The sequence below is a fragment of the Enterobacter sp. UCD-UG_FMILLET genome, from assembly GCF_000762975.1.
Classification (GTDB): domain Bacteria; phylum Pseudomonadota; class Gammaproteobacteria; order Enterobacterales; family Enterobacteriaceae; genus Enterobacter; species Enterobacter dykesii.
This window is the reverse complement of sequence record NZ_JRJC01000028.1, coordinates 1-163,556: the sequence shown is the minus strand read 5'-3', so window position 1 is coordinate 163,556 and position 163,556 is coordinate 1. Positions and strand designations below refer to the sequence as shown.

Sequence of the window (163,556 nt, the reverse complement as noted above, 5' to 3'; positions counted from 1 at the left end):
AGAGTTAATATAACGGGAATGATGGGTAAATACTGGATTTCAGGCACAAAAAAAGACGTCCGTTGACGTCTATTGATGTTCCGATGGTGCCGAAGGCCGGACTCGAACCGGCACGTATTTCTACGGTTGATTTTGAATCAACTGCGTCTACCGATTTCGCCACTTCGGCACTGAAGGGGATGCGGAAACGTTGTGGATTATACCTGTCGCGCGCCGCCATGCAAGCGACGACGCGCTAAACCCGCTCTAAGTGCCCAAAAAACCAGCGCCCTTCGTCAGTCCAGCTCAGACACCGCCAGCCGAATCACCCCCGCCGCCTTCTGCTCCGGCAGCGCCAGCACCTTCGCCCACATCTCCTGCACCATATCGCAGGAGAGCTTCTCTTTGCCCGCCGCCTTCTCCGGCATCTGCAGCAGCTGGATGTCCTCGCCGTACTTATCGGCAAGCTCTTTCATAATCGGCCGCACGTCCTCAACTGCCGCCTCGCGCTCGGCCGGGGTCACGGTGTGACGGTTTTTGCCGTAGGCCGCGCGCATCATGTCGGCGTCGGCCTGCATGCGCCGCGCCATCAGCTCTTTATCCAGCATGCGCATCGGGTTCACGCCGCCCTTCACTGCCGGGTAGAGGAAGCGGAAGCAGGCGTCGTCGCTCACCTTCTGGATGGCGGCGGTCTGCTCCATGTTGATGGTCATGTAGTTCACCACGTTGGCGTCCGGGGCGTTTTGCAGGCGCGACATCTGCAGATGCAGGATCTGCGGCTGGATGGTGTCAATAATCTGCTGCTCCGGCTCGCCCGCTTTTTGCAGGGCGGCCATCTGGTCTAGGATGCGCTGATGCAGCGCGGGCTCCTGCTCCTTAATCACCTGCCAGGCGGGCATCGCGTTAAGAGCGGAATCCATCTGCCGTTCCGGAGCGCGCTGCCTGTCGAAGAACACCCAGAACGCCACGGCGGCGGCCACCACAACAACCATCACGGTACGGGTCCACGTTTTATTCATCTCGCATCCTTATCCTTGAGTTGTGCCGGTTTAAACCGGCACGCCGCTGTGGAAGCGAAACTCGTGGTCCGGTGTCGAGATAAGTGTGGCTTCAATTTCGCCAAAAAGCTTTATGCGCGGTGAGATATCGTCGTCGCTCACCTCCCTGGCAAGCGTCAGGTAGTCCTGATAATGGCGCGCTTCCGAACGCAGCAGCGAGAGATAGAACTTCTGCAGGTCGTCGTCGAGGAACGGGGCCAGCGCGGCGAAGCGTTCGCAGGAGCGGGCTTCGATGTAGGCGCCGCAGATAAGCTTGTCGATCAGCGTCAGCGGTTCGTGGGTGCGCACCTCCTTCAGCATCCCTTTGGCGTAGCGGCTGGCGGTGATTTTGACGTACGGAATGTCGCGGGCCAGCATCGCCTCGCGCACCTGCCAGAAGTGGTGCAGCTCCTCTTTAATCAGCAGCACCATGCTGTCGATGAGCGCCTGGCCCCACGGGTCGTCGGTTTTGGGCATCACGCTTTTGCCAATCTGCTTATGCAGGGCAATGAAGTCCGGCTCCGGACCGTCGCGGAAGGCGAACTGTTCGTAGGGTTTGAGCCAGTCGAGCAGCGCGTCGGCACCGCTTTCGTCGGCGACGTATTTACGCACCAGCAGCAGCGCGGTCTGGGCGGCCTTGAACTCGCACACCATGTGGTCGGTGAGCAGCAGCGGCAGGTTCGCCGGGTCGCGGGCTTTATCAATCCATGCTTGCGGGGTCGGGCACTGGAGGAAGTTGAGTACGGGGGCGAGTATCTGCGGGTAATCCATGGTTCTGCCTTGAAAAAGCGGTGGCGCGCGCCACCGCCTGAAACGCTTAGTGACGCACGCCGTCGTCGTCTTCGTCGACGTAATCTTCGTCGTCGCCTTCTTCGCCGTCTTCACCGTTCGGATCTTCGAAATAGGTTCCCCAGCCGTCGTATTCCACTTCAAACTTCTCGGCCAGGTTCATCAGCTGTTCTACCTGCGCGTCGATCAGCTCCGCCTTCAGCGCGCCTTCGCTCAGGATGTCGCAGCAGATGACGGTGTCGCCCTCTTCCACTTCCAGCTCTTCCGGCTCGGTTACTTCGTAACCCAGCTTGAAGGCTTCCACGGCCAGTTTTTCCAGCGCGTCGAAATCATCCGCAGAGAAATGGTGCTCGATGGTGTACAGCGCGTCCGGATCGCTACCGTCTTCCAGCAGTTCTTCAATAATCAGACGCGTCTCTTCGCGTTGCTCTTCCAGGTGTTCCGGGTTTGCCATGGCTCAATCCTCTTTAAAGTGCGGCAGATACTTCTATTTTCACACAGGGACGGGTTTGCCTCCACCTTTGTAAGAAAGATTTGTGAAACGGGGTTGCAAATGAATAATTACACATATAAAGTGAATTTTAATTCAATAAGTGGCGTTCGCCATGTGAGGATAAAATGTCCGATTTATACAAGAAACACTTTCTGAAACTGCTCGACTTTACCCCTGCACAGTTCACTTCTCTGCTGACCCTTGCCGCACAGCTCAAAGCCGATAAAAAAAATGGCAAGGAAGTACAGAAGCTTACCGGTAAAAACATCGCGCTCATCTTCGAAAAAGACTCGACCCGTACACGTTGCTCTTTCGAAGTTGCCGCATTTGACCAGGGCGCGCGCGTCACCTATTTAGGGCCGAGCGGCAGCCAGATTGGGCATAAAGAGTCAATTAAGGACACCGCACGGGTGCTCGGGCGGATGTACGACGGCATTCAGTATCGCGGCCACGGCCAGGAAGTGGTCGAAACGCTGGCGCAGTATGCGGGCGTGCCGGTGTGGAACGGGCTGACCAACGAGTTCCACCCGACCCAGCTGCTGGCGGACCTGCTGACCATGCAGGAGCACCTGCCGGGCAAGGCGTTTAACGAGATGACGCTGGTCTACGCGGGCGACGCGCGCAACAACATGGGCAACTCGATGCTGGAAGCGGCGGCGCTGACCGGGCTGGATCTGCGCCTGGTGGCCCCGAAGGCCTGCTGGCCGGAAGAGAGCCTGGTGGCGGAGTGCAGCGCGCTGGCCCAGAAGCACGGCGGGAAGATCACGCTGACGGAAGACGTGGCGGCGGGCGTGAAGGGCGCGGACTTTATCTATACCGACGTGTGGGTGTCGATGGGCGAAGCCAAAGAGAAGTGGGCGGAGCGGATCGCGCTGCTGCGCGAGTATCAGGTGAATGCGCAGATGATGGCGCTCACCGGCAACCCGAACGTGAAGTTCCTGCACTGTCTGCCGGCGTTCCATGACGACCAGACCACGCTCGGCAAACAGATGGCGAAGGAGTTCGACCTGCACGGCGGGATGGAAGTGACGGACGAGGTGTTTGAGTCGCCGGCGAGCATCGTGTTTGACCAGGCGGAAAACCGGATGCATACGATTAAGGCGGTGATGGTGGCGACGCTTGGGGAGTGATTGACTCCTCTGCGGTCTGGTGCCCTCTCCCACGGGGAGAGGGAGAACACCGGCTCCATTTCATTGATTTTTCACCCCGAAAAAGGTACGTTTTCGCCTTAATTCCAGCGTGGACATGCCAGCATTATGCCGATTATTCAGTCTGTTGAACGTGCGTTGCAGATCCTCGACCTGTTCAACGAGCAGGCCACCGAGCTTAAGATCACCGACATCAGCAAACTGATGGGGCTGAGCAAGAGCACCCTCCACTCGCTGCTGAAAACCCTGCAGCTTCACGGCTATATCGATCAGAACCCGGAGAACGGCAAATATCGCCTCGGCATGAAGCTGGTCGAGCGAGGTCATTTCGTCGTGGGCTCCATCGATATTCGCCAGAAGGCGAAAGGCTGGCTGACGGAGCTGTCCCAGCGGACCGGGCAGACGACCCATCTGGGGATCCTGGACGGGCGTGAAGGGGTTTATATTGAGAAGATTGAAGGCAAGCTGGCGGCCATCGCCTATTCGCGCATCGGCCGCCGCCTGCCGGTTCACGCCACCGCCATCGGCAAGGTGTTGATTGCCTGGCTGGGCGAGGCCGAGCTGAACGCCCTGCTGGAGGGTTATCAGTACACGACCTTTACGCCCGCTACCCTTGCCTCACGCGAAGCGTTAATGACCGCCCTGACGCAGACCCGCGAGCAGGGTTACGCCATCGACCGCGAAGAGAACGAGCAGGGCGTGCGCTGCGTGGCGGTGCCGGTGTGGAACCATGAATCCCGCGTCATCGCCGCCCTGAGCCTGTCGACGCTGACCTCCCGCGTGGACGACACCGAGCTGGCTAATTTCCGCGAGCAGCTTCAGCAGGCCGGGCTCGAGCTATCACGCGCGCTGGGCTACCCGGCCTGAGCCGTTAGATCGGCTCGTAGGTGAAGTAGTCGAAGTCCGCGTGGCAGCCGTCGCCGCTGATATCCTCGCAGTGCAGCCCCACAAACGCGCCGGTAAAGAAGCCGCGCCCGCCGATGTAGTCGTCCGACAGCTTCCACGCCTCATAGGTGACCGGCACGGCGTGCCACGTCTCGCCGTCGAACGAGTAGCTGTAGCGGTAGACCAGCGTATCCACATCCACCCGCAGCCAGACGCTCTCCGCGCTCTCCGGCACCGGAATCGGCTGCTCGTGCAGCGGCCATGACGGCACGTTGTGGTCGAGCTGGATAACCTTAATCGTTCTGCCCTGCCCCTCCTCGTAGTCCACAAAGCAGTAGCTCCAGTTTTTACTGTTGTAGTAGCAGGTCAGCCCCGCGCTCTGCTGGAAGTGGACCGGCGAAAACTGCATCCGCGTCTCGGCCCGGAAGGCGAAGTGCTGCCAGCGGCGCGCCACCGTTGACTGGGTGAAGGTCGAGTTGAGCGAGTCGTTGCCGTAGAGCCGTAAATAGCCCGGCCGCGCGGTGAGCGAGCCGAGGGTGTCGTCGAACGGGATGCGCAGGGTCTGCAGTTCCGGGTCGAGCGAACTGGAGTCAAAATCCTCCCGCCAGTTGCCCGGAATGGATGCAGGATGCTCGGCCACCTGTGGGCCTTTCACGATCAGCTGCGCGTGCTTGCCGCCTTCCACGTACGGCCAGCCGTCGCGCCATTCAATGCGGGCGATGCCGGTCTCGCGCCCCAGCGGACAGTAGCCGCGCCCGCAGGAGGCCAGCAGCGGCACGCCGGGCAGGCGCAGCGGGCGGCTGATGAGGTAGGCCATGTACCATTCCCCGGTGTGGATCTGCAGCAGCGAGCCGTGGCCGCTCTTCTGCAGCGGGTTCTCCGGCAGGTGCCAGCTGGTCATCATCGTCACGTCCGGGTGCAGCTCGTACGGCCCGTCGATATTTTTGGAACGCAGCACCACGACGGCGTGCTCGTAGCTGGTGCCGCCCTCGGCGACCATCAGGTAATACCATCCCGCGTGGCGATACAGGTGCGCGCCTTCGGTGTAGCAGAGCGGCGTGCCGGTAAACAGCGTTTTGCGCTCGGGCGAGAGGGTGCCGGTCTGCGGGTCAAACTCCTGCATCACGATGGTGTTGTGCGGGTTGCTATGGTGCCGCGGCCCCCACGGGCGGTAGAGGTAGTACTTGCGGCCATCGTCGTCGTGGAACAGGGACGGGTCAAACCCGCCGTTGCCCATCGGGATCGGCTCGCTCCACGGTCCCTCAATGGAGGGCGCGGTAACAAGGAAGTTGCGGCCGTTTTTCCACGGCGAATCGACAATCTTCACGTCGGTGTAGAGCAACCAAAACCTGCCGTCGGCGTAGCTCAGGCACGGCGCCCAGATGCCGCCCGAGTCCGGGTTGCCCTTCATGTCCAGCATCGACACGCGGTCCAGCGGGGTGCTGACCAGCGACCAGTTTTTCAGGTCACGGGAGTGGTAGATGCGCACGCCCGGGAACCACTCGAAGGTCGAAGTGGCGATGTAGTAGTCCTCGCCCTGGCGGCACAGGGACGGGTCCGGGTTGAAGCCGGTGAGTATCGGGTTAGTGATTTCCATAGTGCCTCCGGTTAATGGGATGCGGCTGTCGCGGCGTCGGGGACGGCCTCGCCCTGCGCCGCGCGGTGCTTGATCAGCTGCTGGCTGATGGCCTCCACGCGGGCGTCGGTGAGCCTGTAGAACGACAGCATGATGAACATGCCCGCGTAGAGCACCACCGGCACCACGCAGAACAGAATTTTGATGGTGGTGAGCACCTCCACCGGCTGCACGCTGCTGCTGGCGGAGTAGTTCACATACGCCAGGATCCAGCCCACTACCGCCCCGCCAATCGCCAGGCCAATCTTCAGGCTGAACAGATAGGTGGAGAACACCAGCCCGTCGAGGCGGCGACCGCTGCGGCTCTCCTCGTAGTCCACCACGTCAGAGGCCATAAGCCACTGCAGCGGCGTGGTGGTGTTGAAGACGAACAGGAACAGAATGTTGAGGGCGAAAATCAGGGCGATGTGCTCGGCCGGGGTGACGAAAATCAGCAGGCTGATCAGCGAGTAGGCGACGATGATCCACTTGAAGGCGGTGACGCGATCGAAGCGGCCCAGCAGGCGGGAAGAGCAGAGCGAGCCGAACATGGTGGCGAGGCTGCCGTAGAGTAAGAACTGGGTCGCCATCTCCGGGTGATCCATCACGTATTTCACGAAGTAGAGCGTCGCCCCGCCGCGCACCACGTTAGAGCAGGTCGCCATCATCTTGAACGCGCACATGATCCGCCACTGGCTATTGCCCAGCAGCAGCTTAAGATCTTTCGCCACCGACGAGCCCGGCTGCACCTCAAAGGTATAGCGCTCTTTGGTGGTAAAGAAGCAGACGTAGAGCAGCACCACGCCGCTCAGACCGAGCACGCACATGGCGCCGAAGTAGCCCACCTGCTCGTTCCCTTTACCGATGATGCTCACCAGCGGTAGCGCGATGCCGCTGATGGCGAGCGAGCCCGCCGCCGCCAGGAAGAAGCGCCAGGACTGCAGGGCGTGACGCTCTTTCGGGTCGGCGGTAATGACGCCCGGCATGGCGCAGTACGGCACGTTAACGAAGGTGTAAACCAGGGTCAGGAGAATGTAGGTCACGCAGGCGTAAATGATTTTGCCCTGCGCGGAGAAGTCCGGCGTGTAGAAGGTCAGCACGCAGACGATGCCAAACGGGATGGCGCCCCACAGCAGGAACGGGCGGAACTGGCCGTGCCGCGTGCGGGTGCGGTCTACCAGCAGCCCCATCAGCGGGTCGGTCACGGCGTCGAGCACGCGGGAGACCAAAAACAGCGTGCCCATAATCCCCGCCGACAGGCCGAAGACGTCGGTGTAAAAATAGGCCAGCAGGAACATCGTGGCCTGCCAGACGAAGCCGCAGGCGGTGTCACCTAACCCGTAGCCAATTTTGTCTTTCATGGTTAATTGCGTCATCAGAATTACACCCTTATGTAGTGTGCTGAATTACAACATCGTGTTAATGGAGTGTAATGATCTGTTCAATTAACCAGCAATGGTCATATCTTATTTCTGAATTACGTTATTTTGCTTTTGTGACGCCAACGATATATCTCAACTCATTGTTTATATTGATAAATAACAGGAATGACAAAGCCGTCCGCGGAATATTTCCCGCAGACGGCTTTATCTCAGAAAATAATTAAATGCCGAGTGCTTTTTTACCGGCGTTAATTACCTCAATAATTTTATCGGTGTCATAAATACAGCCTTTCCAGGTGCCGCCGCTCACCGACTGCAGTGCCGCCCACAGCCGGGTGTCGTCCGGCAAAAAGTCGTGGGCGTGCAGGTCCGGGTGCGTCTGCCGCCGTGCCAGCTCGCGCGCGCCCTCCTCCGGCGTCAGCGGGTTGTCCGCCGTGCCGATAAAGTTCACGCTGCCTGTTAACGTCAGGCGGTCCACCGCAATCTCGATGATGTCGTTATCGCGCAGCTTGCCAATCGGCCCGCCCGCCAGCGCCTCCGGCGACACGTGGCCGAAGCAGGCGCCCGTAGACACGCCTGAGAAGCGCGCATCGGTGATGAGCGACACCGTCTTGCCCCACGAGATATGCTTCAGCGCGGAGGTGAGCTGGTAGGTCTCTTCCATGCCGGTGCCGGACGGCCCGCCGCCGATAACCACCATGATATCGCCCTGCGCAATCTCTTCCCGCTTGATGGCCTTGATTGCCTGCGCCTCCGAGACAAACACCCGCGCCCGGCCGGTGTGGCGGTACACGCCATCTTCGCCCACCACCGACGGATCGATCGCCGTGGCCTTGATCACCGATCCTTCCGGCGCGATGTTGCCCGTCGGGAAGCAGACCGTCGAGGTCAGCCCTTTCACTTTTGCCTTCTCCGGCGGCAGGATCACGTCATCCGGATCCACGCCGTCCTGCTCGCGCAGGCACTGGCGGAAACGCGCCCGGCGCTCGGATGCCTGCCACCAGTCGAGATTCTCGCCCACCGTCTGGCCGGTCACGGTCATGGCATCCAGATGCAGCAGACCGAGATCGCGCAGGTGGAGCATCACCTCCGGCACGCCGCCCGCGAGGAAGGCACGCACGGTCGGGTGATAGTCGGGGCCGTTGGGCAGCACGCTCACCAGGCGCGGCACCCTGCGGTTAACGCGCGTCCAGTGTTCAACGTCCGGGATCGTGCAGCCCGCCGCGTGGGCGATGGCAGGAATATGCAGCAGTAAATTGGTGGAGCCGCCGAACGCCGCGTGGATCACCATCGCGTTTTCGATGGCTTTATCGGTGAGGATATCGCGCGTGGTGATGCCGCGGTTATCCAGCTCGCTGACCGCGCGCGCCGACTGGCGGGCGATCTCCAGCCACACCGCCTGCCCGGACGGCGCCAGCGCGGAATGCGGCAGCGCCAGGCCCAGCGCCTCCGCGACCACCTGCGAGGTGCCCGCCGTGCCGAGGAACTGACACCCGCCGCCCGGCGACGCGCAGGCACGGCAGCCCAGCTCGGCGGCCTCCTGCAGGGAGAGTTCGTGGTTGGCGAAGCGCGCGCCGATGGTCTGCACCTTGCCCGCGTCTTCCCCCACGGTCGGCGGCAGCGTCGCCCCGCCCGGCACCAGAATGGTCGGCAGATCGTGCATTGCAGCCAGCGCGATCATGGTGGCGGGCAGCCCTTTATCGCAGGTTGCCACGCCAATCACCGCCCGCCTCGTCGGCAGGGAGCGGATCAGGCGGCGAAACACGATCGCCGCGTCGTTGCGGTACGGCAGGGAATCGAACATGCCGTGCGTGCCCTGCGAGCGTCCGTCGCACGGATCGCTGACGAAGGCCGCAAACGGGATCCCGCCGTTGCGGGTGATCTCCTTCGCCGCCGCCTGCATCTGCATGCCGATCTCCCAGTGCCCGGTGTGGTAGCCCAGCGCGACCGGACGTCCGTCCCCGGCGCGGATCCCGCCCTGGGTGCCGATAATCAGCACCTCTTTGCCGGTCAGCCTGTTGGCGTCCCAGCCCATTCCGGCGTTCTGCGTCATGCCGAACAGGTTGCCGCTGGGGGATTCCATCAGCATCTGCGGGGTCAGGGGCAGCGCGCCCTGCGGCCCCGCCGCGTGGGTGATCACCGCATAAAACGCGTCGTCCTGTGGGGTGAAAATTTTCTCAATGGTCATCGTTATCGTCCGGCTCAGCAGAGCTTGAGCTGTTGCAGCAGGGTTTTCAGCTGCGCTTTGCGCGGCTCGTCCAGCGGGGAGGCGGGCGGCAGCACGTGCGTGGAGACAGGGCGACCGCAGAGCACGATCGCCTCTTTAATCACGTTCACAAACGGCGTATCCAGCTGATACATCTGCGGAATTTGCAGTAAGGTTTGATGATACTCAGCCGCTTTCGCCACGTCCCCGTCGCGCCAGGCTTTCAGAAGATTCACCGACACCTGCGGGGCAAAGTTACCGCTCGCCGAGATCGCTCCGTCGCCGCCGAGCAGCAGGGTATTAAAGAGGTGATCGTCGTAGCCGCAGAGCACCGTGAAGTGCGGATGGGCGCCTTTGACGGTATGGATCATGCTGCGCAGGTGGGCGACGGAGTCGATGGTGTCTTTGATGCCGATAATATTGCTGCGCGAGTTGGCGAGGGCTTTCACCAGCGCCGGAGTCAGATCCTGCCCGGTCAGCGCCGGGAAGTTATAGAGCATCACCGGCAGCGTGACGCTGTCGGCCACCTGCTCGAAATAGCGGATCAGGTTCGCTTCCGACACTTTCCAGTAGTAGGGGTTGATCACCACGATACCGTCCGCGCCCGCCTGCTGCGCGTGCTGGCTCAGTTCAATGGTTTCCCGGGCGTTGGTGCCGCCGGTGCCGATCAGGACCGGCACGCGACGATCGACGTGATCGATAGCAAAGCGGGCAATGGTTTTGCGCTCTTCGGCGCCGAGCTGGGAGAACTCGCCGCCGCTGCCGAGGAAGAACAGGCCGTCAACGCCTGCCTTGATGAGATCGTCGATCAGCGCGGCGGTGCCCGGCTTATCAAGCTGGCCGTCGGCGGTAAAAATGGTGGAGACAGGGGGAATGATTCCCGTGAACAACGCGGACTGCGGCATGAGATCTCCTTGCTGAATCATTTTGTTCTACATTGTAGAACAGCGTTCATTAATTTAACGATCATACTATGACGCAGGAAAAGCGCAGGTAAATGGGAAGGGAAGAGGGAGTGCGGGAAATTTAAGCTGGATCACATTATGCGTGGGTGCGGTCTGGTGCCCTCACCCCTGCCCTCTCCCACAGGGAGAGGGAGTAAACCCGTTTAGCCGATCAGCATCTTCACCACAACCTTACGCACCTGCGCCGGCGCCCCCACCGCACACAGCGGCTTATGCACTTCACCCGGCCAGAACACCACAAAATCCCCCTCGCTCAGCACCACGGTTTTCTCCTGCTCGCCTTCCGGCAGGAACGCGATGTCTTTGTCCGCCAGCCAGTCGGTGTCCGGCGTGCCGTGCGGCAGGGTGCTGAAGGTCATCCCTTCCAGGCCCTTCATTACGATCTGAATATCCAGATAGCGCGCGTGGTACTCGGCGCGGCGCTCGGCGAACGGCTGGGTCATATCTTCCGAGACCAGATAAAACAGGCTGTTGCCGTTGATGTCGTGTTTCCCGAGCGGCGTGGCGTCGGTGACGTGGGCTTTGACTTGCTCAATGGCCTGACGCAGCGCGTCAGGCAGCCAGGACTGCAGATGGTGGATGTTGCCGATAATCATGTGAAATCCCTCTATGTAAAACAACGTTTCATTTTTATCAGTTATACGAGAGTTAAGACTGCCATACCAGCCCTTTTTCGAAGAGGTTTGCGCGAGCGCATGTTTATCGGGAAAGGTGTTAACCCACTGTTAATCCTGCCCAGGCATTTATGCAGGGGTTATGCATATCCTCGATCAGCGCTTATCATCCGACTGTTCTAACCTTTTGATCATGCTCTCTTATTTACAAAACCCGTTGCCGTCTCACACTTTACTGTTTTGATAATTTGCTCTAAAAAACCATAATTATTTATTGATTTTTCTTAAGTCAAAAATAGTTAATTACGTTAATTGCATAGCCATTCTTATGTATAATATTTATCATTTAAAATCAACCACATAACAACACATTTCAAAAGGTTAAAATCTACAAAATAATAACAACCTCAAATAATGCCACCGGATCGTGCTTAGCTATTCACCCCTCAATAATATGAAATTAATCATTATCTGATGCGAATCATGCAAATGAAAACAAACCCCTTAATATCCAGTTTCGCGTGAGCAATATCACAATACGGATTATTTAACTGCCTAGTATGAATTACGAAATCAATTGAGCTTAGCCGCCATGAAATTAAACACATCACATGGCGCATGCCCTTTTTATTCTGAAAAAAAGTTAAAGGAATAATTATGGAAAAGCATTACGTCGGTTCTGAAATTGGTCAATTGCGTAGCGTTATGCTGCACCGCCCAAATTTAAGTCTGAAACGTTTAACGCCATCAAACTGTCAGGAGCTGCTTTTCGATGACGTGCTCTCGGTTGAGCGGGCGGGTGAGGAGCATGACATCTTCGCAAACACGCTGCGCGAGCAGGGTGTGGAAGTCCTGCTGTTGACCGACCTTCTGACACAAACCCTTGATATTGCAGAAGCGAAAGCCTGGCTTCTGGATACCCAAATCTCTGACTACCGCCTCGGCCCAACCTTTGCCGGAGACGTGCGCGGCTGGCTGGCGGATATGCCGCACCGCGAACTGGCGCGCAGACTGAGCGGCGGATTAACCTACGGCGAAATTCCGGCGGCCATTAAAAATATGGTGGTGGATACCCACACGGCGAATGATTTTATTATGAAACCGCTGCCGAACCATTTATTTACCCGCGATACTTCGTGCTGGATTTATAACGGCGTCTCTATTAACCCAATGGCGAAACCGGCCCGTCAGCGTGAAACGAATAACCTGCGGGCAATATATCGCTGGCACCCGGCGTTTGCCGACGGCGATTTTATTAAGTATTTCGGCGACGAAAATATTAATTACGACCACGCCACCTTAGAAGGCGGTGATGTATTAGTCATTGGCCGCGGCGCGGTACTGATCGGCATGTCCGAGCGCACAACGCCGCAGGGCGTGGAGTTTCTCGCCAACAGCCTGTTTAAGCACCGTCAGGCCGAGCGCGTGATCGCCGTTGAGCTGCCAAAACACCGCTCCTGCATGCACCTCGACACCGTCATGACCCACATCGACGTGGACACCTTCTCCGTCTACCCGGAAGTGGTGCGCAAGGACGCCCAGTGCTGGACGCTGACCCCGGACGGACGCGGCGGCCTGCTGCGCACCCAGGAGACCGACCTGCTGCACGCTATCGAGAAAGCGCTCGGCATTAGCCAGGTGCGCCTGATCACCACCGGCGGCGACGCCTTTGAAGCCGAACGCGAGCAGTGGAACGACGCCAACAACGTGCTGACCATCCGCCCCGGCGTGGTGATTGGCTACGAGCGCAACGTCTGGACCAACGAGAAGTACGACAAGGCGGGCATCACCGTGCTGCCCATTCCTGGCGACGAACTCGGACGCGGGCGCGGCGGCGCGCGCTGCATGAGCTGCCCGCTGGAACGCGACGGAATTTAAAGGAGCCATCATGGAACGAAAACCCACTCTGGTTGTGGCCCTCGGCGGCAACGCGCTGCTCAAGCGCGGCGAGCCGCTGGAAGCCGAAATCCAGCGCCAGAACATCGAGCAGGCCGCGCGCACCATCGCCGGATTAACAGAACGGTGGCGCGTGGTGCTGGTACACGGCAACGGCCCGCAGGTCGGTCTGCTGGCGCTGCAGAACAGCGCCTACGACAAAGTCACGCCCTACCCGCTGGACGTGCTCGGCGCAGAAAGCCAGGGAATGATCGGCTACATGCTCCAGCAGGCGCTGAAAAACAATCTTCCGCAGCGCGAGGTGAGCGTCCTGCTCACGCAGGTAGAAGTGGACGTCGCCGACCCGGCCTTCAGCAACCCCACCAAATACATCGGCCCGGTCTACAGCGAAGCCCAGGCAAAAGCGCTGGCCGCGGAAAAAGGCTGGGTGTTTAAGGCCGACGGCAGCTACTTCCGCCGCGTGGTGCCGTCACCGCAGCCGAAGCGCATCGTCGAGAGCGACGCCATCACGGCGCTGATCCAGCGCGACCACCTGGTGATCTGCAACGGCGGCGGCGGCGTGCCGGTGGTGGAGAACGCCAACGGCTATCGCGGCATTGAGGCGGTGATCGACAAAGACCTCTCCGCCGCCCTGCTGGCGCGCCAGATAGAGGCCGATGCCCTGCTGATCCTGACCGATGCCGACGCGGTGTACCTCGACTGGGGTAAGCCGACCCAGCGTCCGCTGGCGCAGGTGACGCCGGAGCTGCTCACAGGCATGCAGTTCGACGCCGGCTCGATGGGGCCGAAAGTGGCCGCCTGCCGCGAGTTTGTTGAAGCCTGCAACGGCATGGCCGGGATCGGCGCGCTGGCCGACGGCGCGGAGATCCTCGCGGGCGAGAAAGGCACGTTGATTCGTAACTAATTCAAATTTAAAAAGGATTTACCCATGACCATCAACCTGAAAAACCGCAACTTCCTGAAACTGCTGGACTACACCCCGGCGGAGATCCAGTACCTGATCGACCTCGCCATCGAGCTGAAGGCCGCCAAAAAAGCCGGGCGCGAAAAGCAAACCCTGGTCGGGAAAAACATCGCCCTGATCTTTGAAAAAACCTCCACCCGCACCCGCTGCGCCTTCGAAGTGGGCGCGTTCGATCAGGGCGCGCAGGTCACCTACCTCGGCCCAAGCGGCTCGCAGATCGGTCACAAAGAGTCGATGAAAGACACCGCCCGCGTGATGGATATCCGCCTCGTCGCGCCGAAATCCTTCTGGCCGGAAGCCGGGCTGGTTGAGCAGTGCCGCGCCATCGCCAAAGAGACGGGCGCGCGTATCACGCTCACCGACGACGTGGAAGAAGGCGTGCGGGGGACCGATTTCCTCTACACCGACGTGTGGGTCTCCATGGGCGAGCCGAAGGAAGCCTGGGCCGAGCGCGTCAGCCTGATGAAGCCGTATCAGATTAATGCAGACGTCATGAAGGCCACCGGCAACCCGAACGTCAAGTTCATGCACTGCCTGCCGGCGTTCCACAACGAGCACACCAAAGTGGGCCGCGAGATAGAGATGGCGTACGGCCTGAAGGGGCTGGAGGTGACGGAAGAGGTCTTCGAATCACCGAACTCCATCGTTTTCGACGAAGCAGAGAACCGCATGCACACCATTAAAGCGGTCATGGTGGCGACACTCGGCGACTAATCACCGCCCGGCGCGCCGCGGGGTGCGCCGGGTTTAAGGAGAACATCATGGGCAAGTTTAAGTTTCCCTCCGCTTACACCATTCTCTTTTTCCTGATTGCCGTTGTGGCGGCGCTGAGCTGGGTCGTCCCCGCCGGTCAGTACCAGATGGCGATGAACGAAACCCTCGGTAAAGAAGTCCCGATTGCCGGAACGTACGCGCACGTGGCGGCACATCCGCAGGGGCTGGTTTCCGTCCTTATGGCGCCCATCGCCGGGCTGTACGATCCGGTCTCCGGCCAGGCCGGGGCGATCGACGTCGCGCTGTTTATCCTGATCATCGGCGGTTTTCTCGGGATCGTCACCAAAACCGGGGCGATTGACGCCGGGATCGAGCGCGTCACCACCCGGCTGCGCGGGCGCGAGGAGTGGATGATCCCGATCCTGATGGCGCTATTCGCCGCGGGCGGCACGATTTACGGCATGGCCGAAGAGTCACTGCCGTTCTACACCCTGCTGGTGCCGGTGATGCTGGCCGCCCGGTTCGATCCGGTTGTCGCCGCCTCTACCGTGCTGCTCGGGGCGGGGATAGGCACGCTCGGCTCTACCATTAACCCGTTTGCCACGGTGATCGCCGCCAACGCTGCCGGGATCCCCTTCACTAACGGCATCGCCCTGCGCGTGGCGCTGCTGATCATCGGCTGGGTAATCTGCGTGGCGTGGGTGATGCGTTACGCCCGTAAGGTGCGCCAGGATCCGTCGCTGTCGATCGTCGCAGACAAACAGGAAGAGAACCGCGCCCATTTCCTCGGCGACAAGGGCGAACAGTCGCTGGAATTCACCCCGGTGCGCAAAATCATCCTGGTGATTTTTGCCCTCGCCTTCGCGGTGATGATCTACGGCGTGGCGGTGCTGGGCTGGTGGATGGCGGAGATCTCCGCGGTGTTTCTCGCCAGCGCGATTATCGTCGGCCTGATTGCCCGCATGAGCGAAGAGGAGCTGACGTCGACGTTTATCAACGGCGCGCGAGATTTGCTGGGCGTCGCGCTGATTATCGGCATCGCGCGCGGTATCGTAGTCATCATGGATAAGGGCATGATTACCCACACCATTTTGCACAGCGCGGAAGGGCTGGTCAGCGGGTTGTCCACGGTAGCGTTTATCAACGTGATGTACTGGCTGGAGGTCGTGCTGTCGTTTCTTGTGCCTTCTTCATCCGGCCTGGCCGTTCTGACGATGCCGATCATGGCGCCGCTTGCCGATTTCGCTAACGTCAACCGCGACCTGGTGGTGACGGCTTACCAGTCGGCCTCCGGCATCGTTAACCTCGTCACGCCCACTTCTGCCGTCGTGATGGGCGGGCTGGCTATCGCCCGCGTGCCCTACGTGCGTTATCTGAAATGGGTGGCGCCGCTGCTGGGCATTTTAACGGTGGTGATTATGGTGGCGTTAAGTCTGGGTGCCTTGTTGTGATTTGCCGGATGGCGCTGCGCTTATCCGGCCTACGGATCGGTGCGGTGCCACCGGTTATTTCAGGAACTGATATGGGAACTATGATGGATTACGAAGAGTACTCTCCCAAAGAGCAACTACAGCTGACGGTCTGCCAGCGCCTGATCGCAGAAAAGAGCTATCTCTCTCAGGAGGAGATCCGCCGGGATTTGCAGGAGCGTGGTTTTGAGACCATCAGCCAGTCCACCGTTTCACGTCTGCTTAAATTGCTCGGCGTCATAAAAATTCGAAATGCCAAAGGGCTAAAGATTTATTCGCTGAATCCCCAGCTGCGCCCTGCCCCCGACGCCGCGCGTACCGTGTCCGAAATGGTGGTCAGCGTCGAGCATAATAGCGAGTTTATCCTTGTGCACACCGTCGCCGGATATGGCCGCGCGGTGGCGCGTATTCTGGATTACCACCAGCTACCGGAAATTTTAGGCGTGGTGGCCGGCAGCAGTATCGTCTGGGTCGCCCCTCGGGTGGTGAAGCGCACCGCGCTGGTGCATAAGCAAATTAATTATTTACTCAGAACGCATTAATATTCATAAAGAACCGTTTGCATTGAGTAAAGCGTGCATTAAATCGCTTGATCCGAAAAGCGAGCTGCGTATAATGCCCGACAATTTGCCGGGAGGAAGCATGGTCAAGCGTGTACGACATAACGTCTTACCGCGTCTGAAATCAGACGCTGGCCTGCCGTTTTTCTTCCCGTTGCTAAACCTATTCCCAGAGCCCCTCATTTGAGGGGCTTTTTTTTGCCCGGCGTCAGGAGATAAACATGAATCCGCTTTATCAAAAACACATCATTTCCATAAACGACCTCAGCCGCGAAGAGCTGGAACTGGTTCTGGAAACCGCGGCAAAACTGAAGGCCAATCCGCAACCGGAGCTGCTGAAGCACAAGGTGATTGCGAGCTGCTTCTTTGAAGCCTCGACCCGCACCCGTCTCTCCTTTGAGACCTCCATGCACCGCCTGGGCGCGAGCGTGGTGGGCTTCTCGGACAGCAGCAACACGTCGCTGGGTAAAAAAGGCGAAACCCTGGCGGATACCATTTCAGTGATTAGCACCTACGTTGACGCGATTGTGATGCGTCATCCGCAGGAGGGCGCGGCGCGCCTGGCGACCGAGTTTTCCGGCGGCATTCCGGTGCTGAACGCCGGTGACGGTGCCAACCAGCACCCGACGCAGACCCTGCTGGATCTGTTCACCATTCAGGAAACGCAGGGCAAGCTTGAGAACCTGAATATCGCCATGGTGGGCGACCTGAAATATGGCCGCACCGTCCACTCCCTGACCCAGGCGCTGGCGAAATTTAACGGCAACCGCTTCTTCTTCATCGCGCCTGACGCGCTGGCGATGCCGCAGTACATTCTCGACATGCTGGATGAGAAAGGCATTCAGTGGAGCCTGCACGCCAGCATCGAAGAGGTGATGAGCCACGTGGATATTCTGTACATGACCCGCGTGCAGAAAGAGCGTCTGGATCCGTCCGAGTACGCCAACGTGAAGGCACAGTTCGTGCTGCGCGCCAGCGACCTCGAGGGCGCGCGCGACAACATGAAGGTGCTGCACCCGCTGCCGCGCATCGATGAGATCACCACAGACGTGGATAAGACGCAGCACGCCTGGTACTTCCAGCAGGCCGGAAACGGCATCTTCGCCCGCCAGGCGTTACTGGCACTGGTTCTGAATCGCGAATTGGCACTGTAAGGGGAAACGACCATGACACACGATAACAAACTCCAGGTTGAAGCCATCAAGCGCGGCACCGTGATTGACCACATCCCTGCGCAGGTGGGCTTTAAGCTGCTGACGCTGTTCAAACTGACCGAAACTGACCAGCGCATCACCATCGGCCTGAACCTGCCGTCGGGCGAGATGGGCCGCAAGGACCTGATTAAAATCGAGAACACCTTCCTGACCGACGAGCAGGTCAACCAGCTGTCGCTTTACGCGCCGGACGCCACCGTCAACCGCATCGACGAGTATGAAGTGGTCGGCAAATCCCGTCCGAGCTTGCCGGATCGCATCGAAAGCGTGCTGGTCTGCCCGAACAGCAACTGCATCAGTCACGCTGAGCCGGTTTCTTCCAGCTTTGCAGTGAAAAAACGCGCCGATGATATCGCGCTCAAATGCAAATACTGTGAAAAAGAGTTTTCTCATTATGTGGTGCTGGCCAACTAATTGAGGTTGGTAATGAAATCCCGGCTGTTATAATGGCCGGGAACATTCTTAACGCTGTAATTCTGGAGAAAACATGAGCAAAGTACTCGCGACGGAAAATGCACCAGCGGCTATCGGCCCTTACGTTCAGGGCGTTGATCTGGGTAGCATGATCATCACTTCCGGGCAGATCCCGGTGAACCCAAAAACCGGCGCGGTGCCGGAAGATGTCGCGGCACAGGCGCGTCAGTCGCTGGAAAACGTGCAGGCTATCGTTGAATCTGCCGGTCTGAAAGTGGGCGATATCGTGAAAACCACCGTTTTCGTGAAAGATCTGAACGATTTCGCGACCGTTAACGCCACTTACGAAGCGTTCTTCACCGAGCACAACGCCACCTTCCCGGCGCGCTCCTGCGTGGAAGTAGCCCGTCTGCCAAAAGACGTGAAAATTGAAATCGAAGCGATCGCCGTACGTCGCTAATTCGCTCCCCGATAAAAAAAGGCAGCCCAGGCTGCCTTTTTTGTTGCTTGCTACTGATTCCGCGTCGCCCTGAGCAGCGTCTCCAGCGGATAGACCGCCGCAATCACCACCTCGTCCTGAACCTTCGCCGCGTTATCCAGCTCGCTCTGAATCGAGGCTATCTCTTTGTCATCCAGCGTGCCCTGGCGCGCCACCAGATCCGTCAGCCGCAGGCCAATCGAGGCCAGCTTATCCACCTCCTGAATCACCGGCTTCATCGCCTTCAGCTGATAGCTGTTTTCGCTTAGCGCCAGCGCGTCGCTGGTGTTGCTCTGCCAGCGGTTAAAGACGTGGCGCAGCGCGTCGGCGCTTTCCGCGTCTTCCGCATCGCTCACCAGGCGGTCCGCCCATTTGTGCATCTGGCGCACGGTGGCGCTTTCAGCGTTCAGCGCATCGGCAAAGCGGTTGAGCGGTTCGAACTGATGGTAGTTTCCGGCCTGGAACTTCAGGTGCTGGCGGGTGTAATACTGCGCGGGCTCTACCGCCTGCGCGAGGATCTGCAGCGGTAGCGTGTCGGCATTACCGGCAAGGCGCGTGAACTGCACCTGCTGCTGGGTATGCTGCTGCAGCCCGACCGACACCGTCGACCAGCTGTCCATCGCCTGCAGGCGGGTGTACATGTTGTCGACGTCGTTGACGTCCTGCGCGGACCACAGCCGCTCCGCCACCGCAAAGGTGCGCGGCCACAGGCGGATATCCAGCACCGGCGCCACCACGTTTTCCGCCCATAGCGCGGCTTCACCGCCGAGCAGGTTGGCCTGATTCGCCACGTCCGGCACGACCGGCGGAATGCCTTTCGGCACCGCGTCCAGACGCGTGCCGCTGATTGGGTAGCGCGTATTCCCCACCAGGAAATAGCCGGTGAGCTTGTCGTTATCGACGGAGACCACCGGGCGCGTCTCGCCCATCCACGTATCGACGGTGAAGGTCACCTGGTTGTCGTCACGCCATTCAATATCCTGCACCGCGCGGCGCGATTTCCCGGCAAAATCAATAAACCCGCGCCATCCTGCGTCCCCTTTCACCAGCGTGAAGCTCCCCTCCACCGGCTTGCCCTTCAGGCGCGGCATGGAAAAGGCCCAGCTCTGGACGCTGTCGGTGTCTGCAATCACATCCACGCCGTTCAGACCCTGCGGGGCAATTTCGTTGCGGTAGTGATAGGCGGTGGACTGGGGCTGGTCGAGATAGAAACCGGTGGAGAGAATGCCCTTGTAGCCGTTCTGCGCCACCTGCCCCAGCGCGTCCTGGCCCTGCCAGGACTGGATCAGAATGCTTTTCGGCAGGTCGGGATGGTAGATCTCGTCCCAGCCGACCATCTGCCGGTGATGCTTCTCAAGGATCGTCTCCAGTTTACGGTTGAAGTACGCCTGCAGCGCGTGGCTGTCCGCCAGCCTGTTGTCGCGCATAAACTGTTGAATGGCCGGGTTCGCTTTCCACTGGCTGTCATCCACCTCGTCACCGCCGATATGCAGATACGGATCGGGGAAGATCGCCGCCAGTTCGCTAACCATCGCGTCAGCAAAGGCGTAGGTTGCCTCTTTTGTGGGATCCAGCACCGGCTTCAGCACGCCCCAGTGGCGCTCCATTGCGTATGGCCCCGGGGCGCTCATCAGCTCCGGATAGGCTACGGCAATCGCCGAGGCGTGGCCCGGCATGTCGATCTCCGGCACCACGCGGATACCGCGCTCGGCGGCGTAGCGCACCACCTCACGCATCTGTTCAGGCGTGTAGAACAGCCCGTCGCTGGCAAGCTGCGTCAGCTTAGGATAGCGCTTCGAGCTGAAACGCCAGCCCTGGTCGTCGGTCAGGTGCCAGTGCAGGACGTTGAGCTTCGCCGCGGCCATGCCGTCGATCTGACGTTTGATATCCGACAGCGGGATAAAGTGACGCGCCGAGTCGAGCAGCAGCCCACGCCACGGGAAGCGCGGCGAATCTTCAATGGTGACCCACGGCAGCGAGGTGTTTTCCGCGCCGTTCTGCATCAGCTGGAGCAGCGTTTCCATGGCGCGCAGCGCGCCGAAGCGAGTGTTGGCGGAGATATCGACGCCGTTGGCGTCTACCGTGAGCCTATAGCTTTCATCGCTGTCCGGCAGCGGCTGCGGTTTTACCTTTTTAGCGATGGCAATGCGGATAGTCGGTTTGTCTGGCTTTTCAGCCTGCGGCTGCAGCGTCCAGCCGGTTTGCAGGGCAATGCGCTGGCGCAGGCGGTTGACGGCGTCACCGAGATCGTCCCCGCTGACGCTAATGGATACGTTGTTGCTGAGCACCAGCGCGCCCTGGGTCGTCGGGCGTTCGACCTTCGCAGGCCAGGGCATCAGGGGGAGATCGCCTGCCGGGGCGGCAAACGCAGAGGCGCCGAGCATCAGCCCGGCGGTTAAGAGACTGTACCGTAACATGAATGTTCCTTATCTGACGGGCCAAATAAAGGCAAAACATTCTGTTAACATGCGCTCAATTTGTCGTCAAGCGAATGCGCCGACGGAGATCACAGGTTGTTGAATTTGGGAGGAAAGCTAGCTGCCCGGCGGTGCTGCCGTTACTGCCACCGTTACTGCCACCCATACCGACGCGCATAGAATCCTTTCACCATCTGCGTCAGCACCATATAGCCCGCAAGGATTGCCACCAGCCACGGGAAGTAGCTCAGCGGCAGCGCCTGCAGCTGCAGGTAGCTCGCCAGCGGCGAGAACGGCAGCGCGATGCCGAGCGCCATCACAATCCCCGTCATCACAATCAGCGGCCACGCGGCGCGGCTCTGGATGAACGGAATGCGGCGGGTGCGGATCATATGCACAATCAGCGTCTGCGACAGCAGACCTACCACGAACCAGCCGGACTGGAACAGCGTCTGGTGTTCCGGGGTGTTGGCGTGGAACACAAACCACATCAGGCAGAAGGTCAGGATATCGAAGATGGAGCTGATCGGCCCAAAGAACAGCATAAAGCGCCCTAAATCCGCCGGGTTCCAGTGCTGCGGCTTCTGGATCTGCTCGTCGTCTACGTTATCAAACGGGATCGCCACCTGAGACACGTCGTACATCAGGTTCTGGATCAGCAGGTGCAGCGGCAGCATCGGCAGGAACGGCAGAAACGCGCTCGCCACCAGCACGCTGAAGACGTTACCGAAGTTGGAGCTGGCGGTCATTTTGATGTACTTGAGCATGTTGGCGAAGGTGCGGCGCCCTTCGATCACGCCCTCCTCCAGCACCATCAGGCTCTTTTCCAGCAGAATGATATCCGCCGCCTCGCGGGCGATATCCACCGCGCCATCGACGGAGATACCGATGTCCGCCGCACGCAGCGCGGGCGCATCGTTGATGCCGTCGCCCATAAAGCCCACCACGTGCCCTTCGCGCTTAAGCAGGGTGACGATGCGCTCTTTGTGCATCGGCGTCAGGCGGGCAAACAGCGTGGTACGCTGGGCAAGCTTCGCCAGCTCGTCATCAGAGAGATGTTCAATATCGCTCCCCACTACCACGTCGCCCGCGTCCAGCCCCACTTCATGGCACACTTTCGCCGCCACCAGCTCGCTGTCGCCGGTAAGGATTTTCACGGTAATACCGCTCGCCTTCAGCGCCTTCAGCGCCGGTGCGGTGGTCTCTTTCGGCGGATCGAGGAAGGCGATGTAACCCTCGAGGATCAGATCGGATTCGTCGATACGCTGATAGTCACCCTCGCGCGCGGGCAGGAACTTGCTCGCGACCGCCACGACGCGCAGCCCCTGACGGTTCAGGTTATCGGTGACGCGCTTGATGCGGCGCAGCATGGTGTCGTCCAGCGGCACGATGTCGCCGTTATAGCGAACCTGAGTCGACACGTTGAGGATCTCCTGCAGCGCCCCTTTGCAGATCAGCTGGTGCACGTCCGTCTGCTCGCTCACCACCACAGACATACGGCGGCGCTCAAAGTCGAACGGGATCTCATCCACCTTCTGCCAGCGGCCGGAGAGCGTGCGGGCGGATTCCTCGTCCACCCCTTCCAGCACCGCGACGTCGAGCAGGTTTTTCAGCCCGGTCTGATAGTGGCTGTTCAGCCACGCGCTGTGCAGGACGCGCTCGCTGGTTTTGCCGGAGATATCGGTGTGGTTCTCCAGCACGATTTTGTCCTGCGTCAGGGTGCCGGTTTTATCGGTGCAGAGGATGTCCATCGCGCCAAAGTTCTGAATGGCGTCGAGGTGTTTGACGATCACTTTCTGTTTAGAGAGCTTCACCGCCCCGCGCGCCAGCGTGGAGGTGACGATCATCGGCAGCATTTCCGGCGTCAGGCCAACGGCCACGGAGAGCGCGAACAGGGCCGCTTCCCACCAGTCGCCTTTGGTGTAGCCGTTGATCAGCAGCACGATCGGCGTCATCACCATCATAAAGCGGATCAGCAGCATGCTGACGCGGCCAATGCCTTTCTGGAAGGCGTTTGGCTCGCTCTCCTGCTCGCTGACGCGCCCGGCAAGCTGACCGAACCAGGTATTGCCCCCGGTGGCGGTAACAATCGCCTGCGCGGTGCCGCTGACCACCGTGGTGCCCATAAAGCACAGGGTGTCGCACTCGAGCGGGTTCATCTGCTGCGGGTCGCGGCTGCGCGCCACCTTTTCAACGGGCAGGGATTCCCCGGTCAGCGAGGCCTGCGCCACGAAAAGATCGCGCGCCTGGATGATGCGTAAATCCGCCGGGATCATGTCCCCCGCCGCCAGCTTGACCAGATCGCCCGGCACCAGCTGGTCGATAGGCAGCTCCACCCAGGCGTTTTCGCCGAGATCGTTAATCACGCGCGAGACGGTTGCGGTGTTGCTAACCATCGCCTTCAGGGCATCCGCCGCTTTGGTGGAGCGGGCTTCCTGAATGAAGTTCAGCAGCGTGGAAATGCCCACCATCAGGGCAATGACGCCTGCGGCAAATAGATCTTCCGTCGCGTAAGAGATGAGGCCGAGCACGGTCAGCAGCAGGTTGAACGGGTTGCGGTAGCAGAGCCACAGGTGCACCCACCACGGAGACGGCTTTTGCGCCGGGATCTGGTTATCGCCGTGCACGGCGCGGATTTTTTCCACTTCGGCCGCGTTTAGCCCTTCCGGGTGTCCGCCGAACGCGCGCCAGACTTCGTTTTCATCCATTGCCGCCACGTTCAGGCAGCGTTCGGCCAGGGACGCGGGGATCGCCGCCCCCGCCATGTTTTTGGCATTGGGCAGCGGGTCGCGCTGAACAAGACGGTGTGGCAGGTGGCGGCTCAGCAGCGCCTGCAGCTGCCGGGTGATATTTTTAAACATAATCATTCCTCCGCATCCGCCAGGGCGGACGCAGCAATTCCTTCAGGCGTGGCAAAGCCGTACCTGAGAGGCACTCAATTTTTCAAGCAGGAACGTTTAAGACGTCGCTGCCTCACGCCGGTGAGACAGCAAAAGCTGGCTTACCGGAAAGAACGCATTCTCCCGTTCAGGAGAGGTGTGGGATCGGGATCCATGAAGCCTCCGGTAAGTAAAAAAACAGGGTGTCGCCGCGCAGTATAAGGATTTAAGCGTACCCTATATGGCTATTCGGGCGGTATTATACCCCCCTGCAAATAAACCGAACGTAAACCAGACTTTGCCCATAGCGAAATCGCGCTATAGCATTAGGCTCAATTCACTACATCGTCGTTGTTACAGGGAATACAGCATGCAGAACCGCCTTACGATTAAAGACATCGCGCGTTTAAGCGGCGTGGGGAAATCGACCGTCTCACGCGTGCTGAACAACGAAAGCGGCGTCAGCGAACGCACCCGCGAGCGCGTTGAGGCGGTCATGAATCAGCACGGTTTTTCCCCTTCCCGCTCCGCGCGCGCCATGCGCGGACAGAGTGACAAAGTCGTCGCCATCATTGTCTCGCGTCTGGACTCTCTGTCTGAAAACCTCGCCGTGCAGACCATGCTGCCCGCCTTCTACGAGCAGGGGTATGATCCGATCATGATGGAGAGCCAGTTCTCTGTGCAGCTGGTTGAAGAGCATCTGGGGATGCTCCAGCGGCGCAACATTGATGGCGTGGTGCTGTTCGGTTTTACCGGCATTAAGGACGAGATGCTGAAACCCTGGCAGCCTTCGCTGGTGCTGCTGGCGCGCGATGCACACGGGTTTGCCTCCGTCTGCTATGACGACGAGGGCGCGATCATTACCCTGATGCAGCGCCTGTTTGACGAGGGCCATCGCCACATCAGCTTCCTCGGCGTCCCGCATGCGGACGTCACCACCGGCAAGCGTCGTCATGAGGCCTATCTGGCCTTTTGCAAACAGCACAATCTCTCCGCCGTGGCCTCCCTGCCGGGGCTGGGCATGAAGCAGGGCTACGAGCAGGTCGCCAGCGTACTGACGCCGCAAACCACGGCGCTGGTGTGCGCCACGGATACCCTGGCGCTGGGTGCCAGCAAATATCTTCAGGAGCAGCGCATCGATAACCTGCAGGTGGCGAGCGTCGGCAGCACGCCGCTGATGAAGTTTCTGCACCCGGAGATCATCACCGTCGATCCTGGCTACGCCGAGTCCGGCAGACAGGCCGCCGCTCAGCTGATCGAGCAGATAAACGGGCGTTCAGGGCCCCGTCAGATCGTCATTCCCGCCCACCTTTCGTAACCCCTCTAAAACTGATTATTGTGATCTTCGCCTGATTTCGGGAACGTTCCCATTTTCGCCGTCACGCTGAAGGAGTAGGCTTGCGCTCAGGTCATTACACCCCCTCACCATCTGTCATGAGGTTTCATGATGAGTAAAGTCAAACAAGCAGATATCGATCGGCTGATCGTCCTGGTCGGCGGACGCGAAAACATCGCTACCGTCAGCCATTGCATTACCCGCCTGCGCTTCGTGCTGAACGATCCGGCCAAAGCCAACCCGAAGGCCATTGAAGAACTTTCCATGGTCAAAGGCTGCTTCACCAACGCCGGGCAGTTCCAGGTCGTTATTGGTACCGAAGTGGGCGATTACTATCAGGCTCTGCTGGCGACAACCGGGCACTCCTCCGCCGATAAAGAGCAGGCGAAGAAGGCCGCGCGCCAGAATATGAAGTGGCACGAGCAGCTGATTTCCCACTTCGCGGAAATTTTCTTCCCGCTGCTGCCCGCGCTGATCAGCGGGGGCTTAATCTTGGGCTTCCGTAACGTCATCGGCGATGTACCGATGAGCGACGGCAAAACCCTGGCGCAGATGTATCCGGCGCTGAAAACCGTTTACGATTTCCTGTGGCTGATTGGCGAGGCGATCTTCTTCTATCTGCCGGTCGGGATTTGCTGGTCCGCGGTGCGCAAGATGGGCGGCACGCCGATCCTCGGTATCGTGCTGGGCGTCACGCTGGTCTCTCCGCAGTTAATGAACGCTTACTTACTTGGTCAGCAGGTGCCTGAGGTGTGGAACTTCGGCCTGTTTACCATCGCCAAAGTGGGCTATCAGGCGCAGGTCATTCCGGCCCTGCTGGCGGGGCTGGCGCTGGGCGTTATTGAAACGCGACTGAAGCGCATCGTGCCGGATTACCTCTATCTGGTGGTGGTGCCGGTCTGCTCGCTGATTCTGGCTGTCTTCCTGGCGCATGCCTTTATCGGTCCGTTTGGCCGCATGATTGGCGACGGCGTAGCCTTCGCGGTGCGTCACCTGATGACCGGCAGCTTCGCCCCAATCGGTGCCGCGCTGTTTGGCTTCCTGTACGCCCCGCTGGTGATCACCGGCGTGCATCAGACCACGCTGGCCATTGATATGCAGATGATCCAGAGCCTTGGCGGCACGCCGGTCTGGCCGATTATCGCTCTGTCTAACATTGCGCAGGCGTCGGCGGTGACCGGCATCATCATCGTTAGCCGCAAGCACAACGAGCGTGAGATCTCCGTTCCGGCGGCCATCTCTGCCTACCTCGGCGTCACCGAACCGGCGATGTACGGTATCAACCTGAAATACCGTTTCCCGATGCTCTGCGCGATGATCGGTTCCGGTCTGGCGGGCCTGGTGTGTGGTCTGAACGGCGTGATGGCGAACGGGATTGGCGTCGGCGGCCTGCCGGGCATTCTCTCCATCCAGCCGGCTTACTGGCAGGTGTTTGCCCTGGCGATGGCCATCGCAATCATCGTCCCAATGGCGCTCACCACCGTGGTTTACCAGCGTAAGTTCCGTCAGGGCTCGCTGCAGATTGTTTAACTTCTTCTTTCGGGGCGCAGTTGCGCCCCTTCGCATTTGCAGGAACGCATTATGAATACCCTTCCTCACTGGTGGCAAAACGGCGTCATCTATCAGATTTACCCAAAGAGTTTCCAGGATACCTCCGGCAGCGGCACCGGCGATCTGCGCGGCGTGACGCAGCGTCTGGACTACCTGAAAACCCTCGGCATCGACGCCATCTGGCTGACGCCGTTTTATATCTCCCCGCAGGTGGATAACGGTTACGACGTGGCGAATTACACCGCCATCGACCCGGCGTACGGCACGCTGGATGATTTCGACGAGCTGGTTGCCAGGGCCCACGAGCGCGGCATCCGCATCGTGCTGGACATGGTGTTTAACCACACCTCCACGCAGCACGCCTGGTTCCGCGAGTCGCTGAACAAAGAGAGCCCGTACCGCCAGTTCTACATCTGGCGCGACGGTACGCCGGAGCAGCTTCCCAACAACTGGCGCTCCAAGTTCGGCGGTAACGCCTGGCGCTGGCACGCCGAGAGCGAGCAGTATTACCTGCATCTGTTCGCCCCGGAGCAGGCGGATCTCAACTGGGAAAACCCGGCCGTGCGCGCCGAGCTGAAAAAGGTGTGCGAGTTCTGGGCCGATCGCGGCGTGGACGGCTTGCGTCTCGACGTGATTAACCTGATTTCAAAAGATCAGGATTTCCCGGACGACAACACCGGAGACGGCCGCCGCTTCTACACCGACGGGCCTCGCGTTCACGAATATCTGCAGGAGATGAGCCGCGACGTCTTCACCCCGCGCAACCTGATGACGGTGGGCGAGATGTCCTCAACCTCGCTGGAGAACTGCCAGCAGTACGCCTCGCTCGACGGACGCGAGCTGTCGATGACCTTTAACTTCCATCACCTGAAGGTGGACTATCCCGGCGGCGAAAAGTGGACGAAGGCGAAGCCGAACTTCGTGGCGCTGAAAACCCTATTCCGCCACTGGCAGCAGGGGATGCACAACAAAGCCTGGAACGCGCTGTTCTGGTGTAACCACGATCAGCCGCGCATCGTGTCGCGCTTTGGTGACGAAGGAGAATACCGCGTACAGGCCGCGAAGATGCTCGGCATGGTGCTGCACGGCATGCAGGGCACGCCGTATATCTATCAGGGCGAAGAGCTGGGGATGACCAACCCGCACTTCAGCCGCATCACCGATTACCGCGACGTGGAGAGCCTGAACATGTTCGCCGAACTGCGCGCCAATGGCCGCGAGCCGGAGGAATTGCTGGCGATTCTGGCGAGTAAGTCCCGCGATAACGGGCGAACCCCAATGCAGTGGGACGCGTCGCACAATGCGGGCTTTACCGAGGGCGAGCCGTGGATTGGCGTCTGCGATAACTACGAGACGGTGAACGCCCGCGCGGCGCTGGACGACCCGGATTCGGTGTTCTATACCTACCAGTCGCTGATTAGCCTGCGCAAAACTCTGCCGGTGCTGACGTGGGGGGATTATGAGGATCTCCTGCCGGAACATCCTTCTCTTTGGTGCTACCGTCGTCAGTGGCAGGGGCAGACGCTGATGGTGGCGGCGAACCTGAGTAATACGCCTCAGGAATGGCAGGCAGACGCCCTCAGCGCTAAGTCGCAGGTGCTGATGAGTAACTATCCGGCACCGCAAATTACGTTGCTCCGTCCGTTTGAAGCCGTCTGGTGGTTGCAGCAGTAACTCTCTCTCTACCGGGTGCAGCCCAGCACCCGGCTTACTTTACTGTTTTTGTTGAATAATTAATCAGATTTTTCTCTCGCGCCTTTACAATCGCTGAAGCGCCCGCCGTTTGTACTCTCGTCTTTTTACTTTGTTCTGCATCAAATAAATCGCAAACATGTTTGATGCAAATCACTATATGTAGCACTTAAAATGCACGCCGACCCAACATCTTGTATTTATCGTCTACTATTCCAACAACAAGACGGCGCTTACGCTGGCCGGAATTGTGGATAACACAAGCTGGGAACGCGGGAAGTCTTTGGCCCGGCGGGGAATACGCCCGGAGAAGACTTCTCCACCTCTGTGGATAACCTGTTTTCAAAAAATGGAGTGATCATGACACCGCATGTGATGAAACGTGATGGCTGTAAAGTGCCGTTTAAATCAGAGCGCATCCAGGAAGCCATTCTGCGTGCAGCTAAAGCAGCGGGAGTCGATGACGCAGATTACTGCGCCACCGTCGCAGAAGTCGTTAGCAGCCAGATGAACGAACGCAGCCAGGTCGATATCAGTGAGATCCAGACCGCGGTTGAGAACCAGCTGATGGCGGGGCCTTACAAGCAGCTGGCGCGCGCCTACATTGAGTACCGTCACGATCGTGACGTGCAGCGTGAGAAGCGCGGTCGTCTGAACCAGGAGATCCGTGGCCTGGTGGAGCAGACCAACTCCGCCCTGCTCAATGAAAACGCCAACAAAGACAGTAAAGTGATCCCGACCCAGCGCGACCTGCTGGCCGGTATCGTCGCCAAACACTATGCCCGTCAGCATCTGCTGCCGCGCGACGTGGTCTCGGCGCACGAGCGCGGTGAAATTCACTACCACGATCTCGACTATTCGCCGTTCTTCCCGATGTTCAACTGCATGCTGATCGACCTGAAGGGCATGCTGACCCACGGTTTTAAAATGGGTAACGCCGAGATTGAACCGCCAAAATCAATCTCCACGGCCACCGCCGTCACCGCGCAGATTATCGCCCAGGTCGCCAGCCATATTTATGGCGGCACCACCATTAACCGCATTGATGAAGTGCTGGCCCCGTTCGTGACGGCAAGCTTCAACAAGCATCGTAAAACGGCCGAAGAGTGGCAGATCCCGGACGCCGACGGCTACGCGCACTCCCGCACCGAGAAAGAGTGCTACGACGCCTTCCAGTCGCTGGAGTATGAGGTGAACACGCTGCACACCGCCAACGGCCAGACGCCGTTTGTGACCTTCGGGTTTGGTCTGGGCACCAGCTGGGAATCTCGCCTGATCCAGCAGTCCATCCTGCGCAACCGCATTTCCGGCCTCGGCAAGAACCGCAAAACGGCGGTGTTCCCGAAACTGGTATTCGCTATCCGCGACGGCCTGAACCACAAGTTTGGCGATCCGAACTACGACATTAAACAGCTGGCGCTGGAATGCGCGAGCAAGCGCATGTATCCGGACATCCTGAACTACGATCAGGTCGTCAAAGTCACCGGTTCGTTTAAAACGCCAATGGGCTGCCGCAGCTTCCTCGGCGTGTACGAAGATGAAAACGGCGAGCAGATCCACGACGGGCGTAACAACCTGGGCGTGATCAGCCTCAACCTGCCGCGCATCGCGCTGGAGGCGAAAGGTAATGAAGCTGAATTCTGGACGCTGCTGGACGAGCGCCTGCAGCTGGCGCGTAAGGCGCTGATGACCCGCATCGCGCGCCTGGAAGGGGTCAAAGCCCGCGTCGCGCCGATCCTCTATATGGAAGGGGCCTGCGGCGTGCGTCTGAAAGCGGACGATGACGTGTCTGAGATCTTCAAAAACGGTCGCGCGTCCATTTCGCTGGGCTATATCGGTATTCACGAAACCATTAACGCATTGGCTGGCGATACGCATATGTACGACAGCGAGGCCCTGCGCGAAAAAGGCATCGCCATCGTTCAGCGCCTTCGCGACGCGGTTGACCAGTGGAAAGAGGAGACCGGCTACGGCTTTAGCCTCTACAGCACGCCGAGCGAGAACCTGTGCGACCGCTTCTGCCGTCTGGACACCGCCGAGTTCGGGATTGTGGAAGGCGTAACCGACAAAGGGTATTACACCAACAGCTTCCACCTCGACGTGGAGAAAAAGGTGAACCCGTACGACAAGATCGACTTTGAAGCAGCGTATCCACCGATCGCCAGCGGCGGCTTCATCTGCTACGGCGAGTACCCGAACATTCAGCACAACCTGAAGGCGCTGGAAGACGTGTGGGATTACAGCTATCAGCACGTGCCGTATTACGGGACCAACACGCCAATCGACGAGTGCTACGAGTGCGGCTTTACCGGTGAGTTTGAGTGTACGAGCAAAGGCTTTACCTGCCCGAAATGCGGCAACCACGATGCGGCCCGCGTCTCCGTAACCCGTCGCGTGTGCGGCTATCTTGGCAGCCCGGACGCGCGTCCGTTTAACGCCGGCAAGCAGGAAGAGGTGAAGCGTCGCGTGAAGCATTTGGGGAATGGGCAGATCGGGTAAGTTCTGCGCAGGGTTCTCCCCCTCACCCTACCCCTCTCCCTCAAGGGAGAGGAAACCGATCGAGCACATTGCTAAGCCTGACTCCGGTTTTCTCCCTCTCCTCGTGGGAGAGGGCCGGGGTGAGGGCATCAGGTTAACGCTATGAACTATCACCAGTACTACCCCGTCGACATCGTCAACGGCCCCGGCACCCGCTGCACCCTGTTCGTCTCTGGCTGCGTTCACGAATGCCCCGGCTGTTACAACAAAAGCACATGGCGCCTGAATTCCGGCATGCCGTTCACCGCGGAGATGGAAGATAAAATCATCCGCGATCTGAACGACACGCGCATCAAACGCCAGGGGATCTCGCTCTCCGGCGGCGATCCACTGCACCCGCAAAACGTGCCGGATATCCTGAAGCTGGTGAAGCGCATTCGGGCAGAGTGTACGGGAAAAGATATCTGGGTCTGGACGGGATACAGGCTGGATGAGCTGAACGCGAAGCAAATGGAAGTGGTGGATCTGATTAACGTGCTGGTCGACGGCAAGTTCGTGCAGGATTTAAAAGACCCTGCGCTGATCTGGCGCGGCAGCAGCAACCAGGTTGTGCACCATTTACGATGACCGCTAAAGCCGTTTGTTTGCATCATGATAAACGGCTGATTTCTCTCGCTTACCGATAGCGATAACAAATATCGTTACAACGTTGTCCTGAACCTGATAGACCAAACGATAACCCTGCGATCTGAGTTTTATTTTGTAGCAATCCGGCAGGCCATGCAGGCGGGCCGATTCGACCCTGGGGTTCACCAACACGTCCGCAAGTTTCTTCTTAAACTGATCTTTTACAGTTTCCCCCAGCTTGCTCCACTCCTTTAACGCCCTCGGGTCAAATGCCAGTTCATAAGTCATCCAGACTAACCTTGATTCCCTTTTGCGGATTCGCCAGTCGCTCCCGGACCGTCTGTATCAGTTCATCTTCACTGTCGCTAATGGTGACCGTTTTCACCGGCATACGTCCCGTCTCCGCGACGTACTGAAACAGTAATCGTACGGCTTCCGTTGGGGTGATATTGAGTTTTTCCAGCACGGTATAAGCCTCGTTTTTGAGTTTGTCATCCAGACGGACGTTCAGCGTGGCCATTATGCCTCCGGTAAAATCGAATGTGTAAGGCATTTTAGCATTACATTCGCATTACATCGAATTCTGGATAACGCCTCTCAAAACCGACTCAAACTCTCCATTGCCACCGCCTTAAATTCGGCAAAGTCACTGCAGCTACAGAGGCGCGACATCGCTCGTTCACGCAGGAAAGTGACGAAGATATCGTAAATCGCCATCGCCTCTTCGTATTCGCTTTTGCTGATGGCGAGCAGGAAGATGACGTGCGCGGTTTCGTCTCCCCACTGAACGCCGTGCGGGGCGAGCACGGTATAGACCACGGTTTTCTGCGCTAAAAGGCCGAGGGAGTGCGGGAGCGCGATGCCGTCGCCGAGCATGGTGCTGACGATGGCTTCACGCTCAACAACCGAATCCAGGAACTCCGCGCCGACAAACCCCTCGCCTTCAAGCTGCGCGCACAGTTCGCGAAACAGCGTTTGCTGATCGATCGGCTTGTCGATAATGCGGAAATGGGCCGCGTCGAAGTATTTATCCAGCATCCACGGGCGGGTGCGGTCCACCAGTACCAGCTTGCCGATCTGCTCTAACTGATAGTCGGTCGGGAATGGGGCGATCGTCACCACCGGTTTGGACTTTTCGCTGACGCGGGCGGTGGCGATCACAAAGTCTTCGCCAATCGTTTCCGCCAGCTCGTACTCGCGCAGGGTGAGCGTGCGCGTCACCTCAATCTGCGGGTATTTACGCTGCAGCACCGCCTCAATCATGCGCACCATCGCATTACCGGCGTCGCATACCAGCAGCACCCGCGGCTGGCGCTGGTAGCCGATGTTGTAATGGCGCTCCAGCCCGACGCCGATATGCAGCACCAGGAAGCCGATCTCGTTTTCGCTGATCGCATACGGCGTGTATTTTCCCCAGCTCGACACCGCCGCGAGGGTCATATCCCACGCCATCGGGTAGTGCTGCTTGATGTTATCCAGCAGCGGATTGGGGATCATGATTTGATACCGCACGCGGGTGATCATGGTTTTGATGTGCGTGAGCAGGTCCGCGTGCAGCTGCGCGTCGCTGAGCAGGTTGTAGTTATAGTGGGTGTTGATGTAGCGCAGGATGTAGTTGACCAGCGCTTCATCGTCATCCGCGTTAATTGCGCTCGGGGCTATCTCCTGAATCTGCCGCGCCGCAATGTGCACGCACAGCCAGCTCTCCTCCGACGGCGAAAGCGCTTTGCCCGCCAGGTGCTGGATAGTGACGGCGATATCTTTTGCCGCCTCGCGCACGTTCTCTTCCACGTCTTCGGCGTGGAATTCCGGCAGCGGATAGCCCTCGCTGATGCGCCGCACCGACACCGCGCAGTACAGGCGCAGGAACAGCTCGCCTTCATCAGTCAGGCGAATGTGGTGACGCGTCAGCGCCTCGTGCAGCACGGGCACCATCTGCTCCGCCACGCCCGCATTCAGCGCCACGTCGGTCACCAGCGGGTTCAGGCTGTCCTGCTGCGCCAGCTCCCAGAGCAGATCGGTCAGGCAGGCGCGGGTCGACATCTCGCTGCCAAACAGCTTCATGCCGTGGCGTGGACGCGTTTCCAGCGTCAGGTTATAGCGGTGGAACCACTCGCGGACTTCGGCCATGTCGCTTTGCAGCGTGGCGCGACTGACAAACCACTCGTCCGCCAGATCCTCGAGCTTAAGAGAAAATGCCGAGGTCAGAAAACGCACCACCAGATAATGCACGCGCTCCGGCCCGGTCCGGGGAATACGCAGCGCGCGCGGGTGGGAGGCCTGCAGCTGCTGGTAGCGCTGGGCATCATCAATTTTGAGCTGGTAGCCGTTGCCCCGGCTCAATATAAACTGCGCGCCGTGGCTTGCCAGCAGCGCGTTCAGGGCGGTGATATCTGCACGGACGGTTCGCGTGGAGACCGACAGCCGCTGCGCCAGCTCGTCCTGCGGCAGCGTCTCGTTTTGCAACAGATCGAACAGTTGCGCTAAACGTTGGTTCGGGAATCGCACGTCGTTGTCCTCTTACGGCTTAAGGTGAAATGACCATCTGAGATGGGCTGCCGACCGGGGTATAATCCGGTTCGAAGCTGAGCTTGCCGTCCTGACCGACGCGGAAACGGGTGATGTTGTCGCTGCGCTGGTTCATAACGTACAGCCAGCGTCCCTGCTTATCGAGCGTCAGGGTGCGCGGGTAGTCGCCGCGCGTCCACACGTCGTCCTGATGCGTCAGCGTGCCCTCCGCTGTTACGGTAAAGTGCCCGATGCTGTTATGCAAACGGTTAGCCACATACAGCTGTTTACCGTCGGCGCTTAATGCGAGCCCGGCGGCAAAGCTGGTGCCTTTGTAACCTTCCGGCAGGGCTGAGAGCGTTTTGCCCTCTTTCAGGGTACCGTTGGCGTTCACGGTGTAATGGGTGAGCGTAGACGCCTCTTCGTTAATCAGCCACAGGGCATCGCCCTTCGGCGTAAAGACAAAGTGGCGCGGCCCGGCGCCTTTTGAGGAGGCGCTGATAAACGGCGGATCGTTCGGCGTCAGCTTCCCTGTCCGACCGTCAAAACGGTACTGATAGATGCGATCCAGCCCCAGATCGGTGGAAAATACGTATTTCCCGCTCGGATCGGCGGCGATCATGTGCGCGTGGGGGCCGTTGTGATCGCTGATCGCGAAACTGCCCTCGACGGCAGCTTCCGGCTTCGCCGCGCCCGGTTCGCCTTGATCCTGATGAGTGTCCGTAGCCTCACCCAGGCTGCCGTCTGCTTTAACGGGCAATACTGCGATAGAGCCGCTGACGTAGTTTGCCACCAGCAGATGCTGGCCGTTCGGCGTCAGCGACAGGTAAACCGGCCCCGCGCCGCCGGAGGCCACCTGATTCAGCTCGCTCAGCGCGCCGTTATCCCCCACCCGCAGCGCCTGCACCACGCCCTGCTCCACCTCGCTTGCCAGATACAGCGTTTTGCCGTCGCGTGAGACGGCCAGCTGCGCCGCATTCGGCAGCTTGCTGACCAGCGTTTTATTCGCCAGCGCGCCGCTTTGCGGGTCAACGGTGAAGCGGTACAGCCCTTCGCCGTTGGGGTTGTAGGTGCCCACCCAGGCGTATTGCGGCTGGGCGATAGCGGCGGTGGCGAACATTGAGAGTGAAGCGACAAGCAGGGTACGGGTGTGCATGGTGGCTCCTTCAGGTGTGTGCGGTAAGGTTTTGTTCTACTTCACCAGCTTCTTCGTCATCGCCAACAGCGTACGCACATCTTCCGGGCGCGTATCGCCGCTGGCTTTGTCAATAATCGAGCTGTAGATATGCGGGATGATTTTACTCACGCCCGCGTCGAGGGCGATCTGCAGGATCTCCTCATAGTTTTCCAGATCGATACCTCCGGTCGGCTCCAGCCAGAAGTCGTGACGGGCGCAGGCTTCCGCCACCGCGTTGTACTCGTCACGGCACTTCAGGCCGCCCATCGGGAAGTATTTGATGGAGCTGCCGCCGAAATCCTTCAGCAGGGCAATCGCGGTTTCAACCGGTACAATGCCGTCCGGCGCTGCGCTGCTCAGCGGGCCGGTGGAGATTTTAACCATCCCCACGGTGCCGGTCGGAGAGACCAGACCGTTGACCACCGATTCATTCTGCCCCAGCAGCGCGCGGCTGGTGGCCACGCCGGTGAAGACCTGGTTGACGTGCTGCGGCTGCACCTGACGGGAGATTTCACTCACCATCGCTGACTGGTTCGGATCCCCCGCACCCAGGCCCACGGAGAGCGCGTTATCAATCAGCGCGGCATATTCACGCATATCGGCAACGGCGCTCGCCACGTCCGGGTAATTTTTGGAGAGCACGCCCACCAGCACGTGACCTTCCGCCGCCTCGTAAATGGCGCTGGCGTTGGCTTTCGATCCTGCCAACACGTTCAGGCAGACGCGGTCACGGTAAAAGTTGGGGGTCAGTTTCATGCTTTTTTCTCCTGTCCTAATACTTCGCTAATGCGGCGGTAGACGATGTTCAGCTGGTCAGCATTCACGCTGCGCACGTCCGCCTCGATAATCCCTTCGTTGGCCTTGTAGCCACGGAAGTAAATGGCGTATTCGCCCTGCTTGAGCTTCGCCACCAGATCGCCCGTGCCGACGCCGGTGGTGGCTTCGTCGAATTTAATCTCGGTGCGGGCAATATCGCGTCCGGCGCTGTCCCAGACCACGCGCGCGGTGACGCCGTTCAGGGTGTTGAGCGCCTCGATAAACGGCGTCATTTTCGCCACCATCTCGGCGCCGCTCTCTTTGGTGACCGTCAGATAGTGTTCGATGGCGCAGGTCAGGCCGAGGATCCCCTCTTTACCCACCTTCATCGCGCGGCCAATGCCCGCCGTCTGGCGCTTCACCCACTCAACGTACTGGGTTTTGCCGATCACCAGCCCGCTGGTTGGGCCTTCGATCGCCTTCGCGCCGCTGTAGATCACCAGATCGGCACCGGACCGGTAATACGCGTGCAAATCTTCTTCCGCCGCCGCATCAACGATCAGCGGGAGATCGTGCTTGCGCGCCACCACCGCCGCCTGCTCGACGCTGAGCATGCTTTTCTGCACGCAGTGGTGAGATTTGATGTAGAGGATCGCCGCGGTGCGCGGGGTGATCGCCGCCGCCAGCTGATCGGCGGAGCATTCGTTGGCGTAGCCCGCTTCCACCAGCTTGCCGCCGCCCAGCGCCACCATGGTGCCCACCGGCGCGCCAAAGTTCACGTTGTGGCCTTTCGGCAGGACGATTTCGTTGTTCTCAATCGGGGTCACGTGCAGGTTTTCCAGCAGCCAGTCGCTGTCTTTGACCAGCACCGCCGCCACGGACTGGGCTATACCCGCCGACGCGCAGGAGACCACCGTCGCGCCTTCCACATCCAGAAGCTTCGCGATGTATTCCCCGGTTTTGTTGACCAGATCCTTCATCTCGAAATAGTGATTCATGCCGTCCATCGCCGTCTGCACCACTTCCGGGCGTGGGGTGGAGACGCCGAGCGCCGTCATGCGGCCAGAGGTGTTGATCACCTGCTTTAAGTTGTACTTCTCATAAATCGAAGGCATGTTCCGTGCTCCCTTGTTCGGTCATGTAGCCCTTGCCCGCGCGGATCGCGGCAAGCGGCACCAGAATGTGTTCAGCCTGCAGGCTGTCGTTTTCGGCATCCGTCAGCACCGTCGGCTGGCGTTTAATCGTGAACAGCGTTAAATCCGCGTCGAGACCCGGCTGGATGCGGCCCTTGCGCGCAAGGCGCAGGCCGTCGGCGGCGTTGGCGGTCACGCAGTCAATCACCTGCGGCAAAGACATGCCGATGGCAAGGAATTTCGACATCACGCTTGCCAGCGAGCCCACCGGGCCGTTGATGCGGTTGCGGCAGTAGATATCCGAGCTGATGGTGTGCGGCAGAATGCCCATCGCGATGGCGCGTTTCGCCACCTCAAAGCTGAAGCTCGCCGTACCGTGGCCGACGTCCAGACGCACGCCGCGCTTCAGGGCGGAGGTGATGGAGGCGCGCAGCTCGCCGGAGGGCGTCAGAATGCGGTTGGGTTTGCCGTTATAGCAGTGGGTGATGATGTCGCCGGAGCTCAGCAGCTCGGCAATTTCGTCGAGGTTCGGCGGGTTGTTGCCGATGTGCACCATCAGCGGCAGGTCGCCGTTCTCTTTCTGAATGGCTTTCGCCCGCTCCAGCGGCGTAATGCCGTTTTCACCGACCACGCTGCTGCTCATGCGCGCCTTCAGGCCGACGATAAAATCAGGGTGGCGCTTCACCGCCTGCTTCACCGCGTCGGCGTCAATATTCGCCATGTTGGCCAGCTCGTTCTGGGCAATCAGCCCCACGCGGGAGATGTTCAGCAGGGCAAATACCTCGGTAGAGGCTTTACGGGTGATTTCGTAGAAATCGTCCACGTCGTCGGCACCGGTACTGCCCGCGTCCACCACGGAAGTGACGCCGGTGGCAATACCCACGCTGTCCGGCTCGTCGTGGTAAATCGGGGAGTTCGGGTAGCAGTGAACGTGGGAGTCAATCCAGCCTGCGCTGACGAACACGTCGCCGTTCAGCTCAACCGTTTTATGCGCGGGGGCGTCAATGTCGCCCAGCGCCGCGATCTTCCCGTCCTGAATGGCGATATCGGTCAGGGTATCGTCGGCAAGGCGCGCACGGCGCAGGAGTAAATCAAACATGAGGATCTCCTGATAAGGCGGGCGCCTGAGCGCCCGCGGGTATTAAAGGGCGACCGGGAACAGCCAGCCCAACAGCATTGCCCCGAGAATGGCGCCACCGGTGATCGGCTTCTGCCAGATGTAGAACACCAGCGCACCCAGCAGGGAACCGACGCCGATAGGAATGGAGGCGGTCATGGCGCTGAGGATAATCAACGGCCCGAGGAAGCGGCCGGAGGCGTTACCCGCGCCCATCATCACGTCTGCACCGTAGGTGGAGTTGCTCTGGTTAATGGTGAACTTACGCGCCAGGATGATGACGTAGCCGATCGCCAGGCCAATCACCAGACCGGTAATCAGCGCGGCAATGAAGTTGGTCACCGGGAACATGATGCCCGCGCCCAGCAGCAGCGCCGGAACGCCGAGGCCCACGCCGGTCTGGATCGCGCCGCCGATGTCGAGAATACCCACCAGCGACCCTTCGATAATGCGGGCGAACAGGAAGCTCGCGCCGAACGCCGCCACCGCGCCGTAAACGCCGGTATCGATCCCCGCTTTCAGCATCGCCACGAAGGCCACTTCGTTAAACGCGCCGATGCCGTAGAGGTAGTACATGTGCGTCCCGGCGAAAACGCCGGATGAGAGCAGGCCAACGAAGATCGGGAACGACCAGTCGGCATACCAAAAACCTTTATTCTGTTCCATTTAGAGGCTCCTGTTATTTACCGCTGAGCGAGTTGTGGATCATGTCGAGCCAGTTCGGCACGGTCAGATGGAAGGATTCGATCATCTTCATGTCGAAGCCGCGGAAGAAGCCGCTCAGCACGAAGAGCAGGACGATCGCCGCCATCATCACTTTGGTGACGTGGTTCCAGCCGCTCTCTTCGACGCCTTTACCGATCAGGATCCCCAGCACCAGGCCCGGTACGGCGTTCCCCATGATCAGCTGCGCCGCACCGCCAAAGATGGTGGCCCAGAAGCCCGATTTTTTACCCGCGTCGATGGCCGCCAGCCAGAAGATTACCGGCATCACGGTGTTGACCAGCAGGTTTGCTGCCGGTACCAGCACCTTCACCGCGGTGACCTGAAGCGCTGCCGGAACGGAGGAGGCGGTCAGGTTCAGGAAGGTGACGACGAGCATGCCAATCACGCCGCAGGCAATCGCCATTTTGCGCGGGTCGTGCAGCGTTTCGCCGACGTTACGGTTTTTGATCATCAGTGCAGCAGCACCCCAGTTCGGGATGATGCGGTGGTCAACGTCCTGTGTGAAGGCACCTGCGGCCACGGAAGAGGCCCAGGCGTTAAAGAAGAAACCTAACCCAAAGGAGAAGTGGGACGCCGGATCCCCTTCACAGGAGTTCAGTTCCCCCAACGTACGAAACGCGCCCATACCCTGAGTGGTAGGCGCATGAAACATGCGTGCAGCCCCGGCTCCGACACCGACGCCAACCAGGCCGCCAATGATGAGCGATTTTATTAATATAATTAAGAACATCAGTCTGCCCTTTTATGAATAATCAGCGTTGCGTGACGAAATCCACCTGGTCAAGATTGATAGCGGTCACGTTGACGGTCACATCCAGCTCCACGCTGTAGGTGCGTCTTTCCCGGCGCAGAAAGAAGAACAGAAACGCTTCTTTTCGCACCGCTTCTTGCGCCTGAACGACCTGCACATCCTGTGGCTCAATACGCAGTAAGATATGCGGTGAGGCTTTCATCACCGCGGCCTGAACGTGGTTGAGCGCGTCGGCAAAGGCGCGCGCTTTGGCGTCGCCTTTTCCCTTTACTCTCACCGTGGTTGTGAACTGTTCTTTCATGCTTATGCGCCGTATTTCTTCTGCCAAGCCTGCACCAGACGCTCGCCCAGCTCTTCTTTATCCATAAAGCCGAAGCCCAGCACGTTGCAGCCTTCGTTGATGGCGGTCACGCCCTCTTCCACCGAACGCATGCCGTATTTGGCCTTGTAGCCATATTTGGTCTGGGCGGTGATAGCGCCCGCGCCGCCGCTGCCGCAGAAGGAGATGCCGAAGGTGGCATTTTCCGCTTTCATCACGTCGCCCAGCTTCATATCCGCCGCCATGCCCGGCACGACCACCGCGCGTCCACCTGCTTTTTCCACACCGGCAGCCACTTTCTGACCTTTACCCAGGCGATCGCCAATCACGACTGTAATCTGTTCCATGTGTTGCTCCTTAAAGGTTGTCTTTCGCGACTTCAAAGTGAACGGAGAGCAGCCAGGCTTCTTCATCAGGAAGATTGCCAAACTGCGCGACCACTTCACGGGCGAGCCGCACGTCGTTCATTACCGCTCCGTTAATCACTGGTCTTACCCCGTTAATGGCTCTGGAATAAAACTAACGTTGGGGGGGAATTGTTTGTAGCGAGTTGTTTTCCACTTCGAAGTGGAAAGGCGAGCCGCAGCAGTGATCTGTGCCACATAAATGCGGTGAATCTGAATTAATCACGGTATTTGCGTGATGAATATCACGTATTCCAGCGGCAAAACGCGCGCCGGGGAAACGAAACGTTCAGGCGTGGTGACGCAAAAATGTGATGGCGATAGGGTTTACTTATTACCGCGCAAAAAAAACGGGGGCCACTGGCCCCCGCTGGTTGTTTGTCAGATGCGCGATCGGTTAACGGTATTTCTTGTGATACGTGTTACGGGTCGTAACAAACTGCTCGGCCGCCGCCTGGGCTTCCTTCACTTTGCCTTCGTTAGCCAGCTTCAGCGCGCCGTCGATCTGGCCGACCAGCACGTCAAAGCCGTGGCGGTAGTCTTTCATCTCTGCGCTGTCTGCCGCTTTGCTTTCCAGCTTCGGAGGCGTCGCTTTTTGTGCGTCCAGCGCCGCTTCACGCATTTTGGTCAGCGCGTCTTTCATTTCAGCCGCATTGTCCGTTTTCTGCACCACCTTCAGGTTTTGACCGAGGATGCCCATGTCGTCTTCAAGATCGGCAGCAAACGCAGAAGAGCCAAGAACCAGCGTTGAAGCCGCGACGATCGCTAACAGATGTTTACGCATTGCTCACTTCCTTTTTTATTATTAAAACGCCTTTACGGGTATTACTGACCGGCGATTTTCATTTCCGGCAGAAGTACAGAACCACACTGTATATTGCTGCGTGTTTCAATATCGTTACCGACCGTAACGATATTGCGCCACATGTCCTTCAGGTTGCCGGCAATCGTAATTTCGCTCACCGGATACTGAATTTCGCCGTTTTCCACCCAGAAGCCCGCCGCGCCGCGCGAGTAGTCTCCGGTGATGCCGCTAACGCCCTGGCCCATCAGCTCGGTCACCACCAGACCGGTGCCCATCTCTTTCAGCATCTGCTCAAAGTTGAGGCCCTGCCCGGCAATGCGCCAGTTGTGGATGCCGCCAGCGTGTCCGGTGCTTTTCAGCCCCAGCTTGCGCGCGGAGTAGTTGGTCAGCAGCCACTGGGTCAGAATGCCGTCTTTAACGATGTCACGACGCTCGGTGCGCACGCCTTCGCTGTCGAACGGCGTGGAGGCCAGCCCTTTCAGCAGGTGCGGATGCTCTTCGATGGTGAGCCATTCCGGCAGGATCTGCTTGCCCAGCGAGTCGAGCAGGAAGGTCGATTTACGGTAAACGGAGCCCCCCGCGATAGCGCCCACCAGATGTCCAAACAGGCCGGTCGCCACTTCGTTGGCAAAAATGACCGGGGCCTTCATGGTGGAGAGCTTACGCGGCGACAGGCGAGACAGCGTGCGTTCGGCACACTCTTTACCCACCCATTCAGGAGACTGCAAGTCCCCCAGCGCGCGCCCAATGGTGTAGGCGTAGTCACGCTCCATGTCGCCGTTCTCTTCGGCAATCACGCAGCTGGAGAGCGAATGACGGGTGGAACAGTAGCCCTGCAGCATGCCGTGGCTGTTGCCGAAGACTTTGATCCCGTAATGGCTGTTGAAGCTGCCGCCTTCGGTATTGGTGATGCGCTTGTCGGCCTGCAGGGAAGCCTGTTCGGCGCGCGCGGCCAGTTCAATGGCTTCGTCCGGGGAAACCTCCGCCGGGTGGAAAAGATCGAGATCCGGCGCGTCAAACGCCAGCAGGTCTTTATCCGCCACGCCTGCGTAAGGATCCGGAGAGGTATAACGGGCGATATCCAGCGCCGCCTGCACCGTACGGGCAATGGCATCCGGGCTGAGATCGGTGGATGACGCGCTGCCTTTGCGATTCTGGTGATACACCGTGATCCCAAGCGCGCCATCGCTGTTGAATTCTACGTTCTCCACTTCACCATAGCGGGTACTCACGCTGATGCCGGTGGTTTTGCTGACCGCCACTTCGGCGCCATCTGATTTTTCTGAAGCAAGCATCAGCGCGGTGGAGACGGCTTCTTCAAGAATCTTACGCTGCGCTTCAACTTGTGAGGTTACTTTCATCGCAAATGCCATACTGTAAGAGAGAGTTAACTGAAGTCTAACAGAGAACCGTTTTTCAGTGCGCGTCTTAACTGGTAACATTAGCCTCTTTTTTTAAGGAGCCTGACATGACTAAGCAGCCCGAAGACTGGCTCGACGACGTTCCCGGTGATGACATCGAAGACGAAGATGATGAGATCATCTGGGTCAGTAAAAGTGAAATTAAACGTGACGCCGAAGAGTTAAAACAGCTTGGCGCGGAAATGGTAGAACTGGGTAAAAACGCGCTGGACAAGATCCCGCTCGACCAGGATCTGCGTGATGCCATTGAACTGGCACAGAAAATCAAGAAAGAAGGCCGTCGTCGCCAGCTTCAGCTTATCGGGAAAATGCTGCGTCAGCGCGACGTCGATCCGATCCGCCAGGCGCTGGACAAGCTGAAAAACCGCCACAACCAGCAGGTTGCGTTTTTCCACAAGCTGGAGCAGATCCGCGATCGTCTGATTGAGCAGGGTGATGATGCCGTACCGGAAGTGCTGAACCTGTGGCCGGATGCCGACCGCCAGCAGCTGCGTTCCTTGATCCGCAACGCGAAGAAAGAGAAAGAAGGGAATAAGCCGCCGAAGTCCGCGCGCCTGATTTTCCAGTATCTGCGCGAGCTGTCTGAGAACGATGAGTAATCCGTTCCCCTCTCCCCGGAAGGGCGAGGGAGGAAAGAACGTAGGCCCGGTAAGCGCAAGCGCCACCGGGCTTTTTTTTACTCCGCGGCCACGTCCGCTTTCTTCGCCAGACCGTCCAGCAGCTTCTGATGGATCCCACCAAAACCGCCGTTGCTCATCACCAGAATGTGGTCGCCAGGCTGAGCGGCTTTCACCACCATATCCGCGAGCGCATCCACATCCGCGCTCCAGTGCGCGGGCTGAATGCAGGCATCGGCCACTTCGGCCACCTGCCACGGAATATGCTGCGGCTGCAGCAGGAAGACCTCATCAGCACGTCCTAACGACGGCGCGAGATCATCTTTGCAGATGCCCATCTTCATGGTGTTCGAGCGCGGTTCCAGCACGGCCAGGATGCGGGCTGTTCCGCCGACCTTGCCACGCAGGGCGGCAAGCGTTGCCAGAATGGCCGTTGGGTGGTGCGCGAAATCGTCGTATACGGTAACGCCGTGGGCTTCACCGCGCAGTTCCAGACGGCGACGGGCGTTGATAAACGAGCCCAGCGCATTGGCCGCATCCGCAGGCAAAACGCCCACGTGACGCGCCGCAGCAATAGCCATCAGGCCGTTGTGCATGTTGTGCTCGCCCACCAGGCCCCACTTCACCTCACCCACTTTTTCACCGTCGAGCAGCACTTCCCACTCGGAGGCATCGGCGTTGAGTTTCTTCGCCTGCCAGTGGCCCTGCTCGCCCACCAGCTCCTGCTCGCTCCAGCAGCCCATCGCCATCGTCTGCTTCAGGTTGATGTCGTTCTCCGGCAGGATGATGCGCCCCTGGCCCGGAACAATGCGCACCAGGTGGTGGAACTGTTTCTGGATCGCTTTCAGGTCGTCAAAAATATCCGCGTGGTCGAACTCAAGGTTGTTGAGAATCAGCGTGCGCGGGCAGTAATGCACGAACTTGGAGCGCTTGTCGAAGAACGCGCAGTCGTATTCGTCGGCTTCGATCACGAAGAACGGGCTGTCACCCAGACGTGCAGAGACGTCGAAATTACCCGGTACGCCGCCAATCACGAAGCCCGGCTTGTAGCCGCAGGCTTCAAGGATCCAGGTCGCCATTCCGGCTGTGGTGGTTTTGCCATGGGTACCGGCAACGGCAACCACCCAGCGGTCGCGCAGGACGAAGTCATGCAGCCACTGCGGGCCGGACATGAACGGAATATTGCGTTCCAGAACCGCCTCGACGCACGGATTGCCGCGGGTCATGGCGTTGCCGATGATCACCAGGTCCGGCTCGGGATCCAGCTGGCTGGCATCGTAGCCCTGAATTAACGAGATGCCCTGTTTCTCCAGAAGTGTGCTCATTGGCGGATACACATTGGCGTCCGAACCTGTCACTTCATGGCCCAGCGAGCGCGCCAGCATTGCCAGTCCGCCCATGAAAGTGCCACAAATCCCCAATATATGAATGCGCATACGTCACTATCCTTCTTCAATGTGGCGCACATTTTACTCACATGTTAGCGGCTGTGAAACGCATTTCAGGTAAATCCGTATGTTGCTGGCGCGATTCACCTCTGCGCTAATATTTGAATGTTTGTTAAGATTGTTGGGCTTTAGTCGTTTTAGTGAACATACAATCGCTCTACTCACAAAGATGCAGGGAAAGTGTTATGAAAACGTTAGGTGAATTTATTGTCGAAAAGCAGCACGAGTTCTCTCATGCTACCGGTGAACTCACTGCTTTGCTGTCGGCAATAAAGCTGGGCGCTAAGATCATCCACCGCGATATCAACAAGGCCGGTCTGGTCGATATCCTGGGTGCCAGCGGTGCCGAGAACGTTCAGGGCGAGGTTCAACAGAAGCTCGATCTGTTCGCAAATGAAAAATTGAAAGCTGCACTGCGCGCGCGCGACATCGTTGCGGGTATCGCCTCCGAAGAAGAAGATGAAATTGTTGTTTTCGAAGGGTGTGAACACGCTAAATACGTTGTTCTGATGGATCCGCTCGACGGTTCCTCAAACATCGACGTTAACGTTTCTGTCGGTACCATTTTCTCCATCTACCGCCGCGTCACGCCAGTTGGCACGCCGGTGACCGAAGAAGATTTCCTGCAGCCGGGCATTAACCAGGTTGCTGCCGGTTACGTCGTTTATGGCTCCTCCACCATGCTGGTGTACACCACCGGCTGCGGGGTTCACGCCTTTACGTACGATCCTTCACTCGGCGTTTTCTGCCTGAGCCAGGAACGCATGCGCTTCCCGGAGAAGGGCAACACCTACTCCATCAACGAAGGCAACTACATCCGCTTCCCGAACGGCGTGAAGAAGTACATTAAATTCTGCCAGGAAGAAGATAAAGCGACCCAGCGCCCGTACACGTCCCGCTATATTGGCTCTCTGGTCGCTGATTTCCACCGTAACCTGCTGAAAGGCGGTATCTACCTCTACCCAAGCACCGCCAGCCACCCGGACGGGAAGCTGCGCCTGCTGTACGAGTGCAACCCGATGGCGTTCCTCGCCGAACAGGCGGGCGGCAAGGCGAGCGACGGTAAAGAGCGTATTCTGGATATCGTGCCGGAAAGCCTTCACCAGCGCCGCTCATTCTTCGTCGGCAACAACCACATGGTTGAAGACGTTGAACGTTTTATCCGTGAGTATCCGGACGCGTAACGCCTCTCTACAGGGGAGCCGTTCTGGCTTCCCTGGTCATTTATATATTTTACCGTATAAGTGTTTATAAAAAACATGCTTTAATATTCACCACTGCTCCTGCATTATTTCCATAACAGTTTGACAGATATTTCGTGGAGCAGAATCGCAATGAATAATTATTCCCGTGCTAATACCGGCATTGATTTAAATCTTATCCCTGTATTTATTGAAATCGTCCGCTGCGGCAGCATGGCAAAAGCCTCTTTGCGTCTGGAGATGTCACGTCCGGCGGTGAGCCTGGCCTTAAAGCGTTTTAATCAACTCTTTGATGAACCGTTATTTTTCCGCAAAGGTTTATATCTTGAACCGACGGAAAAAGCGTTAGCCTTAACCCGTTCGCTGGAAATATTAATGGGTGAAATTCACGATAATATTGCGGCAGTTAATTCCGGGAAAAATAAAATCCCGGCACAGAACGTACCGGGGCTGAGTAATATTATGCAGCGGCCTGAATCGTCACTTTGAATGATGACATGGCTTCCATCAGCTGACGCGACTGCTCTTCAAGGGAGCGGGTCGCGGCGGAGGATTGCTGCACCAGCGCCGCATTCTGCTGCGCGGTTTCGTCCATCTGATTCACCGCAATATTCACCTGCTCAATGCCGCGGCTCTGCTCCTGGGACGCGGTCGCAATCTCACGCATCAGTTTGGTCATGCGCAGCACTTCGGTTGCGATCTCGTCCATCGTTTCGCCGGCCTGCTGGGCCAGCTCGCTGCCCTCGTTAACGTGGGTCTGCGAATCGCTGATAAGCGATCGGATCTCTTTCGCCGCGTCGGCGCTGCGGCTGGCAAGGTTTCGCACTTCGCCCGCGACGACGGCAAACCCACGCCCCTGCTCGCCCGCGCGCGCCGCTTCCACGGAGGCGTTAAGCGCCAGAATATTGGTCTGGAAGGCAATACCGTCGATCACGCTCAGGATGTCGGCGATGCGCGCCGAGCTGCCCGAGATATCGCGCATTTTTTCAATCACGTAGCAGACCATTTCGCTGCCGTGATCGGCCGTATCGGACACCGACTTCGCCAGCTGGTGCGCCTGCTCGGCGTTATCGGCGTTGAGCTTCACCGTCGCGGTGATCTGTTCCATGCTGGCCGCCGTCTGCTCCAGCGACGTGGCGGTAGATTCCGTACGCTCGGCAAGATCGCGGTTTCCCAGGGTCAGCTCGCGGCTGCCGGTGTCAATTTGCGCGCTGGCATCGCGTACTCGCATAACCGAGCTCATCAGCGACTGTCGCATCTGCTCTATCACCGCGTTGAGGCGGTTAAACTCCTGGCTCGCGGGCGCATTCAGCGTATGGGTTAAATCTCCCGCTGCCACGTTCTCCAGCTGAGCGATCGATGCCGAGAGCGGCTTGAGCAGCATATGGCGCAGCACCAGCCACGCGAGCACGATAATGCCCGCCGTCAGCAGCGCGGCGACGATAATCAGGATCAGTACGCGGGTTTTACTCGCCTGAACGGCACTCACTTCCGCCTGACCACGCGCTTCGCTCCATTTCTGAAACGCCTGCATATCGTTATCAAACTGCTTCGCCACCGGAATCAGCGTCTTCTCCAGCAGATCGTAATACTCGTCCGCGCTCTGGTCATTCAGGGTTTTCAGCATCGGGTTAATCCCCTGCTGGCTATACGTCGCCAGGCTGGCCGCCACTTTATTGAGCAGCTGTTGCCCCTGCTCGTCAGCCACGCCGCCGTCGATCACGCCTTTCAGCGTTTTCTGAGCCAGGGCAACTTCCTGATTGATGTTTTTTACCGCGTTGGCCGCATCGTCCAGCATGCCGATTTCCATCATGCGGACGGCCTGGCCCGCCTCATTGCGCGCGCGCAGGATCAGCGTATAGCCTGAATTAAGCTGCACCATCTGCTCACCCTGAAGGTGATTAATGCGCTGCAGTGAAGAAGAACTCTGTGTGAGGGCATAAATGCCAATGCCGCTGACAATCAGCAGCAGAAGGGTCATAACGGCCAGTAAAGAGAGCAAGCCGGTACGAATCGATAGCGTTTTCAGCATGATATTATTTCCGGTAGCGAGATATTTCTGGGCATAAAAAAAGAGTATCGGCCGCTACCGGAAAATGTTTAGACTTTAAGCAAATTCAGCGTGTTATCGCTCTGTTACCGATGTGTTTACGCGGGTAACAGGCGAGCTTTGACGGTTCTCCCAGAGCACCGTCAGGCCACGCTGCAGGGCAATAAAAATAAACAGCAGAATGCCGATGGCGATCTTCGTCCACCAGGAGCTGAGCGTGCCGTCAAAGTTGATATAGGTTTGTATCAGCCCCTGGATAGCCACGCCGAACAACGTCCCCAGCACCGTCCCCACCCCGCCGCTGAGCAGCGTGCCGCCGATGACCACAGAAGCTATCGCATCCAGCTCAACGCCCACGCCTGCAAGGGCATAGCCCGCCTGGGTATATACCGAGAAGACGATACCCGCCAGCGTCGCCAGCCCGGTCGAGAGCATATAGATGCGGATGGTGGTGCTGCGGGTGGAGATCCCCATCAGGTTTGCCGACGTGGCGTTACCGCCGATGGCGTAAACCTGATTGCCAAACCGGGTACGATGGGCGAGGAAGATGCCAATCACCACCACGCCCAGCATCAGCAGCCCCATCGCGCTCAGGCGGCCGCCGCCGGGAATTTTCCACGCCAGGCTGGAGAGCGTGTCATACACCGGATGGTTGATCGGAATCGACTCTTCCGACACCAGGTAGCTCACCCCACGGAGGAAAAACATTCCCGCGAGGGTAATGATAAACGCCGGAATTTTTAACGCGTCGATCAGCAGCCCCATAAAGGCGCCAAACGCGCAGCCCATCGCCAGCACCAGCGGAAACGCCACCAGCGGAGAGATCCCCCAGAAGCCGATCGCCTTCGCGAGGAACACGCCCGTAAACGCGATCACCGAGCCAACGGAGAGATCGATCCCACCGGAGAGGATCACAAAGGTCATTCCGACGGCGATGATGCCTAAAAAGGCGTTATCGGTCAGGATATTGCAAATCACGCGCGTCGAGGCAAAACCCGGGAATTGGGTGAGGCAGTAGAGATACCCCAGCACAAACACGCCCAGCGTGATCATCAACGGTAAATTACGTTTTATCATGTCCACGGATCCCCTTAATGATGCTGACAAAGCGCGGCGACTGGACGATCAGCACGCAGAGCACGACCACCGCTTTCACCACCTGGTTGAGTTCCGGCTGGAACCCCGAAAGCAGGATCCCGGTGTTCATTCCCTGAATGATCAGCGCGCCAATCACCGAGAGCAGCAGGTTAAAGCGCCCGCCCATCAGCGACCCGCCGCCGATCACCACCGCGAGGATCGCGTCCAACTCCAGCCAAAGTCCCGCATTGTTGGCGTCGGCCCCGCGAATATCCGCCGCGACGATGACCCCGGCGATGGCGGCGCAGACGCCGCTCAGCACGTAGGTCAGCATCACCATCAGCCGGGTGTTGACCCCGGCGTTACGCGCGGCGCGGATGTTGATCCCGACGGCTTCAATGAACATGCCCAGCGCCGTTTTGCGGGTGAAAAGCCAGAAGACAACGAGCGTGGCCAGGGCAATAATCACCGGCGTCGGGAAGAACAGAAGGTTGCCGCTTCCGAGCCACGCCAGGCTCGGGGAGTTAAAGGTGACAATCTGTCCGGAGGTAATCAGCTGCGCCACGCCGCGCCCGGCCACCATTAAGATAAGGGTGGCGACAAAGGGCTGAATTTTCAGCACCGCCACCAGAATGCCGTTCCATAATCCGGCCAGCACGCCGGTGCCTAAGGCCGCCAGCAGAACCACCGGCAGGCTGTGTCCGGCCACGGTCATGGAGGCGGCCGTGGCTCCGGCGATAGCCATCACCGCGCCGACGGAAAGGTCAATCCCGCCGGTGGCGATGACCAGCGTCATCCCGATGGCCAGCAGCGCCACGGGCGCGGCACGGTTCAGAATGTCTATCGGGCTGCCAAACAAGCGCCCATCCTGCACGATAATCTGGAAGAAATGCGGCGCGACCAGGCTATCAACCAGCAGAACCACCAGCAGCGCTGCGATTTGCGGCGTGCCGGTCGGCCAGCTGAAGCGGCGCTTTGTCTCACCGGTTTGCGAAAGCGAACGGGGCATCACGATTTACTCCTTATGCCGCGATGGCATTCATGATCGCCGGAACGGACAGCTTATCCAGCGGGATCTCTGCCACCTGTTTGCGATCGCGCATGATGATGACGCGATCGGCATAGCCCACCAGCTCCTCCAGCTCGGACGAAATAACCAGCAGCGCCAGACCGTCCGCGCACAGAGTTTCGATAAGCCGGATAATTTCGGCGTGCGCCCCCACGTCAATGCCGCGGGTCGGTTCGTCGAGGATCAGGAATTGGGGTTTGGTCAGCAGCCAGCGTGACAGCAGCACCTTCTGCTGGTTACCGCCGGAGAGGAACTCGATCGGCTGTTCCGCGCTCGGGGTACGAATACCCAACTGACGGATAAAGCGCTCGGCGATGGCGTTCTGCTCTTTACGGGGGATCGGGCGCAGCCAGCCGCGCTGGGCCTGCAGCGCCAGGATGATATTTTCCCGCACCGAGGCCGCAGCAATAATACCGTCCGTTTTCCGATCCTCCGGGCAGAAGCCGACGCCGAGACAGGAGGCCTGATGCGGCGATCGCAGGGTTTGCGGTTTACCCTTGATCAGCGCGCTGCCGCTGTCCGCCGGTTTGATCCCGAAGATCACCTCGGCGGTTTCGGTTCGTCCGGAGCCTAACAGGCCCGCCAGCCCGACAATTTCGCCTGGCCGTACCTCAAGGTTAAACGGCGAGATCACGCCCTTCTTGCCGTAATCGCTGAACGCGGCGACCGGTTTCTCGCTCAGCAGCGTACGCCCTGCGCGCTGAAGGGCGTTGGTTTCCAGCTCGCGGCCCAGCATCATTTTCACCAGTTCGATCTGCGGCAGCTCGCGGGTTTCGCGGCAGCCGACAAAGCTGCCGTTGCGCAGCACCGTGATGCGATCGCTTACCTCATATACCTGATCGAGGAAGTGGGTAACGAAGATCAGGCTGACACCCTGATCGCGCAGCTGGCGCATCAGGGTAAAGAGCATCTCCACTTCCTGGGTATCGAGGCTGGCGGTGGGTTCGTCGAGGATCAGCACTTTTGCAGAGAGATCGATCGCGCGACAGATGGCGACGATCTGCTGCATCGCCACGGAAAAGCGGTTCAGCGGCTCGCGGACGTCGAGGGAGAAGCCGTACGATTCCATCAGCTTTGTCGCCCGCGCCTCCATCTCTTTGCGGCGCAGCAGGCCAAAACGGCGTGGCTCACGGCCAATAAACAGGTTATCCGCCACCGACATATTCGGCAGCAGGTTCACTTCCTGGTACACAGTCCCGATCCCCAGCTGCTGGGCATGGGCGGTATTTTTTGGCGAAATGGCGTTGCCTTCCAGCCAGATGGTGCCGCGATCGGCGTGATAAACGCCGGTGAGGGATTTAATCAGCGTCGATTTTCCCGCGCCGTTCTCGCCCAGCAGCGCCATGATCTCACCGCGCCGCAGGCTGAAATCAACGTTATCCAGCGCCTTTACGCCGGGGAAGAATTTGCTTAAGCCCTCTGTGCGGAGGATTTCCTGGTGTTGTTCAGTTTTCATATTTACGTCCCCGGCACGTTCCCGTAGGCCGGGTAAGCGCAGCGCCACCCGGCAATTTCACAGGATCAGTAGCCCATATTTTTCTTCTTCTCTAACTCTTCTTTCGCCGTGTCAGGCAGGTAGAGCGTGGACTTGGTGACCGTCACCTTCTCAGGCATCGTGCCGTCTTTCTTGAATTTCTCCAGCGCGTCGAATGCCGGGCCCGCCATGTTTGGCGTCAGCTCCACGCTGGCGTTGGCTTCGCCGTCGATCATCGCTTTGTAGATGTCCGGCACGCCGTCGATAGAGCCGGTGAGGATATCTTTGCCCGGCTTCAGGCCCGCTTCTTTAATCGCCTGAATCGCACCGATCACCATGTCATCGTTGTGGGCGTAAACCATGCAGATGTTCTTGCCGTTGTTTTCAGCCTTAATGAAGCTCTCCATGACCTCTTTACCTTTACTGCGCGTAAAGTCGCCGGACTGAGAGCGGATAATCTTGATGTTTGGCGCTTTAGCAATGGCCTCAGCAAAGCCTTTTTTACGGTCGATGGCCACGCTCGCGCCGACGGTGCCCTGCAGTTCAACGACGTTACACGGCTTGCCGTCGACCTGTTTCACCAGCCAGTCGCCAATCAATTGCCCTTCAAGCACGTTGTTGGCGGTCACGGTGGTCATATAGAGGGATTTGTCTTTGACGTCGATGGAACGGTCGAGCAGGAAGACCGGGATCTCAGCGTCTTTCGCTTCCTTCAGGACGGGTTCCCAGCCGGTCGCCACGACGGGTGCAATAAAGATGGCATCCACGCCCTGGGCGATAAAGGAGCGCACGGCTTTGATCTGATTCTCTTGTTTTTGCTGACCATCGGCGATTTTCAGGGTAATGCCGCGTTTCTGAGCCTCGCTTTTCGCAACGTTGGTTTCTGCCGCTCGCCAGCCTGATTCAGAGCCGACCTGCGAAAAACCTACGGTTAAGGGAGCGGCCATCGCCATAGACGACATGGCTGCCGAAACTGCTGTGACAAGAAGTAAGCGCTTCCACATATGAGCGTCCTCGTAGGGGTGTTTATTGTTGGTTAAAAGATGTTCTGCGAAATGACTATAGCCCATGAAATATGTAACGAATTGCGTTACATCACACTTCAGAAAAGTGAATAAAACGTTAATCACAAGTTTGTAATCGCTTTCATTTCACCATGAAAAATGTGGCTGAGTTTATGGATTTTTCTGTCATGGAATCGGTCTGAAAAGTGGAGAAAGCGGGGAGAGAAAGCGAAAACAGGCGGAGACATTCAGCGCGAGTTGGCTATAATACCTGCCACTTGTTTACCATCCATTTTAAAGGACACCGACATGAGCTTACTCAACGTCCCAGCGGGTAAAGAACTGCCAGAAGACATCTACGTAGTTATCGAAATCCCGGCTAACGCAGATCCGATCAAATACGAAGTGGACAAAGAGAGCGGCGCCCTGTTCGTAGACCGTTTCATGTCTACCGCGATGTTCTATCCGTGCAACTACGGTTACATCAACCACACCCTGTCTCTGGACGGTGACCCGGTTGACGTGCTGGTCCCAACGCCATACCCACTGGAGCCAGGCTCCGTCATTCGCTGCCGTCCAGTTGGCGTGCTGAAAATGACCGACGAATCCGGTGAAGATGCGAAGCTGGTTGCGGTACCGCACACCAAGCTGAGCAAAGAATACGATCACATCAAAGATGTGAACGACCTGCCAGAGCTGCTGAAAGCGCAGATCACTCACTTCTTCGAGCACTACAAAGACCTCGAAAAAGGCAAGTGGGTTAAAGTTGACGGCTGGGACAACGCAGAAGCGGCGAAAGCAGAAATCATCGCCTCTTTCGAACGCGCTGCTAAGAAGTAATTCTTACTGCTGTTATGAAGGCCCCGCGCGTCGGGGCTTTTTTATTTCCCTGGTTAAAAGCAGTATAAACGGATTTTTTAAGAAGAATCCCATTTCTTTTGGTTAGGGTATTAAAAACAAAAAGGACACCCTATCATTTATGGTGGGAGTGGTTGAATAGCCTGGCTGTTAATAACATACTGTCGTGATGAACATTAATCCCCATTCATTTTAGGATTCATATGTCATCCATTAACATTGATGTTGCCCGCCCAACTGGAATTTATTTTATCATTGAACGACTGTACTCCCGCGATGGTCTTATGCCTTCTGTTGGGGAAATTAGTCCCTCTTTGACACAGGTGCACCGTACCGTCATTCAGCTAAAACGCAAGCAAGATATGTTTATGGATGGTGTTAAGGTTATCCCTAAAGATATTACCCTTTGGCAACAGATAAAATATATTACAGGTTCAAAAGTAACGACCAAAGATACGGATGCGTTAGTGTATACGACCGATTTTATCGGCTCCCTTGTTGCCACAACGCCTTTAGGTAATATTGAGCATGAAAATATTCCTCGCTTCCTCACGACAGAGTCTATCCACTCTCTTCCGCAGGCGGTGAGTTATGGGCGTGATCCCATCCCACAAGTTCTTCTTTATGGTCGTAAGGATATTGTCTTCTTTATGGACAATGGTGGTAAAGGTACGCCAACTGCTATTGCAAAATATAACCACAACACTCGTGATCTTGCCATAATCAAAGATCAGCTAGAAGCCAGTAAAACGATGAAGGAACTGCTATCTAAGGGAGCAAAATTATGAGCAAGAAAAGACATATCGTGAGTCTATTCGTCCTTATTATTGCCGCCTTTATCTTTGGCAGAAGTACGTATATTGAATACCTCGCATGGTACTATGGAAGCGATAATTTAATATTCAGCGAAATAAATAGCTTCTTACTATCCAGTTTATTTAACGGACTTTATTTCGCTCTATCATCAAGCATTATTTATGCGTTACTCACTCTATTAAAAAGAATTCCCAGAAATATCGTCGTTTCTTGTCTGCTGCAGTTCTGTATTAACATCGGGCTATATACGCTTTTTGTTGCAGTAGATAGAGGATATAGTAAGTTGCATACTTTAGGCTCGGGTGCTACTGATATCACCCACGGCTATTTTTTAGGGGCGTTGCTGACGAGCACACTCCTGACCGTCGCGATCGTGAGCGTTATACATGCTAAGTTTCTTTCTTCAAAGCATAAAGATGGGCTACATAAAGGCGTTTGACTGTTACGGCAAAGACAGCAAATGGCAGTATCTCTGCATCCTGACATTCCAGCTTGCCTGGTTTTTGTTTTACTTATGGATCCCTTATCGAAGCGATTATGCGATTCTGCTGTTTTTACTGTTTTTCCTGCCCGTCATATCAAGCAATACGCGGTGCATAAACTACTATGGCCGTTCACGCGCCTTGTGTTTTTTATGGCTTATTGCCCCATACATCATGCTGTTCGTTCCTCTGTTTTTAACCCGACGCAGGGATACAGAAGAGAATTGAAAGCGCAAAAAACAACGCCACCTCACGGTGGCGTTGTTTTTTTTAGTACTGGTCTCTGTCTAACCAGTTACCGCTTACAATCCGCGTTAACCCTTCGACCGGACGCTGGTAGACATACATCCACGCGCTTCCGTACGGCGTCTGGATCAACTGGCGTGCGTATTCACCGCCCCTGGTGCGCAAGGCATCAAGTTCGGCAAGCGTCGCGTTATCAATACGATAGACTTCACCCTGTACTGTTCCTTCGCCCGGAACCGCGCCTGGATAGTGGCCCAGGCTGTACAACTGGTAGTTCTCGATATTGTAATTCCCCAGCAGCAAGGCATTGGTCATCCAGTGACTGTTGCCTTGCTTGGTTCGTAAACTGCCGTAGACAAATATTCGCATTGCTAAAACTCAAACTGATAGAGCAGATCAAGTGCCTGGTCTACGCCGGACACTGCTTCCAGATATAGCTTAGGCATCAGGCGATAGCGTAACGTGAGAGTTGCCAGTGAGTCAAAGATCCCCACACCATATTTTACCTGCAGACCCGGCAGTACATACCCGCTGACCACCACCTGCGAGGAGTCACCCACGCCCTGGGTGTCCAGCGCCAGATTGCTTACGCCGAACGTCTCGCCGATTTTACCCACAACCTGCCCACTTTGTGCAACCCCCAGACCCACTAACATCGAGGTCATCGCCGCACTGTCGCTCTGACCGCTGTCCAGACCTTGTCCACGCAGCAGGTAAGAGAGGGCTTCCTGCTGCGGCATCGCCGGGTCAGAGAAGATCTCCGCCTTCGGCTCGTCGGCGGAACCGGTGACGCGTACGCCAGCAATAACGTTGTTTTCCGTCGCTTCCGGGTTACGAATCGCTTCGATGTTCAGCAGAGGCTGATCCGGTGGACCGGAGAAAAGCAGCTCGCCTTTACGGACGATGAGGTCCTGACCATAGGCGTGGAAACGCCCTTCAGGAATATTGATCTGCCCGTTCAGGCCAAGCCCTTGTTTATCCTGCGCCACTTTCAGGTCGCCCGTGAGCCTCGCCTTCAGCCCAAACGCATTCAACCGCACGTTATTCCCCACGTGCACGATGAGGTTACTGTTAATCGGTATGCCCGCGCTCTTCTGCTCGACAGGTTTCAGATTTTCATTGAGCATCACTTCATCACTTGAAACGCCGACCGCGCTTTCCGGCACGTCGTGAACCACGATGCGCGCCCACGGCACGTCGACGCGTCCGTCAAGCGTGAAGAGGCTTGGCGTGGCTTCAAAGACCACATCAGGCGAAACGTCCAGGCGCACCATCGGCGGTACGGTGATACGCACCTTACTGCCCTTCGCGGCGATACGGGCGCGCCAGTTATCGAGCTGGCTCCAGTCCGCGTCGCCGCTGAGGTTGATTTGCCCCTGCTGCGTCAATACCGAGCCGCTCAGCGTCGAGCTCATGCCGTTGAAGTTCATCGCGATCTGGCTGGGCTGCATGTCAAACGGCATGAAGTTGCCGTCGATATCCACGCCGCTGAGCCGCATCTGACCGAACAGCTGCGGGCTTTGCGCGTTGCCGGCCAGGCGCAGGTTAGCGTTGAGCATGCCCTCGGCTTTTTCCCCGCGCGCGAAAATCGGGTTCACCATCGCCAGGTTGAAGTTACGGATGTTGACGTTGCCGCCCAGATTACGCCGCCCCTGCGGATCGGTAATCTGAACCTGCCCGTCCAGCTGGCCGTTGTTGGTGAGGCGGATTGTCCACCCCAGCTGTGCGCGATTGTTATGCAGATCGGCACTCAGGTTCAGGGTGTCGAACGCCACCGGAAGCGACGCGTTGTTGACCTCTTGCGTCACCTTCACGTTACGCCCGGACAGCGTGACGCTGCCCTGCGGCAGACCCTCTTTGGTGGTGTCCCAGGCGACATCGGCTTTCCCGCTGAAGACGCCGCTGGCCTGAGTCGTGTCCGGCATAAACGGCTTCAGCATCGCCAGATCGAAGCGGTTGAGGTTGATCTGCGCGCGCCCTTCCGCGCCCGCATCAATGGTCTGCGGCACGCACAGTTCCGCATTCGGATTGGTCCAGCAGTGTGGCCCAATGCTGATCTTCTGCTCGGCATTGCGGTAGTCCAGCGCGATGGAGCGCGACAGCGCCAGCGGCCCGACCGGCGTATTGAAACGGGTGTTATCAAGCAGACCTTTCCAGCGTTCTGCTTTGCGGTCGAAGCTTCCGGTGAGGTGAAGCTGACCGGAGACCGGCTCGCCCTGTACGCGCAGCTGGAGGTCGTGCTGCTTCTCGTTCCCTTTGGCGTCCAGGGTAACCAGGCTAATGTTCACGTCCGGCTGAGAAATGCGCTCCACGCGCAGGTTCAGGTTACCGCCGATCTGATCGGTGGATTTCACATCCCCTTCCACGCGGACGCGGGCAACGCTCAGCTCCTGCCAGCGCAGGTTATTGGCGGTGATATCCGCCAGCAGCTGCGGCGCATCCACGGTTCCGCGCACTTTCACGAGGCCTTTCGCCGTGCCGCCCAGACCCGGCAGGGCGTTGTCCAGATTCGGCGCGTCGATGGTGGCGTCCAGATTCAGATCTTTCACCCCCAGCTCGCCTTTGATATCCGCCGTGTTGCGGCCCAGCGCCACGTGCAGCCCCGGGATAACCCACTGCAGATAGCTGTTGCCTTTCAGCGAACCTTCAACGTTAACCTTGTTCTGCTTCACGTTCCCGGCAATCTTGATTTCCGGCACGTCCATCTGCCACGTACCGCCGTACAGGCTGCCGCGGGTTTTGATCAGGCCATCCAGTTTCGACGGCCAGTCCGGCACCTCTTTGGCGGTGTTAATGCCCGTCAGCTTCAGCTCGCCGCGCCAGCTGATCGCCTGCTGCCAGTCGAGCAGCGCGGTCAGCTCGGTTTTGCCTTCCAGCGCCGCGACGGTCAGCTTGTCGAGGTTGACCTGCTGTTCGTTGCCCTTCGCATCCAGCGTGATGTTCGCGGGCGGCACGCCCTGTCCCTTCACCGCGGTGCGGAACGAGAGCGCGTAGTCGGTCATCTTGCCGCTCAGCTTCAGCTTCAGGTCATCGGCCTGGAACTGCTTTTCGCCGGTGAACGGCCAGTAAAGCTGCTTGCTGACAATTTCAATATTGAGCGGCAGCCCGGCTTCCGCAAGCTGCGTTTGCGCGCGCAGGACCATGTCCACCGGGCCGGAGAGATTTACCCCGACATCCAGCTTATCGCGTAGCGCCCCGCCCACTTTGATCTTCACCTTTTCGCCTTTCAGCGGATCGATGTTGAGGGCACTGTTAAGCGTGATATTTACCGGCCAGTTATCGCGCAGCAGCGCATTCCCTGACGCATTCACCGAGCCCTGGCTGGTGTCGATATCCAGCGCGTCGAGCTTCATGTTGCCGTCAATGCTGCTGACTTTCAGCAGCATAGTGTAGACCGTCAGATCGGTATCGCCGGTCAGGCGCAGCTGCTCGCCTTTGAACTCCTCGATGTTGAGGTTCAGCGGAAGATGAACGTCAGTCATTTCCGGCAGAACGGGCTTCGAGAAAAGATCTTTCAGCGTTTCGCCCAGCGGCTTCTCTTCCGGCTGCGGGTTCTGAATCTTCGGCTCGACGATCTCTTCCTGCGCCACGTCGGCCACCTTCGGCAGCGCGATCAGCAAGCCCTGCAGGGACGTCGGCGTTAGGGTGAGGTTTTTCTCCTGCCAGCGCAGGCCGGAGGTGAAATCCATCACGGACACGGTGGTGTCGTCGATTTTGATATTAACGTTATCGAGCGCCACCCGATAGAGCGCGATCGGGTACGGCGTGGAGAGATTCAGCGGGCCGCTGTCCTCTTCCTCGACCGGCGCAGACTGCGGCATTTTTTTCGAATCTATCGCCACGTTGACGTCTTTAAGCGACAGATCGTTGACGCAGAGCTTGCTGTCCCGCAGACAGCCCAGCTTTACCGCCAGGTGGAATTCCCCGGCGTTCACCGCCACGCCCGGCTGCTCATAGCGGATGTTCTTCAGACGCAGGTCGCGCCAGCCGCCCGTTACCTGGCCAATCTCCAGCCCCGGCACCCAGCGGTTCGCAGCGTTAAACAGCAGATGCAGGCCGGTGGTGGTCCCTACCAGAAACGCTACCGTCCCGAGCAACAGCACGATAAAAATCAGCACCCCGAGGCTTATCTTCTTCCATAAACTCATAATTCAGGCCCCAGACCGATGTAAAACTGTAAACCGTGTTCGTCTTTGTCACCCACCGGAACGGCGAAATCGAGCTTGATCGGCCCGACCGGTGACTGCCAGCGTACGCCCACGCCCGCGCCGGTTTTGAAATCGCTGCGGCGGATGTCGTTTACGGCTTCACCGCCATCCACAAACATCGCCCCCCACCATTTTCCGCTGACGTTATACTGGTACTCCAGCGAGCCGGTGGCCAGTTTCGAGGCACCGGTCAGCTGGCCTTTGTCATTTTCAGGCGAGATCGATTTGTATTTATATCCGCGAATACTGCGGTCCCCCCCGGCGAAGAAGCGCAGATCCGGCGGAACGCGCTCGAAGTCACCCGTTTCAATCCAGCCGAGATTGCCGCGCATCACAAAGCGATGTTTGTCGTAAAGCGTGCGGATCCAGACGTTTTGCGCCTGCACGACGGTGAAGTCCACATCAGAACCCCACATGGTGTTGGAGTAATCAATGGAGTAACGCTGGGAATCCCCCCACGTTGGCATCAGACCACCGCGGGAGCGGGTACGGCTGATCATCACGCCCGGATAGAGCAGCATGGTAGTGTTGGTGACGTTAGCCTGGGTAAAGTGGTCGAAGCTCCAGCGCAGGTTAATGGCGCGCTGCCAGCCGCTGGAGAGATCCCAGAAACGCGATACGGCAAGCGTGGTGGAATCGGATTCGGTATCGTTCAGGTCGGTGCGCTTAAAGCCCCCCTGAACCAGGTAGTACTGCTCAAGCGGGTTTTTCAGCAGCGGCATTTTGTAGCTGAAATCCAGCTGCTGTTCCGGAGCTGAGATACTCGCGCTGGTGGTCAGGCTGTGGCCGTAGGAGTTCATCCACGGCTTTTTCCAGGTGGCCTTCACGCGCGGGCCGACGTCTGTCGAGTAGCCAACACCGGTCTCAATGGTGTTCTCGGTGCGCGGCGAGACAACGCCATGCAGCGGCAACACCTTCGTTTTGCGAGACTTATCAAATTCCGGTGCGACAACCACGGAGTTAAACCAGCCGGTAGCGGAAAGACGACGGTTCAGTTCCGCCAGGTCCCTGGACTGGTAGTAATCCCCCTTTTTGAACGGCACGAGGTTTTGCAGGTACTCTTCACGGATTTGCGAACCTTCAAACGTCACGTCGCCAAAGCGGTAGCGTTCTCCGCTGTCGTAGTCGATATCCCAGAAGGCCTGATGTCGATCCAGCGCAATGCCCAGCTGGCTTTTGTTGAACTGGCTGTCGAAATAGCCCTTACGCAGGGCAACGCTCGTCAGCTCTTTTTTGAAATGATCGTAGTCACCGTGGTTAAGCACGGTACCGATTTTCGGCCGCGTGCCGAGCAGGTCAAGGTAATCCCGGTCGGTACGCGCCCCGCCGCGCAGAATGACGTTGGTGCCGCCAATCAGTACCGGTTCACCCGGCGAAACGCGGGCAATAAGGACCTGGCGCCCCTTCTCTGGAGGCGGACGGAGATCGAAATCAATGGTGGGTTCGTAATACCCCAGCGCTTTCAGCCCTTCACGGATGGCGTCATCCACGCGCGCGCGAAAACGCCGGTCCGGCGTCACCTCATCACTCTGGATGGTCGACAACTGCGCACGCACGTTTTTTTGTAGCGCCCCGGATAACCCCTCAACCTGCAAACGGACATTCGCCGCGCTGGCAATCCCGCTTGTCAGCAACACACTGACTAAACATAACTGGCGGATTTTTGTCACGTTTTCTCCTGAATATCCCTGTTTCCACCCTGGAAGCAAATGAAGTGCCGCTCCGCGGCAAAATACGGCCTGTTAGCCAAAAACCCAAATCACGGGTTGAAAACGGGTGTAACACCCAAATATTTCTTATGATTAAATCTAGACTCATTCAGCGCATTTATTGTGTTCAATTAAACGCTTCGTGACAACCTTAACCGAAACATCGCACCCCGGGAGGCCCCATCGTGAGTTTATTCGACAAAAAGCATCTGGTTTCACAAACTGATGCATTACCGGGACGCAACACCCCTATGCCTGTGGCGACCTTACACGCCGTCAATAACCATTCCATGACCAACGTGCCGGAGGGAATGGAAATCGCCCTGTTCGCCATGGGCTGTTTCTGGGGCGTTGAGCGCCTCTTCTGGCAGCTGCCCGGCGTTTACAGCACGGCGGCTGGATACACGGGCGGTTACACGCCGAATCCTACCTATCGCGAAGTTTGCTCCGGCGAAACCGGGCATGCGGAAGCGGTACGCGTGGTCTACGACCCTGCAGTCATCAGCTACGAGCAGCTCCTTCAGGTCTTCTGGGAGAATCACGACCCGGCGCAGGGCATGCGTCAGGGCAACGACCACGGCACCCAGTACCGCTCGGCTATCTATCCGCTCACGCCCGAGCAGGATGCCGCCGCGCGCGCCAGCCTTGAGCGTTTCCAGCAGGCCATGCGTGAAGCGGGCGATACGCGCGAGGTGACCACGGAAATCGCGACGGCGAAACCGTTCTACTATGCCGAGGACGATCACCAGCAGTATCTGCATAAAAACCCGTACGGCTACTGCGGTATCGGAGGCATCGGCGTCTGCCTGCCGCCGCAGCTGGCGTAATTATTGATCCAGCGCCACGCGTGCCGCGTGGCGCGTGGCATTGCTGACCGAACCGTAATCCATTACTTTGCCCTGCAGCAGCAGGTTAAAGACCGCCGCCTGCGGTCGGTTAAGCCGCGTTTGCAGCAGATGTACGGCCTCAATCCCCAGCTCGCGGCAGGGCACAGTGACGCCCGTAACCGGCTTTTCCAGACGGTGCGCTAAATTCCATGCAAAATCGGTGGTAATCAGCGAAATGTCTTCCGGAACGCGCAGCCCGTGGCGCGTTAACGCCCTGATCACTCCTTCCGTCATGCTGGTACTGTTCGGGAAAATCACCTCCGGCCACTGGGAGCTGTCATGCGTCATCAGCCACGCATCCAGCGCCCGCTCGGCCTCGTCTGCCGTAAACCATTCCGTCACGAGCAAATCGCGCTGAGGATCAAAGGCCACGTGAAAATGGCGATACGCCTCTTTGATGCCGTCCAGACGCGCGTACAGCGTATCCCGCCGCAGGCAGGTGAGCGTGAGCACCCGGCGATGCCCCTGCTCGAAAAGGTACTGCATGGCGGTGAAGCCGATTGCCCGGTGATCGGGTGACACGGCATCCAGCATCCGATCCCGGTCAACGGAATTAATTAACACGCAGGGCTTATTCAGCGTGCTCGCCAGTTTAAATATGGTGGAATCATCAGTGCCAATAATAATAATCGCGTTGATATTCTTATGACTGGCCTTTTCCATAAAGACCTTTACATCGGCATGCTGTTCTTCTAAACCACAGCACGTGACCCACACATTATGCCGCGAGCAGGCTTCAGCAATCCCTTTCGTTACTTCCAGATAAAATATATCTCTGCGCCCCTGAAAGGTTCTTTCCGGTGCAAAAACAGCGATACCGTTAATTAACAGTCTTCCGCTCGCCATAGACTCCAGCACACCGAGCTCCCGCGCGGTGCGAACGATCGCCTCCCTGGCTTTATCGCTGGTGTAAGACTTGCCGCTTAATACCCGCGAAACCGTGCTGACGGAATAGCCCGTCAGGGCTGCAATTTCCTCCATTTTTAACCTGCCCGGCATAGTGTGACCTCGCTCTCATTCAGTTTTTGCAAATATTTGCAGAAACAGTTCTTTGATTTTAAAACCAAATTTCAGAACACCTGGAAATTACTTAATCACCTTGCGAGTATTCTCACAAAAACACATTGTCGCTACCGCTCCCCTTTCCTATTTTCCGGTCATCACTCATTTCAACTGAAATTAAGGTGTGACATGGAGAAGGTACGTTTTGGCATTATTGGAATAGGTAATATCGGTACGGTCCACGCGCGTTATTTACTGGCAGGTACGGTCAGCGACGCCTGCCTGGCCGCGGTTTGTGATAATGCGCCGGAAAAGCATCCCGCTATCCGCCAGTTGGTCGGTACCCTCCCATTATTCAGCGACGCGCAGGAGATGCTCCAGAGCGGGCTTATCGACGCGGTGATTGTCGCCACGCCGCACTACGAGCATCCGCGCCTGTCGATGCTGGCGATGCGCAACGGCATCCACACCCTGTGTGAAAAACCGGCGGGTGTGTACACCGCCCAGGTACAGGAGATGAACGCCTGCGCCCGGGAGTGCGATGTGGTGTTCGGCATCATGTACAACCAGCGCCCGAACCCGCTCTACCAGAAGGTGAAAGATCTGATCGACAGCGGCGAGCTGGGCGAGGTCCGCCGCTCCAACTGGATCATCACCAACTGGTATCGCTCGCAGAGCTACTACAACTCCGGCGGCTGGCGCGCTACCTGGAAAGGGGAAGGCGGCGGCGTGCTGCTCAACCAGGACCCGCACCAGCTCGATCTCTGGCAATGGCTGGTCGGCATGCCCGTCCGCCTGCGCGCGTTCTGCCAGTTCGGTAAACATCGTGAAATCGAAGTGGAAGACGAGGTCACCGCCTATGCCGAATATGCCAACGGCGCGACGGGCGTGTTTATCACCACCGTGGCGGAAACGCCGGGAACCAACCGGCTGGAAATCGTCGGCGATCGCGGCAAGGTCGTTGTCGAAGAGGGCAAGCTGCGCTACTGGCGGCTGCGTGAATCTGAAACCGCCTTCAACGCCCGCTGGCAAAACGGTTTTGGTGAACCTGAGTGCTGGGAGGTCACGCTTCCCGTTGCTCCGGAATGCAGCGAACACCACGTCATTACCGCCAATTTCTGTGCCGCCATCCTGCGCGGCGAGCCGCTCATTGCGCCGGGTCTGGAAGGGATCCACGGGCTGACGCTCTCCAACGCTATGCACCTCTCCACCTGGACAGACGACTGGGTCGAACTCCCGCTCAACGAGAAACAGTATCTGCGCCTGCTTCAACAGCGCATCAGCACCTCAGTGGCAAAAGAGACAGCCAGCGTCACGCTGGATGCCTCTGGCACCTGGTAACTCCGGAGAAGAATCAATGTTAAATGTCGCTATCGTGGGAACAGGGAATATCTCGCACAACCATATTCAGGGTTATTTGCAGTTTGGCCAGCGCTGCCGGATCGTCGCGCTGGTAGATATCTACCCGGAAAAAGCCCACGAGAAAAAAACGCGCTACAGCCTGAAGGAAGCACGCGTTTATGACAGCCACCAGCAGATGCTGGCCTCAGAGCCGGATATCGACATCGTCGACGTCTGTACGCCGCCCTACGTCCACGCTGAGATCGGCATTGATGCCCTGAACGCGGGGTGCCACGTGCTGTGCGAAAAACCGATGGCCGCCTCGCTGGAGGAGTGCGACGCGATGATTGCCGCGCAACAGGCCAGCGGCAAAACGCTCGCCATCATTGCACAGAACCGCTTTACCGATGCCTTCTGGCGCCTGAAAGCCGCACTCGATTCCGGCCTCGCAGGAAAAGTCTGTCACGCGCAGGTGGATTCGTTCTGGTGGCGCGGACACTGCTACTACGACCTGTGGTGGCGCGGCACCTGGGAAAAAGAGGGAGGCGGCTGCACCCTTAACCACGCGGTTCACCACATCGACGCCATTCAGTGGATGCTCGGCTTCCCGTCCGAAGTGGTGGCGATGATGACCAACGTGGCGCACGACAACGCTGAAGTCGAAGACCTCAGCGCCGCAATCTTCAAATACCCCAGCGGCGCGATCGCGCAGCTTACCGCCTCGGTCGTGCACCACGGCGAAGATCAGAAAATTATCATTCAGGGCGATAAGGCGCGTATCTCCGCGCCGTGGCAGGCCTTTGCCAGCGTCAGCGCCGATAACGGCTTCCCGCAGGAAGATCGGGATCTGCAGCGAGAAGCGCAGCTCAACGCCGTTTTTCAGGAGACGCCGAAGCTCGAGTGGACGCTGCATACCGGGCAAATTAACGACCTGCTTTATGCCATTGAGCACGGCACCGCGCCGTTAGTGGATGGCCTGCAGGGCAAACGCTCGCTGGAGCTGATTACCGCGATCTATAAATCCGCCATTACCCGCAGCGTGGTCTCGCTGCCGATTCAGCGCGATGACCCGCTTTACCGCACCGGCGGGACGAACGCCCTCGCTCCCCGTTTTTATGAAAAATCCGCAAGCGTCGCCAACTTCAGCGAAGTCGGCGCAATTCCCCTTGGCAAAGATCTGGACTCAGGAGTGACACCATGAACAAGCATGACGGAATGAACTACGCCCCGGTGGGCAAACCGCAGCCCGTTGTCAGGGAAGGAGAGTTTATTTTTGCCGCCGCCGCGCTCGACCACGGCCATATCTACGGGATGAGTAACGGCCTGATAGAAGCCGGGGCCACCCTGAAATGGGTATACGACCCCGATCCGGCCAAAGTGGATAAATTTATCCAGCAGTACCCGCAGGCAAAAGTGGCGGAGTCGCTGGAGGTGATACTCAACGACGACGAAGTGCGTCTGGTGGCCAGTGCTGCCATTCCGTCCGAGCGCTGCGCGCTGGGGCTGAAAGCCATGGCCGCAGGCAAGGACTACTTCACGGATAAAGCCCCGCTCACCACCCTTGAACAGCTGGCCGATGCCAAAGCGATGGTCGAGAAAACCGGGCGGAAATACGCCGTGTACTACAGCGAGCGTCTTCACGTCGAGAGCGCGGTGTTTGCCGGACAGCTGGTGCAGCAGGGGGCCATTGGCCGCGTCGTGCAAACATTGGGGACAGGCCCGCACCGGGAAGGAACCGGTCGCCCGGACTGGTTCTACGATCGACGATTTTTCGGCGGCATTCTGTGCGATATCGGCAGCCACCAGATCGAGCAATTTCTCTTCTACACGGGCAACAGTGAGGCATGCGTGGTCGCCAGCCAGGCACGCAATTTCAACCATCCGCAGCATCCGGCATTTGAAGATTTCGGCGACGCAACAATCAGGGGCGAAAACGGCGCCAGCGGTTATTTCCGCTGCGACTGGTTTACGCCGGACGGGCTTTCTACGTGGGGCGACGGCCGCCTGACGCTGCTCGGCACCGAAGGCTATATCGAAATCCGCAAATATGTCGATCTCACCCGCGGCGAGCAGGACGTGGTGTATCTCGTCAATAAAGAGGGGGAATTCCGTTATCCGGTCGCCGGGGAGGTCGGGTTCCCGTTCTTTGGCGAACTGATCCTCGACTGCCTGCATCGAACCGAAAACGCCATGACGCAGGCGCACGCCTTCAAGGCGGCGGAGCTCTGCGTGAAGGCCCAGATGCTGGCCAACGCGACGGAATAACGGGAGGCGACGATGACGATCCTGAACACGGCAGTAATCGGTGCGGGAGCGATTCACGGCTGCCATGTGAACGCGTTGCGCCAGATGCCCAACGTCGCGCTGCGCGCGCTGGTCGATATCGACAGCGTTAAAGGGCTGAAGCTGGCGATGGGCTATCAGTGTCGCTTTTATCAGGATTACCGGGAAATGCTGCTGGATGATGCCATCGACGTGGTCCACATCTGCACGCCGCATTTTGAGCATAAGAGCATGATCCTGGCGGCGCTCGCCGCCGGGAAGCATGTTTTCTGCGAAAAACCGGTGGGCATGAACAGCAGCGAACTCGTGGACATCACCCGCGCCGCCGAACAGACGCCGGGTCTGCTCGGCGTGTGCTATCAGAACCGGCTCAACCCCACCAGCCTGCGCATTCGCCAGGCGCTGGAGGACGACGAGCTGGGAAAAATGCTCAGCATCAAAGCGGTGCTAACGTGGTCGCGCTCGGGCGCGTACTACACCGAAAGCCCGTGGCGCGGGCGGCTGGCAACGGAAGGCGGCAGCCTGCTGATCAACCAGGCCATCCATACTCTCGACCTGATGCAGTGGTTCGCTGGCGGCGTGACGCGGGTGAAAGGCGTGGTGGACCGCGGTGAGCTGGCGAACGTGACCGAAGGAGAAGACAGCGCGATGGCCACGCTGCATTTTGCCAACGGCGCGCGCGGCCTGTTTTATGCCAGCAACTGCAATACCGCGGACTCCCCCCTCTGGCTTGAAATCCACTGCGAACGGGGCTCGCTGCTGCTCAGCGACAACGTGCTCTGGCGCATCACGCCCGGCGAGCGCCTTAGGCTGGCGAGCGATAACACCCCTGACGGCCTGGTCAAAAGCTACTGGGGTCTGGGGCATGAGCAGGCGATCCGCCGTTTTTATCATGCTATTTCCCATCCAGGAAATGCGAATTACACCGACATCCGCGAAGCCGGAAAATCACTCACCCTTGTGGAGGCTATTTATCGCTCATCTCAGTTAAGACAATGGATAGAACTCAATAAGTAGAACGTAATGTGTCGTCCAGATTTGAATAAAAATACGGCCTGAAAAACAGGTTAATCATTACCCTACACTGGATATTATTATGGTCAAACCTACTGAACGTAGAGTGGGTTACGGCGTGGCGCTTGGCTACGGCGTAACCGATCTGTTTGGCGGAGGGGCGTTCGCCGTTATCGGCACCTGGCTGCTCTTTTTTTACACCACCTATTGCGGGCTGTCTGTTATTGAAGCGGGATCTATATTCGCTATTGCCCGCGTCATTGATGCGCTATTAAGCCCGATTATGGGCTATATCACCGATAATTTCGGCAATACCTGGCTCGGGCGTAAATTTGGCCGTCGCCGCTTCTTTTTATTGCTCAGTTCGCCGCTCATGTTTTTGTATTCCCTGCTTTGGCTGACGGACATGGGCTACTGGTATTACCTGGGAACCTATCTCTCTATTGAACTGCTATCGGCGATGGTGCTGGTGCCCTGGGAGACCCTGGCGGCGGAGATGACAAACCGCTATGAGGAGCGAAGCCGCCTCTCCGGCGTGCGCATGATCTGCTCCCAGCTGGGCGGTTTCCTTGCGGTTTCCGTTCCGGGCGTGATTATGCATTTCACGGGGAAAGATAATCCGTTTACCTATACCCTCACCGGACTGATATTTTCCTGCGTGTTCTGCATTGCGGTATTTATTACCTGGTACACCACCTGGGAAGCGAAAGATGTGCAGCAGGAAGCCAGTTTTAAAGTGGACAACCAGCGCATCGGCGGGCTACTGAATCACCTGAAATATCTGGTGCTGGATCTCTTTTCCTCCTTCCGTATCCGCACGTTTCGCCTGCATATCATTATTTACATCTTTTCGTTCACGGCGATGGACGTATTCGGCTCGGTCTTTACCTATTACGTCGTGTATTGCCTGAGCCAGGACGCCTCGGCGGTTTCCGGCTGGCTGAGTATTGCCGCCTTTGCCTCAGTACCGGGTACCTATGGATTTATGCTGCTGTTGAACCGGCTGAACATCACGCCGTCTGCCGCCCTGCGACTCTCCTACGGCTGTATCTTCCTGGTGCTGGCCTTCCTGTTTACGGTCTATCTCACTAAAACGCAGGTACCGACCCTGCTGTTCTCTGCGGTCTTTATTCTGCTCGGTGCCGCCCGCTCTGGCCTCTACTATATTCCGTGGAATATCTACAGCTTCATTCCGGATATTGACGAGATGGTAACGCAGCAGCGCCGTGAAGGCATTTTTGCCGGTGTGATGGTCCTGACCCGTAAGAGCACCGTGGCGATTGCCATCATGATCGTAGGCCTGGTGCTGCAGGAGTCCGGCTTTGTGAAGGGTAACGGCGCACAGCCTGAAAGCGCGCTGGGGGCGATTATCGGCCTGATGATCTTCGCGACGGCAGCCCTGCTGGCGGTTAGCTTCTTTACCACCTACAGGTTCAAGCTCACCCGTGAGACGCACAAGCTGCTCCTGAAGGAGATAGCACGCCGTAAGCTGGGTGGTGATTACCGCGACTGCGACGCCAGAACCCGCGTGGTGATTAAGCAGTTAACGGGATATGAGTATGACCAGGTGTGGGGAGGAAGCGCCTCACGTCGCGCGGAGGGGACGGCCCGTTTATCCGCCGCGAAATAGCGCCCTGTACCGGACAGCACCACGCTGTCCGGTCTGTTTTATGCCAAAATGTGACCTCTGGCAGATTTACATCTCTTTACGCTATACTACCCGCTGAAATAATCAGCTCAACGCTACGAGCTGATGTTCAATGTGTTTTCACACAAATGGTATCAATTCCCCTTCTGAGGATCTGGCGAGAAGCCGGATAAACTATGTTAAACAGTATTTTAGTAATACTTTGTCTAATTGCCGTCAGCGCATTTTTCTCGATATCTGAGATCTCGCTGGCCGCGTCCCGTAAAATCAAACTGAAGCTGCTTGCCGATGAAGGCAACATCAATGCTACCCGCATCCTGAAAATGCAGGAAAACCCCGGGATGTTCTTCACCGTGGTGCAGATTGGCCTCAACGCGGTCGCCATTCTCGGCGGTATCGTGGGTGATGCGGCGTTTTCCCCGGCGTTTTATAGCCTGTTTGTTAAGTACATGTCCGTTGAACTGGCCGAGCAGCTGAGCTTTATCCTCTCCTTCTCGCTGGTAACCGGCCTGTTCATCCTCTTTGCAGACCTGACCCCGAAACGCATCGGTATGATTGCGCCAGAAGCTGTGGCTTTGCGTATCATCAACCCGATGCGCTTCTGTCTGTACGTGTTTCGTCCGCTGGTGTGGTTCTTCAACGGTCTGGCGAACGTCATTTTCCGCATCTTTAAGCTGCCGATGGTGCGTAAAGACGACATCACCTCTGACGATATTTATGCGGTGGTGGAAGCCGGCGCGCTGGCCGGGGTGCTGCGCAAACAGGAGCACGAGCTGATTGAGAACGTATTCGAACTGGAATCCCGTACCGTGCCGTCTTCCATGACGGGCCGTGAAAGCATTATCTGGTTCGATTTACATGAAGATGAGCAGAGCCTGAAGAACAAAGTGGCGCAGCATCCGCACTCTAAGTTCCTGGTCTGTAATGAAGATATTGACCACATCATCGGTTACGTCGACTCCAAAGACCTGCTGAACCGCGTGCTGGCAAACCAGAGTCTGGCGCTCAACAGCGGCGTGCAGATCCGCAATACCCTGATTGTGCCGGACACCCTGACGCTCTCAGAAGCGCTGGAAAGTTTCAAAACCGCCGGGGAAGACTTCGCGGTTATCATGAACGAATACGCGCTGGTGGTGGGCATTATCACCCTGAACGACGTGATGACCACGCTGATGGGCGACCTGGTTGGCCAGGGGCTGGAAGAGCAGATTGTTCAGCGTGACGATAATTCATGGCTAATTGATGGCGGCACACCGATTGAAGACGTAATGCGCGTACTGGATATCGACGAGTTCCCGCAGTCCGGCAACTACGAGACCATCGGCGGCTTTATGATGTTTATGCTGCGTAAGATCCCGAAACGTACCGACTCGGTGAAGTTCTCCGGCTACAAGTTTGAAGTGGTGGATATTGATAACTACCGCATCGACCAGCTGCTGGTGACGCGCATCGACAACAAACCGACCGTACTGGTGCCAAAGCTGCCGGACGCGGAAGAGAAGGTGTCGGCGTAAACTCCCTGCTCCACATACATCAACGGCTCCCATTGGGAGCCGTTTTTTTAACTACTGCATAGCACGTTGGTTAAGCCATCTCAGTCTGCAGACGCATAACCTGACGGTTGACTTCGGACATAACAGACAGGTGCTGTTTGTCCTTCACTTTTGGGACAAGGATCTTGCCCTTATCAAACTCAAAAGCGCCAACATCCTTGATATACAACCGTCCACGGAACAGGATCTTCACGTACTTCGCCACCTGAAGCGGGTTGTAGCGTTGGAAAATTTTCATTCTTGTATCTCCTGCGAATCATACGCTCTTGCGGTGCCACAATCGGCCCGACTGTCCTGAGCGCAAATTTTAATGCCCAATGACTATAGACCAGAACTACGGTGTTACCCAGTGTGCATAAGTTTATTTACCGTTTGATTACAATTATTCAGAATAATCTTTGCAAAGCGTGACCGGGCGCAGTATAAGCCGTCGTTTTTTCATGGATATGTGCGTTCGCCCGCAAACTGGCATCGGGATTGCGGGAAAACCACATTGATCGCACTTATGATTAAAAGCGCAAGACCAAGTGGTCGGATCACCTGCAAACAATAAGGAAACGCCATGACCCTACGTAATATCCTTGCAGCAGCCTGCCTGCTGCTGCCCCTGTGGGCTTGTGCTCACAACATTGAAAAAGGACAACGTGTACCGCCAGTCGGCATTGCTGACCGGGGAGAATTGATTCTCGACAATGATAAGTTTAGCTACAAACCCTGGAATAGCGCGCAGCTCGCGGGCAAAGTGAGAGTTGTACAACATATTGCCGGTCGTACATCCGCAAAAGAGAAAAATGCCAGCCTGGTGGAAGCGATCAAGGCCGCAAAATTCCCGCACGACCGCTACCAGACGACTACGATCGTGAATACCGATGACGCCATTCCGGGTTCCGGAATGTTTGTGCGCTCCAGTCTTGAGAGCAATAAAAAGCTCTACCCGTGGTCGCAGTTTATCGTCGACAGCAACGGCGTAACCCGTAAGGCCTGGCAGCTGGAGGAAGAGAGCTCCGCGATTATCGTGCTGGATAAAGAGGGTCGCGTTCAGTGGGCGAAAGACGGCGCGTTAACCCAGGAAGAGGTGCAGCAGGTTGTCGACCTGCTGCATAAGCTGCTGGCTCAGTAAATAGAGACGCGGAAGCCGGGGTTGAGGAAGGATTCGCGCGGGGTATAGTCCAGCGGCTTGCCCTGCCAGTCATGAACATGCGCCCCGGCGGCCGCGGCAACGGCATGACCTGCCGCGGTATCCCAGACGTTGGTTGGCCCAAAGCGAGGGTAGAGCTGCGCGTGGCCTTCCGCCACCAGGCAGAATTTTAGCGATGAGCCAATCGAGGTGGTCTGGTGTTCACCCAGCTGCTGCAGATACTCCTGCAGCTCGCTGTCGCTGTGCGAGCGGCTAATCACCACCAGCGGTGGACGCGCATCGCGCACCTGAATCTGCTTGCGCACGCCGCACTCTTCCTTCCACGCCTTCCCTTCTGCGGCGCTGTACATCACCTTCATTACCGGCGCGTAGACCACGCCCAGCACCGCTTTGCCCTTCTCAATCAGGGCGATATTGACGGTGAATTCACCGTTGCGCTTGATGAACTCTTTTGTCCCGTCCAGAGGATCGACCAGCCAGTAGCGCTGCCAGTGCTGGCGCTCGTCCCAGCTTTGCGGCGCTTCTTCTGACAGAACGGGGATATCCGGCGTTAAGGCCTGTAACCCTGTCAGGATCACCTTATGCGCCGCGATATCCGCCGCCGTGACCGGAGAGTCGTCGGCCTTGCTGACCACCTCCATAGGTTTACTGCCGTCATACACCTGCATGATGGCATCTCCCGCATCCCGTGCGAGCTGACAAATTTTATCTAGCATTTTCCACCTCTTTGTTAACGCAGTGAGGTTAACTCTTTGTTTTAGTTATATCGTAATGTGAACAATTCCGCTATCTGTGAAGCAATTCCGGTTTCAGGTGACTTTTTTCTGTCAGGATTCACATTTCTGTAAGCAACAAGCTATAGATACATACTCTTTTGTGCTCTGCATCGAAAAAAGGACTCCTCTGATGATTAAGTTTAGTGCAACGCTTCTGGCGACGCTGATTGCAGCGAGCGTGCAGGCGGCGACGGTAGATCTGCGTATTCTGGAAACGACCGATCTGCACAGCAACATGATGGACTTCGATTATTACAAAGATACCCCGACGGAAAAATTCGGACTGGTACGCACGGCAAGCCTGATCGATGCGGCACGTGGCGAAGTGAAAAACAGCGTGCTGGTCGACAATGGCGATCTCATTCAGGGCAGCCCGCTCGGGGATTACATGGCGACCAGGGGGCTGAAAAAAGGCGAGATCCATCCTGTTTATAAAGCGATGAATACCCTGGACTATACCGTCGGCAACCTCGGCAACCACGAATTCAACTACGGTCTGACATACCTGCACGATGCGCTCGCCGGTGCGAAATTCCCGTACGTTAACGCCAATATCATCGACGTTAAGACGCAAAAGCCGCTCTTCACCCCTTACCTGATTAAAGAGACAAACGTCGTCGACCAGGACGGTAAAAAACAGACGCTGAAAATCGGCTATATCGGCTTTGTGCCGCCGCAGATCATGACGTGGGATAAGGCCAACCTCGACGGTAAAGTGACCGTTAACGACATCACCGAAACCGCGCGCAAATACGTGCCGGAAATGCGCGAAAAAGGTGCCGATCTGGTGGTCGTTGTCGCCCACTCGGGCCTCTCCGCCGATCCGTATCAGGCCATGGCAGAAAACTCCGTTTACTATCTGAGTGAAGTTCCGGGCGTCGACGCGATCCTGTTCGGCCACGCCCACGCGGTCTTCCCGGGCAAAGATTTCGCCAGCATCAAAGGCGCGGACATTGAGAAAGGGACGCTCAACGGCGTGCCGTCGGTGATGCCGGGCATGTGGGGCGACCATCTTGGCGTGGTGGATCTGGTGCTGAATAACGACGGCGGCAGCTGGAAGGTGACGCAGTCAAAAGCCGAAGCCCGCCCGATTTACGACGCTGCGGCTAAAAAATCTCTGGCGGCGGAAGATAAAAAATTGGTCGACGTGCTGAAGCACGATCACGACGCCACGCGCGAATTCGTCAGCAAGCCGATCGGCAAATCCGCCGACAACATGTACAGCTTCCTGGCGCTGGTGCAGGACGATCCGACCGTTCAGGTCGTCAACATGGCGCAGAAAGCCTATGCCAAACACTTTGTGCAGGGCGATCCGGATCTGGCAAAACTGCCGGTTCTGTCAGCGGCTGCGCCATTCAAGGTGGGCGGACGTAAGAATGACCCGGCAAGCTATGTTGAAGTCGAAAAGGGCCAACTAACCTTCCGTAACGCCGCCGATCTCTACCTCTACCCGAACACGCTGGTGGTGGTAAAAGCGACGGGCCAGGAGGTGAAAGAGTGGCTGGAGTGCTCTGCCGGACAGTTTAACCAGATTGACCCGCACAGCAGTAAGCCGCAGTCGCTGATTAACTGGGACGGCTTCCGTACCTATAACTTCGACGTGATCGACGGCGTGAACTACCAGATTGACGTCACCCAGCCGGCGAAATATGACGGCGAGTGTCAGGCGATCAACCCGCAGGCGGAGCGCATCAAAAACCTGACCTTCAACGGCAAGGCCGTCGACCCGAGTGCCACCTTCCTGGTGGTGACCAATAACTACCGCGCCTACGGCGGTAAGTTTGCCGGTACGGGGGATAGCCACATCGCCTTTGCCTCGCCGGACGAGAACCGTTCGGTGCTGGCGGCGTGGATCAGCGCGGAGTCGAAGAAGGCGGGCGAAATTCATCCGGCGGTGGACAACAACTGGCGTCTCGCGCCGATCCACAGCGATACGAAACTGGATATCCGCATTGAAACGTCGCCGTCCGATAAGGCTGCCGCATTTATCAAGGATAAAGCCCAGTATCCGATGAAGCAGGTCGCGACGGATGATATCGGATTCGCGATTTATCAGGTGGATTTGAGTAAGTAAAAACAAAACGGCAACATACGTTGCCGTTTTCCGTGTTTGTTCCCTCTCCCTGTGGGAGAGGGCATCAGGCCGCACATATCCGGCGTTTACGCCGCGCGATCGTCCCGATTCGCCATCACCTTCGGCGTATTCACCTCAATCCAGTCCGCCAGCGCGGCGACTTTCTCGCTGACCTCAATCCCCATCGGCGTCAGGCTATACTCTACGTGCGGCGGCACCACCGGATACGACACGCGATCGACAAACCCGTCCTGCTCCAACGCCTGGAGCGACTGGGACAGCATCTTTTCGCTCACCCCGCCCATTTTACGGCGCAGATCGCTAAAGCGATGCGTTCCATGGCGCAGAGCCAGCAGAATGAGAACGCCCCAGCGGCTGGTAACGTGTTTGAGCACCTCGCGAGAAGGGCACTGTTCCGCGAAAAGATTGCCATCGCGCATGAGTTCGCTGAGCGTCGGTATCGTTGTTTTCATACTTACCTTTTTGTACGTACTTACTAAAAGTTAGCTATGGTGCTAGTGTGCCACAACACCAGACAAACACGAAGGAGATTCATCATGATCGCGATTACCGGCGCTACCGGCCAGCTTGGCCATCTCGTTATCGAACAATTGCTGAAAACCGTACCGGCCAGCCAGATTGTGGCCATCGTACGTAACCCGGCGAAAGCGCAGGCCTTAAGCCAGCAGGGAATTGTGGTTCGTCAGGCGGACTACACGGATGAAGCCGCATTCACCACCGCGCTGAGCGGCGTGGATAAGCTGCTGCTGATCTCTTCCAGCGAAGTCGGCCAGCGCGCGACCCAGCACCAGAACGTGATTAACGCCGCCAAAACGGCAGGCGTGAAATTTATCGCCTACACCAGCCTGCTGCATGCGGACAACTCCCCGCTGGGTCTGCACGTTGAACACGTTGCCACTGAAAAAGCGCTGGCGGCGTCCGGCATTCCTTATGCCCTGCTGCGCAATGGCTGGTATACCGAAAACTACCTGGCGAGCGCGCCGCCTGCGCTGGAACACGGTGTGTTTATTGGTGCGGCAGGCGAAGGCAAAATTGCTGCTGCCACCCGTGCAGACTATGCCGCGGCGGCAGCCAAAGTGATTGCTGAAGAGGGCCACGCGGGCAAAGTCTATGAACTGGCGGGCGACCACGGCTGGACGCTGAGCGAACTGGCGGCTGAACTCAGCAAACAGAGCGGGAAGCCGGTAACCTATCAGAATCTCAGTGAAGCGGATTTTGCCGCCGCGCTGAAAAGCGTCGGCCTGCCTGCCGGGCTGGCAGATATGCTGGCGGACTCCGATGTGGGCGCGTCCAAAGGGGGACTCTTTGACGATAGCCACACGCTGAGCAAACTCATCGGGCGCGCAACGACGCCGCTGGCGCAGAGCATTAAAGCCATTCTGTAACGGCCTGAACGTTTTTTTCCTGCGGCCGGGTCATTCCCCTTACCCGGCCCGCACTTATATGGCATTCTGTTCCCCCGACAGATACCGATACCCTGCAATGTTTACTGCGATAAACACGGATTCAGCGCCCCCTTTTATTCACTCCGTTGAGATGGGCAGCGTCGACCCTTTCCCCGCCCTGCGCTACTGCCTGGTCTCATTCACCGCGCGTGATTACCATGACGGGCTCTTTGATAAATGGGGCATCCCCTTTCCCGGCCCGCTCAACAGCGCCGTGGTTAAACGCAGGGCGGAATATCTTGCGGCACGCTATGCCGCGCAACGGGTGCTCAGATCCTTCGGCTGTGACGCTACGCCGGGCAGCGCGCCGGACCGTTCTCCGGTGTGGCCTTCCGGCTGGCGGGGCAGCCTGTCACATTCTCATGAATGGGCGCTGGCGGTTGTTGCGCCAGAGGCGTCGGGCCTGACGCCGGGCGTCGACATTGAATTTCTTGCACCCGAGATGATCCAGCGGACAGCGCACCTGTTTACCACACCGCAGGAGCGGGAGTGCCTTGCCGCCAGCCGGATCGACGAGGCCAGCGCGCTATTAATGACCTTTTCCGCGAAAGAGAGTCTCTATAAAGCGCTCTATCCTGACGTTGGCCGCGCCCTCGATTTTGAGGCGGCCAGCGTGTGCCACATTGCGCCTGAACAGCAGGGGATCGCCCTGGAGCTGAACCGGACGCTTTCCCCCCAACGCGTAAAGGGCAGCCGGATCCAGGGCTATTATCAGCTATCAGGCAACCGGGTTATCACGCTCATTGCCTGACGTCAGCAAGGGAGCAAGATACGTCATCACCATATCGATGCCCTCCCCCGGACGGCGCAGCGGATTATGCCCCTGGCCGTGGGTCTCTGCCAGCCTCGCGCCAGGCCAGGCGTTGACCAGGCATTCTGCTTCGACCCGCAATACGATGTCATCACTGCTGTCGTGAATAACAAGGGCGGGCTGATCGACCTGCTGCAGCCCCTCGTAAGCGTTAAAACGCTGCCAGACCGCCTCGCCAATACCAAAATACCCTTCAATATACCGGCGCAGCCTCTGCTGCTGGCGTCCCGGGAGGTTCAGGATCGCGGCATATTTCGTGACCAGCCCGCTAAAGTGCGTCGGCGCACCCACGATCACCAGCGCGCGGGTCCGCAATCCCGCCTTTACCGCATTGATGACGGATAACCCGCCAAACGAGTGCGCCACAATCGCGTCAAAACCGCCATCCTGCTGCGCGAGTTGTTCAATGATTTCAATGAACTCGACGATGCTGCTCTGACAACCTGCCGCGTTACCATGTGCAGGGGCGTCAAACCCGATGACCTGAAAGCCTTTTTCGACCAGCGCTTTGATAAGCCTGCCAAAGTGGGAAGCCCTGGACTCCCAGCCGTGGGCTAATAGCACGGTAGGTCCCGTGCTGCCCCAGCGGTACACCACCGCATGTTTACCATTGCTCAGAGGGAGGGATTCAATGCGGCTCGCCAGCGCCGTCATCTCTTTATCGCTTGCACGCGTCGGCACCCGGCGCGGCGTAAAAAACCGATTGCCCAGCCAGTCGGCGGTCGCCCCCGGCACAACCCAATCCATCAGGCGAATCCCGGCCTTCACGCATGAAACCATCGGCGAGCGCAGGTAGGCGGGTCCACGATACTGCTGGTAGGCTTGCTCGATCAGTCGATCAAATTGCTCACTCATGGGATTCTCCAGAAACACAGGGAACAGTGGAATTAACCGCGGATGATTCAGACTGACGGATCAGGGCACGCTCTGCGTCGCTGGCAACGTGTTCGTCCCAGTACGCGAGTTTTGCTTCCATTCGTTTAAACCACAGTGGCGGTATCAGCGCGTAAAAAATATGGGCGACATACCCTTTCTCTATTCCCACCGCATAGCTGTGCGCCTGCAAATTCCAGTACTCACGGCGGGGATGGGTGTGATGATCGGAGTGGCGCGTCAGGTTCAACAGACCGGCCGACGAGGCCCGGTTATTGCAATCCCAGCTGTGTCGCGGCTCCACGCGCGTGCCGGGAAGGCGGACCAGACCGTAGTGCTGGATGTAATTCACCGTTTCAAACAGGAATTTAGAGACCAGCATGGTCACCAGGCACGCCAGCGCGCCCCTGATGCCCGCCGCCGTAAAGCAGGCCGCCACGATCAGCAGGCTCATCAGCACCCCGCTTATCACCCGGTTCACCAGCATGGCGCCGCGCCGGTTCTGAAGCGACAGCCGCTGTGCTTCAACCTGCCAGGATTCAACATACTGCGACAGAGAGGAACGGATAAAGAAGCGATACACATTTTCCCCACGACGCGCCGTCGCCCCGTCCGCCGGGGTCGCCACGTTAGGATGATGCGAATAGACGTGCGAAATCGAAAACTGCGCATCGCCGACCAGCGCCAAAAGCCAGCGCCCGACCATCATCGCCATCAGACTGTGGGTTTTGTGGATAAGCTCATGAGCCACCACGGTATTGGTGCTCATGGTATAGCCGGTGGAGGTCGCCGCAAGCAGCAGCTCAGGTAGGGTAAGGTTATGCAGCGCCATAATGTTGTGGCCCGTCAGGGCGGAAAGCCATGCGCCAAACCCGAGCAGATCGCCCGGAGCGGCCTGCCAGACAAGAGTGAACAACGCCAGCAGCGCGGCCGGGAGCTGTAAATACGGGATGATTTCCAGCAGCGCCGGAAGCCGGTAGTGGCGATCGGCGGTGTCGTGCGTGGTTGCGTTATCGAAGAGGACATAGCTCAGCGTCACGCAGAGCATGGAAACGACGATCCACACGCCGCCGAGCAGAGTGGTTAGCGCGGTGAGCGGTAAAAAAACGCAGGGGACAAGGGCAAATCTCAGGTAACTCAACATACGGGCTCCTTATTGTTATGACTGTTTTTTGCACCGACCGGCGGCGAGAAGCAGTCCATTTCAAGCAAGTGGCTCATCACTCCTCCGGCAAGCAGCCTTTGCCGGCACGCCTGCGCCAGCGCTGGATTGCCGCAAATCACGACGCGCCATTCGGCTACCGCCGTCCGGCGGGGATAGAGGGCGCGCCAGTCGTCAAGCCAGCAGGTCACACGGCCAGCCAGCTCTCGCTCCTGAACCTCACGCTCCCGGGATAACGCATGCAGAAAGTGGAAACCGGGATAGTGCTGACGCAGACGCTGCAGTTCTTGCAGGTCAAATTTGTCCTGCCGTCTGCGAACCGCGTGGATCAGCATGACCTCGCGGTGGGGATGACGCGCCAGCGCGGCGCGGACCAGACCCAGCGTCGCTCCCAGCCCCGATCCGCTGGCGATGGCCAGCAGCGGACCGTTACCGTCATCCTTCTGGCCGAACTGCCCCCGGCAGTCTGAGAGCCACACCTTCCGGCCAGCGCCCTGTTCATCACACAGCAGCGGGGATAGCCGCCCCTCTTCACGGCGCGTGATATCCAGAACAATCTCTCGCCCCCGGCTCGGCCAGCTGACGGAGAAGCTCCGGATATCCTTATCCTTTTCGAGACCGACCTGAACGTATTGTCCTGGCTGGAAGGGCAACGCCTGTTCCGCCAGCAGCGTCACGCGCCATACCGTTGATGAGAGCGCGACAGCCTGCGTAATTCGCGCTGGCGTCCAGGACGTCGAGACCGCGGCCAGCGTTAAATCCGATTCCGGCAGGCACTGGCATGCCAGCACGTGGCCGGCGGCAATCTCCTCCTGGCTGAGCAAATAGCTCAGGTCGACGAGCGAACGCACCTTGCCGTTCGTCACCCGGCAAAGACAGGATTTACACGAGCCGACCTGGCAGTTATACGGCAGGGAAACGCCGGCGTTGAGCGCGCTTTCGAGGAGCGTATGGCCGGACGTCAGGGGGAATTCCCGTCCCTCAAGCGTCCCCTGAAAATGACCGCGTCGGGAAAACCATCTCTTCAGCATCTTATTGCCCCCCGCACAGCAGCAGCCCGTCGTCAAAGACGCTGCCCATCATCACCTTTCCGCCCACCGGCGCGGCGACGCTGATTGCCGCCAGCGCCTCGCCGTGGCTCTGATAGAGCATACCGGCCTGAGCGATCTCTCCCTGCGGGCCGGTTGTCAGCCGCCACACCATGGACGGTGAACGCGCCTGGGCATCTTTCTGATAGGCGGCCAGCTTCAGAAGCTGCGGGTGTGCCGCCACCAGCATTCCCTGCCCGTCCGGCAGAATATTGTCGACGCCATGCAGACCGCTGACGCGCCCCAGCAGGACGGGCGCAGCCTCGTTCGGTTGCCACGCCCAGCTGCTCACCGCGCCGCGGGTGGTTTCCGCCACGTACAGACGCCCCTGCGGTCGGTTGTAGTAAATGCCGTTCGCAAAATGCAGGCCATCGATCAGGGTATGCAGCCCCGCCCCGTCTGCCAGCAGGACGCTGGAGAGCGGCAGCCGCAGATAGTCCTCCAGGCGTCCCGCGAAGCCCTTCCAGCGGTGGTCCCGCGTCAGCAGCCAGCGGGTTTTATCAATGACGCTGATATCATTGATGTTGTTGCCGACAGCGCGCGACAGGGCGGGCTGATACTCAAGACGCATCTGCGCGCGATTAAAGCGAAACACATCAATGCTGTCCTCCTGAGGGCGGTGGTTCACCACGTAGATCCACGTCTCGCCCTCCTGCTGCCAGACATCGATGCCGTGCGGGAAGAAAACATCCGGATAGTCGCCGGCCAATCGCCGCGGCCGGTCGCTGCCGTTGAGGTAATACAGCGCCCCAGGCGCGCTGCCGTGTCGGTTGAGGCTACTGGCTATCGCCCCGCCATCCGATAAGGGAGCGATATCCTCCGCGCCCTCAATGCCCGTTATTTTTTGGCACTGTTCCCCGCCGCTCTCCTGCACCCGGTAAAACAGTCCGGCATCGATCAGCAGATTAACGGCGAACGCCAGCACGGCGCCCGCGAGGACGAAAATCGTCAGCTTTTTCATGATGCGGCCAGCGCCTCTGACGACGAGAATAATGCTTCAACAGCCTCTTCTCCCTGCTCGGCCAGCACGGTTATCGCCTTCAGGAAGTGCTCCAGTAGCGCGCGGGCTCGTTCCTCGGTGAAATAGCGCATCTGGTAATCCAGCTCGACGGACAGCCCCTCTTTCGTCTCGAGAATGTTAACCATCAGCGGGAATTCGACGGCGCCGATCGGGAGCAGCGACAGGCTGGCTTCCCACTGACGCATCTCAGCCAGCGGAGCATGCGGCTCGACGTTAAAGGTCGCCAGCAGCGGAAGCGGCGCATCCTGACCGTGGAAGCAGCGTGACGGCAGTGCGGGCTCGCCGCGCTGCGCGAGGATACCGTCATGGATTGCCCTGGCGACCCCGGACACCGACGCGCAGGCAGCGCTGTCGATACATAGCGGCAACAGCCTGACGCACTGCCCGACAAGCGCGTCCCCCTGCCCGAAGTCCCGCCCGGCATCCGGCACGCCGACCGGCACCGGGGAATGGCCGAACGCCTTCTCAAGCGTCAGGGTAAAGAGCGCATTCAGCATCGCGAAGCGGGTCACCCGCAGTTCGGCGGAGGCTTTGCGAAGCTGCCCGGTCAGGCCCGGATACGACAGGCGCTGTACCAGCCGCTGCCCCTGATACGTCAGGGAGGGATCTTGCACGCTCAGAACTTCCGGCGTTACCCGGCGCGCTGGAAGCGCCGCAAGACGCGCAGGTAGCTCAGCCTCGCTGACGATGTTCTGCGCGCGGATAGCCTGCAGATAGCTTGCTGCTGCCGCCAGGTCAGGACGTTTACCCGACGCCAGGGCATCGTAAAGATGCAACAGCTCGCGCAGCATCACCATGAACGACCAGCCGTCCGCCACCGTATGATGTGCCGAGATGGCGAGCGTGGTTTTCCCCTCGTGGCGGACCAGCAGCAGGCGAGCCAGCGGCGTGGCGGTAAGATCAAAAGGACGCGCAGCAAATTCAGCGAGACAGGCGGCAGGCGCAGCGTTTTCCTCGCAGATATCGACGATGGGCGCCAGGGCCACCTGAAGGTCACCCGCGTCGGTGAATTGCATACGCAGCGCGTCATGGCGCTCGCACAGCAGTTGCCAGGCGGCGCGCATGATGTCGCCATCTACATTGCGCGGCGTTTCGATCACGCCGCCGATCGTCCCGGCCAACAGCCCGCTTTCATCCTGCGCGGCCAGCTGCAGAAAACGCTGCTGGCTGTCTGCAACGGCATAACGCGTGTCGGGGCGCAATCCCGCCTCCCCAAAGAAGCCGTCCACGCGCATGGCGTTAACGCTCTCTTTCACCGCCGCAATAAACCGATCGATATCCTCATCCGCGTGCGCGACCGAGACAAAACAGTTACGCCCTTCCCAGATGAAAATGCCGCGCAGCATCAGGTGGTGGAAGAGGATGTCGTAGTTACCGTTGAATTTGAAACGGAACAGGCTGCCGGCTGAGACGATCTCAATCGGCGTGCCGGTCGCTGAGAACCAGGTATTTAGCGACATCGCCAGACGCGCGGTTTTTTGGTTGATGTCGTCATACAGCGCCGGATGCGTTTTGATGTACTCCAGCACGGCTTTGCTTGCCGCCATGGTCAGCGGATGCTTGGAGAACGTACCGGCAAAGAAGATCAGTTCAGCCTGCGGCCAGGAGTCATCGCCATACTGCCAGAATCCGCCGTCGATACTGTCCATAAAGCGCGCAGAGCCTGCAATCACGCCGATCGGCATACCGCCGCCGACAATCTTTCCGTAGGAGGCGATATCCGCCTGAACGCCGTAATACGCCTGCGCGCCGCCGGCAGCCAGACGGAAACCGGTGATCACCTCGTCAAACATCAGCGCAATGTTGTGGGTTGTCGTCAGTTCACGCAGGGTATGCAGATAGTCGCGTGGCTGATGATCGGGATAACGGCTCTGCACCGGTTCGACGATCACCACCGCCAACTCGGCGGCATAGCGGGCGATAAGCGCCAGGCTCTCTTCGCTGCCGTAGTCGAGCACCAGCAGGTCGTCCACCAGCGATGGCGGCGTGCCTGCGGCAATCGGCGTCGCGCGCTCGGGGGTTTCTCCCCCCTGCTGTCGCCCCAGAATGCCGTCAAACACGCCATGATACGAGCCGCTAAACAGCGCGACTTTATTTTTCCCCGTCACGGCCCGCGCCAGGCGCACGGCGCTCATTACCGCTTCGGAGCCGGAGTTACAAAATGCCACGCGCTGCTGGCCGGTCAGCTCGCTGATAAGCGTTGCCACCTCGCCCGCCAGGGCGCTTTGCGGACCAATCTGCATGCCCCGCGCCAGCTGGTCGGCAACGGCCTGCTGCACGCAGTCCGGCGCATGTCCCAGCAGGTTAGCGCCAAACCCCATCGTAAAATCAATATACTCGTTGCCATCGACATCCCAGATGCGCGAACCCTGAGAGCGCTCTCCCACTAAGGGGTAAAGCATCTCTTTGGTGGATAAACGAAAGCCCGCAGAGGCCCGGTTATCCGCGAGCACGGCGCGGTATTGCTGGGCATTGCGTTTTGACCCGCCCGTTTTATCGACAAACCGTTCGGTGAGTTGCGCCAGATGCTGGTCGCGCTCAGCGCCGAGGGAGACCTTTTTGGTCTCTTTTTTAAACCAGCTGTTGTGCGCGCTGGCCTTCACCGGTGCGGTCGGGGCCACGACGGGCGCAGGCGCGATAACGTCCGGCGTCGCGGGTGCGGCTGGCATCGGGAGAGCCTGCGCCGTGCCGTTAAGCAAATTTAGCTGCTGGGACATGAGCTCCAGCTGGCGGGCAATCAGATCCTGAACCGTATCAGGCACCGGCCTGCTGGTACCCTGCGGTGCCGCGACAGGCTGTGCCGCCAGGCCGGCGGTTTCCGGGGTGGTGAGCGAAGCCGCCGGCTGCGCGTGCTCCACCACATATCCGATCACCGCGTCCAGCGTATTGAGCTCTTCAAACAGCGCCCGCACCGGGATGGCTACGCCAAAGCGGTCTTTAATGGTATTGATGGCATCCAGCAGCACCAGCGAGTCCGCCCCCATTTCCAGGAACGGCAGAGAGTCGTCAAGCGCGGCGGGATCCGCCTCAAGAAAACCGGCAATAATCGCTTTTATTTCAGCGGCTAAATGGTGTTGATTTGACATAGCGTCCTCTTTTGCAGATGGGGTCTGCGCTGGCGTCTCACCCGCCAGCCAGTAACGTTTGCGGCAGAACTGGATGGCGGGCAGGGTTAGCGCCTCCCGCGTGGTCGCGTGGTACAGCCCGCTCCAGTTGATGTCGTGCCCTTGCTGCCACAGCGTACCCAGCAGCGTCAGCAGTGATTTGTACTCATGTCGCCGGTCGCCTGCGGCCAGCACCCGGTGACGGCGGTCAGTTGCGGTCACAAATTTGCCCAGCGAACCGTCCGCGCTCAGATCGATAAAGGTGAACTCACCCTGTGCCAGCACGTTTTGCACGCCCTGAAGGAAACTCACGGGCTGGCGAATTTGCCGGGTCCAGTAGTCGGCGTCGGTGCGGTCGCACGCCTCACCGTTCAGGTTGCTGTAAAACGGGATCGTCCCGCGGGTGAAGGTGACGTTGTTGACCAGCCACTCGCGCCAGGCGCCGAGGATCGGATCCATCATCGAGGAGTGAAATGCGCTGGCAGTTTTAATTTTTCTGGCGTGACCGCCTTTTGAAGATATGGCCTGAAGGCAGGCGTCAATCGCCGCCCGACTGCCTGCGATGGTGGTCAATGTCGGCGTGTTGAATGCGGCAATATCAATGTCGCCCGTCCAGGGGGAAATCATCTGACGGACGTCGGCTTCGCCGCTGAAGACGACAGCCATCGCCCCTTCCTGCGTCAGGGCTGACATCAACAGCGCGCGCTGATGAACCATTGCCAGCCCGTCGTCCAGCGAGAGATAGCCAGCGATAACCGCCGCGCAGTACTCTCCCAGGCTGTGCCCCATTACGGCAGCCGGACGCGGGCCGAACTGCATCACGCTCTGAGCAAGCGCGTAGCTACAGGCAAATAATGAGAGCTGACACGTTCTGGCGCAGCGCTGCCAGCTGTCGTCACGGGCAAACAGCGCCTGCGTAATATCAATCTGATAGCGCTGCTGAATAGTCGTCGCCAGCGCGTCAAACTGGGTGCGATAGTGCGGCAGATGGTGATACAGCTCGGCACCCATGCCGATTTGCTGGGTGCCCTGCCCCGGGAAGAGCCAGACCTGGGGCTGGGCTTTACCCACCTTGCAGACGGTGAGCTGCGCAAGGCTTTCCGCCAGCTGGGAGCGATCCGCGCCATACGCCACGCCGCGATAGCGGGCCGCGTCGTAGCGGGTGTTCACCAGCCGACACCAGGTGGCAATATCGCTCTCCTGGCACGTCGATAACCCTTTTTTGACCGCCTCCCGCTGAAGGGTAAACGCCCCTTTATCATGTGAACCGACCAGAAGCAGGCCGTGCGGCGCAGCGGGCTCCTGGCGTTTTTCCACCGCTGGCGCGCTGCGCAAAATCACATGACCGTTGGTACCGCCGAAGCCAAAGCTGCTTACGCCCGCATAGCGCGCTTCGCCATCGGCATGCCATGAGGCAGGCTGCGCGCCGCTCACCTCAACATGACGGCTAATCGCCGCAATATGCGGGTTTTTCTGCTGAAAATTGAGGTGAGGTACGTATTGCCGGAAGTGCAGCATCAGAGACGTTTTCACCACGCCCAGCACGCCCGCCGCCGCCTCAAGGTGGCCAATGTTGGTTTTGATCGAACCCACCTGGACAGGTGCGGTCTTTTTCCGGTCCGCAAACACCGCTTCCAGCGCCTGATATTCAATCAGATCGCCAAGCGCGGTTCCCGTACCGTGCGCTTCGATATAGTCAATGCTGTCGCTGTCCAACCCGGCGTCCGCCATCGCCTGCAGGATGACCGCCTGCTGCGATGGGCCATTTGGCGCGGTAATGCCGTTGCTGCGGCCGTCCTGATTCACGGCGCTCGCCACCAGCGTGGCATAAACCCGATCGCCATCCGCCAGCGCCTGTGAAAGCGGCTTAAGCACCACGACGCCACACCCTTCGCCACGAACATAGCCATCCGCGCGGGCGTCGAAGGTTTTACACCGGCCGTCGGGGGCCAGCATCTGGGCTTCGGTGAAGACTTTTTGCAAATGTGGCGTCAGCGCCAGATTAACGCCTCCGGCAATGGCCAGAGCGCAACGTCCGGCCCGCAGGCTCTGCATTGCCCCCTCTATCGCCACCAGCGAGGAAGAACAGGCCGTGTCGACGGCGACGCTTGGACCTTTTAAATCATAAAGATAAGAAATTCGGTTGGCCGCGATACTGTGCGCGTTGCCTAAGCCGCTGTAGGCCGAGACGTTATCGCCGCAGGCCAGCGCGTAGTCGCTGGCGCTGATCCCAACAAAGACCGCCGTATCGCTACCGCGCAGGGAGGACGCCTTAAGGCCGGCATCGGTTAGCGCCTGTTGAACGGTTTCTAACAGCAGACGATGCTGCGGATCGATATAGACGGCCTCACGGGGAGAGATGCCGAAGTAGCCTGCGTCGAACGCGTCGACCTCGTCGAAGAAACTGCCTTTACGGTTAAAACCGTCAAGGGACGAGGTACGCCAGCGGTGCGCCGGGATCTCGCCGGTCGTGCTGTGGCCCTGCTGCAGCAGCGACCACAGCGCCTCCACGCCGCTATGTCCCGGCAGCTCCACGCCGATGCCAATCACCGCAATGGCGCTCTCCGCGACGGCTGAGCTGACCGGCCGGGCCGCAGCGGGTTGCCCCAGCGCGGCCGCCAGCCGATTGATGGTGGGGTAGTCATAAATCAGCGCGGGAGAGAGCTCGCGGCCCAGCCGCTGTTCAAGCTCGCCAATCACGCCCACCGCCTGCAGAGAGCTCATGCCAAAGCCGGTAAACGCCTCGTCCCACTGGGATTCGCCGATCGTCGTGTTCATCGCGCTGCTGATTATCCCGGCTATCAGCGCCGCCAGCGCGGGTGGGGTTTCCCCCGCGAGTTCAACAGGTTTCGACGCGTCCTGGCAGCTGCGCCAGGCTACTTCCAGGGTTCCCTGCTGGTGCATCGCTTTCGCGCGGGTGCGCTGTAGTTTCCCGCTGGTGGTGCGGGGAATTGCCCTTCGCCCGACAAGGAGCAGTTCATCCAGCGTGATGCCGTGCCGCTCCGCCACCGCCGCGGTCACGGACGGTGCCAGCGTCGCCATATCGAGATCGTTTTTATGGCGCGTCATCAGCTCAAGCAGCGCAACCGGGCGCTCGTCTTCACTGGCAAACACGCAAACCGTCGCTTCCGCCAGCGCGGGATCGGCCTGGCGGATCGTCTCTTCAATATCCGTCGGGTAGTGGTTCTGACCGTTGATAATCAGCAGCTCTTTGAGTCGTCCGGTGACGTACAAATGGCCGGACTGGAGAAAACCCATATCGCCGCTGCGCAGCCACGGGTGCGGATGGCCAGCCAGAGACGCCTGGAAGGTTTCGCGTGTGGCGGCGTCATTGTCCCAGTATCCTGCGGCAACGCTCGGACCACGCAGCCATATTTCCCCGCTCTCACCATCAGCAAGCGGCTGATGGCGATCGGGATCGACGATACGCACCTCGGTATCCGGCAGAGCCTGCCCGCAGCTCACCGTACCGGCCTCGTCGGAAACGCGGAGCCCTTGTCCTTTCTCCATCCCGGTGACGATGAGCGTGGTTTCCGCCATGCCGTAGCAGGGCAGGAACGCGCCGGGCCGAAACCCTGCGGGCGCAAAGTGTTCGCTAAACTGCTGTAGCGTGGCGGGCCGAATCGGCTCTGCGCCGCAAAAAGCCACATCCCAGCGAGAAAGATCTAATGCCTCAACTTGCTCTCTGCCAATCTTGCGCACGCACAGATCGTAGGCGAAATTAGGGCCGCCGGAGGTCGTCGCCTGATAGTCAGAAATATGTTTGAGCCAGTTAAGGGGATTTTTCATTAACATCATGGGCGACATCACCCGACAGGGGAATGCGCCAAACACGGGCTGCAGTAGCCCGCCAATCAGCCCCATATCATGAAAATGCGGCAGCCAGATCGTGCCCCGGCTTTCGCTGTGATGGCCGAAAAAGCGGTGAATGGCATGCGAGTTGGCCCACAGGTTGCCATGGGTCACCATCACGCCCTTCGGAGAGCCCGTCGAACCCGAGGTGTACTGTAAAAAAGCCAGATCGTTTTCCGCTACCGGAACGGGGTGAAATGCCCCGGAGAACGTGCGATCAAGAGGATGCAGACGATAGCCCGCAGGGAGCGCAGCTGTGTCTGGTTTGTCGAAGGTAAAAATAAGCGGGGATAACGGAAGTGATAGCTGGCCTAGCGTTTCTGCTCCCTTTGCTGTCGTAACAATACATTCCGTTTGCGCATTACGTAATACTCCGGCAAAACGCTCCCACGCGCTTCCTGATGATTTTGCGGGCATCGGGACGGGAACTGCCACCCTGCCGGCATAAAGGCATCCAAAAAAAGCGCCAATAAAATCTTCGCCATCCGGATAAAGCAATATTACCCGGTCGCCCCGTTGCCCGTATTGCAGTAATGCGTGTGCAAGCGACGCGGCGCGCTGGTGTAACTGGTCATAGCTTTGGCTCTGAATATCACTGGCGCTGCGGACGAATTCAAATGCCGTCTGAGTAGTTTGTTGAACAGCAAGTTCGGGCAAAAGCTGGTTGAAGGAATGATATCCCCTGTTAAACAACTGATGAGACGGCATCATAATTCGCTCTATATTTTCAAATGTAGTGAGGGTGAAAAGATTATTTTCCGGCGCGGCCAGCCAGCAGATCGTTACAGAAGTCGTTCCATACCTTCAGCCAGAGATCGACGCGCTGTTCCATCTCGGCATAGCGGTCTTCCGTCAGCGCCTGGCAGAACAGGATCCAGGCATCTTCGGAGTGACCATCTTCAATGGACTCTCCCGTTTCGCTTTCTACATGGATGCTGTGATAGCCCTGCGTGACGTCAATATCCGTTGCTTTATCAACACCTTTGGCCCACGGCGTGGCGAAGTCGTGGAAGACAGTCTCTGCCACGGCCAGCAACCCCACCAGCTGGGTATAGTCGCCATAGGCGTTTTCAAAGGTCGCCCGGCAGGCCAGGGAGCTGGACATCGGCAGCCAGGATTTCACCTCGTGCTCCGTCATCCCCAACTGCTGGATGGTCGTGAAGAACTGGACGTAGTGCGCCAGCGCGGGCTGACCGTTGTAATTGCCTTCGGCGTCTTCGCCAGGGTGGAAGCCAAGCTCATCCAGCAGGTTGATTTGCAGCAGAAAACGGGCCGCCATTTTCGCCTGAGCGCCCAGCGGCGCTTCCAGCTGTTTCGCCGCGCTTAACGCTTCAATAACGGCATCGGTAAAGACTTGCGCAAACGCGTGATAAAACTCCAGGTGGAATACACGCATCTGTTGAATATCAACTTCACCGCTGTTCATTTTTGCCAAAATAGGGCTGCGCATCAGCGGATGGGATTCAATCCGGTCAATAAGCCTGTTGGCAAATGCGCGGTTTTCTGTATAAACGTGCTTATCTACGGTCGCGACAATAGCGTCCCGACCCAGCTGGCGGGTATTCAGTAACGTTTTCATTTTTATCTCTCAGGTAGGTGATAGTTTACAGGGCTGAAACCCTGCCAATTGCCATTACGACTAACGCATACATTCCACAGCTAAACGGTATTACCTGCACATATTTAAATGGCAGATAAAAACACGACGCAATCAGGAGAACCGGAATACCCACCGAAAGTATCATCATGCAAATAACGGCATAATATTTATAGATATAAGACACGGCGAGGTCATCAATACACATGCCATAGAGCATGGATATTAATGGCAGCATAATAAAGGCAATATGTGCCAGCCTTAACATTCTGCGATTTAAATCAGTATAATTTTCATGCCCTTTAGGGGCGCGAAAGGGTCCCTTAAAGGCGTACATACCCATTAATCCACCCATCATTATGCCGACGACAATACCGCTCCAGCCAAAGGCAATCAGTATTGCACTGAGATTAGCCACTTTCTTTCTCCTGTTTAGCGCTGCACAAAGGTAAGGCGCCTGAGGAAATACAGGCACCTTTATTTATTAATAATAAAAACAGATATAACGATTAAAAGTCCGGGTATTCTTTATCCGTTGCGTACGTTATCGGTTTTTCAAATCCGGGAATGGTGATGCCATTCATATCAATCTTAATATCTTCCTCATTTATCCCCTGCTGGCCGAACAGATAAATGACATTGAGTTCACCCTGCGACGCCGCCTCGTCGTACGCGTTCGCCTGACGCCGCACCTGGCGGTTACGCTGCTGATAATCCACAAACACCGCATCCCCATAGCGTTTGCGCAACCATTGATGGGTCAGCTTTGGCGAGTAAACCACCCCCGTGGCATTATTTCCGCCAAAGCCTTTTGAATTAATAAAGGCGATTTGTCCCTGGTCTTCCTCTAATTTGCAGTCCTCAAGAGGAATGGTTAAGCGCGCGTTATTCACCTGCGGCGCGATGTGGGACACGCTTTTAATTCCCGGCAAAATACCATAGCGGAAGACGCCGAGGCAGCTGATGAGCTGGTCGCCGCTGGCGGGGCCCAGAGAGTGACCGAGATACGATTTCACCGCCGTCACCGGCCAGTCGCGAATCGAAAAGGCTTGCGCAACGCGGTCAAAAATATCCGCCTCGGAGACGCAATTCTTCGGCGTGCTTGAGCCGTGCGCCTGAATAAACGATCCCTTTTGCACCGTCTCCATCCCAGCCATCGATACCGCAGAGGCTACGGCTTTCGCCATGGTGATGTAGTTCCCCGGCCCCGGCGACGCAATAGAACGTTTAAAGCCGTCAGCGTTGATGAAGACATTCCCCACCGAACCGTGGATCTCCGCGCCAAGCTGCAGCGCCAGCTCGTCGTCCATTAACACGACATACTGGCTGGATTCCGCGATAACAAAACCGCAGCTGTTGCCAAACGGGCGGCTGCTGTTGCGCCAGTCGGCCGTTTCCGTTTCATCAATATGCTTAAGCTTGCTCTCCGTTGCCAGGGCGCCCATGGCATCGAATCCTTCAATCACTTCTGAGGTCACCGGCGCTTCGGCGCTGCCAACAACGGCTACGCGAATACGCCCTGCTTTAATATCTTCAACTGCCGCATTCAGGTTATACAGAAACGTGGCGCATGCCCCCAGCGTGGCGCTGGTATGACCGACGCTACCCAGCACATAGGCATTGAGGAAATCGGCGCACATGCTGTTCAGGCCCAGCGGGCATTGCTTGGCGCTGACGCGATGGCCTTTCAGGCGCGACTGCAGCATCCCGCCAAAGCCATAATCGTCGAGCTGCCCCATGATATTGCCCGAATAGACGCCGAGCTGATCCGGCGTGATTTTGGCCTGTACCTCTCGCCACGGGATCCCCAGGGCGTTGATGGCGTCTGACGCCCCGACAATCGCCATTTGTAACGCCCGCGGATGAAACTGCGAATTGTAATGATCGCCCGGGCGGAATCCCTGCGGCAACAGCCCGGCAGCCTGCACCTCCGTGCGCAGCAACGCCTCAATTTTACAGTCCATCTCTCCCTGAACGGTGATACGGACACGCTGATCCGCTAATTCCTCAACCTGCCATCCCGCCGGTAAGGGTTGAGGTAATTGTCTGGCAGATATATTAAAACTGAATCCCTCTTCGCCTGAAACCATATTCAATTTTGCATGGCTGGCGATAGCATCGACATCAAAATAGTCGCGCGTAATTTTTCTGATAAGGGTTCCCTCAAGCGCCTCGTCTTTTATCCTCGCGGCGGCCTGAGCAGGCGTAAATCTTTTACCGGAAATGTCGCAATACCCACCTTCATCATATTTAAGCACGCCCATCAGAATGGCTAACGATAATAACGTCTCCTGCCTTTCCTCTTCCGATAATGACTCAATAATCATTCGACGAAATGCATGATGTGAAGAACTACGACCAGCTGGACCATAGCCGCCAAAAGCCGTTATTACGGGTAATTTCACCATAATTGATCCTCTCGTGGTCGTGGATTTATTTTGTTAAGTAAGTGCGATAATTTCAGATATTAGTTTACAAATTACCAACAAAAGCTAATATGAAAATCCAGCCAAAATGCTGACTTTTTTGGCCAGGACAACGATGAGCTACCAAAAATAATAGTCAAAACAGGTATTAATCAAAAATGACAAATACACAAATAGGATTTGTGTTATGTGAACGCATGCTAAGTTCCGGTCTCAGTCTTCCGATTGAAATGTGGAAAGCGGCAGCCAGTAGCTATTTAGCCGAGCAAAAAACAACATCCCACGCAGGCACGCACAAACCGGAGACGTCTTCATTCAGGCTCTGTCGCCCGGAGAATATTCTGAAGGTGAATACCATTGGCATAAACAGCGAGCCCATCCTGACGCACAGTGGCTTTAGCATTACCGCCGATACCACTCTTGCCGCAGACAGGCACTATGACGTTATCTATCTTCCTGCCCTGTGGCGCAATCCTCGTGCAGTGGTCAGACAACAGCCTGAACTCCTGGCATGGCTTAGCGAACAGGCGGCGCGAGGGACCCGCATCGCGGCCGTCGGAACGGGCTGCTGTTTCCTGGCGGAATCGGGATTGCTCAACGGGAAACCCGCCACCACCCACTGGCACTACTTCAAACAGTTCTCGCGTGACTACCCCAACGTAAAATTACAAACCAAACATTTTCTCACGCAGGCCGATAATATTTACTGTGCCGCCAGCGTCAAAGCCCTCTCAGATCTGACCATCCATTTCATCGAAACGATATACGGGAAACGTGTAGCCACACATACCCAACGGACCTTTTTCCATGAAATTCGGAGTCAGTTTGATCGCCAGTGTTACAGTGAAGAAAACAAACCCCATCCGGATGAAGATATTGTTCAAATTCAAATCTGGATAAAAGCCAACTGCGCCTCGGATATATCCATGCAAAATCTTGCCGATATGGCTGGCATGAGTTTGCGCAACTTTAATCGCCGCTTTAAAAATGCCACCGATATATCCCCCCTGCAGTATTTATTAACCGCCAGAATTGAATCCGCCATGACAATGCTGCAATCCACCAATCTGAGCATTCAGGAGATTGCGAATGCGGTGGGATATCAGGATATTGCGCACTTTAATCGCCAGTTTAAGCATAAAACAACGGTTTCACCGGGGGATTACCGTAAGACCGTCCGGGCAAAGATGTTTAGTGCATAAACCCCGGTCATCTCTGATAATGAAAAGATGACCACGAGGAGGCTCAACGTGCAAGGCGTACCGGAACAGTTTAATGATGAAAGAGACAGCGCGCGCTTTCGCCATCTGGCGCAGCTGCCGGGCCTGGAGCTTTATCACGCGCATATTTCTGACTACGCCTTTGAGCCTCACACCCATGAAGCCTTCGGGATCGGCACGATTGAAACCGGTGCCGAACGCTTTCGCTATCGCGGTACCCAGCATCTCGCGGCGGAAAAATCCGTCGTTACCATGAACCCAGACGAAATCCATACCGGCGAATCCGCCACCGAAGGCGGCTGGCGCTACCGGATGGTCTATATCGAACCCGATCTGCTGGAAGAGGTGACCGGCCTCCGGCACTGGTGGTTTAGCGATGTCACGCGTCATGACCCGCTGCGCTCGCAGCAAATCGGCAGGCTCATCTACGGCTTGTGGCACACGGACGATCCGCTTGCGCAAAAAGGATTACTGCTGGATCTGATTGAGACCTTCCAGCCGCTGGCCCATCACGCGCCGGTGATTCAGGAAGGCGCGCACCGCTTAGAACGCGTGCGCGAGTACCTGCACGACAACTACATGCACGCCCTGACGCTGGACGAGCTGGCCAGCGTCGTTTCACTCAGCCCGTACCATTTCCAGCGCCAGTTCAAAGCCCATTTTCACGTTACGCCGCATCAGATGCTGATGGCCATTCGCCTCTGGCGCGCCAAAGCGTTCCTCACCCACGGCATGCCCGCCGCCGAAGTGGCAGCCGCGACCGGGCTGACCGACCAGTCCCATTTAACCCGCGCGTTTACCCGCCGATACGGCATTACGCCCGTGCGCTACCAGAAGCAGGTCACCCGGCGCTAAAGCGCAATCTCATACAATACGCGCGCATTTCCCCCTCCTACACTGCATACAGCGTAAATACCTGTGGATGGAAAAATGATTAGTGGAGTGTTGTATGCCCTGCTGGCCGGGATGATGTGGGGGCTGATTTTTGTCGGCCCGCTGATCGTGCCCGAGTATCCGGCAATACTGCAGTCAACCGGACGTTATCTGGCGCTCGGGCTGATTGCTCTGCCCATGGCGTGGCTGGGTCGCGCGCGCTTGCGTCAGCTCAGCCGTCAGGACTGGGGCACCGCGCTGGCGCTGACCATGATGGGCAATCTTATCTACTACGTTTGCCTTGCGAGTGCCATTCAGCGTACCGGTGCGCCGGTATCGACCATGATTATCGGCACGCTGCCGGTCGTCATCCCCGTCTTTGCTAACCTGCTCTACAGCCACCGCGATGGCAAACTGGCGTGGTCAAAAATGGCGCCGGCGCTGGTATGCACCGCCGTGGGGCTGGTATGCGTCAATATTGCCGAGCTGCGTCACGGGCAGGCGGATGTTGACCTGTGGCGTTACGGTTCTGGCATTGTGCTGGCGTTCATTTCCGTGGCGTGCTGGGCATGGTATGCCCTGCGCAACGCGCGCTGGTTGCGGGAGAACCCGGACAAGCATCCGATGATGTGGGCGACGGCGCAGGCGCTGGTCACGCTGCCCGTCTCACTGGTGGGCTATGCCGGCGCGTGCATCTGGTTAGGCCATCAACAGCCAGACTTCGCCCAGCCCTTCGGGCCAAGACCGTGGGTGTTTATCGGCCTGATGGTGGCGATTGCGGTGCTGTGCTCATGGGTGGGCGCGCTGTGCTGGAACATTGCCAGCCAGAAGCTGCCGACGGTGATCTTAGGGCCGCTGATTGTCTTCGAAACCCTGGCCGGACTGCTTTATACCTTCCTGATGCGCCAGAGCGTGCCGCCGCTATTCACGGCCTGCGGGATCGCGCTGCTGGTGGTGGGGGTGGTGATGGCGGTAAGGGCGAAGCCGGAAAAACCAAAGGTCGTTCCGGCTTCAGAAGGTTAGAACGTTTCCCAGTTCCCTTCAGACGCCGCCGCTGCAGGCTGCGCTTTTGGCACGTAGGTTTTCACCGGTGCCGCTTTGACCGCCTGGTTGCGGGTGATTTTGAACACCGCCACCGCTTCGTTCAGGCGTGCAGCCTGATCTTCCAGCGCCGCCGCCGCGGCCGCAGACTCCTCTACCAGCGAGGCGTTCTGCTGGGTCACGCGGTCCATCTCGGCTACCGCCTGGCCCACCTGGTCAATACCGCGGCTCTGCTCGTCAGAGGCCGAGGCAATTTCACCCATGATGTCGGTGACGCGGGTGACCGCATTGACGATCTCGGCCATCGTCTCCCCGGCTTCGTTAACCAGCTGGGAACCCGCGTTCACGCGTTCACCGGAATCGTCGATCAGCGCTTTGATCTCTTTCGCCGCCTGGGCGCTGCGCTGAGCGAGGGTACGCACTTCCCCTGCCACCACAGCAAAACCACGGCCCTGCTCACCCGCGCGCGCCGCTTCCACCGCCGCGTTCAGCGCCAGGATGTTAGTCTGGAAGGCAATACCGTCGATCACGTTAGTAATTTGCGCGATTTTACTGGAGCTGGTGGCGATTTCGTCCATTGTACGCACCACGCCTTCAACCACGTTACCGCCCTTCTTCGCCGTCGAGGAGGCGTCCAGCGCCAGACGGGAAGCCTGACGCGCGTTATCGGCGTTCTGCTTCACGGTTGCCGTCAGCTGTTCCATGCTGGCTGCCGTCTCTTCCAGAGACGCGGCCTGCTGCTCGGTACGGGAAGAGAGATCGTTGCTGCCGGCAGAAATTTCACCGGCACCGGTGTAAATGGTATCCGCACCTTCACGCACCACGCCCACGGTGTTCGCCAGCGAGGTCTGCATCTCCTGAACGTTGCGCGCCAGGATAGCCATCTCGTTCTTACCTTCAGCCTGAATCGGCTGGGTTAAATCCCCTGCCGCAATGGCGCGAATATGGTTAATCACCTCTTCCAGAGGCAGCAGCAGCACGCGGCGCATGGCTACCCAGCTGGAGATAATCACCACAATCACCAGTAGCATAACCGCAGAAAGGATCCACAGGATGCGCTTGTAGTCGCTTTCATTGTCCTGGATGCCTTTATCGGTGAGCGTTGCCTGCGCTTCACGCCATTCACGGTAAACCGCCTGCATCGCGGTCTGCTTTTGCTCCGCGTTCTGCTTGAACATGTCTTCCAGATTGCCCTGGCTCAGCAGAACGTTCATTTGCGTCAGCGTTGAGGAGTAAATGCGGTACTGCTCTTCCAGACGCTTGGCCAGGTTCTCGTCCAGGCCCGGCGTATTTGGCAGGGCATAGTATTTATCGTAATGGACCTGCGCATCGGCGAGCAGATTTTTCGCCGTGTTGACCAGCTCATTGAGCTGCCCACCGTTAATCTGAGAGGCCATGCTGCTTTGCAGACGCAGCATCCCGCGGTTCAGCGTCACGCGCGCCTGGTTCAGGCTGATCCACGCATCGGTAAACTCCGCCACGTTCTTGCTGGAGAGCTGCGACACGGTGAAATTGTCTTTATCGTTATTCAGCGCGTTGATAAAGATACCCGCGGAAATCACTTGCATGATGCCGAGCACAAGCAGCACCGAAATCAGAAGGGTAATGACTTTTATACGTTTAAACATGCGTTGCCTTTGTTATATGCAGGTTTGTCTGACGTGGATATATCGGCAGGCGCGGCGGGTTGTTTACTGTTTCTACACCTTTAAAAAGTTTCGAAACCACTTTCCTGAGCCCATTCAGAGAGTTAAATCAGATAATTTTTTGTGATCCGCATCGCATTTTTACCCGTCCCTCTAAAGGGTTATAGCGCCGCCATAAAGATGCATTTAACATGCATCTTATATTATTAATGACGAGGTAACTGCTATGGCCTTTCGCGACCAACCCCTTGGCGAGCTGGCGCTCTCCATTCCTCGCGCTTCTGCGCTGTTCCGTAAATACGATATGGATTACTGCTGCGGCGGTAAGCAAACTCTGGCGCGTGCGGCCTCACGTAAAGAGCTGGACGTTGAGGTGATTGAAGCAGAGCTGGCGCAGCTGGCCGAGCAGCCCGTCGACAAAGACTGGCGAACCGCCCCGCTCGTGGAAATCATCGACCATATCATCGTGCGTTATCATGACCGTCACCGTGAACAGCTGCCGGAGCTGATCCTTCAGGCGACCAAAGTTGAGCGCGTGCATGCCGACAAACTTTCCGTACCGCGCGGTCTGGCGAAGTACCTGACCCTTCTGCACGAAGAGCTTTCCAGCCATATGATGAAAGAAGAGCAGATCCTCTTCCCGATGATTAAGCAGGGAATGGGAAGCCAGGCGATGGGGCCTATCAGCGTGATGGAAAGCGAGCATGATGATGCGGGTGAACTGCTGGAAGTGATCAAACACACCACCCACAACGTCACGCCGCCGCCAGAAGCGTGCACAACGTGGAAAGCGATGTACAACGGCATTAATGAAATGATTGACGACCTGATGGAACACATCAGCCTTGAGAACAACGTTCTGTTCCCGCGGGCATTAGCTGGGGAATAGAAAAACTAAAAACGGCAACCGAAGTTGCCGTTTTGCTTTTACCTTACGCCTGCCATACGTTTCTTACCGATAAACACCCACCCCAGCCCCAGCGCGATAAACCACAGCGGCGTGACGATGAGTGCCTGACGGGTATCATCTTCCAGCGTCAGCAGAACCAGCACGAAGACGAAGAACGCCATGCACACCCAGCACATCAGCTTGCCCAGCGGCATCTTGTAGATCGATTTTTCATGCAGGTGCGGACGCTGCTTGCGGTACACGAGGTATGAACAGAGGATGATGGTCCAGACGAACATAAACAGGATCGCAGAGACCGTGGTAATCATGGTGAACGCGCCAATCACGCTTGGGTTCACGTAGAGCATCACCACGCCGCCCAGCAGGCACATGCAGGAGAAGGTCAACCCTTTTGCCGGTACCGCGCGCTTCGACAACTTGGCGAACGCGCTCGGCGCCACGCCTTCCTGCGCCAGACCAAACAGCATACGGCTGGTGGAGAATACGCCGCTGTTGGCAGACGAGGCAGCAGAGGTCAGCACCACGAAGTTAATCAGGCTCGCGGCAGCAGGCAGTCCTACCAGCACGAACAGCTCAACGAACGGGCTCTTGGTTGGCACCACGGAGCTCCACGGCGTCACGGACATAATGATGATCAGCGCGAAGACGTAGAACATGATGATACGCAGCGGAATAGAGTTAATCGCGCGCGGGAGAGACTTCTCGGGATCTTTGGTCTCCGCTGCCGTCGTGCCCACCAGTTCAATGCCCACGAACGCAAAAACCGCGATCTGGAAGCCGGCAAAGAAGCCGCTAATACCTTTCGGGAACCAGCCGCCGTCATTCCACAGATGGGTAAACGACGCCTGAACGCCCGTTGGCGACTGGAAGTGGGTGAGCACCATCACCAGACCCACGACGATAAGGCCGACAATCGCCACGATTTTGATCATCGCGAACCAGAACTCCATCTCACCGAACATTTTAACGGTGGCGAGGTTAAGGCTCAGCAGCAGAACAATGACCGCCAGCGAGGCGACCCAGTCCGACAGCCCCGGGAACCAGAACTGCGCGTAGGCGGTAATCGCCACGACGTCCGCCATACCGGTGACGACCCAGCAGAACCAGTAGGTCCAGCCGGTGAAATAGCCCGCCCACGGCCCGAGCAGGTCAGAAGCGAAGTCGCTAAAGGATTTGTATTCGAGGTTCGAGAGCAGCAATTCACCCATTGCACGCATCACGAAGAAGAGCATAAAACCGATGATCATATAAACGAAGATGATCGACGGCCCGGCGAGACTGATGGTTTTGCCTGACCCCATAAACAGCCCGGTACCGATGGCACCCCCAATCGCAATGAGCTGAATATGACGGTTTGTGAGATTGCGCCGTAGCGACTGTTCAGACGTCGCCTCTTCTGTAGCGGCGACTTTGACCTGATCTACCATGTAATTTTCCTGTTTATGCCTGTCTGTGTTGTTAAGGCTCTTCTGGCCTTTAAAAACGTCAAAAAAATGACGGTCCCTTTGTAAGGGTTTATCGATATTAGGTAAGAATCGGCGGGATGAATACTATGATTTAGATATTATGTTAATAATATGTTGAAAGTGAGTGTCATATCACTCATACAGCGCGAAACAGCTCACAAAAATACACGCAACAGTTTCGTTTGCAAGATAAAATATTGATAGCACCGTAACTATAGGTTTTTACGCTATTTTCCTCTCCCCAACCGGAGAGAGGAAATAAGAAAAGTCGATTACAGAATTTCCAGCAGCTCGACTTCAAAGACCAGGGTGCTGAATGGCGGAATGGACGCGCCAGCGCCGCGCTCGCCGTAGGCCAGGTTATGCGGGATGGTCAGCTCCCATTTGGAACCGACCGGCATCAGGGTCAGAGCTTCGATCCAGCCTGCGATCACGCCGTTCACCGGGAACTCAGCCGGTTCGCCGCGCGCCACGGAGCTGTCGAACACGGTACCGTCGATCAGTTTACCGGTGTAATGCACGCGAACGTGGTCGGTACGCGCCGGGATTGCGCCGTCGCCCTGATTGATCACGCGGAACTGCAGACCGGATTCGGTGCTGTTCACGCCTTCACGCTCACGGTTCTCTTCCAGATATTTCACACCTTCGGCCGCCATCTCTTCGAAGNCGCGCACGACGCACGGCGTCAGCACGTTCGTGGATTTCACGCAGCGCACGGTGCACAACGTCTACCGGAACGGCAGGCTGTTTGCCTTCCAGCGCGTCAGCGATACCCGCCACCAGCGCTTCTGGTAACAGACCTTCCAGGCCGGATTCGCTCAGCTGCTGTCCTACCTGCAAGCCGATACCGTAACTTGCCTGCGCTTCGATAGTGTCAAAAGTCGGGGTGGTCATGGGTTTTCCTTCCATCACATTTAAAGTAGCGGGCAGCATATCAGCCATGCCCTTATGGGTAAAACTTTGTCTGAAGTTAAGGTGACAAACCGCGACGAAACAGAAACAATAGAGAGAACCAGGATTAATCCCGAACTGATGTCACGGATGTCGGGTTTACTACGCCGTTCAGGCAGTTAGCAAACTATACTTCGGGGCACAGGATAAAAAATACGCGGAGCAGGAGGAGTGCCATGCCCGGGCGATTTGAACTGAAACCTACCCTGGCGAAAATCTGGCAGGCGCCGGACAATTTTCGCATCATGGACCCGCTGCCTCCTCTGCATCGCAGAGGGATCATCATTGGCGCGCTGATGGTGATCGTGGGCTTCCTGCTTCCTTCCGGGGGCGATGATGTTGATACCGCCCCCGTCACCCGCAATGCTCAGCTGGATATTCAGTCGCAAACGCGGCCGCAGCCTGACGCACAGCCGATGCAGACACAGCTTGTGACACCGTCTAACGATCCGGGTCAGGTCGCGCCGGTTGAGCCAGAACCCATTCAGGATGAACAGCCGCAGGAGCAAGCCGCCGCCCCGTCTCAGCCTCAGACGCAACAGCCTACCGGCATTGAGCAACAGTGGCGTTCCTATCGCGTAGAGCCGGGCAAAACTCTGGCACAGCTGTTCCGCGACCACAATCTGCCGCCAACCGACGTTTATGCCATGGCGAAGGTGGAAGGTGCGGGTAAACCGCTCAGTAACCTGCAGAATGGCCAGATGGTACAGGTTCGCCAGAATGCCAGCGGGGTGGTGACAGGGTTAACGATTGATACGGGAAATGGACAACAGGTGCTGTTTACCCGCCAGCCAGACGGCAGTTTTATAAGGGCGCGTTAAGGCCCGGTTCTGTAAAAAGCAAAACGCCGGCACAAGGCCGGCGTTTCAACGTGAGCAGAGTAAAAAATTACTCAGCTACAACGTTAACTACCAGTTTAGCGAACACTTCGCTGTGAACCTGGAAGTCAACTTCGTGCTCACCAGTGGTACGCAGAACACCGTTCGGCAGACGAACTTCGCTCTTAGCCACTTTAACGCCTGCAGCAGTTACTGCATCAGCGATATCGCGGGTACCGATGGAACCGAACAGTTTACCTTCGTCGCCTGATTTAGACGCGATGGTAACGGTGCCCAGTGCGTTGATTGCTTCAGCGCGAGCGTTAGCAGCCGCCAGAACGTCAGCCAGTTTGGCTTCCAGTTCAGCGCGACGTGCTTCGAAAAACTCTACGTTTTTCTTGGTAGCTGGAACAGCTTTACCCTGTGGAACCAGGAAGTTACGTGCGTAACCCGCTTTAACGTTAACCTGATCACCCAGGCTGCCCAGGTTTGCTACTTTATCAAGCAGAATAACTTGCATTACCTTATCCTCTTAAAGTCGTATTAATGGACCGTGCCCGATTACTGATGACGATCAGTGTACGGCAGCAGGGACAGGTAGCGAGCGCGTTTGATAGCGCGAGCCAGCTGACGCTGGTATTTTGCACGAGTACCGGTGATACGGCTTGGGACAATCTTACCGCTTTCGGTGATGTAGTTTTTCAGCGTTGCGATATCTTTATAGTCGATCTCTTGAACGCCTTCCGCGGTGAAACGGCAGAACTTGCGACGACGGAAATAACGTGCCATATGGCTAGTCTCCAGAATCTATCAAATCAATCTGCTCGGCATGCAGAACCATTTTGCTCAGGCCGTTCTTTGCCTTGTGGCAAGAGATGAACCCCTGAACGATTACTGCGCTACCGACCGTTAAACTGTGAGTAATGGCCTGGTTTTCGTGTCCGCTAATAATAACGGGCATTTGGCACCACGCCTGCCGGTGAAACCCGGCTTCCTCTTGCACAGAACGATGCTCAAGCACGAACTGGCAATGCGGAATTCCTGATGGACTGACCTTTCGAAGGGGAGCCCTGCATACGATGCCGGACAACGCCAGACGGTTGGTCATCAGAAATTACTCTTCAGAATCCCCAGCATCAGAATCATCTGCGGTTTCGTTTGCGAAATCATCGCGACGCTCACGGCGCTCGTCTTTCGCTTTAACCATCGGAGATGCTTCGGTAACTGCGTTTTTGGTACGCATAACCATGCTGCGGATAACGGCATCGTTGAAGCGGAAGGTAGTTTCCAGTTCATCGATCACTTCCTGCGGCGCTTCAACGTTCATCAGAACGTAGTGTGCTTTGTGCAGTTTGTTGATCGGGTAAGCCAGCTGACGGCGGCCCCAGTCTTCCAGACGGTGGATCGTACCTTCTGCACCAGTGATGGCAGCAGAGTAACGCTCGATCATACCCGGAACCTGTTCGCTCTGGTCAGGATGGACCATAAAAACGATTTCGTAATGACGCATCGAATTGCTCCTTACGGATTATTCAGCCTCCTGTCTGGGTCAGCCGAGGCCCGGGGAGGCAAGGAACGTGTTAAAGGTCGGCTGAAAAATTGACGCGTCATAATACTTGCGCGCCCCTGGAAACTCAAGCTGATTGCACAAATAATTCGCACAAAGCGCGAAGCGGGTCTAAGTGGGTGATTTAAAATTGGTCACACCCGGAAGCGCTGTTTTTTTGAACAACTGCATCAGAAATGGTCACGCATCCCCGCCGGATGAGTGATTACACTTTAATCAGAGGTCATCTGAATTAAAGAAGGAGCATCCCCCCTCTCGCAGCACGTAGTCGTGGAGCGCATATCATGAAAAAAATCGCATTAGCCATGATGGCGGCGCTTTTGCTCAGTGCAAACGCGATGGCAGCCATCAAGATAGACAGCCGACAGGCCAGAAACATGGATGATGTGCAAAGCCTGGGCGTCATTTACATCAATCATAATTTCGCCACGGAAAGTGAAGCCGATCAGGCCCTTAATGAAGAAACCGATGCGCAGGGCGCAACCTATTACCACGTGATGTTAACCCGTGAGCCCGGCAGCAACGGCAATATGCACGCCAGTGCAGATATTTACCGATAACGCTTTAACGCTAGCACCAGGAAAGTCAACAACGAGAACATAGTCATAGTTGACGTTGCCCCCTGCCCGGGGGCTTTTTTTTGTGAATGGCTCCGGAATACCACCGGTTACAACTGTTTTTGGTATTCCGGAGCGCTTATTCACTTCTGCCCGTAATAGGCATTCGGGCCATGCTTCCGCATAAAATGCTTGTTCATCAAGTAATCATCAATGCCCTGAAGCTGTGGATTGATGTCGCGGGCAATCCACGCCATTTTGGCCACCTCTTCCATCACCACGGCATTATGTACCGCGTCGCGAGCATCTTTACCCCAGGCGAACGGACCGTGCTGGTACACCACAATTCCCGGCGTATGCAGCGGTTCACTTTCGCCCATCGTTTCGATGATGACCTTCCCGGTGTTGAGCTCGTACTCGCCTTCCACTTCAGCCTGCGTTAATGCGCGCGTGCAGGGAATGTCGCCAAAGAAGTAGTCCGCATGCGTCGTCCCAAGTGCCGGTATGGGCAGGCCCGCCTGTGCCCAAGCAGTCACGTGCGTGGAGTGGGTATGCACCACGCCACCAAGGGACGGATAACGCCGATACAGCGCCAGATGGGTTGCGGTATCTGATGAAGGCCGCCATTTGCCGTCAACGACACGCCCTTCGAGATCCACCACCACCATATCTTCAGCTTTCATGGTGTCATACTCCACACCGCTCGGCTTGATCACTACCAGACCTTGCTCGCGATCGATAGCGCTCACGTTGCCCCAGGTGAACGTGACCAGACCATAGCGCGGCAGATCCATGTTGGCTTCAAAGACCTGCTGTTTAAGCTTAAGCATGTTCAGCCTCCAGCAACCCTGCCCGCGCCATACGTTCGCACACCCAGTCCCGCGCCTTCGCCACTTCCGCAGCCGGGTCGTCCGACGTCTCGCTCCACATCTCAATCAGGTAAGGCCCGCAATAGCCTGTCTGTTTGAGCGTTTCGAAGCACCGTTCGAAATCCACCACCCCGGTGCCGAACGGTACGTTTTTAAATACGCCAGGACGGGTATCTTTGACGTGCACCGCCACGATATGCCCGATGCCTGCCTGCAGCTCCATCTGTACGTCGTTATCCCATGCCGACAGGTTGCCGATATCGGGATAAAGCTGGAACCACGGGTTATTCAGATAGTGCGCGTAGCCCAGCGCCTTGCTGATGGAGTTCATCAACGGGTAGTCCATGATCTCCATCGCCAGGGTGACCTGCGCGCGGCTTGCCATCTCGACGCTCTCTTTCAGGCCGTCACGGAAGCGACGGCGCGTTTCATCGTTGGCTTCCTGATAGTAAACGTCATAACCCGCCAGCTGGATCACGCGGATACCGACATCCTGCGCAAAGCGAATGGCTTTACGCATGATCTCCAGCCCCTGCGCGCGCGCAGCATCGTCTTCGCTGCCGAGCGGAAAACGGCGGTGGGCGCTCAGGCACATGGACGGCACGCGCACGCCCGTCTCCGCAACGGCGCTCACCAGCGCAAGGCGCTGTTCGCGGCTCCAGTCGAGGCGAGAGAGGCGCTCGTCCGTCTCATCCACGGACATTTCGACAAAATCGAAACCCAGCTGTTTTGCCAGCTGTAGCCGCTCCAGCCAGCACTCCCCCGCAGGGAGTGCCTTTTCATAGATGCCAAGCGGGACCTGTTTTGACAGCATACCCGCTCCTTAGCCCCAAAGCTGAGCGATTGAGCGTTTGAACTGACGCGCCGCTTCCACCGGAGACGCCGCATCGCGAATGCTACGACCGGCAATAAAGACGTGAATCGGGATACCCTGGAACAGCGGCAGATCCTCCAGCGCCAGACCGCCGGTGACGGTGACTTTGAAGCCCATATCCGCCAGACGTTTGATGGCGCTGATATCCGCGTCGCCCCACGCCACGCCTGCAGCCTGCGCATCACGGCTACGGTGATACACCACCTGCTGAATGCCCGCGTCGCGCCACTCCTGGGCCTGCTCCCAGGTCCAGAAGCCGGTCAGCTCAATCTGTACGTCGCCGTTAAACTCTTTCGCTACGTTCAGCGCGCCTTTGGCGGTGTTGATATCCGCACAGCAGATCACGGTGACCCAGTCGGCGTTGGCTTCAAAGCACATGCGGGAAAGGATTTTGCCTGCATCGGCGATCTTGGCATCCGCCAGCACGATTTTATGCGGATAAAGCGCCTTCAGGTCGCGAACGGCACGTACGCCTTCGCCCACGCACAGAATGGTGCCCACTTCAATGATGTCGACTTCTTCCGCAATCAGGCGGGTGGTTTCGTAAGCGTGAGACAGAGTTTGGTTATCCAGCGCAACCTGCAACATTGGTAATGACATGTTCAATTCCTCTTAGACTGCCGCCGCATTGGCGTTATCAATTAAATCCAGCACTTCCTGCTCGGTATGGCAGGCGCGTAGACGGTCGAAATTGGCTTCGTCATCAAACAGATTGACGATCTGCATGATGCCCACCTCCTGGTGGGTGTTGGCATCCACGGCGGCCATGGTGATCAGGATGTCGACCGGGTCGTTATCTTCATGGTTAAACACCAGCGGCGTTTTCAGCGTCACAAGGGCAAAGCCGGTTTTTTTCACGCCCTCTTCAGGGCGGCCGTGCGGCATGGCCAGGCCTGGCGCAATCACAAAGTAAGGGCCGTGCTGCGCCACGCCATCAAGAATGGCCTGGTAGTAACGCGGCTCGACAACGTCAGCCTTAACCAGCAGATCCACGCTCAGCTTCACCGCCTCCTGCCAGGTGCTGGCCTCCGCCTGCAAAAGGATGGAGTTATTTTCTGCCAGCGAATCACGTAGTTTCATGTGGCGTCCTTACTTCACGTCTTGTGGGAAGTGTTCTTTAATCACTTCCAGCAGTTTTGGTCCGAAATCCGCAGGCGACAGCATGTTGCGCACGCCTACCACATATTTATTGCCCGACACGCTAATTTCGCCGGCGATATGGGTAGAGGCGATGATGATGTCCGCGCCGTTCAGTTCACTTTTGTATTCACCCACTGCGCAGCTGTTCACCGTGTGGTCGATGTTTGACTGGGTTAAAAACTGGTCCACTTTCATCTTCATGATCATGGAGCTGCCTTGCCCATTGCCACACACAGCCAGGATACGTACGGTCATAATCGAAACTCCTTAATGAGCAGACACTTCTGCTGTTTGTTTTTCCGCATCTTCTTCAGCTCGCAGCGAACGGCCAGCGAAGAACATATAAGTAAGAGCAATCAGGATGATGACGGCCATAAAGACCAGTCCGATGGAGGCAAAGCCCTGCATCATCGGCGGTGCCAGAATTGACCAGTCCGCCATGCCCATCCAGGCGCTCATACCGGTAAGCTTGACCGCCCACACGCAACCGAAGATTTCAACCATGCCCATTACCAGGCAGATCTTGAGCGCTGCGCGCCAGCCGCCGAAGTGGTTAGCAAACACGCCGATGGTGGCGTTGGAGAAGAACATCGGGATAAAGCCAGGAATAATCAGGATTGAAGAGCCGCAGCCGACCAGAATGCCTACCGCAATCAGCTGGCCGATGGTGCCCCACATAAAGCCCCAGACCACCGCATTTGGCGCAAAGCTATAGATAGCAGCACAGTCAATCGCCAGCACCGCGCCAGGGATCAGGCGTTGGGAGATACCGTTGAAGGCTTCCGACAGTTCGGCGACGAACATACGTACGCCCTGAGTGATGATGAAAATGGCCACCGCGAAGGAGAAGCCGGTCTGCAGGATATAGACCGTCCAGTGGGTTTTACCCGCCATCGCCTGAACGACGTCAATGCCGAAGGAGAGCAAAATGGCGCCGAAGAAGATGGTCATCACAATCGCCGTTGAAACGATGTTGTCGTGGAAGATATTCAGCCATCCCGGAAGCTTGAGGTCTTCAACGCTCTCTTCTTTTTTGCCCAGGTACGGCGCAACTTTATAGGCAATCCAAGAGGCGAACTGCTGCTGGTGACCGATGGAGAAGCCGCAACCGTCAGTCACTTCCTGGGTTGGCTTGTACATCATGTTGGAGGTGATACCCCAGTAGAGCGAAACCAGCACCGCGGTGCAGATAATCGTGGTCCACATTGGGTAGCCGAAGATATAGAAAGAAACCGCAATCAGCCCCGCCTGCTGGAACATGATATGGCCGGTCAGCATGATGGTGCGAATGCCTGTAATGCGGCGCAGCAGAACGTAAATGATATTCAGGGCCAGCGCGAGCAGAACCGCATACCCCACCCAGCTATAGGCATCACCCATGCGTTCAATGGTCGCCATCATGGATGCGTAGGTATCAGAGATAGCGCCGTTAATGCCATACACTTCCGACATTTTGGCGACGACCGGCTTAAAGGTGCTGGTCAGAATGCCTGAACCCGCCTGCAGCAACATAAAACCAATAATGGTTTTGATGGTGCCTTTGATAATCACGCTGACGCTTTTTCGCAGCAGGATATAGCCCAGACACGTCACGATACCCAGCAGCAGCGGGGCGTTGGTCATTACCTGATTAAAGAACACGGTAAAGACGTTGTAGAGGATCTCCATAACTCTCTCCAGAAATGAGAACACGAGGGGCAATCCCTGTGTGGTTGGTGCCATCACTCTAGTAATCACAAATAATCACCACAAGATTGGATTTGATTATTTGTGACGTATCACGCAAATTATTTCCATGGTGTTAGTAATGATTTTCACCATCGTACATGAAAAATAAATTAATCTTTATAATTCATTCGCTTAATAATTAATGCTGAATAGTCCAACAAGTAAAAAGCGGATAATCCGTGAAGTCGAACAGATAAAATTCACCATTTCCACCATTGCAAAACGCGTCAAATGATGCCAGCATCAATCACAACAAATCATATTGTGATTAATATTGATTAAACCAGGAGTCAAAACGATGAGTAAAGTGAACACCATCACCCGTGAATCATGGATTCTGAGCACCTTCCCGGAATGGGGTAGCTGGCTGAATGAAGAGATCGAGCAGGAACAGGTTGCTCCTGGTACATTTGCAATGTGGTGGCTGGGCTGTACCGGTATCTGGCTGAAATCAGAAGGTGGCGCCAATATCTGCGTCGATTTCTGGTGCGGCACCGGTAAACAGAGCCACGGCAACCCGCTGATGAAAAAAGGTCATCAGATGCAGCGCATGGCGGGCGTGGAAAAACTGCAGCCGAACCTGCGTACTACGCCGTTTGTGCTCGATCCGTTTGCCATTCGTCAGATCGACGCCGTCCTCTCTACCCACGATCATAACGATCATATCGACGTGAACGTGGCTGCAGCGGTGATGCAAAACTGCGCGGACGATGTGCCGTTCATTGGGCCGCAGACCTGCGTGGATCTGTGGATCGGTTGGGGCGTGCCGAAAGAGCGCTGCATCGTGATGAAACCGGGCGATGTAGTAAAAATTAAAGACATTGAAATCCACGCGCTGGATGCCTTTGACCGTACAGCATTGATCACCCTGCCTGCCGATCAGAAAGCAGCAGGCGTGCTGCCAGATGGTATGGACGAACGTGCGGTGAACTACCTGTTTAAAACCCCTGGCGGTTCTTTGTACCACAGCGGTGACTCCCACTACTCCAACTACTATGCGAAGCACGGTAACGAGCACCAGATCGACGTGGCGCTGGGCTCCTACGGTGAGAACCCACGCGGCATCACCGACAAAATGACCAGCGCCGATATGCTGCGCATGGCGGAAGCGCTGAACACCAAAGTGGTTATTCCGTTCCACCATGATATCTGGTCAAACTTCCAGGCAGACCCGCAGGAAATCCGCGCGCTGTGGGAAATGAAAAAAGACCGCCTGAAGTATGGCTTCAAGCCGTTCATCTGGCAGGTCGGAGGCAAGTTCACCTGGCCACTGGACAAAGATAATCTGGAATATCACTACCCACGTGGTTTCGATGATTGCTTCACCATTGAGCCTGACCTGCCGTTCAAGTCCTTCCTCTGATTGTGAAGTCAAATCGCCAGACCTTGTGTCTGGCGATGTCATATTTATTTTAGTAATTTCACGCTATTTCAAATATCATCTTTTCAAATCAATTCTTATCGGAATAGCTCATGACGGAAGCGCAACGACATCAAATTTTACTGGAACTCCTGGCGCAAACAGGGTTTATCACCGTTGAGAAAGTGATCGAACGATTAGGCATTTCTCCGGCAACCGCCCGACGGGACATCAACAAGCTGGATGAAAGTGGCAAACTGAAAAAAGTCCGTAACGGTGCGGAAGCCATTAGCCAGCAGCGTCCGCGCTGGACGCCGATGAATATTCATCAGGCGCAGAACCACGATGAAAAAGTGCGGATTGCAAGAGCAGCATCACAGCTGGTCAACCCTGGCGAAAGCGTCGTGATCAACTGCGGCTCCACGGCGTTTTTACTGGGGCGAGAGATGTGTGGCAAACCGGTGCAAATCATCACTAACTATTTGCCGCTGGCCAACTATCTCATTGACCAGGAGCATGAAAGCGTAGTGATCATGGGCGGTCAGTACAATAAGAGCCAGTCCATTACGCTCAGCCCACAGGACAGTGAAAATAGCCTCTACGCCGGACACTGGATGTTCACCAGCGGTAAAGGCCTGACCACGGATGGGCTGTATAAAACCGATATGCTGACCGCCATGGCGGAGCAAAACATGCTTAACGTGGTAGGCAAGCTTGTTGTGCTGGTCGACAGCAGCAAAGTGGGCGAGCGCGCAGGCATGCTGTTCAGCCGTGCCGAGCAAATCGACATGGTGATCACTGGTAAAAATGCCAACCCGGAGATCCTCCAGAAGCTGGAAGATCTGGGGGTGAAAGTCCTGCGCGTCTAAAGATGCTGGCTGAAAAATGCCACTGTAGTGTCCAGCGCCGTTGGCGTAATGCGGTGGCGGACGCCCGGTTCCCACAGACAGGTCAGATTACCGTCCAGCCCTTCATTGATTAACGCCTGCTGCAGACGGAAGGTTCCCTCGGGCGGGACCACATCATCCGCGTCACCGTGCCACAGCAGCAGCGGGCGATCGGCCACGCGCGGCAATGCCCGGGTCACTTCCCACTCTGCCAGCGTCGCGGTCATTTCCGTTAAATCCTGAGGGGGAAAAAGGGTCTTCGCCAGCGATGTAAAGTAGCCCGAGCCCATCAGGCAGGCGACCGACTTCACTTCAGGATGATGCGTCATAATCCCCAGCGCCGTCATACCGCCCATTGATGCCCCGGCTACCGCCAGACGATGGTCGGCCACCAGTCCTGCCTCATAAAGCGCATCGCGCAGCCCGGTAAATTCGGTCAGACTCCCGTGCAGAATCTGCCAGAACTGACCCAGCCGCGCCTGCTCATTACCCGTAAAGCGTGCGCCGTGGTCGGGTGCATCTGGCATCACCACGCGAAAACCCGCCTGCGCCAGCGCTACCGCAAAATAACTGTAAACCAGCTTCGATGAGGTAAACCCATGATAAAAAACTACAACAGGCAGCGGTTTATCACGTTTACCCGCCGGCATCGCGTGTAAAATTTCATGGTCGCCGAGGTGGCGTATTTCAATTTCAATCATTGTCGACCCTGTGCGAATCTATGATTCATAATGTTGAGAACTGGGTTACGCTTTCGCGTCATTTTCATTCGAAATATACGTCCCAGATAACACTTCGGGAACATTCCCCCAAAACTAAATTCACAGACAACTACACTATGGCTATCAGGAAACGAGATATGGTTATGCGCAGGTTTGCTGCTTTATTGCTGGTGTTTCTGCTGAGTGGCTGTAGCGCGCTGCAGGGAACGCCGCAACCCGCTCCACCAGTCGCCGATCATCCACAGGAGATTCGTCGTAATCAGACGGAAGGATTACAACGAATGGGCACCATCTCCGCGCTGGTTCGCGGTTCTCCGGATGACGCAGAATCGGCAATAAAAGCACAGGCCGTCGCCGCCAAAGCAGATTATTACGTCATCATTATGATCGACGAAACCATCATAACGGGACAGTGGTATTCACAGGCCATTTTGTACCGTAAATAATGGTTTTCCTTTGAACGAGATTTACACTGCTTTGCGTCCATAGACATTTTCCTGTCCACAATAAACTCCACGCCCGCATCAATGGAAGGGAGTTTATTAGCGAAGGATTGCCCGGCGGATACCGGATATATGTGAAATGGAGCTGACGATGAAACGAACTCTTGCTTTGACCTCACTGTTGCTCTCAGCAGGCCTGCTGAGCACTACCGCGCAGTCAGCAGAATTCGCCAGTGCTGATTGTGTGACTGGCCTGAATGAAATTGGCCAGATCTCCGTGAATAATATCTCGGGGAGCCCGCAAGACGTTGAACGTGTCGTGGCATTAAAGGCCGATGAGCAGGGTGCTTCATGGTATCGCATCATCCAGATGCAGGAAGATAACCATATCGACCGCTGGCGGGTACAGGCCATTCTCTACGTGTAAACTCCCTCCCGATAAAAGCCACTTATTTTTAGTGGCTTTTCGTTTTTGCAAATTTTTTATCTTATATAAAACCAATAAAGAACAATTAAATAACATTTTGTTACATTAAAACAGTAAACGTAATCCCCGCTCTGCCGTTGAAGAACCATAACTTTTCAATGATGAGCAATTTATGATCAATTTTTTCCACCGTGCGGGCCTGGGGTCGAAACTCTCGCTGCTGACGGGCGTCAGTGTCGCCACGCTGTTTCTGCTATTCACTTTTCTGCTCAGCCAAAAAGCCAGCCAGCAGCTTGAAGCCCTTGCGGTCGAAGACCTGCATAATCAGTCCACCGGCATGGTCGACATGGTGCAGATGTTTAACACCAGCCTGAGTGAAGAAGTGGAGAGCTATACCCGGCTGTTTACCACCTTTTTACCGCAGCCCCTGAATATTGATACTTCCCAACCCCAGACGATTAACGGACTTAGCGTTCCGCTTCTGAAAGGCGGAGACACCGGGCTGCATGAAAATAACACGCTTTCGGACGAGTTCCTGAATCGTACGGGAGCCATTTCGACGCTGTTTGTACGCAGCGGAAACGACTTTGTTCGCGTAGCGACCTCCCTGCGCAAAGAGAATGGCGAGCGGGCGATGGGAACCGTGCTGGATAACGCCAGCCCGGCCTTTGCCGCCGTCAACAAAGGTGAAGTCTACCGCGGCCTGGCGCTGCTGTTTGGCAAACGCTACATCACCCAGTACCAGCCGGTTAAAAACGCCGAAGGACAGGTCATTGCGATCGTCTTTGTCGGGGTGGACATCACCCACTCCTGGAACGTCATGCGCGAGAAAATCCTTAACCGCCGCCTGGGCGAGAGCGGTCACTTCTTTGTGCTGGATCGCAGCAACGGCAAAACGCGCGGGCAATACCTGTTCCATACCAGCGAAGAGGGACAGCTGCCGAAGTGGGACGGCGCGACCCAGCAACAGCTTCTGAGTGACAAACCCGGCACGCTGGAGCGCGTAAGCGACGACGGCCGGACGCTTAAAATGGCGTATACCCCGCTGCCAGGCTGGAACTGGACTATCGTGGGCGAAGTGGATAAATCGGTGCTGCTCTCAAGCGTCAACGCCATGCGCGATCGTTTCCTGCTGGCCGGCGTGGTCTTATCCATCCTTTTTGCTGGCCTGTTCGTGGTCATTATTCGCCGCATGCTGACTCGACCGCTGCGCAATGTGATCCATCTTGCCCGTCAATATGCCGCAGGGGATCTCCGTTCCAGCCTGCCGGTTACGCGTCAGGACGAAGTTGGCCAGCTGATCGATGCGATCAACGGCATCGGCGGCGGCCTGCAAAAAATTGTCCTGCAGGTCCGTGAGGCCGCAGGCGAGATCCATTTGGGCACCAACGCGCTGGCCGCCGACACTGGCGAGATTTCAGAGCAGATCAACAAGCAGGCCAGCAGCGTGGAAGAGACGTCTGCCAGCATGGAGCAGCTGGCCGCCACCGTTCAGCAAAATGCCGCCAACATGGAGCAAACGCAGCAGCTGGTGGGTGAAACCTCGCTCGCGGTCCATCAGGGCGGTGAGACGGTCACCCACGCGGTATCGACCATGGACGATATTCGCGAAGCGTCAAAACGCATCGAAGACATCACGCGAGTGATCGAATCCATCGCTTTCCAGACCAATATTCTGGCGCTGAATGCGGCAGTGGAAGCGGCCCGCGCAGGCGAGCACGGCAAAGGGTTTGCGGTAGTCGCGCAGGAAGTTCGCGCGCTGGCGGGACGCAGCGCTAACGCGGTGAAGGAGATTGAACAGCTGATTGGCGATACGCTCAGAAAAGTGAGTGAGGGACATGCGCTGTCTGAACGGACGCGCCTGGCGATGGATGACATCATCATTCATATCGATAACATCAGCCAGCTGGTCACCGAGATTAACCATGCCTCACGCGAGCAGTCCGCCGGTATCGGCCAGGTGAACCTCGCCATGACCCATATAGGCGAAGCTTCGCATATCAATGCCGATCGCATCTCACGCAGCGAGCAAACCGCTCAAACGCTGCGCGAGAAGGGTTCACACCTGGCTCAGCTGGTGAGCCTGTTCCAGCTAAAAGGCTAGCCAACTCTGCCCGTGGCGCGCAGCAGCAGGTCACTTTGTATCTGCTCGCTCATCAGCGTGCCGCCACGGGTATCCAGCATCATGCGGCACCACGCCTGAGCCACCGGGGGCGACGCGTGCCGCAGCATCTGGCTTCCGGCACCCAGCAAGAAAAGCTGCTGCGCGATCTCCCGCCCCTGCGCCTCCTGCGGTTTACGCAGTTTTTGCTGAAGCTGTCGCCAGCTGCGGTCGAAGTGTCTGTCCTGCCCTTTCACCTGCGCAAACTCGTCGGCAAGCAGATCGTGAATGCCGGGCTGCTTCGCCAGCACGCGCAGCACGTCCAGGCACATGATATTTCCTGACCCTTCCCAGATGCTGTTCACCGGCATCTCTCGGTACAGGCGGGGAAGTTCGCTCTCTTCGCAATAACCGATCCCACCCAGCACCTCCATCGCCTCAGCGACAAACGGGATGCCCGCTTTACAGACGCTAAATTTCGCCGCCGGGGTAAACAGCCGCGCCCAGGCGGCCTCCTGCGGATCCGCGCGTTTATCCCACGCGCGGGCCAGGCGGAACAGCAGCGCCGTGTGCCCCTCCAGCACCAGCGCCATCCGGCTTAGCACTTCGCGCATGAGCGGCTGATCGATAAGATTTTTGCCGAAGGTCTGACGCTGATGGGCATGGTACAGCGCCACCGAGAGCGCCCGACGCATCAGTCCGTGGCTGCCCAGCGCGCAGTCAAAGCGCGTCAGACCGCCCATTTTGAGGATCTGCCGTACCCCTTCGCCCTCTTCACCCAGTAGCCAGGCGGAGGCGTCAAGAAACTCCACCTCGCTGCTGGCGTTGGAGCGGTTTCCGAGCTTGTCCTTGAGGCGCTCCAGCCGGACGGCGTTGCGCTGTCCGTCAGGCAAAAAGCGCGGCACAAAAAAGCAGGACAGCCCGCCCTTCGCCTGGGCCAGCACCAGATGCGCATCGCTTTGCGGGACGGAGAAAAACCATTTGTGCCCCACCAGCCTGTAGCTGCCGTCGCTGCATTTTTCCGCTTTGGTGGTATTGCTGAGCACGTCCGAGCCGCCCTGCTTTTCCGTCATGCCCATGCCGATCAGCAGGCCGCGCTTTTGCGCACCGGGAGCAAGATGAGGATCGTAGCGATCGCTGAGCAGCGGCGTCAGCCAGTCGTGAAATATTTTGGGAAGCGCCTGCTGCAGCAGCGGCGTGGCGGCGAACGTCATGGTGACCGGGCACAGCGTGCCCGCCTCCACCTGCGCATGAAGCACAAAGCGTGCGGCCCGCGCGACAAACGACCCTTTACGCGCCTCCTCTTCCCACGCCAGGTTATGCACGCGGTTGGCGCAAAGCCCCTGCATCAGCAGGTGCCATGCAGGGTGAAAGCGGACGTCATCCAGCCGCTCCCCGGTGGCGTCATAGCGTAACAGCTCGGGCGGGTTGACGTTTGCCAGCCTGCCCAACTCCAGCGACTCTGCGGTGCCTAACTGCTGCCCGATGCTGGCGAGCAGTTCGATATCCCATTCGGCACCCTCACGCGAGACTGCGTCACGCAGGGCGCAGTCCGAGAGAAAAAGGTTGCTGTTAGAAAGTGGGGCAGGTTGATTGAAAACGGTATGAGTCTGCCAGTGCATACTGTCTCCCTCCTTCAGTGGCAATGACGATAAGTATGGACAGACCGCGCTCGCGCTGCATGGGAGGGGAGTCACACGTTCACGATCCCGCTGATATCATTCGTGAAATAGCTCACAGAACATAAGAATAAACTATTTCATGACCTCGCTTTTGTTGAATAATTTATTCTTACCCTTTTCAGTGAGGATCGTTATGCAACCGGATGCGCACAAGCGAGCATTAATTGCAGGCTCCATTGGTAACTTTATCGAGTGGTATGAGTTTGCGGTCTACGGTTTTCTGGCGACCGTCATTGCGAAGAACTTCTTCCAGCTTGAAGGGGAAGCGGGGCTTACCAGCCTGATCCTCACCTACGCCTCATTCGCCATCGCCTTTTTCTTCCGTCCGCTGGGCGCGGTGGTGTTTGGCCGCATCGGCGACCGGATTGGCCGTAAGCCGACGCTCATCATTGTGCTGGTATTGATGACGCTCGCTACCGCCGCCATCGGCGTTGTGCCGGTCTATGCCTGCATCGGGATTGCCGCGCCGCTCATTATTACGCTGCTGCGCATCCTGCAGGGGCTGTTCGCGGGCGGCGAGTACGGCGGTGCGGTCTCGCTGATGACGGAATTCGCCCCGCGCGGCAAGCGTGGGCTCTATGGCGCGTGGCAGTCCTTTACCGTGGCGCTGGGGCTGTTAGCGGGCGCAGGCATCGTGGCGCTACTCTCCGCCCTCCTCACGCCTGAAGCCCTGCATGAGTGGGGCTGGCGTATTCCGTTCTTCCTGGCGCTGCCTATGGGCGTCGTTGCGCTGTGGCTTCGCGTCAGCATGGAGGAGACGCCCAGCTTTGTGCAGCAGCAGGACAAACCGGCTGTCGCTCAGGCGGATACTGCCGCCACGCTCCGGGCCATCGTGATGGGGATTGGCCGCGTGATGGTCTGGTCTGCGGCGGGGTATACCTACCTGGTGATTATGCCGACCTATCTGCAGTCGGCGCTGCACACCGGGTTCAACCAGGCGCTGTTGATAGCGGTGATTTCGAATATTGGTTTTGCGCTGACCATCATTCCGTCGGGGATCCTGAGCGACCGGATCGGGCGCCGCACGGTGATGATTATCGCCGCCGCGCTGCTGCTGATCCTCGCCCTGCCGCTGCTGAAAATCCTGCAGGCGGAGTCGAGTACGCTGGCGGTCAAAGCGATAGTGGTATTAATTGCGGGCGGTCTGGTGGGCATGCTGGCGGGGCCGGGCCCGGCGATGCTCTCTGAGATGTTCCCGACGCGCGTGCGCTATACCGGGCTGGGGCTGGCCTACTCGTTGTCGAACGCGATCTTCTCGGGATGCGCAGGGCTCATTATTACCGGGCTGATTAAGCAGACGGGCAACCTGGATATTCCTGCGTACTACGTGATGGCAACGGCGGTAGTAAGTATTTTCGCGCTGATGACGCTGAGGAAGGACGACCATTTGCGGTCGTTAGAAGAGTGAGGTTGTCACCGTTTGGTGCCCTCACTCCGCCCCTCCCCCAACGGGAGAGGGAGAAAACACAAAAGGCCGTCCTGTGGACGGCCTTGCTGTTTATTCTCCGCGCTGACGCACCGCTTCAAACAGGCAGATGCCCGTCGCAACGGAAACGTTAAGGGACGACACGCTGCCCGCCATCGGGATGCTGATCAGCTCGTCGCAGTGCTCGCGGGTGAGACGACGCATGCCTTCGCCTTCCGCACCCATCACCAGCGCCAGACGGCCGGTCATTTTGCTCTGGTACAGAGTATGATCCGCTTCACCGGCGGTACCGACGATCCAGACGTTCTCTTCCTGCAGCAGACGCATAGTGCGCGCCAAGTTAGTCACGCGGATCAGCGGAACGTTTTCCGCCGCCCCGCAGGCCACTTTCTTCGCCGTCGCGTTCAGCTGCGCGGAGCGATCTTTCGGCACGATCACCGCATGCACGCCCGCCGCATCCGCACTGCGCAGGCACGCGCCGAGGTTGTGCGGATCGGTAACGCCGTCGAGGATCAGGAAGAACGGGTTATCCAGCCCGGCAATCAGATCCGGCAGATCGTTTTCCTGATACTGACGACCCGGCTTCACGCGGGCAATGATCCCCTGGTGAACCGCGCCTTCGCTTTTCTCATCCAGGAACTGGCGGTTCGCCAGCTGGATCACCACGCCCTGCGCTTCCAGCGCGTGGATCAGCGGCATCAGACGCTTATCTTCACGCCCTTTCAGAATAAACACTTCCTGAAAACGCTCCGGTGCGCGCTCGAGAAGGGCCTGCACCGCGTGGATGCCGTAAATCATTTCACTCATTGATGGTTCTCGTAATAAGTATTTCCCCTCCCCCCGCAGGGGGGAGGGTCAGGGTGAGGGGAGAATTTACTCCGCCTGCTTTTTCTTGGCCGCGCGCTTCGCTTTGGTGGCGGCAGCGATTTTCTGCGTTTTCGCGGACGGTTTTTTCGCTGAACGGGCTTCTTTCTTCGCCGCCTTCGGCTTCTGTTTCTTCTCGCCGCGGAACGCGCTGTCTGGCTCGAAGTTTACCTTCTTGCCCGCCTGACGACGTTTACCGCCGCCCGGTTTACCGTTACCGGCTTTTTTCGCCCTTTCACGCTCGGTTTTACCGACGTTACGCGGGGCGCGCTCGCTGGAGATCAGGCTGAAGTCGATTTTACGATCGTCCATATTCACGGCTTCGACCTTCACTTCCACACGGTCGCCCAGACGGTAGGTCTGGCCGCCAGATTCGCCAATCAGGCGCTGGCCGACCTGGTCGAAGCGGTAGTAGTCGTTATCCAGGCTGGAGACGTGCACCAGGCCGTCGATGAACAGCTCGTCCAGACGAACGAAGAAACCAAAGCCGGTCACGCTGGCAATCACGCCTTTGAAGACGTTACCGACCTGATCGAGCATAAAGTCACACTTCAGCCAGTCCGCCACGTCACGCGTGGCTTCATCGGCACGACGTTCGGCCATGGAGCAGTGCTGACCCAGCTGCAGCATCTCTTCCATCGAATAGTGGTAGCCACCGGTTTCTGTGGTGTTCCCTTTATGGCCCTGCTCCTGCGCCAGCAGATACTTGATCGCACGGTGCAGAGAGAGGTCAGGATAACGACGGATCGGCGACGTAAAGTGGGCGTAAGACTGCAGCGCCAGGCCGAAGTGGCCGCGGTTTTCCGGATCGTAAATCGCCTGCTTCATGGAGCGCAGCAGCATCGTCTGCAGCATTTCTGCGTCAGGACGGTCGCTAATGGATTCAAGCAGCTCGGCGTAATCGCGTGGCTCTGGCTTGTTGCCTCCGGGCAGTTCCAGACCCAGTTCAGCCAGCACGGAGCGGAACGACGTAATGGCTTCCGTGGTCGGCTTATCGTGAATACGGAACAGCGCAGGCTCTTTGGCTTTCTCTACGAATCGTGCCGCCGAGATGTTCGCCAGAATCATACACTCTTCGATCAGCTTGTGCGCATCGTTACGCTGGGTCTGCTCGATACGCTCAATACGGCGTTCAGCGTTGAAGATGAATTTCGCTTCTTCGCTCTCAAACGAGATCCCGCCGCGCTCTTCGCGCGCCTGATCCAGCGTTTTGTAGAGGTTATGCAGCTCTTCGATGTGTTTGACCAGCGGCGCGTATTGTTCGCGCAGATCCTGGTCGCCCTGCAGCATATGCCAGACCTTGGTATAGGTTAGACGCGCGTGCGAGCTCATCACCGCTTCGTAGAACTTGTAGCCGGTTAAGCGCCCTTTGGTGGAGATGGTCATCTCGCAAACCATACAGAGGCGGTCAACCTGCGGGTTCAGGGAGCACAGGCCGTTAGACAGCACTTCCGGCAGCATCGGCACGACCTGGGACGGGAAGTAGACCGACGTACCGCGGCTGCGGGCTTCGTTATCCAGCGGGGTGTGCGGACGAACATAGTAGCTTACGTCTGCAATAGCGACCCACAGGCGCCAGCCGCCGCCGCGTTTTTTCTCGCAATAGACGGCGTCATCAAAGTCGCGGGCGTCTTCGCCATCAATAGTGACCAGCGGCAGGGAGCGCAGATCCACGCGGCCCACTTTGGACTCTTCCGGCACTTCTTCGCGCAGGCTTTCGATCTGCTCTTCAACCGCTTTCGGCCAGATGTACGGAATTTCATGGGTACGCAGCGCCATATCAACGGCCATGGTAGTGCCCATGTTGTCGCCAAGTACTTCGACGATTTTACCTACCGCTTTAGTGCGACGGGTTGGGCGCTGGGTGAGTTCCACCACCACCACAAAGCCCATGCGGGCGCCCATCACCTCTTCAGGTGGGATCAGAATGTCGAAGCTCAGACGGCTGTCGTCCGGCACCACGAAGCCCACGCCCGCGTCGGTAAAGTAGCGGCCGACGATCTGGCTGGTTTTTGGCACCAGAACGCGTACCACGCGCGCTTCGCGGCGACCTTTACGGTCAGCGCCCAGCGGCTGGGCCAGGATCTGGTCGCCGTGAATGCACATTTTCATCTGTTCAGATGAGAGATACAGATCGTCCTTACGGCCTTCCACGCGCAGGAAGCCGAAGCCATCGCGGTGACCAATGACGGTCCCTTTCAGCAGATCGAGGCGTTCTGGCAGCGCGTAGCACTGGCGGCGGGTAAAGACCAGCTGCCCGTCACGCTCCATCGCGCGCAGGCGACGGCGAAGGGCTTCAATTTGCTCTTCACCTTCAATGTTTAATTCAACGGCAAGTTCTTCACGATTGGCGGGTTTTTCGCGTTTTGTTAAGTGTTCAATGATGAACTCGCGGCTGGGAATAGGATTCGCGTATTTTTCGGCTTCGCGTTCCTGGAAAGGATCATGTGACATGTCGGTTCCTCCGTTGTCAGCTCCGGTGGAAATTTTCTTCATTCCACCAGCAATAATTTATAAAGCGGTTGATTCTCTTCAACCAAATCGGCCAGCGTGTAGTTATCCAGTTCCATGAGAAAACTTTGCACGGCCTTTGAAAGCGCCTTTTTCAGGCGGCAAGCGGGCGTGATGTGGCAGAACTCGCTGCTGCAGTTCACCAGAGACAGCGGCTCCAGTTCACGTACCACATCGCCAACACGAATACTCTGTGCCGGTTTACCGAGACGGATCCCACCATTCTTCCCTCGGACGGCAGCAACGTATCCGGCACGACTAAGTTGATTGATTATTTTGACCATATGATTACGGGATACGCCGTAGACCTCTGTCACTTCAGAGATACTGGTCATCTTCCCCTCGGGTAACGACGCCATGTAAATCAGCGCACGTAAGCCGTAATCGGTGAAACTTGTTAACTGCACATCAACCTCAGGAAAAAGGGAAAACGCGGTTAAACCGCAGAGATATTCATTAATGATGATAAACCAGCCAGATAGTGAGCGGCTAATTTATTTGACAGACGGGGCGAAAAAGCGGAGATCCAGGAGCGGTCGCCGGATGGCGCTACGCTTATCCGGCCTGCGGGTCTCCCCGCAGGCCAGCAGTCACGAAGATTATGCGTCGAACGGGTCGCGCAGGATCATCGTTTCAGTACGATCCGGGCCGGTAGAAATAATATCGATCGGCACTTCGGTCAGTTCTTCAATGCGCTTGATGTAATCCAGCGCCGCCTGCGGCAGGCCGCTACGCTCTTTCACACCGAAAGTGGTCTCAGACCAGCCCGGCATGGTTTCGTAGATTGGCTCAATGCCTTCCCAGTCGTCAGCAGCCAGCGGAGTGGTGGTCACTTCGCGGCCATCTGGCATACGGTAGCCTACGCAGATTTTCACTTCTTTCAGGCCGTCCAGTACGTCCAGCTTGGTCAGGCAGAAGCCAGACAGGGAGTTGATCTGCACTGCACGACGCACTGCAACCGCATCCAGCCAGCCGGTACGACGACGACGACCGGTGGTCGCGCCAAACTCGTTACCCTGCTTGCACAGGAACTCGCCGGTTTCATCAAACAGTTCGGTCGGGAATGGACCCGCACCCACGCGAGTGGAGTACGCTTTGATGATGCCCAGCACGTAATCCACATAACGTGGACCCAGGCCAGAGCCGGTCGCCACGCCACCTGCAGTGGTGTTAGAGGACGTTACGTACGGATAGGTACCGTGGTCGATGTCCAGCAGCGTACCCTGCGCACCTTCGAACATGACGAAATCGCCACGCTTGCGCGCCTGGTCCAGCAGATCGGACACATCAACAACCATACCGGTCAGAATGTCAGCGATTGCCATGACGTCATCCAGCACTTTCTGGTAGTCAACGGCGTCAGCTTTGTAGAAGTTCACCAGCTGGAAGTTGTGATATTCCATCACTTCTTTCAGTTTTTCAGCGAAGGTTGCTTTGTCGAAGAGGTCGCCCACGCGCAGACCGCGACGTGCAACTTTATCTTCGTAAGCCGGGCCGATACCACGACCGGTGGTGCCGATCGCTTTCGCGCCACGCGCTTTCTCACGCGCGACGTCCAGCGCCACGTGATAATCCAGGATCAGCGGGCAGGCTTCAGAGAGCAGCAGACGCTCACGAACAGGGATACCACGGTCTTCCAGACCTTTCATCTCTTTCATCAGCGCAGCAGGAGACAGCACAACGCCGTTACCGATGATGCTGGTGACGTTATCACGAAGAATGCCTGATGGAATAAGATGGAGGACGGTTTTTTCACCGTTGATTACGAGAGTATGGCCTGCGTTGTGACCGCCCTGGTAGCGTACAACATATTTAGCCCGTTCAGTCAGAAGATCAACAATCTTCCCTTTACCTTCGTCACCCCATTGGGTGCCCAGTACGACGACGTTGTTACCCATTTTTTTCAAAATCACCGTTTGCTTAAAAATGGATTCTACCATCGCTTTTTCAGATATACAGCACTTTTTGACCTCAAAATACGCCGATTGCGCCTACTTTTTGATCAGCCAATCGTTTTCCTCAACATGTAGTAGATCACGATGCCCGCAACCACAAGACCGCCGCCAAAACGACGCAAAATATTATCCGGCAGCTGGCTCATCGTGGCGATCATTCGACGCCAGGCGCGCGGATAAAGCATCGGTCCAAGACCTTCCAGCACCAGGACCAGAGCCAGTGCGAGCCAGATCGTTGAATTCATTTTTATTCCTTATAAAAGAAAACCACCGCTCCGTTTGGAGCGGTGGTTTGAATACTCAAACGGGCCTGAGTTTATCGCGTTGCGTTAGTCGGCGTCTTCATATAACGGAAGAAATCGCTGTCCGGGCTGAGCACCATCACATCCTGGTTGCTCTGGAAGCTATTCTCGTAAGCGCGCAGGCTACGGATAAAGGCGTAGAAGTCAGGATCCTGGCTGAAGGCATCCGCGAACAGCTTCGCCGCTTCGGCATCGCCTTCACCGCGCAGGATACGGCCCTGGCGCTCAGATTCCGCCAGCGTCTTGGTGACTTCATAGTCCGCTGCGGCACGCAGCTTCTCAGCCTCTTCCTGGCCCTGTGAACGGTGACGACGGGCTACCGCTTCACGCTCGGCGCGCATACGGTTGTAAATCGCCTCGGACACTTCCACCGGCAGGTTGATCTGCTTAATACGCACGTCAACGACTTCGATACCCAGCGCAGCCATACTGTTCGGGTTGATCACCGGCACTTTACCGTTGGTCTCCGCCTGAACGCGTTCAGCCGCTTTGGCAATCGCATCATCTGCTGCTGGCGTTGAAACTTCATCTTCCGTGCCCGCTGTACCGGAGTTCAGCGCATCGCGTACTTCCAGGGTCAGACGACCACGGGAGTCGGTCACGATGTCTTTCACATCAAGACGACCAATCTCGGAACGCAGGCGGTCAGAGAACTTACGTTTCAGCAGCACTTCGGCCTGAGAAACGTCGCCGCCGCCCGTTGCCAGGAAGTAACGGCTGAAATCGCTGATGCGCCATTTGATGTAGGAATCAACGATCAGGTCTTTCTTCTCTTTGGTCACGAAACGGTCGGCCTGGTTATCCATGGTCTGGATACGCGCATCAAGCGTTTTCACGGACTGAATGAAAGGCACCTTGAAGTGCAGACCCGGTTCGTAAATCACCGGGCGTTTGTCGCCATCACGCACGACGCTGCTGAACTGGAACTTGATCCCACGCTCGCCTTCTTTCACCACAAAGATCGAGGTATAAAGCGCGACCAGTACGATGACGATGATCGCAATAACTGACTTACGCATCCTTATTCCCCCTGACGCTGGTAGTCGTTACGCTGCGCGTTAGCACGGCGTTGGTCCATAATGTCACCATCGTTCGAAGAAGGCGTTGTGTTCGTGCTGGCGCTGCCCGTCGAGGCTGGCGGCAGACGCAGCAAGTTGTTCGCGCCGCTGGTGTCGCCTTTCGCTGCTGGTGCAGAACCGCCTTTCAGCATCTGATCCAGCGGCAGAACCATCAGGTTTCCGCCTTTATTGTCGTTAACCAACACTTTACGGGTGTGGCTCAGCACTTTTTCCATGGTCTCGATATAGAGACGCTCACGGGTAATTTCCGGTGCCGCTTTATATTCCGGCAGGATCTTCGCGAAGCGAGCCACTTCACCCTGTGCTTCCAGGATGGTCTGGGTCTTATACGCGCGCGCTTCTTCCAGAATACGCTGCGCCTGACCGTTAGCGCGTGGCTGAACTTCGTTGGTGTACGCTTCTGCTTCACGGATGTACTGCTGTTCGTTTTCACGGGCAGCAATCGCATCGTCAAATGCGGCTTTCACCTCTTCCGGCGGACGCGCAGCCTGGAAGTTGACGTCCAGCAGGGTAATACCCATGTTGTACGGACGAATGGTCTCTTCCAGCTCGCGCTGGGTATCGCTACGAATAACGGTACGACCTTCGGTCAGAATACGGTCCATGGTGTATTTACCGATCACACCGCGCAGGGCGCTATCGGTCGCCTGACGCAGGCTGTCATCGGCGCTGGTCACGCTAAACAGATAACGCTCAGGATCGGTCACGCGATACTGCACGTTCATCTCAACGCGCACCACGTTTTCGTCAGAGGTCAGCATCACGCCAGAGGCGGCCAGTTCACGGACAGATTCCACGTTAACCGCGGTCACGTCATCAATGAAGGTCGGCTTCCAGTTCAGACCCGGCTCAACCAGATGGCTGAACTTACCGAAACGGGTGACTACGCCGCGTTCTGCTTCTTTAATGGTGTAGAACCCGCTGGCTGCCCAGATGATGACTACCGCAGCGGCCACGATGCCCACTACGCGGCCACCCATTGGCGGGCGCGAGCTCTGAGTGGAATTGCCACCCGAGCCAGAACCTTTTCCTCCGCCAAGGCCACCAAGCTTCTTGCTCAGTTTGCGGAAGATATCATCCAGATCCGGCGGCCCCTGCTCGCGACCACCTTTATTGCCATTTCCCTCAGAGTTGCCGCCAGGTTTGCTGCTTCCCCACGGGTCGCGGTCTTGTCCGTTATTACCGGGCTGATTCCACGCCATGTATATGCTCCATATTTGTTATGCAAGGGCGAATTATTCAGGCATCCCCTTTCTGATCAGACGATATAGTCGACCAGCGCAGGTTCTTGTTTACAGAGGCGACGCCAGTCAACGATCGGCATACGCACCTGCATCCCCACGCTGCCGTCATCCTCCATCCACTCTTTTTCTATCGCCTGAAGCTGATAAAACCGGCTGCGCAGCCTGCCTTCCTGTGGCGGCAGTCGCAGCGTGTGCTGAGCTACCTCACCGGAAAGACGTTCTGTCAAAGCCTGGAAAAGCAGTGGCACACCAATACCGGTCTGGGCAGAAAGCCAGACCCGAATCGGTTTGTTTTCTTCATCTCTGTCGATACGCGGTTCGAAATCGTCCAGCATATCGATCTTATTCATGACCAACAGCGTGGGGATCTCGTGGGCATCGATCTCTTCGAGCACCACGTTCACCGCGTCGATGTTCTCCTGCACGCGCACGTCTGCCGCATCAATCACGTGCAGCAGCAGAGTCGCCTGTCGCGTCTCCTGCAGGGTGGCTTTAAACGCCGCCACCAGGTCATGCGGCAGGTGGCGGATAAACCCTACGGTATCCGCCAGCACCGTTTCACCGACGTCTGCAACGTCAATACGGCGCAGCGTAGGGTCCAGGGTCGCAAACAGCTGGTCTGCGGCATACACCTGGGCCTCGGTTATCTGGTTAAACAGGGTGGATTTACCGGCGTTGGTATAGCCCACCAGCGACACCGTCGGGATATCGGCTTTGGTTCGCGCCCGACGCCCCTGTTCGCGCTGTTTCTCTACACGTTCCAGACGTGAAAGGATCTGGGTAATTCGGCCACGCAGCAAACGACGGTCGGTTTCGAGCTGGGTTTCACCCGGGCCGCGCAAACCAATCCCGCCTTTTTGTCTTTCAAGGTGTGTCCAGCCACGCACCAGACGCGTTGCCAGATGGCGCAGCTGCGCCAGCTCAACCTGCAGTTTCCCTTCGTGGGTACGTGCGCGCTGAGCAAAAATATCTAAAATCAAACCCGTGCGATCGATAACACGGCATTCGCAAAGGGCTTCCAGGTTGCGCTCCTGGGCTGGAGACAGCGCATGATCAAATAACACGACTGACGCGCCGGTTGCTTTTACGGCATCCGCAATTTCGACTGCTTTACCTTCACCAACAAAATACTTTGGGTGCGGCGCTTTACGGCTACCGGTAATCACCTGCATTGCTTCGACACCGGCGGAAGAGACCAGAGATTCAAACTCCTGGAGGTCTTCCATATCTTTGTCTTGCGAAAAATAGATGTGTACCAGCACCGCCTGCTCACCGGCATCATAACGGTCAAACAAGCGTAAACCTCTCTAAAAAGATCAGCGGGGAACGCAGGATCCCTGGCTCCCCGTGTGGATAACAGTGCGAAACCTTATTCGGTCTCGTCGCTGTCCTGCGCCGGCGTTGAAGAACCCTGCGCGTTGCTGCCATGATGGTAGTTACTACCTGTGCCGCCGCCAGCGTTATTGCTGTGATGAGATACCGGACGGGACGGAACAACAGTAGAAATAGCGTGCTTGTAGACCATCTGACTGACCGTGTTTTTCAACAGAATCACAAACTGATCGAAAGACTCAATCTGACCTTGCAGCTTAATACCATTCACCAAATAAATAGAAACTGGAACACGTTCCCGACGCAATGCGTTCAGGAACGGATCTTGTAAAGATTGCCCCTTAGCCATTCTATCTTTTCCTTATATGCTTGTTTTGTACTTAGAACCTTGCGATTCTGAAAAATTGCGCACGATACGTCTCAATTGTACACATTCAGTGAGCGATATCACCAACAACCTCAATCACTTCGTTTAACGCCTGTTGCGGTTTTTCACTGTCTAACCAGTGAACACCCTCCCAACCGCGCAACCAGGTGATCTGGCGCTTCGCTAACTGTCTCGTGGCGCAAACACCTCTATAAACCATTTCATCGTATGAAATCTCACCTTCAAGATACGACCACATCTGGCGGTATCCCACACAACGAATGGAAGGCATGTCCGTATGCAAATCTCCACGGGCAAATAGCGCCCGCACTTCTGCTTCAAAATCTGAAGCTAACATCTGATGAAAACGCTGCTCAATTCGCTGATGGAGCAGTTCACGGCTCGCCGGGGCGATGGCGAACTGATGCACCTGATACGGCAGAGCGTCTCCTGACGTTTGCGTCAGTTCCGTTAAAGTTTTACCCGAAATGAAAAAAACTTCCAGTGCCCGGGAAAGCCTTTGCGGATCATTTGGATGGATCCGTGCTGCAGCAACCGGGTCAATCTCCGCCAGTTGCTGATGCAAAACGTCCCAACCCTGCTCTGCCGCCTGCTGCTCAATTTTCGCTCTTACTTCCGGATCCGCGGATGGCAGAGGTGACAACCCCTCCAGCAACGCCTTGAAATAGAGCATGGTTCCGCCAACCAACAGCGGTATACGTCCCGCCGCCGTTATCTCGGCCATCTCGGCTAAGGCATCCCGGCGGAAATCCGCTGCGGAGTACGCCTGAGCCGGGTCGAGAATATCCAGCAAACGGTGCGGTGCCGCACGCAACTCTTCTGCGTCAGGCTTCGCCGTGCCGATGTCCATCCCCCGGTAGATGAGGGCGGAGTCGACGCTAATCAACTCTACAGGCAAAACTTTACGCAACTCAATGGCTAGCGCCGTTTTGCCGGAGGCCGTTGGGCCCATTAAAAAAATTGCCTTAGGCAGGCTCGCCTTACTTGCGTCAATCATGTTTCAGGGCGTTCATCGCCGTTTGTAAATCAACAGGTTGTAATAACCCACCCGGCGGCGTTTTCACCAGATGCGGACAGAGGCGTTCCACCTCCGCCAGCACGCTAATGGCCTGCGCCATACTCCACGGCGCGTGTTCGCTTGCCAGATGGCGGGCGATCCACTGCGCGGTGTTGGCGGCATCAAACGATGTTTGCTGCGCCAGGTAGCCTATCAGTTCAGGAATCAAGTTTTGTAAATTTTGTTGGCGTAAGGGTAAAGGCACTGCACGAATTGTCACATGTTGTGGTTCGAGCACAGTTTCAATACCCATTTGCGCCAGCTGCGGCTCTGCGCGCTGTAATACCCTCGTTTCTTCAGAGGATATTTTCAGGCGAACCGGAATTAAGAGCGGCTGCGCGCAGGCTGCATTTTCGCCTGGCGTGAGTTGCACCTGCTTGAGCCAGCGTTCGGCGACCGGCAGGGCCAGAAGCATCAGTTTGCCGTCACGTTCAAGCAGTGCCATATCGGGCGCGATAATCGTCAGCACCCGGCCAAAACTTTGGCTATGCCCGTCCAGAGAAGGCTGAGCGGGCGGAATCTGCTCTTTACGCTCCACGGCTGGCGTTTCCAGCAGCTTGCGGTACAACGCGCCCTGCTGCTTCTGATAGCCCGGCTGGGCGTTCGGGTAGTTCGCGCCCGTTGGACGCGGTGCGCTCCCGGCCTGGGAGAAACGCGGAGCTTCCGGTTCACGCGCGACGGCAGGCTCAGCAAAATGGTTGCGGCCCGCCGCCACACGGTTTTCCGGCAGCGGACGCGGTGCAGGGGCGTCGTTTTCCAGCGGCAGCGTTGGCGCTGCCTGCTGCTGCAACACAGTGACCACGCCCTGATAAATAAAGTCGTGAACCAGACGCGACTGGTGGAACCGCACCTCATGTTTGGCAGGATGAACGTTCACATCCACCTGATGGGGGTCGATCTCCAGATAAAGGACGAAAGCTGGCTGCTGATCGGCCCCGAGTTTGTCTTCGCAGGCCTGGCGAATCGCGTGATTGATGAGACGATCGCGCATCATGCGCCCGTTCACGTAGCAATACTGAATTTCAGAGAACGCAGCACTGCTCGCGTTTGGATCGGCAACCCAGCCGCGTAAAGCGAGATCGCCGTGCTGCCACTCAATGGCCAGAGCCTGTTCCAGGAACGGCGTCCCGCAGATCGCCCCCAAACGACGCTCTTTCTGTCCGCCTTCCGCCACCGCGCGGTACTGGCGCATCACCTTACCGTTATGGCTGAGATTAATGGTGACATCGAAACGGGCCAGCGCAATACGGCGGATAATCTCATCGATATGGCCGAACTCGGTCTTCTCGGTACGCATAAACTTGCGTCGCGCGGGGGTGTTGTAGAATAGATCCAGGACTTCCAGCGTCGTACCGACAGGGTGCGCCGCGGGTTTGACCGTCACATCCATATCGCGCCCTTCGGCGTAAGCCTGCCAGGCTTCCTGCTGTTCAGCGGTACGAGAGGTCAGCGTTAAGCGCGAAACGGAGCTGATACTGGCCAGCGCTTCGCCGCGAAAACCGAGGCTAATAATCGCTTCCAGATCGTCCAGAGAGGCGATTTTACTGGTGGCGTGACGAGCCAGCGCCAGCGCCAGCTCCTCTTTTTTAATGCCACAGCCGTTGTCGCGAATACGGATAAGCTTCGCACCACCGCGTTCGATATCAATATCGATGCGGGTGGCGCCCGCATCAAGGCTGTTTTCCACCAGCTCCTTCACCACCGACGCAGGGCGTTCCACCACCTCACCGGCGGCGATTTGGTTCGCGAGCTGCGGCGGTAGAACCTGAATCGGCATGAATGCTCCTTAGTTGGTCGCGGTCATCTCACCCGGCAGCGCTGCGCTGGCCGTCTGTGCTGAGCCGCTCTGCGGCGCAGACTGCAGAGGATGCGCCTCAAAATAGTTGCGTAAACCCTTATAAATCGCTTCGGCAATTTGCTGCTGATAGCTATCGCTTCCCAACAGACGCTCTTCACCGTTGTTGCTGATGAAGCCCGTCTCCACAAGGATGGACGGGATATCTGGCGAGCGCAGAACGCCGAGGCTGGCATGTTCCGGACGACGCTTATGCAGCACGCCAACGCTTTGCAGCTGGTTCAATACGTTAGTGGCGACATCATACCCGACGCGCTGAGAATGACCGAACTGTAAATCCAGCACCGCCTGGCTGAGGTACGGATCGGACTGGCTGTTCGCCAGCACGTCGCCCGCGCCGCCTAACAGTTCAGACTGCTTCTCGTGCTCTTCCAGCCAGTTGGCCATTTCGCTGTTGGCGCGACGGTTCGACAGCACCCAAACCGAGGCGCCGGTGGCGCTACGATTCGGTGCGGCGTCTGCATGAATGGAGACCAGGAAGTTCGCGTTTTGCTTACGCGCCACGTCCGAGCGCCCCATTACGGAGATAAAGTAATCCCCGTCGCGGGTCAACACGCCTTTAAACATCGGGTCGTCATTGAGTAGCGAACGCAGCTTACGCGCGATAGCGATAGTCACGTTTTTCTCTCGCGTGCCGCCAGGACCAATCGCCCCGGGATCTTCCCCACCGTGGCCCGCATCAATGGCGATAATCACTTTGTCACCGCTGACCGTCGCGCGTCGCGCGCTGGCTGCCGGACGTGTCACCGTATTGCTGCTGGTTGCCGCAGTAATGCGATCGTTCTGCGATTTAAACGGATTACGCGCTGGTTCAGAAGGACGCGGCGTATATACCGGTTCTTCCACGCGCTTCGCTACGACCGGCGGCGGTGGAGGCGGAGGCGGCGCGTCGGCATTGATGGTAAACACCACCGTATAGTTCGCTCCGTTTTGCTGCTTCACCGCCTTCGTTTTGCCCTTTTCAGTCAAATCGACCACCAGACGTAACGACTGGCTATCCTGCGGCGTTCCCGAACGGATACTTTTCACCAGATTGTTACCGCTGAACCGCAGCGGCAGCCCCTGGATCACGCCTGTTTGTTTGATATCCAGCGCCACGCTGTGGCTGTCTGGCTGTGAAAACGCATATTCAGGATCGCCCATAAAGCTGAACGTGATCCGGGCCTGGCTTTCGCCGTTTGATACCTGAATATCTGAGAGGTTTGCCGCCCCGGCCTGCGCGCACAGCAGCACGGTGGCAGCCAACAACCAACCTTTAACGCGATTTATCATCCCGTCATCCCTACGCTTAACCGGCCAGTCGCGCCAGTAAGGAACTGCCTGATGAGGAAACAGCACTGATGCGTGCCTCACGCCCTTGTGCCTGGTAATCTAAGTGAATTTCGACATCCGGGTCAGGCAGCACACCCGCACCTTGTTGCGGCCACTCCACCAGGCAAATGGCGTCGTTGGCAAAATAATCACGGATCCCCATAAATTCCAGCTCCTCAGGATCCGCAAGGCGGTATAAATCGAAGTGGTACACCATGAGATTTTCAAGGGTGTACGGTTCAACCAGCGTGTAGGTTGGGCTTTTCACATTCCCGTTATGCCCTAACGCCTGCAAAAAACCCCGGCTGAAGGTGGTTTTACCCGCACCTAAATCACCATACAGATAAATGACGGTTGCCCCCTGACAGGCCTGCGCCACGCGCTTGCCGAGTTCTAAAGTGGCTTGTTCATCAGGTAAAGGAATCGCTCGATTAGTCATTTTCTACGTCAATCACATCCGGGTTAACAACACGCCGCAGCGTGCAAAAAAGATCGGTGGCCAGCATGCCGCGTGTACCGTAACGCGCGGCCAGTTTATCCGCCGCGACACCGTGGGCAACGCAGCCCGCGCAGGCTGCATCATAAAGGGGAAGTTTCTGTCCAAGCAATGCGCCAATGATGCCGGAAAGCACATCGCCCATGCCGCCGCTCGCCATACCCGCATTTCCGGCATCAATAATGCCCTGCGTCTCGTCACTGGCGATAACGGTTCCTGCCCCTTTCAAAACAGCAACACCTCCGTAACGTTTTACCAGACGCTGAGCAGAAAGTAAGCGATCGCTTTCAATTTCTGCCACGCTGCAGTTAAGCAGGCGCGCGGCTTCGCCGGGGTGTGGCGTCAGAATGCGATTGTGACGCTTATCCGGGTTTATTGCCAGAAGGTTAAGCGCGTCGGCATCCCACAGCATCGGTTTACGAAAATTCTCGACCTTTTGCAGGGCCTGTTTACCCCATACCTGCTGCCCAAGACCCGGGCCAATCACCACCACATCCGCCCATTCAAGGCTCTCTTCAAGCGCCTGGGGCGTTAGCTCGTGCACCATCAGCTCCGGTCGGGCTGTAACGATCGGCGCAATATTCTCGATGCGAGTGAGTACTCGCACTAATCCGGCACCGCAGCGCAGAGCCGCTTCGCCGGTCATGCGAATCGCACCTGCTGTACCATGATCGCCGCCAATAATCACCAGCCTGCCGTGATCGCCCTTATGGGACGTCGGCCGGCGCGGCGGGAGCCACGCCGCAAGCTGCGACGCATCAAAACGCGCGAGGTGCGTTTCCTGCCCGGCCAGCCAGCTCTCCAGCCCCAGTGCATGGTGGTGCAACATGCCGACCACATCCCGCGCTTTACCGGTCAGTAGCCCCGGCTTGAGGGCGATGAAGGTCACCGTATGTGCAGCCTGAATGACCGCCCCCGGCGTCGCGCCGGTTTGTGCGATTAGGCCTGAGGGAATATCCAGGGCGACTACCGGCGCGGAATGTCTGTTAGCGTGTTCAATCAGCGCGGCAATGTTCTCACGAGGCGCACTGCGTAGCCCGGTAGCCAGCAGACCATCAACAATCAGATCCACCTCTTCCGGCCAGACGATATCAGGCGCATGAATCACACCGCCTGCGTTAAGCCACGCCTCCCGCGCCGCGCTGGCCTCTTCCGGCAGCGGTTTATCACTCTCCAGGGCCAGCAACGTCACGCGGATACCTGCCGCAACCGCAAGACGGGCGACGACGTAGCCGTCGCCGCCGTTATTGCCGTGACCGCACAGAACCAGCCAGTGGGCGGCCTGAGGGTACGCGCTGCGGGCAACGTTAAACGCCGCCTCACCTGCGCGCAGCATCAGTTCATAAAGGGTAATCCCGAGGCTGTCTGCGGCCTCTTTTTCGGCGCGCCGGAGGTCATCCGCATGCCAGATGGAGTGTGGTATACTTGCGGGGTTTTTATTCACCGTATGGTCCGTCATGTCACAGCCCCTCGATCTCTATGAATTAGCGCAAAAAATAAAACAGTGGGGTGCTGAGCTTGGCTTCCAGAAGGTGGGCATTACCGATACCGACCTTTCCGCCAGCGAGCCGAAACTGCAGGCCTGGCTGGATAAACAATACCACGGCGAAATGGAATGGATGGCGCGTCATGGCATGATGCGCGCCCGTCCTCACGAGCTTTTGCCGGGCACATTACGCGTCATCAGCGTGCGCATGAACTATCTGCCCGCCAACGCGGCCTTTGCGCGCACGCTAAAAAATCCCTCTTTGGGTTACGTCAGCCGGTACGCCCTGGGACGTGATTACCATAAGCTCTTGCGTAACCGTTTAAAAAAACTCGGGGAAACTATTCAGCAGCACTGTGTTTCGCTGAATTTTAGACCCTTTGTCGATTCTGCGCCTATTCTTGAGCGCCCGATCGCCGAAAAAGCCGGGCTTGGCTGGACAGGTAAGCACTCACTTATCCTTAGCCGCGACGCCGGATCGTTCTTCTTTCTGGGTGAACTGCTGATTGATTTACCGCTGCCGGTAGACGGCCCGGTAGAGGAAGGCTGCGGACGCTGCGTGGCCTGCATGACCATCTGCCCGACGGGTGCCATCGTCGAGCCTTACACCGTGGATGCGCGCCGCTGCATCTCCTACCTCACTATCGAACTGGAAGGCGCCATTCCAGAGGAATTTCGACCGCTTATCGGCAACCGCATCTACGGCTGCGACGACTGCCAGCTGATCTGCCCGTGGAACCGCTATTCGCAGCTCACGGAGGAAGATGACTTCAGCCCGCGTAAGGCGCTGCATGCGCCGCAGCTCATTGATTTATTTGCCTGGACTGAAGCCTGGTTCCTGAAAGTGACGGAAGGTTCGGCCATTCGCCGTATCGGTCATCTGCGTTGGCTGCGTAATGTCGCCGTCGCGCTGGGCAATGCCCCGTGGGATGAAGCGAATATCCGGGCGCTTGAAAGCCGTAGAGGTGAGCACCCACTTCTTGATGAACATATAGAATGGGCGATTGCGCAGCAAATAGAGAAGCGTAATGCCTGCGCGATCGAGGTGCAGCTACCGAAGAAACAGCGTCTGGTGAGGGTGGTTGAAAAAGGGCTTCCGCGGGATGCCTGAACTATTCACAGCCTGTGAATAAAATTACAAACTCAAGCGCCATCTGGTCTGGAGAAGAGGTCAAGTGATCTCAATAACATTTTGAAATGAAAATTTATTCAATAAATACAGAGCGTTATAAAGATATTATTCACCCTGCTAAGCTTTAACCCTGTTTCGGTTAAGCGCAGTTTCTGTGGATAACTCTGTTCACAAGAGTATTTCAGAGACAATAGAAAACGTCCCCAACGATGCTTTTCGCTGTGGATATTTTAGAGATTAAGAAGAATTTGGAGCGGGAAACGAGACTCGAACTCGCGACCCCGACCTTGGCAAGGTCGTGCTCTACCAACTGAGCTATTCCCGCTTGGGTGGTCCGTGCTTTGGAAGCACTTTCAAATTTTGGAGCGGGAAACGAGACTCGAACTCGCGACCCCGACCTTGGCAAGGTCGTGCTCTACCAACTGAGCTATTCCCGCTTGGGTGGTCCGTGCTTTAGAAGCACTTTCAAATTTTGGAGCGGGAAACGAGACTCGAACTCGCGACCCCGACCTTGGCAAGGTCGTGCTCTACCAACTGAGCTATTCCCGCAAATCTGCACTGCTTTTGTTGCTGTCGTAACGTGTAATTCTCTGTCGTTACGGGAGGCGCATTATACGAGAAATCCTTTTAGCTGCAACCCCCCTTAAAGCGATTTTTTCGAAATTAAGTTCAAATGCTTATTTAATCGGCAAGCTGAACAATTTAACGACAAAAACCCGGCCACGCAAGGCGCCGGATCGCAAAATCACAGCTTGATAAAGTTTTCGCGGTAGTAGGAAAGCTCCGCCACGGACTCACGGATATCGTCCATCGCCTGGTGGGTCCCCTGCTTTTTGAAGCCGTCGAGGATTTCAGGCTTCCAGCGACGCGCCAGCTCTTTCAGGGTGCTGACATCCAGATAGCGGTAGTGGAAATATGACTCCAGCTCCGGCATGTACTTAAACAGGAAACGCCGATCCTGGCCGATACTATTCCCACAGATAGGCGATTTGCCTGCCGGAACCCACTGTTTCAGGAACTCAAGCGTCGCCAGCTCCGCCTCGCGATCGCCGAATGTGCTCGCCTTCACGCGCTCCACCAGGCCACTGCCGGTGTGGGTGCGCACGTTCCATTCATCCATCAAAGCCAGCTGGTCGTCGGACTGATGCACCGCAATCGTTGGCCCTTCAGCCAGGATATTCAGGTTAGCGTCCGTCACCAGCGTTGCAATTTCAATGATGCGATCGCGCTCGGGATCAAGCCCGGTCATTTCGAGATCGATCCAAATCAGGTTGTTTTCATCCGCGCTCATGTTATTTTCCACCCTTCTCGCATAACCGGCAGTAGCAGGTTAACTAGTATTAATTAGAGTGTATCATAGAGGTTTTGCCCCTTACGGGCGACCAGGAGCCAGCGCGATTGAGTAAAAATAAACTCTCCAAAGGGCAGCAGCGCCGCGTAAACGCCAACCACCAGCGCCGTCTTAAAACCACTTCGGAGAAGCCGGATTATGACGACAACCTGTTTGGTGAAGCGACAGAAGGCGTAGTCATCAGCCGTTTCGGTATGCATGCCGATGTCGAATCCGCCGACGGTGATATTCACCGTTGCAATATCCGTCGCACTATCCGTTCACTGGTAACCGGCGATCGCGTCGTCTGGCGTCCGGGTAAAGAGGCGGCGGAAGGCGTTACGGTAAAAGGTATCGTTGAAGCGGTCCATGAGCGCACGTCCGTGTTAACCCGTCCTGATTTCTACGACGGGGTCAAACCTATTGCCGCCAATATTAACCAGATCGTCATTGTTTCGGCGATTTTACCTGAGCTTTCGCTCAACATTATCGACCGATACCTCGTCGCCTGCGAAACGCTGCAGGTTGAACCGATTATCGTGTTGAATAAAATCGATCTGCTGGATGACGACGGCATGGCCTTCGTGAATGAGCAGATGGATATCTACCGCAAGATTGGTTACCGCGTGCTGATGGTCTCCAGCCACACCAAAGATGGCCTTAAACCGCTGGAAGAGGCGCTGACCGACCGCATCAGCATCTTTGCGGGCCAGTCCGGCGTAGGTAAATCGAGCCTGCTGAACAACCTGCTTGGCCTCCAGCAAGAGATTCTGACTAACGATGTGTCCAACGTCTCGGGTCTGGGCCAGCACACCACTACCGCCTCGCGTCTGTATCATTTCCCGCACGGCGGCGACGTGATCGACTCCCCGGGGGTGCGTGAGTTCGGTTTGTGGCACCTTGAGCCGGAACAAATCTTTAACGGATTTGTCGAATTCCATGATTATTTAGGCGCCTGTAAATACCGCGACTGTAAGCACGATAACGACCCTGGCTGCGCTATTCGTGAAGCGGTTGAGAAAGGCGAGATCGCGGAAACCCGCTTCGAGAATTACCACCGCATTCTTGAGAGCATGGAAGACGTAAAAACGCGTAAAAACTTTTCTGATTCTGATAACTGACAACTAAGCTAAGCATCGCTAAAATCGTCCCCTTTTTTCAGGTTCCGGCGGCTTAACGCCGGATCAGGAACGACAAAACAATGGCCTGGAGGCTACCTTGTTAAACGCATTTAAACTTTCGCTTCAATACATTCTGCCAAAACTGTGGCTCACTCGCCTGGCGGGCTGGGGCGCAAGCAAACGCGCGGGCTGGCTGACCAAACTGGTCATCGACCTTTTCGTAAAATATTACAAGGTCGATATGAAAGAGGCGCAAAAGCCGGATACCGCCAGCTACCGCACCTTCAACGAGTTCTTCGTGCGCCCGCTGCGTGACGAAGTGCGCCCGCTGAACACCGACCCTAACGTCCTGGTGATGCCGGCAGACGGCGTGATCAGCCAGTTGGGTAACATCGAAGACGACAAAATCCTGCAGGCGAAGGGCCATAACTACAGTCTGGAAGCGCTGCTGGCGGGTAACTACCTGATGGCGGATCTGTTCCGTAACGGTACGTTTGCCACCACCTATCTTTCACCGCGCGACTACCATCGCGTGCATATGCCGTGTAACGGTATCCTGCGCGAAATGATTTACGTCCCGGGCGACCTGTTCTCCGTAAACCACCTGACCGCGCAGAACGTGCCGAACCTGTTTGCCCGTAACGAGCGCGTCATCTGTCTGTTCGATACTGAATTTGGCCCTATGGCGCAGATTCTGGTGGGTGCGACCATCGTAGGCAGCATCGAAACCGTCTGGGCGGGCACCATCACTCCACCGCGCGAAGGCGTGATCAAACGCTGGACCTGGCCTGCCGGTGAAGCGGAAGGCTCGGTGGCCCTGCTGAAAGGTCAGGAGATGGGTCGCTTCAAGCTGGGCTCTACCGTAATCAACCTGTTTGCGCCGGGCAAAGTGAAGCTGGCTGAACAGCTCGAAAGCCTGTCGGTCACCAAACTGGGCCAGCCGCTGGCGGTCTCTACCGAAACCTTCGTGACGCCGGATGCAGAACCAGCGCCGCTGTCGCAGGAAGAGATCAACGCCGAGCACGACGCCAGCCCGCTGGTTGACGACAAAAAAGACGAAGGCTAATAACAGAAGGATCGCTGACGTGCGCCCGATTATCGTTCTACTGATGGCCTGGTGCCTCAGCATGGGGGCGTACGCAGCGACAGCCCCCGACGCCAAACAGATAACCCAGGAACTGGAGCAGGCAAAAGCGGCCAAACCCGCTCAGCCAGGGACCGTCGAGTCGCTCCAGGCTGCCCTGAACGCGCTTGAGGAGCGGAAAGGCTCTCTTGAGCGCGCTCAGCAGTATCAGCAGGTTATCGACAACTTCCCCAAACTCTCGCAGACGCTGCGCGCGCAGCTCAACAATTTGCGTGACGAACCGCGCGACGTGCCCGCAGGCATGACCTCGGACGCTCTGAACCAGGAGATCCTGCAGGTCAGCAGCCAGCTTCTGGAAAAGAGCCGTCTTGCCCAGCAGGAGCAGGAGCGAGCGCGTGAAATTGCCGACTCCCTCAGCCAGCTTCCACAGCAGCAAACCGACGCACGCCGCCAGCTTAATGAAGTTGAGCGTCGCGTAGGTACGCAAAGCGGCAACACCCCGCAGGCTCAGGCACAAAATCTGGGCCTGCAGGCAGAATCGGCTCGCCTGAAGGCCCTTGTTGATGAGCTTGAGCTGGCTCAGCTTTCCGCGAATAACCGCCAGGAGTTGTCGCGGATGCGCTCTGAACTCGCGCAGAAGCAGAGCGAGCAGCTGGATGCGTATCTCCAGGCCTTGCGCAATCAACTTAACAGTCAGCGCCAGCTTGAAGCCGAGCGTGCCCTTGAAAGCACCGAACTGCTGGCTGAAAACAGCGAAAACCTGCCTGCCGGTATCAACGAACAATTCAGGGTCAACCGCGAGCTTTCTGCCGCGCTGAATCAGCAGGCGCAGCGCATGGATCTGGTTGCATCCCAGCAGCGTCAGGCGACCAATCAAACCCTTCAGGTGCGTCAGGCGTTAAACACCCTGCGCGAGCAGTCCCAGTGGCTCGGGTCATCAAACCTGCTGGGCGAAGCGTTACGCGCCCAGGTCGCGCGCCTGCCGGAAATGCCGAAGCCGCAACAGCTGGATACCGAGATGGCCCAGCTGCGCGTTCAGCGACTGCACTTTGAAGATCTTCTCAATAAGCAGCCACAAATCCGCCAGATCCGTCAGGCTGACGGCCAGCCCCTGACCAGCGAGCAAAACCGCATTCTGGAAGCCCAGCTGCGTACCCAGCGTGAACTGCTGAACTCCCTGCTCCAGGGCGGGGATACGCTGATTCTGGAGCTGACCAAGCTAAAAGTCTCCAATAGCCAGCTGGAAGATGCGCTGAAAGAGGTGAACGAGGCGACGCACCGTTATCTCTTCTGGACGTCCGACGTGCGTCCGATGACCTTCTCGTGGCCGATTGAGATTGTTCAGGATCTGCGTCGCCTGATTTCGCTGGACACCGTCAGCCAGCTGGGACAGGCCAGCGTGATGATGTTTACCAGCAAAGAGACCATTTTCCCGCTGCTCGGGGCGTTGATTCTGGTGGGCTTCAGCATTTACTCGCGCAGGCATTTCACCCGCTTCCTGGAGCGTTCCAGCTCCCGGGTCGGGAAAGTCACCCAGGATCACTTCTGGCTAACGTTGCGCACCGTATTCTGGTCGATTCTTGTCGCCTCCCCGCTGCCGGTGCTGTGGATGACGCTGGGGTATGGTCTGCGGGAAGCCTGGCCCTATCCGCTCGCGGTCGCAATTGGCGATGGCGTCACCGCCACGGTGCCGCTGCTGTGGGTGGTCATGATTTGCGCCACCTTCGCGCGCCCCAATGGCCTGTTTATCGCCCACTTTGGCTGGCCGCGTAATCGCGTTGCGCGCGCCATGCGTTACTACCTGATGAGCATCGGGCTGATTGTGCCGCTGATTATGGCGCTGATCATGTTCGATAATCTCAACGACCGGGAATTCTCAGGCTCGCTGGGCCGCCTCTGCTTTATGCTGATATGCGGGGCGCTGGCCATCGTTACGCTCAGCCTGAAACGCGCGGGTATTCCGCTCTATCTCGATAAATCCGGCAGCGGCGACAACATGTTCAACCGGCTGCTTTGGAACCTGCTGCTGAGCGCACCGTTGGTTGCGATGCTGGCGGCCGCGGTGGGTTATCTGGCGACCTCGAAGGCGCTGCTGGCGCGACTGGAAACCTCGGTGGCAATCTGGTTCCTGCTTCTGGTGGTGTACCACGTGATCCGCCGCTGGATGCTGATCCAGCGCCGCCGTCTGGCCTTTGACCGAGCCAAGCATCGTCGGGCGGAGATCCTCGCCCAGCGTGCGCGGGGTGAGGAAGAGCCAAACCACGTCAACAGTACGGAAGGCACAACGGAAGCGGACGAAGTCGAACTGGATCTGGATGCCATCAGTACCCAGTCCCTGCGGCTGGTTCGCTCCATCCTGATGCTCATAGCCCTGCTGTCGGTGATCTTCCTGTGGTCGGAGATCCACTCCGCATTTGGCTTCCTGGAGAACATCTCTCTGTGGGACGTGACCTCCACGGTGCAGGGCGTTGAAAGTCTGGAGCCGATTACCTTAGGGGCGGTGCTGATTGCCATTCTGGTGCTGATCATCACCACGCAGCTGGTGCGCAACTTCCCGGCGCTGCTGGAGCTGGCGCTGCTGCAGCATCTGGATTTAACGCCGGGTACAGGCTATGCGATTACGACCATTACCAAATATTTGATCATGCTGTTTGGTGGGCTGGTTGGCTTCTCGATGATCGGTATTGAATGGTCGAAACTGCAGTGGCTGGTGGCGGCCCTTGGTGTAGGGTTAGGTTTTGGTTTACAGGAGATCTTCGCCAACTTCATCTCTGGCCTGATCATTCTGTTCGAAAAACCGATCCGTATTGGCGATACCGTAACGATCCGCGATCTGACCGGCAGCATCACGAAGATCAACACCCGCGCGACGACGATCAGCGACTGGGATCGGAAAGAGATCATCGTGCCAAACAAGGCGTTTATTACCGAGCAGTTCATCAACTGGTCGCTGTCAGACTCCGTGACCCGCGTGGTGCTGACGGTACCGGCGCCGTCGGACGCCAACAGCGAAGAGATCACCCAGATCCTCTACACTGCCGCTGAGCGCTGCTCGCTGGTAATCGACAACCCGGCGCCGGAAGTATTCCTTGTGGATTTACAGCAGGGGATCCAGATTTTCGAGCTGCGTATCTACGCCGCCGAAATGGGACACCGTATGCCGCTGCGCCATGAGATCCACCAGCTGATTCTGGCGGGCTTCCGCGAACACGGTATTGATATGCCGTTCCCACCGTTCCAGATGCGTCTGGAAAGCCTGGACGGGCGTAAAACGGGAAGAACGCTGACGTCAGCGGCGCGGACGCGTCCGGCGGGAAGTTTGTAAGATAAGCGGTGCAACCCTCTCCCACGGGAGAGGGTAAACTGCCGTCAGGCGCGATCTACGGTAAACGCAATCACATCGCCAAGCTGTTCTGCCCCCAGGGCCAGCATCACCAGACGGTCTACACCCAGCGCCACGCCGGAGCAATCCGGCAGACCTGCTTTTAATGCTTCAAGCAAATTAACATCAATAGGCTGCTGCGGCAGACCGCGCGCGGCGCGCTTGCGGTTATCCTGCTCGAAGCGCTGCTGCTGCTCGCGGGCATCCGTCAGTTCGTGGAAGCCGTTCGCCAGTTCGATGCCTTTGTAATAGACCTCAAAACGCTCTGCGACACGATGATCTTCAGTACTGATCTGCGCCAGTGAGGCCTGGCTTGCCGGGAAGTGATAGACAAACGTCGGACGATCTTTGCCAATCTGCGGTTCAACACCGAAGGTAAACAGCAGCTGCAGCAGCGTGTCGCGATCCTCTTCGGTATCCGCCACGTTGCTCAAATCCAGTTTTGCCGCCACTTCGCGCAGTTGGGTTTTGTCAGCCGATAGAGGATCGATTTCCAGATGGCGCTGGAAAGCCTGCTGATAGGAGAGCGTTTCGGCTTCTGAGCAGTCCAGCACCTGCTGGAGCAGATCGTCCACCTCATTCATCAGGCGGTACATATCATAATGCGGGCGGTACCACTCCAGCATGGTGAATTCCGGGTTGTGATGACGCCCCATCTCTTCATTACGGAAGCTGCGGCACAGCTGATACACCGGACCGCATCCCGCTGCCAGCAGGCGTTTCATGTGGTATTCCGGGCTGGTCATCAGATACAAATTCATGCCCTGAGAATGGCCGGGGCCAACAAAACGGGTTTCAAACGGCACCAGATGAATATCCGTTACCGTTGCCTGACTCATGCACGGCGTTTCCACCTCCAGGACTCCGCGGTCGGCAAAGAAACGGCGGATCTCCGCCATAATTGCAGCGCGTTTTAACAGATTAGGGATGGATGCGCTCGGCTGCCAGGTGGCCGTTTCGCTCATGAGTTGTTCTCCGATTTCAGACAAGGGCACGAAGTCTACTCGTTAGCAGGGGCAGAGACAAATTTTGCGCAGTAAAAAAGCGCATTTCATTTAGGTGAACTTTTTCGTGACGTATTTCATCAATCTTCATGATAAATCGCCGTACAGAACAGCAAAAAAATCGAACACGTCAAATTTCCCTGACATCTACACGGTTATACTGTTTTACCCATAAAGGAGCAGTGGAAACGCTTTCGCAATCGTCCTTTTGGACGGGTGAACTACCTTTAGTTTGTCGCGTTGCGAAATAACAAAAATCTGGAGGAATGTCGTGCAAACTTTTCAGGCCGATCTTGCCGTAATAGGCGCTGGCGGGGCTGGATTACGTGCTGCGATTGCTGCAGCACAAGCTAATCCCAACGCTAAAATCGCATTGATTTCAAAAGTCTATCCAATGCGTAGTCACACAGTGGCAGCAGAAGGAGGGTCCGCCGCCGTTGCGCAGGATCATGACAGCTTTGAATACCATTTCCACGACACGGTTGCAGGGGGCGACTGGCTTTGCGAACAGGATGTCGTTGACTACTTTGTGCATCATTGTCCCACGGAAATGACCCAGCTTGAACAGTGGGGATGTCCGTGGAGCCGCCGTCCGGACGGCAGCGTCAACGTTCGCCGCTTTGGCGGAATGAAGATTGAACGCACCTGGTTCGCCGCCGATAAAACCGGCTTCCACATGCTGCACACCCTGTTCCAGACCTCCCTTCAGTTCCCACAAATTCAGCGCTTCGATGAACATTTCGTCCTCGACATTCTGGTCGATGACGGACAGGCGCGTGGCCTGGTGGCGATGAACATGATGGAAGGCACGCTCGTCCAGATCCGCGCCAACGCGGTAGTGATGGCGACGGGCGGTGCGGGTCGCGTTTATCGTTATAACACCAACGGCGGCATCGTCACCGGTGACGGCATGGGCATGGCGCTCGGCCACGGCGTACCGCTGCGCGATATGGAGTTCGTGCAGTATCACCCAACCGGCCTGCCGGGCTCCGGTATTCTGATGACGGAAGGCTGCCGCGGTGAAGGCGGTATTCTGGTCAATAAAAACGGCTACCGCTATCTGCAGGATTACGGCATGGGCCCGGAAACCCCGCTCGGCGAGCCGAAGAATAAATACATGGAACTCGGCCCGCGCGACAAAGTCTCTCAGGCCTTCTGGCACGAGTGGCGCAAAGGCAACACCATCTCCACGCCGCGCGGCGACGTGGTCTATCTCGACCTGCGTCATCTGGGCGAGAAGAAACTGCTGGAACGTCTGCCGTTCATCTGCGAGCTGGCAAAAGCCTACGTGGGCGTCGACCCGGTGAAAGAGCCGATTCCGGTGCGTCCAACCGCGCACTACACCATGGGCGGGATCGAAACCGACCAGCAGTGCGAAACCCGTATTAAAGGCCTGTTCGCCGTCGGCGAGTGTTCTTCCGTGGGTCTGCACGGCGCTAACCGTCTCGGGTCGAACTCGCTGGCAGAGCTGGTCGTCTTTGGCCGCATGGCGGGCGAGCGCGCGATGGAGCGGGCGGCTACAGCAGGCGAAGCCAACGGTGCCGCGCTGGATGCGCAGGTCGCAGACGTTGAAAAACGCCTGAAAGACCTGGTGAACCAGGAGGGTAACGAGAACTGGTCTAAAATCCGCGACGAGATGGGCCTGTCGATGGAAGAAGGCTGCGGTATTTACCGTACGCCAGAGCTGATGCAAAAAACCGTCGACAAGCTGGCGGAACTGCAGGAGCGCTTCAAGCGCGTACGCATCACCGATACCTCCAGCGTATTCAATACCGACCTGCTCTACACCATCGAGCTGGGCCACGGTCTGAACGTCGCGGAATGTATGGCGCACTCTGCGCTGGCGCGTAAAGAGTCTCGCGGCGCCCACCAGCGTCTGGACGAAGGCTGTACCGAACGTGACGACGTCAATTTCCTGAAACACACTCTCGCCTGGCGCGATGCAGATGGCACCACACGTCTGGACTACAGCGACGTGAAAATCACCACGCTGCCGCCGGCTAAACGCGTGTACGGTGCAGAAGCAGAAGCCGCCGAGAAGAAGGAGAAGGCGAATGGCTGAGATGCAAAAAATGAAGGTTGAAGTGGTGCGCTACAATCCGGAAGTGGACGCCGCACCGCACAGCGCTTTCTATGAAGTGCCTTATGACGAGCAAACCTCCCTGCTGGATGCGCTCGGCTATATCAAAGACAACCTGGCGCCAGACCTGAGCTACCGCTGGTCCTGCCGCATGGCAATCTGCGGCTCCTGCGGCATGATGGTCAACAAGGTACCGAAGCTGGCCTGTAAGACCTTCCTGCGCGAGTACACCAAAGGCATTAAGGTCGAAGCGCTGGGCAACTTCCCGATTGAACGCGATCTGGTGGTCGATATGACCCACTTTATCGAAAGCCTGGAAGCGATTAAGCCGTACATCATTGGTAATCCACGCACGCCGGATCAGGGGCCAAATACCCAGACGCCGGCTCAAATGGCGAAATACCATCAGTTCTCCGGCTGCATCAACTGCGGCCTGTGCTATGCCGCCTGTCCACAGTTTGGCCTGAACAAGGAGTTCATCGGACCGGCCGCCATTACCCTGGCGCACCGCTATAACGAGGACAGCCGCGACCACGGTAAAAAAGAACGTATGGCGCAGCTTAACAGCCAGAACGGCGTCTGGAGCTGTACCTTTGTGGGTTATTGCTCCGAAGTTTGTCCGAAGCACGTCGACCCGGCCGCCGCTATTCAGCAGGGTAAAGTGGAAAGCTCGAAAGACTTTCTTATCGCTACCCTGAAACCACGCTAAGGAGTGCATGATGACGACTAAACGCAAAGCCTATGTGCGGCCTGTGCCGTCCACCTGGTGGAAAAACCTGCCGTTTTATCGCTTCTACATGCTGCGTGAAGGCACGGCGGTACCGGCGGTCTGGTTCAGCCTTGAGCTGATGTACGGCGTTTTTGCCCTCAAGCATGGCCCGGAAGCCTGGGCCAGCTTTGTCGGTTTCCTGCAAAACCCGATCATTGTTGTTCTGAACCTGATCGTGCTCGCAGCCGCGCTGCTTCATACCAAAACCTGGTTTGAGCTGGCGCCAAAAGCGGCGAACATCATTATAAAAGACGAGAAAATGGGGCCAGAGCCGGTGATTAAAGGGCTCTGGGCAGTGACGATTCTGGTCACTGTGGTCATTCTGTTTGTCGCACTGTTCTGGTAAGGAGACTACTGTGATTAATCCAAATCCAAAACGTTCTGACGAGCCGGTCTTCTGGGGCCTGTTTGGCGCAGGCGGCATGTGGAGTGCCATCATCGCCCCTGTCATCATTCTGCTGGTCGGCATTATGCTGCCGCTGGGGCTGTTCCCGGGCGATGCGCTGAGCTACGAGCGCGTACTGGCGTTCGCGAGCAGCTTTATCGGCCGCGTGTTCATCTTCCTGATGATCGTCCTGCCGCTGTGGTGTGGCCTGCACCGTATTCACCATGCGATGCATGACCTGAAAATTCATGTACCGAGCGGGAAATGGGTGTTCTACGGTCTGGCGACCATCCTGACCGTGGTGACGCTGATTGCCGTGGTCACCCTCTGACGCTTCAGGCCCGCCATCCGGCGGGCCTTTTTATTTCTGCATTTTCCCCACCAGCCACTGGGCAAACTCACGCATTGCGGGCGTTTCTGTCCGTGACTGTAGTCTTGTCAGCCAGTAGCTGCCGAGGTCAATCTGCGTTGCAAAGGGCTGCACGATGCGCTCGCTGCTGAGTAAATGGGTAAACATGTCGACAGGCGCAATGGCAATCCCTGTGCCTGCCTGCGCGGCTTCCAGCATGGTCACGGAAGAATCAAACACCATCACCCGGTGCGTCGGTGAGGGAGGATGTTCACCCGCAGCCTGCATCCACGCAGCCCACTCGTCACGCCGGTAGGAGCGCAGCAGGGTAAACTTCAGGATATCTGCCGGGCTTTTGAGAACTGAGGCAATGTCGGGCGTACAGAGCGGAGACAGCGGCGCAGGGCAAAGAAATTCAGCATCGGTTCCATGCCACGCGCCGCCACCGTAGCGAATAGTGTAATCAAGCCCTTCAGCCGCCGGATCGACGCGATTATTATGGGTGGAAAGCTGAAGATCAATATGCGGATAGCAGCGGCGAAAATCCGCGAGCAGCGAGAATAAAACACCCGTGGCAAAAGTCCCTACCACGCCTATTTTGAGCTTCTCCTGAGCGCGCTGGCTGGCAAACCGATCCAGCATTCCGGCGATACGATCGAACGAGTCATTCAGCACCGGCAGCAAATTCTCGCCTTCGGTGGTCAGCATCAGCCCTCGCGAAACGCGAACGAACAGCTGGCAATTAAGGTGCTGCTCCAGCGCCTTTACGTGCTGGCTAATCGCGGAATGGGTAACGTTCAGCTCGATAGCGGCATGAGTAAAACTGAGGTGCCTGGCGGCTGCTTCAAACGCCCGCAGGGAATTAAGAGGGAGATAGCTGCGCGTCATAGGCTCGTCCGTTAGAAAAATTAACAGCTAATGCTAAATTTAACCGTTTGTCAGCCATAGTCAAATCCAACAGACTACAGCGGTCTGACGGGCCCGGACACTCCCTTGAACTGCTATTACGGAAGATAATTGATGATGACTAAATCCCTTTGCTGCGCCCTGCTGCTCAGCACCTCCTGCTCGGTATTGGCTGCACCGATGTCAGAAAAACAGCTGGCTGAGGTGGTGGAACGTACCGTTACGCCGCTGATGAAAGCGCAGGCCATTCCGGGTATGGCGGTGGCGGTGATTTATGAGGGTCAGCCGCACTACTTTACCTTCGGTAAAGCCGATGTTGCGGCGAACAAACCTGTCACCCCACAAACCTTGTTCGAACTGGGCTCTATAAGTAAAACCTTCACTGGCGTATTGGGTGGCGATGCCATTGCTCGCGGTGAAATATCGCTGGGCGATCCGGTGACAAAATACTGGCCTGAGCTGACAGGCAAGCAGTGGCAGGGGATCCGCATGCTGGATCTGGCAACCTATACCGCAGGAGGTTTGCCGTTGCAGGTACCGGATGAAGTCACGGATAACGCCTCTCTGCTGCGCTTTTATCAAAACTGGCAGCCGCAGTGGAAGCCGGGCACCACGCGTCTTTATGCCAATACCAGCATCGGTCTTTTTGGCGCGCTGGCGGTTAAGCCTTCCGGCATGAGCTATGAGCAGGCCATAACGACGCGGGTCTTTAAGCCGCTCAAGCTGGACCATACCTGGATTAACGTTCCGAAAGCGGAAGAGGCGCATTACGCCTGGGGATACCGCGACGGTAAAGCGGTACACGTTTCGCCAGGCATGCTGGACGCTGAAGCCTATGGCGTAAAAACCAACCTGAAGGATATGGCAAGCTGGGTGATGGTCAACATGAAGCCGGACTCGCTTCAGGATACGTCACTCAGGCAAGGCATTGCCCTGGCGCAGTCTCGCTACTGGCGCGTGGGGGCCATGTATCAGGGGTTAGGCTGGGAAATGCTTAACTGGCCGGTCGATGCCAGAACCGTGGTTGAAGGTAGCGACAATAAGGTGGCACTGGCACCGCTGCCTGCGAGAGAAGTGAATCCACCGGCGCCCCCGGTCAACACGTCCTGGGTCCATAAAACAGGTTCTACCGGCGGGTTTGGCAGCTACGTAGCATTTATTCCCGAAAAGCAGCTCGGCATTGTGATGCTGGCGAATAAAAGCTATCCGAACCCTGCCCGCGTTGAGGCGGCATACCGTATCCTCGACGCGCTGCAGTAAAACATTGCCGGGTGGCGCTACGCTTACCCGGCGAAACACACCGCACAAAAACCACATTTTCCTTGCCGTCATCTACACTTAACAAAAAACAGTAAGGAAACTCCTATGCGCATTCTGCCTGTTATCGCCGCGGTGACAGCCGCGTTTTTAGTGGTTGCCTGCAGTTCCCCTACCCCGCCTCCTGGCGTTACCGTCGTCACGCCTTTTGATGCACAACGCTTCCTTGGAACATGGTATGAAATCGCGCGCCTCGACCATCGGTTTGAGCAGGGCTTAGAGAAGGTTACTGCGAATTACAGCCCGATGGATGATGGCGGTATTCAGGTGATCAACCGGGGTTATAATCCCGATCGGGAGATGTGGCAGCAGTCGATTGGGGAAGCATACTTCACGGGCGACCCGCGACGGGCTGCGCTCAAAGTCTCTTTCTTCGGCCCGTTTTATGGCGGCTATAACGTGATCGCGCTAGACAGAGAGTACCGTCACGCGCTGGTCTGCGGGCCGGATCGCGACTATCTGTGGATACTTTCCCGCACGCCAACTATTTCGTCAGAAATGAAACAGCAGATGCTGGACGTCGCGACCCGGCAAGGGTTTGATGTGTCAAAACTTATCTGGGTAAAACAACCCCATTAATGGGTACTGAGCTTAAGCCCAATGATACCGGCCACAATCAAGGCGAGGCTGCCGATACGCGCCAGACTCGCTGACTCTCCCAGCAGCAGAATGCCGGTGATGGTGGCCCCAACCGCACCAATGCCCGTCCAGACGGCATAAGCTGTTCCCACAGGCAGCGAGCGCATTGCCCAGGATAACAGAACAATACTCACGATCATCGCGGTGACGGTTATGACGCTGGGCGTCAGGCGGGTAAATCCGTGGGTGTACTTGAGACCAATTGCCCATACCACTTCGAGCAGGCCAGCAATAAAAAGAATGATCCAGGACATTTCAGGCTCCTTAACTTAATACAAGCTGGGGCCGTCCCCGGTGAAAAAAACGCTTACGGGTCGTCCCGTAAGGCAGAGATTACGCCCCATATTGTGGTTAGCGTGCTATTTTTTTTCAATCATTTTTTGCTGAACACGTTAAGGCAAGAAATAGCCGCAGTATGGCGCGTAGTTCCGGCATTTAGCACTCATCCGACTTCTCTATGATGATGTGCTTTCTGATGGCAGGAAGCCAAACCACTAGCCGACTGCGAATAAAATATGTTCAAAATTCTTTTGATTGACCGTTGTCACTTCACCCGCACGGGGTTTGAAGCATGGCTCAATCATTCCGGTTTGTTCCCGGGACACTACGTTGTGACGGGTCTAAATAATCTGTTCCTTGCCAGGGAGCACATTCTGCAATGGAAACCCACGCTGGTTATCGCCGACCTGTACGGCTTCAGGCAGGATATTCATCATTTTCAGCAGCTCTCGTCGTTGCTGAGCGCCAGTGAACGATTACCGTTTATTTTGCTGCAATCGGGAGAGGACCGCGGCATGACCGACTGGCTCGGACAGTTCCCGGTGTGGTCGTCGCTGTTGAAAAACGCCAGTCTCGAAGAAGTGGCAACGACTATCAACGACGCATTAAACTCGCGCGCCAGCGCTGACAGGCCAACGGCAGCGGCCCCCTTGCTGACCCGACAGGAAGAGAAAGTGCTGACATTGTGGATGGACGGTGCGAGCAATCAAAAAATTGCCGCTCACCTGAGTATCAACGGCAAAACGGTGTATACCTATAAACGCAATATCCGCATGAAATTGCATATGGATACGCGTTTTTCTCCGTTCTTATCCCTGCAGGAATCAGAAAGCTGACGGTACGAAACCCGCTGGTCTCGTACCGTATGTTAATTACTGCTGAGCTTTGGTTGCCGCACCAGAGATTGCGCTACCACCTTCAGAAATATCCTGACCGACGCCACGCGTGGTATTACAGGCAGTTAACACTGAAGAAAGTACCAGGACTGAAAAGATCGCTGCAATTGTTTTCTTAACCATAATATCTTCCTTTTATAGCCAAAGTTGTTTTGTGTATAGCAACTTAAGGATAGACAAGATCCCGCCGGTTGACGGAAAAGGAAGCATTTTTAGGAAAATTAGACGAACTTAGCTGGCGGCGTGAGAAATGATATGACCGAGATCCTGGATATCTTGTCCCATCCCACGGGTGGTGTTACAGCCGGAAAGCAATGCACTGGAAAGCGCTAACAGAAGCAGAATTTTAACGGTACGTTTCATCATCCCTGCCTGCAAAAATCAGGCGCAGCGGGCGCTGCGCCTTCAATCATGACGTAAATTACTTCACGCGGGATACGTATTCGCCGGAGCGGGTATCCACTTTGATCACTTCGCCAGTCTGTACGAACAGTGGAACTTTAACCACTGCACCGGTAGACAGTTTGGCTGGTTTACCGCCGGTACCTGCGGTATCACCTTTCAGACCTGGATCGGTTTCAACGATTTCCAGTTCAACGAAGTTTGGTGGGGTCACAGCGATAGGCTGGCCGTTCCACAGGGTCACGATGCACTCAGCCTGATCCAGCAGCCATTTAGCGCTATCACCTACCGCTTTCTCATCAGCAGACAGCTGTTCGAAAGTGGAGTTGTTCATGAAATGATAGAACTCACCGTCGTTGTACAGATAGGTCAGGTTCATATCAACAACATCAGCGCCTTCAGCGGAGTCAGTAGATTTGAAGGTTTTCTCAACACGGGTACCGGTCAGCAGACGGCGCAGCTTAACGCGTGCGAATGCCTGGCCTTTACCTGGTTTAACGAATTCGCTGGCTTCAACCGCGTACGGTTCGCCGTCCATCATGATTTTAAGACCAGCACGAAAATCGTTGCTATAGTACGTTGCCATAAGGCCCTCTAAATTTGTTAACTGGTAGCTAAGCCACAAAATGGCGCATATTGTAACCCTAAACACCCCGTCCAGAGAAGATTGGTTATCGCAACTTGCCGATGTAATCACCAGTCCTGATGAATTGCTGCGTCTTTTAGACCTCGATAAGCACCCAGAGTTGCTTGCAGGCCGCGAGGCAAAGCGCCTTTTCGCCCTGCGAGTTCCCCGTGCGTTTGTGGCGCGGATGGAGAAAGGCAACCCCGACGATCCGCTTTTAAAACAAACGCTTACTTTGCAGGATGAGTTTGTCACCGCGCCGGGATACAGCACCGATCCGCTGGAAGAGCAGAACAGCGTGGTGCCGGGTTTACTGCACAAGTATCTCAACCGCGCCCTGCTGCTGGTAAAAGGCGGCTGCGCGGTAAATTGTCGTTATTGCTTCCGTCGGCACTTCCCGTATGCCGAAAACCAGGGCAATAAACGCAACTGGCAGGTCGCGCTGGACTATATCGCCGCCCATCCGGAGCTGGATGAGATTATTTTGTCCGGCGGTGACCCGCTGATGGCAAAAGATCATGAGCTGGACTGGCTGTTGACTCAGCTTGAAGCCATCCCGCACGTTAAGCGCCTGCGTATTCACAGCCGTTTACCGATTGTCATTCCGGCACGTGTCACTGACGGACTGGTATCACGCCTGGAGCAGTCAAGATTGCTGGTGCTGCTGGTGAACCATATCAACCACGCGAATGAAATTGACGATGACTTTCGCGCGGCGATGGTGCGCCTGCGTAAAGCGGGCTTAACGCTGCTGAACCAGAGCGTGCTGCTGCGCGGCGTGAACGACAGCGCCCGCGTGCTGGCTGACCTGAGCAATGCCCTGTTTGATGCGGGCGTGATGCCCTATTATCTGCACGTGCTGGATCGCGTTCAGGGCGCGGCCCATTTCATGGTGACGGATGAAGAAGCCCGGCAGATTATGCGCGAACTGTTAACGCTGGTTTCAGGCTATATGGTGCCGAAGCTGGCACGCGAGATTGGCGGAGAGCCGAGCAAGACGCCGCTGGATTTGCAGCTGCGGCAGCGCTAGTTTCCGCTCACCCTAACCCTCTCCCACAGGGAGAGGGAAAAAGGCAATCAGTTCGGGCACTTGTAGACCTGGCCGTTCATCTGGCTGGCGGTCGGCACGAAGCTGGACAGCATACCCTGCGTTGGGCTGCTCACGCCGTAAATCACGTTTCCGCCCATTGCCGCAGCCTGGTTACGCAGGGCATTCGCCGCACCGCGCATCGAGCCACCTTCTTCGCCATGCTGACCTGACATCCAGTTACTTTGCTCACCGGTTGCCGTGCCTAACAGCTGGCATTCACTGCCAGGCTTATCTTCCACAAAGCGAACGCCCTGGCCCGCTGCCGACAGCTCATTGCTGGAGCTACAACCCGCCAGCAGCAATGCTGCCCCTACAATCCCTGCACAGACTTTTACGCGCATGTTATTCCTCGTTTTCAATAAGCTGGACAGTTGTTGTCCGTGTGTAAATCTTATACCTAAAAGATGACCAAAAGAAAAACCCCCGAGCATTTCTGCCCGGGGGTTTTTCACATTCTACGACGTAGAGCGCACGATTACATCATGCCGCCCATACCGCCCATGCCACCCATGCCAGCAGCACCTAAGTCTGGTGCATCGCCTTTAGGCATATCGGTGACCATGCACTCGGTGGTGATCATCAGGCCAGCGACAGATGCCGCGTACTGCAGAGCAGAACGGGTTACTTTCGTTGGATCCAGGATACCGAAGTCGATCATGTTGCCGTATTCTTCAGTTGCCGCGTTGTAACCGTAGTTACCTTCGCCCGCTTTCACGTTGTTCGCAACCACAGATGGCTCTTCACCGGCGTTAGAAACGATCTGACGCAGAGGGGCTTCCATTGCGCGTAGCGCAACTTTGATACCCACGTTCTGATCTTCGTTCTGTGCGGTCAGGCCTGCCAGTTTAGCGGCAACACGCACCAGCGCAACACCACCACCAGCAACCACGCCTTCTTCTACCGCAGCACGGGTCGCGTGCAGGGCATCGTCAACGCGTGCTTTTTTCTCTTTCATTTCAACTTCGGTCGCTGCACCGACTTTGATAACCGCAACGCCGCCAGCCAGTTTCGCTACGCGCTCCTGCAGTTTTTCACGGTCGTAATCGGAAGTCGCTTCTTCGATCTGCTTACGGATCTGACCCACGCGGCCCTGAATAGCAGCCTCTTCACCCACACCGTCGATGATGGTGGTGGTGTCTTTGTTGATCACAACGCGTTTCGCCTGGCCCAGGTCTTCCAGGGTCGCTTTTTCCAGCTCCATACCGATCTCTTCGGAGATCACGGTACCGCCGGTCAGGGTAGCGATATCCTGCAGCATCGCTTTACGGCGATCGCCGAAGCCAGGTGCTTTAACCGCAGCCACTTTCACGATGCCGCGCATGGTGTTTACCACCAGGGTCGCCAGCGCTTCGCCTTCAACGTCTTCAGCGATGATAACCAGAGGCTTGCCTGCTTTCGCAACGGCTTCCAGCACTGGCAGCATTTCGCGGATGTTGGAGATTTTCTTGTCAGCCAGCAGGATGAACGGGCTTTCCAGCTCAACAGCGCCAGTCTCTGGCTTGTTGATGAAGTATGGGGACAGGTAGCCGCGGTCGAACTGCATACCTTCAACCACGTCCAGTTCGTCTTCCAGACCGGTACCGTCTTCAACGGTGATCACGCCTTCTTTACCGACTTTGTCCATCGCTTCAGCGATCAGTTTACCTACGGTTTCGTCGGAGTTAGCGGAGATAGTACCAACCTGAGCAATGGCTTTAGAGTCAGAGCACGGTACGGACAGCGCTTTCAGCTCTTCAACAGCGGAGGCGACAGCTTTGTCGATACCACGTTTCAGATCCATTGGGTTCATGCCCGCAGCAACGGCTTTCAGACCTTCGGTGATGATTGCCTGCGCCAGTACGGTCGCGGTGGTGGTACCGTCACCTGCAGCGTCGTTCGCTTTAGAGGCAACTTCTTTCACCATCTGCGCGCCCATGTTTTCGAACTTGTCTTCCAGCTCAATTTCACGTGCTACAGAAACACCATCTTTGGTGATGGTTGGCGCGCCGAAGGATTTATCCAGCACTACGTTGCGGCCTTTCGGGCCCAGAGTCACTTTAACTGCATCTGCCAGTACGTTTACGCCGCGGAGCATTTTTACACGAGCGTCGTTACCGAATTTTACGTCTTTAGCTGCCATGTTCTTATTTCCTCAAATTCTCGTGCGTAAATTACGCTTCAACAATTGCCAGAATGTCGCTCTCGGACATGATCAACACTTCTTCATTGTCGATCTTCTCGGATTTCACGCCGTAGCCATCGTTGAAAATTACGATGTCACCAACTTTAACGTCCAGTGGCTGCACAGTTCCGTTTTCCAGGATGCGGCCCTTACCGACAGCGATGATTTCGCCACGCGTTGATTTGGCTGCTGCAGAACCGGTCAGAACGATGCCGCCAGCAGACTTGGTTTCAACTTCTTTACGTTTGACGATCACACGATCATGTAACGGACGAATACTCATTGATAGCTCTCCTTTGAGAAAGTCATTATCAGTTATGGATGACGCCGGCCCGCATGCGGTTTTCCGACTAGTGCCCTGAGAGATGGGGATAGCTTTTTCCCCCTTCAAGGGGGAGTCGAAAAAAAAATTTGCGAAAGTGTTACCATCGCCTCTCTTTTGGTACTGGCAGGGCGATGTGAATGAGTGGACTCAAGCAGGAGCTGGGGCTGGCGCAGGGCGTCGGACTGCTCTCAACCTCCTTGTTAGGTACGGGCGTGTTTGCCGTACCCGCACTGGCGGCGCTGGTGGCTGGAAATAACAGCCTGTGGGCGTGGCCAGCGCTGATTGTATTGGTTTTCCCGATAGCCATTGTGTTTGCCATCCTGGGGCGGCATTTCCCCAGCGCGGGCGGCGTGGCGCACTTTGTCGGCTTGGCCTTTGGCCCGCGGCTGCAGCGTGTTACCGGCTGGCTGTTTCTCTCCGTCATTCCGGTTGGCCTTCCTGCGGCGCTGCATATTGCGACCGGCTTTGGTCAGGCGCTGTTTGGCTGGCATAACGAGCAGTTATTGCTGGCCGAACTGGGTACGCTGGCGATCGTCTGGTGGGTAGGCTCTCGCGGCGCCAACTCCAGCGCCAACCTGCAGACGCTGGTTGCGGTGCTGATTGTCGCGCTCGTTGTCGCAATCTGGTGGGCGGGCGATATCACAATAAAGGAAATTCCCTTCCCGGCGCTGACCGACGTCGACCACTCCCAGCTTTTCGCCGCGCTCTCCGTCATGTTCTGGTGTTTTGTGGGTCTGGAAGCTTTTGCCCATCTGGCCTCTGAATTTAAGCAGCCTGAACGTGATTTTCCCCGCGCGCTGATGATAGGCCTGCTGCTTGCTGGCACGGTCTATTGGGCGTGTACCGTGCTGGTCTTACACTTCCACGCGTTCGGAGCGGATCTCGCCGCCGCGGCATCGCTGCCGGGTATCGTGGTGGAACTGTTCGGCCTGAAGGCGCTATGGATCGCCTGCGTCATCGGCTATCTGGCCTGTTTTGCCAGCCTGAATATTTATATCCAGAGCTTTGCCCGGCTGGTGTGGTCGCAGGCGCTTTATAAATCTGATAACCGCCTCGCGCGCCTGTCTAAACGCCAGCTTCCGCTGAATGCCCTGAATGCCGTACTGGGCTGCTGCGTGGTGAGCACGCTGTGTATTTACGCACTGAAGATTAATTTGGACGCGCTCATCGTCTACGCCAACGGCATTTTCATCATGATCTACCTGCTGTGCATGCTGGCGGGATGTCGTTTGCTGAAAGGTCGCTATAAAGCTCTGGCGGTCGTCGGGGGCGTGCTTTGCCTGCTGCTGCTGGCGATGGTGGGATGGAGAAGTGTGTACGCGATTGTCATGCTGGCAGGGCTGTGGGTGTTTTTGCCGAAGCGCAGTGCGGTACCGGAAGCCCGGTAAGCGAAGCGCCACCGGGCAATAAAATCACCGATCGTCTTTATGGTCTAAACGATCGTGCTGTTCATCCTTACGCTGATACTCCCCTTCAAAGGTATCGCCCGGCCCGGTGCTGAACCCGCCGCCCGGCATACGGCTAAAGCGCAGATGCGGCAGCAGCTTCATGGTCAGGTGTTTTTGCACCGGCGGCAGAAGCAGCAGCAGGCCGAGGAAGTCGGTGAAGAACCCCGGCAGGATCAGCAGCAGCCCCGCAATAATCAACGACACGCTTTTGATCATCTCTTCCGCCGGGCTTTCCCCTGCGGCCATCTTCTGCTGCATTATCAGGAAATTTTTGAAACCCTGATTACGCACCAGCGACATGCCGATGACGGAGGTGAAAATCACCAGAATCAGCGTCAGCAGGACGCCCAGCACATGGGCAACCTGGATGAAAATGGAAATCTCAATGTAAACATAGAGAAAGAAAGCAATAAACGGTATCCAGCGCACTGGCATCTCCTGTGTGGCAGAGGCCATCGGGCCCCTGTCTGAATGTGTTCGCGACGCGCGTTTGTATGAGATGGTGACGGTTAGCGAAAATTCAATCAGTTTGCACGGATATTTTTTTTGGAAATTATAAAGCGGTGACCCATTTCACAGATTAATAATTATCATGGAATCGGCTCGATAATAAGTGATCCAGCTTACGGCAATTCGCTATCATCAGCATATGATCTCGAGCATCTGGCTGATTGAGGGAATAATCGTCGGCCAGAAAATATTCAAAACCACATAAATACTGTGTGTTTAGTACAATCCATCGGCAGCTTGAAAAGAAGGTTCACATGTTAAACAACATTCGTATCGAAGAAGACTTGTTGGGTACCAGGGAAGTTCCAGCGGATGCCTACTACGGTGTCCACACTCTGAGAGCGATTGAAAACTTCTACATCAGCAACAGCAAAATCAGCGACATCCCTGAGTTTGTCCGTGGCATGGTGATGGTGAAGAAAGCCGCAGCACTGGCTAACAAAGAGCTGCAAACCATTCCTAAAAGCGCGGCAAATGCGATTATCGCAGCCTGCGATGAAGTGCTGAACAACGGCAAATGCATGGACCAGTTCCCGGTTGACGTCTATCAGGGCGGCGCGGGCACCTCCGTCAACATGAATACCAACGAAGTACTGGCAAACATTGGCCTGGAGCTGATGGGTCACCAGAAAGGTGAATACCAGTACCTGAACCCGAACGACCACGTAAACAAATGCCAGTCCACCAACGACGCCTACCCTACCGGCTTCCGTATCGCGGTGTATGCCTCTGTGGTGAAACTGGTGGACGCGATCAACCAGCTGGGTGATGGCTTCCAGCGTAAAGCGGTTGAGTTCCAGAACATCCTGAAAATGGGTCGTACCCAGCTGCAGGACGCGGTGCCGATGACGCTCGGCCAGGAATTCCACGCGTTTAACGTACTGCTAAACGAAGAGACCAAAAACCTGCTGCGCACCTCCGAGCTGCTGCTGGAAGTGAACCTGGGCGCCACCGCCATCGGTACCCGTCTGAACACCCCGGATGGCTATCAGCAGCTGGCGGTACAGAAGCTGGCTGAAGTCTCTAACCTGCCGGTTGTGCCTGCAGAAGACCTGATTGAAGCCACCTCCGACTGCGGCGCCTACGTCATGGTACACAGCGCCCTGAAACGTCTGGCGGTCAAACTGTCCAAAATCTGTAACGACCTGCGCCTGCTCTCTTCCGGTCCGCGCGCTGGCCTGAATGAAATCAACCTGCCAGAACTGCAGGCGGGTTCATCCATCATGCCAGCCAAGGTGAACCCGGTGGTGCCAGAAGTGGTGAACCAGGTTTGCTTCAAAGTCATCGGTAACGATACGACCGTGACCATGGCCTCTGAAGCGGGTCAGCTGCAGCTGAACGTGATGGAGCCAGTGATTGGTCAGGCGATGTTTGAATCTATCCACATTCTGACCAACGCCTGCTACAACCTGCTGGAAAAATGCATTAACGGCATCACGGCGAATAAAGAAGTCTGTGAGGGTTATGTCTATAACTCCATCGGGATCGTCACCTACCTCAACCCGTTCATCGGTCACCACAACGGTGATATCGTCGGTAAGATTTGCGCCGAAACCGGTAAGAGCGTACGTGAAGTGGTGCTGGAGCGCGGGCTGTTGACCGAAGCCGAGCTGGACGATATCTTCTCGGCCCAGAACCTGATGCACCCGGCATATAAAGCGAAACGATATACCGATGAAAGCGAACAGTAACCGTTCTGGCTAGGCTTCTTAAGGCACGTCACTTGTGACGTGCCTTTTTTCTTTTTAGGCGTTACCTAAATACAACAATTCAATATCAACTTGTTAATAAGCAAGGCAGGTCCTTATGTTTGGAGCAGAACTCGTCATCGTCTTGTTGGCGATTTATTTGGGAGCAAGACTCGGGGGTATCGGCATCGGTTTTGCCGGCGGTTTCGGGGTGCTCGTTCTTACCCTTATCTTTCAGATTAAACCCGGCGCAATCCCGTTTGACGTTATCGAAATCATCATGGCAGTTATTGCCGCTATCGCCGCCATGCAGGTGGCAGGCGGTATGGACTACCTGGTAAGCCTGGCGGAGCGCATGCTGCGCCGCCATCCAAAGTACATTACCTTCCTTGCCCCGCTGGTGACCTGGTTTATGACCATTCTCGCCGGTACGGGCCACACCGCCTTCTCTACGCTGCCGGTGATTACCGAAGTGGCGAAAGAGCAGGGTATCCGTCCGTCTCGTCCGCTCTCTATTGCCGTCGTCGCGTCCCAGATTGCGATTACCGCCTCGCCGATTTCCGCTGCGGTGGTCTTCTTCGCCGGTATTCTTGAGCCGATGGGCGTGAGCTACCTGACGCTGCTGGCGATCTGTATCCCGGTGACGCTGATCGCGGTTATGATCACCGCCGTGCTGTGTAACTTCCTCGGCGCTGAACTGAAAGACGATCCGGTTTATCAGGAGCGTCTGGCCAAAGGTGAAGTGAGCCTGCGCGGCAGCCAGGTCTTCGAACTTAAGCCACATGCGAAACGCTCCTTACTGCTATTCCTGATCGGTATTGTCGCGGTGATGTTCTACGCGACCGCCATCAGCGACACCGTGGGCCTGATCCAGAACCCGGTCCTGCCGCGTAACGAAGCGATTGTGGTGTTTATGCTGACCATCGCGACGCTGATTAGCATCACCTGTAAAATTGACACCAGCGAAGTGCTGAACGCCAGCACCTTTAAATCCGGTATGAGCGCCTGCGTGTGCGTCCTCGGGGTAGCCTGGCTTGGTGATACCTTCGTGAAAGCGCACATCAGCGACATTCAGACCGTCGCTGGCGACCTGCTCCACAACTACCCGTGGCTGCTGGCGGTGGTGCTGTTCTTTGCCGCTACCCTGCTTTACTCCCAGGCGGCGACCACCAAAGCGCTAATGCCTGCGGCACTGATGCTGGGCGTGACGCCACTGACGGCGATTGCCTCTTTCGCAGCGGTTTCTGCCCTGTTCGTTCTGCCAACCTACCCAACCCTGCTGGCGGCGGTGGAGATGGACGACACCGGCTCAACCCGTATCGGTAAGTATGTGTTTAACCACGCGTTCCTGATCCCGGGCGTGGTCGCCATTTCACTTTGCGTGATCCTCGGCTTTATCATTGGCGGCGTGGTGCTGTAAACGGTGAGTGGTTGTAAAAATAGTTAAAATCGGGCCGCTCTGCGGCCCGTTTCATTAATGACCAACCGCCTTGCGTGGTATAGTGAAGCCTTTCGTGATGAGGAGGTCGACTTGTGAACACGCCTGATGCTGTTGTCGTACTGTGTACCGCCCCTGATGAAGCCTCTGCCCAGGATCTCGCCGCTAAAGTGCTGGCCGAAAAACTGGCTGCCTGCGTGACGCTCCTCCCCGGTGCCACTTCCCTGTATTACTGGGAAGGCAAGCTGGAGCAAGAGTACGAAGTCCAGATGTTGCTCAAAACCAATCTGGCGAATCAGCAGGCTCTCCTGGACTGCCTCAAATCTCATCATCCTTACCAAACTCCGGAACTGCTGGTGCTGCCAGTGGTCCACGGCGATAACGACTATCTCTCATGGCTCAACGCTTCCTTACGCTGATCCTGCTGCTGTGCAGCACTTCAGCTTTTGCCGGGTTGTTTGACGCGCCCGGCCGTTCGAACTTTATTCCTGCCGACCAGGCGTTTGTTTTCGATTTTCAGCAGAACCAGCACGATCTGACGCTCACCTGGCAGGTGAAAGAGGGCTATTACCTCTATCGCAAGCAGGTGAGCATTACCCCTGCTCAGGCAAACGTGGGCGCATTACGGTTGCCCGCTGGCGAGTGGCACGAGGACGAGTTCTATGGCAAGAGTGAAATCTACCGCCAGCGCTTAAACGTGCCTGTGACGGTGAATCAGGCCGATAAAGGTGCAACGCTGACGGTGACGTATCAGGGATGTGCGGATGCAGGTTTCTGCTATCCGCCGGAAACAAAAGTCGTGCCGCTTAGCGAAGTGAAAGCAACTGCTGCTGTAACGCCGGTCCCCTCGGTTGAGAAAACCAACGACAGCGCTAACCTTCCAGTTCCAGGCAGCACTCCAGCACCCTTATGTTCTCATTGGCCTGTCAGCGGTGTTTATCCTGTTGGCGCTGTCAATGTTTGGCCTGTTCACGCTGCAGCTGCCCTCCTCGCTGCAAACGCGCTTAACGCTGATGAGCAACCGTCAGCAGGGCGGCTCCGCAGGCGGGGTGTTCGCGATGGGTGCCATTGCCGGGCTTATATGCTCTCCCTGCACCACCGCGCCGCTGAGCGCCATCCTGCTCTATATCGCCCAGAGCGGAAACATGTGGCTCGGCGGGGGTACGCTGTACCTCTACGCGCTGGGCATGGGCCTGCCGCTGATTCTGGTCACGGTTTTCGGCAATCGACTTCTGCCGAAGAGCGGCCCGTGGATGGAGACGGTGAAAACCGCATTTGGCTTTGTCATCCTCGCGCTGCCGGTGTTCCTCCTTGAGCGTATCATCGGGGACGTCTGGGGTTTACGCCTGTGGGCGATGCTCGGCGTAGCGTTCTTTGCCTGGGCGTTTATCGTCAGCCTGGGGGCGAAGAAGCCATCGATGCGCCTGGTGCAAATCCTGCTGCTGGCTGCCGCGCTGGTGAGCGTACGCCCTCTGCAGGACTGGGCGTTCGGCACACCGGTGAGTCAGACCCAGGCGCATCTGAACTTCACCCAGATTAAAAACGTGGATGAACTTAACAGCGCCCTGGCAGAGGCGAAAGGCAAACCGGTGATGCTCGATCTCTATGCCGACTGGTGTGTCGCCTGCAAAGAGTTTGAAAAATATACTTTTAGCGATCCACAGGTGCAAAGCGCCCTGAAAGAGACCGTTTTGCTCCAGGCGAACGTGACCGCCAATAATGCGCAGGATAAGGCTCTGCTGAAGCAGCTTAACGTGCTCGGGCTGCCAACCATTCTGTTCTTCAATCAACAGGGCCAGGAGCAGCCAGAACAGCGTGTAACCGGGTTTATGGATGCAGCGGCATTTAGCGCGCATTTGCGCAATCGCCAACCGTAAACAACACTTTAAACGGGACAAACCGTTGGGAATAGCGGAGGAGATAACCGTGCAACGTGAAGACGTACTGGGACAAGCCCTGCAATTACTTGAGATTCAAGGGATCGCCAGCACCACGCTTGAGATGGTAGCCGACCGTATCGATTATCCTCTGGATGAACTTAAGCGCTTCTGGCCGGATAAAGAGGCGCTACTCTATGATGCCCTGCGCTATCTCAGCCAGCAGGTTGATATCTGGCGCAGACAGCTGATGCTGAATGAAGAACTGACCGCGGAGCAAAAACTGCTGGCGCGCTATACCGCGCTGACCGAATGCGTCAGCAACAACCGCTACCCGGGTTGTCTGTTCATCGCCGCCTGCACTTATTTTCCCGACCCAGGCCATCCTATCCATCAACTGGCGGATCAGCAAAAACGGGCGGCGCATGACTTCACCCACGAATTGCTGACCACGCTGGAAGTCGATGACCCGGCGATGGTGGCGAAGCAGATGGAACTGGTGCTGGAAGGTTGCCTCAGCCGCATGCTGGTGAACCGTAGCCAGGCCGATGTGGATACGGCGCACCGCCTGGCGGAAGATATTCTGCGCTTTGCCCAATGCAGAATGGGTGGAGCACTGACCTAAGCCAGGATGCCCGCCCAGGAAGAGACGAGAAGACACAGCGCCATCAGGCGCTGAAACCGCACCATCGCCACGGTGGTGCGAAATATTCGGTTCACCGCTTTACCCAACCACGCCCAGCACATCAAACAGGCTATTGAGATCAGCAGAAACCATAGCGACATTAGCGCAATATCCCGCAATGCATGGTCTCCAGCTGGGGCAAACAGGCTGACGACGGCCAGCGCCATCATCCAGGTTTTGGGGTTCACGATCTGCAGCAGCGCCGCCGCCCGAGCGGTGAATCGGATATGGTTCTCAGCGGCGAGACGGACAGCCGGGGCGCGAAACAGCTGCCAGCTGATCCAGCTTAGCCACAGCACGCCTGTCCAGCTCATTATCTGACGTATAAGAGGGTACTGACGCAGCACTTCCCCCGCGCCCGCGCCTGATACCAGCACAATTGCACTGGCTGCGATGCACCCGCCCAGAATAGCAGGTACGGTATTTTTTACGCCAAAGTGCTGGCTGTTCGTCAGCACGAGAATATTGGTCGGCCCCGGCGTAATGGAGGCGACAAATGCGAACAACAGAAAGGGTATCAAACTCACGGGTGGCTCCTTTTTATTAGAGCCATGAATGTGCCGTTATTTTTTGGAAACGTCTGGAAGGTTTGTGCACAACCGGCGGTAGTGTGCGGGAGAGATACGGTAAGCACGCTGAAACCATCGCCCCAGATGGCTTTGATCGGCAAAACCCACTGCGGCAGCCACATCAACGGGCTGGTCACCGCGCACCAGCTGCGGCTCCCGCGTCAGCGTTTGGGCAAAGTGGGGTGAATAACTCCCAGGAGTAGATTCGTAAAGTCCTTGTAGCGCACGGGTAAGCCAGCGCTCATCAAGATAGAAGGTCGAATAGGTAAAGCCGCCCTCTACAGGCGCGTCACCGTCGTGGATCTCGCCAGGCTCGAGGAGAAATGCGTCGCCCGGCTGGCTACGATGACGCTCACGGCGGCAGTGAAACTGCTGCGTGCCGGAGAGGGTTATCCCTACCAGATAGCTATCGTGCCAGTGCGGATCAAAGGCATGCCCTTCGAAATGCGCTTTAATCGTCTCAATACCCGTATCTGCATGCTGACGCAGTTCAAGCCAGTCATTTGCCATACTGTCCTCCTCTTGCTATCAGCATTGCCGTATGACACTGGTTCTGTCTGGAAGATTTGTGCATTTTCACGGCGAAAGCGGACAGATTGCCGCAAACTTAAGCAGTTGAACAGCTTTTCCCGAAATAATGTTGACGATCGGGCGTGATTGCGGTTTAATGCGCTCCGTTGCCCGGATAGCTCAGTCGGTAGAGCAGGGGATTGAAAATCCCCGTGTCCTTGGTTCGATTCCGAGTCCGGGCACCACTATTCAAAGAACCCAGCCTATGGCTGGGTTTTTGCTTTTCTGCGTTTATAAATCCCTTCTTTGTATTCTTGTTTCTCTTTGTCGTGGGATCGTGCGGTCTGCGTTGCCGGATGGCGGCTTTGCCTTATCCGGCCTACTAAAACGCAAGCGCAGCGCCATCGGGCTTTTCTGCGCGCACAAAGCAAAAAACCCCGCACCTTACGGTACGGGGTTCTTCTGATTGATGCCTGGCAGTTCCCTACTCTCACATGGGGAGACCCCACACTACCATCGGCGCTACGGCGTTTCACTTCTGAGTTCGGCATGGGGTCAGGTGGGACCACCGCGCTAAAGCCGCCAGGCAAATTCTGTTAATCTGTATCAAAGCTGAAATTTGATTGTCTGTCTCTTCGCCAAAACACCTTCGGCGTTGTAAGGTTAAGCCTC

148 protein-coding genes, 5 tRNA genes, 1 rRNA gene and 4 pseudogenes are annotated in these 163,556 nt (G+C 57.0%); 65 read left to right on the top strand and 93 right to left on the bottom strand.

Annotated elements, in window-relative coordinates; all coding sequences use genetic code 11:
* Nucleotides 1–84: 84 nt before the first annotated feature.
* The 4 genes from LA04_RS14265 to rraB form a co-directional block, all read right to left on the bottom strand.
* Nucleotides 85–169 (bottom strand) — tRNA-Leu (locus LA04_RS14265).
* A 106-nt stretch (nucleotides 170–275) separates the two neighbouring features.
* Entirely contained in the window at nucleotides 276–998 is a 723-nt protein-coding gene (locus tag LA04_RS14260) for a hypothetical protein (RefSeq protein WP_047652128.1), read from the bottom strand.
* Nucleotides 999–1,028: 30 nt separating this feature from the next.
* Complete coding sequence (gene miaE / locus LA04_RS14255) at nucleotides 1,029–1,787, bottom strand: tRNA isopentenyl-2-thiomethyl-A-37 hydroxylase MiaE (protein ID WP_047652126.1); 759 nt, start codon at nucleotides 1,785–1,787, stop codon at nucleotides 1,029–1,031.
* Between the two features lie 46 nt (nucleotides 1,788–1,833).
* Entirely contained in the window at nucleotides 1,834–2,259 is a 426-nt protein-coding gene (rraB, locus tag LA04_RS14250) for a ribonuclease E inhibitor RraB (protein WP_029739283.1), read from the bottom strand.
* A gap of 99 nt (nucleotides 2,260–2,358) precedes the next feature.
* Between rraB and argL the strand changes: the two genes are divergently transcribed.
* From argL to xynR, 3 genes are all read left to right on the top strand, one after another.
* A complete protein-coding gene (gene argL, locus LA04_RS25020; RefSeq protein WP_213845421.1) occupies nucleotides 2,359–2,454 on the top strand; it encodes a putative translational regulatory protein ArgL in 96 nt (31 codons plus the stop codon).
* Entirely contained in the window at nucleotides 2,424–3,428 is a 1,005-nt protein-coding gene (gene argF, locus LA04_RS14245; protein ID WP_047652124.1) for an ornithine carbamoyltransferase, read from the top strand. Before argL ends, argF begins: the two co-directional genes overlap by 31 nt.
* A gap of 126 nt (nucleotides 3,429–3,554) precedes the next feature.
* Nucleotides 3,555–4,313: a DNA-binding transcriptional repressor XynR gene (xynR, locus tag LA04_RS14240; RefSeq protein WP_047652123.1), complete on the top strand. Its 759-nt coding sequence runs from the start codon at nucleotides 3,555–3,557 to the stop codon at nucleotides 4,311–4,313.
* Between the two features lie 4 nt (nucleotides 4,314–4,317).
* On the opposite strand, the gene LA04_RS14235 is transcribed toward xynR, so the two are convergent.
* From LA04_RS14235 to LA04_RS14215, 5 genes are all read right to left on the bottom strand, one after another.
* On the bottom strand, nucleotides 4,318–5,928 hold the full coding sequence (locus LA04_RS14235) for a glycoside hydrolase family 43 protein (protein WP_047652121.1): 1,611 nt from the start codon (nucleotides 5,926–5,928) through the stop codon (nucleotides 4,318–4,320).
* A gap of 11 nt (nucleotides 5,929–5,939) precedes the next feature.
* Nucleotides 5,940–7,322, bottom strand: a complete 1,383-nt coding sequence (locus LA04_RS14230; RefSeq protein ID WP_047652120.1) for an MFS transporter — start codon at nucleotides 7,320–7,322, stop codon at nucleotides 5,940–5,942.
* A 226-nt stretch (nucleotides 7,323–7,548) separates the two neighbouring features.
* Nucleotides 7,549–9,516, bottom strand: coding sequence for a xylonate dehydratase YagF (gene yagF, locus LA04_RS14225; RefSeq protein WP_047652118.1), 1,968 nt, complete (start codon nucleotides 9,514–9,516; stop codon nucleotides 7,549–7,551).
* Between the two features lie 14 nt (nucleotides 9,517–9,530).
* Nucleotides 9,531–10,439 (bottom strand): 2-keto-3-deoxygluconate aldolase, encoded by a 909-nt coding sequence (gene yagE / locus LA04_RS14220; protein WP_047652116.1) that lies wholly within the window; start codon nucleotides 10,437–10,439, stop codon nucleotides 9,531–9,533.
* 203 nt (nucleotides 10,440–10,642) lie between these two features.
* On the bottom strand, nucleotides 10,643–11,095 hold the full coding sequence (locus LA04_RS14215) for a YhcH/YjgK/YiaL family protein (RefSeq protein WP_047652114.1): 453 nt from the start codon (nucleotides 11,093–11,095) through the stop codon (nucleotides 10,643–10,645).
* A 675-nt stretch (nucleotides 11,096–11,770) separates the two neighbouring features.
* On the opposite strand from LA04_RS14215, the gene arcA reads away from it, so the two are divergent.
* The 5 genes from arcA (at nucleotide 11,771) to LA04_RS14190 (ending at nucleotide 16,698) form a co-directional block, all read left to right on the top strand.
* Complete coding sequence (gene arcA, locus LA04_RS14210) at nucleotides 11,771–12,991, top strand: arginine deiminase (RefSeq protein ID WP_042717403.1); 1,221 nt, start codon at nucleotides 11,771–11,773, stop codon at nucleotides 12,989–12,991.
* Between the two features lie 10 nt (nucleotides 12,992–13,001).
* A complete protein-coding gene (gene arcC / locus LA04_RS14205; RefSeq protein WP_047652112.1) occupies nucleotides 13,002–13,913 on the top strand; it encodes a carbamate kinase in 912 nt (303 codons plus the stop codon).
* Between the two features lie 24 nt (nucleotides 13,914–13,937).
* Complete coding sequence (locus tag LA04_RS14200; RefSeq protein WP_047652110.1) at nucleotides 13,938–14,687, top strand: ornithine carbamoyltransferase; 750 nt, start codon at nucleotides 13,938–13,940, stop codon at nucleotides 14,685–14,687.
* 47 nt (nucleotides 14,688–14,734) lie between these two features.
* Nucleotides 14,735–16,138: a YfcC family protein gene (locus tag LA04_RS14195; RefSeq protein WP_047652108.1), complete on the top strand. Its 1,404-nt coding sequence runs from the start codon at nucleotides 14,735–14,737 to the stop codon at nucleotides 16,136–16,138.
* Nucleotides 16,139–16,218: 80 nt separating this feature from the next.
* Nucleotides 16,219–16,698, top strand: a complete 480-nt coding sequence (locus LA04_RS14190; protein ID WP_029739272.1) for an arginine repressor — start codon at nucleotides 16,219–16,221, stop codon at nucleotides 16,696–16,698.
* A gap of 3 nt (nucleotides 16,699–16,701) precedes the next feature.
* Here LA04_RS14190 and LA04_RS24465 read toward each other — a convergent pair.
* Nucleotides 16,702–16,819: pseudogene (locus LA04_RS24465) on the bottom strand (hypothetical protein).
* Here LA04_RS24465 and LA04_RS23660 point away from each other — a divergent pair.
* The 4 genes from LA04_RS23660 to ridA all read left to right on the top strand — a co-directional run bounded on the left by LA04_RS23660 (nucleotide 16,799) and on the right by ridA (nucleotide 18,804).
* A complete protein-coding gene (locus LA04_RS23660; protein WP_022646880.1) occupies nucleotides 16,799–16,903 on the top strand; it encodes a pyrBI operon leader peptide in 105 nt (34 codons plus the stop codon). The pseudogene LA04_RS24465 and the gene LA04_RS23660 sit on opposite strands and share 21 nt — an antisense overlap.
* A 34-nt stretch (nucleotides 16,904–16,937) precedes the next feature.
* Nucleotides 16,938–17,870 carry an aspartate carbamoyltransferase gene (pyrB, locus tag LA04_RS14185; RefSeq protein ID WP_047652107.1) on the top strand — a complete coding sequence of 311 codons (933 nt, stop codon included), beginning with the start codon at nucleotides 16,938–16,940 and terminating at the stop codon, nucleotides 17,868–17,870.
* Between the two features lie 12 nt (nucleotides 17,871–17,882).
* Nucleotides 17,883–18,344 carry an aspartate carbamoyltransferase regulatory subunit gene (pyrI, locus tag LA04_RS14180; protein WP_023310197.1) on the top strand — a complete coding sequence of 154 codons (462 nt, stop codon included), beginning with the start codon at nucleotides 17,883–17,885 and terminating at the stop codon, nucleotides 18,342–18,344.
* Nucleotides 18,345–18,417: 73 nt separating this feature from the next.
* On the top strand, nucleotides 18,418–18,804 hold the full coding sequence (gene ridA / locus LA04_RS14175; RefSeq protein ID WP_008501391.1) for a 2-iminobutanoate/2-iminopropanoate deaminase: 387 nt from the start codon (nucleotides 18,418–18,420) through the stop codon (nucleotides 18,802–18,804).
* A gap of 50 nt (nucleotides 18,805–18,854) precedes the next feature.
* On the opposite strand, the gene LA04_RS14170 is transcribed toward ridA, so the two are convergent.
* Both LA04_RS14170 and mgtA read right to left on the bottom strand, forming a co-directional pair.
* Complete coding sequence (locus LA04_RS14170) at nucleotides 18,855–21,239, bottom strand: beta-N-acetylhexosaminidase (RefSeq protein ID WP_047652106.1); 2,385 nt, start codon at nucleotides 21,237–21,239, stop codon at nucleotides 18,855–18,857.
* 152 nt (nucleotides 21,240–21,391) lie between these two features.
* On the bottom strand, nucleotides 21,392–24,100 hold the full coding sequence (mgtA, locus tag LA04_RS14165; protein ID WP_047652132.1) for a magnesium-translocating P-type ATPase: 2,709 nt from the start codon (nucleotides 24,098–24,100) through the stop codon (nucleotides 21,392–21,394).
* A gap of 388 nt (nucleotides 24,101–24,488) precedes the next feature.
* Between mgtA and treR the strand changes: the two genes are divergently transcribed.
* The 5 genes from treR to nrdG all read left to right on the top strand — a co-directional run bounded on the left by treR (nucleotide 24,489) and on the right by nrdG (nucleotide 31,802).
* Nucleotides 24,489–25,436 carry a trehalose operon repressor TreR gene (treR, locus tag LA04_RS14160; RefSeq protein ID WP_047652104.1) on the top strand — a complete coding sequence of 316 codons (948 nt, stop codon included), beginning with the start codon at nucleotides 24,489–24,491 and terminating at the stop codon, nucleotides 25,434–25,436.
* A gap of 129 nt (nucleotides 25,437–25,565) precedes the next feature.
* On the top strand, nucleotides 25,566–26,984 hold the full coding sequence (treB, locus tag LA04_RS14155; RefSeq protein ID WP_047652131.1) for a PTS trehalose transporter subunit IIBC: 1,419 nt from the start codon (nucleotides 25,566–25,568) through the stop codon (nucleotides 26,982–26,984).
* Between the two features lie 51 nt (nucleotides 26,985–27,035).
* Nucleotides 27,036–28,679 (top strand): alpha,alpha-phosphotrehalase, encoded by a 1,644-nt coding sequence (gene treC, locus LA04_RS14150; RefSeq protein WP_047652102.1) that lies wholly within the window; start codon nucleotides 27,036–27,038, stop codon nucleotides 28,677–28,679.
* A 378-nt stretch (nucleotides 28,680–29,057) separates the two neighbouring features.
* Complete coding sequence (gene nrdD / locus LA04_RS14145; RefSeq protein WP_032662478.1) at nucleotides 29,058–31,196, top strand: anaerobic ribonucleoside-triphosphate reductase; 2,139 nt, start codon at nucleotides 29,058–29,060, stop codon at nucleotides 31,194–31,196.
* A gap of 141 nt (nucleotides 31,197–31,337) precedes the next feature.
* Entirely contained in the window at nucleotides 31,338–31,802 is a 465-nt protein-coding gene (nrdG, locus tag LA04_RS14140) for an anaerobic ribonucleoside-triphosphate reductase-activating protein (protein WP_047652101.1), read from the top strand.
* A gap of 3 nt (nucleotides 31,803–31,805) precedes the next feature.
* Here nrdG and LA04_RS14135 read toward each other — a convergent pair whose 3' ends face one another.
* From LA04_RS14135 to pmbA, 14 genes and pseudogenes are all read right to left on the bottom strand, one after another.
* Complete coding sequence (locus LA04_RS14135) at nucleotides 31,806–32,090, bottom strand: type II toxin-antitoxin system RelE family toxin (protein WP_047652100.1); 285 nt, start codon at nucleotides 32,088–32,090, stop codon at nucleotides 31,806–31,808.
* Nucleotides 32,080–32,322, bottom strand: coding sequence for a type II toxin-antitoxin system RelB/DinJ family antitoxin (locus LA04_RS14130; protein ID WP_047652099.1), 243 nt, complete (start codon nucleotides 32,320–32,322; stop codon nucleotides 32,080–32,082). The genes LA04_RS14135 and LA04_RS14130 overlap by 11 nt, the downstream gene beginning before the upstream one ends.
* A gap of 77 nt (nucleotides 32,323–32,399) precedes the next feature.
* Nucleotides 32,400–34,310 carry a BglG family transcription antiterminator gene (locus LA04_RS14125; protein WP_047652098.1) on the bottom strand — a complete coding sequence of 637 codons (1,911 nt, stop codon included), beginning with the start codon at nucleotides 34,308–34,310 and terminating at the stop codon, nucleotides 32,400–32,402.
* Nucleotides 34,311–34,329: 19 nt separating this feature from the next.
* The gene (locus tag LA04_RS14120) at nucleotides 34,330–35,466 is read right to left on the bottom strand and encodes a lactonase family protein (protein ID WP_047652096.1); all 1,137 of its coding nucleotides are present in this window, start codon (nucleotides 35,464–35,466) and stop codon (nucleotides 34,330–34,332) included.
* Nucleotides 35,467–35,502: 36 nt separating this feature from the next.
* Nucleotides 35,503–36,243, bottom strand: coding sequence for a 2-dehydro-3-deoxy-phosphogluconate aldolase (gene dagF, locus LA04_RS14115; RefSeq protein WP_047652095.1), 741 nt, complete (start codon nucleotides 36,241–36,243; stop codon nucleotides 35,503–35,505).
* On the bottom strand, nucleotides 36,240–37,358 hold the full coding sequence (locus LA04_RS14110; RefSeq protein ID WP_047652094.1) for a DgaE family pyridoxal phosphate-dependent ammonia lyase: 1,119 nt from the start codon (nucleotides 37,356–37,358) through the stop codon (nucleotides 36,240–36,242). Before LA04_RS14110 ends, dagF begins: the two co-directional genes overlap by 4 nt.
* Nucleotides 37,342–38,475, bottom strand: a complete 1,134-nt coding sequence (locus tag LA04_RS14105) for an amidohydrolase/deacetylase family metallohydrolase (protein ID WP_047652093.1) — start codon at nucleotides 38,473–38,475, stop codon at nucleotides 37,342–37,344. Before LA04_RS14105 ends, LA04_RS14110 begins: the two co-directional genes overlap by 17 nt.
* 42 nt (nucleotides 38,476–38,517) lie before the next feature.
* Complete coding sequence (locus LA04_RS14100; RefSeq protein WP_023310183.1) at nucleotides 38,518–39,159, bottom strand: DUF4310 family protein; 642 nt, start codon at nucleotides 39,157–39,159, stop codon at nucleotides 38,518–38,520.
* A 13-nt stretch (nucleotides 39,160–39,172) separates the two neighbouring features.
* Nucleotides 39,173–39,949 carry a DUF4311 domain-containing protein gene (locus tag LA04_RS14095; RefSeq protein ID WP_023310182.1) on the bottom strand — a complete coding sequence of 259 codons (777 nt, stop codon included), beginning with the start codon at nucleotides 39,947–39,949 and terminating at the stop codon, nucleotides 39,173–39,175.
* Nucleotides 39,950–39,971: 22 nt separating this feature from the next.
* A complete protein-coding gene (locus tag LA04_RS14090) occupies nucleotides 39,972–40,271 on the bottom strand; it encodes a DUF4312 family protein (RefSeq protein ID WP_006810338.1) in 300 nt (99 codons plus the stop codon).
* 2 nt (nucleotides 40,272–40,273) lie between these two features.
* Entirely contained in the window at nucleotides 40,274–40,636 is a 363-nt protein-coding gene (locus LA04_RS14085) for an SFCGS family glycine-rich protein (RefSeq protein ID WP_023293430.1), read from the bottom strand.
* Between the two features lie 10 nt (nucleotides 40,637–40,646).
* A pseudogene (locus tag LA04_RS24460) lies at nucleotides 40,647–40,754 on the bottom strand (glycine dehydrogenase); the annotation flags it as partial.
* Between the two features lie 336 nt (nucleotides 40,755–41,090).
* Nucleotides 41,091–41,477, bottom strand: a complete 387-nt coding sequence (cybC, locus tag LA04_RS14080; protein WP_008501412.1) for a cytochrome b562 — start codon at nucleotides 41,475–41,477, stop codon at nucleotides 41,091–41,093.
* Nucleotides 41,478–41,518: 41 nt separating this feature from the next.
* Entirely contained in the window at nucleotides 41,519–42,871 is a 1,353-nt protein-coding gene (gene pmbA, locus LA04_RS14075) for a metalloprotease PmbA (RefSeq protein WP_047652092.1), read from the bottom strand.
* Nucleotides 42,872–42,966: 95 nt separating this feature from the next.
* On the opposite strand from pmbA, the gene yjgA reads away from it, so the two are divergent.
* Nucleotides 42,967–43,518, top strand: coding sequence for a ribosome biogenesis factor YjgA (yjgA, locus tag LA04_RS14070; protein WP_042713463.1), 552 nt, complete (start codon nucleotides 42,967–42,969; stop codon nucleotides 43,516–43,518).
* 77 nt (nucleotides 43,519–43,595) lie between these two features.
* Here the strand turns inward: yjgA and mpl are convergent, their stop codons facing one another.
* Complete coding sequence (gene mpl / locus LA04_RS14065) at nucleotides 43,596–44,972, bottom strand: UDP-N-acetylmuramate:L-alanyl-gamma-D-glutamyl-meso-diaminopimelate ligase (RefSeq protein ID WP_047652090.1); 1,377 nt, start codon at nucleotides 44,970–44,972, stop codon at nucleotides 43,596–43,598.
* A 197-nt stretch (nucleotides 44,973–45,169) separates the two neighbouring features.
* On the opposite strand from mpl, the gene fbp reads away from it, so the two are divergent.
* Together fbp and LA04_RS14055 are read left to right on the top strand one after the other, a co-directional pair.
* A complete protein-coding gene (gene fbp / locus LA04_RS14060) occupies nucleotides 45,170–46,168 on the top strand; it encodes a class 1 fructose-bisphosphatase (protein WP_023310178.1) in 999 nt (332 codons plus the stop codon).
* Nucleotides 46,169–46,318: 150 nt separating this feature from the next.
* Nucleotides 46,319–46,675 (top strand): helix-turn-helix domain-containing protein, encoded by a 357-nt coding sequence (locus LA04_RS14055; protein WP_047652089.1) that lies wholly within the window; start codon nucleotides 46,319–46,321, stop codon nucleotides 46,673–46,675.
* On the opposite strand, the gene LA04_RS14050 is transcribed toward LA04_RS14055, so the two are convergent.
* The 5 genes from LA04_RS14050 to ytfQ form a co-directional block, all read right to left on the bottom strand.
* Nucleotides 46,647–48,218 (bottom strand): methyl-accepting chemotaxis protein, encoded by a 1,572-nt coding sequence (locus LA04_RS14050; RefSeq protein ID WP_047652087.1) that lies wholly within the window; start codon nucleotides 48,216–48,218, stop codon nucleotides 46,647–46,649. The two genes, LA04_RS14055 and LA04_RS14050, sit on opposite strands and share 29 nt — an antisense overlap.
* Nucleotides 48,219–48,311: 93 nt before the next feature.
* On the bottom strand, nucleotides 48,312–49,313 hold the full coding sequence (gene yjfF / locus LA04_RS14045) for a galactofuranose ABC transporter, permease protein YjfF (protein ID WP_023293434.1): 1,002 nt from the start codon (nucleotides 49,311–49,313) through the stop codon (nucleotides 48,312–48,314).
* Nucleotides 49,300–50,325, bottom strand: coding sequence for a galactofuranose ABC transporter, ATP-binding protein YtfT (ytfT, locus tag LA04_RS14040; RefSeq protein WP_161785594.1), 1,026 nt, complete (start codon nucleotides 50,323–50,325; stop codon nucleotides 49,300–49,302). The genes yjfF and ytfT overlap by 14 nt, the downstream gene beginning before the upstream one ends.
* A gap of 10 nt (nucleotides 50,326–50,335) precedes the next feature.
* Nucleotides 50,336–51,838 (bottom strand): galactofuranose ABC transporter, ATP-binding protein YtfR, encoded by a 1,503-nt coding sequence (gene ytfR / locus LA04_RS14035; RefSeq protein ID WP_047652084.1) that lies wholly within the window; start codon nucleotides 51,836–51,838, stop codon nucleotides 50,336–50,338.
* A gap of 65 nt (nucleotides 51,839–51,903) precedes the next feature.
* Entirely contained in the window at nucleotides 51,904–52,860 is a 957-nt protein-coding gene (gene ytfQ / locus LA04_RS14030; RefSeq protein ID WP_014882271.1) for a galactofuranose ABC transporter substrate-binding protein YtfQ, read from the bottom strand.
* Between the two features lie 309 nt (nucleotides 52,861–53,169).
* Between ytfQ and ppa the strand changes: the two genes are divergently transcribed.
* The 3 genes from ppa (at nucleotide 53,170) to LA04_RS14015 (ending at nucleotide 54,973) form a co-directional block, all read left to right on the top strand.
* Entirely contained in the window at nucleotides 53,170–53,700 is a 531-nt protein-coding gene (gene ppa, locus LA04_RS14025) for an inorganic diphosphatase (protein ID WP_010427397.1), read from the top strand.
* Nucleotides 53,701–53,921: 221 nt separating this feature from the next.
* The gene (locus tag LA04_RS14020) at nucleotides 53,922–54,506 is read left to right on the top strand and encodes a hypothetical protein (protein ID WP_045402311.1); all 585 of its coding nucleotides are present in this window, start codon (nucleotides 53,922–53,924) and stop codon (nucleotides 54,504–54,506) included.
* Nucleotides 54,503–54,973: a hypothetical protein gene (locus LA04_RS14015; protein WP_047652083.1), complete on the top strand. Its 471-nt coding sequence runs from the start codon at nucleotides 54,503–54,505 to the stop codon at nucleotides 54,971–54,973. The genes LA04_RS14020 and LA04_RS14015 overlap by 4 nt, the downstream gene beginning before the upstream one ends.
* Nucleotides 54,974–55,286: 313 nt before the next feature.
* Here LA04_RS14015 and LA04_RS14005 read toward each other — a convergent pair whose 3' ends face one another.
* From LA04_RS14005 to tamA, 3 genes are read right to left on the bottom strand one after another with little or no spacing between them, the layout of a single operon-like run.
* Complete coding sequence (locus LA04_RS14005) at nucleotides 55,287–55,631, bottom strand: gamma-glutamylcyclotransferase family protein (RefSeq protein ID WP_014830431.1); 345 nt, start codon at nucleotides 55,629–55,631, stop codon at nucleotides 55,287–55,289.
* A 2-nt stretch (nucleotides 55,632–55,633) separates the two neighbouring features.
* Nucleotides 55,634–59,410 carry an autotransporter assembly complex protein TamB gene (gene tamB / locus LA04_RS14000; RefSeq protein ID WP_047652082.1) on the bottom strand — a complete coding sequence of 1,259 codons (3,777 nt, stop codon included), beginning with the start codon at nucleotides 59,408–59,410 and terminating at the stop codon, nucleotides 55,634–55,636.
* On the bottom strand, nucleotides 59,407–61,140 hold the full coding sequence (gene tamA / locus LA04_RS13995) for an autotransporter assembly complex protein TamA (protein ID WP_047652080.1): 1,734 nt from the start codon (nucleotides 61,138–61,140) through the stop codon (nucleotides 59,407–59,409). The genes tamB and tamA overlap by 4 nt, the downstream gene beginning before the upstream one ends.
* 224 nt (nucleotides 61,141–61,364) lie before the next feature.
* Between tamA and msrA the strand changes: the two genes are divergently transcribed.
* Complete coding sequence (gene msrA, locus LA04_RS13990) at nucleotides 61,365–62,006, top strand: peptide-methionine (S)-S-oxide reductase MsrA (protein WP_023334288.1); 642 nt, start codon at nucleotides 61,365–61,367, stop codon at nucleotides 62,004–62,006.
* Here the strand turns inward: msrA and LA04_RS13985 are convergent, their stop codons facing one another.
* Entirely contained in the window at nucleotides 62,007–63,065 is a 1,059-nt protein-coding gene (locus tag LA04_RS13985; protein WP_047652078.1) for a LacI family DNA-binding transcriptional regulator, read from the bottom strand.
* Between the two features lie 192 nt (nucleotides 63,066–63,257).
* On the opposite strand from LA04_RS13985, the gene LA04_RS13980 reads away from it, so the two are divergent.
* The 6 genes from LA04_RS13980 to LA04_RS13955 all read left to right on the top strand — a co-directional run bounded on the left by LA04_RS13980 (nucleotide 63,258) and on the right by LA04_RS13955 (nucleotide 70,868).
* Nucleotides 63,258–64,409: a Gfo/Idh/MocA family protein gene (locus LA04_RS13980; protein WP_047652077.1), complete on the top strand. Its 1,152-nt coding sequence runs from the start codon at nucleotides 63,258–63,260 to the stop codon at nucleotides 64,407–64,409.
* Between the two features lie 16 nt (nucleotides 64,410–64,425).
* Nucleotides 64,426–65,610 carry a Gfo/Idh/MocA family protein gene (locus LA04_RS13975; protein ID WP_047652076.1) on the top strand — a complete coding sequence of 395 codons (1,185 nt, stop codon included), beginning with the start codon at nucleotides 64,426–64,428 and terminating at the stop codon, nucleotides 65,608–65,610.
* A complete protein-coding gene (locus tag LA04_RS13970) occupies nucleotides 65,607–66,674 on the top strand; it encodes a Gfo/Idh/MocA family protein (RefSeq protein ID WP_047652074.1) in 1,068 nt (355 codons plus the stop codon). Before LA04_RS13975 ends, LA04_RS13970 begins: the two co-directional genes overlap by 4 nt.
* Before the next feature lie 12 nt (nucleotides 66,675–66,686).
* On the top strand, nucleotides 66,687–67,709 hold the full coding sequence (locus tag LA04_RS13965; RefSeq protein WP_047652073.1) for a Gfo/Idh/MocA family protein: 1,023 nt from the start codon (nucleotides 66,687–66,689) through the stop codon (nucleotides 67,707–67,709).
* A gap of 79 nt (nucleotides 67,710–67,788) precedes the next feature.
* Nucleotides 67,789–69,336, top strand: coding sequence for an MFS transporter (locus LA04_RS13960; RefSeq protein WP_047652072.1), 1,548 nt, complete (start codon nucleotides 67,789–67,791; stop codon nucleotides 69,334–69,336).
* Nucleotides 69,337–69,530: 194 nt separating this feature from the next.
* Nucleotides 69,531–70,868: a hemolysin family protein gene (locus tag LA04_RS13955; RefSeq protein WP_023310162.1), complete on the top strand. Its 1,338-nt coding sequence runs from the start codon at nucleotides 69,531–69,533 to the stop codon at nucleotides 70,866–70,868.
* Nucleotides 70,869–70,938: 70 nt separating this feature from the next.
* Here LA04_RS13955 and LA04_RS13950 read toward each other — a convergent pair whose 3' ends face one another.
* Entirely contained in the window at nucleotides 70,939–71,145 is a 207-nt protein-coding gene (locus LA04_RS13950; RefSeq protein ID WP_008501430.1) for a DUF1107 domain-containing protein, read from the bottom strand.
* Between the two features lie 324 nt (nucleotides 71,146–71,469).
* On the opposite strand from LA04_RS13950, the gene LA04_RS13945 reads away from it, so the two are divergent.
* A complete protein-coding gene (locus tag LA04_RS13945) occupies nucleotides 71,470–72,027 on the top strand; it encodes a YtfJ family protein (RefSeq protein WP_047652071.1) in 558 nt (185 codons plus the stop codon).
* On the opposite strand, the gene cysQ is transcribed toward LA04_RS13945, so the two are convergent.
* On the bottom strand, nucleotides 72,021–72,761 hold the full coding sequence (gene cysQ / locus LA04_RS13940) for a 3'(2'),5'-bisphosphate nucleotidase CysQ (protein ID WP_047652070.1): 741 nt from the start codon (nucleotides 72,759–72,761) through the stop codon (nucleotides 72,021–72,023). The two genes, LA04_RS13945 and cysQ, sit on opposite strands and share 7 nt — an antisense overlap.
* 190 nt (nucleotides 72,762–72,951) lie before the next feature.
* Between cysQ and LA04_RS13935 the strand changes: the two genes are divergently transcribed.
* Nucleotides 72,952–74,895, top strand: a complete 1,944-nt coding sequence (locus tag LA04_RS13935; protein WP_047652069.1) for a bifunctional 2',3'-cyclic-nucleotide 2'-phosphodiesterase/3'-nucleotidase — start codon at nucleotides 72,952–72,954, stop codon at nucleotides 74,893–74,895.
* 86 nt (nucleotides 74,896–74,981) lie between these two features.
* Here the strand turns inward: LA04_RS13935 and LA04_RS13930 are convergent, their stop codons facing one another.
* A complete protein-coding gene (locus tag LA04_RS13930) occupies nucleotides 74,982–75,368 on the bottom strand; it encodes a winged helix-turn-helix transcriptional regulator (protein WP_047073290.1) in 387 nt (128 codons plus the stop codon).
* A gap of 84 nt (nucleotides 75,369–75,452) precedes the next feature.
* Here LA04_RS13930 and LA04_RS13925 point away from each other — a divergent pair, with 84 nt between their 5' ends.
* Together LA04_RS13925 and LA04_RS13920 are read left to right on the top strand one after the other, a co-directional pair.
* A complete protein-coding gene (locus tag LA04_RS13925) occupies nucleotides 75,453–76,301 on the top strand; it encodes an SDR family oxidoreductase (RefSeq protein WP_047652062.1) in 849 nt (282 codons plus the stop codon).
* 97 nt (nucleotides 76,302–76,398) lie between these two features.
* Entirely contained in the window at nucleotides 76,399–77,112 is a 714-nt protein-coding gene (locus LA04_RS13920; protein WP_047652061.1) for a 4'-phosphopantetheinyl transferase family protein, read from the top strand.
* Here LA04_RS13920 and LA04_RS13915 read toward each other — a convergent pair.
* The 8 genes from LA04_RS13915 to LA04_RS13880 form a co-directional block, all read right to left on the bottom strand.
* A complete protein-coding gene (locus LA04_RS13915; RefSeq protein WP_047652059.1) occupies nucleotides 77,080–78,027 on the bottom strand; it encodes an alpha/beta fold hydrolase in 948 nt (315 codons plus the stop codon). The genes LA04_RS13920 and LA04_RS13915 overlap by 33 nt on opposite strands.
* The gene (locus tag LA04_RS13910) at nucleotides 78,020–79,189 is read right to left on the bottom strand and encodes an alkane 1-monooxygenase (protein WP_047652058.1); all 1,170 of its coding nucleotides are present in this window, start codon (nucleotides 79,187–79,189) and stop codon (nucleotides 78,020–78,022) included. The genes LA04_RS13915 and LA04_RS13910 overlap by 8 nt, the downstream gene beginning before the upstream one ends.
* Complete coding sequence (locus LA04_RS13905) at nucleotides 79,183–80,238, bottom strand: 2Fe-2S iron-sulfur cluster binding domain-containing protein (RefSeq protein ID WP_047652056.1); 1,056 nt, start codon at nucleotides 80,236–80,238, stop codon at nucleotides 79,183–79,185. The genes LA04_RS13910 and LA04_RS13905 overlap by 7 nt, the downstream gene beginning before the upstream one ends.
* Nucleotide 80,239: 1 nt before the next feature.
* The gene (locus tag LA04_RS13900) at nucleotides 80,240–81,256 is read right to left on the bottom strand and encodes an arylesterase (RefSeq protein ID WP_047652055.1); all 1,017 of its coding nucleotides are present in this window, start codon (nucleotides 81,254–81,256) and stop codon (nucleotides 80,240–80,242) included.
* On the bottom strand, nucleotides 81,253–88,980 hold the full coding sequence (locus LA04_RS13895; RefSeq protein WP_047652129.1) for a type I polyketide synthase: 7,728 nt from the start codon (nucleotides 88,978–88,980) through the stop codon (nucleotides 81,253–81,255). Before LA04_RS13895 ends, LA04_RS13900 begins: the two co-directional genes overlap by 4 nt.
* A 43-nt stretch (nucleotides 88,981–89,023) precedes the next feature.
* On the bottom strand, nucleotides 89,024–89,851 hold the full coding sequence (locus LA04_RS13890; protein ID WP_047652054.1) for a hypothetical protein: 828 nt from the start codon (nucleotides 89,849–89,851) through the stop codon (nucleotides 89,024–89,026).
* Between the two features lie 25 nt (nucleotides 89,852–89,876).
* Nucleotides 89,877–90,287, bottom strand: a complete 411-nt coding sequence (locus LA04_RS13885; protein WP_047652052.1) for a membrane protein — start codon at nucleotides 90,285–90,287, stop codon at nucleotides 89,877–89,879.
* A gap of 91 nt (nucleotides 90,288–90,378) precedes the next feature.
* Nucleotides 90,379–92,277 (bottom strand): beta-ketoacyl synthase, encoded by a 1,899-nt coding sequence (locus tag LA04_RS13880; RefSeq protein ID WP_047652051.1) that lies wholly within the window; start codon nucleotides 92,275–92,277, stop codon nucleotides 90,379–90,381.
* Between the two features lie 176 nt (nucleotides 92,278–92,453).
* Here LA04_RS13880 and LA04_RS13875 point away from each other — a divergent pair, with 176 nt between their 5' ends.
* The 3 genes from LA04_RS13875 to LA04_RS13865 all read left to right on the top strand — a co-directional run bounded on the left by LA04_RS13875 (nucleotide 92,454) and on the right by LA04_RS13865 (nucleotide 95,411).
* Nucleotides 92,454–93,497, top strand: coding sequence for a GlxA family transcriptional regulator (locus LA04_RS13875; protein WP_047652049.1), 1,044 nt, complete (start codon nucleotides 92,454–92,456; stop codon nucleotides 93,495–93,497).
* A 48-nt stretch (nucleotides 93,498–93,545) separates the two neighbouring features.
* Entirely contained in the window at nucleotides 93,546–94,370 is an 825-nt protein-coding gene (locus LA04_RS13870; RefSeq protein ID WP_047652048.1) for an AraC family transcriptional regulator, read from the top strand.
* Between the two features lie 75 nt (nucleotides 94,371–94,445).
* Nucleotides 94,446–95,411 carry a DMT family transporter gene (locus tag LA04_RS13865; RefSeq protein ID WP_047652047.1) on the top strand — a complete coding sequence of 322 codons (966 nt, stop codon included), beginning with the start codon at nucleotides 94,446–94,448 and terminating at the stop codon, nucleotides 95,409–95,411.
* Here LA04_RS13865 and LA04_RS13860 read toward each other — a convergent pair.
* Complete coding sequence (locus tag LA04_RS13860; RefSeq protein WP_047652046.1) at nucleotides 95,408–97,057, bottom strand: methyl-accepting chemotaxis protein; 1,650 nt, start codon at nucleotides 97,055–97,057, stop codon at nucleotides 95,408–95,410. The two genes, LA04_RS13865 and LA04_RS13860, sit on opposite strands and share 4 nt — an antisense overlap.
* A 244-nt stretch (nucleotides 97,058–97,301) precedes the next feature.
* On the opposite strand from LA04_RS13860, the gene ytfE reads away from it, so the two are divergent.
* Nucleotides 97,302–97,964 (top strand): iron-sulfur cluster repair protein YtfE, encoded by a 663-nt coding sequence (gene ytfE, locus LA04_RS13855; protein ID WP_047652045.1) that lies wholly within the window; start codon nucleotides 97,302–97,304, stop codon nucleotides 97,962–97,964.
* Between the two features lie 38 nt (nucleotides 97,965–98,002).
* Here the strand turns inward: ytfE and cycA are convergent, their stop codons facing one another.
* Together cycA and fklB are read right to left on the bottom strand one after the other, a co-directional pair.
* On the bottom strand, nucleotides 98,003–99,412 hold the full coding sequence (cycA, locus tag LA04_RS13850; RefSeq protein WP_023310150.1) for a D-serine/D-alanine/glycine transporter: 1,410 nt from the start codon (nucleotides 99,410–99,412) through the stop codon (nucleotides 98,003–98,005).
* 311 nt (nucleotides 99,413–99,723) lie between these two features.
* A pseudogene (gene fklB, locus LA04_RS13845) lies at nucleotides 99,724–100,345 on the bottom strand (FKBP-type peptidyl-prolyl cis-trans isomerase).
* A 233-nt stretch (nucleotides 100,346–100,578) separates the two neighbouring features.
* Between fklB and LA04_RS13840 the strand changes: the two are divergent.
* On the top strand, nucleotides 100,579–101,223 hold the full coding sequence (locus tag LA04_RS13840) for an OapA family protein (protein ID WP_047652044.1): 645 nt from the start codon (nucleotides 100,579–100,581) through the stop codon (nucleotides 101,221–101,223).
* 67 nt (nucleotides 101,224–101,290) lie between these two features.
* Here LA04_RS13840 and rplI read toward each other — a convergent pair whose 3' ends face one another.
* The 4 genes from rplI to rpsF are packed head-to-tail and all read right to left on the bottom strand — an operon-like array spanning nucleotide 101,291 to nucleotide 102,730.
* Complete coding sequence (rplI, locus tag LA04_RS13835) at nucleotides 101,291–101,740, bottom strand: 50S ribosomal protein L9 (RefSeq protein WP_024907318.1); 450 nt, start codon at nucleotides 101,738–101,740, stop codon at nucleotides 101,291–101,293.
* A gap of 41 nt (nucleotides 101,741–101,781) precedes the next feature.
* Nucleotides 101,782–102,009 (bottom strand): 30S ribosomal protein S18, encoded by a 228-nt coding sequence (rpsR, locus tag LA04_RS13830; protein ID WP_000135199.1) that lies wholly within the window; start codon nucleotides 102,007–102,009, stop codon nucleotides 101,782–101,784.
* Nucleotides 102,010–102,013: 4 nt separating this feature from the next.
* Nucleotides 102,014–102,328 carry a primosomal replication protein N gene (gene priB / locus LA04_RS13825; RefSeq protein WP_008502895.1) on the bottom strand — a complete coding sequence of 105 codons (315 nt, stop codon included), beginning with the start codon at nucleotides 102,326–102,328 and terminating at the stop codon, nucleotides 102,014–102,016.
* A gap of 6 nt (nucleotides 102,329–102,334) precedes the next feature.
* Complete coding sequence (gene rpsF, locus LA04_RS13820; protein ID WP_014068637.1) at nucleotides 102,335–102,730, bottom strand: 30S ribosomal protein S6; 396 nt, start codon at nucleotides 102,728–102,730, stop codon at nucleotides 102,335–102,337.
* Between the two features lie 341 nt (nucleotides 102,731–103,071).
* Here rpsF and yjfY point away from each other — a divergent pair, with 341 nt between their 5' ends.
* Nucleotides 103,072–103,347, top strand: a complete 276-nt coding sequence (gene yjfY, locus LA04_RS13815; RefSeq protein WP_047652039.1) for a DUF1471 family protein YjfY — start codon at nucleotides 103,072–103,074, stop codon at nucleotides 103,345–103,347.
* Between the two features lie 140 nt (nucleotides 103,348–103,487).
* On the opposite strand, the gene LA04_RS13810 is transcribed toward yjfY, so the two are convergent.
* Genes LA04_RS13810 through ulaA form a run of 6 tightly spaced genes read right to left on the bottom strand, consistent with a single transcriptional unit; the run spans nucleotide 103,488 to nucleotide 107,895 of the window.
* A complete protein-coding gene (locus LA04_RS13810) occupies nucleotides 103,488–104,174 on the bottom strand; it encodes an L-ribulose-5-phosphate 4-epimerase (RefSeq protein ID WP_047652038.1) in 687 nt (228 codons plus the stop codon).
* Nucleotides 104,167–105,027: an L-ribulose-5-phosphate 3-epimerase gene (locus LA04_RS13805; protein ID WP_047652037.1), complete on the bottom strand. Its 861-nt coding sequence runs from the start codon at nucleotides 105,025–105,027 to the stop codon at nucleotides 104,167–104,169. Before LA04_RS13805 ends, LA04_RS13810 begins: the two co-directional genes overlap by 8 nt.
* A 9-nt stretch (nucleotides 105,028–105,036) precedes the next feature.
* Nucleotides 105,037–105,687 (bottom strand): 3-keto-L-gulonate-6-phosphate decarboxylase UlaD, encoded by a 651-nt coding sequence (gene ulaD / locus LA04_RS13800; RefSeq protein ID WP_047652036.1) that lies wholly within the window; start codon nucleotides 105,685–105,687, stop codon nucleotides 105,037–105,039.
* 12 nt (nucleotides 105,688–105,699) lie between these two features.
* Nucleotides 105,700–106,167 (bottom strand): PTS ascorbate transporter subunit IIA, encoded by a 468-nt coding sequence (gene ulaC / locus LA04_RS13795; RefSeq protein ID WP_047652035.1) that lies wholly within the window; start codon nucleotides 106,165–106,167, stop codon nucleotides 105,700–105,702.
* Nucleotides 106,168–106,176: 9 nt separating this feature from the next.
* Complete coding sequence (gene ulaB, locus LA04_RS13790; protein ID WP_003856022.1) at nucleotides 106,177–106,482, bottom strand: PTS ascorbate transporter subunit IIB; 306 nt, start codon at nucleotides 106,480–106,482, stop codon at nucleotides 106,177–106,179.
* Nucleotides 106,483–106,494: 12 nt separating this feature from the next.
* Nucleotides 106,495–107,895 carry a PTS ascorbate transporter subunit IIC gene (gene ulaA / locus LA04_RS13785; protein WP_047652033.1) on the bottom strand — a complete coding sequence of 467 codons (1,401 nt, stop codon included), beginning with the start codon at nucleotides 107,893–107,895 and terminating at the stop codon, nucleotides 106,495–106,497.
* 358 nt (nucleotides 107,896–108,253) lie between these two features.
* Here ulaA and ulaG point away from each other — a divergent pair, with 358 nt between their 5' ends.
* Entirely contained in the window at nucleotides 108,254–109,318 is a 1,065-nt protein-coding gene (gene ulaG / locus LA04_RS13780; protein WP_047652031.1) for an L-ascorbate 6-phosphate lactonase, read from the top strand.
* A gap of 110 nt (nucleotides 109,319–109,428) precedes the next feature.
* Nucleotides 109,429–110,184, top strand: coding sequence for an HTH-type transcriptional regulator UlaR (gene ulaR, locus LA04_RS13775; RefSeq protein WP_047652030.1), 756 nt, complete (start codon nucleotides 109,429–109,431; stop codon nucleotides 110,182–110,184).
* Here the strand turns inward: ulaR and yjfP are convergent.
* On the bottom strand, nucleotides 110,181–110,903 hold the full coding sequence (gene yjfP / locus LA04_RS13770) for an esterase (RefSeq protein WP_047652028.1): 723 nt from the start codon (nucleotides 110,901–110,903) through the stop codon (nucleotides 110,181–110,183). The two genes, ulaR and yjfP, sit on opposite strands and share 4 nt — an antisense overlap.
* 137 nt (nucleotides 110,904–111,040) lie before the next feature.
* On the opposite strand from yjfP, the gene bsmA reads away from it, so the two are divergent.
* The 3 genes from bsmA (at nucleotide 111,041) to LA04_RS13755 (ending at nucleotide 113,898) form a co-directional block, all read left to right on the top strand.
* Nucleotides 111,041–111,370 carry a biofilm peroxide resistance protein BsmA gene (bsmA, locus tag LA04_RS13765; protein ID WP_029740376.1) on the top strand — a complete coding sequence of 110 codons (330 nt, stop codon included), beginning with the start codon at nucleotides 111,041–111,043 and terminating at the stop codon, nucleotides 111,368–111,370.
* A 136-nt stretch (nucleotides 111,371–111,506) separates the two neighbouring features.
* Nucleotides 111,507–111,794 carry a DUF1471 family protease activator YjfN gene (gene yjfN / locus LA04_RS13760; protein ID WP_032665074.1) on the top strand — a complete coding sequence of 96 codons (288 nt, stop codon included), beginning with the start codon at nucleotides 111,507–111,509 and terminating at the stop codon, nucleotides 111,792–111,794.
* Between the two features lie 172 nt (nucleotides 111,795–111,966).
* On the top strand, nucleotides 111,967–113,898 hold the full coding sequence (locus tag LA04_RS13755; protein ID WP_047652026.1) for a methyl-accepting chemotaxis protein: 1,932 nt from the start codon (nucleotides 111,967–111,969) through the stop codon (nucleotides 113,896–113,898).
* Here LA04_RS13755 and LA04_RS13750 read toward each other — a convergent pair.
* Nucleotides 113,895–115,517 (bottom strand): isovaleryl-CoA dehydrogenase, encoded by a 1,623-nt coding sequence (locus LA04_RS13750; protein ID WP_047652024.1) that lies wholly within the window; start codon nucleotides 115,515–115,517, stop codon nucleotides 113,895–113,897. The two genes, LA04_RS13755 and LA04_RS13750, sit on opposite strands and share 4 nt — an antisense overlap.
* A gap of 193 nt (nucleotides 115,518–115,710) precedes the next feature.
* Here LA04_RS13750 and LA04_RS13745 point away from each other — a divergent pair, with 193 nt between their 5' ends.
* Nucleotides 115,711–116,985 (top strand): MFS transporter, encoded by a 1,275-nt coding sequence (locus LA04_RS13745; protein ID WP_047652022.1) that lies wholly within the window; start codon nucleotides 115,711–115,713, stop codon nucleotides 116,983–116,985.
* Nucleotides 116,986–117,075: 90 nt separating this feature from the next.
* On the opposite strand, the gene rlmB is transcribed toward LA04_RS13745, so the two are convergent.
* The 14 genes from rlmB to nnr form a co-directional block, all read right to left on the bottom strand.
* Nucleotides 117,076–117,810 (bottom strand): 23S rRNA (guanosine(2251)-2'-O)-methyltransferase RlmB, encoded by a 735-nt coding sequence (rlmB, locus tag LA04_RS13740; protein ID WP_047652020.1) that lies wholly within the window; start codon nucleotides 117,808–117,810, stop codon nucleotides 117,076–117,078.
* A 66-nt stretch (nucleotides 117,811–117,876) separates the two neighbouring features.
* Nucleotides 117,877–120,321, bottom strand: coding sequence for a ribonuclease R (gene rnr, locus LA04_RS13735; protein WP_047652019.1), 2,445 nt, complete (start codon nucleotides 120,319–120,321; stop codon nucleotides 117,877–117,879).
* Between the two features lie 38 nt (nucleotides 120,322–120,359).
* Nucleotides 120,360–120,785: a nitric oxide-sensing transcriptional repressor NsrR gene (gene nsrR / locus LA04_RS13730; RefSeq protein WP_023334253.1), complete on the bottom strand. Its 426-nt coding sequence runs from the start codon at nucleotides 120,783–120,785 to the stop codon at nucleotides 120,360–120,362.
* A 192-nt stretch (nucleotides 120,786–120,977) separates the two neighbouring features.
* A complete protein-coding gene (locus LA04_RS13725; protein ID WP_024907332.1) occupies nucleotides 120,978–122,276 on the bottom strand; it encodes an adenylosuccinate synthase in 1,299 nt (432 codons plus the stop codon).
* A 104-nt stretch (nucleotides 122,277–122,380) separates the two neighbouring features.
* Nucleotides 122,381–122,578: a DUF2065 domain-containing protein gene (locus LA04_RS13720; RefSeq protein ID WP_003855996.1), complete on the bottom strand. Its 198-nt coding sequence runs from the start codon at nucleotides 122,576–122,578 to the stop codon at nucleotides 122,381–122,383.
* Nucleotides 122,579–122,649: 71 nt separating this feature from the next.
* Nucleotides 122,650–123,654: a protease modulator HflC gene (gene hflC, locus LA04_RS13715; RefSeq protein WP_023334250.1), complete on the bottom strand. Its 1,005-nt coding sequence runs from the start codon at nucleotides 123,652–123,654 to the stop codon at nucleotides 122,650–122,652.
* 2 nt (nucleotides 123,655–123,656) lie between these two features.
* The gene (gene hflK / locus LA04_RS13710) at nucleotides 123,657–124,916 is read right to left on the bottom strand and encodes an FtsH protease activity modulator HflK (RefSeq protein WP_045402256.1); all 1,260 of its coding nucleotides are present in this window, start codon (nucleotides 124,914–124,916) and stop codon (nucleotides 123,657–123,659) included.
* 56 nt (nucleotides 124,917–124,972) lie between these two features.
* On the bottom strand, nucleotides 124,973–126,253 hold the full coding sequence (hflX, locus tag LA04_RS13705; RefSeq protein WP_023310136.1) for a ribosome rescue GTPase HflX: 1,281 nt from the start codon (nucleotides 126,251–126,253) through the stop codon (nucleotides 124,973–124,975).
* A 74-nt stretch (nucleotides 126,254–126,327) separates the two neighbouring features.
* Nucleotides 126,328–126,639: an RNA chaperone Hfq gene (hfq, locus tag LA04_RS13700; RefSeq protein ID WP_008502919.1), complete on the bottom strand. Its 312-nt coding sequence runs from the start codon at nucleotides 126,637–126,639 to the stop codon at nucleotides 126,328–126,330.
* An 85-nt stretch (nucleotides 126,640–126,724) separates the two neighbouring features.
* Entirely contained in the window at nucleotides 126,725–127,675 is a 951-nt protein-coding gene (gene miaA / locus LA04_RS13695; protein ID WP_032662417.1) for a tRNA (adenosine(37)-N6)-dimethylallyltransferase MiaA, read from the bottom strand.
* Complete coding sequence (gene mutL, locus LA04_RS13690; protein WP_047652018.1) at nucleotides 127,668–129,512, bottom strand: DNA mismatch repair endonuclease MutL; 1,845 nt, start codon at nucleotides 129,510–129,512, stop codon at nucleotides 127,668–127,670. The genes miaA and mutL overlap by 8 nt, the downstream gene beginning before the upstream one ends.
* A 9-nt stretch (nucleotides 129,513–129,521) precedes the next feature.
* Nucleotides 129,522–130,862: an N-acetylmuramoyl-L-alanine amidase AmiB gene (amiB, locus tag LA04_RS13685; RefSeq protein ID WP_047652016.1), complete on the bottom strand. Its 1,341-nt coding sequence runs from the start codon at nucleotides 130,860–130,862 to the stop codon at nucleotides 129,522–129,524.
* Nucleotides 130,863–130,878: 16 nt separating this feature from the next.
* The gene (tsaE, locus tag LA04_RS13680) at nucleotides 130,879–131,340 is read right to left on the bottom strand and encodes a tRNA (adenosine(37)-N6)-threonylcarbamoyltransferase complex ATPase subunit type 1 TsaE (protein ID WP_013095283.1); all 462 of its coding nucleotides are present in this window, start codon (nucleotides 131,338–131,340) and stop codon (nucleotides 130,879–130,881) included.
* Nucleotides 131,333–132,856, bottom strand: coding sequence for a bifunctional ADP-dependent NAD(P)H-hydrate dehydratase/NAD(P)H-hydrate epimerase (gene nnr / locus LA04_RS13675; RefSeq protein ID WP_047652015.1), 1,524 nt, complete (start codon nucleotides 132,854–132,856; stop codon nucleotides 131,333–131,335). Before nnr ends, tsaE begins: the two co-directional genes overlap by 8 nt.
* Between nnr and queG the strand changes: the two genes are divergently transcribed.
* On the top strand, nucleotides 132,855–133,994 hold the full coding sequence (gene queG, locus LA04_RS13670; protein ID WP_047652013.1) for a tRNA epoxyqueuosine(34) reductase QueG: 1,140 nt from the start codon (nucleotides 132,855–132,857) through the stop codon (nucleotides 133,992–133,994). The genes nnr and queG overlap by 2 nt on opposite strands.
* Nucleotides 133,995–134,264: 270 nt before the next feature.
* Here queG and LA04_RS13665 read toward each other — a convergent pair.
* The 4 genes from LA04_RS13665 to orn form a co-directional block, all read right to left on the bottom strand.
* Nucleotides 134,265–134,340, bottom strand: a tRNA-Gly gene (locus LA04_RS13665).
* Between the two features lie 36 nt (nucleotides 134,341–134,376).
* Nucleotides 134,377–134,452 (bottom strand) — tRNA-Gly (locus LA04_RS13660).
* A 36-nt stretch (nucleotides 134,453–134,488) separates the two neighbouring features.
* Nucleotides 134,489–134,564: transfer RNA gene (locus LA04_RS13655), tRNA-Gly, on the bottom strand.
* Between the two features lie 196 nt (nucleotides 134,565–134,760).
* Nucleotides 134,761–135,306: an oligoribonuclease gene (orn, locus tag LA04_RS13650; RefSeq protein WP_023310130.1), complete on the bottom strand. Its 546-nt coding sequence runs from the start codon at nucleotides 135,304–135,306 to the stop codon at nucleotides 134,761–134,763.
* A gap of 107 nt (nucleotides 135,307–135,413) precedes the next feature.
* Between orn and rsgA the strand changes: the two genes are divergently transcribed.
* The 3 genes from rsgA to mscM all read left to right on the top strand — a co-directional run bounded on the left by rsgA (nucleotide 135,414) and on the right by mscM (nucleotide 140,875).
* Entirely contained in the window at nucleotides 135,414–136,466 is a 1,053-nt protein-coding gene (gene rsgA, locus LA04_RS13645; RefSeq protein ID WP_023334242.1) for a small ribosomal subunit biogenesis GTPase RsgA, read from the top strand.
* A 97-nt stretch (nucleotides 136,467–136,563) separates the two neighbouring features.
* Entirely contained in the window at nucleotides 136,564–137,532 is a 969-nt protein-coding gene (asd, locus tag LA04_RS13640) for an archaetidylserine decarboxylase (RefSeq protein WP_029739893.1), read from the top strand.
* A gap of 19 nt (nucleotides 137,533–137,551) precedes the next feature.
* Entirely contained in the window at nucleotides 137,552–140,875 is a 3,324-nt protein-coding gene (gene mscM, locus LA04_RS13635; protein WP_047652012.1) for a miniconductance mechanosensitive channel MscM, read from the top strand.
* A gap of 44 nt (nucleotides 140,876–140,919) precedes the next feature.
* On the opposite strand, the gene epmA is transcribed toward mscM, so the two are convergent.
* Nucleotides 140,920–141,897 (bottom strand): elongation factor P--(R)-beta-lysine ligase, encoded by a 978-nt coding sequence (gene epmA / locus LA04_RS13630; RefSeq protein WP_024907345.1) that lies wholly within the window; start codon nucleotides 141,895–141,897, stop codon nucleotides 140,920–140,922.
* A 310-nt stretch (nucleotides 141,898–142,207) separates the two neighbouring features.
* Between epmA and frdA the strand changes: the two genes are divergently transcribed.
* From frdA to frdD, 4 genes are read left to right on the top strand one after another with little or no spacing between them, the layout of a single operon-like run.
* Entirely contained in the window at nucleotides 142,208–143,998 is a 1,791-nt protein-coding gene (gene frdA / locus LA04_RS13625; protein ID WP_023310125.1) for a fumarate reductase (quinol) flavoprotein subunit, read from the top strand.
* Nucleotides 143,991–144,725 carry a succinate dehydrogenase/fumarate reductase iron-sulfur subunit gene (locus LA04_RS13620; RefSeq protein ID WP_023310124.1) on the top strand — a complete coding sequence of 245 codons (735 nt, stop codon included), beginning with the start codon at nucleotides 143,991–143,993 and terminating at the stop codon, nucleotides 144,723–144,725. Before frdA ends, LA04_RS13620 begins: the two co-directional genes overlap by 8 nt.
* 10 nt (nucleotides 144,726–144,735) lie before the next feature.
* Complete coding sequence (gene frdC, locus LA04_RS13615) at nucleotides 144,736–145,131, top strand: fumarate reductase subunit FrdC (protein WP_032662400.1); 396 nt, start codon at nucleotides 144,736–144,738, stop codon at nucleotides 145,129–145,131.
* Nucleotides 145,132–145,141: 10 nt separating this feature from the next.
* Nucleotides 145,142–145,501, top strand: a complete 360-nt coding sequence (frdD, locus tag LA04_RS13610) for a fumarate reductase subunit FrdD (RefSeq protein ID WP_032662398.1) — start codon at nucleotides 145,142–145,144, stop codon at nucleotides 145,499–145,501.
* 30 nt (nucleotides 145,502–145,531) lie between these two features.
* On the opposite strand, the gene ampR is transcribed toward frdD, so the two are convergent.
* On the bottom strand, nucleotides 145,532–146,407 hold the full coding sequence (gene ampR / locus LA04_RS13605) for a LysR family transcriptional regulator AmpR (RefSeq protein ID WP_029739889.1): 876 nt from the start codon (nucleotides 146,405–146,407) through the stop codon (nucleotides 145,532–145,534).
* A 132-nt stretch (nucleotides 146,408–146,539) separates the two neighbouring features.
* On the opposite strand from ampR, the gene blaACT reads away from it, so the two are divergent.
* Together blaACT and LA04_RS13595 are read left to right on the top strand one after the other, a co-directional pair.
* The gene (gene blaACT / locus LA04_RS13600) at nucleotides 146,540–147,685 is read left to right on the top strand and encodes an ACT family cephalosporin-hydrolyzing class C beta-lactamase (protein WP_047652011.1); all 1,146 of its coding nucleotides are present in this window, start codon (nucleotides 146,540–146,542) and stop codon (nucleotides 147,683–147,685) included.
* A 105-nt stretch (nucleotides 147,686–147,790) separates the two neighbouring features.
* Nucleotides 147,791–148,321 (top strand): lipocalin family protein, encoded by a 531-nt coding sequence (locus LA04_RS13595; protein ID WP_047652010.1) that lies wholly within the window; start codon nucleotides 147,791–147,793, stop codon nucleotides 148,319–148,321.
* Here LA04_RS13595 and sugE read toward each other — a convergent pair.
* Nucleotides 148,318–148,635, bottom strand: a complete 318-nt coding sequence (sugE, locus tag LA04_RS13590; RefSeq protein ID WP_047652009.1) for a quaternary ammonium compound efflux SMR transporter SugE — start codon at nucleotides 148,633–148,635, stop codon at nucleotides 148,318–148,320. The two genes, LA04_RS13595 and sugE, sit on opposite strands and share 4 nt — an antisense overlap.
* A gap of 261 nt (nucleotides 148,636–148,896) precedes the next feature.
* Here sugE and LA04_RS13585 point away from each other — a divergent pair, with 261 nt between their 5' ends.
* Entirely contained in the window at nucleotides 148,897–149,496 is a 600-nt protein-coding gene (locus tag LA04_RS13585) for a helix-turn-helix transcriptional regulator (RefSeq protein ID WP_047652008.1), read from the top strand.
* Between the two features lie 36 nt (nucleotides 149,497–149,532).
* Here the strand turns inward: LA04_RS13585 and ecnB are convergent, their stop codons facing one another.
* From ecnB to efp, 3 genes are all read right to left on the bottom strand, one after another.
* Complete coding sequence (ecnB, locus tag LA04_RS13580) at nucleotides 149,533–149,679, bottom strand: lipoprotein toxin entericidin B (protein ID WP_003025482.1); 147 nt, start codon at nucleotides 149,677–149,679, stop codon at nucleotides 149,533–149,535.
* A gap of 108 nt (nucleotides 149,680–149,787) precedes the next feature.
* Entirely contained in the window at nucleotides 149,788–149,919 is a 132-nt protein-coding gene (locus tag LA04_RS13575) for an entericidin A/B family lipoprotein (protein ID WP_024907352.1), read from the bottom strand.
* A 58-nt stretch (nucleotides 149,920–149,977) separates the two neighbouring features.
* On the bottom strand, nucleotides 149,978–150,544 hold the full coding sequence (gene efp / locus LA04_RS13570; protein WP_010427766.1) for an elongation factor P: 567 nt from the start codon (nucleotides 150,542–150,544) through the stop codon (nucleotides 149,978–149,980).
* A 40-nt stretch (nucleotides 150,545–150,584) separates the two neighbouring features.
* Between efp and epmB the strand changes: the two genes are divergently transcribed.
* On the top strand, nucleotides 150,585–151,613 hold the full coding sequence (gene epmB, locus LA04_RS13565; protein ID WP_047652007.1) for an EF-P beta-lysylation protein EpmB: 1,029 nt from the start codon (nucleotides 150,585–150,587) through the stop codon (nucleotides 151,611–151,613).
* A gap of 47 nt (nucleotides 151,614–151,660) precedes the next feature.
* Here the strand turns inward: epmB and LA04_RS13560 are convergent, their stop codons facing one another.
* The 3 genes from LA04_RS13560 to LA04_RS13550 all read right to left on the bottom strand — a co-directional run bounded on the left by LA04_RS13560 (nucleotide 151,661) and on the right by LA04_RS13550 (nucleotide 154,117).
* Nucleotides 151,661–152,014: a DUF4156 domain-containing protein gene (locus tag LA04_RS13560; RefSeq protein ID WP_010427771.1), complete on the bottom strand. Its 354-nt coding sequence runs from the start codon at nucleotides 152,012–152,014 to the stop codon at nucleotides 151,661–151,663.
* 134 nt (nucleotides 152,015–152,148) lie between these two features.
* Nucleotides 152,149–153,792, bottom strand: coding sequence for a chaperonin GroEL (gene groL, locus LA04_RS13555; RefSeq protein WP_014882201.1), 1,644 nt, complete (start codon nucleotides 153,790–153,792; stop codon nucleotides 152,149–152,151).
* Nucleotides 153,793–153,823: 31 nt separating this feature from the next.
* A complete protein-coding gene (locus tag LA04_RS13550) occupies nucleotides 153,824–154,117 on the bottom strand; it encodes a co-chaperone GroES (RefSeq protein ID WP_003855929.1) in 294 nt (97 codons plus the stop codon).
* Between the two features lie 179 nt (nucleotides 154,118–154,296).
* Here LA04_RS13550 and yjeH point away from each other — a divergent pair, with 179 nt between their 5' ends.
* Entirely contained in the window at nucleotides 154,297–155,547 is a 1,251-nt protein-coding gene (gene yjeH / locus LA04_RS13545) for an L-methionine/branched-chain amino acid transporter (protein WP_047652004.1), read from the top strand.
* A gap of 24 nt (nucleotides 155,548–155,571) precedes the next feature.
* Here the strand turns inward: yjeH and LA04_RS13540 are convergent, their stop codons facing one another.
* Nucleotides 155,572–156,036 (bottom strand): FxsA family protein, encoded by a 465-nt coding sequence (locus tag LA04_RS13540; RefSeq protein WP_023616652.1) that lies wholly within the window; start codon nucleotides 156,034–156,036, stop codon nucleotides 155,572–155,574.
* A gap of 335 nt (nucleotides 156,037–156,371) precedes the next feature.
* On the opposite strand from LA04_RS13540, the gene aspA reads away from it, so the two are divergent.
* The 5 genes and pseudogenes from aspA to LA04_RS13515 all read left to right on the top strand — a co-directional run bounded on the left by aspA (nucleotide 156,372) and on the right by LA04_RS13515 (nucleotide 161,745).
* On the top strand, nucleotides 156,372–157,808 hold the full coding sequence (gene aspA, locus LA04_RS13535; RefSeq protein ID WP_047652003.1) for an aspartate ammonia-lyase: 1,437 nt from the start codon (nucleotides 156,372–156,374) through the stop codon (nucleotides 157,806–157,808).
* A gap of 115 nt (nucleotides 157,809–157,923) precedes the next feature.
* Nucleotides 157,924–159,225: an anaerobic C4-dicarboxylate transporter gene (locus LA04_RS13530; RefSeq protein ID WP_047652001.1), complete on the top strand. Its 1,302-nt coding sequence runs from the start codon at nucleotides 157,924–157,926 to the stop codon at nucleotides 159,223–159,225.
* Nucleotides 159,226–159,338: 113 nt separating this feature from the next.
* On the top strand, nucleotides 159,339–159,662 hold the full coding sequence (gene cutA / locus LA04_RS13525; RefSeq protein WP_014168278.1) for a divalent cation tolerance protein CutA: 324 nt from the start codon (nucleotides 159,339–159,341) through the stop codon (nucleotides 159,660–159,662).
* A pseudogene (locus tag LA04_RS13520) lies at nucleotides 159,638–161,120 on the top strand (protein-disulfide reductase DsbD). Before cutA ends, LA04_RS13520 begins: the two are co-directional and overlap by 25 nt.
* Nucleotides 161,121–161,169: 49 nt before the next feature.
* A complete protein-coding gene (locus LA04_RS13515; RefSeq protein WP_032643754.1) occupies nucleotides 161,170–161,745 on the top strand; it encodes a transcriptional regulator in 576 nt (191 codons plus the stop codon).
* Here LA04_RS13515 and LA04_RS13510 read toward each other — a convergent pair.
* Together LA04_RS13510 and LA04_RS13505 are read right to left on the bottom strand one after the other, a co-directional pair.
* Entirely contained in the window at nucleotides 161,742–162,332 is a 591-nt protein-coding gene (locus LA04_RS13510; protein WP_047651999.1) for a LysE family translocator, read from the bottom strand. The genes LA04_RS13515 and LA04_RS13510 overlap by 4 nt on opposite strands.
* Nucleotides 162,333–162,368: 36 nt before the next feature.
* Nucleotides 162,369–162,884 (bottom strand): AraC family ligand binding domain-containing protein, encoded by a 516-nt coding sequence (locus LA04_RS13505; RefSeq protein ID WP_047651997.1) that lies wholly within the window; start codon nucleotides 162,882–162,884, stop codon nucleotides 162,369–162,371.
* Between the two features lie 169 nt (nucleotides 162,885–163,053).
* Between LA04_RS13505 and LA04_RS13500 the strand changes: the two genes are divergently transcribed.
* A tRNA-Phe gene (locus LA04_RS13500) sits at nucleotides 163,054–163,129 on the top strand.
* 226 nt (nucleotides 163,130–163,355) lie between these two features.
* On the opposite strand, the gene rrf is transcribed toward LA04_RS13500, so the two are convergent.
* Nucleotides 163,356–163,471, bottom strand: a 5S ribosomal RNA gene (gene rrf, locus LA04_RS13495).
* Nucleotides 163,472–163,556: the final 85 nt, after the last annotated feature.

Excerpts from the sequence above, each read along its gene's own strand:
- LA04_RS14260 (WP_047652128.1), bottom strand. The coding sequence starts at position 998 with ATGAATAAAACGTGGACCCGTACCGTGATGGTTGTTGTGGTGGCCGCC.
- miaE (WP_047652126.1), bottom strand. The coding sequence starts at position 1,787 with ATGGATTACCCGCAGATACTCGCCCCCGTACTCAACTTCCTCCAGTGC.
- rraB (WP_029739283.1), bottom strand. The coding sequence starts at position 2,259 with ATGGCAAACCCGGAACACCTGGAAGAGCAACGCGAAGAGACGCGTCTG.
- argL (WP_213845421.1), top strand. The coding sequence starts at position 2,359 with ATGAATAATTACACATATAAAGTGAATTTTAATTCAATAAGTGGCGTT.
- argF (WP_047652124.1), top strand. The coding sequence starts at position 2,424 with ATGTCCGATTTATACAAGAAACACTTTCTGAAACTGCTCGACTTTACC.
- xynR (WP_047652123.1), top strand. The coding sequence starts at position 3,555 with ATGCCGATTATTCAGTCTGTTGAACGTGCGTTGCAGATCCTCGACCTG.
- LA04_RS14235 (WP_047652121.1), bottom strand. The coding sequence starts at position 5,928 with ATGGAAATCACTAACCCGATACTCACCGGCTTCAACCCGGACCCGTCC.
- LA04_RS14230 (WP_047652120.1), bottom strand. The coding sequence starts at position 7,322 with ATGACGCAATTAACCATGAAAGACAAAATTGGCTACGGGTTAGGTGAC.
- yagF (WP_047652118.1), bottom strand. The coding sequence starts at position 9,516 with ATGACCATTGAGAAAATTTTCACCCCACAGGACGACGCGTTTTATGCG.
- yagE (WP_047652116.1), bottom strand. The coding sequence starts at position 10,439 with ATGCCGCAGTCCGCGTTGTTCACGGGAATCATTCCCCCTGTCTCCACC.
- LA04_RS14215 (WP_047652114.1), bottom strand. The coding sequence starts at position 11,095 with ATGATTATCGGCAACATCCACCATCTGCAGTCCTGGCTGCCTGACGCG.
- arcA (WP_042717403.1), top strand. The coding sequence starts at position 11,771 with ATGGAAAAGCATTACGTCGGTTCTGAAATTGGTCAATTGCGTAGCGTT.
- arcC (WP_047652112.1), top strand. The coding sequence starts at position 13,002 with ATGGAACGAAAACCCACTCTGGTTGTGGCCCTCGGCGGCAACGCGCTG.
- LA04_RS14200 (WP_047652110.1), top strand. The coding sequence starts at position 13,938 with ATGACCATCAACCTGAAAAACCGCAACTTCCTGAAACTGCTGGACTAC.
- LA04_RS14195 (WP_047652108.1), top strand. The coding sequence starts at position 14,735 with ATGGGCAAGTTTAAGTTTCCCTCCGCTTACACCATTCTCTTTTTCCTG.
- LA04_RS14190 (WP_029739272.1), top strand. The coding sequence starts at position 16,219 with ATGATGGATTACGAAGAGTACTCTCCCAAAGAGCAACTACAGCTGACG.
- LA04_RS23660 (WP_022646880.1), top strand. The coding sequence starts at position 16,799 with ATGGTCAAGCGTGTACGACATAACGTCTTACCGCGTCTGAAATCAGAC.
- pyrB (WP_047652107.1), top strand. The coding sequence starts at position 16,938 with ATGAATCCGCTTTATCAAAAACACATCATTTCCATAAACGACCTCAGC.
- pyrI (WP_023310197.1), top strand. The coding sequence starts at position 17,883 with ATGACACACGATAACAAACTCCAGGTTGAAGCCATCAAGCGCGGCACC.
- ridA (WP_008501391.1), top strand. The coding sequence starts at position 18,418 with ATGAGCAAAGTACTCGCGACGGAAAATGCACCAGCGGCTATCGGCCCT.
- LA04_RS14170 (WP_047652106.1), bottom strand. The coding sequence starts at position 21,239 with ATGTTACGGTACAGTCTCTTAACCGCCGGGCTGATGCTCGGCGCCTCT.
- mgtA (WP_047652132.1), bottom strand. The coding sequence starts at position 24,100 with ATGTTTAAAAATATCACCCGGCAGCTGCAGGCGCTGCTGAGCCGCCAC.
- treR (WP_047652104.1), top strand. The coding sequence starts at position 24,489 with ATGCAGAACCGCCTTACGATTAAAGACATCGCGCGTTTAAGCGGCGTG.
- treB (WP_047652131.1), top strand. The coding sequence starts at position 25,566 with ATGAGTAAAGTCAAACAAGCAGATATCGATCGGCTGATCGTCCTGGTC.
- treC (WP_047652102.1), top strand. The coding sequence starts at position 27,036 with ATGAATACCCTTCCTCACTGGTGGCAAAACGGCGTCATCTATCAGATT.
- nrdD (WP_032662478.1), top strand. The coding sequence starts at position 29,058 with ATGACACCGCATGTGATGAAACGTGATGGCTGTAAAGTGCCGTTTAAA.
- nrdG (WP_047652101.1), top strand. The coding sequence starts at position 31,338 with ATGAACTATCACCAGTACTACCCCGTCGACATCGTCAACGGCCCCGGC.
- LA04_RS14135 (WP_047652100.1), bottom strand. The coding sequence starts at position 32,090 with ATGACTTATGAACTGGCATTTGACCCGAGGGCGTTAAAGGAGTGGAGC.
- LA04_RS14130 (WP_047652099.1), bottom strand. The coding sequence starts at position 32,322 with ATGGCCACGCTGAACGTCCGTCTGGATGACAAACTCAAAAACGAGGCT.
- LA04_RS14120 (WP_047652096.1), bottom strand. The coding sequence starts at position 35,466 with ATGCACACCCGTACCCTGCTTGTCGCTTCACTCTCAATGTTCGCCACC.
- dagF (WP_047652095.1), bottom strand. The coding sequence starts at position 36,243 with ATGAAACTGACCCCCAACTTTTACCGTGACCGCGTCTGCCTGAACGTG.
- LA04_RS14110 (WP_047652094.1), bottom strand. The coding sequence starts at position 37,358 with ATGCCTTCGATTTATGAGAAGTACAACTTAAAGCAGGTGATCAACACC.
- LA04_RS14105 (WP_047652093.1), bottom strand. The coding sequence starts at position 38,475 with ATGTTTGATTTACTCCTGCGCCGTGCGCGCCTTGCCGACGATACCCTG.
- LA04_RS14100 (WP_023310183.1), bottom strand. The coding sequence starts at position 39,159 with ATGGAACAGAATAAAGGTTTTTGGTATGCCGACTGGTCGTTCCCGATC.
- LA04_RS14095 (WP_023310182.1), bottom strand. The coding sequence starts at position 39,949 with ATGTTCTTAATTATATTAATAAAATCGCTCATCATTGGCGGCCTGGTT.
- LA04_RS14090 (WP_006810338.1), bottom strand. The coding sequence starts at position 40,271 with ATGAAAGAACAGTTCACAACCACGGTGAGAGTAAAGGGAAAAGGCGAC.
- LA04_RS14085 (WP_023293430.1), bottom strand. The coding sequence starts at position 40,636 with ATGGAACAGATTACAGTCGTGATTGGCGATCGCCTGGGTAAAGGTCAG.
- cybC (WP_008501412.1), bottom strand. The coding sequence starts at position 41,477 with ATGCGTAAACATCTGTTAGCGATCGTCGCGGCTTCAACGCTGGTTCTT.
- pmbA (WP_047652092.1), bottom strand. The coding sequence starts at position 42,871 with ATGGCATTTGCGATGAAAGTAACCTCACAAGTTGAAGCGCAGCGTAAG.
- yjgA (WP_042713463.1), top strand. The coding sequence starts at position 42,967 with ATGACTAAGCAGCCCGAAGACTGGCTCGACGACGTTCCCGGTGATGAC.
- mpl (WP_047652090.1), bottom strand. The coding sequence starts at position 44,972 with ATGCGCATTCATATATTGGGGATTTGTGGCACTTTCATGGGCGGACTG.
- fbp (WP_023310178.1), top strand. The coding sequence starts at position 45,170 with ATGAAAACGTTAGGTGAATTTATTGTCGAAAAGCAGCACGAGTTCTCT.
- LA04_RS14055 (WP_047652089.1), top strand. The coding sequence starts at position 46,319 with ATGAATAATTATTCCCGTGCTAATACCGGCATTGATTTAAATCTTATC.
- LA04_RS14050 (WP_047652087.1), bottom strand. The coding sequence starts at position 48,218 with ATGCTGAAAACGCTATCGATTCGTACCGGCTTGCTCTCTTTACTGGCC.
- yjfF (WP_023293434.1), bottom strand. The coding sequence starts at position 49,313 with ATGATAAAACGTAATTTACCGTTGATGATCACGCTGGGCGTGTTTGTG.
- ytfR (WP_047652084.1), bottom strand. The coding sequence starts at position 51,838 with ATGAAAACTGAACAACACCAGGAAATCCTCCGCACAGAGGGCTTAAGC.
- ytfQ (WP_014882271.1), bottom strand. The coding sequence starts at position 52,860 with ATGTGGAAGCGCTTACTTCTTGTCACAGCAGTTTCGGCAGCCATGTCG.
- ppa (WP_010427397.1), top strand. The coding sequence starts at position 53,170 with ATGAGCTTACTCAACGTCCCAGCGGGTAAAGAACTGCCAGAAGACATC.
- LA04_RS14020 (WP_045402311.1), top strand. The coding sequence starts at position 53,922 with ATGTCATCCATTAACATTGATGTTGCCCGCCCAACTGGAATTTATTTT.
- LA04_RS14015 (WP_047652083.1), top strand. The coding sequence starts at position 54,503 with ATGAGCAAGAAAAGACATATCGTGAGTCTATTCGTCCTTATTATTGCC.
- LA04_RS14005 (WP_014830431.1), bottom strand. The coding sequence starts at position 55,631 with ATGCGAATATTTGTCTACGGCAGTTTACGAACCAAGCAAGGCAACAGT.
- tamB (WP_047652082.1), bottom strand. The coding sequence starts at position 59,410 with ATGAGTTTATGGAAGAAGATAAGCCTCGGGGTGCTGATTTTTATCGTG.
- LA04_RS13985 (WP_047652078.1), bottom strand. The coding sequence starts at position 63,065 with ATGCCGGGCAGGTTAAAAATGGAGGAAATTGCAGCCCTGACGGGCTAT.
- LA04_RS13980 (WP_047652077.1), top strand. The coding sequence starts at position 63,258 with ATGGAGAAGGTACGTTTTGGCATTATTGGAATAGGTAATATCGGTACG.
- LA04_RS13975 (WP_047652076.1), top strand. The coding sequence starts at position 64,426 with ATGTTAAATGTCGCTATCGTGGGAACAGGGAATATCTCGCACAACCAT.
- LA04_RS13970 (WP_047652074.1), top strand. The coding sequence starts at position 65,607 with ATGAACAAGCATGACGGAATGAACTACGCCCCGGTGGGCAAACCGCAG.
- LA04_RS13965 (WP_047652073.1), top strand. The coding sequence starts at position 66,687 with ATGACGATCCTGAACACGGCAGTAATCGGTGCGGGAGCGATTCACGGC.
- LA04_RS13960 (WP_047652072.1), top strand. The coding sequence starts at position 67,789 with ATGGTCAAACCTACTGAACGTAGAGTGGGTTACGGCGTGGCGCTTGGC.
- LA04_RS13955 (WP_023310162.1), top strand. The coding sequence starts at position 69,531 with ATGTTAAACAGTATTTTAGTAATACTTTGTCTAATTGCCGTCAGCGCA.
- LA04_RS13950 (WP_008501430.1), bottom strand. The coding sequence starts at position 71,145 with ATGAAAATTTTCCAACGCTACAACCCGCTTCAGGTGGCGAAGTACGTG.
- LA04_RS13945 (WP_047652071.1), top strand. The coding sequence starts at position 71,470 with ATGACCCTACGTAATATCCTTGCAGCAGCCTGCCTGCTGCTGCCCCTG.
- cysQ (WP_047652070.1), bottom strand. The coding sequence starts at position 72,761 with ATGCTAGATAAAATTTGTCAGCTCGCACGGGATGCGGGAGATGCCATC.
- LA04_RS13935 (WP_047652069.1), top strand. The coding sequence starts at position 72,952 with ATGATTAAGTTTAGTGCAACGCTTCTGGCGACGCTGATTGCAGCGAGC.
- LA04_RS13930 (WP_047073290.1), bottom strand. The coding sequence starts at position 75,368 with ATGAAAACAACGATACCGACGCTCAGCGAACTCATGCGCGATGGCAAT.
- LA04_RS13925 (WP_047652062.1), top strand. The coding sequence starts at position 75,453 with ATGATCGCGATTACCGGCGCTACCGGCCAGCTTGGCCATCTCGTTATC.
- LA04_RS13920 (WP_047652061.1), top strand. The coding sequence starts at position 76,399 with ATGTTTACTGCGATAAACACGGATTCAGCGCCCCCTTTTATTCACTCC.
- LA04_RS13915 (WP_047652059.1), bottom strand. The coding sequence starts at position 78,027 with ATGAGTGAGCAATTTGATCGACTGATCGAGCAAGCCTACCAGCAGTAT.
- LA04_RS13910 (WP_047652058.1), bottom strand. The coding sequence starts at position 79,189 with ATGTTGAGTTACCTGAGATTTGCCCTTGTCCCCTGCGTTTTTTTACCG.
- LA04_RS13905 (WP_047652056.1), bottom strand. The coding sequence starts at position 80,238 with ATGCTGAAGAGATGGTTTTCCCGACGCGGTCATTTTCAGGGGACGCTT.
- LA04_RS13900 (WP_047652055.1), bottom strand. The coding sequence starts at position 81,256 with ATGAAAAAGCTGACGATTTTCGTCCTCGCGGGCGCCGTGCTGGCGTTC.
- LA04_RS13895 (WP_047652129.1), bottom strand. The coding sequence starts at position 88,980 with ATGCCGTCTCATCAGTTGTTTAACAGGGGATATCATTCCTTCAACCAG.
- LA04_RS13890 (WP_047652054.1), bottom strand. The coding sequence starts at position 89,851 with ATGAAAACGTTACTGAATACCCGCCAGCTGGGTCGGGACGCTATTGTC.
- LA04_RS13880 (WP_047652051.1), bottom strand. The coding sequence starts at position 92,277 with ATGGTGAAATTACCCGTAATAACGGCTTTTGGCGGCTATGGTCCAGCT.
- LA04_RS13875 (WP_047652049.1), top strand. The coding sequence starts at position 92,454 with ATGACAAATACACAAATAGGATTTGTGTTATGTGAACGCATGCTAAGT.
- LA04_RS13865 (WP_047652047.1), top strand. The coding sequence starts at position 94,446 with ATGATTAGTGGAGTGTTGTATGCCCTGCTGGCCGGGATGATGTGGGGG.
- LA04_RS13860 (WP_047652046.1), bottom strand. The coding sequence starts at position 97,057 with ATGTTTAAACGTATAAAAGTCATTACCCTTCTGATTTCGGTGCTGCTT.
- ytfE (WP_047652045.1), top strand. The coding sequence starts at position 97,302 with ATGGCCTTTCGCGACCAACCCCTTGGCGAGCTGGCGCTCTCCATTCCT.
- cycA (WP_023310150.1), bottom strand. The coding sequence starts at position 99,412 with ATGGTAGATCAGGTCAAAGTCGCCGCTACAGAAGAGGCGACGTCTGAA.
- LA04_RS13840 (WP_047652044.1), top strand. The coding sequence starts at position 100,579 with ATGCCCGGGCGATTTGAACTGAAACCTACCCTGGCGAAAATCTGGCAG.
- rplI (WP_024907318.1), bottom strand. The coding sequence starts at position 101,740 with ATGCAAGTTATTCTGCTTGATAAAGTAGCAAACCTGGGCAGCCTGGGT.
- rpsR (WP_000135199.1), bottom strand. The coding sequence starts at position 102,009 with ATGGCACGTTATTTCCGTCGTCGCAAGTTCTGCCGTTTCACCGCGGAA.
- priB (WP_008502895.1), bottom strand. The coding sequence starts at position 102,328 with ATGACCAACCGTCTGGCGTTGTCCGGCATCGTATGCAGGGCTCCCCTT.
- rpsF (WP_014068637.1), bottom strand. The coding sequence starts at position 102,730 with ATGCGTCATTACGAAATCGTTTTTATGGTCCATCCTGACCAGAGCGAA.
- yjfY (WP_047652039.1), top strand. The coding sequence starts at position 103,072 with ATGAAAAAAATCGCATTAGCCATGATGGCGGCGCTTTTGCTCAGTGCA.
- LA04_RS13810 (WP_047652038.1), bottom strand. The coding sequence starts at position 104,174 with ATGCTTAAGCTTAAACAGCAGGTCTTTGAAGCCAACATGGATCTGCCG.
- LA04_RS13805 (WP_047652037.1), bottom strand. The coding sequence starts at position 105,027 with ATGCTGTCAAAACAGGTCCCGCTTGGCATCTATGAAAAGGCACTCCCT.
- ulaD (WP_047652036.1), bottom strand. The coding sequence starts at position 105,687 with ATGTCATTACCAATGTTGCAGGTTGCGCTGGATAACCAAACTCTGTCT.
- ulaC (WP_047652035.1), bottom strand. The coding sequence starts at position 106,167 with ATGAAACTACGTGATTCGCTGGCAGAAAATAACTCCATCCTTTTGCAG.
- ulaB (WP_003856022.1), bottom strand. The coding sequence starts at position 106,482 with ATGACCGTACGTATCCTGGCTGTGTGTGGCAATGGGCAAGGCAGCTCC.
- ulaA (WP_047652033.1), bottom strand. The coding sequence starts at position 107,895 with ATGGAGATCCTCTACAACGTCTTTACCGTGTTCTTTAATCAGGTAATG.
- ulaG (WP_047652031.1), top strand. The coding sequence starts at position 108,254 with ATGAGTAAAGTGAACACCATCACCCGTGAATCATGGATTCTGAGCACC.
- ulaR (WP_047652030.1), top strand. The coding sequence starts at position 109,429 with ATGACGGAAGCGCAACGACATCAAATTTTACTGGAACTCCTGGCGCAA.
- yjfP (WP_047652028.1), bottom strand. The coding sequence starts at position 110,903 with ATGATTGAAATTGAAATACGCCACCTCGGCGACCATGAAATTTTACAC.
- bsmA (WP_029740376.1), top strand. The coding sequence starts at position 111,041 with ATGGCTATCAGGAAACGAGATATGGTTATGCGCAGGTTTGCTGCTTTA.
- yjfN (WP_032665074.1), top strand. The coding sequence starts at position 111,507 with ATGGAGCTGACGATGAAACGAACTCTTGCTTTGACCTCACTGTTGCTC.
- LA04_RS13755 (WP_047652026.1), top strand. The coding sequence starts at position 111,967 with ATGATCAATTTTTTCCACCGTGCGGGCCTGGGGTCGAAACTCTCGCTG.
- LA04_RS13750 (WP_047652024.1), bottom strand. The coding sequence starts at position 115,517 with ATGCACTGGCAGACTCATACCGTTTTCAATCAACCTGCCCCACTTTCT.
- LA04_RS13745 (WP_047652022.1), top strand. The coding sequence starts at position 115,711 with ATGCAACCGGATGCGCACAAGCGAGCATTAATTGCAGGCTCCATTGGT.
- rlmB (WP_047652020.1), bottom strand. The coding sequence starts at position 117,810 with ATGAGTGAAATGATTTACGGCATCCACGCGGTGCAGGCCCTTCTCGAG.
- rnr (WP_047652019.1), bottom strand. The coding sequence starts at position 120,321 with ATGTCACATGATCCTTTCCAGGAACGCGAAGCCGAAAAATACGCGAAT.
- LA04_RS13725 (WP_024907332.1), bottom strand. The coding sequence starts at position 122,276 with ATGGGTAACAACGTCGTCGTACTGGGCACCCAATGGGGTGACGAAGGT.
- LA04_RS13720 (WP_003855996.1), bottom strand. The coding sequence starts at position 122,578 with ATGAATTCAACGATCTGGCTCGCACTGGCTCTGGTCCTGGTGCTGGAA.
- hflC (WP_023334250.1), bottom strand. The coding sequence starts at position 123,654 with ATGCGTAAGTCAGTTATTGCGATCATCGTCATCGTACTGGTCGCGCTT.
- hflK (WP_045402256.1), bottom strand. The coding sequence starts at position 124,916 with ATGGCGTGGAATCAGCCCGGTAATAACGGACAAGACCGCGACCCGTGG.
- hfq (WP_008502919.1), bottom strand. The coding sequence starts at position 126,639 with ATGGCTAAGGGGCAATCTTTACAAGATCCGTTCCTGAACGCATTGCGT.
- miaA (WP_032662417.1), bottom strand. The coding sequence starts at position 127,675 with ATGATTGACGCAAGTAAGGCGAGCCTGCCTAAGGCAATTTTTTTAATG.
- mutL (WP_047652018.1), bottom strand. The coding sequence starts at position 129,512 with ATGCCGATTCAGGTTCTACCGCCGCAGCTCGCGAACCAAATCGCCGCC.
- amiB (WP_047652016.1), bottom strand. The coding sequence starts at position 130,862 with ATGATAAATCGCGTTAAAGGTTGGTTGTTGGCTGCCACCGTGCTGCTG.
- tsaE (WP_013095283.1), bottom strand. The coding sequence starts at position 131,340 with ATGACTAATCGAGCGATTCCTTTACCTGATGAACAAGCCACTTTAGAA.
- queG (WP_047652013.1), top strand. The coding sequence starts at position 132,855 with ATGTCACAGCCCCTCGATCTCTATGAATTAGCGCAAAAAATAAAACAG.
- nnr (WP_047652015.1), bottom strand. The coding sequence starts at position 132,856 with ATGACGGACCATACGGTGAATAAAAACCCCGCAAGTATACCACACTCC.
- orn (WP_023310130.1), bottom strand. The coding sequence starts at position 135,306 with ATGAGCGCGGATGAAAACAACCTGATTTGGATCGATCTCGAAATGACC.
- epmA (WP_024907345.1), bottom strand. The coding sequence starts at position 141,897 with ATGAGCGAAACGGCCACCTGGCAGCCGAGCGCATCCATCCCTAATCTG.
- LA04_RS13620 (WP_023310124.1), top strand. The coding sequence starts at position 143,991 with ATGGCTGAGATGCAAAAAATGAAGGTTGAAGTGGTGCGCTACAATCCG.
- frdC (WP_032662400.1), top strand. The coding sequence starts at position 144,736 with ATGACGACTAAACGCAAAGCCTATGTGCGGCCTGTGCCGTCCACCTGG.
- ampR (WP_029739889.1), bottom strand. The coding sequence starts at position 146,407 with ATGACGCGCAGCTATCTCCCTCTTAATTCCCTGCGGGCGTTTGAAGCA.
- blaACT (WP_047652011.1), top strand. The coding sequence starts at position 146,540 with ATGATGACTAAATCCCTTTGCTGCGCCCTGCTGCTCAGCACCTCCTGC.
- LA04_RS13595 (WP_047652010.1), top strand. The coding sequence starts at position 147,791 with ATGCGCATTCTGCCTGTTATCGCCGCGGTGACAGCCGCGTTTTTAGTG.
- sugE (WP_047652009.1), bottom strand. The coding sequence starts at position 148,635 with ATGTCCTGGATCATTCTTTTTATTGCTGGCCTGCTCGAAGTGGTATGG.
- LA04_RS13585 (WP_047652008.1), top strand. The coding sequence starts at position 148,897 with ATGTTCAAAATTCTTTTGATTGACCGTTGTCACTTCACCCGCACGGGG.
- ecnB (WP_003025482.1), bottom strand. The coding sequence starts at position 149,679 with ATGGTTAAGAAAACAATTGCAGCGATCTTTTCAGTCCTGGTACTTTCT.
- LA04_RS13575 (WP_024907352.1), bottom strand. The coding sequence starts at position 149,919 with ATGAAACGTACCGTTAAAATTCTGCTTCTGTTAGCGCTTTCCAGTGCA.
- efp (WP_010427766.1), bottom strand. The coding sequence starts at position 150,544 with ATGGCAACGTACTATAGCAACGATTTTCGTGCTGGTCTTAAAATCATG.
- epmB (WP_047652007.1), top strand. The coding sequence starts at position 150,585 with ATGGCGCATATTGTAACCCTAAACACCCCGTCCAGAGAAGATTGGTTA.
- LA04_RS13560 (WP_010427771.1), bottom strand. The coding sequence starts at position 152,014 with ATGCGCGTAAAAGTCTGTGCAGGGATTGTAGGGGCAGCATTGCTGCTG.
- groL (WP_014882201.1), bottom strand. The coding sequence starts at position 153,792 with ATGGCAGCTAAAGACGTAAAATTCGGTAACGACGCTCGTGTAAAAATG.
- LA04_RS13550 (WP_003855929.1), bottom strand. The coding sequence starts at position 154,117 with ATGAGTATTCGTCCGTTACATGATCGTGTGATCGTCAAACGTAAAGAA.
- yjeH (WP_047652004.1), top strand. The coding sequence starts at position 154,297 with ATGAGTGGACTCAAGCAGGAGCTGGGGCTGGCGCAGGGCGTCGGACTG.
- aspA (WP_047652003.1), top strand. The coding sequence starts at position 156,372 with ATGTTAAACAACATTCGTATCGAAGAAGACTTGTTGGGTACCAGGGAA.
- LA04_RS13530 (WP_047652001.1), top strand. The coding sequence starts at position 157,924 with ATGTTTGGAGCAGAACTCGTCATCGTCTTGTTGGCGATTTATTTGGGA.
- LA04_RS13505 (WP_047651997.1), bottom strand. The coding sequence starts at position 162,884 with ATGGCAAATGACTGGCTTGAACTGCGTCAGCATGCAGATACGGGTATT.